The organism is Enterobacter sp. PL_is511, from assembly GCF_055816065.1.
This window is the reverse complement of the sequence record NZ_JBVPGP010000017.1, coordinates 1-227,831: the sequence shown is the minus strand read 5'-3', so window position 1 is coordinate 227,831 and position 227,831 is coordinate 1. Positions and strand designations below refer to the sequence as shown.

Annotated in this window: 219 protein-coding genes, 5 tRNA genes, 5 pseudogenes and 1 riboswitch (1 of these 230 running past the window's edge); of the genes and pseudogenes, 101 read left to right on the top strand and 128 right to left on the bottom strand. The window is 55.0% G+C overall.

Translation table 11 applies throughout. The features are described 5' to 3' along the window. Positions 1–898: the 3' portion of an alpha,alpha-trehalase gene (locus AC0TN7_RS04890; protein WP_148770141.1), read on the top strand. The gene continues 788 nt to the left of window position 1, outside the view; only the last 898 of its 1,686 coding nucleotides appear in the window; its start codon lies beyond the left edge, outside the window; it ends in the stop codon at positions 896–898. A 494-nt stretch (positions 899–1,392) separates the two neighbouring features. Here AC0TN7_RS04890 and AC0TN7_RS04885 read toward each other — a convergent pair whose 3' ends face one another. Both AC0TN7_RS04885 and AC0TN7_RS04880 read right to left on the bottom strand, forming a co-directional pair. Beyond that, positions 1,393–3,495, bottom strand: coding sequence for a TonB-dependent siderophore receptor (locus tag AC0TN7_RS04885; protein WP_473701877.1), 2,103 nt, complete (start codon positions 3,493–3,495; stop codon positions 1,393–1,395). A gap of 112 nt (positions 3,496–3,607) precedes the next feature. Beyond that, entirely contained in the window at positions 3,608–3,862 is a 255-nt protein-coding gene (locus tag AC0TN7_RS04880; RefSeq protein ID WP_008502662.1) for a GlsB/YeaQ/YmgE family stress response membrane protein, read from the bottom strand. Positions 3,863–4,070: 208 nt separating this feature from the next. On the opposite strand from AC0TN7_RS04880, the gene ycgR reads away from it, so the two are divergent. Then, positions 4,071–4,802, top strand: coding sequence for a flagellar brake protein YcgR (gene ycgR, locus AC0TN7_RS04875; protein WP_024909816.1), 732 nt, complete (start codon positions 4,071–4,073; stop codon positions 4,800–4,802). Between the two features lie 37 nt (positions 4,803–4,839). On the opposite strand, the gene emtA is transcribed toward ycgR, so the two are convergent. Next, the gene (emtA, locus tag AC0TN7_RS04870) at positions 4,840–5,451 is read right to left on the bottom strand and encodes a membrane-bound lytic murein transglycosylase EmtA (protein ID WP_024909815.1); all 612 of its coding nucleotides are present in this window, start codon (positions 5,449–5,451) and stop codon (positions 4,840–4,842) included. Positions 5,452–5,558: 107 nt separating this feature from the next. On the opposite strand from emtA, the gene ldcA reads away from it, so the two are divergent. Continuing rightward, complete coding sequence (ldcA, locus tag AC0TN7_RS04865; protein WP_267217036.1) at positions 5,559–6,473, top strand: muramoyltetrapeptide carboxypeptidase; 915 nt, start codon at positions 5,559–5,561, stop codon at positions 6,471–6,473. A gap of 97 nt (positions 6,474–6,570) precedes the next feature. After that, positions 6,571–8,304, top strand: a complete 1,734-nt coding sequence (locus AC0TN7_RS04860; RefSeq protein ID WP_024909813.1) for a potassium/proton antiporter — start codon at positions 6,571–6,573, stop codon at positions 8,302–8,304. Between the two features lie 93 nt (positions 8,305–8,397). On the opposite strand, the gene dadX is transcribed toward AC0TN7_RS04860, so the two are convergent. Beyond that, positions 8,398–9,468, bottom strand: coding sequence for a catabolic alanine racemase DadX (dadX, locus tag AC0TN7_RS04855; RefSeq protein ID WP_148770135.1), 1,071 nt, complete (start codon positions 9,466–9,468; stop codon positions 8,398–8,400). A 9-nt stretch (positions 9,469–9,477) separates the two neighbouring features. Beyond that, entirely contained in the window at positions 9,478–10,776 is a 1,299-nt protein-coding gene (locus tag AC0TN7_RS04850; RefSeq protein ID WP_267215002.1) for a D-amino acid dehydrogenase, read from the bottom strand. 321 nt (positions 10,777–11,097) lie between these two features. Here AC0TN7_RS04850 and AC0TN7_RS04845 point away from each other — a divergent pair, with 321 nt between their 5' ends. Beyond that, positions 11,098–12,630, top strand: a complete 1,533-nt coding sequence (locus AC0TN7_RS04845) for a SpoVR family protein (RefSeq protein ID WP_024909810.1) — start codon at positions 11,098–11,100, stop codon at positions 12,628–12,630. Positions 12,631–12,740: 110 nt separating this feature from the next. On the opposite strand, the gene fadR is transcribed toward AC0TN7_RS04845, so the two are convergent. Then, entirely contained in the window at positions 12,741–13,460 is a 720-nt protein-coding gene (fadR, locus tag AC0TN7_RS04840) for a fatty acid metabolism transcriptional regulator FadR (protein WP_024909809.1), read from the bottom strand. 201 nt (positions 13,461–13,661) lie between these two features. On the opposite strand from fadR, the gene nhaB reads away from it, so the two are divergent. Next, the gene (gene nhaB / locus AC0TN7_RS04835; protein ID WP_061714894.1) at positions 13,662–15,200 is read left to right on the top strand and encodes a Na(+)/H(+) antiporter NhaB; all 1,539 of its coding nucleotides are present in this window, start codon (positions 13,662–13,664) and stop codon (positions 15,198–15,200) included. A 143-nt stretch (positions 15,201–15,343) separates the two neighbouring features. Then, a complete protein-coding gene (dsbB, locus tag AC0TN7_RS04830; protein ID WP_024909807.1) occupies positions 15,344–15,874 on the top strand; it encodes a disulfide bond formation protein DsbB in 531 nt (176 codons plus the stop codon). A gap of 125 nt (positions 15,875–15,999) precedes the next feature. Here the strand turns inward: dsbB and AC0TN7_RS04825 are convergent, their stop codons facing one another. The 3 genes from AC0TN7_RS04825 to AC0TN7_RS04815 all read right to left on the bottom strand — a co-directional run bounded on the left by AC0TN7_RS04825 (position 16,000) and on the right by AC0TN7_RS04815 (position 17,516). After that, positions 16,000–16,440: a YcgN family cysteine cluster protein gene (locus tag AC0TN7_RS04825; RefSeq protein WP_024909872.1), complete on the bottom strand. Its 441-nt coding sequence runs from the start codon at positions 16,438–16,440 to the stop codon at positions 16,000–16,002. Between the two features lie 93 nt (positions 16,441–16,533). Then, complete coding sequence (locus tag AC0TN7_RS04820; protein ID WP_048992179.1) at positions 16,534–17,193, bottom strand: fumarylacetoacetate hydrolase family protein; 660 nt, start codon at positions 17,191–17,193, stop codon at positions 16,534–16,536. A 47-nt stretch (positions 17,194–17,240) separates the two neighbouring features. Continuing rightward, positions 17,241–17,516 (bottom strand): YcgL domain-containing protein, encoded by a 276-nt coding sequence (locus tag AC0TN7_RS04815; protein ID WP_029742143.1) that lies wholly within the window; start codon positions 17,514–17,516, stop codon positions 17,241–17,243. A gap of 123 nt (positions 17,517–17,639) precedes the next feature. Between AC0TN7_RS04815 and minC the strand changes: the two genes are divergently transcribed. From minC to minE, 3 genes are read left to right on the top strand one after another with little or no spacing between them, the layout of a single operon-like run. Next, the gene (gene minC / locus AC0TN7_RS04810; protein WP_023312186.1) at positions 17,640–18,347 is read left to right on the top strand and encodes a septum site-determining protein MinC; all 708 of its coding nucleotides are present in this window, start codon (positions 17,640–17,642) and stop codon (positions 18,345–18,347) included. Positions 18,348–18,370: 23 nt separating this feature from the next. Further along, the gene (gene minD / locus AC0TN7_RS04805) at positions 18,371–19,183 is read left to right on the top strand and encodes a septum site-determining protein MinD (RefSeq protein ID WP_024909869.1); all 813 of its coding nucleotides are present in this window, start codon (positions 18,371–18,373) and stop codon (positions 19,181–19,183) included. A 3-nt stretch (positions 19,184–19,186) separates the two neighbouring features. Beyond that, positions 19,187–19,453: a cell division topological specificity factor MinE gene (gene minE, locus AC0TN7_RS04800; protein ID WP_024909868.1), complete on the top strand. Its 267-nt coding sequence runs from the start codon at positions 19,187–19,189 to the stop codon at positions 19,451–19,453. Positions 19,454–19,539: 86 nt separating this feature from the next. Here the strand turns inward: minE and rnd are convergent, their stop codons facing one another. The 5 genes from rnd to AC0TN7_RS04775 form a co-directional block, all read right to left on the bottom strand. Then, entirely contained in the window at positions 19,540–20,667 is a 1,128-nt protein-coding gene (rnd, locus tag AC0TN7_RS04795; RefSeq protein ID WP_473701876.1) for a ribonuclease D, read from the bottom strand. A gap of 71 nt (positions 20,668–20,738) precedes the next feature. Beyond that, positions 20,739–22,424, bottom strand: coding sequence for a long-chain-fatty-acid--CoA ligase FadD (fadD, locus tag AC0TN7_RS04790; protein ID WP_073961507.1), 1,686 nt, complete (start codon positions 22,422–22,424; stop codon positions 20,739–20,741). A 203-nt stretch (positions 22,425–22,627) separates the two neighbouring features. Then, positions 22,628–23,209, bottom strand: coding sequence for a Slp family lipoprotein (locus AC0TN7_RS04785; RefSeq protein WP_024909865.1), 582 nt, complete (start codon positions 23,207–23,209; stop codon positions 22,628–22,630). Between the two features lie 37 nt (positions 23,210–23,246). Next, positions 23,247–23,942 (bottom strand): tRNA (adenosine(37)-N6)-threonylcarbamoyltransferase complex dimerization subunit type 1 TsaB, encoded by a 696-nt coding sequence (gene tsaB, locus AC0TN7_RS04780; protein WP_024909864.1) that lies wholly within the window; start codon positions 23,940–23,942, stop codon positions 23,247–23,249. A gap of 66 nt (positions 23,943–24,008) precedes the next feature. Beyond that, positions 24,009–25,919 (bottom strand): ATP-dependent DNA helicase, encoded by a 1,911-nt coding sequence (locus AC0TN7_RS04775; RefSeq protein WP_024909863.1) that lies wholly within the window; start codon positions 25,917–25,919, stop codon positions 24,009–24,011. A gap of 133 nt (positions 25,920–26,052) precedes the next feature. Between AC0TN7_RS04775 and AC0TN7_RS04770 the strand changes: the two genes are divergently transcribed. Then, positions 26,053–26,397, top strand: coding sequence for a RidA family protein (locus AC0TN7_RS04770; protein ID WP_008500498.1), 345 nt, complete (start codon positions 26,053–26,055; stop codon positions 26,395–26,397). A 6-nt stretch (positions 26,398–26,403) separates the two neighbouring features. Here AC0TN7_RS04770 and AC0TN7_RS04765 read toward each other — a convergent pair whose 3' ends face one another. Further along, entirely contained in the window at positions 26,404–26,586 is a 183-nt protein-coding gene (locus AC0TN7_RS04765) for a YoaH family protein (RefSeq protein WP_008500497.1), read from the bottom strand. A gap of 61 nt (positions 26,587–26,647) precedes the next feature. Here AC0TN7_RS04765 and pabB point away from each other — a divergent pair, with 61 nt between their 5' ends. From pabB to AC0TN7_RS04745, 4 genes are all read left to right on the top strand, one after another. Continuing rightward, the gene (pabB, locus tag AC0TN7_RS04760) at positions 26,648–27,973 is read left to right on the top strand and encodes an aminodeoxychorismate synthase component 1 (protein ID WP_417927709.1); all 1,326 of its coding nucleotides are present in this window, start codon (positions 26,648–26,650) and stop codon (positions 27,971–27,973) included. A gap of 6 nt (positions 27,974–27,979) precedes the next feature. Continuing rightward, the gene (locus AC0TN7_RS04755) at positions 27,980–28,558 is read left to right on the top strand and encodes a CoA pyrophosphatase (RefSeq protein ID WP_463727179.1); all 579 of its coding nucleotides are present in this window, start codon (positions 27,980–27,982) and stop codon (positions 28,556–28,558) included. Positions 28,559–28,743: 185 nt separating this feature from the next. Beyond that, on the top strand, positions 28,744–30,108 hold the full coding sequence (gene sdaA / locus AC0TN7_RS04750) for an L-serine ammonia-lyase (protein WP_024909859.1): 1,365 nt from the start codon (positions 28,744–28,746) through the stop codon (positions 30,106–30,108). A 130-nt stretch (positions 30,109–30,238) separates the two neighbouring features. After that, complete coding sequence (locus AC0TN7_RS04745) at positions 30,239–31,837, top strand: EAL domain-containing protein (RefSeq protein WP_032647742.1); 1,599 nt, start codon at positions 30,239–30,241, stop codon at positions 31,835–31,837. 6 nt (positions 31,838–31,843) lie between these two features. Here the strand turns inward: AC0TN7_RS04745 and yoaE are convergent, their stop codons facing one another. After that, a complete protein-coding gene (gene yoaE, locus AC0TN7_RS04740; protein WP_417927539.1) occupies positions 31,844–33,403 on the bottom strand; it encodes a CNNM family cation transport protein YoaE in 1,560 nt (519 codons plus the stop codon). Next, positions 33,391–33,549: a protein YoaL gene (locus AC0TN7_RS04735; protein ID WP_370883520.1), complete on the bottom strand. Its 159-nt coding sequence runs from the start codon at positions 33,547–33,549 to the stop codon at positions 33,391–33,393. Before AC0TN7_RS04735 ends, yoaE begins: the two co-directional genes overlap by 13 nt. 316 nt (positions 33,550–33,865) lie before the next feature. Between AC0TN7_RS04735 and manX the strand changes: the two genes are divergently transcribed. The 5 genes from manX (at position 33,866) to mntP (ending at position 38,020) form a co-directional block, all read left to right on the top strand. After that, complete coding sequence (gene manX / locus AC0TN7_RS04730) at positions 33,866–34,831, top strand: PTS mannose transporter subunit IIAB (protein WP_032647745.1); 966 nt, start codon at positions 33,866–33,868, stop codon at positions 34,829–34,831. A gap of 46 nt (positions 34,832–34,877) precedes the next feature. Beyond that, positions 34,878–35,678, top strand: a complete 801-nt coding sequence (gene manY / locus AC0TN7_RS04725; protein ID WP_024909729.1) for a PTS mannose transporter subunit IIC — start codon at positions 34,878–34,880, stop codon at positions 35,676–35,678. Positions 35,679–35,690: 12 nt separating this feature from the next. Continuing rightward, complete coding sequence (locus tag AC0TN7_RS04720) at positions 35,691–36,542, top strand: PTS mannose transporter subunit IID (RefSeq protein WP_006810994.1); 852 nt, start codon at positions 35,691–35,693, stop codon at positions 36,540–36,542. Between the two features lie 54 nt (positions 36,543–36,596). Next, the gene (locus AC0TN7_RS04715) at positions 36,597–37,055 is read left to right on the top strand and encodes a DUF986 family protein (protein ID WP_024909728.1); all 459 of its coding nucleotides are present in this window, start codon (positions 36,597–36,599) and stop codon (positions 37,053–37,055) included. A gap of 198 nt (positions 37,056–37,253) precedes the next feature. Then, positions 37,254–37,443, top strand: a riboswitch (yybP-ykoY riboswitch). 10 nt (positions 37,444–37,453) lie between these two features. After that, positions 37,454–38,020 (top strand): manganese efflux pump MntP, encoded by a 567-nt coding sequence (mntP, locus tag AC0TN7_RS04710; RefSeq protein WP_024909727.1) that lies wholly within the window; start codon positions 37,454–37,456, stop codon positions 38,018–38,020. Here the strand turns inward: mntP and rlmA are convergent. From rlmA to mgrB, 7 genes and pseudogenes are all read right to left on the bottom strand, one after another. After that, positions 38,017–38,832, bottom strand: coding sequence for a 23S rRNA (guanine(745)-N(1))-methyltransferase (gene rlmA, locus AC0TN7_RS04705; protein ID WP_024909726.1), 816 nt, complete (start codon positions 38,830–38,832; stop codon positions 38,017–38,019). The two genes, mntP and rlmA, sit on opposite strands and share 4 nt — an antisense overlap. Positions 38,833–38,897: 65 nt before the next feature. Next, positions 38,898–40,598, bottom strand: coding sequence for a peptidoglycan glycosyltransferase FtsI (gene ftsI / locus AC0TN7_RS04700; protein WP_090419808.1), 1,701 nt, complete (start codon positions 40,596–40,598; stop codon positions 38,898–38,900). 237 nt (positions 40,599–40,835) lie between these two features. After that, positions 40,836–41,045 carry a transcription antiterminator/RNA stability regulator CspE gene (gene cspE, locus AC0TN7_RS04695; protein WP_001062678.1) on the bottom strand — a complete coding sequence of 70 codons (210 nt, stop codon included), beginning with the start codon at positions 41,043–41,045 and terminating at the stop codon, positions 40,836–40,838. Between the two features lie 13 nt (positions 41,046–41,058). After that, positions 41,059–41,203, bottom strand: a pseudogene (locus AC0TN7_RS04690) (DUF2627 domain-containing protein). 525 nt (positions 41,204–41,728) lie between these two features. Beyond that, positions 41,729–42,718, bottom strand: a complete 990-nt coding sequence (locus AC0TN7_RS04685; protein WP_024909724.1) for an MBL fold metallo-hydrolase — start codon at positions 42,716–42,718, stop codon at positions 41,729–41,731. Positions 42,719–42,741: 23 nt separating this feature from the next. Continuing rightward, a complete protein-coding gene (locus AC0TN7_RS04680) occupies positions 42,742–43,032 on the bottom strand; it encodes a YebO family protein (RefSeq protein WP_024909723.1) in 291 nt (96 codons plus the stop codon). A gap of 74 nt (positions 43,033–43,106) precedes the next feature. Then, positions 43,107–43,250, bottom strand: coding sequence for a PhoP/PhoQ regulatory lipoprotein MgrB (gene mgrB, locus AC0TN7_RS04675; RefSeq protein ID WP_006175995.1), 144 nt, complete (start codon positions 43,248–43,250; stop codon positions 43,107–43,109). 160 nt (positions 43,251–43,410) lie between these two features. Here mgrB and AC0TN7_RS04670 point away from each other — a divergent pair, with 160 nt between their 5' ends. Continuing rightward, positions 43,411–43,650 carry a YobH family protein gene (locus AC0TN7_RS04670; RefSeq protein WP_024909722.1) on the top strand — a complete coding sequence of 80 codons (240 nt, stop codon included), beginning with the start codon at positions 43,411–43,413 and terminating at the stop codon, positions 43,648–43,650. 66 nt (positions 43,651–43,716) lie between these two features. Here AC0TN7_RS04670 and kdgR read toward each other — a convergent pair whose 3' ends face one another. Beyond that, a complete protein-coding gene (gene kdgR / locus AC0TN7_RS04665; RefSeq protein ID WP_023312208.1) occupies positions 43,717–44,508 on the bottom strand; it encodes a DNA-binding transcriptional regulator KdgR in 792 nt (263 codons plus the stop codon). Positions 44,509–44,687: 179 nt separating this feature from the next. Here kdgR and AC0TN7_RS04660 point away from each other — a divergent pair, with 179 nt between their 5' ends. After that, positions 44,688–46,061 carry an MFS transporter gene (locus AC0TN7_RS04660; protein ID WP_473701875.1) on the top strand — a complete coding sequence of 458 codons (1,374 nt, stop codon included), beginning with the start codon at positions 44,688–44,690 and terminating at the stop codon, positions 46,059–46,061. Between the two features lie 50 nt (positions 46,062–46,111). Here the strand turns inward: AC0TN7_RS04660 and htpX are convergent, their stop codons facing one another. The 4 genes from htpX to AC0TN7_RS04640 form a co-directional block, all read right to left on the bottom strand. After that, positions 46,112–46,993 (bottom strand): protease HtpX, encoded by an 882-nt coding sequence (gene htpX / locus AC0TN7_RS04655; RefSeq protein WP_014884290.1) that lies wholly within the window; start codon positions 46,991–46,993, stop codon positions 46,112–46,114. 193 nt (positions 46,994–47,186) lie between these two features. Further along, a complete protein-coding gene (prc, locus tag AC0TN7_RS04650; protein ID WP_473701874.1) occupies positions 47,187–49,235 on the bottom strand; it encodes a carboxy terminal-processing peptidase in 2,049 nt (682 codons plus the stop codon). 19 nt (positions 49,236–49,254) lie between these two features. Then, entirely contained in the window at positions 49,255–49,941 is a 687-nt protein-coding gene (proQ, locus tag AC0TN7_RS04645; RefSeq protein WP_024909719.1) for an RNA chaperone ProQ, read from the bottom strand. A gap of 96 nt (positions 49,942–50,037) precedes the next feature. Next, entirely contained in the window at positions 50,038–50,535 is a 498-nt protein-coding gene (locus AC0TN7_RS04640) for a GAF domain-containing protein (protein ID WP_032647756.1), read from the bottom strand. A 132-nt stretch (positions 50,536–50,667) separates the two neighbouring features. On the opposite strand from AC0TN7_RS04640, the gene yebS reads away from it, so the two are divergent. From yebS to AC0TN7_RS04620, 4 genes are all read left to right on the top strand, one after another. Continuing rightward, on the top strand, positions 50,668–51,951 hold the full coding sequence (yebS, locus tag AC0TN7_RS04635; RefSeq protein WP_032647758.1) for a membrane integrity lipid transport subunit YebS: 1,284 nt from the start codon (positions 50,668–50,670) through the stop codon (positions 51,949–51,951). Beyond that, positions 51,920–54,553, top strand: coding sequence for a PqiB family protein (locus tag AC0TN7_RS04630; RefSeq protein WP_153257554.1), 2,634 nt, complete (start codon positions 51,920–51,922; stop codon positions 54,551–54,553). The genes yebS and AC0TN7_RS04630 overlap by 32 nt, the downstream gene beginning before the upstream one ends. 77 nt (positions 54,554–54,630) lie before the next feature. Further along, positions 54,631–56,073 carry a 16S rRNA (cytosine(1407)-C(5))-methyltransferase RsmF gene (gene rsmF, locus AC0TN7_RS04625; protein WP_370883518.1) on the top strand — a complete coding sequence of 481 codons (1,443 nt, stop codon included), beginning with the start codon at positions 54,631–54,633 and terminating at the stop codon, positions 56,071–56,073. 106 nt (positions 56,074–56,179) lie between these two features. After that, positions 56,180–56,419, top strand: coding sequence for a YebV family protein (locus AC0TN7_RS04620; protein ID WP_008500472.1), 240 nt, complete (start codon positions 56,180–56,182; stop codon positions 56,417–56,419). 34 nt (positions 56,420–56,453) lie between these two features. On the opposite strand, the gene pphA is transcribed toward AC0TN7_RS04620, so the two are convergent. Next, complete coding sequence (gene pphA, locus AC0TN7_RS04615; protein ID WP_208763017.1) at positions 56,454–57,098, bottom strand: protein-serine/threonine phosphatase; 645 nt, start codon at positions 57,096–57,098, stop codon at positions 56,454–56,456. Between the two features lie 176 nt (positions 57,099–57,274). Here pphA and AC0TN7_RS04610 point away from each other — a divergent pair, with 176 nt between their 5' ends. Further along, on the top strand, positions 57,275–58,216 hold the full coding sequence (locus AC0TN7_RS04610; protein WP_061714879.1) for a VirK/YbjX family protein: 942 nt from the start codon (positions 57,275–57,277) through the stop codon (positions 58,214–58,216). 542 nt (positions 58,217–58,758) lie between these two features. On the opposite strand, the gene AC0TN7_RS04605 is transcribed toward AC0TN7_RS04610, so the two are convergent. The 3 genes from AC0TN7_RS04605 to AC0TN7_RS04595 form a co-directional block, all read right to left on the bottom strand. Then, positions 58,759–59,070, bottom strand: a complete 312-nt coding sequence (locus AC0TN7_RS04605) for a hypothetical protein (RefSeq protein WP_090419783.1) — start codon at positions 59,068–59,070, stop codon at positions 58,759–58,761. Between the two features lie 438 nt (positions 59,071–59,508). Next, a complete protein-coding gene (locus AC0TN7_RS04600; RefSeq protein ID WP_473701873.1) occupies positions 59,509–59,760 on the bottom strand; it encodes a hypothetical protein in 252 nt (83 codons plus the stop codon). A gap of 247 nt (positions 59,761–60,007) precedes the next feature. Then, positions 60,008–60,427, bottom strand: a complete 420-nt coding sequence (locus AC0TN7_RS04595) for an Exc2 family lipoprotein (protein ID WP_090419781.1) — start codon at positions 60,425–60,427, stop codon at positions 60,008–60,010. Positions 60,428–60,614: 187 nt separating this feature from the next. Between AC0TN7_RS04595 and AC0TN7_RS04590 the strand changes: the two genes are divergently transcribed. Then, positions 60,615–61,727 (top strand): colicin-like pore-forming protein, encoded by a 1,113-nt coding sequence (locus AC0TN7_RS04590; RefSeq protein ID WP_473701872.1) that lies wholly within the window; start codon positions 60,615–60,617, stop codon positions 61,725–61,727. Between the two features lie 37 nt (positions 61,728–61,764). Here the strand turns inward: AC0TN7_RS04590 and cui are convergent, their stop codons facing one another. From cui to yobA, 5 genes are all read right to left on the bottom strand, one after another. Continuing rightward, on the bottom strand, positions 61,765–62,313 hold the full coding sequence (gene cui / locus AC0TN7_RS04585) for a colicin immunity protein Cui (RefSeq protein ID WP_473701871.1): 549 nt from the start codon (positions 62,311–62,313) through the stop codon (positions 61,765–61,767). Positions 62,314–62,663: 350 nt separating this feature from the next. Next, positions 62,664–62,789 (bottom strand): hypothetical protein, encoded by a 126-nt coding sequence (locus tag AC0TN7_RS04580; RefSeq protein ID WP_265589657.1) that lies wholly within the window; start codon positions 62,787–62,789, stop codon positions 62,664–62,666. A gap of 812 nt (positions 62,790–63,601) precedes the next feature. Continuing rightward, positions 63,602–63,940 (bottom strand): YebY family protein, encoded by a 339-nt coding sequence (locus tag AC0TN7_RS04575; protein WP_024909705.1) that lies wholly within the window; start codon positions 63,938–63,940, stop codon positions 63,602–63,604. A gap of 16 nt (positions 63,941–63,956) precedes the next feature. Beyond that, entirely contained in the window at positions 63,957–64,826 is an 870-nt protein-coding gene (gene copD / locus AC0TN7_RS04570) for a copper homeostasis membrane protein CopD (protein ID WP_473701870.1), read from the bottom strand. A gap of 1 nt (position 64,827) precedes the next feature. Further along, positions 64,828–65,199 (bottom strand): CopC domain-containing protein YobA, encoded by a 372-nt coding sequence (gene yobA, locus AC0TN7_RS04565; RefSeq protein WP_024909703.1) that lies wholly within the window; start codon positions 65,197–65,199, stop codon positions 64,828–64,830. Positions 65,200–65,336: 137 nt separating this feature from the next. Here yobA and AC0TN7_RS04560 point away from each other — a divergent pair, with 137 nt between their 5' ends. From AC0TN7_RS04560 to exoX, 3 genes are all read left to right on the top strand, one after another. Beyond that, the gene (locus AC0TN7_RS04560) at positions 65,337–65,567 is read left to right on the top strand and encodes a DNA polymerase III subunit theta (RefSeq protein ID WP_008500465.1); all 231 of its coding nucleotides are present in this window, start codon (positions 65,337–65,339) and stop codon (positions 65,565–65,567) included. A gap of 110 nt (positions 65,568–65,677) precedes the next feature. Further along, positions 65,678–66,328: a carbon-nitrogen hydrolase family protein gene (locus tag AC0TN7_RS04555; protein WP_248165041.1), complete on the top strand. Its 651-nt coding sequence runs from the start codon at positions 65,678–65,680 to the stop codon at positions 66,326–66,328. A gap of 25 nt (positions 66,329–66,353) precedes the next feature. Then, positions 66,354–67,016, top strand: coding sequence for an exodeoxyribonuclease X (exoX, locus tag AC0TN7_RS04550; protein WP_010432611.1), 663 nt, complete (start codon positions 66,354–66,356; stop codon positions 67,014–67,016). On the opposite strand, the gene ptrB is transcribed toward exoX, so the two are convergent. Both ptrB and AC0TN7_RS04540 read right to left on the bottom strand, forming a co-directional pair. Further along, complete coding sequence (gene ptrB / locus AC0TN7_RS04545; protein WP_061714874.1) at positions 67,013–69,073, bottom strand: oligopeptidase B; 2,061 nt, start codon at positions 69,071–69,073, stop codon at positions 67,013–67,015. The two genes, exoX and ptrB, sit on opposite strands and share 4 nt — an antisense overlap. Positions 69,074–69,158: 85 nt before the next feature. After that, complete coding sequence (locus AC0TN7_RS04540; protein ID WP_024909700.1) at positions 69,159–69,806, bottom strand: tellurite resistance TerB family protein; 648 nt, start codon at positions 69,804–69,806, stop codon at positions 69,159–69,161. A gap of 170 nt (positions 69,807–69,976) precedes the next feature. On the opposite strand from AC0TN7_RS04540, the gene purT reads away from it, so the two are divergent. Beyond that, positions 69,977–71,155, top strand: a complete 1,179-nt coding sequence (gene purT / locus AC0TN7_RS04535) for a formate-dependent phosphoribosylglycinamide formyltransferase (protein WP_473701869.1) — start codon at positions 69,977–69,979, stop codon at positions 71,153–71,155. A 42-nt stretch (positions 71,156–71,197) separates the two neighbouring features. Here the strand turns inward: purT and kdgA are convergent, their stop codons facing one another. From kdgA to zwf, 3 genes are all read right to left on the bottom strand, one after another. Further along, entirely contained in the window at positions 71,198–71,839 is a 642-nt protein-coding gene (kdgA, locus tag AC0TN7_RS04530) for a bifunctional 4-hydroxy-2-oxoglutarate aldolase/2-dehydro-3-deoxy-phosphogluconate aldolase (protein ID WP_024909698.1), read from the bottom strand. Positions 71,840–71,878: 39 nt separating this feature from the next. Continuing rightward, positions 71,879–73,690, bottom strand: a complete 1,812-nt coding sequence (edd, locus tag AC0TN7_RS04525; RefSeq protein WP_463727169.1) for a phosphogluconate dehydratase — start codon at positions 73,688–73,690, stop codon at positions 71,879–71,881. A 233-nt stretch (positions 73,691–73,923) separates the two neighbouring features. After that, positions 73,924–75,399 carry a glucose-6-phosphate dehydrogenase gene (gene zwf, locus AC0TN7_RS04520; protein ID WP_023312228.1) on the bottom strand — a complete coding sequence of 492 codons (1,476 nt, stop codon included), beginning with the start codon at positions 75,397–75,399 and terminating at the stop codon, positions 73,924–73,926. 356 nt (positions 75,400–75,755) lie between these two features. On the opposite strand from zwf, the gene AC0TN7_RS04515 reads away from it, so the two are divergent. Both AC0TN7_RS04515 and pyk read left to right on the top strand, forming a co-directional pair. Continuing rightward, positions 75,756–76,625 (top strand): MurR/RpiR family transcriptional regulator, encoded by an 870-nt coding sequence (locus AC0TN7_RS04515; RefSeq protein ID WP_023312229.1) that lies wholly within the window; start codon positions 75,756–75,758, stop codon positions 76,623–76,625. A 140-nt stretch (positions 76,626–76,765) separates the two neighbouring features. Then, the gene (pyk, locus tag AC0TN7_RS04510) at positions 76,766–78,208 is read left to right on the top strand and encodes a pyruvate kinase (protein ID WP_008500455.1); all 1,443 of its coding nucleotides are present in this window, start codon (positions 76,766–76,768) and stop codon (positions 78,206–78,208) included. 45 nt (positions 78,209–78,253) lie between these two features. Here the strand turns inward: pyk and lpxM are convergent, their stop codons facing one another. The 3 genes from lpxM to znuA all read right to left on the bottom strand — a co-directional run bounded on the left by lpxM (position 78,254) and on the right by znuA (position 81,626). Continuing rightward, the gene (gene lpxM, locus AC0TN7_RS04505; RefSeq protein ID WP_024909695.1) at positions 78,254–79,225 is read right to left on the bottom strand and encodes a lauroyl-Kdo(2)-lipid IV(A) myristoyltransferase; all 972 of its coding nucleotides are present in this window, start codon (positions 79,223–79,225) and stop codon (positions 78,254–78,256) included. 121 nt (positions 79,226–79,346) lie between these two features. Further along, the gene (gene mepM / locus AC0TN7_RS04500; RefSeq protein ID WP_024909694.1) at positions 79,347–80,666 is read right to left on the bottom strand and encodes a murein DD-endopeptidase MepM; all 1,320 of its coding nucleotides are present in this window, start codon (positions 80,664–80,666) and stop codon (positions 79,347–79,349) included. Between the two features lie 15 nt (positions 80,667–80,681). Beyond that, a complete protein-coding gene (gene znuA, locus AC0TN7_RS04495; protein WP_032642638.1) occupies positions 80,682–81,626 on the bottom strand; it encodes a zinc ABC transporter substrate-binding protein ZnuA in 945 nt (314 codons plus the stop codon). Positions 81,627–81,703: 77 nt separating this feature from the next. Here znuA and znuC point away from each other — a divergent pair, with 77 nt between their 5' ends. Further along, entirely contained in the window at positions 81,704–82,459 is a 756-nt protein-coding gene (znuC, locus tag AC0TN7_RS04490) for a zinc ABC transporter ATP-binding protein ZnuC (RefSeq protein ID WP_023312233.1), read from the top strand. Beyond that, positions 82,456–83,241, top strand: coding sequence for a zinc ABC transporter permease subunit ZnuB (gene znuB / locus AC0TN7_RS04485; protein ID WP_024909692.1), 786 nt, complete (start codon positions 82,456–82,458; stop codon positions 83,239–83,241). Before znuC ends, znuB begins: the two co-directional genes overlap by 4 nt. Before the next feature lie 59 nt (positions 83,242–83,300). Here znuB and ruvB read toward each other — a convergent pair whose 3' ends face one another. The 6 genes from ruvB to aspS all read right to left on the bottom strand — a co-directional run bounded on the left by ruvB (position 83,301) and on the right by aspS (position 88,556). Further along, a complete protein-coding gene (gene ruvB, locus AC0TN7_RS04480) occupies positions 83,301–84,311 on the bottom strand; it encodes a Holliday junction branch migration DNA helicase RuvB (RefSeq protein ID WP_023312235.1) in 1,011 nt (336 codons plus the stop codon). A gap of 8 nt (positions 84,312–84,319) precedes the next feature. Then, complete coding sequence (gene ruvA / locus AC0TN7_RS04475; RefSeq protein ID WP_023312236.1) at positions 84,320–84,934, bottom strand: Holliday junction branch migration protein RuvA; 615 nt, start codon at positions 84,932–84,934, stop codon at positions 84,320–84,322. Positions 84,935–85,014: 80 nt separating this feature from the next. After that, positions 85,015–85,536: a crossover junction endodeoxyribonuclease RuvC gene (gene ruvC / locus AC0TN7_RS04470; protein WP_003859749.1), complete on the bottom strand. Its 522-nt coding sequence runs from the start codon at positions 85,534–85,536 to the stop codon at positions 85,015–85,017. A gap of 34 nt (positions 85,537–85,570) precedes the next feature. Further along, the gene (locus tag AC0TN7_RS04465) at positions 85,571–86,311 is read right to left on the bottom strand and encodes a YebC/PmpR family DNA-binding transcriptional regulator (protein ID WP_008500447.1); all 741 of its coding nucleotides are present in this window, start codon (positions 86,309–86,311) and stop codon (positions 85,571–85,573) included. Between the two features lie 27 nt (positions 86,312–86,338). Then, positions 86,339–86,782: a dihydroneopterin triphosphate diphosphatase gene (nudB, locus tag AC0TN7_RS04460; protein WP_148770089.1), complete on the bottom strand. Its 444-nt coding sequence runs from the start codon at positions 86,780–86,782 to the stop codon at positions 86,339–86,341. A gap of 1 nt (position 86,783) precedes the next feature. Beyond that, positions 86,784–88,556, bottom strand: a complete 1,773-nt coding sequence (gene aspS / locus AC0TN7_RS04455) for an aspartate--tRNA ligase (RefSeq protein WP_048992234.1) — start codon at positions 88,554–88,556, stop codon at positions 86,784–86,786. Between the two features lie 263 nt (positions 88,557–88,819). Between aspS and AC0TN7_RS04450 the strand changes: the two genes are divergently transcribed. Genes AC0TN7_RS04450 through cmoB form a run of 5 tightly spaced genes read left to right on the top strand, consistent with a single transcriptional unit; the run spans position 88,820 to position 92,400 of the window. After that, on the top strand, positions 88,820–89,386 hold the full coding sequence (locus AC0TN7_RS04450) for a hydrolase (RefSeq protein ID WP_024909689.1): 567 nt from the start codon (positions 88,820–88,822) through the stop codon (positions 89,384–89,386). Next, positions 89,383–90,201, top strand: coding sequence for a DUF72 domain-containing protein (locus AC0TN7_RS04445; protein ID WP_032647794.1), 819 nt, complete (start codon positions 89,383–89,385; stop codon positions 90,199–90,201). Before AC0TN7_RS04450 ends, AC0TN7_RS04445 begins: the two co-directional genes overlap by 4 nt. A gap of 51 nt (positions 90,202–90,252) precedes the next feature. Then, a complete protein-coding gene (locus AC0TN7_RS04440) occupies positions 90,253–90,648 on the top strand; it encodes an MAPEG family protein (RefSeq protein WP_024909687.1) in 396 nt (131 codons plus the stop codon). A 40-nt stretch (positions 90,649–90,688) separates the two neighbouring features. After that, complete coding sequence (cmoA, locus tag AC0TN7_RS04435; protein ID WP_024909686.1) at positions 90,689–91,432, top strand: carboxy-S-adenosyl-L-methionine synthase CmoA; 744 nt, start codon at positions 90,689–90,691, stop codon at positions 91,430–91,432. After that, a complete protein-coding gene (gene cmoB, locus AC0TN7_RS04430; RefSeq protein ID WP_473701868.1) occupies positions 91,429–92,400 on the top strand; it encodes a tRNA 5-methoxyuridine(34)/uridine 5-oxyacetic acid(34) synthase CmoB in 972 nt (323 codons plus the stop codon). Before cmoA ends, cmoB begins: the two co-directional genes overlap by 4 nt. A 262-nt stretch (positions 92,401–92,662) precedes the next feature. Here cmoB and cutC read toward each other — a convergent pair whose 3' ends face one another. Both cutC and AC0TN7_RS04420 read right to left on the bottom strand, forming a co-directional pair. Next, positions 92,663–93,406, bottom strand: coding sequence for a copper homeostasis protein CutC (gene cutC, locus AC0TN7_RS04425; protein WP_061714865.1), 744 nt, complete (start codon positions 93,404–93,406; stop codon positions 92,663–92,665). Between the two features lie 78 nt (positions 93,407–93,484). Further along, on the bottom strand, positions 93,485–94,045 hold the full coding sequence (locus tag AC0TN7_RS04420; RefSeq protein WP_148770083.1) for a VOC family protein: 561 nt from the start codon (positions 94,043–94,045) through the stop codon (positions 93,485–93,487). A 239-nt stretch (positions 94,046–94,284) separates the two neighbouring features. Here AC0TN7_RS04420 and argS point away from each other — a divergent pair, with 239 nt between their 5' ends. Next, complete coding sequence (gene argS / locus AC0TN7_RS04415) at positions 94,285–96,018, top strand: arginine--tRNA ligase (RefSeq protein WP_417927552.1); 1,734 nt, start codon at positions 94,285–94,287, stop codon at positions 96,016–96,018. 57 nt (positions 96,019–96,075) lie between these two features. On the opposite strand, the gene flhE is transcribed toward argS, so the two are convergent. The 14 genes from flhE to AC0TN7_RS04345 form a co-directional block, all read right to left on the bottom strand. Further along, complete coding sequence (gene flhE / locus AC0TN7_RS04410; protein WP_024909681.1) at positions 96,076–96,468, bottom strand: flagellar protein FlhE; 393 nt, start codon at positions 96,466–96,468, stop codon at positions 96,076–96,078. Then, positions 96,468–98,546: a flagellar biosynthesis protein FlhA gene (flhA, locus tag AC0TN7_RS04405; RefSeq protein WP_024909680.1), complete on the bottom strand. Its 2,079-nt coding sequence runs from the start codon at positions 98,544–98,546 to the stop codon at positions 96,468–96,470. Before flhA ends, flhE begins: the two co-directional genes overlap by 1 nt. Beyond that, on the bottom strand, positions 98,539–99,687 hold the full coding sequence (gene flhB / locus AC0TN7_RS04400; RefSeq protein ID WP_024909679.1) for a flagellar biosynthesis protein FlhB: 1,149 nt from the start codon (positions 99,685–99,687) through the stop codon (positions 98,539–98,541). Before flhB ends, flhA begins: the two co-directional genes overlap by 8 nt. Positions 99,688–99,835: 148 nt before the next feature. Continuing rightward, entirely contained in the window at positions 99,836–100,480 is a 645-nt protein-coding gene (gene cheZ / locus AC0TN7_RS04395) for a protein phosphatase CheZ (RefSeq protein ID WP_023312251.1), read from the bottom strand. Between the two features lie 10 nt (positions 100,481–100,490). Beyond that, entirely contained in the window at positions 100,491–100,880 is a 390-nt protein-coding gene (gene cheY / locus AC0TN7_RS04390; protein WP_008500431.1) for a chemotaxis response regulator CheY, read from the bottom strand. Between the two features lie 17 nt (positions 100,881–100,897). Then, entirely contained in the window at positions 100,898–101,947 is a 1,050-nt protein-coding gene (locus tag AC0TN7_RS04385; RefSeq protein ID WP_417927553.1) for a protein-glutamate methylesterase/protein-glutamine glutaminase, read from the bottom strand. Then, on the bottom strand, positions 101,944–102,810 hold the full coding sequence (gene cheR, locus AC0TN7_RS04380; protein WP_023312253.1) for a protein-glutamate O-methyltransferase CheR: 867 nt from the start codon (positions 102,808–102,810) through the stop codon (positions 101,944–101,946). The genes AC0TN7_RS04385 and cheR overlap by 4 nt, the downstream gene beginning before the upstream one ends. A gap of 19 nt (positions 102,811–102,829) precedes the next feature. Further along, positions 102,830–104,431, bottom strand: coding sequence for a methyl-accepting chemotaxis protein IV (gene tap, locus AC0TN7_RS04375; RefSeq protein WP_024909678.1), 1,602 nt, complete (start codon positions 104,429–104,431; stop codon positions 102,830–102,832). A 44-nt stretch (positions 104,432–104,475) separates the two neighbouring features. Then, the gene (gene tar / locus AC0TN7_RS04370) at positions 104,476–106,143 is read right to left on the bottom strand and encodes a methyl-accepting chemotaxis protein II (protein WP_024909677.1); all 1,668 of its coding nucleotides are present in this window, start codon (positions 106,141–106,143) and stop codon (positions 104,476–104,478) included. Between the two features lie 84 nt (positions 106,144–106,227). Beyond that, the gene (locus AC0TN7_RS04365; RefSeq protein ID WP_032647810.1) at positions 106,228–107,190 is read right to left on the bottom strand and encodes a Csu type fimbrial protein; all 963 of its coding nucleotides are present in this window, start codon (positions 107,188–107,190) and stop codon (positions 106,228–106,230) included. Further along, complete coding sequence (locus AC0TN7_RS04360) at positions 107,187–109,571, bottom strand: fimbria/pilus outer membrane usher protein (protein WP_267217018.1); 2,385 nt, start codon at positions 109,569–109,571, stop codon at positions 107,187–107,189. Before AC0TN7_RS04360 ends, AC0TN7_RS04365 begins: the two co-directional genes overlap by 4 nt. Beyond that, positions 109,547–110,305, bottom strand: coding sequence for a fimbrial biogenesis chaperone (locus AC0TN7_RS04355; protein ID WP_024909674.1), 759 nt, complete (start codon positions 110,303–110,305; stop codon positions 109,547–109,549). Before AC0TN7_RS04355 ends, AC0TN7_RS04360 begins: the two co-directional genes overlap by 25 nt. Positions 110,306–110,321: 16 nt before the next feature. After that, positions 110,322–110,870, bottom strand: a complete 549-nt coding sequence (locus tag AC0TN7_RS04350) for a Csu type fimbrial protein (protein WP_024909673.1) — start codon at positions 110,868–110,870, stop codon at positions 110,322–110,324. A 12-nt stretch (positions 110,871–110,882) separates the two neighbouring features. Beyond that, entirely contained in the window at positions 110,883–111,455 is a 573-nt protein-coding gene (locus AC0TN7_RS04345; protein WP_032647817.1) for a Csu type fimbrial protein, read from the bottom strand. 429 nt (positions 111,456–111,884) lie between these two features. On the opposite strand from AC0TN7_RS04345, the gene AC0TN7_RS04340 reads away from it, so the two are divergent. Beyond that, a complete protein-coding gene (locus tag AC0TN7_RS04340) occupies positions 111,885–113,150 on the top strand; it encodes a dicarboxylate/amino acid:cation symporter (RefSeq protein WP_024909671.1) in 1,266 nt (421 codons plus the stop codon). Between the two features lie 106 nt (positions 113,151–113,256). Here the strand turns inward: AC0TN7_RS04340 and cheW are convergent, their stop codons facing one another. From cheW to flhD, 6 genes are all read right to left on the bottom strand, one after another. Next, positions 113,257–113,760, bottom strand: a complete 504-nt coding sequence (gene cheW, locus AC0TN7_RS04335) for a chemotaxis protein CheW (protein WP_023312262.1) — start codon at positions 113,758–113,760, stop codon at positions 113,257–113,259. A 19-nt stretch (positions 113,761–113,779) separates the two neighbouring features. Then, positions 113,780–115,816: a chemotaxis protein CheA gene (cheA, locus tag AC0TN7_RS04330; RefSeq protein ID WP_024909670.1), complete on the bottom strand. Its 2,037-nt coding sequence runs from the start codon at positions 115,814–115,816 to the stop codon at positions 113,780–113,782. 4 nt (positions 115,817–115,820) lie between these two features. Next, positions 115,821–116,750 carry a flagellar motor protein MotB gene (gene motB, locus AC0TN7_RS04325; protein WP_024909669.1) on the bottom strand — a complete coding sequence of 310 codons (930 nt, stop codon included), beginning with the start codon at positions 116,748–116,750 and terminating at the stop codon, positions 115,821–115,823. Further along, positions 116,747–117,634 (bottom strand): flagellar motor stator protein MotA, encoded by an 888-nt coding sequence (gene motA, locus AC0TN7_RS04320; protein ID WP_008500417.1) that lies wholly within the window; start codon positions 117,632–117,634, stop codon positions 116,747–116,749. Before motA ends, motB begins: the two co-directional genes overlap by 4 nt. Positions 117,635–117,757: 123 nt before the next feature. Then, positions 117,758–118,336 carry a flagellar transcriptional regulator FlhC gene (flhC, locus tag AC0TN7_RS04315; protein WP_008500416.1) on the bottom strand — a complete coding sequence of 193 codons (579 nt, stop codon included), beginning with the start codon at positions 118,334–118,336 and terminating at the stop codon, positions 117,758–117,760. Between the two features lie 2 nt (positions 118,337–118,338). Next, positions 118,339–118,689, bottom strand: coding sequence for a flagellar transcriptional regulator FlhD (gene flhD / locus AC0TN7_RS04310; protein WP_023336137.1), 351 nt, complete (start codon positions 118,687–118,689; stop codon positions 118,339–118,341). Between the two features lie 795 nt (positions 118,690–119,484). Here flhD and uspC point away from each other — a divergent pair. Continuing rightward, positions 119,485–119,913 (top strand): universal stress protein UspC, encoded by a 429-nt coding sequence (gene uspC / locus AC0TN7_RS04305; RefSeq protein ID WP_473701867.1) that lies wholly within the window; start codon positions 119,485–119,487, stop codon positions 119,911–119,913. A 15-nt stretch (positions 119,914–119,928) separates the two neighbouring features. Here uspC and otsA read toward each other — a convergent pair whose 3' ends face one another. The 5 genes from otsA to araF form a co-directional block, all read right to left on the bottom strand. After that, positions 119,929–121,353 (bottom strand): alpha,alpha-trehalose-phosphate synthase, encoded by a 1,425-nt coding sequence (gene otsA, locus AC0TN7_RS04300; RefSeq protein ID WP_048992259.1) that lies wholly within the window; start codon positions 121,351–121,353, stop codon positions 119,929–119,931. Next, the gene (gene otsB / locus AC0TN7_RS04295; RefSeq protein WP_024909666.1) at positions 121,328–122,131 is read right to left on the bottom strand and encodes a trehalose-phosphatase; all 804 of its coding nucleotides are present in this window, start codon (positions 122,129–122,131) and stop codon (positions 121,328–121,330) included. Before otsB ends, otsA begins: the two co-directional genes overlap by 26 nt. Positions 122,132–122,307: 176 nt before the next feature. Next, positions 122,308–123,294: an L-arabinose ABC transporter permease AraH gene (gene araH / locus AC0TN7_RS04290; RefSeq protein ID WP_061714861.1), complete on the bottom strand. Its 987-nt coding sequence runs from the start codon at positions 123,292–123,294 to the stop codon at positions 122,308–122,310. Positions 123,295–123,308: 14 nt separating this feature from the next. After that, positions 123,309–124,823: an L-arabinose ABC transporter ATP-binding protein AraG gene (gene araG / locus AC0TN7_RS04285; protein WP_473701866.1), complete on the bottom strand. Its 1,515-nt coding sequence runs from the start codon at positions 124,821–124,823 to the stop codon at positions 123,309–123,311. Positions 124,824–124,894: 71 nt separating this feature from the next. Further along, positions 124,895–125,884: an arabinose ABC transporter substrate-binding protein AraF gene (gene araF / locus AC0TN7_RS04280; protein ID WP_024909787.1), complete on the bottom strand. Its 990-nt coding sequence runs from the start codon at positions 125,882–125,884 to the stop codon at positions 124,895–124,897. A gap of 787 nt (positions 125,885–126,671) precedes the next feature. Between araF and AC0TN7_RS04275 the strand changes: the two genes are divergently transcribed. Together AC0TN7_RS04275 and AC0TN7_RS04270 are read left to right on the top strand one after the other, a co-directional pair. After that, positions 126,672–127,175, top strand: coding sequence for a non-heme ferritin-like protein (locus AC0TN7_RS04275; RefSeq protein ID WP_061714860.1), 504 nt, complete (start codon positions 126,672–126,674; stop codon positions 127,173–127,175). Between the two features lie 157 nt (positions 127,176–127,332). Continuing rightward, positions 127,333–128,676, top strand: coding sequence for an anaerobic C4-dicarboxylate transporter (locus AC0TN7_RS04270; protein WP_008500406.1), 1,344 nt, complete (start codon positions 127,333–127,335; stop codon positions 128,674–128,676). A 42-nt stretch (positions 128,677–128,718) separates the two neighbouring features. Here the strand turns inward: AC0TN7_RS04270 and AC0TN7_RS04265 are convergent, their stop codons facing one another. Together AC0TN7_RS04265 and azuC are read right to left on the bottom strand one after the other, a co-directional pair. Next, positions 128,719–128,970 carry a DUF2766 family protein gene (locus AC0TN7_RS04265; RefSeq protein ID WP_008500405.1) on the bottom strand — a complete coding sequence of 84 codons (252 nt, stop codon included), beginning with the start codon at positions 128,968–128,970 and terminating at the stop codon, positions 128,719–128,721. A 107-nt stretch (positions 128,971–129,077) separates the two neighbouring features. Beyond that, positions 129,078–129,161 (bottom strand): stress response protein AzuC, encoded by an 84-nt coding sequence (gene azuC / locus AC0TN7_RS04260; protein ID WP_014884364.1) that lies wholly within the window; start codon positions 129,159–129,161, stop codon positions 129,078–129,080. Between the two features lie 234 nt (positions 129,162–129,395). Here azuC and yecR point away from each other — a divergent pair, with 234 nt between their 5' ends. Further along, the gene (gene yecR, locus AC0TN7_RS04255) at positions 129,396–129,734 is read left to right on the top strand and encodes a YecR family lipoprotein (RefSeq protein WP_024909785.1); all 339 of its coding nucleotides are present in this window, start codon (positions 129,396–129,398) and stop codon (positions 129,732–129,734) included. Positions 129,735–129,938: 204 nt separating this feature from the next. Beyond that, positions 129,939–130,436: a non-heme ferritin gene (gene ftnA / locus AC0TN7_RS04250; RefSeq protein WP_014884366.1), complete on the top strand. Its 498-nt coding sequence runs from the start codon at positions 129,939–129,941 to the stop codon at positions 130,434–130,436. Positions 130,437–130,472: 36 nt separating this feature from the next. On the opposite strand, the gene AC0TN7_RS04245 is transcribed toward ftnA, so the two are convergent. Continuing rightward, complete coding sequence (locus AC0TN7_RS04245) at positions 130,473–130,814, bottom strand: hypothetical protein (protein ID WP_032646247.1); 342 nt, start codon at positions 130,812–130,814, stop codon at positions 130,473–130,475. Between the two features lie 216 nt (positions 130,815–131,030). Here AC0TN7_RS04245 and tyrP point away from each other — a divergent pair, with 216 nt between their 5' ends. Then, entirely contained in the window at positions 131,031–132,242 is a 1,212-nt protein-coding gene (gene tyrP, locus AC0TN7_RS04240; protein WP_463727164.1) for a tyrosine transporter TyrP, read from the top strand. A gap of 34 nt (positions 132,243–132,276) precedes the next feature. Here tyrP and AC0TN7_RS04235 read toward each other — a convergent pair whose 3' ends face one another. Continuing rightward, complete coding sequence (locus tag AC0TN7_RS04235; RefSeq protein WP_024909782.1) at positions 132,277–132,945, bottom strand: YecA/YgfB family protein; 669 nt, start codon at positions 132,943–132,945, stop codon at positions 132,277–132,279. A 425-nt stretch (positions 132,946–133,370) separates the two neighbouring features. Here AC0TN7_RS04235 and AC0TN7_RS04230 point away from each other — a divergent pair, with 425 nt between their 5' ends. The 8 genes from AC0TN7_RS04230 to AC0TN7_RS04195 all read left to right on the top strand — a co-directional run bounded on the left by AC0TN7_RS04230 (position 133,371) and on the right by AC0TN7_RS04195 (position 139,735). Beyond that, positions 133,371–134,492: a branched-chain amino acid ABC transporter substrate-binding protein gene (locus AC0TN7_RS04230; protein WP_023312277.1), complete on the top strand. Its 1,122-nt coding sequence runs from the start codon at positions 133,371–133,373 to the stop codon at positions 134,490–134,492. A 99-nt stretch (positions 134,493–134,591) separates the two neighbouring features. Further along, positions 134,592–135,506: an ABC transporter permease subunit gene (locus tag AC0TN7_RS04225; protein ID WP_032646250.1), complete on the top strand. Its 915-nt coding sequence runs from the start codon at positions 134,592–134,594 to the stop codon at positions 135,504–135,506. 11 nt (positions 135,507–135,517) lie between these two features. Then, on the top strand, positions 135,518–136,792 hold the full coding sequence (gene livM / locus AC0TN7_RS04220; protein ID WP_473701886.1) for a high-affinity branched-chain amino acid ABC transporter permease LivM: 1,275 nt from the start codon (positions 135,518–135,520) through the stop codon (positions 136,790–136,792). Next, on the top strand, positions 136,789–137,664 hold the full coding sequence (locus AC0TN7_RS04215) for an ABC transporter ATP-binding protein (RefSeq protein ID WP_032646252.1): 876 nt from the start codon (positions 136,789–136,791) through the stop codon (positions 137,662–137,664). Before livM ends, AC0TN7_RS04215 begins: the two co-directional genes overlap by 4 nt. Beyond that, positions 137,661–138,377: an ABC transporter ATP-binding protein gene (locus AC0TN7_RS04210; protein ID WP_032646253.1), complete on the top strand. Its 717-nt coding sequence runs from the start codon at positions 137,661–137,663 to the stop codon at positions 138,375–138,377. Before AC0TN7_RS04215 ends, AC0TN7_RS04210 begins: the two co-directional genes overlap by 4 nt. A 154-nt stretch (positions 138,378–138,531) precedes the next feature. Continuing rightward, positions 138,532–139,023: an Hcp family type VI secretion system effector gene (locus AC0TN7_RS04205; protein WP_024909777.1), complete on the top strand. Its 492-nt coding sequence runs from the start codon at positions 138,532–138,534 to the stop codon at positions 139,021–139,023. Beyond that, positions 139,020–139,499, top strand: coding sequence for a DUF2778 domain-containing protein (locus tag AC0TN7_RS04200; RefSeq protein WP_267217016.1), 480 nt, complete (start codon positions 139,020–139,022; stop codon positions 139,497–139,499). The genes AC0TN7_RS04205 and AC0TN7_RS04200 overlap by 4 nt, the downstream gene beginning before the upstream one ends. Next, positions 139,496–139,735 (top strand): hypothetical protein, encoded by a 240-nt coding sequence (locus tag AC0TN7_RS04195; RefSeq protein WP_024909775.1) that lies wholly within the window; start codon positions 139,496–139,498, stop codon positions 139,733–139,735. Before AC0TN7_RS04200 ends, AC0TN7_RS04195 begins: the two co-directional genes overlap by 4 nt. Before the next feature lie 118 nt (positions 139,736–139,853). Here AC0TN7_RS04195 and AC0TN7_RS04190 read toward each other — a convergent pair whose 3' ends face one another. Next, positions 139,854–140,531, bottom strand: a complete 678-nt coding sequence (locus AC0TN7_RS04190) for a DUF2076 domain-containing protein (protein WP_473701863.1) — start codon at positions 140,529–140,531, stop codon at positions 139,854–139,856. Positions 140,532–140,682: 151 nt separating this feature from the next. Here AC0TN7_RS04190 and AC0TN7_RS04185 point away from each other — a divergent pair. Next, a pseudogene (locus AC0TN7_RS04185) lies at positions 140,683–140,895 on the top strand (hypothetical protein); the annotation flags it as partial. A gap of 12 nt (positions 140,896–140,907) precedes the next feature. Next, positions 140,908–141,537, top strand: a complete 630-nt coding sequence (locus tag AC0TN7_RS04180; RefSeq protein ID WP_232473024.1) for a hypothetical protein — start codon at positions 140,908–140,910, stop codon at positions 141,535–141,537. A 496-nt stretch (positions 141,538–142,033) separates the two neighbouring features. On the opposite strand, the gene AC0TN7_RS04175 is transcribed toward AC0TN7_RS04180, so the two are convergent. From AC0TN7_RS04175 to uvrY, 6 genes are all read right to left on the bottom strand, one after another. Continuing rightward, positions 142,034–142,120 (bottom strand) — tRNA-Leu (locus tag AC0TN7_RS04175). Between the two features lie 11 nt (positions 142,121–142,131). Further along, positions 142,132–142,205: transfer RNA gene (locus AC0TN7_RS04170), tRNA-Cys, on the bottom strand. A gap of 46 nt (positions 142,206–142,251) precedes the next feature. Then, a tRNA-Gly gene (locus tag AC0TN7_RS04165) sits at positions 142,252–142,327 on the bottom strand. A gap of 152 nt (positions 142,328–142,479) precedes the next feature. Then, complete coding sequence (gene pgsA / locus AC0TN7_RS04160) at positions 142,480–143,028, bottom strand: CDP-diacylglycerol--glycerol-3-phosphate 3-phosphatidyltransferase (RefSeq protein ID WP_023336158.1); 549 nt, start codon at positions 143,026–143,028, stop codon at positions 142,480–142,482. A 56-nt stretch (positions 143,029–143,084) separates the two neighbouring features. Beyond that, positions 143,085–144,917 carry an excinuclease ABC subunit UvrC gene (gene uvrC, locus AC0TN7_RS04155; RefSeq protein WP_024909772.1) on the bottom strand — a complete coding sequence of 611 codons (1,833 nt, stop codon included), beginning with the start codon at positions 144,915–144,917 and terminating at the stop codon, positions 143,085–143,087. Further along, positions 144,914–145,570 carry a UvrY/SirA/GacA family response regulator transcription factor gene (gene uvrY, locus AC0TN7_RS04150; RefSeq protein WP_013096026.1) on the bottom strand — a complete coding sequence of 219 codons (657 nt, stop codon included), beginning with the start codon at positions 145,568–145,570 and terminating at the stop codon, positions 144,914–144,916. Before uvrY ends, uvrC begins: the two co-directional genes overlap by 4 nt. A 373-nt stretch (positions 145,571–145,943) precedes the next feature. Between uvrY and AC0TN7_RS04145 the strand changes: the two are divergent. Further along, positions 145,944–146,012 (top strand): annotated as a pseudogene (locus AC0TN7_RS04145) (hypothetical protein); the annotation flags it as partial. 25 nt (positions 146,013–146,037) lie between these two features. Next, entirely contained in the window at positions 146,038–146,262 is a 225-nt protein-coding gene (locus AC0TN7_RS04140; RefSeq protein WP_008500345.1) for a DUF2594 family protein, read from the top strand. Between the two features lie 66 nt (positions 146,263–146,328). Here AC0TN7_RS04140 and sdiA read toward each other — a convergent pair whose 3' ends face one another. From sdiA to AC0TN7_RS04095, 9 genes are all read right to left on the bottom strand, one after another. Continuing rightward, entirely contained in the window at positions 146,329–147,051 is a 723-nt protein-coding gene (gene sdiA / locus AC0TN7_RS04135) for a transcriptional regulator SdiA (protein WP_024909771.1), read from the bottom strand. A 221-nt stretch (positions 147,052–147,272) separates the two neighbouring features. Next, on the bottom strand, positions 147,273–148,025 hold the full coding sequence (gene tcyN / locus AC0TN7_RS04130; protein WP_463727161.1) for an L-cystine ABC transporter ATP-binding protein TcyN: 753 nt from the start codon (positions 148,023–148,025) through the stop codon (positions 147,273–147,275). Continuing rightward, positions 148,022–148,690, bottom strand: a complete 669-nt coding sequence (tcyL, locus tag AC0TN7_RS04125; RefSeq protein WP_014884380.1) for a cystine ABC transporter permease — start codon at positions 148,688–148,690, stop codon at positions 148,022–148,024. Before tcyL ends, tcyN begins: the two co-directional genes overlap by 4 nt. Before the next feature lie 21 nt (positions 148,691–148,711). Continuing rightward, complete coding sequence (gene dcyD / locus AC0TN7_RS04120; RefSeq protein WP_463727160.1) at positions 148,712–149,698, bottom strand: D-cysteine desulfhydrase; 987 nt, start codon at positions 149,696–149,698, stop codon at positions 148,712–148,714. A 106-nt stretch (positions 149,699–149,804) separates the two neighbouring features. Further along, positions 149,805–150,605 (bottom strand): cystine ABC transporter substrate-binding protein, encoded by an 801-nt coding sequence (gene tcyJ, locus AC0TN7_RS04115; RefSeq protein ID WP_023336163.1) that lies wholly within the window; start codon positions 150,603–150,605, stop codon positions 149,805–149,807. An 86-nt stretch (positions 150,606–150,691) separates the two neighbouring features. Continuing rightward, entirely contained in the window at positions 150,692–151,243 is a 552-nt protein-coding gene (fliZ, locus tag AC0TN7_RS04110) for a flagella biosynthesis regulatory protein FliZ (RefSeq protein ID WP_008500339.1), read from the bottom strand. Positions 151,244–151,297: 54 nt separating this feature from the next. Beyond that, complete coding sequence (locus AC0TN7_RS04105; RefSeq protein ID WP_014170714.1) at positions 151,298–152,017, bottom strand: RNA polymerase sigma factor FliA; 720 nt, start codon at positions 152,015–152,017, stop codon at positions 151,298–151,300. A 129-nt stretch (positions 152,018–152,146) separates the two neighbouring features. Continuing rightward, positions 152,147–153,352 carry a flagellin lysine-N-methylase gene (gene fliB, locus AC0TN7_RS04100; protein ID WP_463727159.1) on the bottom strand — a complete coding sequence of 402 codons (1,206 nt, stop codon included), beginning with the start codon at positions 153,350–153,352 and terminating at the stop codon, positions 152,147–152,149. A gap of 62 nt (positions 153,353–153,414) precedes the next feature. Further along, entirely contained in the window at positions 153,415–154,239 is an 825-nt protein-coding gene (locus AC0TN7_RS04095; RefSeq protein ID WP_023312294.1) for a flagellin N-terminal helical domain-containing protein, read from the bottom strand. Positions 154,240–154,640: 401 nt separating this feature from the next. Here AC0TN7_RS04095 and fliD point away from each other — a divergent pair, with 401 nt between their 5' ends. From fliD to amyA, 4 genes are read left to right on the top strand one after another with little or no spacing between them, the layout of a single operon-like run. Next, positions 154,641–156,065 (top strand): flagellar filament capping protein FliD, encoded by a 1,425-nt coding sequence (fliD, locus tag AC0TN7_RS04090; protein WP_024909768.1) that lies wholly within the window; start codon positions 154,641–154,643, stop codon positions 156,063–156,065. A 21-nt stretch (positions 156,066–156,086) separates the two neighbouring features. After that, positions 156,087–156,491 carry a flagellar export chaperone FliS gene (fliS, locus tag AC0TN7_RS04085; RefSeq protein ID WP_023312296.1) on the top strand — a complete coding sequence of 135 codons (405 nt, stop codon included), beginning with the start codon at positions 156,087–156,089 and terminating at the stop codon, positions 156,489–156,491. A gap of 6 nt (positions 156,492–156,497) precedes the next feature. Continuing rightward, positions 156,498–156,872, top strand: coding sequence for a flagella biosynthesis regulatory protein FliT (gene fliT, locus AC0TN7_RS04080; RefSeq protein WP_024909767.1), 375 nt, complete (start codon positions 156,498–156,500; stop codon positions 156,870–156,872). A 52-nt stretch (positions 156,873–156,924) separates the two neighbouring features. After that, positions 156,925–158,412, top strand: coding sequence for an alpha-amylase (amyA, locus tag AC0TN7_RS04075; RefSeq protein WP_024909766.1), 1,488 nt, complete (start codon positions 156,925–156,927; stop codon positions 158,410–158,412). 102 nt (positions 158,413–158,514) lie between these two features. On the opposite strand, the gene yedD is transcribed toward amyA, so the two are convergent. Both yedD and fliE read right to left on the bottom strand, forming a co-directional pair. Then, a complete protein-coding gene (yedD, locus tag AC0TN7_RS04070; RefSeq protein ID WP_463727158.1) occupies positions 158,515–158,928 on the bottom strand; it encodes a lipoprotein YedD in 414 nt (137 codons plus the stop codon). A gap of 74 nt (positions 158,929–159,002) precedes the next feature. Next, positions 159,003–159,317, bottom strand: coding sequence for a flagellar hook-basal body complex protein FliE (gene fliE, locus AC0TN7_RS04065; RefSeq protein WP_008500329.1), 315 nt, complete (start codon positions 159,315–159,317; stop codon positions 159,003–159,005). Between the two features lie 228 nt (positions 159,318–159,545). On the opposite strand from fliE, the gene fliF reads away from it, so the two are divergent. The 14 genes and pseudogenes from fliF to rcsA all read left to right on the top strand — a co-directional run bounded on the left by fliF (position 159,546) and on the right by rcsA (position 171,080). Next, on the top strand, positions 159,546–161,225 hold the full coding sequence (gene fliF / locus AC0TN7_RS04060) for a flagellar basal-body MS-ring/collar protein FliF (protein ID WP_024909764.1): 1,680 nt from the start codon (positions 159,546–159,548) through the stop codon (positions 161,223–161,225). Further along, positions 161,218–162,216 carry a flagellar motor switch protein FliG gene (fliG, locus tag AC0TN7_RS04055; protein WP_023312301.1) on the top strand — a complete coding sequence of 333 codons (999 nt, stop codon included), beginning with the start codon at positions 161,218–161,220 and terminating at the stop codon, positions 162,214–162,216. Before fliF ends, fliG begins: the two co-directional genes overlap by 8 nt. Next, on the top strand, positions 162,209–162,916 hold the full coding sequence (gene fliH / locus AC0TN7_RS04050; RefSeq protein WP_061714848.1) for a flagellar assembly protein FliH: 708 nt from the start codon (positions 162,209–162,211) through the stop codon (positions 162,914–162,916). Before fliG ends, fliH begins: the two co-directional genes overlap by 8 nt. Next, a complete protein-coding gene (gene fliI / locus AC0TN7_RS04045; RefSeq protein ID WP_008500325.1) occupies positions 162,916–164,286 on the top strand; it encodes a flagellar protein export ATPase FliI in 1,371 nt (456 codons plus the stop codon). Before fliH ends, fliI begins: the two co-directional genes overlap by 1 nt. 21 nt (positions 164,287–164,307) lie before the next feature. Further along, entirely contained in the window at positions 164,308–164,751 is a 444-nt protein-coding gene (gene fliJ / locus AC0TN7_RS04040) for a flagellar export protein FliJ (RefSeq protein ID WP_023312304.1), read from the top strand. Continuing rightward, complete coding sequence (gene fliK, locus AC0TN7_RS04035) at positions 164,748–165,980, top strand: flagellar hook length control protein FliK (RefSeq protein ID WP_463727157.1); 1,233 nt, start codon at positions 164,748–164,750, stop codon at positions 165,978–165,980. Before fliJ ends, fliK begins: the two co-directional genes overlap by 4 nt. A 106-nt stretch (positions 165,981–166,086) precedes the next feature. Beyond that, entirely contained in the window at positions 166,087–166,557 is a 471-nt protein-coding gene (fliL, locus tag AC0TN7_RS04030) for a flagellar basal body-associated protein FliL (protein ID WP_024909761.1), read from the top strand. Between the two features lie 4 nt (positions 166,558–166,561). Further along, positions 166,562–167,566, top strand: coding sequence for a flagellar motor switch protein FliM (gene fliM / locus AC0TN7_RS04025; RefSeq protein ID WP_023336184.1), 1,005 nt, complete (start codon positions 166,562–166,564; stop codon positions 167,564–167,566). Continuing rightward, positions 167,563–167,976: a flagellar motor switch protein FliN gene (gene fliN, locus AC0TN7_RS04020; protein WP_008500318.1), complete on the top strand. Its 414-nt coding sequence runs from the start codon at positions 167,563–167,565 to the stop codon at positions 167,974–167,976. Before fliM ends, fliN begins: the two co-directional genes overlap by 4 nt. Positions 167,977–167,978: 2 nt before the next feature. Further along, positions 167,979–168,353 (top strand): flagellar biosynthetic protein FliO, encoded by a 375-nt coding sequence (gene fliO, locus AC0TN7_RS04015; RefSeq protein ID WP_032641435.1) that lies wholly within the window; start codon positions 167,979–167,981, stop codon positions 168,351–168,353. Next, positions 168,353–169,090: a flagellar type III secretion system pore protein FliP gene (fliP, locus tag AC0TN7_RS04010; protein WP_024909733.1), complete on the top strand. Its 738-nt coding sequence runs from the start codon at positions 168,353–168,355 to the stop codon at positions 169,088–169,090. The genes fliO and fliP overlap by 1 nt, the downstream gene beginning before the upstream one ends. A 9-nt stretch (positions 169,091–169,099) precedes the next feature. After that, positions 169,100–169,369, top strand: a complete 270-nt coding sequence (fliQ, locus tag AC0TN7_RS04005; protein WP_008500315.1) for a flagellar biosynthesis protein FliQ — start codon at positions 169,100–169,102, stop codon at positions 169,367–169,369. Between the two features lie 7 nt (positions 169,370–169,376). Continuing rightward, a pseudogene (gene fliR / locus AC0TN7_RS04000) lies at positions 169,377–170,169 on the top strand (flagellar biosynthetic protein FliR); the annotation flags it as partial. Between the two features lie 287 nt (positions 170,170–170,456). Beyond that, the gene (rcsA, locus tag AC0TN7_RS03995) at positions 170,457–171,080 is read left to right on the top strand and encodes a transcriptional regulator RcsA (protein WP_008500313.1); all 624 of its coding nucleotides are present in this window, start codon (positions 170,457–170,459) and stop codon (positions 171,078–171,080) included. Positions 171,081–171,181: 101 nt separating this feature from the next. On the opposite strand, the gene dsrB is transcribed toward rcsA, so the two are convergent. Further along, a complete protein-coding gene (gene dsrB / locus AC0TN7_RS03990) occupies positions 171,182–171,370 on the bottom strand; it encodes a protein DsrB (protein ID WP_008500312.1) in 189 nt (62 codons plus the stop codon). A 129-nt stretch (positions 171,371–171,499) separates the two neighbouring features. Here dsrB and yodD point away from each other — a divergent pair, with 129 nt between their 5' ends. After that, the gene (yodD, locus tag AC0TN7_RS03985; protein WP_013097742.1) at positions 171,500–171,727 is read left to right on the top strand and encodes a YodD family peroxide/acid resistance protein; all 228 of its coding nucleotides are present in this window, start codon (positions 171,500–171,502) and stop codon (positions 171,725–171,727) included. Positions 171,728–172,027: 300 nt separating this feature from the next. After that, the gene (locus AC0TN7_RS03980; protein ID WP_061714845.1) at positions 172,028–172,828 is read left to right on the top strand and encodes a mannosyl-3-phosphoglycerate phosphatase-related protein; all 801 of its coding nucleotides are present in this window, start codon (positions 172,028–172,030) and stop codon (positions 172,826–172,828) included. On the opposite strand, the gene dgcQ is transcribed toward AC0TN7_RS03980, so the two are convergent. From dgcQ to AC0TN7_RS03965, 3 genes are all read right to left on the bottom strand, one after another. Then, positions 172,825–174,513, bottom strand: coding sequence for a cellulose biosynthesis regulator diguanylate cyclase DgcQ (gene dgcQ, locus AC0TN7_RS03975; protein ID WP_473701862.1), 1,689 nt, complete (start codon positions 174,511–174,513; stop codon positions 172,825–172,827). The genes AC0TN7_RS03980 and dgcQ overlap by 4 nt on opposite strands. Positions 174,514–174,586: 73 nt before the next feature. After that, positions 174,587–174,769 (bottom strand): YodC family protein, encoded by a 183-nt coding sequence (locus AC0TN7_RS03970; protein WP_023618677.1) that lies wholly within the window; start codon positions 174,767–174,769, stop codon positions 174,587–174,589. 78 nt (positions 174,770–174,847) lie between these two features. Next, the gene (locus AC0TN7_RS03965) at positions 174,848–175,759 is read right to left on the bottom strand and encodes a DUF808 domain-containing protein (RefSeq protein WP_032646386.1); all 912 of its coding nucleotides are present in this window, start codon (positions 175,757–175,759) and stop codon (positions 174,848–174,850) included. Between the two features lie 178 nt (positions 175,760–175,937). Between AC0TN7_RS03965 and yedA the strand changes: the two genes are divergently transcribed. After that, the gene (gene yedA / locus AC0TN7_RS03960; RefSeq protein WP_157189394.1) at positions 175,938–176,852 is read left to right on the top strand and encodes a drug/metabolite exporter YedA; all 915 of its coding nucleotides are present in this window, start codon (positions 175,938–175,940) and stop codon (positions 176,850–176,852) included. Here the strand turns inward: yedA and AC0TN7_RS03955 are convergent. The 3 genes from AC0TN7_RS03955 to AC0TN7_RS03945 all read right to left on the bottom strand — a co-directional run bounded on the left by AC0TN7_RS03955 (position 176,824) and on the right by AC0TN7_RS03945 (position 179,474). Further along, positions 176,824–177,315 (bottom strand): very short patch repair endonuclease, encoded by a 492-nt coding sequence (locus AC0TN7_RS03955; protein WP_048990623.1) that lies wholly within the window; start codon positions 177,313–177,315, stop codon positions 176,824–176,826. The genes yedA and AC0TN7_RS03955 overlap by 29 nt on opposite strands. After that, positions 177,296–178,711, bottom strand: a complete 1,416-nt coding sequence (locus AC0TN7_RS03950) for a DNA cytosine methyltransferase (RefSeq protein WP_024909740.1) — start codon at positions 178,709–178,711, stop codon at positions 177,296–177,298. Before AC0TN7_RS03950 ends, AC0TN7_RS03955 begins: the two co-directional genes overlap by 20 nt. A 61-nt stretch (positions 178,712–178,772) precedes the next feature. Then, positions 178,773–179,474: a phosphohydrolase gene (locus AC0TN7_RS03945; RefSeq protein WP_048990627.1), complete on the bottom strand. Its 702-nt coding sequence runs from the start codon at positions 179,472–179,474 to the stop codon at positions 178,773–178,775. 284 nt (positions 179,475–179,758) lie between these two features. Between AC0TN7_RS03945 and ompC the strand changes: the two genes are divergently transcribed. Continuing rightward, entirely contained in the window at positions 179,759–180,922 is a 1,164-nt protein-coding gene (ompC, locus tag AC0TN7_RS03940) for a porin OmpC (protein WP_024909742.1), read from the top strand. A gap of 55 nt (positions 180,923–180,977) precedes the next feature. Here ompC and AC0TN7_RS03935 read toward each other — a convergent pair whose 3' ends face one another. Then, positions 180,978–181,841 (bottom strand): N-acetylmuramic acid 6-phosphate etherase, encoded by an 864-nt coding sequence (locus AC0TN7_RS03935; RefSeq protein WP_473701861.1) that lies wholly within the window; start codon positions 181,839–181,841, stop codon positions 180,978–180,980. Between the two features lie 164 nt (positions 181,842–182,005). On the opposite strand from AC0TN7_RS03935, the gene AC0TN7_RS03930 reads away from it, so the two are divergent. Both AC0TN7_RS03930 and dcuR read left to right on the top strand, forming a co-directional pair. Beyond that, complete coding sequence (locus AC0TN7_RS03930; RefSeq protein ID WP_048990629.1) at positions 182,006–183,622, top strand: sensor histidine kinase; 1,617 nt, start codon at positions 182,006–182,008, stop codon at positions 183,620–183,622. Further along, a complete protein-coding gene (gene dcuR / locus AC0TN7_RS03925; protein WP_024909745.1) occupies positions 183,619–184,338 on the top strand; it encodes a two-component system response regulator DcuR in 720 nt (239 codons plus the stop codon). The genes AC0TN7_RS03930 and dcuR overlap by 4 nt, the downstream gene beginning before the upstream one ends. On the opposite strand, the gene AC0TN7_RS03920 is transcribed toward dcuR, so the two are convergent. Both AC0TN7_RS03920 and AC0TN7_RS03915 read right to left on the bottom strand, forming a co-directional pair. Beyond that, entirely contained in the window at positions 184,319–185,281 is a 963-nt protein-coding gene (locus AC0TN7_RS03920) for an FAD:protein FMN transferase (RefSeq protein ID WP_473701860.1), read from the bottom strand. The two genes, dcuR and AC0TN7_RS03920, sit on opposite strands and share 20 nt — an antisense overlap. Positions 185,282–185,375: 94 nt before the next feature. Then, positions 185,376–188,156, bottom strand: a complete 2,781-nt coding sequence (locus tag AC0TN7_RS03915; protein ID WP_473701859.1) for a flavocytochrome c — start codon at positions 188,154–188,156, stop codon at positions 185,376–185,378. A 608-nt stretch (positions 188,157–188,764) separates the two neighbouring features. Between AC0TN7_RS03915 and AC0TN7_RS03910 the strand changes: the two genes are divergently transcribed. Next, complete coding sequence (locus tag AC0TN7_RS03910; protein WP_073961501.1) at positions 188,765–190,273, top strand: anion permease; 1,509 nt, start codon at positions 188,765–188,767, stop codon at positions 190,271–190,273. A 182-nt stretch (positions 190,274–190,455) separates the two neighbouring features. Beyond that, positions 190,456–192,105 carry a class I fumarate hydratase FumA gene (gene fumA / locus AC0TN7_RS03905; RefSeq protein ID WP_473701858.1) on the top strand — a complete coding sequence of 550 codons (1,650 nt, stop codon included), beginning with the start codon at positions 190,456–190,458 and terminating at the stop codon, positions 192,103–192,105. Positions 192,106–192,188: 83 nt separating this feature from the next. On the opposite strand, the gene AC0TN7_RS03900 is transcribed toward fumA, so the two are convergent. The 7 genes from AC0TN7_RS03900 to AC0TN7_RS03870 all read right to left on the bottom strand — a co-directional run bounded on the left by AC0TN7_RS03900 (position 192,189) and on the right by AC0TN7_RS03870 (position 200,027). Then, complete coding sequence (locus AC0TN7_RS03900; RefSeq protein ID WP_080690935.1) at positions 192,189–192,788, bottom strand: LuxR C-terminal-related transcriptional regulator; 600 nt, start codon at positions 192,786–192,788, stop codon at positions 192,189–192,191. 18 nt (positions 192,789–192,806) lie between these two features. Continuing rightward, positions 192,807–193,475 (bottom strand): fimbria/pilus periplasmic chaperone, encoded by a 669-nt coding sequence (locus AC0TN7_RS03895; protein WP_473701857.1) that lies wholly within the window; start codon positions 193,473–193,475, stop codon positions 192,807–192,809. A gap of 22 nt (positions 193,476–193,497) precedes the next feature. Next, a complete protein-coding gene (stbD, locus tag AC0TN7_RS03890; protein WP_148769008.1) occupies positions 193,498–194,829 on the bottom strand; it encodes a fimbrial usher protein StbD in 1,332 nt (443 codons plus the stop codon). 1 nt (position 194,830) lies between these two features. Then, positions 194,831–197,386, bottom strand: coding sequence for a fimbrial outer membrane usher protein (locus AC0TN7_RS03885; protein WP_024909753.1), 2,556 nt, complete (start codon positions 197,384–197,386; stop codon positions 194,831–194,833). Then, entirely contained in the window at positions 197,370–198,071 is a 702-nt protein-coding gene (locus tag AC0TN7_RS03880; protein WP_228117507.1) for a fimbria/pilus periplasmic chaperone, read from the bottom strand. The genes AC0TN7_RS03885 and AC0TN7_RS03880 overlap by 17 nt, the downstream gene beginning before the upstream one ends. A 180-nt stretch (positions 198,072–198,251) precedes the next feature. Then, complete coding sequence (locus AC0TN7_RS03875; RefSeq protein ID WP_024909755.1) at positions 198,252–198,788, bottom strand: fimbrial protein; 537 nt, start codon at positions 198,786–198,788, stop codon at positions 198,252–198,254. 420 nt (positions 198,789–199,208) lie between these two features. Beyond that, on the bottom strand, positions 199,209–200,027 hold the full coding sequence (locus AC0TN7_RS03870) for a winged helix-turn-helix domain-containing protein (RefSeq protein WP_196243991.1): 819 nt from the start codon (positions 200,025–200,027) through the stop codon (positions 199,209–199,211). A gap of 983 nt (positions 200,028–201,010) precedes the next feature. On the opposite strand from AC0TN7_RS03870, the gene AC0TN7_RS03865 reads away from it, so the two are divergent. From AC0TN7_RS03865 to AC0TN7_RS03855, 3 genes are all read left to right on the top strand, one after another. Beyond that, a complete protein-coding gene (locus AC0TN7_RS03865) occupies positions 201,011–201,706 on the top strand; it encodes an EAL domain-containing protein (RefSeq protein ID WP_473701856.1) in 696 nt (231 codons plus the stop codon). A gap of 208 nt (positions 201,707–201,914) precedes the next feature. Next, positions 201,915–203,228 carry an MFS transporter gene (gene tcuC, locus AC0TN7_RS03860; RefSeq protein WP_048990635.1) on the top strand — a complete coding sequence of 438 codons (1,314 nt, stop codon included), beginning with the start codon at positions 201,915–201,917 and terminating at the stop codon, positions 203,226–203,228. Then, complete coding sequence (locus AC0TN7_RS03855) at positions 203,225–204,013, top strand: substrate-binding domain-containing protein (protein ID WP_148769012.1); 789 nt, start codon at positions 203,225–203,227, stop codon at positions 204,011–204,013. The genes tcuC and AC0TN7_RS03855 overlap by 4 nt, the downstream gene beginning before the upstream one ends. On the opposite strand, the gene psrA is transcribed toward AC0TN7_RS03855, so the two are convergent. The 3 genes from psrA to AC0TN7_RS03840 all read right to left on the bottom strand — a co-directional run bounded on the left by psrA (position 203,988) and on the right by AC0TN7_RS03840 (position 206,654). After that, positions 203,988–204,887 (bottom strand): L-proline-binding transcription factor PsrA, encoded by a 900-nt coding sequence (psrA, locus tag AC0TN7_RS03850; RefSeq protein WP_473701855.1) that lies wholly within the window; start codon positions 204,885–204,887, stop codon positions 203,988–203,990. The genes AC0TN7_RS03855 and psrA overlap by 26 nt on opposite strands. Before the next feature lie 94 nt (positions 204,888–204,981). Further along, positions 204,982–206,511, bottom strand: a complete 1,530-nt coding sequence (locus AC0TN7_RS03845) for a cryptochrome/photolyase family protein (protein ID WP_473701854.1) — start codon at positions 206,509–206,511, stop codon at positions 204,982–204,984. After that, the gene (locus AC0TN7_RS03840; protein ID WP_071530926.1) at positions 206,508–206,654 is read right to left on the bottom strand and encodes a DUF2256 domain-containing protein; all 147 of its coding nucleotides are present in this window, start codon (positions 206,652–206,654) and stop codon (positions 206,508–206,510) included. The genes AC0TN7_RS03845 and AC0TN7_RS03840 overlap by 4 nt, the downstream gene beginning before the upstream one ends. Positions 206,655–206,870: 216 nt before the next feature. Between AC0TN7_RS03840 and mtfA the strand changes: the two genes are divergently transcribed. Next, complete coding sequence (gene mtfA, locus AC0TN7_RS03835) at positions 206,871–207,668, top strand: DgsA anti-repressor MtfA (RefSeq protein ID WP_126533618.1); 798 nt, start codon at positions 206,871–206,873, stop codon at positions 207,666–207,668. Here the strand turns inward: mtfA and AC0TN7_RS03830 are convergent. Continuing rightward, entirely contained in the window at positions 207,665–208,876 is a 1,212-nt protein-coding gene (locus AC0TN7_RS03830) for an MFS transporter (RefSeq protein WP_267217003.1), read from the bottom strand. The genes mtfA and AC0TN7_RS03830 overlap by 4 nt on opposite strands. Positions 208,877–209,014: 138 nt before the next feature. On the opposite strand from AC0TN7_RS03830, the gene AC0TN7_RS03825 reads away from it, so the two are divergent. From AC0TN7_RS03825 to AC0TN7_RS03795, 7 genes are all read left to right on the top strand, one after another. Next, positions 209,015–210,757 carry an IucA/IucC family protein gene (locus AC0TN7_RS03825; protein WP_473701853.1) on the top strand — a complete coding sequence of 581 codons (1,743 nt, stop codon included), beginning with the start codon at positions 209,015–209,017 and terminating at the stop codon, positions 210,755–210,757. Further along, entirely contained in the window at positions 210,757–211,704 is a 948-nt protein-coding gene (locus AC0TN7_RS03820) for a GNAT family N-acetyltransferase (protein WP_473701851.1), read from the top strand. Before AC0TN7_RS03825 ends, AC0TN7_RS03820 begins: the two co-directional genes overlap by 1 nt. Continuing rightward, positions 211,701–213,443 (top strand): aerobactin synthase IucC, encoded by a 1,743-nt coding sequence (gene iucC, locus AC0TN7_RS03815; protein ID WP_473701850.1) that lies wholly within the window; start codon positions 211,701–211,703, stop codon positions 213,441–213,443. The genes AC0TN7_RS03820 and iucC overlap by 4 nt, the downstream gene beginning before the upstream one ends. Then, positions 213,440–214,765: a lysine N(6)-hydroxylase/L-ornithine N(5)-oxygenase family protein gene (locus AC0TN7_RS03810; RefSeq protein WP_473701849.1), complete on the top strand. Its 1,326-nt coding sequence runs from the start codon at positions 213,440–213,442 to the stop codon at positions 214,763–214,765. Before iucC ends, AC0TN7_RS03810 begins: the two co-directional genes overlap by 4 nt. Positions 214,766–214,791: 26 nt before the next feature. Continuing rightward, the gene (locus AC0TN7_RS03805) at positions 214,792–216,981 is read left to right on the top strand and encodes a TonB-dependent siderophore receptor (RefSeq protein WP_061714827.1); all 2,190 of its coding nucleotides are present in this window, start codon (positions 214,792–214,794) and stop codon (positions 216,979–216,981) included. Between the two features lie 164 nt (positions 216,982–217,145). Beyond that, positions 217,146–217,221, top strand: a tRNA-Asn gene (locus tag AC0TN7_RS03800). A 288-nt stretch (positions 217,222–217,509) separates the two neighbouring features. Beyond that, positions 217,510–221,115: an AAA domain-containing protein gene (locus AC0TN7_RS03795; protein WP_473701848.1), complete on the top strand. Its 3,606-nt coding sequence runs from the start codon at positions 217,510–217,512 to the stop codon at positions 221,113–221,115. Between the two features lie 121 nt (positions 221,116–221,236). On the opposite strand, the gene AC0TN7_RS03790 is transcribed toward AC0TN7_RS03795, so the two are convergent. The 3 genes and pseudogenes from AC0TN7_RS03790 to AC0TN7_RS03780 form a co-directional block, all read right to left on the bottom strand. After that, positions 221,237–221,797 (bottom strand): quinone oxidoreductase family protein, encoded by a 561-nt coding sequence (locus tag AC0TN7_RS03790; protein WP_473701885.1) that lies wholly within the window; start codon positions 221,795–221,797, stop codon positions 221,237–221,239. A gap of 90 nt (positions 221,798–221,887) precedes the next feature. After that, positions 221,888–222,196: pseudogene (locus tag AC0TN7_RS03785) on the bottom strand (alcohol dehydrogenase catalytic domain-containing protein); the annotation flags it as partial. Further along, positions 222,196–222,612 (bottom strand): RidA family protein, encoded by a 417-nt coding sequence (locus AC0TN7_RS03780; protein WP_090419673.1) that lies wholly within the window; start codon positions 222,610–222,612, stop codon positions 222,196–222,198. The pseudogene AC0TN7_RS03785 and the gene AC0TN7_RS03780, both read right to left, overlap by 1 nt. Before the next feature lie 141 nt (positions 222,613–222,753). Here AC0TN7_RS03780 and AC0TN7_RS03775 point away from each other — a divergent pair, with 141 nt between their 5' ends. Further along, positions 222,754–223,692 carry a LysR family transcriptional regulator gene (locus AC0TN7_RS03775; protein ID WP_473701847.1) on the top strand — a complete coding sequence of 313 codons (939 nt, stop codon included), beginning with the start codon at positions 222,754–222,756 and terminating at the stop codon, positions 223,690–223,692. An 8-nt stretch (positions 223,693–223,700) separates the two neighbouring features. On the opposite strand, the gene AC0TN7_RS03770 is transcribed toward AC0TN7_RS03775, so the two are convergent. Further along, positions 223,701–224,612, bottom strand: a complete 912-nt coding sequence (locus tag AC0TN7_RS03770; protein WP_473701846.1) for a LysR substrate-binding domain-containing protein — start codon at positions 224,610–224,612, stop codon at positions 223,701–223,703. Positions 224,613–224,782: 170 nt separating this feature from the next. On the opposite strand from AC0TN7_RS03770, the gene AC0TN7_RS03765 reads away from it, so the two are divergent. Continuing rightward, positions 224,783–225,391, top strand: coding sequence for a glutathione S-transferase family protein (locus AC0TN7_RS03765; RefSeq protein WP_473701845.1), 609 nt, complete (start codon positions 224,783–224,785; stop codon positions 225,389–225,391). Between the two features lie 42 nt (positions 225,392–225,433). On the opposite strand, the gene cbl is transcribed toward AC0TN7_RS03765, so the two are convergent. Together cbl and nac are read right to left on the bottom strand one after the other, a co-directional pair. After that, the gene (gene cbl / locus AC0TN7_RS03760; protein WP_023336219.1) at positions 225,434–226,384 is read right to left on the bottom strand and encodes an HTH-type transcriptional regulator Cbl; all 951 of its coding nucleotides are present in this window, start codon (positions 226,382–226,384) and stop codon (positions 225,434–225,436) included. Positions 226,385–226,480: 96 nt separating this feature from the next. Beyond that, a complete protein-coding gene (nac, locus tag AC0TN7_RS03755; protein ID WP_024908060.1) occupies positions 226,481–227,398 on the bottom strand; it encodes a nitrogen assimilation transcriptional regulator NAC in 918 nt (305 codons plus the stop codon). 320 nt (positions 227,399–227,718) lie between these two features. Between nac and AC0TN7_RS03750 the strand changes: the two genes are divergently transcribed. Further along, positions 227,719–227,794 (top strand) — tRNA-Asn (locus tag AC0TN7_RS03750). Positions 227,795–227,831 lie beyond the last annotated feature (37 nt).

Sequence of the window (227,831 nt, the reverse complement as noted above, 5' to 3'; positions counted from 1 at the left end):
CGCTGTCCTCAACCGCTACTGGGATGACCGCGACACTCCGCGCCCGGAGTCCTGGCTTGACGATGTAAATACCGCCAAAAGTAACCCTAACCGACCTGCGACCGAAATCTACCGTGATTTGCGTTCCGCCGCGGCCTCGGGATGGGACTTTAGCTCCCGCTGGATGGACGATCCGCAAAAACTCGGCACCATCCGGACCACCAGCATTGTCCCCGTGGACCTGAATGCCCTGATGTTCAAGATGGAAAAACTGCTGGCGCGGGCAGGCCAGGAGAGTGGCGACGCCGCCAGCGCAAGCAAATACGAGGCGCTGGCCACCGCGCGTCAGAAAGCCATCGAGAGCCACCTGTGGAATGATAAAGAGGGCTGGTACGCGGATTACGATCTGAAGAGCAAGAAGGTACGCAATCAGCTCACGGCGGCAGCCCTGTTCCCGCTTTACGTGAAGGCAGCGGCGCAGGATCGGGCCGATAAAGTCGCCGCGGCAACCTCATCGCGCCTGTTGAAACCAGGCGGTATTGCGACCACCACCGTCAACAGTGGCCAGCAGTGGGATGCACCAAACGGTTGGGCCCCGCTGCAATGGGTGGCCGCGGAAGGGCTGCAGAATTACGGGCAAGAGAAGGTCTCGATGGATGTGACCTGGCGCTTCCTGAAAAACGTTCAGCATACTTATGACCGGGAAAAGAAACTGGTCGAGAAATACGACGTGTCGACAACCGGTACGGGCGGCGGCGGCGGCGAGTATCCGCTGCAGGACGGCTTCGGCTGGAGCAACGGCGTGACGCTGAAGATGCTGGATCGGGTCTGCCCGAAAGAGAAACCGTGCGACAGCGTGCCGGAGAATCGGCCTGCGGCGAATGATGAGGTGGCGCCGGTAAAAGCGACGGCGCAGTAAGTGAGTATTGCCGGGTGTCGGCTACGCCTTACCCGGCCTACTTTTGCTAACCCTCTTCCCACCGGGAAAGGGATCCCCAGTAATTTTTAAGCAGAAGCAATAACGTTGTTTCAGAACGACTAAAGGCTTTCAGCGATGCTCTGGTCCGGCTGTAAATCGCTGAGGCGTTTGCCTTCCGGCCGGGGCGAGGCGCATGGATGCGCCGAGAGGGCGGGCTTTACAGGGATGTTACCTCCGCCCGTCCCCGATAAGCCGGAAGGAATACGCCGAGGGCACCGCGAAGCGGCGATTTACCGCCGGGAGCCCGGGTCGCCAGGGTGGTGGCGACTGAGCCACCCTGGCACGTTCACAGGCCCTGTCGTTACAGAGTAGCAAGGAACATAAAGTGAACGGAATAACCACCACAGCCGTATGTTCCCCCTCACCCCAGCCCTCTCCCCTAAGAGGAGAGGGGGCAGTCCGATTGCGTATTTTGTTGGGGTTCCCCTGGTTCCTTAGAAACTGTAACTCGCCCCTAGCTGATAAGTTCTGTCACGCCCAATCCAGCAGTTTGTCGCGTCGTAGCAGGTCAGCGTCTCTTTATTGGTGATATTCTGCGCGCTGGCTTTAAGCGTTAGCCCTGCCAGCGAGGGCAGGATTTCGCCCATCCGATATGAAGCCGCCAGATCGTACTGGGTAGTGCCGCCCAGCTTACCCGCATCGTTTGCCGGAGAGATTTCCATCGGGCCGGTATAGCGTGCGCCCGCTCCCAGCATCAGCCCTTTCAGCTGCGTGTTCTCAAAGGTGTAATCCCCCCAGAGGTTGAAGGCATTCTCCGGCACCTGCGTTGGACGTTTCCCTTTGTATTTATCATCTTCCGTATTGATCGCGTGGGTGTAGGCATAGTTAGCAATCAGCGTCAGGTTGTCCGCCGGGCGGCTGATGGCAGACAGCTCTGCCCCTTTGGATTCCACCTCCCCGGTCTGACGATAGTTCAGGAAGCCCGGATCGGAGGTGACGACATTTTTCTGACGGATGTTGAATACCGAGGCGGTAAAGGTGGTGGCGTAGTCGGCCAGCAGATATTTCATTCCACCTTCCACCTGCTTGCTGGTGGTCGGCTTGACGTCTTTCGCCGCGAGCGTTCCCTTCGGCGACACCGGTGCAAAGCCTTCGGAATAGCTGATAAATGGTGACAGACCATTATCAAAGGCGTAAAGCGCGCCCAGGCGTTTGGTGACGCGATCCTGAGAGACCCAGTCCTTATCACCGTTTTGCAGATAATTGGTGGTCACGGAGCGATAATCGTCGTAGCGCAGGCTACCCAGCAGATTTAAGCCACCCCACTCCACCTGATCCTGCAGGTAGTAGCCGTTCTGCTGATAGCTCAGCCGGTTTTTCTGGGCGGTATACAGGCCTAATGCGCTTTCACTGATTTGCGAATAGTCAGGATGACGCATATCCATGCCCGGCGTGGTCGACGCGTAACGGTAGTGGAAATGGGAGTTCAGCTTCTGGTAGTCAAACCCGGCCAGCAGATGGTGTTTCCAGTCGCCCAGCGCCACGGTTTTAGTCACCTGGTTATCGATGTTGAAGCTCTGCAGATCTTCATCGGTGGTGTAGGCAAAGCGGTTAAGCTGATAGACCTCGCTTCCCGTGCCCGTCGCATAGACGCTGCGCTGATGCGTATCGACGTCGAAATAGCGCGCCTTCTGGTTAAAGCCCCAGCCGCTGTCGAACGCATGTTCAAAGCTGTAGCCCAGCATCCACTGGCGCTGCTTAAATCCGTTCCACTCATCACCGGCATAGTCGCGCTTGCCCGCGTATTTCGAGCGCAGGTAGGCGAGCGGCAGCGGGTTCGACGGCGTCAGGCTCGGGGAGTTCTGCGCCAGCGCATCCAGAGTCAGGCGGGTTTTGCTGTCGGGTTGCCAGGTGACGGATGGGGCAACCAGGTAATTTTCATACCGGGTGGTGTGCGGCTGATCGTCATTTTCCGTCGCTTTCCCCAGCAAACGGTAGTTCCAGTCGCTATCGGCGATCTGCCCGGTTGAGTCGAGATACCCCTCTTTCAGGTTGCGGTTGCCGGTGTTAAATCCGAATTCAGTTCGCGCTTCTCGCTGCGGCTTTTTACTCTGGATATTCACCAGCCCGCCCGGCGAGCCGCCGCCGTAGAGAACCGATGAGGGGCCTTTCAGGATATCAACGCTGTCAATCAACAGCGGATCGATGCGCGCTTTGGTATTGCCGGTGACGTTATAGGGCAGCTGCAGCCCGTTGTAGAACTCCTGGTCGACGGTAAAGCCACGAATTTTATATTCGCTCATGTAGGAGGTATTTCCCCGCACCTCGGTTGAGACCCCTGGCGCATAGCGCAGGATTTCATTCACGGAATTCGCATGGCGCTTGTCAATTTCCGGCGCAGAGAGGGTCGTGATGACCTGCGGCGTTTTACTTTCAGCAACGGCCGATTTCGTGGCGCTGTTCGTCCAGGCCGGCAGCTCGCTGCCCTGCTCTGCGCCGGTGACGACGATAGTGGATTCTTCGGCGAATGCCGGAACGTGCAGTGCGAGCGAGACGGCGCCTGCCAGGGCGCATAGCGTAAAACGTGAGGGAGTCATAATGTCGTCTTGTTGTTAGATGCGATACGGAACGACAATTATTATCATTTAGATTAACAAATCAATACACAGGCAAAAAAACGGCCCTCCGCAGAGAGCCGTTTACGTCATGTTATGCTCGTCGCAGTAACCTGAATATGCCCAGCACCACAATGGCGCCCACGACAGCGACCAGAAAACTGTGCAGGTCAAAACCACTTATGTTGCCTCCGAAGCCAAACATCGTCGCCAGCCAGCCGCCCACAACCGCACCAACGACCCCGAGTACACAGGTCAAAATAAAGCCGCCGCCATCGTTTCCCGGCATGATCAATTTCGCGATAGCGCCAGCAATAAGACCAAAGATAATCCAGGCGATGATACCCATAGCGATGCCCTCTTGCAGGTTTAACGCATGCGCAGAAAACCTTCTGCACAGCTAACGTAAGTATAGGTCATCGCCGGAAAATCATTTTCTTCTCACCGACTTATCTTTGTCTAAAGAGGCAAAAAAAACTCACCGGTTTGTATTAAGTTTCATCACAGATTGCCGATAACGCTAAGACAGTCTGTCATCTATCAAGGAGCCATCCGGCGTGAGTCATTACAGTGAGCAGTTCCTCAAGCAAAATCCGCTGGCTGTATTAGGGGTATTACGCGACCTGCAAAAAGGTGAAGTGCCGCTGCGCATCAGCTGGTCGAATAATCAGTTCATCAGCAAGATCCTTGACGCCTCGCAGGAGCGGCTGGTGATTGATTTAGGCAGTCAGGAGTATGAAAACCGCGCGGCGCTGAAGGCGGAGAATATCGCGGTGATGGCCGAAACGCAGGGCGCCAAAGTGGAGTTTGTCCTGTCGCGACTGGAACTGAGCGAGTACCAGGGACTCCCTGCTTTTGCTACCCCACTTCCCACCAATCTCTGGTTTGTTCAGCGTCGTGAATATTTCCGCATTAGCGCTCCGCTTCACCCCGCCTATTTTTGTAAGGCCAAAATGCCGGATAAAAAAGAGATCCGCTTCCGCCTCTTCGATCTGTCACTGGGCGGCATGGGTGCGCTGATGGATACGCCGAAACCCGACGGACTGGTAGAAGGCATGCGGTTTACGCAAATTGAACTGGATATGGGGGGCTGGGGTCGCTTTTATTTCGATGCACAGCTGATTGCCATCAGCGACCGTACCGTCGTGGACAGCAAAAATGAAACCATCACCACGCCGCGTCTGAGCTTCCGCTTCCTGAACGTGGGGCCCGGTGCAGAGCGTGAGCTTCAGCGCATCATCTATTCGCTGGAGCGGGAGGCGCGGGAACGCGCAAATAAAGTTCTGTAAGAAAATCGGGCAGCGTGACCGCCGCCCGTCTGCGGCATTACATGGCATCCATCGCTTTCTGTACTTTCCAGATATAACGAGGCGCCTGTGGTGCCGGGTGATTTTTCGCCACATGCTCAAAGAATTCGTCTTTGTCCATGCCGTTAATCTCTTCTATCGCCTCTTTGCGGTCAGAGGAGAAGGTTCTGAGCAACGCGCCGGCACCGTTAACGTAAGAGACCACCAGCGCGTACTGCATCACCTCCGGATCCTTAATACCCTTCAGCACGCCGTGCTCCATGATGCTCAGATAGGCCGTGCCCATTGAAATGTTACGTTCCGGGTTCTTCAGCTCGCTGGTTGACGGCTGACCGCTCCAGCCCATATAGCGGTAAACTTCTTTACCCGCCGTTGACGCTTTAAGCTGCATCAGCCCCACCGCGTTGGATTTGCTGACAAGCGTGGGGTTACCGCCGGACTCCACCGCAATGATCGCCGTGATAAGACGCGGACTGACGCCCCAGGCCTTCCCGGCTTGTTCACTGATCGGCATCCACTGCATGGCCCGTTTCACCGGCACTTCCGGGTTCCAGGGTGGGTTTTGATAATCATGTTTTGAACTACAGCCAGCAAGCAACACAATCAAAAAAGCAAACCATCTCAATTTCACGTCATCTATCCTTATAGCCGGTCATCGCGGTGCGCCGCCTCTTGAAGCAGGCGTCGTATACGCGGCATGATATAGACAATTAGTTTCTCATTCAGCAAGGAATTGCCATGTCTCAGTTTCATCTCATCGCGCCGTCGGGCTACTGCATTAACCAGGACGCGGCGCAGCGGGGCGTTCAGCGTTTGCTGGAATCGGGTCATCAGGTAGAAAATCAGACGATTATCCCCCGCCGCCAGCAGCGTTTTGCCGGTACAGAAGCGCAGCGGCTGAATGATATCAACAGCCTGGTGAACCTGAAGGGTGAAAACCGGGTTGTGCTGGCGGTGCGCGGCGGATATGGCGCGAGCCGGCTGCTGGAGAGCATTGACTGGCAGGGTCTGGCGCAGCGCCAGCAGCAGGATCCGCTACTCATATGCGGCCACAGCGATTTCACCGTCATCCAGCTCGGGCTGCTGGCGCTACATAACGTTACCACCTTCAGCGGCCCGATGCTGGCCGGTAACTTCGGCGCCCTGGAGCTGAATGCGTGTACCATGGAACACTTCTGGCGCGCTCTGCGCAATCCCACCTACAGCGTGGAGTGGCAAGGCAATGGGCCGCACTGGGAATGCGAAGGTCAGCTCTGGGGCGGCAACCTGGCGATGCTGGTTTCACTTATCGGCACGCCGTGGATGCCGCACATCGAGGACGGCATTCTGGTGCTGGAAGATATCAACGAACATCCGTTCCGCGTCGAACGCATGCTGTTGCAGCTCTATCATGCCGGTATTCTTGAACGCCAGTCCGCGATTGTGCTGGGCAGCTTCAGCGGTTCTGCGCCGAATGACTATGACGCGGGTTACTCCCTGGAGACCATGGTTGAGTTCATTCGCTCGCGGCTGGATATTCCGGTCATCACCGGTCTGGATTTCGGCCATGAGCAGCGCACCGTGACCCTGGCACTGGGGGCACACGCCTCGCTGATCCACAATGATTCCGGCAGTCGGCTGACCATCAGCGGCCATCCTGTCATAAAGGCATAAAAAAGCCGTTATACCCCCTTAATAAAACGCTGTTGCCGTCGTTAATATGTTAGGGTTTTAGTAACAGCGTTAACATTGAGGTGGGAGTAAGAGAACATTGGATGCCGCAGCGATAATCAGCCTTTTCATTTTGGGTTCCGTCCTTGTAACCAGCAGTATTTTATTAAGTTCATTTTCATCGCGTCTCGGCATACCTATTCTTGTCATTTTCCTCGCCATCGGCATGCTGGCCGGCATTGATGGCATTGGCGGTATCCCTTTCGATAACTACCCTTTCGCCTACATGGTGAGTAACCTCGCGCTGGCGGTGATCCTGCTGGACGGCGGGATGCGCACCCAGGCGAGCTCCTTCCGCGTGGCCTTAGGGCCCGCGCTGTCGCTCGCCACGGTCGGCGTGCTGATTACCTCCGGCCTCACCGGAATGATGGCCGCGTGGCTCTTCCATCTCAATATCATGGAAGGTTTGCTGATTGGCGCGATTGTTGGCTCAACCGATGCGGCAGCGGTATTTTCCCTGCTTGGCGGAAAAGGGCTTAACGAACGCGTGGGCTCAACGCTTGAGATTGAATCCGGCAGTAACGATCCGATGGCGGTGTTTCTCACCATTACGCTTATCGAGATGATTCAGCAGCACGAAAGCGGACTGAGCTGGATGTTTGCGTTACATATTCTGCAGCAGTTTGGCCTGGGGATTGTCATCGGCCTGGCAGGGGGATATCTGCTCCAGCAGACGATCAACCGTATATCGCTTCCTCTGGGGCTTTACCCGCTGCTGGCGCTGAGCGGCGGCATTCTCATTTTTGCCGTCACTACCGCAGTGGACGGCAGCGGCATTCTCGCCGTCTACCTCTGCGGGTTCCTGATGGGCAACCGCCCTATTCGTAACCGGCATGCCATTTTGCAGAACTTCGACGGTCTGGCCTGGCTGGCGCAGATCGGCATGTTTCTGGTGCTGGGTCTTCTGGTTACGCCATCGGACCTGCTGCCGATCGCCGTTCCGGCGCTGCTGCTCTCTGCATGGATGATCTTCTTTGCCCGTCCGCTGTCGGTATTTGCAGGCCTGCTGCCGTTTCGTGGCTTCAACCTGCGAGAGCGGATCTTCATCAGTTGGGTGGGCCTGCGCGGCGCGGTGCCGATTATCCTTGCGGTGTTCCCGATGATGGCCGGTCTGGATAACGCGCGGCTGTTCTTTAACGTGGCGTTCTTCGTGGTGCTGATTTCGCTGCTGTTCCAGGGAACCTCGCTCGGGTGGGCAGCGAAAAAAGCCAAAGTGGTTGTCCCTCCCGTGGGCTGGCCGGTCTCCCGCGTGGGGCTCGACATTCATCCGGAGAACCCATGGGAACAGTTCGTCTATCAGCTGAGCGCCGACAAATGGTGCGTGGGGGCTTCACTGCGCGATTTGCACATGCCGGCCGAAACGCGCATTGCCGCTCTGTTCCGCGACAACGTTCTGCTGCACCCTACCGGCAGCACCCGCCTGCGCGAAGGGGATATTCTGTGCGTGATTGGCCGCGAGCGCGACCTGCCCGCGCTGGGCAAACTGTTCAGCCAGTCGCCTCCGGTGGCGCTGGATCAGCGTTTCTTCGGCGATTTTATTCTGGAAGCCAGCGCCAGGTTTGCCGATGTCGCGCTGATCTACGGCCTGGATGAAGGTGCTGAAGACGGAGATAACCAGCAAACGCTGGGCGAAATCATCCAGCAGCGGCTTGGCGCTGCCCCGGTCGTGGGAGACCAGGTGGAGTTTGCCGGGATGATCTGGACCGTTGCCGAAAAAGAAGATAACGCGGTGCGGAAAGTCGGTTTGAGGCCGATGGAAGAGGAAGCGGAGTAGCGGTTTTTTTGCCGGGTGGCGGCTTCGCCTTACCCGGCAAAAAAACCTCGAACGTAGGCCGGGTAAGCGTTAGCGCCACCCGGCGAACATATGTTACACCGTCACAACCGGCACTCTCGGCGCCAGGGCGCACATCAATTCGTACCCCACCGTGCCCGCCGCGGCAGCAACGTCATCAATTTTGATTTCGTTACCCCACAGCTCGACCGGTGAACCGATGCCCGCCTGCGGGCATGGCGTCAGGTCAACGGCCAGCATATCCATTGATACGGTGCCCACCGTTCCCGTGCGAACCCCATCGACCCAGACCGGCGTACCGGTCGGCGCGATGCGCGGGTAGCCGTCGGCATAGCCGCCCGCCACGATGCCAATCCGCTGCTCGCCCTTTGCCCGGTAGCGACTGCCGTAGCCCACCGTGTCGCCGGCCTTCAGGGTTTGCACGCCAATGATTTCACTGCGCAGGGTCATGACCGGCTTCAGGCCGCTGTTGGCGATATCCTGCCACTGGCCTGAGGGAGACGCGCCATACAGAACGATCCCCGGACGCACCCAGTTATAGTGCGCCTCGGGATGCCACAGCGTGGCCGCCGAGTTCGACAGCGAGCGCGGGCAGTCCAGCCCTTCTGCCGCCTGCTCAATGCGGACCATGGCATCGGCAATGCCGTCGGGTTGTTCCGCGTCGGCAAAATGCGCCATCAGCGTCATTTCACCTACGTTCTTCAGCGCGCGCAGCTGCTGCCAGACCGTATGCACCCTCTCAGGCTGGAAGCCCAGGCGGTTCATGCCGCTGTTCACCTTGAGATAGATATCCAGCGGAGCATGGAGCTTCGCATCCTGAATCGCTTTGATCTGCCAGTTGCTGTGCACGCTGGTGGTCAGTCGATACTTATCCAGCAGCGGCAGATCGTCGGCGTGGAAAAACCCTTCCAGCAGCAGAATAGGCCCTTTCCAGCCGCGCTCGCGCAGCAGAATGGCCTCTTCCAGATTGAGTAAGGCAAAACCATCGGTGGCGCTCAGGGCGCTCCAGATACGATCGATACCGTGGCCGTAGGCATTCGCTTTCACCACCGACCAGACGCGCGAACCAGGTGCCGCCCGACGAACAATTTGCAGATTATCCTTCAGGGCCTGCAGGTTCAGCTGGGCCAGAACAGGACGGGACATGACAGCTCCTTAGTTATGCGCGCCGTGCAGATGCTGTGGACGCGAAGGCGTAAACCCCGATTGATAGCGTGCAGCGCTTAAATCGTCAAACGGAATTGCCGGCGTGCGCCCGGAAATCAGGTCGCTCAGCAATTGGCCCGATCCGCAGGCCATCGTCCAGCCAAGCGTGCCGTGGCCGGTATTGGTCCACAGGTTTTTAAACGGCGTGCGGCCCACGATCGGCGTGCCGTCCGGGGTCATCGGACGCAGGCCGGTCCAGAACGTCGCCTGCTCCACAAAGCCACCGCGCGGGAAGAGATCGCCCACAACCATCTCCAGCGTTTCACGACGCGGCTGCAGCAGCTCGGTGTTGAAGCCGACAATCTCCGCCATGCCGCCTACGCGGATGCGGTTATCGAAGCGGGTAATGGCGATTTTGTAGGTTTCATCCAGAATGGTCGATACCGGAGCACCGCTCTCTTCTTTCACCGGAATGGTCAGCGAGTAGCCCTTGAGCGGGTAGACCGGAATGTCGAGAATACCTTTCAGCATGGCGGTGGAGTACGAACCAAACGCCATCACGTAGGCATCGGCTTTGATCACCTCGTCGCCGCACTTCACGCCGTAAATTTTTTCCCCTTCCGACAGCAGCTTGTCGACAGAGGTGTTAAAGCGGAACTTCACCCCCGCCTGCTCGCACATCTGCGCCAGACGCTGCGTAAAGAGCTGGCAGTCGCCGGTTTCGTCGTTCGGCAGGCGCAGGCCGCCTGTCAGCTTATGCGCCACTTCCGCCAGCGCCGGTTCAACCTGACCAAGCTGGCTGGCTTCCAGCAGCTGGTACGGTACGCCAGCATCTTCCAGCACGGCGATATCGCGGGTGGCATTTTCGTACTGCTGCGCCGTGCGGAACAGCTGCAGCGTTCCGCCCTGACGGCCTTCGTACTCAATCCCCGTCGACGCGCGCAGCGCTTTCAGGCAGTCGCGGCTGTATTCCGCCAGGCGTACCATGCGCCCTTTGTTCTCCATGTAGTGGCGGGTGTCGCAGTTGCGCAGCATCTGCCACATCCACTTCAGCTGGAACTGCGTGCCGTCAAGGCTGATGGCCAGCGGCGCATGGCGCTGGAACATCCATTTAATCGCTTTCAGCGGAACGCCCGGCGCAGCCCACGGAGCGGCATAGCCGGGAGAGATTTGCCCGGCGTTCGCCGCGCTGGTTTCGAGCGCCGGACCGGATTCACGATCGATAACGGTTACGTCATGTCCCGCCTGACTTAAATACCAGGCGCTGGTTACCCCAACGACACCACTTCCCAGTATGACAACACGCATAGCCACTCCATTATGTGCAAAAGAACAATCTTCTAATTACAGATTGATAACCTAGTTGAAAATATTATTCAACATATGACTTTTTTATGGTGACTTACCTCACACATCCCCCAGCATCAGGGGATAGTGCTAATTTGGGATCTCCTGCTGCGCGTTATTTTTAACCAGCATAATATGCTGAGACATACCGTTTTTTTGCCGTATCAAAAACGCGAAATCGCAAAGAAAAAATTTCTGCCCCAGCACGCTTTTTAACACGTTGATCTATGCTTGAAAGGAGGCTCTCCAGACAGAGAGAGCACCCACAACGAGGGCGCGCTAATGGCTACTATTGATTCCCTGAACAAGGACAACACACGTCTGAGCGATGGACCCGACTGGACCTTCGAGCTGCTGGATGTTTACCTCGCCGAAATCGACCGGGTCGCAAAACTGTATCGTCTGGATACCTATCCCCATCAGATTGAAGTCATTACGTCCGAACAGATGATGGACGCCTACTCCAGCGTCGGGATGCCGATTAACTATCCGCACTGGTCGTTTGGTAAAAAATTTATTGAAACAGAGCGGCTGTATAAGCACGGCCAGCAGGGGCTGGCGTATGAGATTGTCATTAACTCCAATCCGTGTATCGCCTATTTAATGGAAGAGAACACCATTACCATGCAGGCGCTGGTGATGGCGCACGCCTGCTACGGGCACAACTCCTTTTTCAAGAATAACTACCTGTTCCGCAGCTGGACGGATGCCAGCTCCATCGTCGATTACCTGATCTTCGCCCGTAAATATATTACCGACTGCGAAGAGCGCTACGGCGTGGACGAAGTGGAAAAACTGCTCGACTCCTGCCACGCGCTGATGAACTACGGCGTGGACCGCTACAAACGTCCGCAGAAAATCTCCCTGCAGGAGGAGAAAGCGCGGCAGAAAAGCCGCGAAGAGTATCTGCAGAGCCAGGTGAACATGCTGTGGCGCACCCTGCCGAAGCGTGAGGAAGAAAAAGCGGTCGCCGAAGCGCGTCGTTATCCGTCCGAGCCGCAGGAAAACCTGCTCTATTTTATGGAGAAGAACGCCCCGCTGCTGGAGCCGTGGCAGCGTGAGATCCTGCGCATCGTGCGCAAGGTGAGCCAGTATTTCTATCCGCAAAAGCAGACGCAGGTGATGAACGAAGGCTGGGCGACCTTCTGGCACTACACCATCCTCAACCACCTGTATGACGAGGGTAAAGTTACCGAGCGGTTCATGATGGAATTCCTCCACAGCCATACCAACGTGGTGTTCCAGCCGCCCTACAACAGCCCGTGGTACAGCGGCATTAACCCGTATGCGCTTGGCTTTGCCATGTTCCAGGACATTAAGCGTATCTGCCAGTCGCCAACGGAAGAAGACAAGTACTGGTTCCCGGATATCGCCGGCTCTGACTGGCTGGAAACGCTGCACTTTGCGATGCGCGACTTCAAGGATGAGAGCTTCATCAGCCAGTTTATGTCGCCGAAGATCATGCGTGACTTCCGCTTCTTCACCGTGCTGGACGACGACCGCAACAACTATCTGGAGATCTCCGCAATCCACAACGAGGAGGGTTACCGTGAGATCCGCTCTCGCCTCTCTTCCCAGTACAACCTGAGCAACCTTGAGCCGAATATTCAGGTGTGGAACGTCGATTTGCGCGGTGACCGCTCCCTGACGCTGCGCTATATCCCGCACAATCGCGCGCCGCTGGATAAAGGGCGCAAAGAGGTGCTGAAGCATGTGCATCGCCTGTGGGGCTTTGACGTGCAGCTGGAGCAGCAGAATGAAGACGGGAGCGTCGAGCTGCTGGAACGCTGCCCGGCGCGGTTGAATACGCTGTAGTTTTTTTGCCGGGTGGCGGCTACGCCTTACCCGGCCTACGGGTTTTGTAGGCCCGGTAAGCGAAGCGCCACCGGGCGAAAAAAAACCTCTCATACGAGAGGTTTTTTATTTCAGCGGCTCTGAATCGCCAAATCGCCCGGCAGCGTTTTCTGCATGCGGTGCCAGATTTCACCGGAATCATGACCGTAGCGGCGCACCGTCTCATAAACCTGATCGTGCAGGCCTTCGGTACAGAGCTTGCTCAGCTTATGGTAGAAGCCCAGCGCCAGGCTACGCGCTTCCGGATTGGCAAAGTAGTGGCGGCCGATGCGGGTATAAAGCCCTTTCATACCGTTGAGGATCAGGCCATACACCGGGTTGCCGGAGGCAAACGCCAGGCCGCGAAACACGTTGTAATCGAGGGTGGCAAAAGCATCGGCGTGATCTTCCACCTCGTTCGCTGTGGCCAGCACCGCAAGGGCGTCTTCCGGATGCTGACGGAAAGCGGTACGAATAAAGATCGTCGCGATGTTGGTGCGAACGGAGAGAAGATTATCAATGAGCTGCGGCACGCTTTCATGGTCGAGACGCGCCAGCGTTTCAAGAATGTTCAGCCCGGACGTTTCCCAGAAGTTGTTTACTTTCGTCGGCTTGCCGTGCTGGATAGTCAACCAGCCATCGCGCGCCAGCCGCTGGAGCACTTCACGCAGCGTGGTGCGAGTGACGCCAATCAGTTCAGAGAGTTCGCGTTCAGCCGGAAGAATGGACCCCGCAGGGAAACGATTATTCCAGATGCTTTCAATGATGTACTCTTCCGCGAAACCCGCCGGGCTCTGCGCCTTAATGACCATAGTGAGATTTCCATTACACAGCTTTAGCAAATTGGACTCATCATACCAGAGGCAGCCAGTGGCAGGTAGCACGGCAAAGAGAGAAAAGAGGGATCGCCGTTTCATTTTTATGAAATTTACAATGCAGCCTTATCCGCCTCCAGGCCGCGATTTTTGCGTATACTGATGTTTTGTCTTACTTGACGGGGATGGACGTCTGTCGTGGAAATTTCTTTTGGGCGCGCACTGTGGCGCAACTTTTTAGGCCAGTCTCCGGACTGGTACAAACTTATACTTCTGGTGTTCCTGGTCGTTAACCCTCTCCTCTTTAGCGTAAACCCGTTCATTGCCGGGTGGCTGCTGGTGGCGGAGTTTATCTTCACCCTGGCCATGGCGCTGAAATGCTATCCCCTGCTGCCGGGCGGACTGCTGGCGTTTGAGGCCGTCGTCATCGGCATGACCCGCGCCGAGCACGTCAAAGCCGAGCTGGCATCCAATCTCGAAGTGCTTCTGCTGCTGATGTTTATGGTGGCGGGCATCTACTTTATGAAACAGCTGCTGCTGTTTATCTTCACGCGCCTGCTGCTCAGCATTCCGTCGAAAATGTTGCTCTCGCTGGCGTTTTGCCTTGCGGCCGCCTTCCTGTCGGCCTTCCTGGATGCGCTGACGGTCGTCGCGGTGGTGATAAGCGTAGCGGTGGGGTTTTACGGTATTTATCACCGCGTGGCCTCCTCTCGTCCGGGCGAGGATTTGCAGGATGACAGCCACGTCGATGCGCATAATCGTGAGGTACTGGAACAGTTTCGCGCCTTCCTGCGCAGCCTGATGATGCATGCTGGCGTCGGTACCGCGCTGGGCGGCGTGATGACCATGGTGGGCGAACCGCAAAACCTGATCATTGCCAAAGCGGCGGGCTGGCACTTCGGTGAGTTCTTCCTGAGAATGGCGCCGGTGAGCGTACCGGTGCTTTTCTGCGGGCTGGCGACCTGTCTGCTGGTGGAGAAGTTTCGCCTCTTTGGCTATGGGGCCCAGCTCCCGGAGCCGGTACGTCAGGAGCTGCATAAATTCGATCTGCAGAGCCGACGCCAGCGGACGCGCCAGGAGACGCTGCGTCTGATTGCGCAGGGCATCATCGGCGTCTGGCTGATCGCCGCGCTGGCGTTCCATCTTGCCGAAGTGGGGCTGATTGGCCTGTCGGTCATTATTCTCGCCACCACCTTTACCGGCGTGACGGACGAGCATGCCATCGGTAAGGCGTTTACCGAAGCCCTGCCATTTACCGCCCTGCTGGCGGTGTTCTTTGCCGTCGTGGCGGTGATAATCGACCAGCATCTGTTCGCGCCGATTATTGCCTTTGTCTTAAAGGCATCGCCGGATGCTCAGCTGTCGCTGTTTTACCTGTTCAACGGCCTGCTCTCGTCGATCTCAGATAACGTCTTCGTCGGGACGGTCTATATCAACGAGGCCAAAGCGGCTATGGAGCAAGGCGTTATCAGCGCCGGACAGTTTGAGCTGCTGGCCGTGGCGATCAATACCGGCACCAACCTGCCATCGGTGGCGACGCCAAACGGCCAGGCCGCCTTCCTGTTCCTCCTGACCTCCGCCCTCGCGCCGCTCATACGACTTTCTTATGGCAGGATGGTGTGGATGGCGCTGCCCTATACGCTGGTGCTCACGATCGTGGGATTGCTTTGCGTCAAAATTACCCTCATTCCCTGTACGCAATGGTTGATACAAGCGGGTATACTTGCGGCGCAATAAACACTGCATCTCGGGCAGTTCGCTGCCCGTTTGCCTTTTCGCACGATAAACATCCAATTACGTTTTATTTCGCCAGGTACAGGTGGCGCGAAAAACGAATTCGTTTACACTGCGATTTCTAAGCATGTTCCAGGGAAATGATTATGTTGAGATTTTTAAACCAGTGCTCCCGCGGTCGCGGAGCGTGGTTGTTAATGGCCCTGACCGCCTTTGCGCTGGAAATGGTCGCGCTGTGGTTCCAGCATGTAATGGGACTCAAACCTTGCGTGCTTTGTATTTATGAACGCTGCGCACTGTTCGGCATTATGGGTGCGGGCCTGGTGGGCGCGATTGCCCCAAAATCGCCGCTTCGCTATGCTGGTATTGCCATCTGGATATACAGCGCCTGGAAAGGAATTGAACTCTCCTGGCAGCACACCATGATGCAATTGCATCCGTCACCGTTTATGACCTGTGATTTTGCCGCCCGCTTCCCGAGCTGGCTGCCGCTGGACAAATGGCTGCCGCAGGTATTTGTCGCATCCGGTGACTGCTCCGTTCGTCAGTGGGAATTCCTGACGCTGGAGATGCCGCAGTGGCTGGTGGGTATTTTTGCCGCCTACTTCGTCGTGGCGCTGCTGGTGCTGATTGCCCAGCCGTTCAAACCGAAGAAACGCGATTTGTTCGGAAGGTAAAAGCAAAACGGCAACCTCGGTTGCCGTTTTTAGTGTTTGCGCCCTCTCCCGTGGGAGAGGGTTGGGGTGAGGGCATCAGGCCGCACAAACACAATAAAAAACCCGCCTCGGCGGGTTTTTTATTGTCAACGGGTCGGGTGGTTCATGATGTGATCTTCCCAGTCACGCACCTCGGACTCTTTCACCGCGATGTGGCGCACTGAAATGCGCTCACCGTGCATCGCCGCTTTTGAACCGGTTAACAGCGGATGCCAGTCAGGCAGACCTTTCCCTTCCGCCAGCAGGCGATACGCGCAGGTATGCGGCAGCCATTCAAAGGTGGGCAAATTATCCCGGGTTAACTTGATGCAGTCCGGCTCAAACTCGAAGCGGCGCTCATAGTTGCGGCACTGGCAGGTCTTTATGTTTAGCTGCTTGCAGGCAACGTTGGTGAAGTAAATCTCGTCCGTGTCTTCATCCATCAGCTTGTGCAGGCAGCACTGACCGCAGCCGTCGCATAAGGATTCCCATTCCGCGTCCGTCATGTCGTCGAGAGTTTTGCTTTGCCAGAAAGGGATGTCGTTCATCAGGATGTCCACACGTCAAAAGAAAGCGCACCTTATAACGAGTCTGGCACGTCGATGCAAGTTTTGCCGCCCTTTTCAGGCGGCAAGAGGAGGTTACAGCACGCGGGTTTTCAGCGACAGGCCGTTAAAACCGACCTCAAGCTCGTCACCGCTGAGCAGCGGGCCAACACCTTCTGGGGTTCCGGTCAGGATCACATCGCCCGGCTTCAGGGTAAAGAAGCGGCTCATGTAGGCGATCAGCGGCACAATCTTATGGATCATGTCTGCCGTGGTCCCCTGCTGGCGGATTTCACCGTTAACCTTCAGGCTGAGCGGGGTGTCCTGCGGATCGCCGGTAAATTCGCTCACCGGCACAAACGCCGAGATCGGGCAGGAATTATCAAACCCTTTGGCTTTTTCCCAAGGCTGCCCGGCTTTCTTCATTTTGCCCTGCACGTCACGTAGCGTCAGATCCAGCGCCACGCCGTAGCCGGCAATCGCTTTCTGAACATGATCTTCGGAGGCCTGACGCAGCGTTGCGCCGATCAGCACGGCGAGTTCAACTTCGTGATGCACCGAGCCGAGCCCCTGCGGCAGGGCCAGCGGCTGGCGGATATCGCAAAGCGCCGTTTCAGGCTTAATGAACAGAACCGGCTCTTCTGGCGTCGCGCTGCCCATCTCCTGAATATGTTTTGCATAGTTGCTGCCCACGCAGACGACTTTGCTGACGGGATAATCCAGTAATGCACCTTGCCAGTTGTGATGTTGATACATGGTCGACCCCTAAACGGTTGATGTGTTGTGCCCAAAAACAGTTGAGACTATTTTTTACCGTTCGCCTCAAGATGCTGTTTTAATAAATTCTCGGGTGGCGGTGGAAGCTGTAAATAATAGCCTTGCTCGGCTAAGGCCGTTTTTACTTTATCCAGATCGGCATTAATCAGTTTCTTACGACCATCAAGCGGCAGCAGCATCGCCAGCTGTGGTCGGCCAAAGTTCTTCATTAATTCTTCAGGCACGCGTGAAAAATCGTCTTTCTTTTCGACATAAAGATAGGTCTGGTCACGGCTTGTACTTCTGTAGATCACACAAAACATGTTTTTACTCTGAATTAATGGGTGGTTGCTTGCCTCAATATACTCCTGACTATAACATGCCTGATACTCTTCGGAATATCGCAGCGAGTGGTTGCGGTTAATAGCAAATTGAGTAAGGCCAGGATGTCAAACACGCCCATCGAGCTTAAAGGCAGTAGCTTCACCTTATCAGTGGTACATTTGCATGATGCAAAACCCGAGGTTATTCGTCAGGCGTTAGAGGACAAAATCGCCCAGGCTCCCGCCTTTCTGAAGCACGCCCCTGTTGTTATCAACGTTAGCGGTCTTGAGGCTCCGGTTAACTGGAAACTTCTCCAGCAGGCCGTCTCCTCGACCGGACTGCGTATCGTGGGCATCAGCGGCTGCAAAGATACTGAGCTGAAAGCGGAAATTGAGCGTGCGGGGCTGCCTCTTCTGAATGAGGGCAAAGAAAAAGCCTCGCGTGCGGCACCCGTTGCCGTGCAAACGCCCCCTCCTGCGGTGCAAAACGTTACTACCGTCACAAAAACGCGAATGATTGATGTGCCGGTTCGTTCCGGTCAGCGCATTTATGCACCAAACTGTGATCTGATTGTTACAAGCCACGTCAGTGCTGGCGCTGAGCTGATTGCAGATGGCAACATTCACGTATACGGTATGATGCGTGGACGTGCGCTCGCGGGTGCAAGTGGCGATCGAGACGCGCAAATATTTTGTACTCACCTGACGGCGGAACTGGTGTCCATCGCAGGTGAATATTGGCTGAGCGACAAGATCCCAGCCGAATTTTATGGCAAAGCGGCTCGCCTGCTTCTGGCAGACGACGCGTTGACCGTTCAACCGTTGAATTGATCCCTTTTTAACAAGGAATTTCTATGGCACGCATTATTGTTGTTACTTCGGGTAAAGGAGGCGTTGGCAAGACCACCTCCAGCGCGGCCATCGCTACTGGTTTGGCCCAGAAGGGAAAGAAAACCATCGTTATCGACTTCGATATCGGTCTGCGTAACCTCGACCTCATCATGGGATGTGAGCGTCGCGTCGTGTATGACTTCGTGAACGTCATTCAGGGCGATGCCACGCTGAACCAGGCGATGATTAAAGACAAGCGCACCGAGAACCTCTACATTCTCCCGGCCTCTCAGACGCGTGACAAAGACGCCCTGACCCGTGAAGGAGTGGAAAAGGTGCTCGATGAGCTGAAAAAAATGGATTTCGACTTCATTGTCTGCGACTCCCCTGCCGGCATCGAAACCGGTGCCCTGATGGCACTGTACTTCGCTGATGAAGCGATCATCACCACTAACCCTGAAGTTTCATCCGTGCGTGACTCAGACCGCATTTTGGGGATCCTCGCCTCTAAATCCCGTCGTGCGGAAAATGGCGAAGACCCGATTAAAGAACACCTGCTGCTCACCCGCTACAATCCGGGCCGCGTGAACAAAGGTGACATGCTGAGCATGGAAGACGTGCTGGAGATCCTGCGCATTAAGCTGGTGGGCGTTATCCCGGAAGATCAGTCCGTGTTACGCGCGTCTAACCAGGGCGAGCCAGTGATCCTTGATACATTGGCAGATGCAGGTAAAGCTTACGCCGATACCGTTGACCGTCTGCTGGGAGAAGAACGTCCTTTCCGCTTCATTGAAGAAGAGAAGAAAGGTTTCCTCAAACGCCTGTTCGGAGGATAAGTTATGGCATTACTGGACTTTTTTCTCTCGCGGAAAAAGAACACCGCCAACATCGCAAAAGAACGTCTGCAAATTATCGTTGCGGAGCGTCGTCGTAGCGACGCCGAGCCTCACTACCTGCCACAGCTGCGTAAGGACATCCTGGAAGTGATCTGTAAGTACGTGCAGATTGACCCGGAGATGGTGACGGTGCAGCTGGAACAAAAAGACGGGGATATTTCGATTCTGGAGCTGAACGTTACGCTCCCGGAAGCGGAAGAGTCACGTTAATCCGTTTGTGGTTTTGTAGGCCGGGCAAGCGTCGCGCCGCCCGGCAATCTCCCCGGTGGCGCTACGCTTACCGGGGCTACACTTCTTTAGCGTGGGTATGCTTCCAGCAGCGTATTCAGGCGATCGGCCATCAATTCCCCGCGCCATCCCGCCATCATTTCCGGTACGCCATTCTGCGGCTTCAGCTTCCAGTGCCAGTTCAGCAGCTGGTTAATCTGACGACGTGAGGCGAGCAGTTCAGCGCTTAGCTTGCTTTCCGTTGCAACGTTCTGCACCAGCGCTTTGATCTCCTTAAACGCTTTGCGATAGCCCGGCATATCCATCAGGTTCAGCAGCGGTTCCGGTAGCGCATCTTCCGGCAGCTCCTGCGCTTTTGCGACCAACGCAAGCAGGGTTTTGCCGTGGAAGCGGATCTCGCTGCCCGAAAGCCCAATGCTGTCCAGCTCGCCCAGGCTGCCCGGCATATAGCGCGCCACCGCCCAGAGATGTTCTTCGCGAACCACAAAGTTAACGGCCAGATCGCGCTCGCGCGCTTTACGCAAACGCCAGTATGCCAGCAGCTGCAGGCACGCCAGCTGACGCGTACGCAGCTGCCAGGCGTTGCTGATATCGCGCCAGGCCTCTTTCGGGTCAACCACTTCCTGACGACGCTGCTGGGTCATACGACACTCGTCGAGCGCCGCAGGCAGCCATCCGGAGGCTTCTGCCTCTTTCATCAGCTGTCCGGCAATCGGCAGCAGGTAAAACACGTCTGCCGCCGCATACTCCAGCTGACGCTCGGTTAGCGGACGCGCCAGCCAGTCGGTACGGGATTCACTTTTATCCAGCGTCAGGCCCGTATACTCCTCTACCATGGCAGCAAAGCCCCATGAGAGCGGACGATTGCTGAATGCCGCGAGGATCTGCGTGTCAATCAGCGGCTGAGGCATGATGCCAAAGGTGTTCAGAAAGACTTCCAGATCTTCACTGCCTGCGTGCAGGTATTTCGTCACGGCGGTATCGAGCAGCAGGTCACGCATCGGCGTCCAGTCGGTAATGCCGAGAGGGTCGATCAGCGACACGTGTTTACCGTCGTACATCTGAATCAAACCCAGCTGCGGATAATAGGTCCGGGTACGGACAAACTCGGTATCCAGGGCAATGGCAGGAAAGTCGCGCGTCACTTCGCACAGCGAAGCCAGCTCGTCGTTGGTCGTGATCATCTGGTAATTCAAAACGGGTTCTCTTTTGTTTGCGCCCATAAAAAACGCCGGCTTAACCGGCGTCTGGGCGATTAGCGTGAAGCTCAGGCCTTATTGTCTACTTTGCCACGGGCTTCGTCACGTAATTCTCGTCGTAATATCTTCCCGACGTTGGATTTCGGCAGCTCGTCGCGGAATTCCACCAGCTTCGGCACCTTGTAGCCCGTCAGCTGACGACGACAAAACGTTACCAGCGCTTCCTCGGTGAGAGAAGGATCTTTCTTGACCACAAATATCTTCACCGCTTCACCGCTGCTGCCGGAAGGCACGCCGACTGCCGCCACTTCGAGCACGCCGCTGTGCTGCATAACCACGTCTTCGATCTCATTCGGATAGACGTTGAAACCGGAGACCAGGATCATGTCTTTCTTACGATCGACGATGCGCAGGAAGCCTTCGTCATCCATCACCGCAATATCACCGGTGTGCAGCCAGCCGTCTTTGATGATTTCGTCGGTCGCATCGGGGCGCTGCCAGTAGCCCAGCATCACCTGCGGACCTTTGACGCACAGCTCCCCCGGCTCGCCCGGCGCGACTTCGTTATCGTTATCATCGACCAGTTTCGCTTCAGTGGAAGGAACGGGCAAACCAATGCTTCCGCTATGATAGTCGATGTCATGCGGGTTAACGCTGACCAGCGGCGCGCATTCCGTCAGGCCATAGCCCTCCAGCAAATACTGACCGGTGAGCTTCACCCAGCGCTCGGCGACCGCCTGCTGAACCGGCATGCCTCCGCCCGCAGAGAGATGCAGCGTGGAGAAGTCCAGCTGCTGGAACTCTTTGTTATTCAGCAGCGCGTTAAACAGGGTATTTACCCCCGTCATGGCGGTGAACGGGTATTTCGCCAGCTCTTTCACCAGGCCCGGGATATCGCGCGGGTTGGTGATGAGGATGTTCTGACCACCCAGTTCAATAAACAGCAGGCAGTTCATGGTCAACGCAAAGATGTGATACAGCGGAAGCGCGGTGATCACCACCTCTTTGCCCGGATGCAGCAGCGGCCCGTAGGTGGCGTTTACCTGTTCAAGGTTTGCCAGCATATTGCGGTGGGTAAGCATGGCCCCTTTGGCGACGCCGGTGGTCCCGCCTGTGTATTGCAGAAACGCAAGATCTTCCGCGACCACTTCGGGTTTCACATACTGCATACGGTAGCCCGCATGCAGCGCGCGGCGGAAGGAGATGGCGTCCGGCAGATGGTATTTTGGCACCAGACGTTTGACGTATTTGACGACAAAGTTAACCAGCGTGCCTTTGGCGGTGGAGAGCTGGTCCCCCATGCGCGTCAGGATAACGTGTTTCACCTGGGTTTTGTCGACCACCTTTTCCAGCGTATGGGCGAAGTTGGACACAATGACAATCGCAACCGCGCCGCTGTCGTTCAGCTGATGCTCTAGCTCGCGCGGGGTGTACAATGGGTTGACGTTGACGACAATCATCCCGGCTCGCAGGATACCGAACAACGCCACCGGGTATTGCAGCAGGTTCGGCATCATCAGCGCGACGCGGTCCCCTTTTTGCAGCCCCAACCCTTCCTGCAGATACGCCGCAAACGCCCGGCTGCGCTCCTCCAGCTTACGGAACGTCATCACCTCGCCCATATTCACGAATGCGGGCTGGTCCGCATAGCGCCTTACCGAGTGTTCAAATAATTCCACCAGGGATTGATAACGGTCAGGATTGATCTCAGCAGGAACATCTGCGGGATAACGGTTAAGCCAAACCTTCTTCAATGCATCACCTCTGAAATGAGTGTTCGTCGTCATCACAACCCCGATAATAAACAGTTTGTTAACATTATATTAACTCAGCGTACCAGTTTATTAATTGTTCAGATTTAAGGTTGCGAAGCGCGTCACTCTTTTTTTTCGTTTTATCCGTATAAAAACAGAGACAGCGGCTGAGCCGCTGTCTCTTTTCTAACAATAACAGTAAGTTACTCAGTAACGATCGTCTGAACCTGTGCAGGGCCCGGGTTGTACCAACCCCAGCCCGGGTAGCCATAACGATAAGGATGTGGACCCCACATCCACGGATCCATCGGCTGAGGCGGCATGATCACCTGCTGTGCCAGCCGCCAGCGTTTATACCCGTTGACCTGCATGGTCATAAATTTGTACGGGGTGTTGCCGATTTTGCCCTGCACGGCGCCGGTAATCGGCCCGACGACGGTCACCAGCTGTCCGCGGAAATCGACCGGATCGAGGAAACCATTGACGTCCGCGTAGATACGTCCCCGGGAAGCCTCACCCAGTACAGGCCGCGCGCCGCTGTCCAGCGGAACGGTGGCGATCTCCAGACGGGTTTTCCCCTGCTGGTTTTGCACGTCTATGACCTTACCGCCAAAGCGCGCTTCCTGGCCGACGTACAGCTCAGGGGCATTCATCACCCGAACCAGATCCTGCTGTGGCGTCGGGCTGCTGCCCTTAATCGCATCAGGAACGGAAACGCATCCGCTCAGTGCTATGGCAACTGCGCCTGCCATAATAAGGCGTACTACTTTAGTCTGAACCGCCATGATGCGACTCCTTTTTCTCAGTTCCTGTTACTGAGATTCACTCGCGGCCCGGAAGTTTCTTCCACGCGACGGTGTTTCGCAAATAAACCGGTTCCGCCTGTTCAACGGCCACGGTTTTTCCTGCTGCGAGCAGCTGGCTGGCAATCGGAAGCATATCTTCAGCAGCCGGCAGCAGCATGTTGCCGTCCACCAGCGTCAATCCGGTGTCGTTCGCCATCTCAGGCCACGCTGGCCAGCCCGTGCCGACGGTCGCCCACTCGCCGGACAGCTGCTTCAGTCGTTCTGTGACCGCTTCTGGCTTAAGCACGGCTTCCGTCTCTTCACCGTGCCACACGCCCTGCTCGTCGCGGGTATATTCGGCCCAGTAGACTTCGCCCATGCGGGCATCTATTGCGGCCAGGACGCGCGTTGCCCCGGTCATGCGCCATGCGCCCTGCGCCATAGTGGCAAGGGTAGAGACGCCGATCATCGGCAGTTCGGCGCCCAGCGCCAGCCCCTGCGCAATGCCTATCCCTATACGTACGCCCGTAAAGCTGCCGGGGCCGCGGCCAAAGGCCAGCGCGTCGAGGTCGGTTAAGGAGGTGTTGCCCTGGGTTAAAATGGCTTTTACCAGGGGCAGAATGCGTTGGGTGTGTTCCCGGGGGCACTCTTCGAAATGGGCAGAAACAGCACCGTCGTTCAACAGAGCAACAGAGCAAGCCTCTGTCGCGGTATCAATAGCCAGAATTCGCATCAGTCGTCGCGCTCTCGCAAGGGTCAGTCACAAAATGGCGCGCATCTTAGCACACTCCGGGGTAAATTACTCCGCCGTTGGGTTTGCCAGGAAACGCACCGCGCGTTTTATGTCCCGCGTCCGCGGCGCGGGCGGCAGGCTTGCGAGGAAAGTCGCCCCGTAAGGACGCATCACCAGCCGGTTATCGCAGATGACCAGCACGCCGCGGTCGGTGACGTCACGGATTAAGCGCCCTACCCCTTGCTTAAGCGTGATGACCGCATCCGGCAGCTGTACCTCGTCAAACGGATCGCCGCCGCGCAGACGGCAGTCTTCCATCCGCGCCTTCAGCAGCGGATCGTCCGGGGAGGTAAACGGCAGCTTATCAATGATCACCAGCGAAAGCGTGTCGCCGCGCACGTCCACCCCTTCCCAGAAGCTGCTGGTTGCCACCAGCAGAGCATTACCGGCGCTGACAAACTGCTGCAGCAGCTGGCCTTTGCTGGTTTCGCCCTGCAGCAGCACCGGTAGCGTCATGGTGGCGCGGAACTGCTCGGCGAGATCGCGCATCATGGCGTGGGAGGTGCAGAGCATAAAGCAGCGGCCGTTGTTGGCCTCGATCATCGGTTTTAGCATTGCAGCCAGATGGCGCGCCGCACCCGGCTGGTTCGGCAGCGGCAGATTACGGGGAACGCAGAGCAGCGCCTGTTTTTCGTAGTCGAACGGGCTGGGCAGGAGCAGCGATTCCGCCTGCTCAATGCCGAGGCGCTCGGTGAAGTGGTGCAGATCGTCATTCACCGACAGGGTTGCCGATGTAAAGATCCAGCTTCCCGGCTTTTGCGCCATCACCTCTTTGAATTTATCGGCCACCGTCAGCGGCGTGAGCGCCAGCGTGAAATGCCGCGAGGTGCACTCATACCAGTAGCTGTACCCCGGCTGGTTAATCTCTTTCAGCCGTTTGAGCCGCCCGCGATAGAGCGTAGCGCGCTCGAAGGCCGCATCCAGCAGCGCGGAGCGGCCGAGTGACAGTTTTGCCACGTCGTAGCAGAGCTCAAGCGCATCATCGAGCAGCAGCAGCGCGCGCTGGATGTTTTTGTCCGCCAGCAGCTCGCGCAGGTTGCCGCGATAGCCCGGCTCGCCGAGCTGTAAACGGAAATCCTGCGCGCTCTGCGCCAGGCGGTCGGCGCACTTCTGCAGCTGCTGGGTATCTTTGAGTTCGGTCCGGTACGCAATGGTGAAATCTTTCGCCAGATCCTGCAGCTGACGGCTGGAGAGCGACTGACCGAAGTACTGGCTGGCGATATCCGGAAGCTGGTGCGCTTCATCAAAGATCATCACGTCCGCCTCGGGGATCAGCTCGCCGAAACCGCTGTCCTTGACCACCATATCCGCGAGAAACAGGTGATGGTTTACCACCACGACGTCGGCGTCCATCGCCGTTTTGCGCGCTTTCACCACGAAGCAGTCTTTATACAGCGGGCAGTCGCTGCCGAGGCAGTTGTCGTTGGTGCTGGTCACCAGCGGCCAGGCCGGGGAATCTTCCGGCACGCTCGCGCAGGTGCTGATATCGCCCTCTTCGGTCTGGTTCGCCCATGACCGAAGGATAATGACGTCGCTCAGCGTCTGTACCGGCAGATCGCCGCCCGCCAGCGCCTGCTGCTCAAGGCGCTCCAGGCAGAGATAGTTGGAGCGCCCCTTCAGCAGGGCCAGACGTCCCTTGTATTTCAGCGCCTTAGCTACCGTGGGCAAATCGCGGCTGTAGAGCTGATCCTGCAGCGCTTTTGAACCGGTGGAAATAATCACCTTCTTTTTCGCCCGCAGCGCCGGCGCAAGGTAAGCATAGGTTTTACCCGTGCCGGTACCGGCTTCAACCACCAGCGGCTGAGCCTTATCGATGGCGCGTGCAACGGCGTGCGCCATCTGTCGCTGAGGCTCACGGGGTTTGAAGCCGGGGATAGCCTGCGCTAATTGACCTTCAGGGGAAAAATCGTCTGCCACGGTGCTCTCTCACTGTATTTTTGCACAGGGATTATGTCAGCCCATCCTCTCATGTGCCACCCCAAATAGTGACGACAGGGGAACAATATGGCAGTCTTGCCGCCTGATGACGAAAAATAACGAGGAAACGTTTATGACAATTGTGCGCATTGATGCCGAAGCCCGCTGGTCTGATGTGGTGATCCATAACCAGACGCTCTACTACACCGGCGTCCCGGCTAACCTGGACGCGGATGCGTTCGAGCAGACGGCAAATACCCTGGCGCAGATTGACGCGGTGCTGGAAAAACAGGGCAGCGACAAATCCCGCATTCTGGATGCGACGATTTTCCTGGCAAACAAAGATGACTTCGCGGCAATGAACAAAGCCTGGGATGCGTGGGTGGTGGCGGGTCACGCGCCTGTACGCTGCACCGTACAGGCCACGCTGATGAAGCCGGAATACAAGGTCGAGATTAAGATTATCGCGGCGGTTTAAGCCCGATTACTCTTCATCTTCATCCTCGAAACGCGCCACGATCCGCTCGCCGGTATGCGTGGCGCGCAGTTCTTCCGCCACCTGGGAAATCGCCTGTCCGCTGCTCATCCCCTGGGACATCAGTTCCTGAATTCGCTCAACCGCTTTCTGCTGCTGTTCATGGCTCAGAGAAGGTAAACCTGCAAACATCGTCAACTCCTGCTAAATTATTCGCGCTAATTATTTCACGCTGCCCGGTAGTATGCCATACATGAACATGCGCTTCCCCACTGTTATTACCCTGCCCTGGCGGACAGACGCCGCTGAATACTGGTTTGCCCGCCTGAGCCATCTTCCGTTTGCGATGCTGCTGCATTCCGGCCATGCGGATCATCCCTATAGCCGCTTTGATATTCTGGTCGCCGATCCGCTGAAGACGCTGACAACCGATGACCTTTCGCTGACGGACGATCCGCTGGTGCAGCTTCAGCGCGACATTAACGCGCTGGGCTTATCTGCCACACCCAACCCGGACCTTCCTTTTCAGGGGGGCGCGCTGGGCCTGTTTGGCTACGATTTGGGTCGCCGTTTCGAAACGCTGCCCGAGCATGCGCAGGCTGATATTCCCCTGCCCGACATGGCCGTCGGGCTGTATGACTGGGCGTTAATAGTTGATCACCAGAAAAAAACGGTTTCCCTGCTGAGCCATCATGACGTGCAGGCGCGTCTGGCGTGGCTTGAGGCACAGCAGCCTGCACCTGCCGGGCCATTCACGCTGACCTCCGACTGGCGCTCGAACATGAGCGCCGCAGAGTATGGCGAAAAATTCGCGCGCGTTCAGGCGTATCTGCAAAGCGGTGACTGCTACCAGGTTAACCTTGCCCAGCGCTTCCAGGCGACATACCGGGGAGATGAGTGGCAGGCGTTTACCCGTCTTAATGCCAGCAATAAGGCGCCGTTTAGCGCGTTTGTGCGTCTGGAACAGGGGGCGATCCTCAGCCTGTCGCCCGAGCGTTTTATTCATCTGGCCGAGGGCACGATTCAAACCCGTCCGATTAAAGGCACCTTGCCGCGTCTTGCCGATCCCGACGCCGACCGCAAGCAGGCGGAAAAACTCGCCGCCTCGCCGAAAGACCGCGCCGAAAACCTGATGATTGTCGATCTGATGCGTAACGACATTGGCCGGGTGGCCGTTCCGGGCAGCGTCCGCGCACCGGAACTGTTTGTCGTCGAGCCTTTCCCGGCGGTGCATCATCTGGTCAGCACCATTACCGCGCGGCTGCCTGACTCGCGCACGGCCTGCGACCTGCTGCGCGCGGCATTCCCGGGGGGCTCCATCACCGGCGCGCCAAAGGTGCGGGCGATGGAGATCATTGATGAGCTGGAGCCGCACCGCCGCAACGCCTGGTGCGGCAGCATCGGCTATATCAGCCTGTGCGGCACGCTGGATACCAGCATTACCATTCGCACGCTGACCGCCTGCAACGGAAACCTTTACTGTTCGGCCGGGGGCGGCATTGTTGCCGACAGTGAGGTCGATGCGGAATATCAGGAAACCTTTGATAAGGTTAACCGTATCCTGAAACAACTGGAGTAATCACGGGTGGAAAAAGAGAACCTGACGCTGGATGACTTTTTATCGCGTTTTCAGCTATTACGACCGCAGGTTAATCGCGAAGCGCTGAATCAACGTCAGGCGGCCGTGCTGATCCCGGTCGTGCGTCGCGTGCAGCCGGGCCTGCTGCTCACCCAGCGTTCCGCCCATTTACGCAAGCACGCGGGTCAGGTCGCCTTTCCGGGGGGCGCGGTAGACAGCTCCGACGCCTCACTGATTGCCGCCGCGCTGCGCGAAGCGCAGGAAGAGGTTGCCATTCCGCCGGAGGCCGTTGAGGTCATCGGCGTGCTGCCGCCCGTCGACAGCGTCACCGGTTTTCAGGTCACGCCGGTGGTGGGCATTATCCCGCCGGGCCTGCAGTATCACGCCAGCGTCGATGAAGTCTCCGCGGTGTTTGAAATGCCGCTGGAGGAGGCCCTCCGACTGAGTCGTTACCACCCGCTGGATATTCAGCGTCGCGGGCATGACCATCGGGTCTGGTTGTCCTGGTATCAGCATTATTTTGTCTGGGGCATGACGGCGGGCATTATTCGTGAGCTGGCGTTGCAAATCGGCCTGAAGCCTTGACTATACTTTACATTCCGCCCTCTTCTGCCAGGTTTGCGATCTGCGTCGCGCTATTAGCAAAACCCATCGTTAACCATTAGTTTAATTCATGTGAATAGTTAAGCCGAGGTCGGTGTTCCCTCTTACACTATGCGCAGTTATAACATCGTTACTGGAACCCCGGTAACCCTGTCAGGAGTGTGAAAGTGATTAGTATATTCGACATGTTCAAAGTGGGAATTGGCCCTTCGTCTTCCCATACTGTTGGCCCGATGAAGGCCGGTAAACAGTTCGTCGATGATCTGGTCGAAAAAGGATTACTGGAAAGCGTTACCCGTGTCGCCGTGGATGTTTACGGCTCGCTGTCATTAACGGGTAAAGGCCACCACACCGATATCGCCATTATTATGGGTCTGGCAGGCAACATGCCGGATACCGTTGATATTGATGCCATCCCGGCATTTATCCGCGACGTGGAAACACGCGGTCGCCTGCTGCTGGCAAACGGCCAGCAGGAAGTCGATTTTCCGCAGGATGACGGCATGCGTTTCCGTAGCGACAACCTGCCGCTGCATGAAAACGGCATGACCATTCACGCCTGGAGCGGTGAAAAAGAGATCTACAGCAAGACGTACTACTCCATCGGCGGTGGCTTCATCGTGGATGAAGAGCATTTTGGCAAAGACAGCGTCGGCGACGTCAACGTACCGTACCCGTTCAAATCGGCTACCGAGATGCTGGGCTACTGCAAAGAGACCGGTCTTTCACTGTCCGGTATGGTGATGCAGAACGAACTGGCCCTGCACAGCAAAAAAGAGATTGAAGACTATTTTGCGAACGTCTGGCAAACCATGCGCGCCTGTATCGATCGCGGGATGAACACCGAAGGCGTTCTGCCGGGTCCACTGCGCGTACCGCGTCGTGCCTCTGCTCTGCGCCGTATGCTGGTGACCACGGACAAATTCTCCAACGACCCGATGAACGTGGTCGACTGGGTGAATATGTTTGCACTTGCGGTTAACGAAGAGAACGCCGCCGGTGGCCGCGTCGTGACGGCGCCAACCAACGGCGCGTGCGGCATTGTTCCTGCGGTGCTGGCGTATTACGACCACTTTATTGAGCCCGTGACGCCGGACATCTATATCCGTTATTTCCTGGCAGCAGGTGCCATCGGCGCGCTGTACAAGATGAATGCCTCCATCTCCGGTGCGGAAGTGGGCTGTCAGGGTGAAGTCGGCGTGGCCTGTTCCATGGCGGCGGCGGGTCTGGCAGAGCTGCTGGGCGCAAGCCCTGAGCAGGTCTGCGTGGCGGCTGAAATCGGTATGGAACATAACCTCGGTCTGACCTGTGACCCGGTCGCGGGCCAGGTGCAGGTGCCGTGCATCGAGCGTAACGCGATTGCCTCGGTGAAAGCCATCAACGCCTCACGTATGGCGATGCGCCGTACCAGCGAACCTCGCGTATCGCTGGATAAGGTGATTGAAACCATGTACGAAACCGGCAAAGACATGAACGCGAAATACCGCGAGACGTCCCGTGGTGGCCTGGCCATTAAGGTGCAGTGCGACTAATACTGCTTTTCGCCCATCTGCAACGGATGGGCGAATTTCCCTCTTCTTCCTCGTCTCCCGCTGTTTTCCCCACTACACTTTCACTGTTGCGTCCGGCTTTTGTGGCTGGTGGCTTATCAGGCGACCGTTCATGCAAACTGCACAAACGATCATTAAAAACTATCGCCGAAAACGCGTTATCGTCTGTGTCACGGTTGCGCTCCTCACACTCATCCTGACGTTAGGCATTCGCTTTATTTCACAGCGCAATGTTAACCAACAGCGGATCCTCGATTTTACCAGCCACACCGTCCGCGCTCTTGATAACATACTGCTTTCTCTGGAGAACCGCCGCAGCGTGCTGCAGCCCCTGGTGGGACAGCCCTGTCCCCAGGCGCACCTGGCGCTGCGAAAGCAGGCCGCCATTTTGCAGACGGTACGCTCTATCGCCCTGATTAAAGACGGTATCCTGTACTGCTCGAGTATTTTCGGGAGCCGCGATGTGCCCGTTCGTGACTTCCTGAAAGAACTCCCCGCCAGCACGACGAAGCTGATTTTATCCACCGACCAGTGGTTGCTTAAGGACAGCCCGATATTGATTCAGTGGTATCCCGTTTCTCAGGACGGTGAAGCAGGCGTCATCGAGATCATCAATATCGATCTGATCGCCAAAATGATCCTCGAGCCCCAGCGCCCGCTTATCAATGACGTGGCGCTAACCGTGGGCGATCGTTTTCTGCGCTATGGTCAACGCGTCAGCGACAGCCTGACGTTTGATGATGAAGACTCTCTTTTCCAGCAGTCATCAACCCGAAATCCTTTCACCATTACGGTCAGCGGGCCAGGTCCTGGAGCATTAGCCTTAAAAAGCCTGCCAGCCCAGCTGCCGCTGGGGCTTATGCTGAGCCTGTTGCTGGGCTATCTCGCCTGGCTGGCGACGGCAAACCGGATGAGCTTTACGTGGGAGATTGATATGGGCATTGCGGGGCGGGAATTTGAGCTTTTCTGCCAGCCGTTGGTGAATGCCCGCACCCAGGCGTGTACTGGCGTGGAGATCCTGCTGCGCTGGAACAACCCCCGTCAGGGTTGGATCACCCCGGAGGTGTTTATCCCTCTGGCAGAAGAACATAACCAGATTGTCCCCCTGACCCGCTATGTCATCGCCGAAACGGTGCGCCAGATAGGCTACTTCCCTTCCAGCGCCGGTTTTCACATCGGCATTAACGTTGCCGCCAGCCATTTCCGTCACGCGGTGTTGATACAGGACCTGAACCGTCTCTGGTTCAGCGCCTGTCCGCGTCAGCAGCTGGTGATAGAACTCACGGAACGGGATGCGCTGCTGGATGCGGATTATCGCATCGTGCGCGAACTGCATCGCAAAGGGGTGAAGCTCGCCATCGACGATTTTGGCACCGGGAACAGTTCCCTCTCCTGGCTTGAGAAGCTGCACCCGGACGTCCTGAAAATCGACCAGTCGTTTACCACCGCCATCGGCACCGACGCCGTGAACTCGACGGTGACGGATATGATTATTGCGCTGGGCCAGCGGCTTGATATTGAACTGGTTGCTGAGGGGGTCGAGACAGAGGAGCAGGCGCGCTATTTGCGCCGCCACGGCGTACCTGTCCTGCAGGGCTTTTTCTATGCGCGGCCCATGCCGCTACGGGATTTTCCGAAGTGGCTGGCGGGGAGCGCCCCCCCGCCAGCGCATCATAACGGGCACATCGTGCCCTTAATGCCGCTGCGCTAAGCCGGCTTACTCATCTTCGTCGTGGGCTGATTGTTCTTTAACAATACGAACCATATCAACGCGATAGTCGTTGGCTTCAACGATCGTAATGTGCAGCGGCGAAAGCTCGATCACATCTCCGACGCGCGGGATTTGCCCGTTAACCGCGATCACCAGACCAGCAACGGTCGCGATGTCTTCTTCATCGTTGATCACGTTTTCCAGCCCCAGCGTGTGCGAGAGCGCGTGCAGGTCGGTGGTACCTTTAACCAGCCAGCCTTCACCGTCGGCAACAATCTCTGGCGTTTCGTCTGCATCCGGGAACTCACCGGCAATCGCTTCCAGCACGTCCAGCGGCGTGACCAGCCCCTGCACCACACCAAACTCGTTGGTGACGATAACAAAGCTACCGCGAGCGCGACGCAGCACCCCGAGCAGGTTGATCGGATCCAGCGTTTCCGGCACGACAATCGCAGGCGACGCCGCAGCAACGGCTTCCACGTTGACGCCCTCTTCCAGGGCCACCAGCATCTCTTTCGCCCGCACGACGCCGATGATCTCATCCAGCTCACCACGACACACCGGGAACAGGCTGTGCGGTGAAGAGAGCAGCTGCTGGCGAATTTCATCCACGCTCAGGTTAGCATCGACCCAGCTGATTTCCCCGCGCGGCGTCATGATGCCGCGCAGCGAACGGGAGGCCAGGGAGAGCACGCCGTTAATCATGTAGCGTTCTTGTTCCACAAACGCCCCTTCCGGGAGCGGAACCGGATTATGGTTTTCGGAATCAGACTGAACGTTCACCTGACGACGACCGCCCATCAGGCGCAGAATGGCATCTGCGGTACGGGCACGCAGCGGCTGATTCGACTGCTGCTTAATAAAGTTACGTCGCGCAATCTGGTTGAACAGCTCGATCAGGATCGAGAAGCCAATCGCGGCGTACAGGTAGCCTTTCGGAATATGGAAACCAAAGCCTTCCGCCACCAGGCTCAGACCAATCATCAGCAGGAAGCTCAGACACAGCACGACCACCGTTGGATGCTGGTTGACGAAGCGCGTCAGCGGCTTCGAGGCCAGCAGCATCACCGCCATTGCAATAACGACAGCCGCCATCATTACCGGTAGATGGTTCACCATGCCGACCGCCGTGATCACCGCATCCAGCGAGAAGACCGCATCAAGCACCACGATCTGCAGTACCACCACCCAGAAGCTGGCATAGCCTTTACCGTGCCCATCATCGTGCTGACGGTTTTCCAGCCGCTCGTGAAGCTCTGTCGTCGCTTTGAAGAGCAGGAATATCCCCCCGACCAGCATGATTAAATCACGCCCGGAGAAGGTGTAATCCATGACGGAGAACAGCGGTTTGGTCAGTGTGACCATCCAGGAGATGACGGAGAGCAGCCCCAGTCGCATGACCAGCGCCAGCGAGAGACCAATCAGACGCGCTTTATCACGCTGTTTTGGCGGCAGTTTGTCCGCAAGGATGGCGATAAACACCAGGTTATCAATGCCGAGAACAATCTCCAGCACCACCAGCGTGAGCAATCCCACCCAGATTGACGGGTCCATTAAGAATTCCATGACAAGCTCCTGCTAAAGGAATGACGAAACGGTGCCCCACTCAATGTGGGCAAAACAGAGGTAAACAGAGTCGATACGTGGCGAGGATCGCCGGTGAATAAGGCGCGAAATGGCCTGGTAGATGACTGACGTCGGTGACGGTCCATATAGTGGGCTGTAGCCCTATACTCCTGAACAATTAAACGGAGGCTAAACATATCAGAGACACTGTGTTTTTAGCAAAGATTTACGTTCCTTTGCAAAGTTCTGTAACACAGCCGCTTTACGCTACAGATAAATCTGTAACGCGTGGCTAAATTACGGATCTTCATCACATAAATTATTTTTTCACTATCTAAAATAATTCGCGGAAGTCTTAGTTTTTTGAACTCTAACCCTTATCTGAATCGATTCGGTTCGCCAATACGATTCTCAGTACGACTGCCTGGCAGGCGTATTAATGATAATAAAAGGAGGTAGCAAGTGACCATTGCTATTGTCATAGGCACACATGGTTGGGCTGCTGAGCAGCTACTCAAAACGGCAGAGATGCTGTTGGGCGAGCAGGAAAACGTCGGCTGGATCGATTTCGTTCCCGGTGAAAACGCCGAGACGCTGATTGAGAAGTACAACGCTCAACTCGAGAAGCTGGATACCAGCAAAGGCGTGCTGTTTCTCGTTGATACATGGGGCGGCAGCCCGTTCAATGCTGCCAGCCGCATTGTCGTCGATAAAGAGCACTATGAAGTTGTCGCCGGGGTCAACATTCCCATGCTGGTGGAAACCTTCATGGCGCGCGACGACAATCCGGCGTTCGATGAGCTGGTGGCACTGGCCGTTGAAACCGGTCGCGAAGGGGTTAAGGCCCTGAAAGCGCAGCCGGTTGAAAAACCTGCCCCTGCGCCTGCAGCGGCACCAAAAGCGGCAGCACCGGCAAAACCGATGGGCCCGAACGATTACATGGTTATCGGCCTTGCGCGTATTGATGACCGCTTAATCCACGGCCAGGTCGCCACGCGCTGGACCAAAGAGACCAACGTTCGACGCATTATCGTGGTCAGCGACGAAGTGGCCGCCGATACCGTTCGTAAAACCCTTCTGACTCAGGTTGCTCCTCCTGGCGTTACCGCGCACGTCGTGGATGTCGCCAAGATGATCCGCGTTTACAACAACCCGAAATACGCGGGCGAACGCGTGATGCTCCTGTTCACTAACCCGACAGACGTTGAGCGCATTGTTGAAGGCGGCGTGAAAATCACCTCCGTGAACATTGGTGGTATGGCATTCCGTCAGGGCAAAACGCAGGTCAACAACGCCATTTCAGTCGATGCGAAAGATATCGAGGCATTCAACAAGCTGAATGCGCGCGGTATTGAGCTGGAAGCCCGTAAGGTTTCCACGGACCAGAAACTGAAAATGATGGATTTGATCGGCAAAGTTGGGAAATAAGCCCGCGCCGGTTCTCATATAAAGTTTACGTAATAGGAGAAGTGCAATGGAGATTACCACTCTTCAGATTGTGCTGGTGTTCGTGGTCGCATGTATTGCGGGTATGGAATCCGTACTTGATGAATTTCAGTTCCACCGTCCTCTGGTGGCCTGTACGCTGATTGGGGCCGTTCTGGGTGACATGAAAACCGGTATCATCATCGGTGGTACCCTGGAAATGATCGCCCTGGGCTGGATGAACATCGGCGCGGCGGTTGCGCCCGATGCCGCGCTGGCCTCTATCATTTCGACCGTTCTGGTTATTGCCGGTCACCAGAGTATTGGTGCCGGTATCGCCCTGGCGATCCCGCTGGCAGCCGCAGGCCAGGTTCTGACCATCATCGTTCGTACTATCACCGTTGCCTTCCAGCACGCGGCGGATAAGGCGGCCGACAACGGCAACCTCACGGCCCTGTCGTGGATCCACGTTTCATCCCTGTTCCTGCAGGCGATGCGTATCGCGATCCCGGCGGTTATCGTGGCGATCTCTGTCGGTACCAGTGAAGTCCAGAGCATGCTGAACGCCATTCCTGAAGTGGTCACCGGCGGCCTGAACATCGCGGGCGGTATGATCGTGGTTGTTGGTTATGCGATGGTCATCAACATGATGCGCGCAGGCTACCTGATGCCGTTCTTCTACCTCGGCTTCGTGACTGCAGCCTTCACCAACTTCAATCTGGTTGCACTGGGCGTGATTGGTGCGGTGATGGCGATTCTCTACATCCAGCTCAGCCCGAAATATAACCGCGTCGCGGGTGCCCCAGCGCAGGCTGCTGGTAACAACGATCTCGATAACGAACTGGACTAACAGGTGAGCGAAATGGTTGATATGACAAAAACTACCACCGAGAAAAAACTCACTCCGGGTGATATTCGTGGCGTGTTCATCCGTTCTAACCTGTTTCAGGGTTCATGGAACTTCGAACGTATGCAGGCGCTGGGCTTCTGCTTCTCCATGGTACCGGCGATCAAACGCCTGTACCCGGAAAACAACGAAGCGCGCCGTCAGGCCATCAAGCGTCACCTGGAATTCTTTAACACCCATCCTTACGTTGCGGCTCCCGTACTGGGCGTAACGCTGGCAATGGAAGAACAGCGTGCAAACGGCGCAGAGATTGACGATGGTGCCATCAACGGTATCAAAGTCGGTCTGATGGGCCCGCTGGCCGGTGTCGGTGACCCTATCTTCTGGGGAACCGTGCGTCCGGTCTTCGCGGCACTGGGTGCCGGTATCGCGATGAGCGGCAGCCTGCTTGGCCCGCTGCTGTTCTTCATCCTGTTCAACGCCGTGCGTCTGCTGACCCGTTACTACGGCGTGGCCTACGGCTACCGTAAAGGGGTGGACATCGTTAAGGACATGGGCGGCGGCTTCCTGCAGAAACTGACTGAGGGGGCGTCAATCCTCGGCCTGTTTGTCATGGGGGCACTGGTTAACAAGTGGACGCACGTGAACATCCCGCTGGTGGTATCAACCATCACCGGACAGGATGGTCAGACCCGCGTCACCACCGTGCAGACGATTCTGGACCAGCTGATGCCGGGCCTGGTGCCGCTGCTGTTGACCTTCGCCTGCATGTGGCTGCTGCGTAAGAAAGTGAACCCGCTGTGGATTATCGTTGGCTTCTTCGTCATCGGTATCGCGGGCTACGCTGTCGGCCTGCTGGGTCTGTAAGTTTCAATGCTATAGGCCGGGGGCTTGCCCCCGGTTTTTTTATCTGGAGGATGAATGACTGTCACGGACATCGTACTGGTTTTATTTGTTGTTGCCCTTCTGGCTTACGCGATCTATGACGAGTTCATCATGCCCCGCCGTCACGGCGAGACGCTGCTCTCCCTTCCCCTTCTGCGACGCGGGCGCGTGGATGCCTTTATCTTCGTGGGTCTCATCGCCATTCTTATTTACAATAACGTCACCAGCCATGGTGCAATATTAACCACATGGTTATTATGTGCGCTGGCATTAATGGCGATTTATCTGTTCTGGATCCGCACGCCGAAAATCCTTTTTAAATCCCGCGGATTTTTCTTCGCCAATGTGTGGATAGAATATAACCGGATTAAAGAGATGAATTTATCCGAAGACGGCGTGCTGGTGATGCAATTAGAACAACGCCGCCTGCTTATTCGGGTGAAGAATATTGACGACCTGGAAAAGATATACAATTTACTTGTTAAAACTCAATGAGTTAGATATATAGCAATGGCTATATATTGCGTTTATCTTGCGCAAGAAATATAGCCAAAGCTATATCTCCTTCGTTAATTTTATCTCTATTTGTTAACGATATTTTCACGCTTAAAGACAAATGAAAATCGTTATCAACAAGTGTTTTAAATAATGCCTCTTCAATGTTGTTTTATATTCTCAAAATATGTTAAGGTTGCGCCCGTCGTTGGGGAGTAGCCGATTTCCTGTTCGCAGGAAATGTACGTGTCAACATACTCGTTGAAAAACGTGGCACGTACGGATCGCTGACAGCACATCTTATGTGCAGCGCGATCAGGCGAGACCATAGATACATCAACTGCTGTTTACTGGGGGCAGTGATGTGTCATATGGATATCCCCGGTCTGGACGCTGTTATGAATATCTCCGCTACGATCCTTCTCGCTTTTGGCATGTCCATGGACGCATTCGCTGCTTCCATCGGAAAAGGCGCCACGCTCCACAAACCTAAGTTCTCAGAAGCCCTGCGTACCGGTCTGATTTTTGGCGCTATCGAAACGCTGACGCCGCTTATCGGCTGGGGTCTTGGCATGCTCGCCAGCCAGTTCGTGCTGGAGTGGAACCACTGGATTGCGTTCGTCCTGCTGGTATTTCTCGGTGGCCGAATGGTGATTGAAGGTTTTCGCGGCAGCGATGAAGAAGACGAGGAGCCTCAGCACCGCCACGGGTTCTGGCTGCTGGTCACCACGGCCATTGCCACCAGCCTTGATGCGATGGCCGTCGGTGTCGGTCTGGCATTCCTGCAGGTCAATATCATCGCCACCGCGCTGGCCATCGGCTGCGCAACCCTGATTATGTCCACGCTGGGCATGATGCTCGGACGGTTTATCGGCCCGCTGCTGGGTAAACGCGCCGAGATCCTGGGGGGAATTGTGTTGATTGGCATTGGCGCCCAGATCCTCTGGGCACACTTCGCCGGTTAATCTTCGCGCTGCCAGAGATGGATGCTGAAGTCCGTCTGGCAGCCAAATGTTGAGTGTGCCGCTAACGCTTCCCATACTTCCGGTTTTGCCCGCCACGCGAACGGCGTCATCTGCAGCAACGCGGTGGCCTCTTCCCCTTTCAGCGTCATTTCATACGCCACGGTTTGCTCCTGCTTCAGGCTAAAACCGGCCAGCTGTTCAGAATGAGGGGCATGCAGACGCACTTCGTCGTAGATCAGCCCTTTCAGCTCCATCAGATGACGCGGGCCTGGGGTCACGGTGACTACCCATCCGCCCGGTTTTACCACGCGAGCCAGCTCTTCCGCCTTGCAGGGCGCGTAAATGCGAATAACCGCGTCCATGCTGGCATCGTCAAACGGCAGTCGGTGGCTGGATGCCACGCAGAACGTCACGTCCGCGTAACGCTTTGCCGCTGCGCGAATCGCCACTTTCGACACGTCCAGACCGAACGTCTGTGCGCCCTTCTCACGGGCGATCTCGGCAAACCGCGCGGTGTAGTACCCCTCCCCGCAGCCGATATCGAGCATGGCGGTGGCTGAATCCGGCAGAATGTCATTCAGCATCTGCGCGACGGCCTCCCGCAGCGGCAGATAGTGCCCGGCATCAAGAAACGCGCGGCGCGCCCGCATCATTTCAGCACTGTCGCCAGGATCGCGGGAACGCTTATGCTGTACCGGCAGAAGATTCACGTAGCCTTCTTTTGCCCTATCAAACTGATGCCCCTGCGGACAGGTATAACTTTTATCTGAGTGCGTCAGGGGGGCGTGGCAAAGGGGACAGCTGAAGGACATGGTGACTCCGGAGCATAATCAAAGGGCGAAGTGTACCGCTATTCGCCCTGGTTATAAACGCCCGGTTAACGCATGACGATAAGGTGATCGGACCCTGCCGGTAACCCGTCAGGTTTCACATTTTCCAGACGCAGCACGTTACCCATAATCTCACTGAAGACAGGGGCGGAGACGGCCCCGCCGTAGTAGGCACCATTTTGCGGATCGTTAATCACCACCACCAGGGCAAAACGCGGATTGCTGGCAGGTGCAACCCCTGCGGTGTAGGCGACGTATTTATCGACATACTTCCCGCTATCGTCAATTTTCTTCGCCGTACCGGTTTTCACCGCCACCCGGTAATCACGAACGGCGGCCTTAACCCCTCCGCCGCCGGGCAGCGCAACGCTCTCCATCATGTGCTCCACCTCGTGTGCAATCTCTTCCGGCATGACGCGTTGCCCGATAACGGGGGGATCGATACGCGTAATCGAGAGAGGTCGCTCAAGCCCGAAGCCGCCAATCGTGGCGTAGACGTGCGCCAGCTGGAGCGGCGTCACCATCAGCCCGTAGCCGAAGGCAAATGTCGCGCGGTCCAGCTGGCTCCAGTATTTACGCTGGGGCAACAGCCCCGCGCTCTCACCCGTTAAGCCAAGCCCCGTATTCGTGCCGAATCCAAAATTTCGATAGGTATCAATAAGATGCTGGACAGGCATTGCCAGGGACAGTCGGGACACGCCGGTGTCGCTCGATTTTTGCAGGATCCCGGTCATTGTCAGTTCAGGATAATAGCCCACATCGCGGATACGATGCCCGTCGAGGGTATACGGATGCGTGTCAATCACGCTGTCCGGCTGGACCAGCCCCTGCTGCAGGGCCGTCATCAGCACCAGCGGCTTGACCGTGGAACCCGGTTCGAACGTATCGCTGATCGCACGGTTGCGAAAATCGTTTATCGTCGCGCCTTCCCGGTTATTGGGGTTGAAATCCGGATAGCTCGCCATGGCGAGTATTTCCCCGGTGGGGATATTGATGAGCACCGAGGCCCCAGACTCGGCCTTGTTCCAGGCCACGGCATTATCGAGCGCATCCTCGGTGATGGTTTGCAGACGCTCATCGATACTTAACTGGATGTTATGCGCCGGCGCGGGCGCAACTTCCGTCAGGTTTTCAACCACGCGTCCATAGCGATCTTCCCTTACCTGGCGCACACCCGCCTTGCCGGTCAGCTGCGCGTTGAAGCTTTTTTCCACGCCCTCAATGCCCTGCCCGTCAATATTGGTGAAGCCAATCAGGTTCGCTGCCACATGGCCGGCAGGATAAAAACGGCGGGATTCATCGCGTAAATTGATGCCGGGCAGATTGAGTTTATCTATCCACTTTGCCTGTGCCGGATCGACCTGACGGGCAAGATAAATAAAACGGCCCTGCGGGTTGGCGTTGATTCGCGCCGAGAGTGCGCCCAGGGAGAGATGTAGCGCGTTTGCCAACGCCTGCCAGCGTTCGTCGACGCCAACGCCTCCTTTTGCCAGCACCGTTTTAGGATCGGCCCAAACGGCCCGTACAGGCACGCTCACCGCCAGGGGACGACCTTCGCGATCCATTATCATGCCGCGCGGCGCATCAATCGCCAGCTGGCGGAGGGAACGCATATCTTCCTGCTTCACCAGATTGTCAGGCTTGATGATTTGCAGCCAGGCTACGCGGCCAAGTAAAAAGGCCAGACTACAGAAAATAGCTAAACAGAGCAGCGCAAAACGCGCTGGCGTGAAATTGCCAGCGGTCATTATCAATTTCTTCTTCACCTGAACCCCAGGACTGTTAAACAACGCCCTGATTTAACGGGAAAAGATGCGCTTAGGGAGGCGAAACAGTGCTACTAACCTCGCAGCTTTGCAACAAGTTACTAACAAGACCGTGAATGGTAATATTTTGAAAGATTAAGGACATAAAAAAGCCCCGCGTTATGCGAGGCTTTATGTCTGAGAGTGAAGTGCTAAGCGCTTCAGTCAGCAGCGGTTCGATCAGATAGCAGTTACGTTAACTGCAGCTGGGCCTTTCTGGCCGTCCTGAATTTCGAACTCAACGTTCTGGCCTTCAGCCAGAGTTTTGAAGCCGTTACCCTGGATTGCAGAGAAGTGTACGAACACGTCTTTGCTGCCGTCAGCAGGAGTAATGAAACCAAAACCTTTAGACTCGTTGAACCACTTAACTTGACCTTTAATCTTTGCCATTTTGCAAAATTCCTTAGAGTGTTTTCTTAGCCCGCAGGCATTAACTGAGATAAAACTGAGACATTACTGCATGAGGCACTAATATAAGGTTCGGCAGAGAAGCGGTATTCAACGACAACGTGTTTACTCAGGACTTCTTTACTGAAAATGCCACACATAAACAGAACTGTACCTCGTTTGACCCAAAACGTGTTATCACACACTATGTTTAATATGGCAAGCCATTTTTAAACATGTCTCGATCCGCCGCACAAATTCGAACAGTGCCTGTCAGGTTTTGCACAATTATGCGCATCACGTACAGACAGCCCTGCTGCGTAACAAAGACCCAGCGTTGCTTTCACAACCGCTGTAATCTAAGACTTTTTTAACATAGCTCAATCATAACGAACCGTCCAGCAAACAGGAAAAGAAATCTTACGTCTTGATTGAGTTAGAACAATTTGTGAAAACTTATGCTTAAATCATTGTAACGCGACCAAATTGTTTCAGAGAAAAAACAGTGTTAATAACCCGCGCCCAGCTGTATTAAAATGCACCAGCGAATAAACAGCGTTATGCACCAAAATAATGAAATTTTTATGACTCTGCATCAAAAGAAGGCAAGCAAAACGTTTCGATAAAAATAAAACATTCCTGCGCGCCTTTACATCAACAATATATGCAACAATTTATCGCTTCGTTTATAAGGATAAATATTCACCAATCTTCAGTATCCTGAAAGAATGGTTAACTGGTGCTAAATTATCGAGTGCGTGAGTTAACTCCTGCACAGGTTCATCTAAGGATTCATCTGCCAGTTCAAACACGCCCCAGTGAATAGGGAACGCCAGAGGTGAGCCCAGCTGCTGCCACAATGCCACCGCAGATTGCGGATCCATATGATGGACAGCCATGAACCATCGTGGGGCATAGGCACCAATCGGTAACGCGGCGGCATCTATCTGGCCCAGGCGTTCAGGAATTAACAGCAGCTCAGGTGAATAACCGGTATCACCGCTAAACCAGAAACGGTGATGCCGTCCTTCCATCACCCAGCCGCACCATAAGGAACGATTGCGGTTCCATGGCGTGCGCATGCTCCAGTGCTGTGCCGGTACGGCGGTCAGCGTCATCCCCTGCGAGGTGAAACTCTGCCACCAGTCGAGTTCGACCACGCGTTTTGCTCCCCGGCGACGAAACCAGTCGGCGAGGCCCAACGGAACAAAAATACTGACGTCGGGGAAGCGTTTGAGGATACGGCGAAGGGTTGCGTCATCAAGATGATCGTAATGATTATGGGAGATGACGACCGCATCAAGCTGATGAAGCTGGTCGACTGACAGCGCGGGAGGCGTTTTGCGCTGTGGTCCCAGGAAAGGGAGCGGAGAAGCACGTCGAGAAAACACCGGATCGGTAAGGATGATATTGCCGTCCAGCTGCAGCAACACGCTCGCGTGTCCGAGCCACCATACCCCATCTTCCTGAGATTGCGTAAGCTCAACCGGTTGCCACCACTGGCGGATAAAGTCTTCATAACCCAGCGCGGGCGGCTTCGGTAATCCGGCCTCTTTACGCGCTTTACGCCAGCGGTCAAGGTCGCCGGGTTGATGTCCAACAGGATCGGTATTACGAAAACCGTTCGGGGTGTGATGTTTCAGGGAGGGGTCATACCAGGGGTTTTTCCAGACCACAGCCACCTCCCAGGACAAAAAAATTAACGCTCAGCCACCAGGCGGATAAAGTCGTCTTCGTCTTTGTTATCTTCAGCGACTGCGTCTTTCGGCGCGTCTTTCTCTTCCGGTTCGTTAGCCTCACACAGACGGCGTAGCAGCGCATTCTGACGTTTTTGCTGATCGAGCAGCGCTTCCAGCAGTTCAATCTGCTCGTTAGTACGGGAACTGGCGCGATTCACAAAAAACCAAATGACCAGCCCGACAAGCAGAACAACCAAAGAAATCATCAGGGATGCTATATTCAGCAGCCCTGAATTCAGTAACTCACCCATTTCACCACCTCAATAAAAACGTCTATTTTACCACTGGCGCGAAGGAAGGAAATCACCTTGAGAAAAAATGCGTGTTACCACGGAATAAATTTATTGATTGCGCAAACGCCGCTAAAAAACTGTACATCCTGATCGCACATCACATTGATCGTCTGCGTCCATAACACCACGCACGCTATCAGCACGATAATCAGAATTACCCAGCGTATTTTTTTCACTCCACACTCCGTCTAATGACCTGATGTAACGAGGTTATCACGCTTATCTTAAACAAGGGCTAACTGTGCCGCCATCGCGCTTTTTTCAGAATCCTGCACTTGTTTCGTTTCGTAAACCGTTTACGCTAGCATTATGATAACAACGATAAAAGAGGTAATGATGCGCTTAATCATTCGAACAATTATTGCACTGGCCCTTGTCTGGATTGGCCTTCTTCTAACGGGTTATGGCGTGCTTGTGGGAAGCACCGAAAACGCTGCCGGGTTAGGCATTCAGTGTAAATACTTAACAGCACAAGGAATGAGCACTGCACAATATCTGCATACTGACAGCGGGATTGTTGGCTTAACCCACTGTCCGGTCCTGCGTAAGACTTCCGTCGTGATTGATAATGGCTAGTCAGCCGGGTAAATGACCGACAAAAAACGCCGCAACAGATGCGGCGTTTTTTTATGTGAACAGAGATTAGAACGGGTAGTCGTGATACCCCATCTGTTCAGAAATCTTACGTGCGGCAGTGTGGAGAATAGCCACATACTCATGCAGACGCTCTTCGGAGAAACGTAAGGTTGGGAAGGAGATACTTAAGCCCGCGATCACCACGCCAAAACGGTCAAATACCGGAACGCCGATGCAGCGCAGTCCCTCTTCCTGCTCCTCGTTATCTTCGCCATACCCCTGCTCGCGTACGCGATCGAGCACCGTTAGCAGCGCGTCCGTGCTGGTAATGGTTCGTGAGGTACTTTGCTTGTATTCCACGCCTTCGAGGATCTGCTTCACTTCCTCACGATCGCGCCACGCCAGCAGAACTTTACCAATGGCGGTACTGTAGAGCGGGTTGCGACGACCAATGCGCGAATACATGCGCAGATTGTACATGGAGTCGATTTTATGGATGTAAACAATGCTGTCTTCATCCAGCGCGCCGAGATGGATGGTCTCTTTAGTGAGGCGAGAGATTTCACGCATCTGAATATCGGCGCTGCGGATCAGGTCAACATTTTGTAGCGCGCGGGCACCCAGCTCAAACAGCTTCAGCGTCAGGGAGTATTTTTCAGATTCGCCTTCCTGGGCAACGTAACCCAGCGATTTCATGGTCTGCAAAAAGCGATATACGGTGCTTTTTGACATCATCACGCGCTGTGACAACTCTGTAATACCTATTTCACGCTCCTCTCCCAGAGCCTGTAAGATGCCAAACACCTTCAGCACGGAAGAAACAGAATCTGGCTGTTTATCCAAATCCGCAATAGCCATTTACCACCTCATAGCGAGTGTTTTATAAAAATCAGAACCGGTTTTTATTATAAGTTCCCGTCATGTCACCTGCAATCAATCCCCGTTTACTTCGTTACAAATCTGCGACATATCACGGCTGTAACAATGCTAAAATAGTTACCCTGAGAATAATTTCACGCTGAGCTTTTTTAACCCTAATGGAAAAGACCCTTTCCGATGGCCTGCCTTTACCCCAGCGGTATGGCGCGATAGCGACCATCATTATCGGTATATCAATGGCGGTCCTTGACGGCGCAATCGCAAACGTTGCCCTGCCAACCATCGCCAGCGACCTGCACGCCTCTCCCGCCAGTTCGATATGGATTGTTAACGCCTACCAGATTGCGATTGTGGTGTCACTGCTCTCGTTCTCTTTCCTCGGCGATATGTTCGGCTACCGCCGGGTATATCAGTGCGGCCTAGTGGTTTTCACTTTAACCTCCCTGCTCTGTGCCCTTTCAGATTCACTGCATACCCTGACGCTTGCGCGTATTGCGCAGGGTTTTGGCGGCGCGGCGCTCATGAGCGTAAACACGGCGCTGATCCGCTTAATTTATCCGCAGCGTCATCTGGGGCGCGGAATGGGGATAAACTCGTTTATTGTCGCCGTCTCTTCTGCCGCCGGGCCAACGATTGCGGCGGCGATCCTCTCCGTTGCGTCATGGCAATGGCTGTTCGCCATTAACGTGCCGCTGGGTATCGTCGCCATCTTTTTTGCCCTGCGCTTTCTTCCCGCTAACGGTCCCAAAAGCACCATGCCGCGCTTCGACGTGGCGAGTGCGGTGATGAATGCCCTGACCTTTGGCCTGTTGATTACGGCGCTGAGCGGCTTTGCGCAGGGACAGTCTCTGATGCTTACCGGCGCGGAGCTTATCGCCCTGCTGGCGATCGGCTTCTTCTTTGTTCGCCGCCAGCTCACTCTCCCTGTGCCTCTACTGCCTGTTGATCTGCTGCGTATTCCCCTCTTTTCCCTCTCCATTTGCACGTCTGTCTGCTCGTTCTGCGCCCAGATGCTGGCTCTGGTCTCCCTACCCTTCTTTCTGCAAAGCGTGGTTGGACGTTCAGAGGTGGAGACCGGTTTGCTGCTTACCCCCTGGCCGCTGGCGACCATGGTGATGGCACCGCTGGCAGGTTATTTAATTGAACGCGTCCATGCCGGTTTATTGGGTGCTTTGGGGCTGGCGGTGATGGCGACAGGCCTTTTCGCGCTGGCATTGCTACCGTCATCGCCAACCGATCTGGACATCATCTGGCGCATGATCCTGTGCGGCGCGGGGTTTGGTCTGTTCCAGTCCCCTAACAACCACACCATTATCACCTCCGCGCCGCGTCATCGCAGCGGAGGAGCCAGCGGTATGCTGGGGACCGCGCGCCTTCTGGGACAAAGCAGCGGTGCGGCACTGGTCGCCCTGATGTTTAACCTTGCCGGGCAAAACGGTAACCACATTGCGCTTCTCACCGCAGGAGCCCTTGCTTCCCTCGCGGCGGTCGTCAGCGGCCTGCGGGTGACACAGCCCAGGGTTCAGGCATAAAAAAAGCCGGGCAGAGTGTTCTCCTGCCCGGCTTATTAGGGTTCCTGGCGTTACTTCAGGTATTCCCCACTGCGCAGCGCTTCAATACGTTTATCCAGCGGCGGGTGAGACATAAACAGCTCGCTCAGCGATTTGGATTTACCGTTAATGCAGAAGGCCATCATGCTGTTCGCTTCCTGCGGCTCGTAGCTGGTTTTCAGACGCTGCAGCGCGGCAATCATCTTCTCACGACCAACCAGCTTCGCAGAGCCGGCATCCGCGTGGAATTCACGGTGACGAGAGAACCACATGGTGATGATGCTGGCCAGAATACCGAATACCAGTTCCAGAACCATCGACACGGCGAAGTAGATCAGCGGGTTGCCGTTGCTCTCTTCACCTTCGTCGCGGTTGCCGCCCATAAAGCCAGCCGCAATCTGCGCCAGGATACGGGAGATGAAGATCACGAAGGTGTTCACCACACCCTGAATCAGGGTCATGGTCACCATGTCACCGTTTGCGATATGGCTGATTTCGTGGGCGATAACCGCTTCAGCTTCGTCACGGCTCATGTTCTGCAGCAGACCGGTGCTGACGGCAACCAGTGACGCATCGCGACGGGCGCCCGTGGCAAACGCGTTGATGTCCGGGGCATGGTAAATCGCCACCTGCGGCATGGCGATGCCGGCCTGACGGGATTGCTGAGCCACCGTATTCATCAGCCATTGTTCCATATCGTTACGCGGCTGTTCAATAACCTCACCACCCACCGATTTCAGTGCCATCCACTTCGACATCAGCAGGGAGATGAACGAGCCACCAAAACCAAACAGCAGCGCCATAATCAACAGACCCTGAACGCTGCTCGACTGAATTCCTGTCAGGCTTAGCACGAGCCCGAAAACCACCATGACCGCCAGGTTGGTGAGCAGGAAGAGCGCGATTCGCATCATAATTTTCTTTTTACCTCAGTTTAACAAAACGCACTATGCGATTACCCACATCGTATGGGTATTACGGTTATTTTCAAGCATCCGGCGGGCGTAAGTCACCAGAAAGACACAACTTTACACAATTGAAAATCTGGCTGACGGAAGGATGAAGAACAAAAAGAAACAGGCACAATTTCTTGTGCCTGTTGGGAGATTATTTTGCCGGAGCGGGCTGTACGGCAGGTTTCTCTTTTTCCTGATTCGCCAGGTCGAGAGCGATATGTACCGTCTCATCCAGATACGGATCCGGCTCCTGGTAATCTTTTGGCAGATCGTCCAGTTTTTTGAGCAGTGGCTTGCCTTCACGCTTGAAGCGATCGTTGATACGCGCCAGGCGGGTTGCATCGTCTTCGTTGTTCTCTTTCTCACGCTGTGCGTAGTTCAGAGAAACGATATTCCGCTTATCTTTCAAGGCATTGAAGCGTGCGATGTCCTTCATGATGTACTGGAATTCCGGATCTTTCGCGATGCGGTCGTTATGCGCTTTCAGCAGTTCAGGGCCAAATTGCGTCATATCACCCGCTTTCACGTAGGTCGCGGCATTGATGCTGTCCCACGGTAACGCGTTATCTTCAAACTTCTCGCCGGTTTCCGTCTCTTCCGTGCCTGTCGGCATCATAATGTCCGGCGTTACGCCCTTACGCTGCGTACTGCCGCCATTCACGCGGTAGAATTTCTGAATGGTGTACTGAACCGAGCCCAGTGCAGGCCATTCCGGACGCAGCATTTGATCGTAGATACGATTAAGAGAACGATACTGCTGAACGGTGCCTTTCCCGAAGGTTGGCTCACCGACGATCAGCGCACGGCCATAATCCTGCATGGCAGCGGCAAAGATCTCAGACGCGGAAGCACTGAAGCGGTCAACCAGGACCACCAGCGGGCCTTTGTAGTAGACCACACCGTCGTTGTCGGCATCTTCACGCACTTTACCGTTGTTATCGCGCACCTGCACCACGGGACCCGATGGAATGAACAGACCAGAGAGTGAAACCGCTTCCGTCAGCGCTCCGCCGCCGTTACTGCGCAGGTCGATGATAATGCTGCTGACGTTCTGCTTTTCAAGCTTCTGCAGCTGAACTTTCACATCGTCAGTCAGCCCTACGTAGAAGCCAGGAATATCCAGGACACCCACCTTCTCTTTACCCACGGTTTTCACCGACATTTTCACCGCGCGGTCTTCCAGACGGATACGCTCGCGGGTCAGGGTAACGATACGGGTTTTGGTGCCTTTTCCGGCTGGCAGGACTTCCAGACGAACCTTGCTGCCTTTCGGACCTTTGATCAGCGCAACCACGTCATCAAGACGCCAGCCGATCACGTCGACCATGTTCTGTCCGGTTTGTCCTACACCCACAATACGATCGCCTACGCTAATCGCTTTGCTTTTGGATGCCGGGCCACCCGCAACCATCGAATTGATCACCGTGTAATCATCGTCCATCTGCAGCACCGCGCCGATACCTTCAAGAGACAGGCTCATCTCGGTATTGAACTGTTCGGTGTTGCGTGGAGAGAGATAGTTGGTGTGCGGATCGATTTCGTGAGCAAAGGCCGTCATGGCCAGCGAGAAGACATCCTCACTGTTGGTCTGCGCCAGACGACGAATGGCGAATTTGTAACGACGCGTGAGCGTGTCACGGATCTCTTTTTCGTCTTTGCCGGTAAGCTTGAGGCTCAGTTCATCGTATTTAACTTTACCGTCCCACAGCGCATTCAACTCGGCTTCATCTTTCGGCCAGGGTGCTTTACTGCGATCCAGATTAAAGGTGTCGTTGCCGGTGAAGTCCATCGGACGTTCCAGCACTTTCAGCGCGTACTGATAGCGTTCGAAGCGGCGCTTTTGCGACAGGTTGTAGAGATCGTAGAACAGATCCAGCTTGCCTGAGCGCAACTCGTCACCCACCTCGGATTTGCGCTTAGCGAACTGCTCGACATCGCTGGCGAGCAAAACGTTATGGCTGTAATCCAGCAAGTTCAGATAGCGGTCAAAGATTTTGGCCGAAAAGGCCTGATCGAGATCGAACTGACGATAGTGCGAGCGGGTAAAACGTGAGGTCACGCGCTCGCTCACCGTCGCGTGCTGCGTCTCTTCCTTGAGAACCGGAATTTGATCAACACGCGTGATATCGTCCACTGCAAAAGCGTGACCTGTTATGGCATACAGGCCCGCCAGCGCGGTGAGCTTAAAAAAAGTGTTCATGCCAGGCTTGGCCTCCGTTTCAGAACAACAAGTGTTCTGCGCGTACAATCATTGACATACCAGAAGTCAGCTGTACACGAACGCCATCTTTGGTGATTTCCAGTACGGTGGCGTCCATAGCATTGTTACCCGCTTTTACCTTCAGCGCCTGACCTACGCTCAGGGCGTTAATGTCAGAAACCGGCGTATGGCGCGGCTCTTCACGAGGGGCACGCGGGGCTTTTGCTGCTGGTTTGTCTGCACGCGGTTTGCGATCGTTATTATCGTGACGGCGCGGCGCAGGGCGTGGTTTACGCTCACGACGAGGCGCATCTTCCTGGCCGTTTGCCGCGGCGGCTTCGCGTTTTTTCGCCTGCTGTTCTGCACGTTGTGCCTGAACGCGTGCTTTGGCTTCTTCAAGCTGCTTGCGCGCGTGCTCAACGTGCTGCTCGTCCAGCTCACCACACGGGTTGCCGTCGAGATCCACACGGGTCGCGCCAGCTTTGATACCGTACAGGTAACGCCAGCTCGAAGTATAAAGACGTAAGGCGGAACGCAGCTGAGTTTTGCTGAGGTTCATTTCCCCTTCAACACGTGCCACCAGATCCTGAAAAATACCGACTTTCAGGGGACGCGCTTCACCTTCCGCGCTGAAGCACTGCGGGAAACGCTCGGCCAGAAATGCGATAACTTCTTTACTGCTATTCAACTTAGGTTGATTTTCCATGAAATTTCCTGATTACAACGGACGTTGCCAACAAGCGCAGGCATGAACAGGCGTCATTATAATGACGCTATCAGTAAATGCTACGTTATCCGTTGATTATCCTGCGACGCTCGCAAAGAATTTTTGATAATCGGTTGCCGCGAGTACGTTTTCCAGATTAGCCACCAGCTCGCGCAGCCCCTGTTCGTCCTCGGTTGTAAAGCGACTGAAGACCGTACTGTCGATATCCAGAACGCCAATAATCTGATTTTTGACCACCAGAGGCAGAACGATTTCAGAATTACTGGCGGCATCGCAGGCAATGTGCCCGTCAAATGCATGAACATCTTCCACACGCTGGACCTGATTCTCGGCCACCGCCGTGCCGCATACGCCGCGCCCTACCGGAATACGCACGCAGGCCAGTTTGCCCTGGAACGGACCGAGCACCAGCGTTTCACCTTCCAGAAGGTAAAAGCCGGCCCAGTTCACCTCAGAGAGACGTTCAAACAGCAATGCGCTAGTATTTGCCAGAGTGGCTAAGAAGCTGGTCTCACCCGCCATCAATGCCTTAAAATCGCGGTTCAGATCCGCGTAGAATTCTGTTTTGTTCATTATTCAATCACTTAGTTGTCTTACAAATTTACCGCATAGCCTATTAAAATAAGCATTAAATGCGCTCATGCTCAAGATGAATCCGTTCATGAGTTATTATAACTTTCAACAATACTTATTTGTGCGCAGCTGATGGCCTTAAAAACAACCAAAATTACGCCGACAAGAAAGATAACTGTCCATACGGTAAGCGAAGCTTTGCCACGTGCACATTATCAGCGTTGCCCCCAGTGCGATACGCTTTTTATGTTGCCGAAGATGAAATCGCACCAAAGTGCCTTCTGTCCCCGCTGCGACGCCAAAATTCGCGATGGCCGAGACTGGTCGTTAACCCGTCTCGCCGCCATGGCCGTCACCATGCTGCTGCTGATGCCCTTCGCCTGGAGCGAACCGCTGCTGAAACTCTACCTGCTTGGCGTGCGCATTGACGCCAACGTGCTGCAGGGTATCTGGCAGATGACCCGTCAGGGCGATCCCATCACCGCCGCCATGGTGCTGTTCTGCACCGTTGGCGCGCCGCTGGTGCTGGTTGCCGCCATTGCCTATCTTTGGTTTGGCAATATCCTCGGCATGAACCTTCGCCCGGTGCTGCTGATGCTGGATAAGCTCAAAGAGTGGGTGATGCTGGATATTTATCTGGTGGGCGTGGGCGTTGCGTCAATAAAGGTACAGGACTACGCCTTTTTGCAGCCCGGCATCGGGCTCTTTGCTTTCATCTGCCTGGTATTGCTAAGCATCCTGACGCTGATTCACCTGAACGTTGAGCAGCTCTGGGAACGGTTTTACCCTCAGCGCCCCGCTACACGCCCCGATGAAAATCTGCGCGTCTGTCTGGGATGCCACTATACCGGCTTACCCGACGCGCGTGGACGCTGCCCGCGGTGCCACATTCCGCTGAGACTGCGCCGCAACAATAGCCTGCAAAAATGCTGGGCCGCGCTGATCGCCTCCCTGGTGTTTCTGATCCCAGCCAATATGCTGCCGATTTCTATCATTTACGTGAATGGCGGGCGTCAGGAGGATACTATCCTCTCCGGGATTATCTCCCTTGCACACAGTAACGTCGGGGTGGCGGCGATCGTCTTTATTGCCAGTATCCTGGTTCCCTTTACCAAAGTGGTGGTGATGTTTACCCTGCTCATCAGCATTCACTTTAAATGTGAACAAGGCTTACGAACACGCATTCTGCTTCTGCGGTTCGTCACCTGGATTGGCCGCTGGTCAATGTTAGATCTGTTCGTGATTTCGCTGATGATGTCGCTCATCAATCGCGACCAGCTACTTGCTTTTACAATGGGACCCGCGGCTTTTTATTTCGGCTCTGCGGTGATATTGACTATTCTTGCTGTGGAATGGCTGGATAGCCGCTTACTTTGGGATGCACATGAGTCAGGAAACCCCCGCTTCGCCGACTGAAGCGAGAATTAAAACAAAACGCCGCATTTCGCCATTCTGGTTGCTGCCCGTCATCGCCCTGATGATTGCAGGCTGGCTAATCTGGACGAGCTATGAAGATCGCGGGAGTACGGTCACCATTGATTTCCAGACCGCGGACGGCATCGTCGCCGGGCGAACGCCCGTTCGCTTCCAGGGGGTTGAAGTAGGTACGGTTCAGGACATCTCCCTTGGAAAAGGGCTGAACAAGATTCAGGTGCGGGTCAGTATTAAATCTGATATGCAGGATGCCCTGCGCAGCGAAACGCAGTTCTGGCTGGTGACGCCTAAAGCCTCTCTGGCCGGCGTGTCCGGGCTGGATGCGCTCGTGGGCGGTAACTATATTGGCATGATGCCAGGTAAAGGCGAGCCGCAGGATCACTTTGTTGCTCTGGATACGCAGCCCAAGTACCGCCTCAATAACGGCGATTTAATGATCCATCTGCAGGCGCCGGATCTCGGTTCTCTGAACAGTGGCTCACTGGTCTATTTCCGCAAAATCCCGGTTGGCCGCGTGTACGACTACGCGATTAACCCGAATAAACAGGGCGTCACCATCGACGTGCTGATCGAGCGTCGCTTCACCAATCTGGTGAAAAAAGGCAGCCGCTTCTGGAACGTCTCCGGCGTGGATGCGGACCTCAGCCTGAGCGGTGCGAAAGTGAAGCTGGAGAGTCTGGCCGCGCTGGTGAATGGCGCTATTGCCTTTGACTCCCCGGAAAACTCAAGCCCTGCCACCGCTGATGACTCATTTGGATTGTATGCTGACCTGGCGCACAGCCAGCGCGGCGTGATCGTCAAACTCGCCCTGCCCGATGCTAAAGGGCTAAAAGCGGGCTCAACGCCGCTGATGTATCAGGGATTGCAGGTTGGTCAGCTCACCAAAATGACGCTCAACCCGGGCGGCTCAGTCACCGGCGAAATGACGGTCGACCCGAGCGTGGTCGATCTCCTGCGCGAGAAAACGCGCATCGAAATGCGCAGTCCAAAGCTCTCTCTGAACGATGCCAGCCTCAGCACGCTGTTGACCGGCAATACGTTTGAGCTCATCCCCGGTGAAGGTGAACCCAGCAATAGCTTCGTGATTGCCCCGGCGGATAAAGCCCTGCTGCAAAAACCGGGCGTGGTAACCGTCACGCTGAATGCGCCAGAAAGTTACGGTATCGAAGCCGGGCAGCCGCTAATTTTACACGGCGTGCAGGTCGGTCAGGTGCTGGAGCGTAAGCTCTCCGCGGATGGCGTGACGTTCTCGGTCGCCATCGATCCGCAATACAGCGACCTGGTGCACGGTGACAGCAAATTCGTGGTGAACAGTCGCGTCGATGTGAAGGTGGGTCTGGACGGCGTGGAGTTCCTCGGCGCCAGCGCCAGCGAATGGGTTAACGGCGGCATCCGTATTTTGCCTGGCGATAAAGGCCCCGTGCGCGACAGCTATCCGCTGTATGCCAACCTCGAGAAAGCGATTGAAAACAGTCTGAGCGATCTTCCTACCACCACGCTGACGCTAAGCGCCGAAACGCTGCCGGACGTACAGGCGGGATCCGTGGTGCTGTATCGCAAGTTTGAAGTCGGGGAAGTGATCACCGTTCGCCCGCGTGCGGACGCCTTTGATATCGAACTGCACATCAAGCCGGAGTACCGCAAGCTGCTGACGCCAAACAGCGTCTTCTGGGCCGAAGGCGGCGCGAAAGTTCAGCTTAACGGTAACGGGCTGACCGTGCAGGCCTCCCCGCTCTCACGCGCGCTGCGCGGGGCGATTAGCTTCGATAATCTCAGCGGCGCGGGTGCGAATCTGCGCAAAGGTGATAAGCGTATTCTCTTCCCGTCCGAAACCGCCGCACGTGCAGTAGGCGGGCAGATTACCCTGCACGCGTTTGATGCCGGTAAGCTGGCGGAAGGCATGCCAATTCGCTATCTGGGTATTGATATCGGGCAGATCCAGAAGCTGACGCTGATTACCTCACGTAACGAGGTGCAGGCCACCGCCGTGCTTTACCCGGAATATGTGCAGACCTTCGCCCGCACGGGCTCGCGCTTCTCGGTGGTCACGCCGCAGATCTCGGCCGCGGGCGTTGAGCATCTCGACACCATTTTGCAGCCGTACATCAACGTTGAGCCCGGCCAGGGCAATGCCCGTCGCGATTTCGAGCTGCAGGAAGCCACGATCACCGACTCACGCTACCTTGGCGGCCTGAGCATCGTGGTGGAAGTGCCGGAAGCAGGCTCGCTGAACATCGGCACGCCGGTACTGTTCCGCGGCATTGAGGTGGGTACGGTCACGGGCCTGACGCTCGGTACACTCTCCGATCGCGTGATGGTGGCGTTACGCATCAGCGAACGCTACCAGCACCTGGTTCGAAATAACTCGGTATTCTGGCTGGCATCCGGCTACTCGCTGGACTTCGGCCTGACGGGTGGCGTGGTGAAAACCGGCACCTTCAACCAGTTCATTCGCGGCGGTATCGCGTTTGCCACGCCGCCGGGAACGCCGCTGGCGCCGAAAGCGCAGCCAGGTAAACACTTCCTGCTGCTCGAAAGCGAACCGAAAGAGTGGCGCGAATGGGGAACCGCCCTGCCACGTTAAACAGCAAGGCTCCGGTGTCAACGCACCGGAGCCTTTATGTTACACTGCGCACCTGAACTTTTCCCTGTGGTGTGCCCGTGGCTCAAAACTCCGTATTTCTTCCTGAACAATTCCTGGCGCAGATGCGCGAGGCGCTTCCTTCTCACCTGTCGTTAGACGATTTTATCGCCGCCTGCCAGCGTCCGTTACGCCGAAGTATTCGCGTCAACACGTTGAAAATCAGCGTCGATGATTTTCTGGCACTGGTCTCGCCGTACGGCTGGCAGCTTACGCCGGTACCGTGGTGTGCTGAGGGGTTCTGGATCGAGCGCGATGACGAAGCCTCACTCCCGCTGGGCAGCACCGCTGAACATCTGAGCGGCCTGTTCTATATTCAGGAAGCCAGCTCGATGCTGCCTGTTGCCGCCCTGTTTACCGATGGCAATTCGCCTGAGCGCGTGATGGATGTTGCCGCGGCGCCCGGCTCAAAAACCACGCAAATTGCCGCCCGGATGGGTAACCAGGGGGCGATCCTTGCTAACGAGTTTTCCGCCAGCCGCGTGAAGGTGCTGCATGCCAACATCAGCCGCTGCGGTATTCATAATGTTGCACTGACGCACTTCGACGGACGCGTGTTTGGCGCCGCCCTACCGGAAGCCTTCGATGCCATTCTGCTGGACGCCCCCTGCTCCGGCGAAGGGGTGGTGCGCAAAGATCCCGATGCGTTAAAGAACTGGTCCGTGGAAAGCAACCTGGAGATCGCCGCCACGCAGCGAGAGCTGATCGAGAGCGCATTTCACGCTTTGCGCCCTGGCGGCACGCTGGTCTATTCAACGTGCACCCTTAACCGCGATGAAAACGAAGACGTCTGTCTGTGGTTGAAAGCGAACTATTCGGATGCAGTCGAGTTTCTGCCGCTTAACGATCTGTTTGCCTCGGCACAAGAGGCGGTCACCCCCGAGGGTTTCCTTCACGTGTTCCCGCAGATTTACGACTGCGAAGGGTTCTTTGTGGCGCGTCTGCGTAAAACGCAGGCGGTTGCTCCCCTGCCCGCACCTAAATTCAAGGTCGGCAACTTCCCGTTTGCCCCTCTTAAAGGTCGCGATGCAGCACAGCTTGAAGCCGCCGCCAAAAAGGTTGGGCTGGTCTGGGATGAGAGCCTGCATCTCTGGATGCGTGATAAAGAGATATGGCTGTTCCCGGCACAGATCGAGCCGCTCATCGGAAAGGTCCGTTTTTCGCGAATCGGGATCCGCCTGGCGGAAGTGCATAACAAAGGGTATCGCTGGCAGCATGAGGCCGTTATCGCCCTTGCCGGACGCGAGAATACCTTTGCCCTGACGCATCAGGAAGCGGAAGAGTGGTACCGTGGACGCGATGTCTATCCGGACAGCGCGCCATCAGGCGATGAAGTGATAGTGACGTATCAGGGATACCCGCTGGGGCTGGCAAAAAAAGTCGGCTCAAGGCTGAAAAATAGCTATCCGCGCGAGTTGGTTCGGGATGGTCGGCTGTTTACCGGTAACGATCGCACTGCCTGAAAAAAAGCGCATTTTTTTACTGGCGATTTTGCTCTCCTTGTCTACGATCAAAAATGGGTGACTGCACTGGTCATACCAGATTTTGACAACCGACCCGGAGAGCATTATGACGAAAACCAGCGTGCGTATTGGCGCTTTTGAGATCGACGACGCAGAGCTGCGCGGCGAAGCACAAGGCGATCGAACGTTAAGTATTCCCTGCAAATCCGACCCGGATTTGTGCATGCAGCTCGATGCATGGGATGCAGATACCAGCGTCCCGGCAATACTTGATGGCGAACACTCTGTCCTTTACCGCGAGCATTACGATAGTAAAACCGATGCCTGGGTCATGCGTCTTGCCTGACCTAAAGAGAACCCGCCCGAAGGCGGGTTATTTATTACTGCAGCTGCGCCAGCGTAAAGTAACCGTCGAAAACAGCCCCCGTATCAATGTAGTGGAGATTATTAAAATCATACCTTCTGTCGAGGGGCGTATGTCCAAACCAGAAATGATCCGCGCCGCTGATGCCCTGCCCTTTGCCCACCATAAATCCCATCAACCTGTCGCGGTTCCATAAGACGCGCTGGGCGCTGACCGGTTTTTGCCATTGGTATTCCGCAGCCGGATAATCCGCATGGGCTATCACATTCAGACCATTCGCACAGGTTATCTCGATGATATGCGGTAAATCGCGACAGGCCTCAAGCAACGACAGCGCAAGCTGTTGCTGGTCGCGTTCAAGATGCGCAAACCACATTCCGCCATTCATCGTCCAGAGCGAAAAATCGTTATTATCCAGACTGTCGAGCGCCATTTGCTCGTGGTTGCCCCGCACGGCACGAAACCATTTTTCATGTATTAACTGCAGGCATTTCACGCTATCAGGGCCACGATCGATGATATCCCCGACAGAAATAAGCAAATCCTCATACGGGTTAAAATGACGGCGTTTAAGCTCATCCATAAGCCACTGATAACAGCCGTGTATATCGCTGACAACCCAGACGTGACGCCACATCCCACCTTCAATTCGCTGATACATAAGCCCTCCCATAGGAAGTATAGTTACAGTTGACTTATGTGTAGGGACGCTGCACAGGAGCGCTTTTCATGAAGCTAAACAAACAGTAAACTAAGGATAAATAAATGTTTCACCAGTATTAATACTCTTTTGCATGCCCCCTAAAATATGCATTGCATAAACTTTGAGGTTTTCCCGTGTCAAATACGCGCCTGCAAAACGATGCGCCACAATCGCATCGTACCCATATCATTTCCGAACTGGTGAAAGGCAAACTCGTTCCAGGCCCTATCTGGCAAAAACGCGAGTACCGTCTTAAATTTCTGTTACGTTCATTGCTGTTCTGGTCTTCTACGCATCGCATGCTCGATGCGCTGGCTCGCCGCGACGATTTTGATCAGTTACTGGCTTCGCAGATCACCCTGCCGAGCAAAACACATCGCCAGTATCTGATGCGTGGCATGAACGCCAATGCGCGTGCTGATGCCATCGTCAGCCATTATCAGTGGATTGACTCTCTGAAAGACGTCGGCCTGGTCAAGGCCTTAACCGGACCACAAGAGCAATCCATTGTTGAGTTTCATGCCAAAGATGGCGTGAGCTATAACGTCAACGCCATGAATGCCAGTAAAGCAGAGCGTGAGGGCGAATGTACGCTGTGGCTGCGTGATAACGAAAATACCCTGCTTGCCAGTGTGACATTTTGCGTTGCTCGCGAAAACGGAGAATATGTTCTGGTGATTGGCGGTCTTCAGGGCCCGCGACGCAGCGTATCCCGTGATGTGATCAAACAGGCAACCCGAGCCTGCCATGGTCTCTTCCCGAAACGCGTGTTGATGGAAGTGCTTTTCCAATTGGCCACACTTTCCGGCATCAAAGCCATTTATGCGGTCAGCGATGAAGGTCATATCTTCCGTGCACTGCGTTATCGTCTGAGTAAAGGTCGCCATTTCCACGCCAGCTATGATGAGTTTTGGGCCTCTATCGACGGTCAAAAACGTTCAACCTTCAGTTGGCAGTTGCCATTGCAGATGGAGCGCAAATCCCTTGAGGAGATCGCCAGTAAAAAGCGTGCCGAATACCGCCGTCGCTTTGAACTGCTTGATGAAATTGAGGCATCCGTTAAATCCCGCTTTTAAACACGGTTCTGGCTTTTACTGATTGCACACGAAAATTTAACAAAACAGGCAAAAAGGGCTGGACTTCCGCATGCTGTGTTGCGTTATGTTTTAAGCAGTCGAACAGGACGAGCGCGCTGTATGAGAAAGAACTATTGGGATTACTCGTTTACTTTCATACAGATAAAAAGAGACCGAATTCGATTCCTGTTTATACCTGCAATTTATATTTCTGCGGTATATCAAACACATACGCATCAACCAGATTAAAAAGCATACATCTGGTGATGCGTTTTCAGGCACTAAAAATCATACAGTTACTTAAAATTCCGGACAAATTCGGACGTATTTCGAATCGATTCATATCAAATTTACCAGCCGCCCCCGTTCCTGCATACTACGGGTTGCGGCTTCCTGATTGTAAATTTTCAACCTTATGATTTAACTCGTTGAGTGCCTGAAGGCATAGTGAGATAACACCTGGATATTTCATAGCGTAGCTATGTTTACTGTCATCTCGTTTTCTTGTTAGCGGTATTACAATAAAAACCGCCCGTAGGGGGCTATACTAATGAAACGGGTAATTTATCCTCTGATACGCCCTTGTCTCGTAGTGACTGTCGATACATTGCGATTCTCTCCAGCTCAACTTGAGATGGATAACTATCAGAGAGATATATTGCGAACTCGTATACAGGCGGCGGGTTGAAAGTTATCACTGAATACCCAGCATCTTCCAGCAACTCAACAACAATCCCATATGATGGCCTGATACCCGTAAACCAGTAACAGCCATGTCTCTCCATACCCTGAACCGCCTTCGCTGCATGCTCTCTAAAAATAGCCAAATAAACAGATTCAGTAAATGCTTCCATTACACAGACTCCAGTCATCACTTTACTCTAAAAGAACTACAACAAATGTGTATGTAGGAATGCTAATCTCATAGATCTATTTTATGCTGTTCCTGAAGAAGTCTTATAGATTAAAGACTATGAGTTTAGAGAAACTGCTTCCAGACCAGCTTATTGAAAAGCGCTTTTACACCTTCCATTATCAAAGCTACAAAAATCATATAGCCACCTAATACGGTCAGTATGTTGGACTATGCACCACTGAACACCACCCCAATGTCACCTATCAACAGAAGCCCAATGCCGATCCAAAAAATATGAAAGCTATGAACAGTAATTGAATAAACCAAATCAGTTAACCCAATCTTCAATTGCAACTTTTCCATTCTTCTGCCTCAGCCAATGTGAGTAGATTGCTTATTATACGCAAAAATCAACTTACCTTTCACACCATTAATTTTAATGATCTGAATCACCCGCTATAGCCTCGCCATCCTGAGTTATTAATGCCTTCCCCTGAACTTTTGCGAGGTCCAGCCTACCGCAGAGCGCAATCAGGATGGTGTCACCTATTTCCGGATTTCTGGCAATATTAATTATTGCGTACTCAGATGATGTTTCGATAGTTCGGCAGTTGTCCTCATGACCGCAAAGGTTGGTAATAGTGAGTATCTCTTCAGCGAGGTCTAATGCAGGTGATTGAAAACCCATGATAACCCCCTAACACCTAACTGTATGTTTATAGAGCTCAACTAAAAACTGAAGGTCAAGATTTTAGGTCAAAAAAACCGCACAAGCGGGTAAGCGATTAATAAAAAAGCACTAAACACCATTATCTAATTCAAGAGAAACCATACAAAATCATCTCTAATTAAAGCGTTGATGTTAATGAGCCACAACCAGGTGTGTTCGTGAATGTAATGCAGAAACGGGTACCGAAATTTTCTGTTATTACCACTCACATCCTTCCTTCATAGCCATCAATGTAAGCTTCAGAGATAGCATCGCTCATGGCTTTACGCTGTTTAGCCGACCATGATTTATTGTCGACGTAACGAGTGCCCGCAAAAATAGTTTCACTCTGGATGGAGTTCAGAAATGCCTCGCTACGAAACTTATCTGCACGCTTGTTCGCGTCCTCTAAAGACATGCCTGATAAGCGGTCTTTTGCTCCCAGATCATGAAAAGTTTTAAAGAATGGCACCGCCATCTTAATACTGTCGGCTTTTATAACGCGTACATTCGGGTCAAAGCCGTCATCTGCAGCATATACATACTGGCGTGCATGGCGTTCTGCACTTGTTTGAGGGGTGCATGCGCTGCTCATCAAAGATGATGTTAACAACGCACACACGAATAATCCGTTAGATTTATTCATGAAGATCTCCTTTCCAGTAAACAATATTCCCATCAGTAGCTTATCAGGATTTTCCGCTCTCAGTCATACCCCAAAATCTGTCATTGACACGTTAGAAACAGCGGCGTAGGATTCGAACTACTGTATATATAACAATGTTTTTATATACAGTATTGTCTAACTTTTAACCGTCAAAGAGGAATTAACTATGAGTGGTAATGGTGGCGACAACGCACACAACAATGCGTTCAGTGGTGGCAAAAATCCTGGCATCGGTAACTCTGGTTCTGGCAGCCATTCCGGTACATCAGGAAATGGAGGGAATGGTGGCCGTACACAGAATATTAATGGATTTTCTGTGGATCCAAACAACAGTGCACAGGTGAATGCTGCTAACAGAGGTGATGCGGCTGGAGTATTTTCTGCCGGTGGTGCAATTGCTATCAGTTCCGGAGTAGACAGTCATTCAGGTAAAGGCTCCGGTGGTAATGGTGGTAACTCAGGTTCACAGTCTGGTAGTAATAACTCCCAGAATCAAAATGGAAATAGCACTACGAGTCCTCCATCTACCTGGGATAGGACGGCAAAGTACTATGGCTCCAGTGATAAAGTTTCCCGAAAAGCGCTTAAGAACTTATATGAACAAGCAGTGCGGGATGGAAGTATACCAAAAGCAGCCCGGGGTAATTTGCGCGAAAATGTCCAGAAGATGCTCGATGAAGATAATCAAATTGAAGCATTACAAAAAGCCAGCGAAATTATTGCTGACATGGGGGAAAAAGTTGGTAGTCACCTGGGTCAAAAATATAAAGATGTGTCAAGGGACATCGCAAGTAACGTTAAAAACTTCCAAGGTAAAACAATTCGTAACTACAATGATGCAATGACCTCTCTGAATAAGATTATTGCCAATCCGGGGATGAAAATTAATCAAGGTGATAAAACTGCGATCGTTAACGCATGGAAAAGTCTGAATGCAAGTGACATGGCAAACAAACTCGGCAATCTAAGCAAAGCATTTAAGACTGCAGATCTGGTGATCAAAGTCGAAAAAATCCGAGAGAAAAGTATTGAAGGGTATGAAACAGGAAACTGGGGTCCATTGATGCTAGAGGTAGAGTCCTGGGTTATTAGTGGCATTGCTGTCGGTGTGGCTATGGGAATCTTTGGCGCCCTGGCATCTTTTGTTGCGACAGCCGTCGGGCTTCCTATTACTGCATTAACAATTGCAGGAATTATCGGTATCAGTTATCTGGCTTCATTCATTGACGATAAAATCGTTGATAAAATCAACAATGAAATAATCAGACCAGCTCATTAATCTAAAAGGGGCAGAGATGTTATCTGCCCCTTAGCTTTCAACGGTGCTTTATTTTTAACCTTAAAGTCAAGAAAACTGCATAAGCATAGCTGATGTAATAGCAGGTGAGTATATAACACACATAAAATACGCTTACAAAAAAAACGGTAAGAAGATAATCGTTCCCTGATAAAAGCCTCATAAATCGTCCTGATTCAGTTAACTCCACGTCATACACCAATAAATAATAAACAATTGCAATATAAAACACGGTGAATAGCATAAAAGCCAAAATACCGTTCGTGAAAGAAAAAGTAGTTTTTAAATTCAACTCTCTCCGCGCAATCAAAAAAAACAAAACACCTAACAAAGGAGCGATTTTAACATAAAAACTCATAACACCACTTAATAATGGGTTACTGGCTGAAATCAGCTCAGGAACTTTACCAGATAAAGTATATAAATAATTTAGAGAATCGCTCCCTTGGTTGTTAGCATATAATAAAAAAATCAGAAGCAAAGGTATAACCCCGACAAGAAAAATATAATACATCCTTTTTGCCGCTATATTTGTCATTTCCCTTGATTTAATTTGCTTCATAGACATATCACCTACCCTGTGTTTGGAACTTGTCCCTCTGAGTTTAGTCAGTGGATTGAATAATAGAATAATTATATTGCAGATCTGCTAGCCGATCCATTTTGTCGGTGTTGTTGAATTTTTTTCATACATAAAAGCAAATAATACAATTAGTGGGTTAAGTTTTCTCCACAACCTTATGCCAGTTATCTGCAAGCTCTCTTCGAGCCCCCCTCTCCCCTCCTGGCGGAAAAGAGAATCCAACTCGCCATTTTGAGCAACCGTTAGAGCACCTAATTTCTGCGCCCCCCCAGTTCAACCCACGACTTCGGACCTTCAGTGAAGAGGACATGCCACAATTGGGGCATTTCGGTAGATCAGTCATTCCCCAGCCCCTGCAGACGCTGAAAATTAGCCAGCTTCGCTTTCGTGCGGCCGATTTCGGTCGAGATATGGCGCGATGACGGAATAATCAGATCATCTGGGCGGCTGGCGAAATGCATTTTCTCTCATTTACGGTCTTAAATTACCATCCTGAGATTTACGCCTCTTATGCATTTGCTAACAAGCTCAACAGTGTAAGCAGGGTCCTTCCTCGAGTTCATATGATTGCAAAAAACAGACTCACGCATACATGGGGACAGCATCTGCGTATGCCTCGGTACTTAACTCTATAGATAATGATGTTCTTCAATTACTTGCCACAAACCCTGAAATTTTTGATTTCGAAACAATTGATGATGGAGTAGTTAACATTAACGACTTTCAGACCATGGGGGTTGTAGCATTTGCGAAAGGACGTCTGTTCTCAATTCTCCCAACTGGAAGTGTGAGGATCATGAATCGCCGAGTTAAGGTAAACGCACCTTATAAGCAGTCTTGCCTTGAAACGAGAGATCGCATGGTTGCAAAACTCTGAGATCGTCTGTGCAGAGCATTCCCAGCATTGCATGAGTTTGGTTGTTAATTTAAAAAACGGTGTGGTATAACGGGAATTGCCGGATATTGAAGTTCGGACAATTTTGGGACATTTTCGGACAGAGCGCCGTAAGTGACTGAAATATAAGACAGATAAAAAGAGACCGAATACGATTCCTGTATTCGGTCCAGGGAAATGGCTCTTGGGAGAGAGCCGTGCGCTAAAAGTTGGCATTAATGCAGGCTAAGTCGCCTTGCCTTTTAAGAATAGATGACGACGCCAGGTTTTCCAGTCCACAGCTAAAGCGGTCGGAAAAAAAGCGCCAGAGCATCATAAAATGTGAAAAACCGCAGTGCTTTCGCAAGCATCTGCGGTTTTTTATTGGAAACCTGAACGTTAGCAGAGCTTGTCGGCACGCTCGATAAACGGCGCCAGACTCATCTTTTGTCCCGGATGCGCCGGGTCATCGATCTGAATAATGCTGATCGGCTGGCCGCTACTCTTGCCGCTGGCTACCTGCTGCTCTGCGGTATCATTTAACGGGTATTGCACCAGCGTGCTCGGGTTAATGGCATACAGCGCATGGCCCGGACGGCAGGTCAGCATCACCTCTTCGCGATTGAACGCCCATTTGTCCTTACCGACTTCAAAACGGCTGACGGTGATAACCTGCGGTGCGGCAAGCGCGCTCCCCGTGCAGGCCAGCAATATGAGAGAAAGTACTGTCTTTTTCATATGATATTTAACCTTGTCAGAAGGGTTCCCAGGTAGCGAACAGACTGACCGTTGCCAGTACCAGCGCGCCCAGCACCACTTCTGCCTGTGTCATCCTGATAAAAATCTGTTGTGCTCGCCCGGTCTCCGGACGAAACCGTGGCACCAGAAAATACCGATTTGCCAGCGCAATTACCACCATCAACGCCACCAGCGCACATTTGAACAACAAAAACTGCACGTAGCCAGCCTGCCAGGGTATATGGACGCCCAGTATCATGAGCGTATTGATCGCTCCGCTGAGCAGCACGCCCGCGACGGCATAATGGCCCACGCGCGAGAAGCGCATCATGGTATAGATGGCGGCATTCTGCCAGCGCCCTTTCGCCAGACGCATGCAGAACAACAGGGGCAGCAATCCGCCAAGCCAGGCTGCAGCGCAGATCAGGTGAAAAGCATAGTTAAGCCGCTGCAACGCCCCCATCGGACCGTCGTTCATCGCCGCGTGACCTACCCCAGCCAGCAGGATAAGCTGGCCCATGGCGAGCAGCAGCAGCCGCGAACCTTTCAGCGGCGCGAGCCATGCTGCAGCGACCGTCATCACAGCAAGAATCATTTGCCACAGCCAGACGCCACCAAACTGTGTCCTAAATACGCCGTACCAGACCTGCGGAGCAAACACATCTCCCCAGCCGTTACCCATCAGTCCGCCCTGAAGCATAAACATCAGGAGTGCAGCCGCCAGGCTCACCAAGGCCGCCACTTTCTGCTGCAGCTGGAAACGCCGGGACATCAGCCGCTGGAGGGAAGAAGGCGCAAACCAGACGCTGTAAAGCGCGTTGCCAAAAACCAGCATCAGCGCCCCGAAATGGATAAAGCGCAACCCGATATAACACAGCGCCAGCATGCTATTTCACGCTAAAGTGATAGCTGCCTTTGGTTTTATGACCGTCTACAGAGACGACATGCCAGTCTACCTGGTACGTCCCTGACGTCAGCGTTTGTTCCAGCGGAACGGTGAGTAGCGCCTTGTTCTTTTCGTCTCGCGTAGCGGTACCCGTTTTGATGACCTGCTTTTGCGCGTCCGTCACCACCACACCGCTAAATCCCGGTTCGATGCCTTCTGAAAAATGCAGCGTAAGTGCCTGCGGAGCGCTCACCACGCTGTCCGCTGCCGGGATCTGCTGCTTAAGATGCGCATGCGCCAGCGCGGAGGAGGTCATCATTGTAGAGGTCAGAAAAACCAGTGCGCATACCGCGCGGGAAGCGGAGAAACCCATCGCAATCATTCCTTTTTGTTATGTCTGTATGCTAAAGAATAACGCTGTATAATAAACGAGTCGAGGAACATCCTGCCTCCGCTTGTCATCGTCGTGCAATCGCGGTAACGTTGCCGCCGCATAAAAAGGAGAAGGTAATGAAGATCAATCTGGCCGCCCTTCCACAGGACGAGATGGATAAAGTAAATGTCGATCTCGCTGCCGCTGGCGTCGCGTTTAAAGAGCGTTACAACATGCCTGTTGTGGCTGAAGTCGTTGAACGGGAACAGCCCGCCCATCTGCGCGACTGGTTTCGCGAAAGACTCATCGCCCACCGTCTCGCCTCGGTTAACCTCTCCCGTTTACCGTACGAACCTAAAGTTAAATAAGCTTAACGAGCCGTTACACTTCCTTACGCGGAATCTGGCAGGATAAGAAAACCCTGATAAATTTAGGTGTATTCTTAAATCTCTGCGACTCAGTGTATAAGGAAGTCACGATGTCACATTGGAATATAGCGGCAGCTCAGTATGGTGGGCAGCATCAGAGTGTCGATGACCATATCACGCACCACCTGCGCTTCATCGCCGAAGCAGCACGGCAGCGATGTGATTTGCTGGTCTTCCCTGAACTCTCATTAACGGGCTCAGGCGCACCGACGTTACCTCCCCCACCCGATGACGCGCAGCTGGAACCGCTGCTTGACGCGGCACATTTTTACCGGATTACCGTGATTGCCGGGCTCCCCCTGGAACGGAACGGTCAGCGCCAGAAAGGCCTCGCGCTCTTCACGCCCGCCCGTCACCGCATCCTGCGCTACCCGCAAGGTAGCGGTGCCAGCCTGGTGCCGGGGGAGAAACAGCTCAGCATTATTGATGCGCATGCCGATTCACCCAATCTCGATCCCAGAGCGTCGCTGTTTACCAGCAGTCAGTCCGTAGAGGATCACCGCTGGCGGCAGTCCATCAGTACCCTGCAGCGCTTCGCGCATAAATATGCCATTGCGGTGCTGATGGCGAACGCCTGCGGCGGTAGCGCGCTGTGGGATGAAAAAGGCCAGCTGATCGTCCGCGCAGATCGAGGCGAGCTGCTGTTGACCGGCACGCTCGGCGGAGAGGGTTGGCAAGGCGATATCATTCCTTTAGGCTAGGCGTTTTAAAGCTCAGGAGTGTTCAATGCTGCGCGTCATCGATACCGAAACTTGCGATCTTCAGGGCGGAATAGTGGAAGTGGCTTCTGTCGACGTGGTTGATGGTAAAATCGTCAACCCTATGAGCCATCTGGTGCGTCCCGACCGACCCATCAGCCCTCAGGCGATGGCTATCCATCGCATTACCGAATCGATGGTGGCGGATAAGCCGTGGATCGAAGAGATCATTCCGCACTACTACGGTAGCCCGTGGTACGTCGCGCATAACGCCAGTTTTGACCGCCGGGTGTTACCTGAAATGCCGGGGGAATGGATTTGTACCATGAAGCTGGCGCGTCGCCTCTGGCCGGGAATTAAATACAGCAACATGGCGCTGTACAAGTCCCGCAAGCTCAGCGTCCGTACGCCTGAGGGGCTTCACCATCACCGGGCCCTGTATGACTGCTATATCACCGCCGCGTTACTGATAGATATTATGAATATCTCTGGCTGGACGCCGGATGATATGGCGACCATTACCGGCCGTCCTGCACTTCTGACTACATTTACCTTTGGGAAATATCGCGGGAAGCCGGTGTCCGAGGTAGCGGATAAAGACCCGGGCTATTTGCGCTGGCTCTATAACAACCTCGACAGAATGAGCCCGGAACTGCGCTTAACGCTGAAACATTATCTGGGCGACGCTTAACGCTCCGCACGGCCTGGCAGCGTGTCCTGCGCCAGGCCTATTAAAAAGGCATATTCCAGGGCAACTCCTTCGTAGGATTTAAATCGTCCCGATTTCCCGCCGTGACCGGAGTCCATATCGGTACACAGCAGCAGCAGGTTGTCATCGGTTTTCAGCTCCCGCAGTTTTGCCACCCATTTTGCCGGCTCCCAGTACTGCACCTGAGAATCATGCAAACCGGTGGTAACCAGCATATGCGGGTAGGCTTTCGCCTCCACGTTATCATACGGGCTGTACGCTTTCATATAGCGGTAGTACATCTCATCCTGCGGATTCCCCCACTCTTCAAACTCCCCTGTCGTAAGCGGGATGGATTCATCGAGCATGGTCGTCACCACATCGACAAACGGAACCTGCGCGACAATCCCCTTAAAGCGGTCGGGACGCTGGTTGATCGCCGCCCCCATCAGCATGCCGCCCGCGCTGCCGCCCATCCCAAAGCAAAGCTGCGGATCCCCGTAGCCCTGCTCAATCAGCGCATCGCAGACGTCGAGGTAGTCATTGAAGGTATTTTTCTTTTTCAGGAATTTCCCGTCTTCATACCAGTGCTGCCCCAGTTCACCGCCACCGCGAATATGGGCGATGGCAAAAACAAAGCCGCGATCGAGCAGGCTTAACCGGCTGCTGCTGAAATCGGCGTCCATGCTTGAGCCATACGAGCCGTAACCGTACACCAGGATCGGGTTTTTGCCTTTCTGGAAGTGGGCTTTGTGATAGACGAGCGAGACGGGGACCTCGACGCCATCCCGGGCGGTGACCCACAGGTGCTCGCTGCGGTAGTTTTCAGACTCAAACCCTTTGACCTCGGTCTGTTTAATCACCTGACGCTGCCCGGTATCCATATCCAGCTCAAACAGGGTGTCCGGCGTGGTCATCGATGAGTAGCCGTAGCGCAGCCGCGAGGATTCAGGTTCAGGGTTGAAACCAATCCACGTCACATAGGCCGGGTCGTCGAACGCGATCCCCACCACTTCCCGCGTTTTACGGTTGATTTGCCGGATACTGGTCAGCCCTCGCTGACGCTCTTCCACCACCAGCCAGTCGGTAAACAGGGTGAACCCTTCAAGCATCACCTGATCCCGCGCGGGGATAAGCACCTCCCATTTGCGCTCATCGCGCACTTTGGTTTTATAGAGACCAAAGTTTTTACCCTCGCGATTAGAGCGCAAATAAAAGCTGTGCTGAAAGTGATCCAGGCTGTACTCGTGATCCTTGCGGCGCGGCAGGAAACAGAGCGGCTGGGCGTCGGGCAGTTCGGCATCCAGCAGCAGAACTTCCGAGGTCGTCGCGCTGGCCAGGAAGATAATCACATAGTGGCGCGAGGAGGTTTTATGCAGGCTGACATAGAACGTTTCGTCTTTCTCTTCATAGACCAGCTCGTCGTCAGCGGAGTCCGTTCCCACGGTGTGTCGCCACACCTGATAAGGCAGCAGCGTCGAGGCGTGCTTTTTGACGTAGTAAACCGTCTCCGAATCATTCGCCCAGACAAAATCCGGGGAGACGTTTTCCAGCATTTCCGGATACCAGTTGCCGGTGTCCAGATTGCGAAAACGCAGGCCGTACTGGCGACGGGAGAGATAATCCTCCGCCAGCGCCATCACCGCGTTATCCGGCGAAATGGACATGCCGCCCAGGGTATAAAATTCGCTGTGGGCGGCGCGCTGGTTGGCATCCAGCAAAATATCCCACTCATCCCATTCGGCGCTTAATACCGACTGACGCTGGTAGATGGGATACTCATTGCCGGGCTCGTAAATATGGCGATAGCGATAGCCGTTTTTGGTCCAGGGCGCAGAGATATCGCGCTGAGGAATACGCTGCACCATCTCATTCAGCAGCTGGTCCTGAAGCGTCTGCTGGCTGGACATGACCTTGCGGCCATAGTCGTTTTCCTCGTGCAGGTAGTCGAGTACCTCTGGCCGGGAGCGCGAATCGTCCCGCAGCCAGTAATAGTTGTCTATGCGCGTATCGCCATGCGTGGTGATCGCATAAGGAGTACGTCGGGCTTTCGGTGGCATGTCATCATTCTTTTAAGTTTTACACCCTATAAGGTTGGCAAAACCCACGCATGATGCAAGCGAAACAGCGTCGCGACGGCGGAGGCTATCCCTGTAACGCCTGTTTTTGTTCGCGGATATCCCGCTCAATGCCCTCGCGCACGTCCTGAGGGATCTTTAACGCATCGCCCAGGGCGTTAAGGTAGCTCCGCTCCATAAAGTGATCGATATCGATGGCGGCACAGCTGAGGAAATAGAGCTCCAGCGCCTCTTCCTCATTTTTCACACTTTGCGCAAGACGCTGCGGCTCAAGCGGCTGTTCGATAGCCTGCGCCACCAGCGCTCTGCCCTTCTCTTCAACGCCGGCTTCACGCAGCTGCTGCTCGATCGCCGATCGTTCTTTGTCGTCAATATGCCCGTCACTTTTCGCGGCAAAAACCAGCGCAAGAATGAGCCGTTCGGTACGCAGATCCAGCGGCGAGGTGTGCTCGCCATAATGCGGTTCATCGCTGTGCGCGGTCCGTACCCGGTCCTTGTACTTATTCCACAGCACGGTGCCCGCGATGGCGCCGCCGCCGGCCAGCAGCGCGCCGGTGCCATATTTTGCCAGCAGCTTGCGTGAGGATTTATTCGCGACCAGCAGGCCTGCCAGCCCGCCGAGCGCTCCGGGTACCAGCAGTTTGCTGAGGTCCCGTTCGCCAGATGATGTTTTCTGCCCTAACAGGGATTGCAATTGATTTAACCAGCCAGACATGATTTCCCTCACTTAACGGTGAACATGTTCCACAGCGTAAGCGAGCGGGCGTCAGGAAATGTCTGGTCGGGCTAAAGAAGCGCAAATTTCTGCCCTCGCGTTTATCCCTGCGCAAGACAGACGCAAACGTTTTCGTTTATACTGCGCGCAACTTTTTTAGGGGGATTGTTATGATTCGTTTAGGAACTGCGCTGCGACCTGCGGCGACGCGAGTGATGCTGTTGGGATCGGGCGAGCTGGGAAAAGAGGTCGCCATTGAGTGCCAACGTTTAGGTGTGGAAGTCATCGCCGTAGACCGTTACGCCGACGCACCCGCCATGCACGTCGCCCATCGTTCTTATGTGATTAACATGCTGGATGGCGATGCCCTTCGCGAACTGATTACGCGCGAGAAGCCCGATTTCGTTGTACCGGAAATTGAAGCGATTGCCACCGATACGCTGATCGCCCTCGAGCAGGAAGGCCAGCGCGTGGTGCCCTGCGCAAAAGCCGCAAAGCTGACCATGAACCGCGAAGGTATTCGTCGCCTGGCGGCAGAAGAGCTGGGATTGCCCACCTCGAGCTACCGTTTTGCTGGCGATAAGGCTTCATTCCTGAAGGCCGTCGAGGAGATTGGCTATCCGTGCATCGTTAAGCCGGTGATGAGCTCCTCCGGAAAAGGACAGAGCTTTATTCGCGACAGCGGCACTCTGGATAACGCGTGGGATTATGCCCAGCAGGGCGGCCGTGCCGGCGCCGGTCGCGTCATCGTTGAAGGCGTCGTGAAGTTTGATTTCGAGATCACCCTGCTGACCGTCAGCGCCGTTGACGGCGTCCATTTCTGCGACCCGATTGGCCACCGTCAGGAGGATGGCGATTACCGCGAATCCTGGCAGCCGCAGCAGATGAGCGCCCTGGCGCTGGAGCGGGCTCAGGAGATCGCCCGTAAAACCGTCCTGGCGCTGGGCGGCTATGGCCTGTTCGGCGTCGAGCTGTTTGTGTGCGGTGATGAGGTGATTTTCAGCGAAGTCTCCCCTCGCCCGCATGACACCGGCATGGTGACACTGATTTCGCAGGATCTCTCCGAGTTCGCCCTGCACGTGCGCGCGTTCCTCGGCCTGTCCGTCGGCGGTGTCCGTCAGTATGGCCCGGCCGCCTCGGCGGTGATCCTGCCGCAGTTAACCAGCCAGAACGTCACGTTTGATAACGTCGACGGGGCGGTGGGTGCAGGATTGCAGGTACGTTTGTTCGGCAAGCCGGAGATCGACGGAACCCGTCGTCTTGGCGTGGCATTAGCCACCGGGGATAACGTTGACGACGCCGTGGCGAGAGCGAAAGCAGCCGCAGCAAGCGTTAAGGTAATGGGATAAAAAAAACGGGCCGAAAGGCCCGTTTTTCATGCGGCGAATGGCTTACTGCTTCGCACCTTCCACCGCTTCGCGAGCCAGTTTTGTGATGCGATCCCAGTCGCCCGCTTCCAGCGCATCCGCCGGAACCAGCCATGAGCCACCGATGCACAGCACGCTTTTCAGCGCCAGGTAGTCACGGTAGTTGGCAGGAGAGATACCCCCCGTCGGGCAGAAGCGTACCTGAGAGAAGGGACCCGCAATCGCCTGCAGCGCTTTAGTGCCGCCGTTCGCTTCAGCCGGGAAGAATTTGAACTCTTTCAGACCGTAGTCCATGCCCAGCATCAGTTCAGAGACGGTGCTGATGCCCGGGATCAGCGGAATGGTGCCTTCGGTCGCGGCTTTCAGCAGCGACTCGGTCAGGCCCGGGCTGATGGCAAACTGCGCGCCCGCTTCGGTCACTTCAGCCAGCTGTTTTACGTTCGTCACGGTACCCGCACCGATGATGGCGTCCGGCACTTCTTTAGCAATCGCGCGAATGGCATCCATCGCGCAGGCGGTACGCAGGGTAACTTCCAGAACGCGAACGCCGCCCGCAACCAGCGCTTTCGCCATAGGTACAGCGTGCTCCAGCTTGTTTACCACGATAACCGGCACGACAGGGCCAGTGGTCAGGATTGCTTCTGCACTTGTTTTCCAGTTTTTCATCAGAGTCTTCTCTCGCCAGATCGTTAAAATCAAGTCGTCTTAAAACGTAATACAGGTTGCGCCCTGCTCCGCACCGGAGAGCTTCTCACGCAGCGCGCTGAACATTTCGCGTCCGGTCCCCATGCGCGATGCGCTCAGGTCAGGAATATGGGGTTGACGTGCCGCCAGCTCGGCGTCATCCACCAGCAGGGTTAACTCGCCTGTCTGACCGTTAACGCGGATCATGTCACCGTCACGCACTTTCGCCAGCAACCCGCCGTCGTAGGCTTCAGGCGTCACGTGGATGGCTGAAGGCACTTTACCGGATGCCCCGGAGAGGCGTCCATCGGTTACTAACGCAATTTTGAAACGGCGGTCCAATAATACACCAAGTGGTGGCATAAGTTTATGTAATTCTGGCATCCCGTTAGCTTTAGGCCCCTGATGACGCACCACCACCACGCAGTCTTTGTCGAGCAGACCGGCGTCAAAGGCGGGTAATACGTCGTGCTGGCTTTCAAACACCACCGCCGGCGCTTCGATAATCTGGTTCTCTTCCGGTACGGCAGAGGTCTTCATTACCGCGCGACCGAGGTTGCCGCTCAGCACTTTGGTGCCGCCGTGAGGAGAGAACGGTTTGTCGATGGTGGCGATCACCTGCGCATCAAGAGACGCGCTCGCCCCTTCGCGCCAGTCCAGCTCGCCGTTGTTCAACCACGGCTCCTGGGTATAGCGCTGAAGGCCAAAGCCTGCCACGGTATTTACGTCTTCATGCAGCAGTCCGCCTTTCAGCAGCTCGCGCATCAGCAGCGGTACGCCGCCCGCGGCCTGGAAGTGGTTAATGTCCGCCGGACCGTTCGGGTACAGGCGTGCCATCAGCGGCACCACGGAAGAGATCTCGGAGAAGTCATCCCAGTTAATCAGAATGCCCGCCGCACGCGCCATGGCCACCAGGTGCATGGTGTGGTTGGTTGACCCCCCGGTTGCCAGCAGCGCGACAATCCCGTTGACGATGACTTTTTCGTCAACCATTTTGCCCATCGGCATCCATTCGTTGCCGTTGCCGGTCAGACGCGTAACCTGACGGGCCGCGGCCTCGGTCAGCGCCTTGCGCAGCGGCGCGTCCGGCTGGATAAAGGACGAGCCCGGAAGCTGCATCCCCATAAATTCCACCACCATCTGGTTAGTGTTAGCCGTACCGTAGAACGTACAGGTCCCCGGCGCATGATAGGACGCGGCTTCCGCCTCCAGCAGCGCCTGACGGTCTGCTTTCCCTTCCGCGTACAGCTGGCGGATACGGACTTTTTCTTTGTTCGGCAGGCCGCTTGCCATTGGGCCCGACGGCACGAAGATCGCAGGCAGATGACCAAACGACAGCGCGGCCATCACCAGGCCCGGAACAATCTTGTCGCACACGCCGAGATACAGCGCGCCATCAAACATGTTGTGCGACAGGCCAACCGCCGCGGACATAGCAATCACTTCGCGGCTCAGCAGGGAGAGCTCCATACCGTCCTGGCCCTGCGTCACGCCGTCGCACATGGCGGGTACCCCACCCGCCACCTGGCCGACCGCATTCACGCTGTGCAGCGCTTTACGGATGATATCCGGGTAAACCTCATAGGGCTGGTGCGCGGAGAGCATATCGTTATAGGAGGTAATGATGGCGATATTGTTACGCAACATGCTTTTCAGCGACGCTTTATCATCAGGCTGGCAGGCGGCGAAACCGTGCGCCAGGTTACCGCAGGCCAGCTGAGATCGGTGGACGGTGTTGCTCTTTGCCTGTTCAATCCGGGCGAGGTAGGCCGAGCGGGTCTCTTTCGAGCGCTCAATAATGCGCTGTGTTACGCGTAACAATGTCGGATTCATAAAAGCTCCTCTAATTTATCTGTCCGGGCTCGGGAGTTTACAAAGTCGCTGGCAGTTGTTAACAACGCTGAAACGCTTGCTGTCCGGAGCTCAGGGGCAAAATCACTTCCGGCAGTGTAATAAAAAAAGCTCCGCGGGTGAATCCACGCGGAGCTTAAAAGTTGAAAATTGTGCCACTAGCTGAGTTAGATCATGTTACCGGTAAAATAACACTTTCGGGCTAGCGGATTATCTTACTCAAACTCGTTCCAGGAGCGGCCATCGCGGGTGATCATCGCCACCGACGCGACCGGTCCCCAGGTGCCCGCCTGATACGGTTTTGGCGCATCCTGGTCGGCAGCCCAGGCTTCGGTGATGGAGTCGACCCATTTCCACGCCTCTTCCACTTCATCGCGGCGCACGAACAGCGCCTGGATACCGCGCATGGTTTCCAGCAGCAGACGCTCGTAAGCATCGGCCAGGTGCGTCTGGTTAAAGGTTTCAGAGTAGCTCAGATCCAGCTTGGTGGTCTGCAGGTTGTGTTTATGATCCAGGCCCGGCACTTTGTTCAGGATCTGGATATCCACGCCCTCGTCCGGCTGCAGACGAATGGTCAGTTTGTTCTGCGGCAGCTCCTGCCAGGACTCTTTGAACAGGTTCAGTTCCGGGTTTTTGAAGTAAACAACCACTTCGGAACATTTGGCCGGCAGACGTTTACCGGTGCGCAGGTAGAACGGAACACCCGCCCAACGCCAGTCGTCGATATCCACGCGGATCGCCACGAACGTCTCGGTATTGCTGGACTTGTTCGCGCCCTCTTCTTCCAGATAGCCAGGCACTTTTTTGCCTTGCGCAAACCCGGCGGTGTACTGACCACGAACGGTCTTCTCACGCACGTTGGAGCGGTCGATGCGGCGCAGTGACTTCAGCACTTTCACTTTGGCGTCACGGATGCTGTCCGCCGTCAGGTCAGACGGTGGAGACATGGCAATCATGCACAGGATCTGCAGCAGGTGGTTCTGGATCATGTCGCGCATCTGACCGGCCTGGTCAAAGTAACCCCAGCGACCTTCAATCCCCACCTCTTCCGCCACGGTGATTTCCACGTGGTCGATAGTGCGGTTGTCCCAGTTATTTACAAACAGGGAGTTAGCAAAACGCAGCGCCAGCAGGTTCAGTACCGTCTCTTTACCGAGATAGTGGTCGATACGGTAGACCTGGCACTCTTCAAAGAACTCGCCCACCTGGTCGTTGATTTCACGCGAGGTTGCCAGCGAGGTACCCAGCGGCTTCTCCATCACGACGCGCGCCGGTTTGGCGTTCAGTTTGGCTTCGCCCAGGCCTTTGCAGATGGCGCCAAAGGTGCTTGGCGGCATGGCGAAATAGTTAATGGTGACACGGTTTTTCTGATCCAGCATCGCGCCTAAGCGGGTAAACGCGCTGACGTCATTAACGTCCAGGTTGCAGAAATCGAGACGTCCACTCAGGGTATCCCACAAACTTTCATCAATTTTTTCCTTCATGAAAGTTTCGAGCGCCTCGCGGACGACTTTGGTATAAGCGTCCTTGTCCCAGTCGGCGCGCCCTACACCCAGGATACGGGTATCCGGATGAATTTGACCCGCTTTCTCCAGTTGATACAGGGAAGGCAGCAATTTTCGGCGTGCAAGGTCGCCTTTCGCGCCGAAAATGACCAGGTCACATGCCTGGGCTGTTTGCGTTACCGCCATGTCATTCTCCTCAGTTGGATCACCTGGTACTTCTGCCAGGTATCGTTGTAATTTTATTACAATGCACTGTACTGCTTTTACGTCATTCCCGAAACCATTAGCGCTTATCGTCGCGTGCGATACCACGATTTTTCACCCTTTGGATGATTACGACGGCTTAATGACGCAACAACCGTCGTTTCTTTGCGCAACAGGGTCATAGCAAAACCCGACACCGATCAAGTAATGAAAAAAAACAACAACATTATCTTGTCGATTGTTACCCTTAATGGAAGCCACAAGGGTAATATCGGCTAAATCGAATCACGATTTCATCAATTTATGAAATCGTTTACACCCATGAGCATCCTGTTAACATGAACATGCTGGAAAAAATCCAGTTTCAACTGGAACACCTTAGCAAATCCGAGCGAAAAGTGGCCGAGGTCATTCTCGCCTCTCCCGCTCAGGCGATTCATTCAAGCATCGCCGCTCTGGCACAGGAAGCGGGTGTTAGCGAACCCACAGTCAATCGCTTTTGCCGCAGCCTGGAAACGCGCGGCTTTCCTGATTTTAAACTGCATCTGGCACAAAGTCTGGCTAACGGCACCCCTTATGTTAATCGTAATGTGGATGAAGACGACAGCGTTGATGCCTATACCGCGAAAATTTTTGAGTCGGCCATGGCTTCGCTCGACCACGTCCGTCAGTCATTGGACATGAGCTCCGTGAATCGCGCGGTGGATTTACTCACCCAGGCGAAGAGGATTGCGTTCTTCGGTCTCGGCTCGTCGGCGGCCGTGGCGCATGACGCGATGAACAAATTTTTCCGCTTTAACGTTCCGGTTATTTATTCCGATGACATTGTGCTGCAACGCATGAGCTGTATGAATTGCAGTGAAGATGACGTCGTGGTACTGATTTCGCATACCGGCCGCACCAAAAGTCAGGTAGAGCTGGCGCAGCTGGCCCGTGAAAACGATGCCATGGTGATTGCCCTCACTACAGCCGGCACGCCGCTGGCGCGTGAGGCAACGCTGGCAATCACCCTCGACGTGCCGGAAGACACAGACATTTATATGCCGATGGTCTCCCGACTGGCGCAGCTCACCGTGATTGACGTGCTGGCGACCGGTTTTACCTTACGTCGGGGCGCAAAATTCCGGGATAACTTGAAGCGGGTCAAGGAAGCGCTGAAGGAATCGCGTTTTGATAAAGAATTGCTTATAAAGAGCGATGTTCCCTGATAGTTGATAACGAAGACGTAACCAATAATTACGATGTAACGATTTACGGCATTCGGTCCACTCTCCGCTGCCTTGCAGCAGATGAAGACCGATTCAATGTTCACGCAACACCAAAGTTGTTTCAGTCAACGGAGTATTACATGTCCAGAAGGCTTCGCAGAACCAAGATCGTAACCACCTTAGGCCCGGCCACCGATCGCGATAATAATCTTGAGAAAATTATCGCCGCTGGTGCCAACGTGGTGCGTATGAACTTCTCTCACGGTACGCCAGAAGACCATAAATTACGTGCCGACAAAGTGCGTGAAATCGCAGCAAAACTGGGCCGCCACGTGGCTATCCTCGGTGATTTGCAGGGTCCCAAAATCCGTGTCTCAACCTTTAAAGAAGGTAAAGTTTTCCTCAATATCGGCGACAAATTCCTGCTGGATGCCAACCTGGGCAAAGGCGAAGGCGATAAAGAAAAAGTCGGTATCGACTATAAAGGCCTGCCGGCTGACGTGGTACCTGGCGATATCCTCCTGCTCGATGACGGTCGCGTACAGCTGAAAGTGCTGGAAGTTCAGGGCATGAAAGTGTTCACCGAAGTCACCGTCGGCGGCCCGCTCTCCAACAATAAAGGCATCAACAAGCTGGGTGGCGGCCTCTCTGCTGAAGCGCTTACCGATAAAGACAAAGCGGACATCGTGACTGCGGCGCTGATCGGCGTTGACTACCTGGCCGTCTCCTTCCCGCGCTGCGGCGAAGATCTGAACTATGCGCGTCGCCTGGCACGCGATGCAGGCTGCGATGCCAAAATCGTCGCCAAAGTTGAGCGTGCGGAAGCCGTTTGCGATCAGGATGCCATGGACGATGTGATCCTCGCGTCTGACGTGGTGATGGTTGCGCGCGGCGACCTGGGCGTGGAAATCGGCGACCCTGAGCTGGTCGGTATCCAGAAAGCGCTGATTCGTCGCGCACGTCAGCTGAACCGCGCGGTGATCACCGCCACTCAGATGATGGAATCGATGATCACCAACCCAATGCCAACCCGTGCAGAAGTCATGGACGTGGCGAACGCCGTGCTGGACGGAACCGATGCGGTGATGCTCTCTGCGGAAACCGCTGCGGGCCAGTATCCGGCAGAAACCGTGGCCGCTATGGCGCGCGTCTGCCTGGGCGCTGAAAAGATCCCAAGCATCAACGTCTCTAAACACCGTCTGGACGTACAGTTCGACAATGTGGAAGAAGCGATTGCGATGTCGGCAATGTATGCGGCAAACCATCTGAAGGGCGTTACCGCGATCATCACCATGACCGAATCTGGCCGCACCGCGCTGATGACCTCGCGTATCAGCTCGGGTCTGCCGATCTTCGCCATGTCCCGTCATGAGCGTACCCTGAACCTGACGGCGCTGTACCGCGGCGTGACGCCGGTCCACTTCGACAGCACCAATGACGGCGTGGCCGCCGCGCACGATGCCGTAAACCTGCTGCGCGACAAAGGCTATCTGGTGTCCGGTGATATCGTCATTGTCACCCAGGGCGATGTAATGAGCACCATCGGCTCAACCAACACCACCCGCGTTATGACCGTCGAGTAAAAACGTCTCTGTTAAAAAGCCCTCTCCAGATGGAGAGGGCTTTTTTTATTTCGTTGGATACAGCTCTTTGCGTTTATACGGCTCTGTTTCGCCCGGTTTGCGCGTTTTAAGCAGCTTCAGAATCCACGTGTACTGTTCGGCATGCGGCCCCACCAGTATCTCTACCTCTTCGTTCATTCGACGCGCGATGGTGTGGTCGTCTGCGGTCAGCAGATCGTCCATCGGAGGACGGACCTCAATACTCAGACGATGCGTTTTGCCGTCATAGACCGGGAATAGCGGGATCACGCGGGCACGACAGACTTTCATCAGGCGACCAATCGCGGGGAGCGTCGCTTTATAGGTCGCAAAGAAATCAACAAACTCGCTGTGCTCGGGGCCGTGATCCTGATCCGGCAGATAGTAGCCCCAGTACCCCTGACGTACCGACTGAATGAAGGGCTTAATGCCATCGTTACGGGCATGCAGGCGTCCACCAAAACGACGACGCACCGTATTCCAGACAAAATCGAAAATCTTATTGCCCTGATTGTGGAACATTGCCGCCATCTTCTGGCCCTGAGAGGCCATCAGCATCGCCGGAATATCAACGCCCCAGCCGTGGGGGACGAGGAAAATGACTTTCTCGTCATTGCGGCGCATCTCCTCGATGATCTCCAGCCCTTTCCAGTCAATGCGATCGACGATTTTATCCGGCCCTTTCAGCGCCAGCTCCGCCATCATCGCCATGGCCTGCGGCGCGGTAGTATACATCTCATCAATGATTGCCTCGCGCTCGGCGTCGCTTTTCTCAGGAAAACAGTAGTAGAGGTTGATCTGCGCGCGGCGGCGGGCGCTCTTGCCTAAACGCCCCGCCAGACGACCAATTTTACCCAGAACGGGATCGCGAACAGAGGCAGGCAGCATCGCCATCCCCGCAAAGGCGTAAACACCAAGCCAGGCGCCCCAGTTGCGCGGATGGCGGAAGGATTTTTCAAACTCAGGAATGTATTCAATATTGTTTTTTTGGGTTTCCATGCTGGATCCAGGGTCTGATGACGCAAAATTTTATTCAGATAGTGTAGCGAGGCAGTCGTCCACGCACAAAAGAAAAAGCCGGCGTCAGTGTGCGCCGGCTTTTTTAACAAAAACAGAGAACTTAGTTTAAGCTCAGCTGCGGCATCACCTCTTTCACCTGCGCCAGATAATCAGTACGATCTTTACCTGTCAGGCCTTCAGTGCGCGGCAGTTTCGCGGTCAGCGGGTTCACTGCTTGTTGGTTGATCCACACTTCATAGTGCAGGTGCGGGCCGGTAGAGCGTCCGGTATTTCCGGAGATCGCGATACGGTCCCCGCGCTTCACCTTCTGGCCCGGTTTGACCAGCAGCTTACGCAGGTGCATATAGCGGGTCGTATAAGTACGACCATGACGTACCGCGACATAATATCCGGCGGCACCGCTACGCTTGGCCACCACCACTTCGCCATCCCCTACCGCCAGTACCGGCGTGCCCTGCGGCATGGCAAAGTCAACGCCACGGTGCGGCGCGACGCGCCCGGTTACCGGGTTCAGACGACGCGGGTTAAAGTTCGAGGAGACGCGGAACTGTTTTGCCGTCGGGAAACGCAGGAAGCCTTTCGCAAGACCCGTACCGCTGCGGTCATAGAACTTACCGTCTTCGGCACGAATCGCGTAGTAATCTTTGCCCTCAGAGCGCAGACGTACGCCCAGCAGCTGGCTTTGCTCGCGCTTGCCGTCCAGCATTTCGCGGGACATCAGAACGGAGAACTCATCGCCCTTCTTCAGCTTACGGAAATCCATCTGCCACTGCATGGCTTTGATCACCGAACTGATTTCAGCGCTGGTCAAGCCCGCATCTCGCGCGCTGGAGACAAAGCTCGCGCCCACGGTGCCTTTCAGAACGCTGTTAACCCAGTCGCCCTTCTGCATTTCGCTGGTCATCTTGAAACCGTTTGCAGTGCGATCGTAGGTGCGGGTTTCGCGGCGGGACATTTCCCAGGTCAGACGCTGGAGATCGCCATCCGCCGTTAGTGTCCAGGAGAGCTGTTGTCCGATTTTCAGGTTACGAAGATCTTTATCCGCAGCCGCCAGCTGGCTGATATTGCCCATGTCGATGCCGTACTGGTTCAGCACGCTGCTCAGCGTGTCCCCGGTAGACACAACATATTCGTGAATACCGGCTTCGTTCTCGGTTTTATCGTCCAGCTCATCCTGCGGGATGGCTTCATCTTCCTGAGCTGCCTGGTCGATAGGCTCACTGGCTTCAGGCAGCAAAGAACGGATTTCGCTCTTTTCAAGCTCAATGGTTTTGATGATAGGGGCAGAACTCGGGTGGTAAACATAGGGCCGCCAGACGGCGACCGCTAAGGTGAGTACTGTAAGCGACCCCAGCATAACGCGGTGGGGTCGAGGCAGATTGTTAAATGCCAGGGCGACAGAGCGGGCTATCTGTTGCACGTATTCACTTCCTCGTTAATCTCCTTTCAGGCAGCTCGCATACTGGTTCGCCAGTTGGCTGAGGAACTGCGAATAGCTCGCTTTGCTCAACTGGATATTCGTACCTAGCGGGTCAAGGGTTCCCATGCGCACGGATGTTCCCCTGGCCACGGCTTCTACGACCGCTGGCCTGAACTGTGGCTCAGCAAAAACGCATGTCGCTTTTTGCTCAACCAGCTGTGTTCTGATTTCATGTAAACGCTGCGCACCAGGCTGAATTTCAGGGTTGACGGTAAAATGACCCAGCGGGGTCAAACCGTAGTGTTTTTCGTAATAGCCATAGGCGTCATGAAAAACGAAATACCCTTTACCTTTCAACGGTGCGAGCTCATTACCTACCTGCTTATCGGTTGCGGCTAATTGTGCCTCAAAATCCTTCAGGTTGGCGTCTAGTTTGGCTCGACTTTGCGGCATAAGTTCCACTAATTTGTCATGGATTGCAACCGCTGAAAGCCGCGCTATCTCTGGGGATAACCAAAGATGCATGTTGTACTCGCCGTGATGGTGATCTCCATCACCTTTTTCACCCTCTGCAGCGTGATGGTCATGTTCGTCACCGTCGTCATCCGCCCCTTTCATGAGCAGCGGTTTCACGCCGGGGAGGTCTGCAATCGCGACCTGCTTTTCGCCGGCAACCTGTTTTGCTGACTTCTGCATGAACGCTTCCATTTCCGGGCCAATCCAGACGACTAAGTCCGCGTTTTGTAAGCGTTTTACATCTGACGGGCGCAGGGAATAGTCATGCTCGGATGCACCATCAGGGAGCAGAACCTGGGTTTCCGTGACCCCGTCTGCAATGGCCGACGCGATGAATCCGAGTGGTTTAAGCGAAGCGACAACCGCAGCGTTAACATCTTGTGCGGTTGTACCCCAAAGGGCAGCGGATAATGCTGCGAAAAGAAGCGTATTTTTATGTAACATAATGCGACTAATCATCGTAGTGAATGCGTGGAATGTGATATTATAACATTCGTTGACTTCTTCAAGCTTAAAATGACATGACGACATTGGTTTCCCTTGAAAATATTTCGGTCTCATTTGGCCAGCGCCGCGTCCTCTCTGACGTGTCGCTCGATCTGAAGCCCGGCAAAATTCTGACGCTGCTCGGCCCCAATGGCGCAGGCAAATCCACCCTGGTGCGCGTGGTGCTGGGTCTGGTCGCCCCCGATGAAGGCGTGATCAAGCGCGAGGAAAAATTGCGTATCGGCTATGTGCCGCAAAAACTTCATCTCGACGCCACGCTGCCGCTGACGGTCAGCCGCTTCCTGCGTCTGCGCCCCGGCACGCGTAAAGCCGATATTCTCCCGGCACTGAAACGCGTGCAGGCGGGCCATCTTGTCGATGCGCCGCTGCAAAAACTGTCCGGCGGTGAAACTCAGCGAGTCTTACTTGCCCGTGCGCTGCTCAGCAGCCCGCAGCTGCTGGTGCTGGATGAGCCGACTCAGGGTGTGGATGTGAATGGTCAGGTTGCGCTTTATGATTTGATCGACCAGCTACGTCGAGAGCTTGATTGCGCAGTGCTGATGGTGTCTCACGATCTCCATCTGGTGATGGCAAAAACCGACGAAGTGCTGTGTCTCAACCACCATATCTGCTGCTCCGGCACGCCAGAAGTGGTCTCCATGCACCCGGAGTTTATCTCCATGTTCGGCCCTCGCGGGGCTGAACAGCTGGGCATCTATCGCCATCATCATAATCATCGCCATGATTTACAGGGACGAATCGTACTGCGTCGGGGAAATGGACACTCATGATTGAACTGTTACTGCCCGGCTGGCTGGCCGGGATTATGCTTGCCTGCGCCGCGGGTCCGCTCGGCTCGTTTGTCGTCTGGCGCAGAATGTCCTATTTTGGCGATACCCTGGCGCACGCGTCCCTGCTGGGTGTGGCTTTTGGCCTGCTGCTCAACGTCAACCCGTTTTACGCGGTGATTGTGGTCACGCTGTTGCTGGCCGCCGGTCTGGTCTGGCTGGAGAAGCGCCCTCACCTCGCAATTGATACGCTGCTTGGCATCATGGCGCATAGTGCCCTGTCTCTGGGCCTGGTGGTGGTCAGCCTGATGTCGAATATCCGCGTGGATCTGATGGCTTACCTGTTCGGTGACCTGCTGGCCGTCACGCCAGACGATCTCATCGCAATCGCGATTGGCGTTGTGGTGGTGCTCGCTATTCTGCTCTGGCAGTGGCGTAACCTGCTGGCCATGACCGTCAGCCCGGACCTGGCGTTTGTCGACGGCGTGAAGCTGCAGCGCGTTAAGCTGCTGCTGATGCTGGTAACGGCGTTAACCATTGGGGTGGCGATGAAGTTTGTCGGCGCGCTGATTATTACATCACTGCTGATCATCCCTGCGGCTACGGCACGTCGTTTTGCCCGTACGCCGGAGCAGATGGCCGGTGTGGCCGTGATTGTCGGAATGATTGCGGTAACGGGTGGACTCACCTTCTCGGCGTTCTATGACACGCCTGCGGGGCCGTCTGTGGTGTTAAGTGCTGCGGTGTTGTTTATTTTCAGTATGATGAAGAAGACCGCAAATTAACATCGAGGGCGCTGATGCCCTCACCCTGGCCCTCTCCCACAGGGAGAGGGAACAATGCATTACGGCATTGCCGGTGGCGTAATGCCAAAATGATTCCACGCCCGCACCGTTGCCATACGTCCACGCGGGGTGCGCTGCAGGAAGCCCTGCTGGATCAGATACGGTTCAAGCACGTCCTCGATGGTTTCGCGCTCTTCCCCGATTGCCGCCGCCAGGTTATCCAGCCCAACCGGGCCGCCAAAGAACTTATCCAGCACCGCCAGCAGCAGTTTACGGTCCATATAGTCAAAGCCTTCGGCATCGACGTTCAGCATATCCAGCGCCTGCGCGGCGATCTCGGCGGAAATCGAGCCATCGTGCTTCACTTCGGCAAAGTCACGTACGCGGCGCAGCAGGCGGTTAGCGATACGCGGCGTACCGCGGGAACGCTTCGCCACTTCAAACGCGCCCTCTTCGCTCATTTCCAGCCCCATATAGCGGGCGCTACGGCCAACGATATGCTGGAGGTCCGCCACCTGGTAAAACTCAAGACGCTGCACGATACCGAAACGGTCGCGCAGCGGAGAGGTCAACGACCCGGCCCGCGTCGTTGCACCAATCAGGGTAAACGGCGGCAGATCGATTTTGATGGAGCGCGCGGCCGGGCCTTCGCCAATCATGATATCCAGCTGGTAATCTTCCATCGCCGGATAGAGCACTTCCTCCACCACCGGCGACAGGCGGTGGATCTCATCGATAAACAGCACGTCATGCGGTTCGAGGTTGGTCAGCATCGCAGCGAGATCGCCCGCCTTCTCCAGCACCGGGCCGGAGGTGGTGCGCAGGTTGACGCCCATTTCATTGGCGACGATATTCGCCAGCGTGGTTTTCCCCAAACCCGGGGGGCCAAAAATCAGCAGGTGATCGAGCGCATCGCCGCGCAGCTTTGCCGCCTGGATGAAAATCTCCATCTGGGAACGAACCTGCGGCTGGCCGATATACTCATCAAGCAGTTTTGGGCGGATCGCGCGATCCACCACGTCATCTGCCTGAATAGTGCCTGCCGATACCAGGCGGTCTGCTTCAATCATCCTTTACCTCACAATGCAGCGCGCAGCGCTTCGCGAATCAGGGTTTCACTGCTGGCGTCCGGTTTGGCAATTTTGCTCACCATACGGCTGGCCTCCTGAGGTTTATAGCCCAGCGCCACCAGCGCGGCAACCGCTTCCTGCTCGGCATCATCATCCGTGGCAGGGCCGCCTGGCGAGGTCAGTACCAAATCGGCAGCCGGCGTGAACAGATCGCCATGCAGACCTTTAAAGCGGTCTTTCATCTCGACAATCAGGCGCTCTGCCGTTTTCTTGCCGATGCCCGGAAGCTTAATCAGCGCAGCAGGATCTTCGCGCTCAACGGCATTCACAAACTGTGGCGCTGACATGCCGGATAAAATCGCCAGCGCCAGCTTCGGGCCAACGCCGTTAGTTTTAATCAGCTCGCGGAACAGGGTCCGCTCCTGCTTGTTATTGAAGCCGTACAGCAGCTGGGCATCTTCACGCACCACAAACTGAGTAAAGACAATCGCCTCTTTGCCCGCGTCCGGCAGCTCATAGAAGCAGGTCATCGGCATATGGACTTCATAGCCCACGCCACCCACTTCCAGCAGCACTAACGGGGGTTGTTTTTCAATGATGATGCCTCTGAGTCTGCCTATCACGTGACGCTCCTGCGTTCTGGGAGAAATTAACTGCCGACATAATAAAAAAAGGCTGGATGTTTATCCAGCCTGATTTCTCATTATCGTAACCTGCCTCGCGCCAGATTAAGCCGCGACTCGCTCATCTGCATCGCGTTCTGGCTGACGTGACAGTGGGTAATCGCAATCGCCAGCGCATCCGCGGCGTCGGCCTGTGGGTTCGCTGGCAGCTTCAGCAGGGTACGCACCATGTGCTGCACCTGACTTTTCTCCGCGCTACCAATGCCCACCACTGTCTGCTTGACCTGACGTGCCGCGTATTCAAATACCGGCAAATCCTGGTTGACCGCAGCCACAATGGCCACTCCGCGCGCCTGACCGAGCTTTAGCGCCGAATCGGCGTTTTTCGCCATAAAGACCTGCTCGATAGCGAAATAGTCCGGCTGAAACTGGGTGATGATCTCCGAAACGCCCGCATAAATGAGCTTCAGGCGCGACGGCAGATCGTCCACTTTGGTGCGAATACAGCCGCTGCCGAGGTAGGTTAACTGGCGTCCCACCTGACGGATAACGCCATAACCGGTGACGCGTGAGCCTGGGTCAATCCCGAGAATAATCGACATCACGCGTCTCCTGTAACGGATTTACACGCTCTCATTAGAGAGTCGCTGCAACCTCATCAGAGATTTCACCGTTGTGGTACACTTCCTGCACGTCGTCGCAGTCTTCGAGCATGTCGATCAGACGCAGCAGTTTTGGTGCGGTTTCCGCATCCATGTCCGCTTTGGTGGACGGGATCATGGACACTTCAGCGTTGTCCGCTTTCAGGCCAGCCGCTTCCAGCGCGTCGCGCACGGCACCCATCTCTTCCCATGCGGTGTAAACGTCGATAGCACCGTCATCGAAGGTCACCACGTCTTCTGCACCGGCTTCGAGCGCCGCTTCCATGATCGCATCTTCATCGCCTTTCTCGAAGGAGATGACGCCTTTTTTGCTGAACAGGTAAGCAACGGAACCGTCAGTGCCCAGGTTGCCACCGGTTTTGGTGAACGCGTGGCGCACTTCCGCAACGGTACGGTTACGGTTGTCGGACAGGCACTCAACCATCACCGCCGTACCGCCAGGGCCGTAACCTTCATAGATGATGGTTTCCATGTTCGCGTCTTCATCGCCGCCCACACCACGTGCGATAGCACGGTTCAGGGTGTCACGCGTCATGTTGTTGGACAGCGCTTTATCAACCGCCGCGCGCAGACGCGGGTTAGAAGCCGGGTCACCGCCGCCCAGACGCGCTGCCGTCACCAGCTCGCGAATGATTTTGGTAAAGATCTTACCGCGCTTTGCATCCTGTGCCGCTTTGCGGTGTTTGGTGTTGGCCCACTTACTATGACCTGCCATAAAAATATCCTCAAAGAGCGCGCCTTTTCAGGCAGCGTTAATTACAAATTCTTCAATCGCCTGCCGGTTGCTCCACGACTTGGTCAGTGCGGCGGCCTCCGCCGCATTCACCCAGCGGTAGGTCAGGTGTTCGGTAAACACGATCTCCCGTTCATGGGGGAGCGCGAGACAGAACCACGACTCCGTGTTGCGCCTGGTACCCGGCGCGTAGCGATGACGTAAATGGCTAAAAATTTCAAACTCCACCGTGCGCTGACAGTCCTTCAGGGTCAGTTGCTCGCGGGCAACGTCAATGGCGACCTCTTCCTTTACTTCACGCACGGCGGCCTGCGGCGCGGTTTCTCCCTCTTCCAGACTGCCGGTTACCGACTGCCAGAAATCAGGGTCATCGCGCCGCTGCAACATCAGCACCCGCTTCGTGTCTTCTGCATAAATGACCACCAGAACCGAAACGGGAAGCTTATATTCCATATCAGTTTTTCTCTTCCTTCTTCACCACTTCAATGCCCAGCTCAGCCAGAGAGGCTGGGTTAGCAAAGCTTGGCGCTTCGGTCATCAGACACGCTGCGGCAGTGGTTTTCGGGAAGGCAATAACATCACGAATGTTATCGGTGCCGGTCAGCAGCATGGTCAGTCGGTCAAGACCGAAGGCCAGACCCGCGTGCGGAGGCGTACCGTATTTCAGCGCGTCCAGCAGGAAGCCAAACTTCTCGCGCTGCTCCTGCTCGTTGATGCCCAGGATGCCGAACACGGTCTGCTGCATTTCACCGCTGTGAATACGCACGGAACCACCGCCCACTTCGTAGCCATTGATAACCATGTCATAAGCGTTCGCGACCGCGTCTTCCGGCGCCGCTTTCAGCTCTGCTGCCGTCATGTCTTTTGGCGAGGTGAACGGGTGGTGCATCGCCGTCAGGCCGCCTTCACCGTCGTCTTCAAACATTGGGAAGTCGATAACCCACAGCGGCGCCCATTTGTTTTCGTCGGTCAGGCTCAGGTCTTTGCCGAGCTTCAGACGCAGCGCGCCCATCGCATCCGCCACGACTTTCTTATTGTCTGCGCCGAAGAAGATCATGTCGCCGTCCTGCGCGCCGGTGCGCTCAAGGATCGCTTCCACGATGTCCGCGTTCAGGAACTTCGCTACCGGGCTGGTGATACCTTCCAGACCTTTCGCACGCTCGGTCACTTTAATATAGGCCAGACCTTTCGCGCCGTAGATCTTGATGAAGTTGCCGTAGTCGTCGATCTGCTTGCGGCTCAGAGCTGCACCACCCGGCACGCGCAGGGCCGCCACGCGGCCTTTAGGATCGTTAGCCGGGCCAGCGAAGACGGCAAACTCAACGCCTTTCACCAGGTCTGCAACGTCCACCAGCTCCATCGGGTTACGCAGGTCAGGTTTGTCGGAGCCGTAGCGACGCTCGGCTTCAGCGAAGGTCATAATTGGGAAATCGCCCAGCTCAACACCTTTTACGTCGTTCCACAGGCTACGCACCAGGGCTTCCATCACTTCACGCACCTGCTCGGCGGTCATGAAGGAGGTTTCCACGTCGATCTGGGTAAATTCTGGCTGGCGGTCAGCGCGCAGGTCTTCGTCGCGGAAGCATTTAACGATCTGATAGTAACGATCGAAGCCGGACATCATCAGCAGCTGTTTGAACAGCTGCGGAGACTGCGGCAGCGCGTAGAATTTACCTTTATGAACGCGGGATGGGACCAGGTAGTCGCGCGCGCCTTCCGGCGTGGCTTTGGTCAGCATCGGGGTTTCGATATCGAGGAAACCGTGATCATCCATAAAGCGACGCACCAGGCTGGTGATTTTCGCACGGGTTTTCAGGCGCTGAGCCATTTCCGGGCGACGCAGATCCAGGTAGCGGTATTTCAGACGCGCTTCTTCAGTGTTGACGTGGTTGGAGTCCAGCGGCAGCGCTTCAGCACGGTTGATGATCGTCAGATCGGACGCCAGCACTTCAATGGCACCCGTCGCCATGTCGGCGTTGACGTTTTTCTCGTCACGCGCACGCACGGTGCCAGTAACCTGAATGCAGAACTCATTACGCAGCTCAGAGGCCAGCTTCAACGCATCTGCGCGATCCGGGTCGAAGAACACCTGAACGATACCTTCGCGGTCGCGCATATCGATGAAGATAAGGCTACCAAGATCACGACGACGATTGACCCAACCACACAGGGTGACCTGCTGTCCGACGTGGGACTGACGCAGCTGCCCGCAATATTCTGTACGCATGAGATATCCCTTAATTAGCCGCAGGCTAAATGTCGCCTGGTATGCAGGCTACTATGTCGCAGCTTTCTGTATGTCACAACTGGATGAAAAAAGGCGGCTATTATACTGGAAATTCCGCCGGACGATAAGAGCGAACCACGGCCAGGCGGTCGTTTGCTGCACTCTAATTGCGCATTCTCACAAAAATTAACAAAATTATGCGACCAATAACAGGCCATCACGTCGTATGGTGTCCAGAAGTGATTAATTTAACGGGAGTAACAATGTTAACCCTTGATGCCAAAAAAACCGCGCTTGTAGTGATTGATTTACAGGAAGGCATTTTGCCCTTTGCCGGTGGCCCGCATACCGCAGACGATGTGGTCAGCCGCGCCGCTCGCCTGGCGGAGAAATGCCGTGCCAGCGGTGCGCAGGTGGTCATGGTGCGCGTCGGCTGGTCCGCGGATTACGCCGAAGCGTTAAAACAGCCCGTTGATGCGCAGGCACCCGCGCGAGCCCTGCCGGAAAACTGGTGGACGTACCCGGTCTCACTCGGCAAACGCGACAGCGATATTGAAGTGACCAAACGCCAGTGGGGTGCCTTCTACGGTACCGATCTCGAGCTGCAGCTCCGCCGTCGCGGCATTGACACCCTCATCCTGTGCGGCATTTCCACCAATATCGGCGTGGAGTCAACCGCCCGCAACGCCTGGGAACTGGGCTTTAATCTGGTGATCGCCGAAGATGCCTGCAGCGCGGCCTCCGCGGAACAGCATCAGGGCAGCATGACGCACATCTTCCCGCGCATCGGTCGCGTGCGCAGCACGGATGAGATCCTTCGCGCACTATGATGTATGTGGGCCTGCCCCAGTGGTCGCACCCGAAATGGGTGCGCCTTGGCATCACCAGCCTTGAAGAGTATGCCCGACACTTCAACTGTGTCGAGGGCAACACCACCCTGTATGCGCTCCCCAAAGCTGAGATTGTCGCACGCTGGCGGGAGCAAACAACCGACGATTTCCGTTTCTGTTTTAAGTTTCCGGCGACCATTTCTCACCAGGCCGCACTGCGAAACTGCGGTGAGTTGACCGACGAATTCTTTGCCCGGATGGCGCCTCTGGCAAACCGCATCGGCCAGTACTGGCTGCAGCTTCCCGCAGTCTTTGGCCCGCGCGACCTGCCCGCACTGTGGACGTTTCTGGACGCCCTGCCCCGGGAGTTTACCTATGGGGTGGAGGTCCGACACCAGGACTTCTTTGCGAAGGGCGAAGCAGAAAAAGCGCTCAACCGCGGCCTTCTTGAGCGTTCCGTCAACCGGGTGATCCTCGACAGCCGTCCGGTGCACAGCGCAATACCGCACAGTGAGGCCATCATTGAGGCGCAGCGAAAAAAACCGAAAGTGCCGGTCCACGCCATCGTGACTGCGCAGAACCCGATGGTCAGGTTTATCGGCAGCGATAACATGCAGCAAAACCAGGCGCTGTTCGCCGTCTGGCTGGAAAAACTGGCCTCATGGGAACACACCACCACGCCGTATCTCTTTTTGCACACGCCGGATATTGCCCAGGCCCCCGAACTGGTCGATGCTCTGTGGCAGGCCTTGCAGACTGCGGTGCCGTCCGTGGGCAGCGCCCCTTCCATCCCACAACAATCTTCTCTTTTCTGATATCACCCCCTATCATAGTGAAGTGCCATCTGCCAAAAACAGGGAGTTTGTATGGTCAGCGCGCTGTATGCGGTGTTAGGTGCATTACTGCTGATTAAGTTTTCATTTGATGTTGTGCGCCTCAGAACGCTGTACCGTGTCTCTTACGGTGACGGCGGATTTTCAGAGCTACAAAGCGCTATTCGCATTCATGGCAACGCGGTCGAATACATCCCCGTAGCCTTAATCCTGCTGCTTTTTATGGAGATGAATGGCGCAGAAACCTGGATGGTGCATATCTGTGGCCTGCTTCTTATTGCTGGCCGCCTGATGCATTATTACGGCTTTCACCACCGCTTAATCCGCTGGCGTCGTTCCGGCATGAGTGCGACCTGGTGTTCGCTTTTGCTGATGGTGCTGGCTAACCTGTGGTATATGCCGTGGGAGTTGGTTTTCTCCCTCCATTAGCGCACAATACGCCACTTTATTTTTCCCGGATTTTTACGTTATGTCAGATCGCGACACGCTTTTTTCCGCGCCTATCGCCAGCCTGGGCGACTGGACCTTCGATGAACGGGTAGCTGAAGTCTTCCCGGATATGATCCAGCGCTCTGTTCCCGGTTATTCCAATATTATCTCTATGATCGGCATGCTGGCTGAGCGCTTCATTCAACCCGGCACGCAGGTCTATGACCTGGGCTGCTCGCTCGGCGCGGCAACGCTGTCGGTTCGTCGTAATATTCACCAGGAAGGCTGCCGAATCATTGCCGTCGATAACTCCCCGGCCATGGTTGAGCGCTGCCGTCGCCATATTGACGCGTACAAAGCCCCTGTTCCGGTGGACGTGGTGGAAGGTGATATCCGCGAGATTGAAATCAATAACGCCTCGATGGTGGTGCTGAATTTCACCCTTCAGTTCCTGGTGCCGGAAGACCGCCAGCTGCTGCTGGACAAAATTTATCAGGGGCTGAATCCTGGCGGCGCGCTGGTGCTCTCGGAGAAATTCAGCTTCGAAGATGCCGAAGTTGGCGAGCTGCTGTTCAACATGCACCACGATTTCAAACGGGCGAACGGCTACAGCGAGCTGGAGATCAGCCAGAAGCGCAGCATGCTCGAAAACGTGATGCTGACGGATTCCGTAGAAACCCACAAAGCGCGTCTGAGCAAAGCCGGGTTTGAGCACAGCGAACTGTGGTTCCAGTGCTTTAACTTTGGCTCTCTGGTGGCGCTGAAAGCGGGGAAACCGGCATGATCGAATTCAGTAACTTCTATCAGCTGATTGCCAAAAACCAGCTCTCCCACTGGCTGGAAACCTTGCCCGCGCAGATTGCCGCCTGGCAGCGCGATCAGCAGCACGGCCTGTTAAAGCAGTGGTCAAACGCGGTGGAGTTTCTGCCCGAGCTGACCCCGCATCGTCTGGATCTTCTGCACAGCGTAACCGCCGAAAGCAAAGAACCGCTTTCGGCCGGGCAGATCAACCGCATCGAAACGCTGATGCGCAATCTGATGCCGTGGCGCAAAGGCCCGTTCTCGCTGTACGGGGTGAACATCAATACCGAATGGCGCTCGGACTGGAAATGGGATCGCGTTCTGCCGCACCTTTCCGACCTGACCGGACGTACCATTCTGGACGTGGGCTGCGGCAGCGGTTACCACATGTGGCGCATGATTGGCGCGGGCGCGCACCTGGCGGTCGGTATTGACCCGATGCAGCTGTTCCTGTGCCAGTTTGAAGCGGTACGTAAGCTGCTGGGTAACGACCAGCGCGCGCACCTGCTGCCGCTGGGCATTGAACAGCTGCCAGCCCTGAAAGCGTTTGATACCGTCTTCTCCATGGGCGTGCTGTATCACCGTCGTTCTCCGCTTGAACACCTGTGGCAACTGAAGGATCAGCTGGTCAGCGGCGGCGAGCTGGTGCTGGAAACGCTGGTCATCGAAGGGGATGAACATGCCGTTCTGGTGCCGGGCGATCGCTACGCGCAGATGCGCAACGTTTACTTCATCCCTTCCGCGCTGGCGCTGAAGAACTGGCTGGAGAAGTGCGGGTTTGTGGATGTGCGGATTGCCGATGTCAGCGTGACCTCTCTCGAAGAGCAGCGCCGCACCGACTGGATGATCACTGAATCGCTGGAGCAGTTCCTCGACCCGACCGATCACAGCAAAACCATCGAAGGCTATCCGGCGCCGATGCGTGCGGTGTTGATTGCGACCAAGCCGTAGCCTGTTAGCCGGGTGGCGGCTGCGCCTTACCCGGCCTACGCGTCGCACGTTTTCTCCAAAATAGTTCAAGTTGCAGCAAGGCGGCAACGCAGCGAATCCCCGGGAGCTTACATCAGTAAGTGACCGGGGTGAGCGAGGCGGCCAACGCGGCTGCGGCTTGAAATATGAAGGAGAAAAAAAGGCCCCTGTGTAATTTGCAGGGGCCTGGTACAAGCAAGCATCATATTGGGCGACATGATGCGCGGTAAAAATCGGTACGTTGCTACACGTGATGGCGCTCAATCAGCGACTTCATTTCCGCAACCGACTCTCCCTCTACGCCGTAGCGTGAATACTCATCTGCTTCAGCATCCGTCGACATTGACAACCCTGTATTGCGATAACGCATAGGCGAAGGTATCCATTTACCCGCGGAGCTGTGCAGCTCTTCTACCCCAGCGTTTAAAAACCGTTCCAGATTGCTGGCGCGGACTCCCGCACCCGCCATTATTATTGGAACACCGGAATGTGCTTTTAGTTCCGTAATTAATTGCAGTCCTTTTTCAGCTGACGCCTGTTGACCCGATGTCAGAATGCGCGCCACGCCAAGTTCTCCAAGCGTTTCAAAGGCCTGAAGCGGATCTTTACACATATCAAATGCACGATGAAAAGTGACGGCCAGCCCCTGTGCGGCGCTCATCACCTGACGCATGCGCGGGAGATCGATATTGCCGTCTTCATCCAGCAGACCGGTGACCAGCCCGGGGAACCCCAGGTCGCGCACGAGGGCGATGTCTTCAAGCATGGCACTGAACTCGCCCGCCGTGTAACAAAAATCACCGCCGCGCGGGCGAATAATCGGGTGAACGGGAATGGTGAGTGCCTGACGGGCAGACTTCAACACGCCGAAGGACGGCGTCAGCCCGCCCTCTTTGGGTGCCGCGCACAGTTCAATGCGGTCAGCCCCGTGTTTTTGTGCGGTCACAGCACACTCCACGCTGTAACAACAAATCTCCAGCAGCGCCATTTAATCCTCCTGAAATCCCACTAAACAAACCATCATGCCACGCCGTCCGTTTTCAGTCGCGGCGTGAACTCACATCTCTTACGCTTCGCTGGCAACGATCTGCTCAATGGTCCACGGATGAAACTTCACCGTGACCTGTCCGTCCGTGACGGCCAGCGTCGGGTTAGGTAACCGCTCGCGCTCGCCTTTGGGAGAACTGGTCTTCACAAAAATCCCCGGCTTGCTTAATCCGTCGTCAGAAAGCAGGGCCAGCGCGCGCGCGTTCAACGTCTCCGGCTCACCCGGCAGGACAATTTCGATATGCTCCCAGCCTTCGTGCGGATAGCGCTTCTCACCCGGCCACGGCAGTTCAATCACGGTGAATTGCCAGTGCGCCACGTTCACCGGTTCATGCAGTTTAAACAGGCAAATGGGGCGACCATTGATGATGTTCTCGGAGAGCAACACGCCGCACTGTTCGAAACCGCGACGCCAGCGCTCTGCGGTGGCATTCTGATGACAGCGCAAAGAGATGTGATCGGCCTCAAGCGGTGCGATATCCAGACCCAGACGGGTGGCAAGTTCTGTGAACGCCTGGGTGAAACGCGGTAAATCTGCGGAAATATCATGCAGTTCGTCAATGGATTGCCAGTTCGCCATAATTCACTCTCTTTTCGTGTCGCAAAGCCGCTAATTTACTCTGTTGCCCTGTTTTGACCAACCGCAGAATCCGGCTTTTTATGACTGCATGTTTATGCACACCTTCACTGCCTGGATTCTGAGCAATCTCCAGGCCCCGCGATGCTGACGGCAGAAGGCATTTGCAGTATACTCCCGCCCTAAATTCTTTAACTGGCGCGGGCGGTTGTAAGCCCGCATCAAAAACGTAAGGTATCCAGGTGAATATTCAGGCTCTTCTCTCCGAAAAAGTCAGTCAGGCACTGATTGCCGCAGGTGCACCTGCGGATTGCGAACCGCAGGTTCGTCAGTCAGCAAAAGTACAGTTTGGCGACTATCAGGCTAATGGCGTGATGGCAGTGGCTAAAAAACTGGGCATGCCGCCGCGACAACTCGCTGAGCAGGTACTGACGCAACTGGATCTCACCGGCATTGCCAGCAAAACCGAAATTGCCGGCCCGGGCTTTATCAATATCTTCCTGGAACCTGCGTTCCTGGCCCGCCACGTTGATGCGGCGCTGAAATCCGATCGTCTGGGTGTGTCCCAGCCGGAAGCGCAGACCGTCGTGATCGACTATTCTGCGCCGAACGTGGCGAAAGAGATGCACGTTGGCCACCTGCGCTCCACCATCATCGGTGATGCCGCAGTACGCACGCTCGAGTTCCTCGGTCACAAGGTGATCCGCGCGAACCACGTGGGCGACTGGGGTACCCAGTTCGGCATGCTGATTGCTTACCTGGAAAAACAGCAGCAGGAAAACGCGGGTGAAATGGCGCTGGCGGACCTGGAAGGGTTCTATCGCGAAGCCAAAAAACACTACGACGAAGACGAAGCCTTTGCCGAGCGCGCGCGCAGCTACGTGGTAAAACTGCAGGGTGGCGATCAATACTTCCTCGAGATGTGGCGCAAGCTGGTTGACATCACCATGTCTCAGAACCAGCTTACCTATAACCGCCTGAACGTCACCCTGACCCGTGACGACGTGATGGGTGAAAGCCTGTATAACCCAATGCTGCCCGGCATTGTAGCGGACCTGAAAGCGAAAAATCTGGCGGTTGAGAGCGAAGGCGCAACGGTTGTGTTCCTTGATGAGTATAAAAACAAGGAAGGTGAACCGATGGGCGTGATCATCCAGAAAAAGGATGGCGGCTATCTCTACACCACTACTGACATCGCCTGCGCAAAATACCGTTACGAAACGCTGCATGCCGACCGCGTGCTGTACTACATCGACTCCCGTCAGCACCAGCACCTGATGCAGGCGTGGACCATCGTGCGTAAAGCCGGTTACGTGCCGGATTGCGTTCCGCTGGAACACCACATGTTCGGCATGATGTTGGGTAAAGACGGCAAGCCGTTCAAAACCCGTGCGGGCGGTACCGTGAAGCTTTCTGACCTGCTGGATGAAGCGCTGGAACGCGCCCGCCGTCTGGTGGCCGAGAAGAATCCGGACATGCCTGCTGACGAACTGGAAAAACTGGCCAACGCCGTGGGTATCGGTGCGGTGAAATACGCGGATCTTTCCAAGAACCGTACCACCGACTATATCTTCGACTGGGATAACATGCTGGCGTTTGAAGGCAACACGGCGCCATACATGCAGTACGCCTATACCCGCGTGCTGTCGGTATTCCGTAAAGCTAATATCGACGAAAGCGTGCTGGCAAATGCTGCCGTGACCATCACGGAGGATCGTGAAGCGCAGCTGGCGGCACGTCTGCTGCAGTTCGAAGAGACGCTGACGGTGGTCGCGCGTGACGGCACGCCGCACGTGATGTGTGCTTACCTGTACGATCTGGCGGGTCTGTTCTCCGGCTTCTACGAGCACTGCCCTATTCTGTCTGCGGAAAACGAATCGGTCCGCAACAGCCGCCTGAAGCTGGCGCAGCTCACGGCGAAGACCCTGAAGCTGGGTCTGGATACCCTGGGTATCGAAACCGTAGAACGTATGTAATACAAAAAACCCGGCAAGCGCCGGGTTTTATTTTTTGCAGTCCTGCTCACGCAACCGTCAACGGTAGTTCACGATGACAGAATTACTCTGCACCTTCAGCGCCGGGATCAAACGTCCCCCGCCCGGCACTTCCCATATGAAGCGTAAAGGCTCAATGGCCGGTACGCCGTTGAACGCCTGCGTCGTACCATTTTCGCCGTCGATTTCCGTGCAGCGCGTCTGAGAACAAAGACGTACCCGCAGTCCGGCTGGCGTAGGGCCAATCAGCCGGTAGTTCCAGACCACAAGGCCCATCTGACCGGAAACGCCTTCAGAAGGCGAAAGCGGATTAGAGGACATGGCGACGCCCCGGTTGCTGAGGGTCACCCCCATGCTGCTTGCCTGCCAGGTCCCCTCCCCGCCAGCCTGTGCCACCAGCGGGAAGAGCAAAATCCAAAGCCATTTACGCATTATTTTCCTCCAATCGTCGCGGTCATGCGGATATGACGGTTGTCCGACAGCTCCAGATTCGAGAGTACGACCAGCTGGTTCAGGCTGCGACGCAGGAAGCGCGACAGCAGCGGACGCAGCGCATGGTTCACCAGCAGCACCGGCGGCGCGCCCAGCATCTCCTGACGCGCCAGCGCCTCCTGGGTTTGCGCCAGCAGACGGTCCGCCAGGCCCGGCTCCAGACCGCCCCCGCCCTGCAGGGCCTGAAGCAGCAGGCGTTCAAGCGGCGTATCGAGGCCAATAACCTGCACTTCTCCGGTTCCCGGGAACCACTGCTGGGTGATCGCGCGGCCCAGCGCCACGCGCACCACCGCCGTCAGCTCGTGCGGATCGCTCTGGATTGGCGCATGCTCTGCCAGCGTTTCCAGAATGGTGCGCATATCGCGGATCGGTACCTTTTCTTCGAGCAGGTTTTGCAGCACCTTGTGCAGCGTGGTCAGCGTCACCACGCCCGGGACCAGATCTTCCGTCAGCTTCGGCATCTCCTGCGTGACGCGGTCCAGCAGCTGCTGCGCTTCCTGACGGCCAAACAGCTCCGCCGAGAATTGCCCAATCAGGTGATTAAGATGGGTCGCCACCACGGTACTGGCTTCAACAACCGTATACCCCTGGATCTGTGCCTGCTCTTTCAGGGCACTTTCAATCCAGATAGCGGCCAGACCAAAGGCCGGGTCGATGGTTTGCTCGCCCGGCAGCGTGCCTGCGGCGGTGCCGGGGTTAATCGCCAGCCAGCGGCCCGGATAGGCATCACCGCTGCCAATTTCAACGCCTTTCATCAGAATGCGATAGCGCGCGGGCGGCAGGTCCATATTGTCGCGGATGTGTACAACCGGCGGCAAGAAGCCCATATCCTGCGCGAATTTTTTACGGATACTGCGGATACGGCCAAGCAGCTCGCCGTCCTGCTGGAAATCGACCATCGGGATCAGGCGATAGCCCACTTCCATTCCCAGGGAATCTTCCAGCTGAACGTCGTTCCATGTCGCTTCGACGGCCTGGGTATTCTCCGGCATTTTTACCGGAACAGGTTCCGCAGCCGGTTTGGTTTCACGGCCGCGCATCCACCAGGCTAGCCCCAGCAGACCTGCCGTAAACAGCAGGAACACGAGGTTTGGCATCCCCGGCACCAGACCGAGCAACCCGAGAACCGCCGCGGCAAGCAGCATGACGCGCGGGTTACTGAACAGCTGGCCCACCATCTGCTCGCCAACGTCCTGATCGGTACTCACGCGGGTCACGATAACACCCGCCGCCGTGGAAATCACCAGCGCCGGGATCTGCGCAACCAGACCGTCACCAATGGTCAGCAGCGTATAGCTTTCCGCCGCGTGGCCCATGTCCATCCCGTGCTGCAGTACCCCCACCAGCAGGCCGCCGACCACGTTAATCACCATGATCAGAATGCCTGCGATGGCGTCACCGCGCACAAACTTACTCGCACCGTCCATGGAGCCGTAGAAGTCCGCTTCCTGCGTCACTTCCGAACGGCGTTTTTTGGCTTCATCTTCGGCGATAAGACCGGCATTCAGGTCGGCGTCGATCGCCATCTGCTTGCCCGGCATCCCGTCCAGCACAAAACGCGCGCCCACTTCCGCGATACGCCCTGCACCTTTGGTGATAACCATAAAGTTGATGATAACGAGGATAACGAACACCACGATACCGATAGCGAAATTGCCGCCCACCAGGAAGTGGCCGAACGCTTCCACCACTTTACCCGCCGCTGCCGCCCCGGTGTGACCTTCCATCAGGATGATACGCGTGGACGCCACGTTCAGCGCCAGTCGCAGCAGGGTGGTAAACAGCAGAATGGTCGGGAACGCGGCGAACTCCAGGGTACGCTGGGTGAACATCGCCACCAGCAGCACCATAATGGACAGCGCGATATTGAAAGTGAAAAGCAGGTCGAGGATGAACGCCGGGAGCGGCAGTACCATCATCGACAGAATTAGCAGGATCAGAATCGGCCCGGCAAGGATCTGCCATTGGGTCGATTTCAGGTTGCCGGGCAGGCGCAACATTGCCACCAGATTAGCCATCAGTGTCCTTCTCGTTCATAAAATCCAGCGCGGCAGGCACCGGAAGGTTCTCAGGTTTCACAGGCCGTTGACCGCCGGCCAGACGCCAGCGCTTCAACTGCCATACCCAGGCCAGCACTTCCGCCACGGCGGCGTAGAGTTGTCCCGGGATCTGTTGTCCAATATCCGCATGGCGGTACAGGGCACGCGCCAGCGGAGGGGCTTCCAGGATCGGCACGCGGTGTTCGGTGCCAATTTCCCGGATACGCAGAGCGATCAGCCCCGCCCCTTTCGCCACCACTTTCGGCGCGCTCATTTTGTTTTCGTCATAGCGCAGCGCAACGGAATAGTGCGTCGGGTTAGTAACAATGACGTCGGCCTTCGGCACATCTTCCATCATGCGGCGACGGGCGGCGGCACGCTGCATCTGGCGGATGCGCCCTTTCACGTGCGGGTCACCTTCCATCTGCTTATATTCGTCACGAATATCCTGCCGTGACATGCGCAGTTTTTTGAAGTGGGTATAAAGCTGGAAGATCACGTCAAAACCCACCATCGGGATAATGCTGAGCACCACCAGCAGCGCGCAGAGCCCGACCAGATTCAGCGCGTTGCTCATCGCGGTGAGCGGTGATTCGCTGATAAGACGCATCATTTCTGGCCAGTGGTACCAGAGGTAAAACCCTGCGGAACTGCCCATCAGCACCGATTTGAGAACGGCTTTGAGCAGCTCAGCCCCGGTCTGCGCAGAGAACATTTTCGCAATGCCCGGCAGCGGGTTCAGTTTGGAAAATTTCGGTTGCAGCGATTTGGCACTAAAAACCAGACCGCCGAGCATCACCGGAGAGACCAGCGCGACCAGCACAACCCCGGTAATCAGGGGCAGCAGCGCAACCATGGCCCCTTTAATAAGCTGAATTATCTGGCTGAGGATCAGATTCGGATCGTTGACCATGCTGTGGTCAAAGCGTAAGCCGGTGGACAACATTCCCGCCAGTTTGCGGGCGAGCGACTCCCCGCCCCACCAGATAATGCACACCCCTACGATAAGGATCAGCAGGGAGGTCAATTCTCGGGATCGGGGGATCTGCCCTTCCTCACGCGCCTTTTCTAGTCGGTGGGGTGTGGGGGCTTCCGTTTTGTCGTCGTTCTCTTCAGCCACAGTGCATGCTCAGCCCATTACGTCACGGGTATCATGCCAGCGCAGCGGAAATCCAATGGCGGGAAAAGCCCGTTTATTCGGGCTCTTTTCGGTGATTTTGTCGCAAACCGCCTCAGGTGGCGTTAACCTCCTGAGGCGGAACGGACCATCAGAAGCCGAGGCTGTCCAGCAGGTCGTCGACCTGATCCTGGCTTGCCACAACGCCCGCTTTGCTGGCGTCGAGCTGAGGACCATTGAGCAGGCTTTCATTCTCGCGTTTTGGACGGGCTGCCGGCTCCGGAATGTTCTCCAGCAGAACCATCAGCAGCTGACGTTCAATCTCCTGGATAACATCCATCATGCGCTTGATCACCTGACCGGTCAGGTCCTGGAAATCCTGCGCCATCATGATGTCCAGCAGCTGGGCGTTGGTGAAGCTGGTGTGACCCGGCACATCACCCAGGTACTGACGGGTATCCGTCACCAGCTCACGGGCATCCGCCAGCTCGATAGGGTTCTCAAACCACTCGTCCCAGCGTTTGCTCAGCGCTTTCGCCCCCTTTTCCATCGCATCCTGGTGCGGCTGTGACGCTTCAACGCTGTTCAGCGCACGTTCCGCGGCCTGAGCGGTCATCTGCACAACATAGTCCAGACGATCGCGGGCATCAGGAATGGCTTCCGCGGCTTCGGCAATCGCCTGATCCAGACCCAGCTCGCGCAGGCTGTCACGCAGCATGCGCGTCAGGCTGCCGATGCGGACGATGATATCGCTCGGCGAGTGTTCTTCAACGGGTTTCATAGCAGGTTGCAACATTTCCATCACCTCACATGCCGAGTTTCTCGAAGATCTTACCGAGCTTCTCTTCCAGGGTTGCCGCGGTGAATGGCTTCACCACATAGCCGCTTGCGCCCGCCTGTGCAGCGGCAATGATGTTCTCTTTTTTCGCTTCTGCAGTGACCATCAGAACCGGCATAGACGCCATTCCCGCATCGGCACGAATGGTTTTCAGCAGTTCCAGACCGTCCATGTTAGGCATGTTCCAGTCGGAGATAACAAAACCAAACCCGCCAGCCTGCAGTTTGTTCAGCGCATCAACGCCGTCTTCTGCTTCTTCAACGTTGTTGAAGCCCAGCTCTTTCAGCAGGTTGCGCACGATGCGACGCATGGTGGAAAAGTCATCCACAACCAAAAACTTAAGCTCTTTATCCGCCATAAAATAATACTCCTGAGTCAAATACGTATTGCCTGTCCGGCACTGATTTTCGCCAGCATCTGCTGGCTTACCTGGCTAAGATCGACCACTTCGCTCACGCCACCCATATTGATGGCCTCGCGCGGCATGCCGAACACCACACAACTTGCTTCATTCTGCGCAATCGTCCAGGAGCCAGCCTGGTGCATTGCAAGCATTCCGGCGGCACCGTCGTTGCCCATCCCCGTCAGGATCACCCCAACGGCGTTGCGCCCCGCATGTTTCGCCACCGAATGAAACAGCACATCCACCGACGGACGGTGCCGGTTGACCGGCGGTCCGTCATGAATTTTGATTTGATAGTTAGCGCCGCTGCGCGCCAGCTCCATATGCTTGTCGCCCGGGGCGATATAGGCATGTCCCGGGAGCACGCGCTCGCCGTCTTCCGCTTCTTTCACGCTGATCTGACACAGCTTGTTCAGGCGCTCGGCGAACGAACGGGTAAAGCCTGGCGGCATATGCTGAGTGATCAGAATACCCGGACTTGAAAGCGGCAATGGCTGGAGTACATGACGAATTGCCTCTGTTCCTCCGGTTGACGCGCCAATCACCAGCAGTTTTTCCGAGCTGAGTAAGGGACCGGCCTTCAGGGTCGCAGGCGCGGCCATCGGCGTGTGGGCGGCAAGCTTCGCCCTAGACGCGGTGCGGATCTTCTCGGCGATCATTTCGCTGTAGGCCAGCATCCCTTCGCGAATGCCGAGCTGCGGTTTGGTGACAAAATCCACCGCCCCCAGCTCCAGCGCGCGCAGGGTGATTTCCGAGCCTTTTCCGGTCAGGGAGGAGACCATCACCACCGGCATGGGCCGAAGCCGCATTAATTTTTCGAGGAAATCTATGCCATCCATGCGCGGCATCTCGACATCCAGCGTTAGCACGTCGGGGTTATATTTTTTAATTAAATCCCGCGCTACCAGCGGATCGGGCGCGGTTGCCACCATCTCCATGTCGCTGTGGCTATTGATAATTTCAGTCATGATCTGACGCATCAGCGCTGAATCATCGACAGACAACACCCTGATTTTACTCATGCTTTTTCCTTACTCAGCGCATATACCGTTTGCCCACGCAGGCTAAACTCACGCGCGAGGTTGCTGAAGTTTTCCGAGTGCCCTGCAAACAGTAAACCGTCAGGCTTGAGCAACGGAACAAACCGACGCAGAATGTCCTGTTGCGTCGTTTTATCAAAATAGATCATGACGTTACGGCAAAAGATAGCGTCGAACGGCCCCGGCACGTTGTACTGCTTATCCAGCAGGTTTACGGGCGCGAATTCAACGCAGTTCGCCAGTTCCTGGCGTACGCGTACCAGGCCTTCATGCGGGCCCGTTCCGCGCATGAAATAACGCTGCAGCTGCTGTGGTGACAGCGTTTTCAGCTCATCCTGGCGATAAACGCCGTTACGCGCCTTCTCCAGCACCTCGGTATCGATATCGCTGGCGTAGACTTTCCAGCGTCCGGGCGTCATGCCCAGGGTATCAGCCAGGGTGATCGCCAGCGAATACGGTTCTTCACCCGTCGAGGCGGCCGCACTCCATACGCGATACTCCCCGGTGCGACGGCGTGCGTGCTCGGCCAGGACCGGGAAATGGTGGGCTTCACGGAAAAACGCCGTCAGGTTGGTGGTTAACGAGTTAATAAAAGCCTGCCACTCCGCGCTGTTCTGGTTCGCCTCGAGCATGCTCAGATAGCGGCCAAAATCATCCAGCCCCAGCGTGCGCAAGCGCCGCACCAGGCGGTTGTAGACCATGTCGCGCTTATGATCCGCAAGCACGATCCCCGCACGCTGGTAGATTAACTGACATATCCGACGAAAATGCGCGTCGGACAGCGCGAGGCGCTGTGTCATCTGCAACAATAATGACGTTTGCCCAGGGGGCATTGGTGATGTCATAGCGCCTTCTTAATTACATTCAGGATACAACTGGCACGGCCTGCGACCGCCCGACTTCTGTTACTGCTTCAACGTGCTCTTTCACATTAAACACCGCGACCAGTCCGGTCAGACGATCGGCCTGACTGGCCAGCTGATCGGTTGCCGCTGCCGCTTCCTCAACTAACGAGGCGTTCTGTTGCGTCACCTGATCCATCTGGCTGACGGCCTGTGCAACCTGCTCAATGCCGCGACGCTGTTCGTCCGACGCCGAGGCAATTTCGCCCATGATGTCGTTCACCCGCGTCACGGAGGTGACGATCTCGTGCATGGTTTTCGCCGCCGTATCCACAAGCGTTGAGCCCTGCTGAACGCGCGAGACCGACTCTTCGATCAGCACCTTAATCTCTTTCGCCGCGTTGGCGCTGCGGCTCGCCAGGTTACGCACTTCCCCTGCCACCACCGCAAATCCTCGCCCCTGCTCCCCGGCGCGCGCCGCTTCAACGGCGGCATTCAGCGCCAGAATGTTGGTCTGGAACGCGATACCGTCAATCACGCTGATGATGTCACCAATTTTCTGCGAACTGGTGGCAATCTCCTGCATGGTGCTGGCGACATGGGACGCCTGGTCTCCGCCTTTCTTCGCCGTCATCGCCGCCTGTTTTGACAGGTCAGACGCCTGACGCGCGTTATCGGCGTTCTGGCTTACCGTCGCGGTCAGCTGCTCCATGCTGGCCGCCGTCTGCGCCAGCGAAGCCGCCTGCTGCTCGGTGCGGGACGAGAGATCGTTATTGCCCGCCGCAATCTCTGAGATCCCGGTGTGCATGGCATAACTGCCCTGCCGCACGTCGCTCACCGTTTCCCGCAGCGATCCCTGCATCGCCTTCAGGCTGGCAAAGATCGCTGAAATTTCGTTCCTGCCGAACACCGCTACCGGACGCGCCAGATCGCCTTTCGCAATACTGTCGAAGTGGCTGCTGATAATCGCCAGCGGCTGGACAATCATTCTGCGCGACCAGAGCAGTGCGGCGCCGGTCAGCAGCCCTGCCAGAATCACCACCACGGCAAAGATGACACCCGACATGTGATAGCTTTGACGGCTCTGTTCACCGGCACGCTGAACAGACTGGTTAATATCCTGCTGCCACGCGTTAAAGCTGCCGTCAAACGCCGCCTGCGAGGCCTGAACCGGCGCGGTCATAAAGTCCGACAGCTGGTTGTTCTCAAGCCACGTCGCCTGATGGTCCAGATCGCTGTACCACTGTTCAAAGTTCGTCTTCATGGCGGCCTTCAGCGCTTTCTCTTTCTCGCTGTCGGCGGCCTGCGCCGTAAAAGCTTTAAACTGTGCGTCAGCCTGTTTCAGGCTGTCGCGCGCGGTCGCCATCAGCGCTTTAATGTCATCCGGCGGATAACTCAGCGCGGTTAAGGTTCCCGCCTTGTTCAGCGCAGTGCTTGCCTGCAACAGCACGGCACGCGTTTGTGCCAGTGCGGAGCGCTGCTGATTACTCGTCTCAACTTCCTGCAAATTCTGATAGCCATCGCGAAACGCCCAGAAAGACAACCCGTTACTGCCAACCTGCAACACACCGCAAAGGATCAGAATCAAAAACAGTGTGGTCGAGATACGAATACGATTTAACATCCACGCTCCCATCAAGCGGCAAGCAGCCGCGGTTTAATTGTCAGTCAAAATGTTTCCCAGTTTTCATCTTGTCCGGTCGTCGCGGTGCGCGTACGGTTTGCAGCCGATTCAGCGGCTGGCGCGCGATACGTCGCCTGCGGGGTGACCGTGTTTCCAGCGAGTGAAGCGAGACGAAACGCCGAGACGGCCATCTTCAGACGGCTCGCCTGGTCTTCCAGCGCAGCGGCCGCCGCAGCGGACTCCTGCACCAGCGCGGCGTTTTGTTGTGTCACGCGATCCATTTCCGATACCGCCAGGGCAACCTGGTCGATACCACGACTCTGCTCATCAGACGCAGAGGCGATTTCACCCATGATGTCCGTCACGCGGGTGACGGCATTCACGATGTCATTCATGGTCTCCCCGGCGCTTTCCACCAGCACGGAGCCGGTATCCACGCGGGAGACGGAATCTTCGATCAGCGACTTGATCTCTTTTGCCGCATTGGCGCTGCGGCTGGCCAGATTGCGCACTTCCCCGGCCACCACGGCAAACCCGCGTCCCTGTTCGCCCGCACGCGCCGCTTCCACGGCGGCGTTAAGCGCCAGAATGTTGGTCTGGAAGGCAATACCGTCAATGACGCTGATGATGTCGGCGATTTTCTTCGAGCTGTCGGCGATTTCGTGCATAGTTTTCACCACGCCATCCACCACGCGACCGCCTCGCTGCGCCGTCTCGGAGGCGCTTTCTGCCAGCTGAGACGCCTGACGGGCGTTATCGGCGTTCTGCTTCACGGTCGCGGTAAGCTGCTCCATGCTGGCGGCCGTCTCTTCCAGGGCGGAAGCCTGCTGCTCGGTACGAGATGAGAGATCGTTATTCCCCATCGCAATTTCGCTGGTGCCGGTATAAATAGCTTCTGACCCGTTGCGCACGTTGGCGACGGTGTCGATTAACGAACGCTGCATGTGGTCAACGCTGTTTGCCAGCTCGGTGATCTCATTACGCCCGGAAACGGTGAGCGTTTTGGTCAGATCGCCGCCGGCAATTTCACGAATGTGGGCAATGACGCGGCCAAGAGGGTTCAGCAGGATATGGCGAATGCCGTACCATACTGCGACCAGCACAATGACCAGCGCCAGCGCCATCACGGCCATCTGCCATTTCGCAAAACGATAGTCATTCTGGCTTGCGGTAAAGGCTGTGTGATAGAGATCGCCACTGACCTTCGCGTACTCCCCCAGCGCCGCGCCGAGGGCGTTTTGCATCCCCTGCGTAGGCTGTGCGAAATAGGCGTCCATATTGCCGCTCTCCAGGAACTGAATCAGTTCCGTCAGACCGGCATGGTAGGCGCTGTATTTTTCATCGATATTCTGGCTCACCTGCTCCATCGCAGGCTGCGGGGTGATCTTTTTGAAGGCGTCGTAGTGTTTAGCGGCGTCAGCAAGGGTGGCACGGGCATTTTTCAACAGATCGGTTTTCGCGCTGCTCTGCTGATTGTTGGGATCCATCATCATGCGCGCGGACGAGCGGCTCAGGTTGATACGCGTTTGCAGCATCAGATCCCACGTTGACGTGAGTTCACTTTGCTGCAGACGGAGATCGTTCGAGGCCGCGAAGCTGTCCTGGTTCTGTTTTAATGACGAGAAAAAAAGCCCGCCGGAGATAAGCTGAAGAAGTGCGAAAATGACCAGCACCATCATAAGCATTGTGACAACGCGGATACGGTTCAACATACAACACCTTCTCATAGATTTATTAACGGTGTTATCGGCACTACCCACAGGAACTTTACATTTGAGAAAGGGAAAAGCGCGGGGCTAAAACGCCACGTCAACAATCAGCGTATCGGTGTAGGTTCCGGCGGGTGGCGTGGTCTGATTGGTAAGGACTTTCGCGGTGTAATTGTAGGTGCGCAGCAAGCCGTCGGTGCTGACCTGTGACGATACCGCGCTGGACCAGCGCTCGCTGCCGCTGCCGCCCCAGCGGTTACTGGTGGCTTCTTTATAGATGTCATAGCTCATGGCGTTGCTGCCGCTCACCATGCGCCGCACGTTGTTCAGCGCGTTAGCCCCGTTGTTAATGCCGATGGTATACGTACTGCCTTTGGTACAGGTGACGGCAATCGCCTGCGAAACGGTAGGGAAACTTTGTACCAGCGGTGCGCTGTTGAAGTTCACGTCCGGCGTGGTCATGGCGCTGCAATCGTTGGTAACAGTCATGTTCAGTAGAATGGTGGTCGTCGCGGTGCCCGCCTGATTGATTGTGCAAATGCCGAGCGCGCCCACGGAGCACACGCTGTAGTTAACGCTGAAGGTTAACTGCACCTGATATGGCCCGGCAGTGACGTTTTGTCCGGCGACGGTGCGAAAATAGAGCGGAATGTTGTACTGCTTTGACCCCAGCAGCCCCAGCAAGGTATTTCCACTCCAGGTATACGATTTACTTATCTGTACCTCGCTGCTGCTCGCGCAGCCCGAGAGTCCGCACAGCCGGGTGGGGATCACGTCCGTGATGGTCGCATCATCTGTCCGTTTCATGGTGGCCCGGCTGCTGCCCGAAACCGATGCCGCGGTGTAGGTCAGCGTCACCGAGTCGTTGGTCAGCAGATTCAGTATGGCATCACAGGACACCACCAGCGTGCCGGTGGTTTCCACCTCGCCTGTTCCGCTGAGCGCGAAGGAGGTGACGCTGCCAAATGAGGCATTGACCGTACTGACAGTACACGCCGCCCAGCCGCCGCCGGAGAACAGCAGCAGAATCAACAGCAGCAGGCGCGTCATGGCGCCTCCCGACAAATCAGCGGCCCGTAGGTTTTCAGCTTGTGTTCCGGATTGGCCCCCACGGTCAGGGTAGCCGTGCAGCGTTTTCCGTCAGGCGCTATCACCTCCAGCGGGTTCACATCACTAAGATTTTCCAGCCAGGCGATGCCGTCATACCCCACCACCGCATTGCTGCGCGAGACCCGTCGGACCTGGCTTCCCACCGGCAGCGCCTGCCCGTGCGCATCATGCAGAATAACGCTTGCCACCCGCTCCTGCTCCATCGGGAAATCAACCAGATAGCCGCTGTGACGGCGGATCGCGATCCGTCGCTCGGTCTCTTTCAGACGGGTATCCGCCGGCAGATTCAGGGTATCAATCCGGTAGCTTGCGGGGTAATACGCCGACACCCCGCTGACCAGCAGGTAGCCGTTGTTATTGGTTTTACCGACGGGCTGGTTCTCGTAGCTGACGGGCACATCCGGATGACCGTCGGTACTGATGACCACAAACGCATCGTTGATTTTATTCGCTGCAAACAGTTCGCCGTCCATCAGGACAATTGCGCCCATCGCCTCGCCCCACCAGGTCATGGTATCCCTTTCGCCATAACCGCCGCCCTGCAGCTCTATGTTGTTATTGCGCCAGCCCAGCGTCCCCTGTTGATAATCACTGGATCTTGACTGGTTGGCCCAGGCCATGTTCCAGCTAAACCCACCGTCAGAAGGCATGGAATGGTTATAGTTGATGCGCTGGGTACTGCCTGCATCCGGGGTATTTTCAACGGTGAACGCGGCGCTGTCGCGTGCCCCCAGCGGCACCTGCAGCGACAGCGCGACCGTCCAGTCTCCCCGCTGCTGATCCCGGCTGCCGGCCAGGTAAATACTGCTCGCCCCCCACAGATTGCGGCTCCAGGAGAGATTGAGCAGCTCGGTTTTTTGGCTGTCGAAACTCTCCACGCCGATCCAGGCCGCACCGATGTTGCCGTACTGTCCCAGATTGAAGGTCAGAGAATACTGGTCCGTATTACGGCTGAAGCTGGCGATGGGTTTATCGTTTTCATCATACATCGTCGGCTGGTCGTAAAGGGCCAGATTGCCAAAGCCGCGACCGCGACGCGTGTGCTGGGTGGCGACGCTAAACGCGCTGGTGCTGTACTGGTAACCCCAGTTGATTTGCCCGCCCGCATCATCGCGCATGCGGCTCTGCGAGTAAGAGGTATTCACCACGCCAAACTGGCCGAGTTTTATCACGGTCCCCGCCCCACCCAGCGCCAGCTCCTGCGCCCCTTCCGCGTGGCCTTCCAGCGTTAGCCAGTCTGTTAGACCATAGCGATACGAGCCGCTGCCCGCCGCGGAACCGTAGTCAAAATTCTTGATGCCGTAGTTACGCCGCAGGCTGCCCAGGGTCACGGCACCGTCGCTGAGCCCTTGTTTAAGCAGGTCGCTGGTGACGTAAAACGGTAGCGTGGTGCTCACCTGGCGTCCCAGCGCATCCGTCGTGACCAGCACCGCATCCCCGGCGCCGTTGATATAGGGCAGATTGGTCAGGGTGAAGGGACCCGGCTGAAGCTGGGTTGAGCCGGAACGATAGCCATTGATAAAGAGATCGACCGAGGTGGGTACCGCGGCCTCCCCTGCGAACTCGGGCAGCGGCCACGTCACCAGATCGGGGCGCAGGGAGAAATCCCGCCCGACGCTTATCCCCCCCATCCGCACGCTGGAGCTCCAGCTCAGGGCATCGCTGATCGCGTCCCCGACGCTCCAGCTCATCGCGTCATCTTCGTTAGTGAACAGCAGGGTCGTGTCATAGCGAACATACCCTTCCTGCTGGCCGTCGTTACCGCTGAAATTTTCGCGCGCGTAGCCGGTGGAGGAAAAGGAGCCGTTCTCGTCGAAGTAGCGGAACTCATGCCAGAGCGACGCCTGACCGCCGATATGTTCCGTGTGGTTGGTGTAGAGATCGTAATTCAGCAGCGCCCCGCGCCCGTAGTGCGGTTTGGCCTGCGTCGCTTGCGCGCTGAACGGCGTCACCCGGGCCGTCACCCAGTCGCGGGGAACGGTCAGCAGCAGGCGCTGCGCGGCGCTGTCGTACTCCACCCGAACCAGGGCAAGCGAGGAGAGATTCACCTCTCCGGTGGGAACATGCGCCGGGGGCAGCCCCGCGCGCAGCAAATCGGCGCTGGAGATAAAGAAAGCGCCTTTACGCTGCGTCACGGGCACGACCAGACCGGTGTCGTAGTGGTTGACCACGAGGGCAAGCTGGAAAACCGCTTCATCATGTATCGCCTGTGCCTGGGGCGGCGGCGGTAAACTGTCGTCACCGGGCTCAGCCCAGGTTGCGGAACTGACGCAGAGCAGTATCATCATCGCCGGCTTCAGTTGACGGGCGTCGACTGCCATTGTGCGTCCCTGGCATTAATCTGCGCGCTCATCCGCTCTGGCTGACGAACGCCAGCGGGTACCGGCCAGCTGCGGGTGCTGCCCGGAAGGACGTACCCCAGTAATCCCTCCGCAACCGTGCGTTTCTGCCCTCCCTGCTCCAGCGCCACCTGGCTTAGCCTGACATGGACATCCCCGCGATTTCGGACCTCCAGCGCAGGCTGTCCACCCGCCTGCGTCACCCGCCAGCTCAGGTTTCGGGTCTCCACCAGCGCGTGGTGCGCGCCCTCTTTTATCGTCGGTATCCCCTGTCCATACACAAACAGAGGAATGGAGTATCGCATCTGCAATTTGAGGCCAATGGAGGGTTCGGCTTTGGCATCAGGCTGGGGGATTTCATCGACAATAATGCGGTAGGCCTGTTCGACGCCTGCGGGGACTGAAGTCTGTTTGATAAGGCGAATAAGCTGCTTGCTGCCCGTGCCAATCGTGACGATCGGCGGGCTGGCGACCACGTCCTGCTGCGCGGTATAACGCTCGTGTCCGTCCTCCTGCTTCCAGCGCACGATGCGGACCTGCATCGTCGTGGCGCTGTTTCCCTGGTTCTGGATCCACAGTTCCGTGGCATTGGCGTCCGCAGCAAGCCACGGATCGATCGGCCAGAGCAGGATAGTGGCCGCCGCCTGTACCTGGCCGATTGCCGCAGCCATGCCCAACGCGCCCGCCAGACAAACGGGTCTGAAAAATGGCTTCATCAACACTCTCCCTTTATTACCATGACAAGGTCACGGTGAGCTGATCGGAATAGGTTCCCGCCGGGCTAAAACCGGTCAGTAGCGCCACGCCAAAAAGCGGCAGCGCGATGTTATTGCTGTTGGTATAGGTCACCGCTATCGCCTGGTTGACGCCAATTTCGCTGTTCGCGGCCAGCGAGCTGCTGCTGTAAAGCCGGTACGGCACCAGTTCTGTTCCGCCTGACCGCTTCATCCGGCGGACGGAGGCGTAATTCTGCCCGCCGTTAATGCTCATGCTCAGCGCCACGCCCGGCGTACAGGCGATAGACAACGCCCCGTTTGGCACAAAGCTGGTGCTGACCGGCGCGCTCTCGACGCCGTTATGGGTGCCAAAATCCAGCGTACCGAGAAGCCCTCCGCTACCGGTGGCTACCGCGCATCCCGGTACAATCGTCGCGCTGACCTTAAACGACTGTGATGTCACCGCATTCGCCGCGGGCATCATGAGCAATCCGACGAGCAGCGCGAAAAAAGGCTGCACGTGTCCCTCTGCGCATTTGCGCAGACCTGTGAGAGTTGCCTTCATGGCTATTCGGGACTAATAGGTTACGCTGACGTTAATCGTGTCGGTGTAGGTTCCCGGGACGACCGTCACGCTGTTACCACCGCCGGTAATACGTCCGTAGAGGGTGTAGCTGTCTACCCCTCCGGCCGTTGAGGCGATCGGCAACGCGGCGTTGTTGGCAATCACTGTGTTAAACCCGCTGTCGCTGTACAGGCTGTAAGCCACGCCCTGGGCCGCGTTGGCCGTATTAACCAGATAGCGTTCAGGCGTCCCCGGCGAACCGACAACGGTTCCGGGTGCCGTAGAATGGGTATTACCGGTGATCGCCACCGTATAGCTGGCGGTCGTACATTGAATGGTGAAGGTGTTTCCGCCGCTGGCGCCGCTCAGCTGCGTCGTAAGAGTGGAAAAGGTTGCCGGATGGGTACCGAAATCGAGCGTACCGAAGTTAATGCCGCTTTGCGCGGGCGAACCGTTTATCAGACAGCCGTTTGTCAGCGTCAGCGTCGCGCCGATGGTGCCACTGCTGGTGACGGCCAGCGCCTGATGGGCCGTAGTCGCAGTCAGTAAGGTTCCTGCGCAGATCAAAAGGAGTTTTCTTTTCATTTACCACCCTCCAGAAGACGTCTCCGTTCCCTTGCCACATTTTATTTTTGTCGTTCAAGATGTTAGCCCCGCTTAAGGTTCCTTTGAGGGGGTTATTGAGAATTTAGTTTACGGATATCGCTTCGACCACCCGCCCCTCAACGCATAAGCCATATGTCTTATTGACTTAATTTCCTTATTAATAACAGAGAGTTAAATTTATTTAATCCGCGATTTTATTTTTTCCGGAGAGAATATATCCATTAAAGTGTGATGCAGATCACAATATATCGTCAGGGCAATAACAACAAAATTAATAAAACTTAAAAAGGTGTTGTATCCCCCTACACTTTGCGTCAATTTATGTGCCGAATAATTTCCTGCATCGTAATAAAAAATTTATATGTATCGATGCGGGCTACATCTGAAGCGCATAGAGGGTCTTTTTTCGTGGCAAGTGCAAACAAACTCACACTCTTCATCGTGATATTCATGCTGGCGGGTATTCTTTCAGGGGCAGCAATTCATGAATATGCATCTGCGGATGCCATCACAGCCTGGTCGGATAACATTACCCTTCTGACCGATATTTTCCTCCGTCTGATCAAAATGGTCATTGCACCATTGGTCTTCAGCACGCTCACCGTCGGCATTATGAAGCTGGGCGAAACCTCCACTATTGGCCGCGTTGGCGGTAAAGCGATGGTGTGGTTTATCAGCTCATCCGTACTCTCTATTCTGGTTGGCCTGTTTATCGTCACGCTGGAGCATCCGGGAAGCGGTCTGAACCTGACGATCCCAACCGAAGCGGTGGATACCGGTCTGGCCGTTGGCGGCATGACGCTGAAAGCGTTCCTGTCGCACACCATTCCAACCAGTATCGCAGGGGCGATGTCGAACAATGAGATCCTGCAGATTGTGGTGTTCTCGATGTTCTTCGGCATCGGCGGCGCGTCGCTGGGGCAGAAATTCAACGCGCCGCTGGTGGCCGCGCTGGATGTGGTTTCCCATATCATGCTGAAGGTCACGGGTTACGTGATGTACGTTGCTCCGCTGGCCATTTTTGCGGCGATCTCCTCCGTGATTGCCACGCAGGGTCTGGGCATTCTGCTGAACTACGCCTCCTTTATTGGTGGCTACTATGTTGCCATTCTTCTCACCTGCATGGTGCTGCTGGCCGTGGGTTACATGGTGCTGAAAAAAGAGGTGTTCCGCCTGGTCAGCATGCTGAAAGATCCGGTCCTGGTGGCGTTTACCACCAGCAGCTCTGAAGCCGCCTACCCTAAAACGCTGGAGCAGCTGGAGCGTTTTGGCTGCTCGCGCAACATCGCCTCTTTCGTTCTGCCGATTGGCTACTCCTTCAACCTGGTGGGTTCGATGGTGTACTGCTCTTTCGCTTCGATGTTTATCGCTCAGGCGTACAACATTCACCTGAGCTTCTCGGAAGTGACGGTTCTGATGCTGACGCTGATGCTGGCCTCCAAAGGGATTGCGGGCGTACCGCGTTCATCCCTGGTGGTGCTGGCCGCGACGATCCCAAGCTTTAACATTCCGGTGGCGGGTATTCTGCTGCTGATGGGGATCGACCACTTCCTGGATATGGGCCGTTCCGCAATTAACGTTCTGGGGAATGGTATTGCGACCGCGATGCTGTCGCAGAATGAAGGTGCGCGTGAAGCTGAAGCGGAAGCTGAGCTGGTAAAGCAGGAAGCGTAATGGCATGAAAAAAGGGTGAGGCCTGATGCCCTCACCCCAACCCTCTCCCACAGGGAGAGGGAGCAAACACAAAAAACGGCAACCTGGGTTGCCGTTTTGCATTTACCTACGCTACGTGACTCGCCGCGATATCCAGCAGCGCCATCTCATCGCTGTTCAGCAGCTTCTCGATGTTCACCAGAATCAGCATACGCTCGCCGAGCGCGCCCAGACCAGTCAGGTATTCGGTCGACAGCGTGACCGCAAACTCCGGCGCTGGGCGAATTTGGTCTGAGGTCAGGGAGAGCACATCAGATACGCCATCGACCACGATACCGACCACGCGCTGCCCCAGGTTCAGAACGATCACCACGGTGTTGTCGTCGTAGTCAACGTCGCCCTGGCTGAACTTCACGCGCAGGTCCACGATTGGCACAATAACGCCACGCAGGTTGGTGACACCTTTAATAAAAGCAGGCGTGTTAGCGATGCGGGTAACCTGGTCGTAACCACGGATTTCCTGCACTTTCAGGATATCGATGCCGTACTCCTCATCGCCTAAAGTGAAGACCAGGAATTCCTGCCCTGATGGCTCGCCCGCCAGTTTCGTTACATTACTCATACCGGTCATGTTATTACCTTCTACTTAATCAGGCGGCTGTGTACGCCACACGTTGTTCACGATTTAATCCCTGAAGCGCCGACACATCGACGATCAGCGCCACGCTACCATCACCCAGAATGGTGGCGGCAGAAATACCCGGCACTTTGCGGTAGTTACTTTCGAGGTTCTTCACCACCACCTGGTGCTGGCCAATCAGCTGATCAACCAGCAGCGCGTAGCGGCGGCCCGCGCTTTGCAGGATCACAACGATACCCTGCGTGGCCTCTGTCTTCGCCCCGTCTACCTCGAACACTTTCCACAGTTCCACCAGCGGCAGGTACTCACCACGCACTTCAAGAACGCGCTCGCCACCCGCCAGCGGATGCAGATCTTCTTCGCGCGGCTGCAGGGATTCCATCACGGCGTTCAGCGGCAGGATAAAGACTTCGTCCGCCACTTTGACTGACATGCCGTCGAGGATCGCCAGCGTCAGCGGCAGAAGAATGCGAATGGTAGTGCCGGAACCCTGTTTAGACTGGATCTCAACGTGGCCGCCCATTTCCTGGATGTTACGTTTCACCACGTCCATGCCTACGCCGCGCCCGGAGACGTCGGTCACCTGCTCTGCGGTAGAGAAGCCCGGTGCGAAGATCAGCATGCCCACTTCTTCGTCGGTCATGTTTTCATTGACCGCCATCCCCTGCGAAATTGCTTTTGCCAGGATGCGCTCGCGATTCAGACCGGCGCCGTCATCGGTCACTTCGATGCAGATGTTCCCGCCCTGATGTTCCGCAGAGAGGATCAAGTTGCCGACCGGGGATTTTCCGGCGGCAATGCGGTTTTCCGGCAGTTCGATACCGTGGTCGAGACTGTTACGCACCAGGTGCGTTAACGGATCGATGATGCGCTCGATCAGGCTCTTATCCAGTTCGGTTGAGCTGCCCATCAGGGTCAGTTCAATCTGTTTATTCAGCTTGCTGGCAAGGTCACGCACCAGACGCGGGAAGCGGCTGAAGACATATTCCATCGGCATCATACGGATGGACATGACCGATTCCTGCAGGTCACGGGCGTTACGCTGCAGCTGGCCCATGCTGGTGATCAGATCGCCATGGGTGACCGGGTCGAGTTCGTTTGAACGTTGCGCCAGCATCGACTGGGTGATCACCAGTTCGCCCACCAGGTTAATCAACTGGTCAACCTTCTCAACGGCAACGCGGATACTGGTTGACTCGCTGGAGCGCGCGGCAGGTTTTTCACCACGGCCAGGCGCAGCGGCCTCTTTTGGTACTGCCTTCAGCGCCGGGGCCGCAGGCGTCACAGCCGGTGCCGCGGCCTGAGCGACAACAGCCACCTCTTCCGCAGCCGCAGGGGCGTCAACCGCAGCCGTTTCGGTTTCGAAAGCGATCTGGTCAGCTTCAATCACAAAGCACAGCACCGCCACGATATCGTCCTGGCCAATCCCGTCATCAAGCGTCGCGGCCAGGCTGTCTTTGCCTTTTACCACGTTGCTTAATTTCGCCAGGTTACCCAGCTCTTCTTCCAGCAGGTTAACTTCGTTCTCTTTCAGGCGCGACAGCACAACGCGCAGTTTGCCCGCCTGCGCAGCGGCTGGCGCGGCCTCGTCGGCAGCAACCGCATCGACAACGCTCAGTTTCGCGGCCGGAACAACCGCTGCGGCAACCTCACCTTTTGCTTCCAGCGCGAGCTGGCGCAGCGCATTGCAGATGTATTCAAAGCTGGCGGCATCAGGCTCTGCCGAACTTTTATAGGCGTCGAGCTGTTCCTGCATAATATCTTTGGTTTCCAAAAACAGGTTGATAATGTCGGTATTGAGCTGCATCTCACCGCGTCGTGCTTCATCAAGCAGGTTTTCCATTAAATGGGTCGTTTCCTGCAGGATGGTAAATCCAAACGTTCCGGCTCCGCCTTTAATAGAATGCGCCGCACGGAAGATGGCATTGAGCTGCTCGGAGTCCGGTGCTTCGGGCACCAGGTCGAGCAAGTGTTGTTCCATATCGGCCAACAATTCGTCGGCTTCATCAAAGAATGTCTGGTAAAAATCGCTAATATCCATGCTCACGCTATCACCTCGGATTGGCTGGTGGCGATGTTGGAACGGCAGCCGAAGGAACGGCCCCAGGCTGTTTTAAATCGTCCAGTGACTCATTCTGACTTTCGGCGTTTTCATGCAGGATGGCCTGCTCCGCCTGCTGGTTCAGCACTAAAAGACTGATACGACGGTTGATGGCATCATCCGGCCCGCGGTCGGAAACGCGCATGGTTGCGGCCATGCCGACTACGCGCAGTACCTTGCCATCATCAAGCCCACCTGCCACCAGCTCGCGACGCGAGGCGTTGGCACGATCGGCAGAAAGCTCCCAGTTGCTGTATCCCTTCTCCCCATTGGCGTACGGGAAATCATCCGTGTGTCCTGACAGGCTGATTCGGTTAGGAATGCCGTTCAGCACCGGTGCAATACCGCGCAGAATGTCGCGCATGTACGGTTCGACTTCCGCACTCCCGGTTTTAAACATTGGGCGGTTCTGGCTGTCGATAATCTGAATACGCAGCCCTTCCTGCACCAGGTCGATCTTCAGATGTGGGCGCAGCGCGCGCAGCTTCGGATCCGCCTCAATCAGCTGATCGAGATCGCCACGCAGTTTCTTCAGACGCGCCTGCTCCATCTTTCTTTTTAGCTCGTCGATGTTCGGCTCTTTTTTCACCTCACCCTTCTGCTGGGTGTAATCATCGCCGCCGCCCGGGATCGGGCTTTCGCTGTTAGAAATACGCGGCCCACCGGCCACCGCCGTTGCCAGCGGTGTGCGGAAATATTCGGCAATCTGGATCAGTTCTTTTGGGCTGGAGATGGAGATCAGCCACATCACCAGAAAGAACGCCATCATTGCTGTCATAAAGTCGGCGTATGCAATTTTCCACGAGCCGTGTGCGCCATGCCCGCCGCCCTTGTGCTTGCGTTTTTTTACGATGACGATCGGATGGGACTGGTTTTTCATGCGTCCTCAGTTGTCGTCTGTTGGTTTGGGTTTTTCACCGCACGCACGTGTTCTTCAAGCTCGATAAACGACGGACGCTCGCTGGAGTAAAGCGTTTTACGGCCAAACTCAACCGCGATCGGTGGCGCGTAACCGTTGAGGTTAGAGAGCAGCGTGATCTTCACGCACTGCATCATTTTGGTGGTTTCCGCGCTCTTCTGGCGCAGAACGCTTGCCAGCGGAGAGATGAAGCCGTACGCCAGCAAAATACCGAGGAAAGTCCCCACCATCGCATGGGCAATCAGCGCGCCGAGCTCGGCTGCCGGACGGTCTGCCGAGGCCAGAGCGTGAACTACCCCCATTACCGCAGCAACGATACCGAATGCCGGAAGCGAGTCGCCGACCAGCGCCAGGCTGTTGGCCGGCACTTCAGATTCGCTTTCGTGAGTTTCGATCTCTTCGTCCATCAGCGCTTCGATTTCGAAGGTATTCATGTTGCCGCTGATGATGAGTCGCAGATAGTCGACGATGAAGTCCAGCATCATGGCGTCAGCAAGAATGCGCGGATAGCTGGCAAAAATTTCGCTCTCTTTCGGGTTTTCAATATCCCGTTCAAGCGAGAACATCCCCTGCTGACGCGACTTCGCCATCAGGCGATAGAGCAGTGCCAGCAGATCCATATACATGCTTTTGGTGTATTTCGAGCGACGGAACAGCAACGGAATTGCTTTCAGCGTGCCCTTGATCGATTTACCGTTGTTGCCAACGATAAAAGCCCCTACCCCTGCACCGCCGATGATAATAAGTTCAGCCGGTTGATAGAGTGCTCCAAGGTGCCCGCCGGTCATCATGTAACCGCCGAAAACTGTACCGAGAACTACCAGGTAACCTAATAAGATAAGCACGACATCATCCTTCCGCTAGTGACTATGGCAAGGACGTCCAGCTCGCAGCGTTTACCGTTTGCGGGGTAAAAAAAAGCAGCGGTAATTGCTTACCGCTGCTGGAATCTTTCCCACACGTTCGGGTTAAACAGCTTGTTCGATCTGTTCATCCAGCAGTTGTGGAATAATATCGGCAGCATCCCGGGAAAGTTTACGTCTTTTTACTGCGCGGGATGGAGGCTGACATAAACTACAGGCGAAGCTGCCTGCAGGCTGATGAGCGTGGGTAATAAAATTGCCGTTGCAGCAGTTGCAGCGCGACAGCTCAAGCATTCCGCTCTCAACAAAACGCACCAGCGTCCATGCGCGGGTCAGCGCCAGCAGAGGGCCTTCTTCCTGCTGTGGGCATTGTTCAAGGTAAAGTTTGTACGCTTTGATCACGGCGTCAACGCCGCTACACAAACCAGTTTTGAGAAGATACTGCCAGGCATTACAGAACATGGAAGCGTGAATATTCTGCTCCCACGTCATAAACCAGTCGGTAGAAAACGGCAGCATGCCTTTCGGCGGGGGACTACCACGTAACTCTTTGTACAGCTTGATGAGACGGCCACGGCTCAACTGCGTCTCGCTTTCCAGCATTTGTAAACGAGCACCCAGTGTAATCAGCTCCATGGCCAACTGTATGTCACGCGCTTCCTGAACAATGCTTTTCTCGCTCATTGCTAGGCCCTTTTCTTACGGGCTGCGTCATCAGGCTGGCTGATTTCGTTAAGCAAGCGAGTGGAGAGAAGAATACCGGTATGGATCTGTTGAAGATCGTCCACACGGGAATCCTGCGTCAGACGCGTTATTGTCTGCGAATCATCGAAACGGAACTGGCAAACCAGTTGATTCGTTTCAGCCAGTTTAACCATCTGCGGGAGGGTTAAACCGCCCAGCATGGTTGCCATCTCTTCGTTAATACCCAGACGAAACATCGCGGACGCCTTGTCCTGACTAATCAAACGCTGCGCGAGCAGTAAATACGACAAATTAATGTCATAGATATGTTTTAGCAACTCGGATGTATGCATTGTTCCCATCCCGAATAACCAACTATTATTTTTATGCGGAAAGACCGCACCCCGTGATGTCGCCGGGAAATCACCCGGTATAAAAAAGAAAAGGCTAAATGCATAGTTGAATTTAGGTTTGTATTCACTGAAACGCGTAAGAGAGAAACCGCGAATGCGTCTCTTACATGTTTTATCATTTCTTACAAATAACTAAGATTTTTCCTAATTCGACGCAAACTCTACTCGTCAGTTTTGTCACATACAATCCAGCCACCCTCAAATTTAAAAAAAATGTGATCCACGTCACACAATTTAAGTGAATATGACCCATAAATCCATCAGTATGACTTGTAATTTGTTTGTTTTTTAACCAATCAGTACTGTTTTGTATTCTTAATTGACGAATACTCATGCAGACGGGCGATCCGAACTGGCATGCAACGTGCTTCTACCCCCGTAAGCGCTACGCTGAAACATTTACAACAAACCCCTCTCCGGGAAACATTTTTCTTACCGTGAAAAAACATATAGTTATGCAGGTAGCACAAAAAAGATGTTTCAGGACGTGATCATTCGAAATGAGTTTGTAACGCGCCAAAACGATTTAACAGTTAAAGCGTGAATTTGTGTGATTTACGTTAAGTTGTTAATTTTTTTCATTTAGGCGCATTTTTCAGTTATTCTTCTTATAAGAATAATTAATGAATAATTATGATAAGCTTCACACTAATGTCGTAATCAGCTCTTGCAGAACCTGGGAATTCGCGGTAAAGGTGATCAAACGCTGTCTGACAGACACCTAAGGAGTGCGCCATGAGTTACTCCCATCTTATTGTTTCCGTTGCAGTTTCTCCAGAAAGCCATCAACTCGTCGCCCGGGCCGTTTCCATTGCCAGACCCCACAATGCCCGCATCAGCCTCATCACGCTCGCCGCAGAGCCAGAGATGTACAATCAGCTGGCCGCCCCCATGCTGGAGGATATTCGTGGGGTCCTTCAGGAAGAAACGCAGCAATTTCTGCGCGAACTGGTGGAAAAGGCACAATATCCGGTTTATGAGACAATTATTGCGACCGGTGAACTTAACGCCCATATTCTCGACATGTGTCGTAAACAACATATTGATTTAGTGATTTGCGGGAATCATAACCACAGCTTTTTATCGCGCGCAGCCTGTGCGGCGAAATCCATTGTCGCATCGAGCCAGGTTGATGTGCTGTTAGTGCCACTTGGGGGGAGTTAACCCCCAAGTGGAAAATCAGGCGAGTTTAGGGAAGGTCGCGATCTTTTTTTGCAGATCGCCTTCATGACTTTGCGGGGTGATATCCCGGAGATCCTGAATAAAACGTGCCTGCCAGTGGTTAATGTCGTTCTTACGGATCGTCTCCATCATATCAGCATGACGGGAAATACGTTCCGTGAGCGGCATAGTCAGGGCACGATTCAGCGCGTTTGCCACGTCGTCCCTGTCATAAGGGTTAACGATAAGCGCCGACGTGAGCTCATTTGCGGCGCCGGCAAACTGGGAGAGCACCAGAACACCCGGGTCGTCAGGATCCTGGGCCGCCACATACTCTTTCGCGACGAGGTTCATCCCGTCGCGCAGCGGCGTAACCAGGCCAACATCCGCATAGCGGAAGACCTTCATCAGGATCTTACGGTCAAAGTGCTGATTCAGGTAAAACAGCGGCGTCCAGCCCAGCTGCCCGTAGCGGCCATTAATGCGCCCTGCTTCTGTCTCCAGCTGATGGCGAATGTCCTGATAGGCCTGAACCTCACCGCGCGACGTCGGCGCGATCTGGGTATAACGGATTTTACCGTGATGCTGCGGATATTTATCCAGCAGCGTTTCATACGCCAGGAAGCGTTCCGGCAGCCCTTTGGAATAATCAAGACGCTCAACCGAGAAGATATTTTTCACGTGTTTGAGTTCATTCTTAAGCTGCGCCAGCTTCGGCGGCAGCGGGCCGGAAGCCTGCTCCGCGATTTCGTCAGGTTCAATCCCAATTGGATACACTTCGGTGTGGAACGTTTTCCCCCACGCCGTATGGGTTTTCCCGCCTTTGGTCACCAGACGCGCTTTACCTGACACGGAGTCAAGGAATGCGAGGCGGTCATTTTCGGTCTGGAAGCCCAGCAAATCGTAATCACACAGCGCCTCCAGCAGCTCTTCATGCGGCGGGAGCGCGGTAAAAATTTCCGGCGTCGGGAACGGGATGTGCAGGAAGAAGCCAATCCGGTTATTTACCCCTCTTTTTCGCAGCTCTCTGGCGAAGGGCAACAGGTGATAATCGTGGATCCATAAAATATCGTCTTCTTCGATTAATGGCAGCAGTTTATCCGCCAGCAGCGCATTCACGCGCGAGTAGCCTTCGAAGGATTCACGCTGGAATTTGACCAGGTCAAGACGATAGTGAAACGCGGGCCACAGGACGGCATTCGAGAACTGCGAGTAATACTCGTCGTAGTCTTTCTCTTTCAATGCAAATGAAGCCCACGTAATGTTTCCGCGCGTCACCTTTTTGAGCGGTTTCTCTTCTTCACTGATTTCCCCACTCCAGCCAAACCACAGCCCGCCAGCGGCTTTTAAGGCACCTAATACCCCTACCGCCAGGCCACCCGCACTGGCTTTTTTATCGTCAGGCGGTGCGATTCGGTTAGAGACGACGACTAAGCGACCCATAATGGTTTCCCCCTTTGCTTTGCGCTATTTGTTGTTGTTGCTGGTTAGCGATGTCAGATATCCACTGCCAGACGCTGGCGACATCCGCCAGTCGCCATTCGGCAACAGTGTCACCAGGCCCCACCTTGACGGCGATCCCTCCGGCCTGATTCACCACGCGAAACCCGGCCTCGTCGGTCAGGTCATCCCCAATGAAAACGGGCGTTCGCCCTTTGAAAGGCGGCGACGCCATAAACGCGGCGATGGCCGCGCCTTTATTAATCCCTTTCGGTTTTAACTCAACCACGCATTTGCCGGGCTGCAACGCCAGCTGCGGATGCGCATCTGCCACCCTCTGAGCAAGCGCAAGTACGGCCTCCTCATGCTGCGGTGCCTGACGATAATGCAGGGCAAAGGCCATGCCTTTGGCTTCCAGCTCGGTGCCAGGCAGCGCTTCCAGCGCGTCAGAAAGCTGCTTATGGAGCGTTTGCGTGAGTGCGTCGGGGAGTGAAACGATATGCGTTTGATCATGGATGTCGCGGCGCTCCGCTCCGTGTACACCGGCCAGCGGAAAGTGGTATGGACTGGCGAGCAGATCCAGCTCGGCCATTGAGCGCCCTGATATCAATGCCAGTGCTCCCTCATTCATGAGCGAGAGCTGATGCAAATCCTGTAACACCGCCTCCGGAATAGACACCTGATCGGGGTGCGGTTTTATCCCGGCGAGCGTGCCGTCGAGATCAAAAAAGAAAGCATAGTGTCCGGGCAGTACAGGCGGTGCGGTTAACGTGTCAGCCACCCTTTTCCTCCTTACGGTTTACGAGAGGTAAACGCCTTTACCTCTTTCATAGCCATGTAAGTATAGACAGTGTGACGTGGCTCGCCATTTGACAACCGCCCCGCCAGTATTACTGGCGGGGCGGTTAAGAGGTCAACTAAGGTTATAAGTTGAGCAATAAAAGACAGGAAAAAGGGTTACACGGTACGCTTCGCTTTTTGCTTGTAACGGTCGAAAATCACCGCTGCCAGCAGGATCAGACCACGAACCACGTACTGCGAGAACGGCGAAATATTCAGCAGGTTCATGGCGTTCTCCACCGTCCCTAAAATCAGGATACCGGCCACCACATATGAGATTTTTCCGATGCCACCCTTGAGGGAAACGCCCCCTAACACGCAGGCCGAAATGACGATCAGCTCGTAACCGATAGAGGTCATCGGCTGGCCGCTGGTCATACGCGACGCCAGAATAATCCCCGCTGCGGCAGAAACCAGCCCAGAGAGCACAAAGATAATAATCTTGGTGCGTACGACCGGCACCCCAGCCAGACGGGCGGCCTCTTCATTACCGCCAATCGCCAGCGTATTACGGCCAAAGGTGGTCCGGTTAAGCAGGAAGCCGAACAGGATCAGGCAGGCCACCGTCAGCCATATAGGCGCAGGCAGACCCAGCCAGTTGGCATAACCCAGCGTGAAGAAGCGCTCGTCTTCAATCCCCACCGCTTTACCGTCGGAGATGATATAGGCCAGCCCGCGGACAATTTGCATTGTCGCAAGCGTGGTGATCAGGGCGTTAATCTTCAGGCGCGCGATAACAAAACCGTTCACCAGACCGCTGATGACGCCGAGTAACAGACCGGCTAAGACGCCAATCCACAGGCTCTCCGTCATGTTGATCACCACGGCCGTCGTGACGCCCGCACAGGCAATCACCGACGCCACCGACAGGTCAAAATCGCCGGAGGCCAGGCAGAACAGCATCCCGCAGGCCACCATCCCGGACATGGAAATGGCCAGCCCCAGCCCCTTCATATTAATGAAGGTGGCAAAATTAGGGACAAAGATCGCGCAGGCAAGGAACAGTGCGGCAAAAACCACCAGCATGCCGTACTGATCCCAGATACGTCCAATACTCAGCGCCGACTTCGGCTTCGGCACTCCGGATGTAGTAACAGAGGACATCATTAACTCCTTACTCAGGCGACAGCCTGGCTAACTTTAGGCATGGCGAGGTTCAACGCCTGTTGTTCATTCGCCTGTTCATGAAGTAATTCGCCGGCAATTTCGCCTTCACGCATCACCACAATGCGGTCGGCCACGCCAAGCACCTCCGGCAGATCGCTGGAGGCGAAGAGCACCGCCACGCCGCGTTTTGCCAGCTCATAGATCACGTTATAGATTTCGTGTTTTGCCCCCACATCGATACCGCGCGTCGGCTCGTCCAGCAAAATGACCTTCATATCTTCTGACAGCCAGCGGCCTAAAATTGCCTTCTGCTGGTTTCCGCCTGACAGATTCATGATCAGCTGTTCCGGACCCGGCGTTTTGATATTCAGCGAGCGAATATGGTGGTCGGCGTTACTCGACTCCCAGCTATCGTTTATCAGGCAACCGGCGCGAATAAACTTACGACGGGCAGAAATATTGATGTTGTCGCGCACCGAGTGCACCGGAATGATCCCCTCGGCTTTCCGGTCTTCCGGGCAGAGCATCATCCCCGCCCCGATCGCGTGGGCCGGTTTCTGGATATCTACCCGTTCGCCGTCAATAGAGACCTGACCATCGGTAATACGGGTACCGCCGAACAGACCTTTCATCAATTCGCTGCGCCCCGCCCCCACCAGACCAAACAGGCCGACGATTTCACCGCTGCGTACGGATAACGAAATCGGTATTCTGACGCCCGGCGCTTTGACGTTATCCAGGCGCAGGCGTTCCGGGCCGTACGGGCGCGGTTGCCAGTGATAAATATCGCCCAGATCGCGTCCGACCATCGCCTGAACCAGCTGGTCATGGTTCACCTGCGCCATGTCGGTAAAGGTGCGCACATAGCGTCCATCTTTAAAGACGGTGATGGCGTCGCTCAGGGCAAAAATCTCTTCCATACGGTGCGAGACATACAAAATCGTGCGGCCTTCCTGACGCAATTCGCGGATCACGCGGAACAGATTTTCGATTTCACGCTTAGAGAGCGAACTGGTAGGTTCGTCGAAGGCAATAATTCTGGCGTTACGCGCCAGCGCCTTGGCAATTTCAACCATCTGCCACTGGCCGATGGAGAGGTATTTCAGCGGCGTCTGGGGATCGACGTCCAGGCCCAGATGCTTAAGCTGCAGCCCCGCTTCATAATTAAGTAGCGAACGATTTACCACGCCGCCTTTGTGCGGGAGCTGTCCCAAATAGATGTTTTCCGCCACGGTCATCTCAGGAATGAGGTGCAGCTCCTGGTAGATGATCGCCACCCCGGCATTGAGCGCCGCCGTGGTATCGGCAAACGCCACCTCTTCACCGCGTATGGCCAGCGAGCCGGTAGTGGGCGCGTAGTTACCGCTGAGGATCTTCAACAGCGTGGATTTTCCCGCACCGTTTTCCCCCATCAGGGCGTGAACCTGGCCGGCATAGCAGTCGAAGCTGATATCGGTCAGCGCGTTAACACCGGGGAAAGTTTTCCCGATGCCGCGAAAAGAGAGATACGGATCAGACTGTCGCATAACGTCTCCGTGATTCCTGTAGTGTGTACGTCTGGCCCCTCACGAAGGATGAGGGGCACAATCACCGCGTATTACTTACCGCCCAGTCCTTTTTTCGCCAGCTCCTCTTTGAAGTTGTCGCGGGTAATCAGCACCACGTCGGTCACTTCGGTAAATTTCGGCGGCTCAGCCCCTTTGGTGACCCAGTTGTAGAGCATCTCACTGGATTTATAGCCGTGAACGTCCGGGCTTGGCAGCAGAGAACCGTAGAAGCCGGTAGCCTGCGCTTTGGACAGCTCGCTGACGGCGTCAACGCCATTGATGCCAATCCCGATCACGTCAGGCGCTTTAAAGCCCTGGCCTTCCGTCGCGCGTACCCCACCCAGCACGGTGTTGTCGTTCATGCCGACCACCAGCCAGTGTTTGACCTCCGGATGCTGAACCAGCATAGAGTTCGCGGCGTCGAAAGCGCCCGGGATATCGTTAGATTTGGTAGGGACTTTGTAGATCTGTTTTTCCGGGAAACCGGCCGCTTTCAGCGCGTCCATTGAACCGGAAGTACGGCGACGTGCGGTGTCCAGCTCGTCTGCGGTAATGGCCATCACCGCAGTCTCTTTGACATCCCAGCCGCGCTTTTGCATCTCTTTATAGAGTTCCTGCCCCTGGCGTTCGCCAATTTTGGTCGCCGCCATCATCACCAGCGGGACGCTATCCATCGGCTTGCCTTTGGCGTTAACGAACTGATCGTCAACCGCGATGACCTTCATATCGTAACCGCGCGCTTTCGCCGCGATGGCCGAACCGAGCTTTGGATCCGGAGTACAGATAACGAAACCTTTCGCACCGCTGGCCGCCAGGCTGTCGATGGCGTTCAGGGTTTTCTCACCGTCAGGCACGGCGATTTTAATCACTTCAAAACCTAAATCTTTCCCGGCTTTATCGGCGAATTTCCACTCAGTCTGGAACCAGGGCTCTTCGGGCTGTTTTACCAAAAAACCGAGTTTTAAATTCTCAGCGATAGCGGATTGTGACATAACGGCAGCCAGACCGATGGCCGCCAGCGCTTTAGTAAATTTGTGCATGGTAAACTCCAGCTTTAGCATTCTTTTCTGTAGGGAATATGTGCGTGCTTCTTATTTAATCGGACTTAAAACAAGGCATTAGCGCTTACCTCGTCATAAGCGTTATTGCTGGTGATAGTTTTAGCGGGAAATTAATCATCCATAAGAGAGCCCCATCACACCGCAGAATTACAGTAATTGCGTACATAAATTCAGCGAAAAATGACATAAAAAAGGCAGGATTTGTCAGACAAATGAAAGTGGGTTAAGCAGAATTATCCATAAGATTAGCTAAGAAATCCCTGATACCCCTCAGCGGACTAAACGTCATCTGGCGTTAAAGGGGTTCAAGATGTTTTTCATCAAAAATGCACCAGGTACCTGAACACGGTTATTCCGCAGAATTTGATTTAGCGCAATTTTATTAGCACATCATATATTCGAAAACATTAATCCGTATTTCTCTTTTTCACGGAGTATTATTCCAACTTAATATTTTCGAAAGAGTAACAGTGTATCACTGCAATAAAAATTGTTAATTATTAGAGCATTAAACCATATTCAATTCATGGCAAGCTGATTGCATTTCTGTACTATATTAAACTTTGTAATGTATGGTAAATACAGCCCAATTAAGAGTTTTCTTAGACCAAAGACAAGGGTATGCTTATTTATATCGAACACAGGAAGTGAATTTCGGTCGACTTCGGTCACGGCAGAATGTGTATTTCTGCTCTTTTCTTCATATTTGCCTGACGCTCAGGTTAAGCAACGGACATCACGTCCCACAGTCAATAAGGATATGAGTATGGCTACCCAAACGATGATGCAAAAACTTAACGCGCAGATGAACCTTGAGTTCTACGCCTCGAATCTGCACCTTCACTTAAGTGCGTGGTGTGCCGAGAATAGCCTCACGGGATCTGCCACCTTCTTTCGCTCTCAGGCGCAAAGTAACGTCACCCATATGATGCGTGTCTTTAACTTCCTGAAAGCCGCAGGGGCAAATCCTGTCGTTAAAGCCCTTGATGGGATCAATGAAAATTACTCTTGCCTGGAAGAACTGTTTCAGAAGACGCTTGAAGAGTATGAACAACGCTGCAGCACCCTCAACAAACTGGCCGATGAAGCCAGAGCGCAGCAGGACATTACGACGCTCAGCTTCTTACGCGATATGGATAAAGAGCAGCAGCAGGATGGCCTGCTGCTGAAGACGCTGGCGGATGAGATCCATAATGCGCAGCAGGCAGGTTTATGTCCTGAGCAAACCGACCGTCATCTGCTCGACATCGTGGCGGTGCAGCACCACTGAGTTTTTTGGCCTGCTCCCATTCGGAGGAGCAGGCTCCCTTCACGTCTCCAACCTTCTGCTTTTGCTGAAATTTAACAAATCAGATCTGGCTCCCAATGATTAACCACACAACGTGTGATGATTTATTTAGTTACATAATCATTGACGAGGGAGCATCATGATCACCATTGAGTTTGTTGTCATTCTCCTCTGCCTGCTGACGGGTACGCGTTTCGGCGGTATGGGGCTCGGGTTAATTAGCGGTATTGGTCTTTTTATTTTATGTTTTGTCTTTGGTCTGCAACCGGGTAAGCCGCCGGTAGACGTTATGCTGACCATCCTCGCGGTGATTGGTTGTGCCGCTACGCTGCAGACTGCGGGTGGCCTCAACGTCATGATGCAGTTTGCTGAACGTCTGCTGCGCAAACACCCACAGCACATCACCCTGCTCGCCCCATTCACCACCTGGATGCTGACCTTTCTGTGCGGCACCGGGCATGTGGTCTATACCATGTTCCCCATCATTGCGGATATCGCCCTGAAAAAAGGGATCCGCCCCGAGCGCCCCATGGCCGTGGCATCGGTCGCGTCGCAGATGGCGATTACCGCCTCCCCCGTGTCCGTTGCCGTGGTGTCGCTGGTGTCTATCCTGGCGGCCCAGCATGGTATCGGCCACGCGTGGGGGATCCTGGAAATTCTCGCCGTGTCGGTTCCCGCTTCACTTTTCGGCGTAGCTATTGCTGCCCTGTGGAGTTTACGCCGCGGAAAAGATTTGGCGGATGACATGGAGTTTCAGGAAAAGCTGAAAGATCCTAAGCAGCGCGAGTTTATCTACGGTGGAACGGAGACGTTAATGAATCAGCGTTTCCCTAAACAGGCCTACTGGTCCACGTGGATTTTCTTTGCCGGTATTGCCGTGGTCGTTTTGCTGGGTGCGTTCCCTGAGCTGCGCCCCGCCTTTGAGCTGAAAGGCAAAATGACGGCGCTGTCGATGAACCTTGTTATTCAGATGATGATGTTAATTGCAGGGGCCGTGATGCTAATGGCCTGTAAGGTCAACGCGTCGGCGATTTCCAACGGCGCGGTGTTTAAGGCCGGTATGGTCGCGATCTTCTCGGTGTTCGGCGTGGCGTGGATGAGCGATACCTTTTTCCAGGCGCATCTCGACGAGTTAAAGCTGGCGCTGGAAGGCGTCGTGAAAAGCCACCCGTGGACGTATGCTATTGTGCTGTTTCTGGTGTCAAAACTGGTGAACAGCCAGGCGGCTGCGCTGACGGCCGTTGCGCCTATGGGCCTCATGCTCGGCATCGACCCGAAAATGCTGATCGCCTTTTTCCCTGCGTCATACGGCTATTTCGTCCTGCCGACCTACCCAAGTGATTTGGCCTGCATCGGCTTTGACCGTTCAGGCACCACCCGCATCGGCAAATTTATCATCAACCACAGCTTTATTCTGCCTGGGCTGATTGGGGTAAGCTGCGCGTGCGCGGCGAGCTACCTGCTGGTCCAGACGTTCTTCTGACAGTATCAAGGGGCGACACATGCCGTCGCCCATTTCCCGGTTTTAGTGGGATTCACCCTGCGGCGTGAATCGCAGTTCAATCAGCGCGATGGCTTTCTGGATCGCACGAAGCGTAACCGGATCGGCGGCAGCGGGATGGCTGGCGAAATCGATGTTTTTCAGCTGCGTAGACATCTTCTCGCGCACTTCAACCGGCGCAATCACGTCAAGAACATCAAGGATTTGTTTGATAACCAGCTGACAGGCGACAACGTCAGAGACCAGTTCCTGATCGGCGCTCAGGTTTTGTGACATGGGGTTTTCTCCTTATTTAAAGGCCGCCATAGTAGCAAAACACACCCCTGGCATCTTCCCTTCATCGCCTGCAGGTATAAAAAAACCCGCCGAAGCAGGTTTTTTTATCAGAACATGGCGCCCGGCGGCACGTCTTTGAAGGTGCGGCAGTAATTGGCCCACATACTTTTCAGGATTTTGCGCAGTTTCACGATGATGCTCCATTAACTTGTTATACAACTTTATTATCAACGTGCCTATAATATGACCACCATCACAAAAATCAACACTTTTGTGATGCGCATCACATTTATATCAGGGCATGGCCTGAAAGCGCTCACCGCGGACCCGTTGCGAAGAGTGAGGGCAGATTGTCCGGCTATTCCAGCCATTGCAGCGGGCATCTGCGGGTACGATAACGTATTTCCATCCACTCAGAGCGAATCATGAAAAGAGTCATTGTAGCCGGTACAATCCTGCTGCTCGCGGGATGTACCATTAACCGCCAGGCTGAAGTCAGCAGCCTCGACGCGCCGAACGGCATCGTCCGCCTCGACTACGGCCAGGCTGCGCTGCAAAATGCGTATTCCGATGAGTATGTGAATAACGGCACGGCGGCAAAAGCGTGTCAGAGCATGGGTTATGCCACTGCCTCAGCCTATGGTCAGCCCATTAAAACCTGCACTCTGACCAGCGGCTCTTTGTGCCTGAACGAGAGCGTGACCATCCAGTATAAATGTATGGGTTACGCCGTTAATCCTAAGTCAACTAATCCGTGGTATTAATCGAAGCTGCCAGCGCATGCTGGCAGTTTATTTCATTACGAACAAAAATAATTCTCATTAATAAGTTATAAAAATCGCCAATGCGTTTTATTCCCATTCGTATTTTAAATAAATAAAATAAAGATTTTACGTTTTGCAAATAATTAAATAACAAATTATAGTGTCGCTCATTGTGAACCAGAAATAATAATCCGGAGCGTCACCATGCTGAAAACTGAAATGATCGACAAGCTCAACGCACAAATGAACCTTGAGCTTTTTTCATCCCTGCTCTACCAGCAGATGAGCGCCTGGTGCAGCTACCATAGTTTCGAGGGCGCTGCCGCGTTTCTGCGTCGTCACGCTCAGGAAGAGATGACCCACATGCAGCGTCTGTTTGATTATCTGACAGATACGGGCAGCCTGCCGCGCATTGAAACCGTGGCATCACCGTTCGCTGAGTATAATTCTCTTGATGAACTGTTCCGCGCCACCTACGAGCACGAGCAGCTTATCACGCAGAAAATTAACGAACTGGTTCATGCCGCGATGACCAGCCAGGATTATCCAACCTTTAATTTCCTGCAGTGGTACGTCGCTGAGCAACACGAAGAAGAGAAGCTGTTTAAATCCGTGCTGGATAAATTATCTCTGGTGGGGAAATCCGGCGAAGGCCTTTACTTTATTGATAAAGAACTCTCCACTCTTGATACGCAGAATTAATTTCAGCGCGGTGCCGGTTTCCGGCACCGCGTTAATTTACATACACCCCGCACAGCTGGTGCAACGCCAGTCATGGGGATTCACGGCCTGGTAAAAATAGCGGTAGCTGGACGTCTCCAGCGGAATACCGACCTCGAAAAACAGATCCGTTAACCAGTCGACATTCTCGATGATCCACTCATCTTCCTGTAAGCCTTGTGCAAAGGTTTCATCTTCAGGATCAATAACCGAATAGATAGCCCAGGTGCCCATATCCTTTTCGCGACGGGACTCGGGAAGGTTCAGGGGCTGATTCTGCCAGCTGATTATCCAGTGACCATGGCACAACAGGTTACCTCCCCGGCTCCATGCCGCGGTAAAGGGATTCTCCCCTGCCATAAGACCCTCACTTAATTTGATAATTTGTATTTATTGTTTACGTTACGCCGGAATATCGCGCAGCAGTATTGCCCTTATGAGGTAGGTATAGGCCTGGGTCATTAATACGTAAATAATTTTTTACACCACTTGTAACGGTGATTTGACGAGTAACGGCTTTTCCCTTACTCTGCGCCGCAGATTTTGTCGCGGTTAAGAAGCGTTGTAGAGGAAAGCGTGAAAAACAGAACTCTGGGAAGTATTTTTATCGTCGCCGGAACGACAATTGGCGCAGGAATGCTGGCAATGCCTCTGGCAGCCGCGGGCGTGGGATTTGGCATGACCCTGCTGCTGCTGGGAACGCTCTGGGCGCTGATGTGTTACACCGCACTGTTGCTGCTTGAGGTTTACCAGCACGTACCCGCCGACACCGGTCTGGGTTCGCTTGCGGCGCGCTATCTCGGACGCTACGGCCAGTGGATAACCGGCTTTAGCATGATGTTCCTGATGTACGCCCTGACCGCCGCCTATATCAGCGGTGCCGGGGAGCTCATCGCCTCCAGCGTCAACGACTGGTTTGGCTCTGACATTACCCCTGCGACGGGCGCCATCTTCTTTGCGCTCATCGGCGGCGGCGTGGTCTGCGTGGGCACATCGCTGGTCGATCTGTTTAACCGTTTTCTGTTCAGCGCTAAAATTCTCTTCCTGATTGTCATGCTGGTGCTGCTGGCGCCGCACGTGCACAAGGTTAACCTGCTGACGTTGCCGCTGGAAAAAGGGCTGGCGCTCTCCGCGATCCCGGTCATTTTCACCTCGTTTGGCTTCCACGGCAGCGTGCCGAGCATCGTCAGCTATATGAACGGCGATATCCGAAAACTGCGCCGCGTCTTTATTATCGGCAGCGCGATCCCGCTGATTGCCTATATTTTCTGGCAGCTGGTGACGCTGGGCAGCATTGACTCTTCAACCTTTATTGGGCTGATGGCGCAACACGCTGGCCTGAACGGTTTTCTGCTGGCACTGCGCGAGGTCGTCACCTCCCCACACGTGGAGCTGGCGGTACACCTGTTTGCCGACCTGGCGCTGGCAACCTCGTTCCTGGGCGTGGCGCTCGGCCTGTTTGATTATCTGGCCGATCTGTTCCAGCGCCGCAATACCGCGGCCGGACGGTTACAGACGGGCGCAATCACCTTCCTGCCGCCGCTGGCGTTCGCGCTGTTTTATCCGCGCGGATTTGTGATGGCGCTGGGGTACGCAGGGGTAGCGCTGTCGATCCTTGCCCTCCTCCTCCCTTCCCTGCTGGCATGGAAAAGCCGTCAGCAGCATCCTCAGCAAGGGTATCGCGTGGCGGGCGGAAAACCGCTGCTGTGCGTTGTGTTTGGCTGCGGGGTGGTGATTATTCTGGTGCAGGTGTTGATTGCAGCCGGGATGCTGCCGGAAGTGGGTTAAATAAAAAAAGGGGCTGTCATCAGCCCCTTTTTTATCAGTGCAAACAGCAGCTCTTAAACTTCTTCCCGCTGCCGCAAGGACACGGATCGTTACGCCCGACCTTTGTGCCGTTCACAATCGGCTTCTTCGCTTCCGGCTGCTGCGGGTTGTTTACCCAGTATTGATATAAACGCAGTGCCGCAGGCTGGATGCTCTCGATGCTGGCGATGTACTCCTCTTCGGACAGTTCATCCAGCTTGTCGCTATTCTCTTCCGTACCGTGCAGCGCAATCACCTCAAGATCGGCCTTCAGGGCTTCCGGCAAGGCAGACCAGTCCGTCAGCGCCACGCCGCGCATGTAGCCGTAGCACCACTCTTCCACCACGGTATAACTCTCACCGTCAACGTCGTTATAGCCAAACATCGGTTCGAACTGATCCGGGTATTCACTCAGGCGCTCGGCAATATCGTTCATGTGCTTAAAGCAGAGATCGATAAAACGGTTCATCTCACGATCGTTTTTCCAGCGCGGAATGTACTTCTCGCCACCCCAAACCGCCACCAGCCAGGCATCTGGCTCAACGACAACAGGACCGGAAAGCACTGCGGTAAGCATGCCGTCCAGTTCGGACACGTCAATTACGGACGCGTCATCATGACCGTAAGACATTAACGTCTCTTCAAGCCACGCCATTTCGCTTTCATTCAATGGGCCTTCAGTCATCGCTGATACTCCTGCAAAAAAGGAAACGATCCTAACACATATCTCACCCTTCTCCGGGCTGAAGTTTAGGTCTTTATTGCTGCAAAAACGTGCAAACCGTGAGCTTTGCACAACTTATGGGCTTTATTGTTAACGATATGTGATCTCCGCTGTAATTTCTTCTCCTCCCGCAAGGCGGCATAACGCGGCGCTCTATACTCAAACATGTCGCATGCTCGTCAATGGGTTAACCATTCTGGCAACGTTTTTGCTTAACGTTCTTCGCGCGTCCCTGCGCAGGGAAATCTCGCCGTAATATGCAGGATGCCGTCTGTATCTTGTTCGTTTAGTGCATTTTGTTCTTGCTCGTGTTTCGGATTGGCTGCGCCGTCGGGCGTTCGGGTTTACGCCGTGGTGCAAAAACCTCTTTGCTAAGGAACATAATAATGTCGCTGAAATTTATCAGAACTCCTCTTTCTCTTGTGTTGGCCGGTTGCCTGGTGACGGCGTTTTCCGCCCGGGCAGATATTGTGATTGGCGTGGCCGGGCCGTTCACGGGTCCGAACGCCACCTATGGCGATCAGTACTGGCACGGCGCAACGCAGGCCGCTGAAGACATTAATGCCGCAGGCGGCATTAACGGTGAGAAAATCAAACTGGTTCAGGGGGATGATGCCTGCGAGCCCAAGCAGGCCGTGGCCGTCGCCAACCGTTTAGTTGACCAGGATAAAGTCAACGCCGTGGTCGGCCATTTCTGCTCCTCTTCCACCATGCCCGCATCCGAGGTGTATAGCGACGCAGGCATTATTGCGATTACCCCCGGCTCAACTAACCCGCTGATCACCGAACGCGGCATGAGCGATATGTTCCGCATGTGCGGCCGCGACGACCAGCAGGGTCAGGTTGCCAGCGACTTCATCATCGACAAGCTGAAAGCCAAACGTGTGGTGATCATTCACGACAAAGACACCTATGGTCAGGGTCTGGCTGACGCCACCAAAGCGGCGCTGGCGAAACGCGGGGTTCAGGATGTGATGTACGAGGGGTTATCCCGCGGTGAAAAAGACTTTAACGCGCTGGTCACCAAGATCGGCGCGCAAAAACCGGACGTCGTGTTCTTCGGTGGCTGTCACCCGGAAGCCGGCCCGCTGGTTCGCCAGATGCGTGAGCAGGGCGTACAGGCAAAATTCTTCTCCGGGGACTGTATTGTCAACGAGGAGATGGTGACCGCCGCGGGCGGCCCGCAGTACACCAATGGCATTTACATGACCTTCGGTAAAGACCCGCGCCTGATTCCGGACGGCAAAGCGGTTATAGAGAAATTCCGCGCCGGTAAATTCGAGCCGGAAGGTTACACCCTCTACTCCTATGCCTCCGTACAGGCCATTGCCGCGGCCTTCAAGGCCACCGGCGGCAAGGACTCCGCCAAAGCCAGCGAGTGGCTGAAGGCCAATTCCGTAGACACGGTGATGGGCAAAAAAGCCTGGGACAGCAAAGGCGATCTGAAAGTGTCTGACTACGTGGTTTACCAGTGGGACGACAAAGGAAAATATAAGGAAGTGCAGTAACGGGACGGAGTCACGCTCAACGTCGGCGGGCCTGCCCGTCGGCGCGTAATAAACATCAGGCTGCGCGGCTCGCGCAGCCTATAAAACGAGCGCGCTAAGATGAGTACATTCTTCCTGCAACAGTTAATCAATGGCTTAACGCTGGGTTCCGTCTACGGCCTGATCGCCATCGGCTACACCATGGTGTACGGCATTATCGGGATGATCAATTTCGCCCACGGCGAAGTGTATATGATTTCCGCCTATCTTTGCGCCATTGGCCTGGCGCTGCTCTCGTTCTTCGGCCTGCAGTCCTTCCCGCTGCTGATCCTCGGCACGCTGGTGTTCACCATTGTGGTCACCGGGGTGTACGGCTGGACTATCGAGCGTATCGCCTACAAGCCGCTGCGCAACTCCACGCGCCTGGCGCCGCTGATCTCCGCCATCGGGATGTCGCTTATCCTGCAAAACTACGCGCAGCTGAGCCAGGGCCCGCGCCAGCAAGGGGTACCGACCATGCTGGACGGCGTCATTCGCCTGCATCTGGGCGAAGGGTTCGTGCAGATAACCTACACCAAAGTGTTTATCCTGGTTGCCTCGTTTGCCGGCATGCTGGTGCTCACCTGGATAATCAACCGTACCCGGCTGGGGCGGATGTGCCGTGCGGTCCAGCAGGATCGTAAGATGGCCTCCATTCTGGGCATTAACACCGACCGGATTATTTCGCTGGTCTTTGTCATCGGCGCGGCGATGGCCGGTCTGGCGGGGGTGTTGATCACCATGAATTACGGCACCTTTGATTTCTACGTCGGGTTCGTGATCGGCATTAAAGCCTTTACTGCAGCAGTACTCGGCGGCATCGGCTCCCTTCCCGGCGCGATGCTCGGTGGCCTTATCCTGGGCGTGGCGGAAGCGCAGTTCTCGGGCATGGTGAACTCGGACTATAAAGATGTCTTCTCGTTCGGCCTGCTGGTCATGATCCTTATTTTCCGTCCTCAGGGCCTGCTTGGACGCCCGATTGTGGCCAAAGTGTGAGGGAGAGAATGATGACATCACACGGTTTTTCACTTAAACGCTGCATTCTGGAAGCGATTTTTTCCGGGCTGATTGCGCTGATTATCTTCGGCCCCATCGCGGGCGTGGTGCTGGACGGGTACAGCTTTAACTTCGCCGGGCAGCGACTGGCCTGGATGGTTGGCATCGTCATGTTCGGACGCTTTCTGTTGAGCGCCTTTTTAGGTACCGCCCCGGGGGCCCGTTTCCAGGCGCGCTTCGAGGCCGACAGCGCGGGTGTATATGTCAGGCCACCGGAATACAAAAGCCGCATGCGCTGGATTATTCCTCTGGTGATTACCCTTGCGATTTGCTTTCCGTTTGTCGCCACTAAATATGTGCTGACCGTCGCCATTCTCGGGCTGATCTACGTGCTTCTCGGTCTGGGGCTGAACATCGTCGTGGGCCTGGCCGGTCTGCTGGATCTGGGATATGTCGCGTTCTACGCGATTGGGGCGTACGGTCTGGCGCTGGGGTACCAGTATCTCGGCTTAGGCTTCTGGAGTATGCTGCCGCTGGCGGCAATCATGGCCGCCGCTGCAGGCGCCCTGCTCGGTTTCCCGGTACTGCGCATGCACGGTGACTATCTGGCCATCGTCACCCTCGGGTTCGGGGAGATTATTCGCCTGATACTGAACAACTGGCTGACCTTCACCGGCGGACCCAACGGCGTGTCGGCCCCTCCCCCCACCTTTTTCGGTCTGGAATTTGGACGACGCGCGAAAGAAGGCGGCGTGCCCTTCCACGAATTTTTCCACCTGACCTACAACCCGAACATGAAGTTTATTTTTATCTACGCGGTACTGTTCCTGGTGGTGATGCTGGTGCTCTATATCAAGCACCGCCTGACGCGGATGCCGATTGGTCGGGCGTGGGAAGCCCTGCGTGAAGACGAAATTGCCTGCCGCTCAATGGGGTTAAATCATGTTCTGGTTAAGCTGTCCGCCTTTACGCTGGGCGCGTCGACCGCGGGCATTGCCGGGGTGTTTTTCGCCACCTATCAGGGGTTCGTGAATCCAACCTCCTTTACCTTCTTTGAATCGGCACTGATCCTCGCCATTGTGGTACTGGGCGGTATGGGCTCGACGCTGGGCGTGGTGCTGGCCGCCTTTGTGCTCACGGTCACGCCGGAACTGCTGCGCAGTTTTGCCGAGTACCGCGTCCTGCTGTTTGGCATGCTGATGGTGGTGATGATGATCTGGCGTCCACGCGGTTTGATCCGCATTAACCGCAGCGGGTTTGCCGCGCGTAAGGGCGTCGCACCATGAACGAAACGATATTACGCGTTGAGCATCTTATGATGCACTTTGGTGGGATTAAGGCGCTAAACGACGTCAACCTGGACGTGCAGCGCGGCTCCATTACCGCCCTGATTGGGCCAAACGGGGCGGGAAAAACAACCGTGTTTAACTGCCTGACGGGCTTCTACAGAGCCTCCGGCGGCAACATTTTGTTTAACACCCGCAATAAAACGACCAACGTGATTCAGGTCCTTGGACAAAAATTCCAGCCAGGTGACTGGATTAACCCCGCGCAGTTCGGGCAACGTCTGTTCTACAAAATGTTTGGCGGAACGCATCTGGTCAACCGAGCCGGGCTGGCGCGCACGTTTCAAAATATTCGTCTTTTTCGCGAGATGTCGGTCGTGGAAAACCTGCTGGTCGCGCAGCATATGCGGGTGAACCGCAATCTGCTCGCCGGGATCCTGAATACGCCGTCCTACCGGCGGGCGGAAAGCGACGCCCTGGACAGAGCCTTCTACTGGCTGGAAGTGGTGGATCTGGTGGAGTGCGCCAATCGCCTGGCGGGAGAGATGTCGTACGGCCAGCAGCGGCGTCTGGAAATTGCGCGGGCAATGTGCACCGGGCCAGAAATGATCTGTCTGGATGAACCCGCCGCAGGGCTGAACCCGGTTGAAACGCATAAGCTGAGCAGCATTATTCGCTTTCTGCGGGATCACCATGACATCACGGTATTACTGATTGAGCATGATATGGGGATGGTGATGGAGATTTCGGATGACATTATCGTGCTCGACCACGGCGATGTGATTGCCAGAGGAAAACCCGAGCAGATCCAGCATGACGAAAAGGTCATTGCCGCCTATCTGGGCACGGACGAAAGCGAGGTCACCCTATGAGCGAACCGCTGCTGGCTTTTCGCGAGGTGGATGTGTTTTACGGCGTCATTCAGGCGCTGAAGCAGGTCTCCCTCGAGGTGAATAAGGGTGAAACCGTGGCGCTGATTGGCGCAAACGGCGCGGGTAAATCGACATTGCTGATGTCCATCTTTGGTCAGCCTCGTATCCGCAACGGACAGATCCTTTTCGGCGGTGAAGATATCAGCCATAAATCCACCCACTACGTCGCGTCCGGCGGCATTGCGCAGGCGCCGGAAGGCAGACGAATTTTCCCGGATATGACCGTTGAAGAGAACCTGCTGATGGGGACCATTCCCATCGGCAGCCAGTTTGCCGCTGAAGATATGCAAACCATGTTTGACCTTTTCCCTCGTCTTAAAGAGCGGCGTAAACAGCGCGCGATGACCATGTCCGGCGGGGAACAGCAGATGCTGGCGATCGCCCGGGCGCTGATGAGCCGTCCGAAGCTGCTGCTGCTGGATGAACCGAGCCTGGGCTTAGCTCCGATTGTGGTTAAACAGATCTTCCAGACGCTGCGTGAGCTGGCCCGCAGCGGCATGACCATTTTTCTGGTGGAGCAGAATGCGCACCACGCGTTGAAGCTGTCTGACCGCGGGTATGTAATGGTTAACGGGCAGATCCGGTTGAGCGGCAGCGGTGAGGAGCTGCTGGGGAATCAGGAGGTGAGGAAGGCGTATTTGGGCGGGGTGTGATTTGATACCTAAGGAACCATTAGAAATAATTTCATATAAATAACAATGAGATATTCACGAAAAGTATAGCACGCAATGCCTTGAGAAGGCCTGGGTTTGTTGATTTATTAGTCTCTGACAATAACGTCAAACTCACTGAAAAGGAGCGTTCAGAATGGCTATACCCGCATATTTATGGCTCAAAGATGACGGAGGTGCGAATATCACAGGTTCTGTAGATGTTCAGCACCGTGAAGGTAGCATTGAGGTTTTATCGTTTGGCCATGGTTTACACATTCCAACCGATGGCAATACGGGGAAACTAACCGGTACCCGCGTCCACTCCCCACTAACAATCGAAAAAGAGTTTGATTCATCCTCGCCTTACCTTTACCGGGCTGTAGCAACTGGCCAGACCCTAAAGTCAGCTGAAATCAAATGGTACCGTATCAACGATGCAGGGCAGGAAGTTGAGTATTTCAACATGCTTTTAGAAAATGTGAAAATCGTAGGGATCACGCCTGTAATGCATAACGTAAAAAATCCCTCAATGGAAAAACACAATCACCTTGAGGCGATAGAACTGCGTTATGAGAAAATCACATGGAAGCACTGCGACGGGAATATCCAGTTTACTGACGGCTGGAATATTCGGGTTACAGCATGATTATTGCTCGCTATGCATTGAATGGCTTACCGTCATCTATTCTTACCGTTCCGGGGGTAGGAAACTTTCCGGCATTCTCAGGCCAACTCTATGGCAGAAACAATCCGACTATGGCAAGCAAACCAGAAATCGGGCCGATCCCGCCTGGACGTTACTTCATCGTGAACCGACAGAGCGGAGGCAGGCTCGGAGGACTAAGTGATTTTGCCCTGAAAAATATTTATGGTACCGATCGCTCAAAATGGTTTGCCTTATACAAAGATGACTGGCAGATAGATGATCAAGTATTTGTTGAAGGTGTCCGGCGTGGCCATTTCCGCCTCCATCCTATAGGACCAAGAGGGTTAAGCGAAGGCTGTATAACCCTTCTTCATCTGAGTGACTTTGATTACTTGTTCGAAGCTCTTATGAAAACAACTATGATGTCAGTACCTTGCACGAGCTTTAAAGCTTACGGGACAATAACAGTAACATGAGGACTTTTATAGAAATCACCTTAAGCCTTGCAATCGGTCTTATCAGTTTTCTTTTATACACGCGCTGGCTTTTTATTTTGATACCTGCCGAATGGGCTTATGCCGTGATGAATCATTTCGGCACATACGGGATAGAAGCACTGGAGGATACGTTAGTCGATATCGCCTCTTTGTTTGGATTGCTTCCGGCAGTACTTACAGGTTTGTTAGTAAGAAAAGCAGTAAAAAGAATGTGACTTATGAGCCTTCAGGCTTAGCCTCGAAGGCTTTTTTGACTCGGAAACGCAAAACCCCGAAAGTTGGATACCCAACTTTCGGGGTTCACTTCATTTCTGTGGTTTCACGATAACGTCGTTAAATAAAACTGTTGTCGTCATTGCTATAGTCGTCATCTACATCGTCGTTCTGCCAGGTGTCGTTATTATTGCCGAACGGATCGTTCTGGTTGAGGAAACGGGTGTCAGAGACGTTATTAACGTCGCCGTATTGATTACCGACCAACGGTTCACCACCGACAGGCATTGTCGGTTCTTCGATAATGTTCACGATCTCTTCCGGCCGCGACTGATGGAACATGCTGGTAAGCATCTCGGCCAGCGCGATGCCACCGGCCACGCCAGCGGCTGTCTGGAGTGCGCCAGCCATAAAACCGCCGCCGCGAGTAGCCGGCGCTGGCGCCCGTGAGTAATCCTGCGCCGGTGGCTGTTGCGGCTGGGCATTCCAGCTGTTGTCAGGCTGCGGGTTACTTTTCCCACCACCAAACAGGCCGCCGAGGAAACTGTCGCCCGTCGAGGGTTTGCTTTTTTGCGCGGCTAATTCGCTTTCAAGCTCCAGAACGCGGGCCTGCAGGCGTTTCAGCGCCGCTTCCTGAATCAAAATCGATTGCGCCATATAGTAGGGGGCCGCAGGCTGCTGTCTGACGAATTCGGCGATCTGACGCTCTGCATCTGCGTCCCGCTGGCTGTTTTGTTGTCCGGCCTGTTTCAGACGCTCGAAAAGGCCGTTGATAAGCTGCTGTTCTTCATATTGCATGACAATAACCTTCCGCTCTCCAGGGTGGATACCAACCAGTTTATCAGCGGCGGCAACCTGTGTCTGGCGAGTGAAATCTTTGTTTAAGATTGGTTGCAGGTTTGCTGAAAATCGCCCTGCTTTCCGGGCTTGATATTAGAGAATTAGGCTTAACGTTCTGGTATGGCAGCAAATTCTCGGGCACAGCACGATCGTGATGACGATGAGATACGCTCACTTCGCGCTAAACTGGAGGCACAAAAAAACCACCATTCGGTGGTTTCACGACACTGCTTATTGCTTTGATTATTCTTTGTTTCCCATGGTAGCCGGAGTGGGACTTGAACCCACACAGCGCAAACGCCGAGGGATTTTAAAACTATAAGGAAGGTTAGAAATGGACAGCGCGAAATCCTGGCTGAAGAGTCTGGGTGCTGGCGATTCCGGCTTCCAGGTTTCTGTAGCGCAGGGAATGCTCTATTTTCCGGTTAGCATGTATTACCTCGGTTATGACTTCATAGACACGGCTCATCGCCATGCTAATTTTGATGGTCGTGTGAGGATGGCGAACATGTTCAAACGAGGAATATCGGTTACTCAGGAAACTCAAAAAATAGTTAACGCTGTTATCAGAGAGTTCATGTCAAAAGTTAACATGGATAATATTCAGGGGATTGCACAAAATTTTACCGGCGTAATGGCTGGTAAATTCATATTCGCTGAGCTAACCGGAGTAAAACTAGGTGCTGCCGTATCGTCACGCATTATGACCTCGTTCGCCGCAGGCGTGGTCATCGGAAGCGCTCTCACAATTGGCGCAGAAACATCGAGAGCTATCTATACGGCTAGAAAGCTTGAAAACCAGAACCCTGTACTCTACTACCGACTTAAGAGTATGGGTGATTTAGATCTTCTGTATTTTCTTGTTGAAGAAAAATTGAAACCTTTTCTTGACGCATGCAGCGTAGCAGATGTAAACAAGCATGAATTTAACGAAGTATGTAAATACTTTTTTGGTGGGTTATGAACGCTCAGGACATTATCAAGTTAATAGCATCCCGAATTTTGCGCGGGTTGGGAATGGGAATTGCTTCTGCGGGCCTATTGTCCTGTATTTACTTCTTTTCATTTTCAAAAGACGAATCCCGTTTTATCTGGGGTGCAGCGTCAGGTGCTCTCATTGTCCTTGGTTACTTTATATACCGAATTGCGATACTCAAGGTTTTTGACGAACGTTGAAGACCTCAATTGCTCATACTCCATCAAAAAGCCCACCGATTGGTGCGCCTGGCGTTAGAGGGTCAGGGTTAACTGCTTCCTACCATAATGAGATGACGGAAAAGCATCGGATGGGATGAAATCAGCTGGTAACTTATCGCGTGGTGCGCGTTTGGTTGATGATCGCGGGGCAGTAATGCCCTCTTCTTGTGTCGAAGATGAATGGTGAAAAATAGACAATAAAAAACCACCTTTCGGTGGTTTACACGACACTGCTTATCATTGATTTTATTCTAGTTTTCCCATGGTAGCCGGAGTGGGACTTGAACCCACACAGCGCGAACGCCGAGGGATTTTAAATCCCTTGTGTCTACCGATTCCACCATCCGGCCAGGGAAGAAAGTGGAGGCGCGTTCCGGAGTCGAACCGGACTAGACGGATTTGCAATCCGCTACATAACCGCTTTGCTAACGCGCCGTAAAACTTTTCAAACTGACACCCGCTACTGCGTATGTCTTTAATCTGGAGCGGGAAACGAGACTCGAACTCGCGACCCCGACCTTGGCAAGGTCGTGCTCTACCAACTGAGCTATTCCCGCATGTCATCAAGTAATTGTCTAACCACTTGATTTCATTATCGTCCGGCTGACTGTGCCGCCGTTCGATGCGTTGCATTCTACTGATATGACGTTATGAGTCAACGTTATTTTTTACATCCCCGGATCGTTTGCTGAAATTTACGGCGAAACGATCACTGATCAAGCAAATCCCCGCGCGCAGCGTTCAAATATTGCAGCATGGACCACAGCGTCAGCACTGCCGCGACCCACAAGAGGCCAATCCCCGCCCACTCAACCCAGGCGTTCGGACGCCAGAGCATCCAGACCAGCGCGGCCATCTGCGCCGTCGTTTTGACTTTACCAATCCACGAGACCGCTACGCTGCTGCGTTTCCCCAGCTCCGCCATCCACTCGCGCAGTGCAGAGATGATGATCTCACGGCCGATCATGGTTGCCGCAGGCAGCGTTACCCACCAGGTATGATAGTGCTCGGCCACCAGCACCATGGCGATAGCGACCATCACTTTGTCCGCCACCGGATCGAGGAAGGCACCGAAACGGGTGCTTTGATTCCAGCGGCGCGCCAGATAGCCATCAAACCAGTCTGTTACCGCTGCAATCAGGAAGAGCAATGCGCAGGCAAAAGGTGCCCAGACAACCGGCAGGTAAAACGCCAGCACAAAGAACGGGATGAGTACAACACGAAAAAGAGTGAGCAACGTAGGGATATTATATTGCATAGTGACGGTAACTATTTGTTGTCAGTAAAATTTAGCTCTATGTTGCTACAGAGCCCTCAATGTTTCAACGAGTAGTAGATCTTTTCTGCCAGCCCTTGCGAAATACCCGGCACTTTTGCAATTTCCTCCATGCTGGCGTTGAGTAAACCTTGCAATCCGCCCATATACTTCAGCAGCATCTGACGACGTTTTGGCCCCACGCCTTCGATCGTCTCCAGTGAACTGGTGTTTTTCACCTTCGCCCGTTTTTTGCGGTGACCGCTGATGGCGTGATCGTGCGATTCATCGCGAATATGCTGGATGACGTGCAGCGCCGGGGAGTCCGGTGGCAGACTGAAGCCCTCACCTTCCGGCTCGAAGAACAATGTCTCCAGCCCGGCCTTACGATCGGCCCCTTTTGCGACACCCAGCAGCAGCGGATGGTTTTTATCCCAGCTGACATCAAGCGACTCAAATACTGCTTTCGCCTGGCCGAGCTGCCCTTTCCCGCCGTCAATCAGGATCACATCCGGGATTTTGCTCTCCTCTATGGCTTTACCATAGCGACGGCGCAGCACCTGATTCATCGCCGCATAGTCATCACCCGGCGTGATCCCGGTGATGTTATAGCGGCGATACTCGGCGCGCAGTGGGCCATTCGCATCAAACACCACGCAGGACGCTACCGTCTGTTCCCCCATCGTATGACTGATGTCGAAACACTCCATCCGCTTCACTTCCGGAAGCTTCAGCAGCGCCGCCAGGGCCGTTAAACGCTGGTGCACCGTCGACTGCTGCGACAGCTTAGTGGTGAGTGCCGTCGCCGCGTTGGTTCGCGCCAGCTTGAGATAACGCGCACGATCGCCGCGCGGTTTGGTTTGAACATTCACCCGGCGGCCCGCCAGTTCAGAGAGCGAATCAGCCAGCAGGGTTTTATCGTCAAGATTAAAATCGAGCAGGATCTCAGAAGGCAACGTGCGCATCTGGCTCCCCTGCAGATAGAACTGGCCGACAAAGGTTTCCACCACTTCACCCAGCTCGGTACCGCCAGGGACCTTCGGAAAATAGCTGCGGCTGCCGAGCACTTTGCCCTGGCGTATGAACAGCACATGCACGCAGGCCATCCCGGCGTCAAAGGCGACGCCGATGACATCAAGATCGTCACCGGTATTCGAGACAAACTGTTTCTCCGTGACTCTGCGCACCGCCTGAATCTGGTCGCGAATACGCGCTGCCTCTTCGAACTCCAGAGCAGCGCTGGCTTTTTCCATCCGCGCGATCAGCTGCGTTAAGACCTGATCGTCTTTTCCGGCTAAGAACAGACGCACATAATCCACCTGCTGGGCATACTCTTCTTCACTCACCAGTCCAGCCACGCACGGTCCCAGGCAGCGGCCAATCTGGTACTGCAGGCACGGGCGCGAGCGGTTACGGTAAACGCTGTTTTCACACTGGCGGATCGGGAAGATTTTTTGCAGCAGCGCCAGCGTTTCACGCACGGCATAACCGTTAGGGAACGGCCCGAAATATTCACCCTTCGCATGTTTTGCCCCGCGATGCATGGCGAGGCGCGGATGGGTGTCGCCGCTTAGAAAGATAAACGGGTAGGATTTATCATCCCGCAACAGGACGTTATAGCGCGGCTGGTAGAGCTTAATATAGTTGTGCTCAAGCAGCAGCGCTTCTGTCTCTGTATGCGTGACGGTAACATCAATATTCTGAATGAGTGAGACCAGCGCTTCGGTCTTACGGGAGGCCAGGTTGCTGCGAAAATAGCTGGAAAGGCGTTTTTTAAGATCTTTTGCCTTCCCCACATAGATAACCGTACCGCCAGCGTCATACATGCGATAGACGCCAGGCTGGCTGGTTACGGTTTTCAGAAATGCTTTTGAATCGAACACATCACTCACTGACTTAACAACGTCTCCGCATTACACAAACCATGTCGGATGGCCAGATGCGTCAGTTCGACGTCACCATGAATGTTCAGTTTACTGAACATCCGATAACGATAGCTGTTTACCGTTTTCGGGCTGAGATTCAGCTGTTCCGAGATCTCATTCACCTTCTGACCTTTGGTGATCATCAGCATAATCTGCAATTCACGCTCGGACAAACTGGCAAACGGTGATTCGGTTTTCTCGGGCTCAATCTGACTCAGCGCCATCTGCTGAGCAATGTCGGATGCAATGTAACGCTGTCCGGCAAACACGGAACGGATAGCATTGACGACTTCCTGCGGTGCAGCACCTTTACTCAGGTAACCCGCTGCCCCCGCCTGCATCACTTTCGCGGGCAGTGGATTTTCGGTATGCACGGTCAGCATGATGACTTTGGTGTCTACAAAGGTACGCGCGATTTTGCGTGTTGCCTCAAGACCACCGATACCGGGCATGTTCATATCCATCAGCACCACATCGGCGGAGTTAGTACGGCACCATTTTACCGCATCTTCACCACAGCATGCCTCACCGGCAACTTTAATACCTTTAATATCTTCAAGAATGCGTCGTATCCCTGCGCGCACCAGTTCGTGGTCATCAACAAGAAGGACGTTGATCAAAGGAAATGTCTCCAGAATAGGGATAACGCTACTGAGTGATAATTTGGTTTATATTAACGGTTTTCCTGACAAGATTAAAACGTTAAAAAACCGGCTATTCGATTTTGCTCTCGTTTTTGGAAATTAGCCTGTACAGGCGGTGGAAAGAGAGTCCGTGTTTTTAGGGCTCTTGCGGCTTTTTTTAATCATCTGTATTCAAAAAGTTACAAAAAACTTGCAGGCTTTCCCTGCAAAAAAAACAGATCTCAAATTTTTGTAACAATAATTAACGGCAAGCGAGCCGGGCATAAGCAATTAATAGCCTGTAACAGCGCTTCAGTTTACCGGTACGTTCTGTTTACGCAATTAAACATCCACGTAAAAGTACGAAAAACAACCGCTGCATTTTTTGCTTCAGCTTGTGGTATACTCCGCCGCCTTGACTTTCGTCGTCGCGCTTTAGCGCCGTTTAATAATGAGGAAAATAAATGAGCACACCTGAATTTGCCACTGCGGAGAATAACCAGGAACTGGCACAGGAAGTAAACTGCCTGAAAGCACTGCTGACGCTGATGCTGCAGGCGATGGGCCAGGCTGATGCCGGTCGTGTGATCATTAAAATGGAAAAACAAATCGCGGAGATGGAAGACCAGGCTGAATCAGCGGTATTTGCTAACACCGTTAAGCAAATCAAGCAAGCGTACCGCCAGTAACAAAAAACGGCTGGATGCAGTGCATTCAGCCGTTCGCTCGTCTGTCACGCAGAACGTTTTACGGAGTCAGATCAGTCCCGTTGCCGCCGCATAGCATGCGATCTGGGTCTTATTGGGCGCGTTAAATTTCTTCTGCATATTCTTCTGATGGAAGTTAACGGTATTCTCTGAGATCGAGAGAATGATCGCTATTTCCGCTGACGTCTTGCCTTCCGCAGTCCATTTCAGAATTTCACGTTCGCGCTTGCTGAATTTCATTTCGGGTGGCATGACCATCTCATGGTCAAAACGCATCAGAGAGGTTAAGGCCATTTGCACCAGCATTTGCAACCGCAGTTCTATTTCCTCATGGGATAATGGCCCTTCCTGTACACGTGTACGAGAAACAGAGAGGAAGCCGAGCGCATGATTTGGCAGCATCAGGCACTGCGTTATTCCCGCGCGTAAACCGTGGTCCTGGGCGCTATGCCATAATTCCTGCGCCTCAGCGAATAATGCGTCTGTCCAGGGGAGATGCCCCTGAATGAAATTCTCCGCTTTTAAAACCGGATCGATCGCGAAATAGTTCGCGGATTGATATTGCGCCATCCACAGCTTGGGGTAAGTGGTTTGCAGGGAGATCTTAGGGCGGGTAAATGGCACGGGATGGCGCACGCAGAGCGCGTAATAATCGAATTCCAGCGCCTGAGTTTGTCGCTCCAGCTCCTGATATACCTCGGCGGCACAGGTCAACTCCTGAAACCGGAGGGAGCAATCCCGTCGCCAGGTGAAAAAGTCTAAATCCTTCATACTTACTAAATGAAGCCTCTGAACAGATAATCATTATTATGGTGAATATAAGCTAACACAGAAAACTTTTTTCTAACCACAAAATATCGGCAATAGCACAATTAACTTTACTATCGATAAGGTTTACCCGAGCCGGATGGAATAAAAAAACAGAGGCCTTCACAAAGAGGGAGAATAATTTGCTCCAGGGTAATTTTCTGGAGCAAATGCGTGCAAAAATGCTACTGCATAAGGAATTTTTCAAGGAACTGACGGGTTCGCGGCTGTTGAGGGTTGGCGAATAAGCTTTTCGCCGGCCCCTGCTCCACAATCCGCCCCTGATCCATGAAGATGGCTCTGTCAGCAACATCGCGTGCAAAGCTCATCTCATGCGTCACGATCACCATCGTCCGTCTTTCCTGCGCCAGCTGGCGAATGGTGTTCAGCACCTCACCCACCAGTTCCGGATCGAGCGCTGAAGTCGGTTCATCAAACAGGATCACGTCCGGGCGCATCGCCAGCGCGCGCGCTATCGCCACGCGCTGCTGTTGCCCTCCCGACAGACGCCGCGGATAGCTGGTCTCTTTCCCCGCCAGCCCGACTTTGGCCAGCAGCTCGCGAGCGCGCGCCGTCGCTTCCTCTTTAGGCTCACCTTTAACGATAACCGGCCCTTCAATAATGTTCTCCAGCACCGTACGATGCGGGAAGAGGTTGAAGTTCTGGAAAACGAAGCCGACATGCTGGCGCAGACGGCGAATCAACCCTTTCTGCTGGCTGATGGATTTCCCGGTATCAATCGTTATCTCCCCGACCCGAATGGTGCCGCCTTCCGGCTGTTCAAGCAGGTTAATGCTGCGCAGCAGCGTGGTTTTCCCTGAGCCGCTCGGCCCAATGATTGCCACCACTTCGCCCTGCTCGACTTCAAGATCGATCCCGTGGAGCACCGTTTGACCGTGGAATTTTTTCACCAGGTTTTTGACGTCGATAGCACTCATTTTGGATCACGCTCCTGGCGGTTAAGCTGGTTTTCGAAATAGTTTTGCAGGGCAGACAGCACCGTCGCCATCACCCAGTAAATCAGCGAGGCAGCCAGATACATGGTAAAAACTTCAAGCGTACGGGAGGTGATGAGCTGTGCCTGACGGAACAGCTCCGGTACCTGAATCGTTGCCGCCAGGGAAGTATCTTTCACCAGGCTGATGAAGCTGTTGCTCAGCGGTGGAAGCGCCACGCGCGCCGCCTGCGGCAGAATGGCCCGGCGAAGCGTCTGCCATGGCGTCATCCCGATACTGGCCGCCGCTTCCCACTGCCCTTTGTCAATGGAGGAGATGGCCGCACGCAGGGTTTCAGAGGTATACGCCGCAGTATTGAGCGACAGACCAATCATCGCTGCGGGAATCGGATCCAGCTCGATACCAAACTGCGGTAAGCCGTAGTAGATCATAAAGAGCTGGGCGATAAGCGGCGTACCGCGAAAGACGGAGATATAAAAACGCGCCAGCCAGCGCACCGGCAGGATGGGTGACATGCGCATTAAGGCCAGCACAAATCCCAGTACCAGCCCGAAGAACATCCCGCCGATACTGAGCTGTAACGTAAATACCGCACCTTTCAGCAGATACGGCAGAGAATCAATAACCAGTTGAATACTTTCTTGCATTATTATTTTTCGACCTGACTTTTAGACATGAGGATGGTAGGCAAACAGAGCAGGCGCCCCACCTGTATGGACAAATAAAATCGGCCCTTCATCCTTAAAGCGTTTCTGCGCAATGCCATCAATCAGTCCGGCCATCGCTTTGCCGGTATACACCGGATCGAGCAGTATCCCCTCGAGGCGGGCCAGCAGTTTCACCGCTTCCATGCCCTCTTCGTTCGGCGTGCCATAACCCGGCGCAAAATAGTCATCCCAGAGCAGAATATCGGCCTTTGCCTTCAGCTCCAGCTGCGCGGCGACCGCCTGCTGTAAAGTGACCACTTTCGGCTTCTGATCCGCGACGCTACGGGACACCGTCACGCCAATCAGCTCGACCTCCGGCAGCAGTTGCTCCAGCCCTACCGCCAGCCCGGCATGCGTGCCTGCACTGCCGGACGCGACAACCACGGAGGAGAGGCCCACCGCGCCCTCGCACTGTTGGGCAATTTCCAGCGCACTTTCCACATACCCCAGCGCGCCCAGCGCATTCGAACCGCCAACAGGGATAACGTAGGGGCGGAAACCCTGCGCTTCCAGACGCGTCGCCAGCTCATCGAGCTGGGCGGTCGGGTCGGTCAAAGCATCCACCATTTCGACCTGTACATTAAACAGGTCCAGCAGCAGACGGTTACCGTTGGTGAGATAGTTTTCTGCCCGCGTGCCAATCGGGTTTTCCAGCAATGCCACGCAATGGAGTCCGAGCTTTGCCGCCACTGCCGCAGTCTGACGAACGTGGTTGGACTGGATAGCCCCGGCAGTGATGAGCGTATCCGCGCCCTCGCGCAGGGCGTCCGCCGCCAGAAACTCCAGCTTACGCAGCTTATTGCCCCCCATCGCCATCGGCGTCACGTCATCACGCTTAATAAAAATATCGCGCCCTAAATAATCAGAAAGTCGCGGCAGGTACTCCAGCGGCGTCGGCGCACCGATAAACTCCAGGCGAGGAAAGCGCGTTAAATTCTGTAGTGACATGGGTTCTCCGGTAACTCTGACAAAATGTGATATTTTTCATTATGCACGCAGACGCGAAAGAAATAAAAAAGGCGCTTTTAAAAGCGCCTTTTTTTACGTCAGAAACTTATTTCGTGACGTCTGCACCGAACCACTTCTCGGAGAGCGCTTTCAGGCTTCCGTCTTTTTGCATGTCAGCAATCGCGGAATCAATCGCTTTGACCAGGTCTTCGTTACCTTTACGCACGGCCACGCCTGATTCCTGACGAGAGAACGCATCACCCGCTACCGCCAGGGTGTTGTTGGTTTTCTTCACCAGATCCAGCGCTGCCAGGCGGTCAACCAGAATGGCGTCGATACGGCCCACGCGCAGATCCTGGTATTTCGTCGGGTCATCATCATAGGTGCGGATATCCACGCCCTGCACGTTCTGGCGCAGCCACTCTTCGTAGTTAGTCCCCAGACCAACACCGACTTTCTTCCCTTTCAGATCTGCGGCAGTTTTAATCCCGCCTTCGTTGCCTTTCTTCACCAGCGCCTGAATTCCGGACACGGTGTACGGCGTAGAGAAGTCATACTTCTTCTTACGCTCGTCAGAAATGGTCACCTGATTAATCACCACATCAATACGTTTGGAATCCAGCGACGCCAGCATACCGTCCCATTTGGTCGGTTTCAGTGACGCTTTAACGCCGAGGTGCTTCGCCAGCTCTTCAGCAAACTCCACTTCGAAACCGGTCAGCTTACCGTCATCGCCCTGGAAGCTGAACGGAGGATACGTTCCTTCCAGCCCGACCAGCAGCGTACCGCGCTCTTTTACTTTATTCAGCAGGTTTTCTGCGGCGAACGTTTTCACGCTCATGCCCGCAACCAGCGCAACGGCCATAACACCCATCAGCGCCTGACGACCCAGAAGTGCAAATTTCATAAATACCCCGATATAGTGGAATTTTTACGTAGTGTAGAGAAATCGCCTGTAACGTCAAAGGCGACTGCGCTACATCTTATTCTTTTTTAATATATATCAGAAGTTGTTCCGGCGTGGGCTTTCTGCTTTATGGCACCCGGCATTTGTACCTTGTATTGCGCATACTTGCGCAGCGCAATTCGGTAGTTATTGGTGCTGGTCGCAGGCAGCCACGGCTCCAGATTTTCATCCAGATAACCGGTTTTCAGCAGATCGCGAGAAATATTGTTTACGGTCAGATGTTGCCCAAGGCGACGCAGGCGAACCACATATTCGCGAACGGTGCCGTGGCTCATTTCCGTTTGTTCAAACAGGAATTGCTTGAAGCCGATGATGTCGAAGAAGTCGCTTTGCTCTTTGCAGTGGAGATCCCCACAGAAACGGCAAAGCGCCACCCACTCTTTTTGCTCTTCGAGCCATGCTGCTTCGTCCATCAACGTGTCGAGACGCGAAATCGCAATCTTATTGACGATTTCGCCCCGGCGAACCAGCGTGATACGATCGAGTAACTTGTTACAGTGGGCGCAATGCGTCTGGCTGTGTTTAAAGTCTTTCAGGTAGCGGCTTAAAGGCCGTCTTTTAGATTGCTGCACCGTCATGATAACTCCTGGTTGTCAATACGTTGTGCGGCATTTTTCAGGTGAATCAATCACCTATAACTTACCCAGCTTAGTTCGTAAGCGTTTAATGGCCTGGCTGTGCAGCTGGCTCACCCGCGACTCTCCCACCTCCAGAACAGCGCCAATCTCTTTGAGGTTAAGCTCTTCCTGGTAATAAAGGGTCAATACCAGCTGTTCGCGTTCAGGCAGAGCTTCAATAGCCTCCATGACGCGCTGGCGTAAATTCCCTTCCATTAAATGGTGTAACGGGTTTTCTTGCTGGTGCTCATCCGTCACCAGCTCGATGCTATCGCCATGCTCTTCGCGCCACTCGTCATAAGAGAAGAGTTGGCTATTATTGGTATCGAGCAACATCTGACGATACTCTTCAACAGCAATGCCAAGACGTTCCGCCACTTCGGTTTCCGTTGCGTTACGTCCCAGTTCCTGTTCCAGCTGCCCCATCGCATGCGCCACTTCGCGCGCGTTGCGGCGAACACTGCGCGGCACCCAGTCGCGGCTGCGCAGCTCGTCCAGCATCGCACCACGAATACGCTGAACTGCGTAAGTCGTAAATGCCGTTCCTTGCAGAGCGTCGTATCGGTCAACTGCATTCAATAACCCGATACCGCCCGCCTGTAGCAGATCGTCGAGTTCCACGCTCGCCGGCAAGCGCACCTGGAGGCGCAATGCTTCGTGACGCACCAGCGGGACATAACGCTGCCACAGCGAGTGTTTATCCATTACACCTTCAGCGGTATAGAGTGAATTCACGATAAACAGCCCTGCGTTAGTTGAGTTATCGGCATGATTATCCGATTCTGCAGGGCGTTCAATTGGATGAAAAAGGGGGATAAAATGAGGTTATTCTGAGGTTGCCCACAACAGGGGCAACTTTTCTGCCTAAATTAACAGTTGTAACAATGAAAGATCGTCGCCCAGCTTGACGCTATCTATATGTTGATGAAAGAGCTTTCCCGCTTCCTGATTATGCTGGCTAAGGGAGTGGAAGCTGTAAATAACATCAATAATATTATCTTGTTCAATTTTTCCCGCCACGAGAGCCTGACCGGCAAGTAACGTTTTCAGGAAATAGAACTCCGCAACGATTAAATAAAGATTATTCAACATGCTGCGGCCATTGTTCTGTGGGAAGCCCTGCTCCCAGAGTTTGTATTTAAAAAAGTTCTTAAATAAATGGTCATTGGTCGCCAGGTAACTGCCCGCCACATCGCGCCAGACGGACTCGATGTTCTCCATGACCTTCTCTGCCGGTACGGCATCACCGACAGATTCGAACTGTTGATAAAGCTGAGTAAAATAGCGGTTTAATACCGCGCCGCCGCGAGCGGTCGCTTTCTTCGTAAAGTAGCTCTGGATAAGCGAAATTAACGCGAATTTCAGGCTGTAGTTCTGATTAAACCCGCCCAGTTCCGTTTTGATTTTACCGCTCACCAGTTCGTTAACCAGCGAGAAATAAACCGTTTCAAGCGTGCCGATATTCTCTTCGAGATTCTCGAGCTTTTCAGCCACCATGAGGAATTTCACCACGGCGTAAACCTGCTCTTCAACGCAGACCGCTTCAACGCTGAAAAGGTTCTGGCAGAAGAGATTGATGACCTTTGCTTTTAAATCAATCATTGGCGCAGTATTGACGTCCTGCTGGACAATGACAGATTCCATCATCGACATAGACTCCCGATCGTTCAACAGAAGTCGGGTCACTTCCGGACACGAGAGGTTCAGCGATTTTTCGATTTCATTTTTAAAGACCCGGTTTGTCCGTGGAAACGACGAACAGGTTGGGCTTAACGCCTGCGCGCCCATGGCGCTATGAATAGAACAGAGTTTTTCCGTATCCATAAACGGGCAGTTTTTACTTTCCGTATGGAAAATCACTTCGCCCCAGTTGCCATACTGTTTTTTGGTAACTTTTATCGCCGTTTTCGCCGTATGACGAATGGCGGCATTTTTGCTGTTCAGGTAACGGTTAACGGAGGATTTATCAAACGCGATGGTCCAGCCCTGACAACAATGTTCACGGCATTCCCCACCGACACATGAAAAATCTGCGACCAGCTTTGGTTGAGTGACACTGATTTGTTTCACAGGCGGATTCTCAAATAGCAGAGATAAAAAAACCCCGCCGAAGCGGGGTTTCACGCGTAATATTAACGCAGCAGAGACAGAACGGTCTGTGGAACCTGGTTTGCCTGAGACAGAACAGAAGTACCAGCCTGCTGCAGGATCTGCGCGCGGGACATGTTGGAAACTTCAGTTGCGTAGTCAGCGTCCTGGATACGGGACTGAGCAGCAGACAGGTTGTTAGAGGTGTTGTTCAGGTTGTTGATTGCAGAAGTGAAGCGGTTCTGCACAGCACCCAGACCAGAACGTGCTTTATCAACGGTAGCGATAGCTTTGTCGATGGTGTTCAGGTCAGTAGCGGTCATTGCTTTCAGGTCGATAGCGTTCACGCCCAGAGTAGTAGAGTCAGCTTTAGCGCCGCTCAGATCCAGGTTGATGGTGTCGCCGTCGTTAACTCCAACCTGAATTTTAACCACACCAGCAGTACCTGCAGTGCCGTCCAGCAGTTTGATGCCGTTGAAGTCAGTTTTGCCTGCAACACGGTCGATTTCAGCCAGACGAGCGGTAACTTCATCCTGCAGAGAAGCCAGGTCAGATGCGCTGTTGGTGCCGTTGCTTGCCTGAACAGCCAGTTCACGAACACGCTGCAAGTTGTTGTTGATTTCGTTCAGAGAACCTTCAGCAGTCTGCGCCATGGAGATACCGTCGTTGGCGTTACGTGCAGCCTGGGTCATCCCTTTGATCTGAGCGGTCATGCGGTTTGCAATCGCCTGGCCAGCAGCATCGTCTTTCGCGCTGTTAATACGCAGACCGGAAGACAGACGCTCGATAGCAGTGCCCAGAGAAGACTGAGATTTGTTCAGGTTGTTCTGAGTGGTCAGGGACAACAGGTTAGTATTGATAACTGCCATAATTTTGTTTCCTTCAAAAATTGGGTTTTAGGTCCGGTGCCTAACACTCACAGCGTCTCTCACCGTCAACAAGGTTATCGACGGGTCCCCAAAAGACTTTAGAATCAATTTTGAAAAAATTACAAGCATATGATTATTAATGATTTTATTTTTAAAAAATCAATTAAGGTCCGCCAGAGGCTTATTATTTACGCTTTTTAAATGCACAAAGAGATGGCAAAAAAGGCACACACTTATTCGTGTTTTCAATGCTGTGATAATGACCCTAAAGTGCAATCCTTTCATTTACCCCGCCAGGACGCGTCTATTCTTTGGATTATTTTTTTCTCGCCATCGTAAACTTTTACCTTGAGAGGCCGATAAGAGTCCTGAACTACTTTCGTATTTTAAGGAAAATATGCATGGCTACTATCAGTAACCTCGGGATAGGTTCTGCAGGACTCGGGGATTTATATAATCAGTTGGAAGCGGCAGAGAAAACCAAGCTGACGACGATTACTTCCCAGCAATCAACGTATAACGCACAGCTAAGTGCTTACGGCAAGCTGCAGAGCGCCATGACATCGCTGCAGACTGCGACCGCTGCACTGGGTAAAGCTACCACCTGGAACTCAACGTCCGTTAGCAGCACTAACACGGCCTTTACTGCCACCACAACGGCTGACGCGTCCGTGGGTTCCTTTGTTGTCAACGTCAACCAGGTTGCGAAAGCGCAGGCACTCACTACCGGCTCCTATGCTAACAACACGGACCTGCTGGGCGATACGACAGGTACAACGCGTAAAATCACCATCACCCAGCCGGGTACCACAACGCCTTTAGAGGTCACCCTGGCAGATGGCGATACGTCGCTGGCCGGGATCGCGAGCGCCATTAATAAAGCGAACGGCAACGTCACCGCCAGCGTCATTAAAGCGAAAGACGGTGATTACCGCCTGATGCTGTCATCAAAAACCACCGGTACCGATGGTGCGATGACGGTAAGCGTTACCGGCGACGCCAAGCTGCAAAGCGCCATTGGCTACGATTCAACCACCAAAACGGGCGCGCTGACGGTGAATACCGCCGCACAGAACGCGATTGTGGTGGTGAACAACATCTCGATCGAGCGCCAGTCAAATACCATTACCGATGCGCTGCCAGGGGTCACCTTCAGCGTGAAAGCGCAAAGCACGGCAGACGAAACCCTTGAGGTTTCACGCGCAACGGATGCGAACCAGAAGGCGATCACGGACTGGGTCACAGCGTATAACTCGCTGCAGTCTACCATTAACAGCCTGACGAAGTATGTTCCGGTCGATGCAGGCTCCGGCAGCCAGTCTACCAGCAACGGCGCGCTGGTCGGTGATGCGAACGTGCGTGGGGTTCAGTCTCAGCTGCGAGGCCTGCTGACCGAAGTGCAGACCGGCTCCATTCAGATCATGGCCCAGTTGGGGATTACCCAGGACCCGGTGAAAGGCGCGGACGGTACCGTCGGTAACCTGAAAGTCGACACCGATAAGCTGAAAAAAGCGCTGACCGACAACCCGAACGCCGTACAGCAGTATTTTGTCGGTGACGGAAAGAAAACCGGTATGGCGACCCAGATGAACAACACGCTGACCACCATGCTCAGCACCAGTACCGGCAGCGCCGGGGTGATCCAGAACGCGAAAGACGGGATCAACAAAACGCTGAAAACGCTGGGCGAACGTTACGATGCCATGGATGCTCAAATTGAAGCCACCATGGCACGTTACAAAACCCAGTTCACCAGTCTGGACGTATTAGTCACCAAAATGACCAGTACAGCCAACTACCTGACCCAACAGTTCTCACAAAAGTAGTCGTAGCCTTCAGGAGTGGATATGTATAAGACCTCTGGTGTTCAATCCTATCAGCAGATAGGAGTCGAAAGCGCAGTGATGAATGCCAGTCCACACCAGCTGATTGTCATGTTGTTCGACGGGGCGCATAGCGCCCTTGTTCGCGCGCGTTTGTTCATGGAAGCCGGACAAATTCGCGAAAAAGGCGAAGCCTTATCCAAAGCCATCAACATCATCGACAACGGTTTAAAAGCAGGACTGAACATGGAGGTTGAGAGCGAGTTGTCCGGTAACCTTGCCTCCTTGTACGAATATATGGTTCGACGTTTGTTACTGGCGAATGTCAGTAATGACGTAGACGCAATTGTTGAAGTCGAGGGTTTATTAAACAACATTGCGGATGCGTGGAAGCAAATCGGCCCCAATGCGTCCTCTATATCAGGATAATTTTTGATGAATAATCCCAGCGCAGCGCTTAGCCACTGGCAGGCGCTACATGCTCAGAGCATTGCTATGCTAAATCTCGCACATTCTGGTCAATGGGATGCGCTTATCGAGCAGGAAATGCATTACGTACAACTGGTGGAAAAGATTTCGCAAACGCCCATCATGTCATGCCCTCCGGCTCAGGTTGAGCAAGCGCGTGCGCTGCTGGAAATGATCCTTGAAAATGAGAATGCGCTAAAGGCACTGTTGAAAGTCCGCATGGACGAATTGCGCAGTCTGATTGATCAAACCGGTAAACAGCAATCCATCACTTCTACCTATGGAAAGCTGTCAGGGAATATTCTTTATCCAGAAAGTTTTACCCGCGACACACAACTATGATTTCTTCATCCATACTCCAGAAGTCTGCCAACCGGCTTCTGGAGCAAGGATGATGAAAAACCCCACCCTGTTACAATGTTTTCACTGGTATTACCCTGCTGGCGGTGAATTGTGGCGAGAGGTCACGGCGTTAGCTCCCAATCTTAACGAAATCGGCATCAACATGATCTGGCTGCCGCCCGCCTACAAAGGTGCGTCCGGCGGGTATTCTGTCGGCTATGACTCTTACGACCTGTTCGATCTCGGCGAGTTTGACCAGAAAGGCAGTATTGCCACGAAATACGGCGACAAAGCGCAGCTGCTGGAGGCCATTAACGCCCTCAAAAGCAACGACATTGCCGTGCTGCTGGACGTGGTGGTCAACCACAAAATGGGTGCCGATGAGAAAGAATCTGTCCGCGTTCAGCGTGTGAATGAACAGGACCGCACGCAAATCGATGATGAGGTCATCGAGTGTGAAGCCTGGACCCGCTATACCTTCCCCGCCCGCGCCGGGCAATATTCCCGGTTTATCTGGGACTACAAATGCTTCAGCGGCGTCGACCATATAGAAAACCCCGATGAAGACGGCATCTTTAAAATCGTCAACGACTACACCGGCGAAGGCTGGAACGATCAGGTTGATGATGAGATGGGTAACTTCGATTACCTGATGGGCGAAAATATCGACTTTCGCAATCACGCCGTGACCGAGGAGATCAAATACTGGGCCCGCTGGGTCATGGAACAGACGCGCTGCGACGGTTTTCGTCTGGACGCCGTTAAGCATATTCCCGCCTGGTTTTACAAAGAGTGGATTGAGCACGTCCAGGAGGTCGCCGACCAGCCGCTGTTTATCGTGGCGGAATACTGGTCCCACGAGGTGGATAAACTTCAGGCCTATATTGACCAGGTCGAAGGCAAAACCATGCTGTTTGATGCCCCCCTGCAGATGAAATTCCACGAGGCGTCACGTCAGGGCAGGGATTACGACATGAGCCAAATCTTCACCGGTACCCTGGTGGAAGCCGATCCGTTTCATGCGGTCACCCTCGTCGCGAACCATGACACCCAGCCTCTGCAGGCGCTCGAAGCGCCGGTCGAAGCCTGGTTTAAACCGCTGGCCTACGCGCTAATCCTGCTGCGGGAAAATGGCGTGCCGAGCGTCTTTTATCCGGACCTCTTCGGCGCCAGCTATGACGACACGGGAGGAGACGGTGAAACGTACCATATTGATATGCCGGTCATTGAGCAGCTTCACGAGCTGATCCTCGCGCGTCAGCGTTTTGCGCACGGCGTGCAGACGCTGTTTTTCGACCATCCTAACTGCATTGCCTTCAGCCGCAGCGGCACGGATGACGATCCCGGCTGCGTGGTGGTGATGTCAAACGGGGACGACGGTGAAAAAGTGATTTGTCTTGGGGAAAACTACGGCAACAAAACGTGGCGGGATTTTCTCGGCAATCGCGAAGAAACCATTACTACGGCGGCGGATGGCGAAGGCACTTTTACCTGCAAAGGCGGAAGCGTGAGCGTGTGGGTAATAGAGGATGCGCTTTAGAACAGGAAACGTGCGGCCTGATGCCCTCACCCCGTCCCTCTCCCACAGGGAGAGGGCGCAAACACCAAAAACGGCAACGAGGTTGCCGTTTTGCGTTTACCTTTAGGGCAGTTTACTCGCCAGCGGATTCTTGCTCAGGTAATCGGCACACTCAACCGTTGGACGATCGACCTTCTGCAGCTCCAGCCCGTCGTACTCAAGCGTCAAGCCATCGCGCTCCAGCGGATAGATATCGAGCTTACGCGTCACGTTGTAATAACTGTCTGAACGCAGCATGATTTTACCCGGCACGGCAATCACGCGCTGCCACTGACGGCAGTCCAGCGTATCGCCCTCCTCCGTCACCACCAGCGTGGCAATCGCCTTCGGGCTGACCATGTTGCTCTGCGGCCCTTTCGACTGCCAGTATCCCGCCAGATGCGCCGGGACAGGATGCTTAATCACGTCGTTATAGTTATCGACCTGAACGCACCCGGTCAGTGCCAGCAGCGCGCCAGCAATTGCTATTTTTTTCATCATCTTTCCTGCAATCGAAGAAAAAAATATTGTGGCATTAAAGCGCTGCGGCTGCCAGCGAAGATCAACAGGTCTTAAACCTGCATCCCCATCACTTCCTGATAGGCCGACACCAGCTTGTTACGCACCTGGATCCCCATCTGCAGGGAAACCGAGGCTTTTTGCAAATCGGTCATCACATCATTCAGTGCCACGCCCGGCTCACCGAGGGTGAACTTTTCTGCCTGAGTGCGCGCTGCGGTCTGGGTATCACTGATACGGTCAAGAGCGGCATGCAGTTGCCCTGCGAAGCTGATGCTCGGCTGCTGATCTGCCACATTCTGATTACGGGCCGTCATCGCCGTTGCCTGCAACTGACTGATTACCCCTTCAATGCCCTGTATAGCCATGACTTTCCCCTGGATGGTTTTTTACGCGGTCAAGACTAACAGCTTGTCAATAAGATAATGGCGGTAAATAGCATGAAAAAACCAGGTTATTTGACCCATAGAAAATCACGAATCATCAAATAATGGCAGGGCCATCAATATGGAACTTTTGTCGTGTTTGCCGACCCGGGAGTCAGTTTTGTTTCTCTACACGAATAACGTAAACCACCAGGATTTAAGAGGTGCGCAATGAGTGCAACAGCATCGACAGCGCCGCAGAATAAATCACTCGAGTGGATGAACCGCCTTCGCGCGAATCCTAAAATCCCGTTGATCGTGGCAGGCGCTGCCGCAATTGCGATCCTTGTAGCGATGGTCCTGTGGGCGAAAAGCCCTGATTACCGGACGCTCTACAGTAACCTTTCCGATCAGGATGGCGGCGCCATCGTCACCCAGCTTACCCAGATGAACATCCCTTATCGCTTTGCCGATAATGGCGGTGCGCTTGAGGTACCGGCAGATAAGGTGCACGAACTGCGTCTGCGTCTGGCTCAGCAGGGGCTGCCGAAGGGCGGCGCGGTGGGCTTTGAGCTGCTGGATCAGGAAAAATTCGGTATCAGCCAGTTCAGCGAGCAGGTGAACTACCAGCGTGCGCTGGAAGGTGAACTGGCCCGCACCATTGAAACATTAGGCCCGGTGAAGAGTGCCCGCGTGCACCTGGCGATGCCTAAACCTTCTTTATTTGTCCGTGAACAGAAATCACCTTCGGCTTCCGTTACCGTGAACCTCGAACCTGGCCGCGCGCTGGACGAAGGGCAAATCAGCGCGGTGACGCATCTCGTCTCCAGCGCCGTCGCCGGTCTGCCGCCGGGTAACGTAACGCTGGTTGACCAGAGCGGTCACCTGCTGACGCAATCCAATACCGCCGGTCGCGATCTCAATGACGCGCAGCTGAAATATGCCGCCGATGTCGAAAGCCGTCTCCAGCGTCGTATTGAAGCGATCCTCGGCCCGGTTGTGGGTAACAGCAACGTGCACGCGCAGGTTACCGCGCAGATCGACTTCGCGAATAAAGAACAAACTGAAGAACAATACAGCCCGAACGGCGATGCGGCTCAGGCGGTCATGCGTTCACGCCAGATCAATTCGAACGAGCAGGTCGGCGGTGCATACCCAGGCGGCGTGCCGGGTGCGTTGTCTAACCAGCCGGCCCCGGCTAACGCGGCGCCGATCTCTACGCCTCCGGCCAATCAGCAGAACGGTCAGCAAAATAATCAGCAGACCACCTCAACGGCCAGTAACGCCGGTCCGCGTACCAGCAGTCGTAACGAAACCACGAACTACGAAGTGGACCGGACGATTCGCCACACTAAACTGAACGTGGGCGATATTCAGCGTCTTTCCGTTGCGGTAGTGGTGAACTACAAAACGCTGGCGGATGGCAAACCGTTGCCGCTGACCGCCGAGCAGATGAAGCAGATTGAAAACCTGACCCGTGAAGCGATGGGTTACTCCGAGAAGCGCGGCGATACCCTCAACGTGGTGAACTCACCGTTCAACTCGGTTGAAGAGACCGGCGGTGAACTGCCGTTCTGGCAACAGCAGGCGTTTATCGACCAGCTGATGTCCGCAGGCCGCTGGCTGCTGGTGCTGATTGTCGCGTGGCTGCTGTGGCGTAAGGGCGTCCGTCCGCAGCTCCAGCGCCGCGCTGAAGCCGAAAAAGCGGCTCGCGAGCAGATGAATGCGCGTCAGGAAACCGAAGAAGCGGTTGAAGTGCGTCTCAGCAAAGATGAACAGATGCAGCAGCGTCGTGCTAACCAGCGCATGGGCGCTGAGGTCATGAGCCAGCGCATTCGCGAAATGTCAGATAACGATCCGCGCGTCGTGGCGCTGGTCATTCGCCAGTGGATGGGTAACGAACATGAGTAATACGCTTACGGGCACCGATAAAAGCGTCATCCTGCTGATGACCATTGGCGAAGATCGCGCGGCAGAGGTGTTTAAACACCTCTCCCAGCGAGAAGTGCAAATTCTCAGTGCGGCCATGGCCAACGTGCGTCAGATCTCCAACAAGCAGCTGACTGAAGTGCTGGCAGAGTTTGAACAGGAAGCCGAACAGTTTGCCGCGCTGAACATCAACGCCAACGACTACCTCCGTTCCGTGCTGGTCAAGGCGCTGGGCGAAGAGCGTGCCTCCAGCCTGCTGGAAGACATTCTGGAAACCCGCGATACCGCCAGCGGTATCGAAACGCTCAACTTTATGGAACCACAGAGTGCCGCCGACCTTATTCGCGACGAGCACCCGCAGATTATCGCCACCATCCTTGTCCACCTTAAACGTGGTCAGGCGGCCGATATTCTGGCGCTGTTCGAAGAGCGCCTGCGTCACGATGTGATGCTGCGTATCGCCACCTTCGGCGGCGTCCAGCCTGCCGCGCTGGCGGAGCTGACCGAGGTGCTCAACAACCTGCTCGACGGCCAGAACCTCAAGCGCAGCAAAATGGGCGGCGTAAGAACGGCGGCGGAAATCATCAACCTGATGAAAACGCAGCAGGAAGAGGCGGTCATTACGGCGGTTCGCGAATTCGACGGCGAGCTGGCCCAGAAAATCATCGACGAGATGTTCCTGTTCGAGAACCTCGTCGAAGTGGACGACCGCAGCATCCAGCGCCTGCTCCAGGAAGTGGATTCCGAGTCGCTGCTTATTGCCCTCAAAGGTGCCGAGCAGCCGCTGCGCGAGAAATTCCTGCGCAACATGTCTCAGCGTGCGGCCGATATCCTGCGCGACGATCTTGCCAACCGCGGCCCGGTTCGTCTGTCTCAGGTGGAAAACGAACAGAAAGCCATTCTGCTTATTGTTCGTCGTCTGGCGGAAACCGGCGAGATGGTGATTGGCAGCGGAGACGACACCTATGTCTAATGAGCTGCCGTGGAAGCGCTGGACGCCGGACGATCTGGCTCCTCCCCTCTCCGAGTTCACGCCAGCCGCGCTCCCGACCGAGGAGCTTGACCCGGACGTCGAGCAGCCCGAGCTGAGCGAAGAAGAGCAGCAAGCACAGATGCTGGCTCAGCTGCAAATGCAGGCGCACGAGCAGGGCTACAATGCCGGTCTGAACGAAGGCCGACAGAAAGGTCACGAGCTGGGGTACCAGGAAGGTCTGTCGAAAGGGTTAGAGCACGGTATCGATCAGGCGCGCCAGCAGCAGGCGCCGATCCATGCCCGCATGCAGCAACTGGTCAGCGAGTTTCAGCACACGCTGGACGCGCTGGACAGCGTGATTGCCTCGCGACTGATGCAGATGGCGCTGGAAGCCGCGCGTCAGGTGATCGGCCAGACGCCCGTGGTGGATAACACGGCGCTTATCAAACAAATTCAGGGTCTGCTTCAGCAGGAGCCGCTGTTCAGCGGGAAGCCGCAGCTGCGCGTCCATCCGGACGATCTGCAGCGCGTGGAAGAGAGCCTGGGCGCGACACTAAACCTGCACGGCTGGCGCCTGCGCGGTGACCCGTCGTTACATCACGGCGGCTGCAAAGTCTCTGCCGACGAAGGCGATCTGGATGCCAGCGTCGCCACCCGCTGGCAGGAACTGTGCCGCCTGGCGGCACCGGGAGTCGTCTGATGACTGCGCGCCTCACCCGCTGGCTCACCACGCTCGACAACTTTGAGACGAAGATGGCGCAACTGCCATCTGTTCGTCGTTATGGGCGACTGACGCGCGCCACCGGTCTGGTACTGGAGGCCACCGGCCTGCAGCTGCCGCTGGGCGCGACCTGCGTGATCGAGCGTCAGGACGGTCTGGAAACGCGTGAAGTGGAAAGCGAAGTAGTCGGGTTCAACGGCCAGCGCCTGTTCCTGATGCCGCTTGAAGAGGTGGAAGGCATTCTGCCCGGCGCGCGCGTGTATGCTAAAAACACGTCTGGCGACGGGCTGCAAAGCGGGAAGCAGCTGCCGCTTGGCCCTGCCCTGCTGGGCCGCGTGCTGGACGGCAGCGGGAAGCCGCTCGACGGACTGCCCTCCCCGGACACCACCGAAACCGGCGCGCTGATCACCCAACCGTTTAACCCTCTGCAGCGAACCCCTATCGAGCATGTGCTCGACACCGGCGTGCGCCCGATTAACGCCCTGCTGACCGTGGGACGCGGGCAACGTATGGGCCTGTTCGCCGGGTCAGGCGTGGGTAAATCCGTCCTGCTCGGCATGATGGCGCGCTACACGCAGGCTGATGTGATCGTTGTAGGTCTGATTGGCGAACGTGGTCGTGAAGTAAAAGACTTTATTGAAAACATTCTGGGAGCGGAAGGCCGCGCCCGCTCGGTGGTCATCGCCGCGCCGGCGGACGTGTCGCCGCTGCTGCGTATGCAGGGGGCCGCGTATGCCACCCGCATCGCCGAAGATTTTCGTGACCGCGGCAAGCACGTGCTGCTGATCATGGATTCGCTGACCCGCTACGCGATGGCACAGCGTGAAATCGCGCTCGCTATCGGTGAGCCACCGGCGACCAAAGGCTACCCGCCTTCGGTCTTCGCCAAACTCCCTGCCCTCGTTGAGCGCGCGGGGAACGGCATCAGCGGCGGCGGCTCCATCACCGCGTTCTATACGGTACTGACCGAAGGCGATGACCAGCAGGATCCAATTGCCGACTCCGCGCGCGCGATCCTTGACGGCCATATTGTGCTGTCGCGTCGTCTCGCCGAAGCCGGACACTATCCGGCCATTGATATTGAAGCCTCTATCAGTCGCGCAATGACGGCGCTGATAACCGAGAAGCACTACGCCCGCGTGCGTAACTTTAAACAACTCCTCTCCAGCTTCCAGCGCAACCGCGATCTGGTCAGCGTGGGGGCGTATGCCAAAGGCAGCGACCCGATGCTCGACAAAGCGATTACCCTGTGGCCGCAGCTGGAGGCATTTTTGCAACAAGGCATTTTTGAACGCGCCGACTGGGAAGATTCAATTCAGGCACTAGAGCTGATTTTCCCGCAGGTGTAACACAGGTGGAGGGCGAAGGTCATGGCGCAAAACAGCGCGTTATCAACGCTGAAAGATCTGGCTGAAAAAGAAGTTGATGATGCCGCATTGCAGCTTGGCGCAATGCGACGCGGGTGCCAGCAGGCTGAAGAACAGTTGAAGATGTTGATCGACTATCAGCATGAATATCGCACCAACCTCAATACCGATATGACACAGGGCATTGGAAGCCAGCGCTGGATTAACTATCAGCAGTTTATCCAGACGCTGGAGAAGGCGATAGATCAGCATCGCCAGCAGCTTAACCAGTGGACCCAGAAAGTCGATACCGCGCTGAATTTCTGGCGTGAGAAGAAGCAGCGGCTGCAGGCCTGGCAGACTTTACAGGACCGACAGATCGCGGCAACGACCCTGGCGGAAAACCGTCTGGATCAGAAGAAAATGGATGAGTTTGCCCAGCGCGCATCAATGAGGAAACCGGAATGATCACACTGCAACAACTGCTGATGAGCGACAGCGACCTGTCAGGCGGCACGCAAACAGGGAAAGGCACCGACGGTGCACAGGACTTTCTCTCTCTGCTGGCGGGCGCCCTGTCGGACGCAACGGGCAAGGGCAAAGATGCGCCGCTGACCCTGGCTGACCTGAAAGCCGCCGGCAGTAAACTGTCAAAGGTGGCTCAGGACGCCAAAGGGGATACCACCCTGCAGGCCAAAATTGCCGACCTGCTCTCGCGCCAAACCGCGCTGAATGGCAATGAAACGTCGCCGATCACCTCGCTTGATACGCTGGTTTCCGGGCTGGTACCGCTGTCTAAAGGTGACGCGCTGAAGACGCTCAATGCAGCAAACAGCAAGGATGACGGCAAAAGCGAGCTGAGCGAAGAAGAACTGGCCGGATTGAGCGCCCTGATGGCGATGCTTCCGCACCAGCAAACTACCGCCTCTCGCGTGGCGGGCAGTGACGGCGTTTCGGCCACCGCAACGCTGAATTCCGCGACGCTTTCGCACAATGGTGCGGACCAACCGTCCCTGAACGCGCCTGCGGGAAGCCATGATAAAGCGCAGAATTCTACGCCTTATCAGAGCCAGGTGAAAAATCACGAACCTGCCCTGTCGGGCAACGCGCCGACAACCCCGGCCCTGGCCGCGGCGGCAGAGAAGCAGGAGCTCGCCAGTTCCTCCTCCTCAGCCTCCCCAACGGCTACCCTGGCACCGATTATGTCCAGCCACGCGACCAGTCAGACGGCCGCCACCGTCGCCACCGCGCCGGTGTTAAGCCAGCCTCTGGGCACCCACGAATGGCAGCAATCCCTGAGCCAGCACATCACCCTGTTCACTAAACAGGGCCAGCAGACAGCCGAGCTGCGTCTGCACCCGGAAGATCTGGGTCAGGTGCAAATTTCGCTTAAGCTGGATGATAACCAGGCGCAGCTGCAGATGGTCTCTGCGCACAGCCATGTTCGTGCGGCGCTGGAAGCCGCGCTGCCGGTACTGCGGACCTCACTGGCGGAGAACGGCATTCAGCTTGCGCAGAGCAGCGTCAGCAGCGAGAGCTTTGCCGGGCAGCAGCAGTCCTCATCCCAGCAGCAGCACCAGGCTTCGCGTTCCGGCAACGCCGGCGGTTTTAATGAAGAGAGCGATGAGCTACTGCCTGTTCCTGCTGCCCTGCAATCCGCCGCACGCGGTAACAGTGCCGTAGACATCTTCGCCTAAACGCCAGAGGTAGCGTGATTATCCCCGTCTTTTCCACGCTTTGACGACAGCAGGACACGGGATAATCACCTTATTAAGCTGTACCGAAACAGGAAGCTCGTATCAGATGACTGACTCCGCTATCACCAAAAAAAGTAAGCGCTCCATCTGGATCCCGCTGCTGGTGTTGATCACGCTCGCCGCCTGCGCCACCGCGGGCTATAGTTACTGGCGTATGCAGCAGAAACCTACCACCGCTGCAGCCAAAGCTGAAGCGCCGCCTCCGCCGGCTCCAGTTTTCTTCCCGCTGGATACCTTCACCGTCAATCTGGGTGATGCGGATCGTGTGCTTTATGTTGGCATTACGCTGCGTCTGAAAGATGAAGCCACTCGTTCACGTCTGAACGATTACCTTCCGGAAGTGCGCAGCCGCCTTCTGCTGCTGTTCTCTCGTCAGGACGCTTCGACGCTGGCCACCGATGTGGGTAAGCAAAAGCTGGTCGACGCCATTAAACAAACGCTGGCGACCCCGCTGGTAAACGGCCAACCTAAGCAGGAAGTCACTGACGTTCTGTATACAGCATTCATTCTGCGGTAACGACATGGGCGACAGTATTCTTTCTCAGGCAGAAATCGATGCGCTGCTCAACGGCGACAGCGATAACAATGATGATCCTAAACCGGGTATTGGCGGCGATAGCGATATTCGTCCCTATGACCCGAATACCCAGCGTCGCGTGGTACGTGAACGTCTGCAGGCGCTGGAGATCATTAACGAACGTTTTGCACGTCAGTTCCGTATGGGGCTGTTTAACCTGCTGCGTCGTAGCCCGGATATCACGGTCGGTGCGATCCGCATTCAGCCGTATCATGAGTTTGCCCGCAACCTGCCGGTGCCAACCAACCTTAACCTGATTCATCTGAAGCCGCTGCGCGGCACCGGTCTGGTGGTGTTTTCCCCAAGCCTGGTGTTCATCGCGGTGGATAACCTGTTCGGCGGCGACGGGCGTTTCCCGACCAAAGTAGAAGGTCGTGAATTCACCCACACCGAACAGCGCGTCATTAACCGCATGCTGAAGCTGGCGCTGGAGTCTTACAGCGACGCGTGGAAAGCGATTAACCCGCTGGAAGTGGAGTACGTCCGTTCTGAGATGCAGGTGAAATTTACCAATATCACCACCTCCCCGAACGATATCGTCGTTAACACCCCGTTCCACGTAGAGATCGGTAACCTGACCGGCGAGTTCAACATCTGCCTGCCGTTCAGCATGATCGAACCGCTGCGCGAGCTGCTGGTTAACCCGCCGCTGGAGAACTCCCGCAACGAGGACCAGAACTGGCGTGAGAACCTGGTCCGCCAGGTCCAGCATTCGCAGCTTGAGCTGGTGGCGAGCTTCGCCGATATCCCGCTGCGGTTATCTCAGATCCTGAAATTACAACCCGGTGATGTTTTGCCGATAGAAAAACCCGACCGCATTATTGCCCATGTGGATGGTGTCCCCGTGCTGACAAGCCAGTACGGCACGATTAACGGTCAGTATGCGTTACGCGTTGAGCACTTGATCAACCCGATTTTGAATTCGCTGAATGAGGAACAGCCCAAATGAGTGACATGAACAATCCGTCCGATGAAAACAGCGGAGCACTGGACGATCTGTGGGCTGACGCGTTAAACGAGCAAAAAGCGACCCCGGCCAAAAGCGCAGCGGATGCCGTATTCCAGCAGCTCGGCGGCGGTGATGTCAGCGGCACGCTGCAGGACATCGACCTGATTATGGATATCCCGGTTAAGCTGACCGTTGAACTGGGACGCACCCGCATGACCATTAAAGAGCTACTGCGCCTGACGCAGGGCTCCGTGGTAGCCCTTGACGGTCTGGCCGGTGAGCCGCTGGATATTCTGATCAACGGCTATCTGATTGCTCAGGGTGAAGTGGTGGTGGTGGCCGATAAATACGGCGTACGTATCACCGACATCATTACCCCGTCTGAACGTATGCGTCGTCTGAGCCGTTAAGCATGAAAACCCAGGCAACACTATCGCAACCTTCTGCCGTTCCCGGCTCGCCTCTGCTCCAGGTGAGCGGGGCGTTGTTCGGTATTATTGCCTTTATTCTTATCGCCGCCTGGCTGGCGAAGCGCTTTGGCCTTGCGGGTAAAACCGCCGGTGCCCGCGGCCTGAAAGTCAGCGCCAGCACCACGCTGGGGCCACGCGAACGCGTGGTCATCGTCGAGGTGGACGACGCGCGTCTGGTTCTGGGCGTAACGGCCTCAAACATCAGCGTATTACATAAACTGCCGCCCGCCCCTGCTGTGGTGGACGAGCGCGCAGACGCCCCTGCGGATTTTCAGTCCGTCATGAAGAGTTTGCTTAAGCGTTCCGGGAGATCCTGATGCGCCGTTTGTTATCCCTGACGCTTGCGGGCGTTGGCCTGTTTGCTCCCGCGGTTTATGCACAGCTGCCCGGTCTGGTCTCCACCCCTCTCGCGGGCGGCGGACAAAGCTGGTCCCTTCCGGTCCAGACGCTGGTGTTTATCACCTCGCTGACGTTTATTCCAGCCATCCTGCTAATGATGACCAGCTTCACCCGCATCATCATCGTCTTTGGTCTGCTGCGAAACGCGCTGGGCACCCCTTCCGCACCGCCAAACCAGGTTCTGCTTGGGCTGGCACTGTTTTTGACCTTCTTCATAATGTCGCCGGTGATCGATAAGATTTATACCGACGCCTACCAGCCGTTCAGCGAAGATAAAATCTCCATGCAGGAGGCGCTGGATAAAGGCGCGCAGCCGCTGCGAGAATTTATGCTGCGCCAGACGCGCGAAGCCGACCTGGCCCTCTTTGCCCGCCTGTCCAACACCGGCGAGCTGCAGGGACCGGAATCTGTGCCAATGCGTATTCTTCTGCCTGCCTATGTCACCAGCGAGCTGAAAACCGCGTTCCAGATTGGCTTTACCATCTTTATTCCGTTCCTGATTATCGACCTGGTGATCGCCAGCGTCCTGATGGCGCTCGGGATGATGATGGTGCCGCCCGCGACCATTGCCCTGCCCTTTAAGATCATGCTTTTTGTGCTGGTCGACGGCTGGCAGCTGCTGGTCAGCTCGCTGGCGCAGAGTTTCTACAGTTAAGGAACGGCAATGACACCCGAATCGGTCATGATGATGGGCACGGAGGCGATGAAAATCGCGATTGCCGTTGCCGCTCCGCTGCTGCTTGTCGCGCTGGTTACCGGTCTGATTATCAGTATTCTGCAGGCCGCCACGCAGATTAACGAAATGACGCTGTCGTTCATCCCGAAAATCATCGCCGTGTTCGTGGCGATTATCGTGGCCGGACCGTGGATGCTGAACCTGTTGCTGGACTATATGCGCAACCTGTTTACCAATCTGCCGTACATCATCGGCTGACCTGACGATGCTGCATTTCACCAGCGACCAGTGGGTTCAGTGGCTCGGCGTCTATTTCTGGCCGATGCTGCGCATCATGGCGCTGATCTCCACCGCCCCCATTCTTAGCGAGAAATCGATACCCAAGCGCGTCAAGGTGGGACTGGGCATTATCATCTCCATTATCGTCGCGCCCTCTCTCCCCCCTGTGGATATTCCGATCTTCTCGGCGAACGCGGTGTGGGTCGCCCTGCAGCAGGTGATGATTGGCGTCGCCGTCGGCTTTACCATGCAGCTCGCTTTCGCCGCGGTGCGTACCGCAGGGGAACTGATCGGCCTGCAGATGGGGTTATCGTTCGCCACGTTTGTTGATCCCGGTAGTCATCTCAACATGCCCGTGCTGGCGCGCATTATCGATCTGCTCGCCATGCTGCTGTTCCTGTCGTTCAACGGCCATCTGTGGCTTATCTCCATGCTGGTGGATACGTTCCATACGCTGCCGATTGGCGAAAATCCGGTGAACAGCAACGCTTTCCTGGCGCTCACCCGCGCGGCGGGGCTGATCTTCCTGAACGGGCTGATGCTGGCGCTGCCGATCATCACCCTGCTGCTGACCGTCAACCTGGCATTAGGTTTACTGAACCGAATGGCGCCGCAGCTTTCGGTGTTTGTCATTGGTTTTCCGCTGACGCTGACGGTTGGAATTTTATTAATGTCATTACTGATGCCACTTATCGCTCCCTTCTGTGAACATTTATTCGGCGAGATATTCAACCTGTTAGCGGATATTGTCAGCGAACTGCCTCGTAAATAATAGCCCGCACTGTTGCTACTGTCTTTCTGAGGATATTCCTAAAATAAAACACGAAAAACATCTTCCAGGATATATCTGACGCGGTTTAATTGTTTCTAACCATCTCACAATACTTAATATTTACTTTACTTTAAGAAGATTCCTGGCAAATTATACGTAACTTTACGGGATAGTGAGTCCGCCTGAAAGTCTTTGTCATGCTCACAGGTTTATTATTTTTTTCCATCCCGTATGGCTGTTTTGAGCTCTCAGGCAGATGGTGAATTATCGTTACGCATTGAGTGAGGGTATGCCATGTCAACGATCATTATGGATTTATGCAGCTACACCCGGCTAGGGTTAACCGGGTACCTGGCAAGCAGAGGGGTAAGAAAGAGAGACATCAACGATGCACACACCGTTGACGAACTCGCAGCCGCTTGTGACGAACTAAAACCAGGCGTGGTGTTTATTAATGAGGACTGTTTCATTCACGATCCAGCCAACAGTCAGCACATTAAGCAAATCATTAATCAGCATCCTAAAACCCTGTTTATTGTTTTTATGGCGATCGCGAATATCCATTTCGATGAGTATTTGTTGGTCCGTAAAAATTTATTGATCAGTTCTAAATCGATTAAACCCGAGTCGCTGGATGACATTCTGGGTGATTATTTGAATAAAGAAGTTAAGAATGTAGGAGCGGTTAACTTACCCACCCTATCATTAAGCAGGACTGAATCAAGTATGCTGCGAATGTGGATGGCGGGACAAGGAACTATTCAGATCTCGGACCAGATGAATATTAAAGCGAAAACCGTTTCGTCACACAAAGGAAATATTAAACGGAAAATTAAAACGCATAATAAGCAAGTGATCTACCACGTGGTACGCCTGACCGATAATGTGACGAACGGGATTTTCGTCAACATGCGTTAGTCGCTTAAGACCCTGTGCACCCTACCTTTGATCTCTGGCCTGGCCAGAGATTTTTGCTTCTATGAGGTTGTCGGGCACGCGCTGTGCTACCCGACGCCGTGCTAGTCTGCCTTCTCAACAAAAATACCGTCCGGATGCCCCAGTTCGTTAAAAAACCAGATGCCGAGCGGGTAGTCTTCCAGTGATACCAGATACATTGTACCTTCGCTAAACTCTTCAATTGCCAGCACCACGCCCGGGCGGCGTGGCCCACCGTCCGTTTTAACCGTTACCCGATCGTTGACCTTCATACATTCCTCCTCTGGTTTTGAGCCAGTGTAGAACAAAACGCAAAAACACACATCGCCGCCCGGCGTGAATGGCGTTTTTATCTACAGTCTATACTTAGCGATGGACCCGGCTGAATGAGGAACCCCGCAATGAAGACCGATAAAGAGTACAGCGACACCATCAAGCGCGAAGTCGAGGTGGATGTCGATGCCCTGCTGGCCGCCATCAATGAGATCAGTGAGTCAGAAGTCCGCAGGACGGACGACAATTCGGACCGCGTCATTGTTAACGGAAGGGATTATCACACCTATCGTGAGCTGGCCGAGGCCTTCGAGCTTGATATTCACGACTTTAGCGTGTCTGAAGCCAATCGGTAGGGCGAAAAAAATCCCGGTCATGGGGATGACCGGGATCAAAACTTGCTTATGCAAGAAGCACTTGAAAATTCGTTACACCAGGAAATCTGATGTACACGCCACACTATCCCCAACGAATTTGTCTGACAAGCATATATTCTTAGGATGAATATAATATTTTTAACATAATGCTTTTTGTTATGAGCAATAACATACGCCGAATGCGGGTTTGCCAGGGACTGTTCCCATTTCTCCTGTTAACACTTCGGTTATTTTTTAGGAATTTTCTTAGAGCGAAGCGCAGCTATCACGGGAGTCACTATGCCTTCACTGCGGGATACCTTGCTGATTTTTTCTGACCTGGATGGCTCGTTGCTGGATATTCATACCTATGAGTGGCAGCCCGCAATGCCCTGGCTGGACAGGCTACTGGATAATCAGATACCGGTCATTCTCTGCAGCAGCAAGACCGCGGCAGAGATGCTGGATATCCAGCAGGATCTGGGTCTGGAAGGCCTGCCTTTTATTGCCGAGAACGGCGCGGTAATTCAGCCTGACGTGCGTTGGGAGAAGGTTCAGCGCCAGATCAGGGGGATGACGCACCGGGATATTCGCCCGCGGGTCGAACACATTCGCCTGCAGACGGGCTTTAAGTTCACCACCTTTGACGACGTGGACGATCGCGTTATTAGCGAGTGGACCGGACTGACGCGCTACCGTTCGGCGCTTGCCCGCAAGCATGAAGCATCCGTCACGCTCATCTGGCGCGATACCGACGAGAAACTGGTTCAGTTTGAAGAGCAGCTGGCGCACAGCGGTCTGAAATGCCTGCAGGGAGCGCGCTTCTGGCATATTCTGGACGGCCGCTGCGGTAAGGACGTGGCGGTTAACTGGCTGATTGCGCAGTACCGCGAGCAGGAAGAGATCGAACCCACCACGCTGGGGCTCGGCGACGGCCCTAATGATGCACCGTTGCTCGACAGCGTTGACTTCGCGGTGGTCATCAAGGGTATTAACCGCCAGGGCATCACGCTACGGGACGATAACCCCGGGCGGGTTTATCACACCCGGCAGCCCGGCCCCGCGGGCTGGCAGGAGGGACTGGATCACTTCCTGTCCTAATCCCGCCAGACGACCCGATTACGGCCGCACTGTTTGGCCTGATACAGCCGGGCATCCGCCACGGACTGCAGCTGTTCAAACTCGTAGTTACCCGCTTCATCCGCGCTGCTGACCCCCAGCGATGCGCTGATGCGCAGAGTCGTGCTCTTCTTCACCAGGATCTCCTTGCTGTCGATCCGGCAGCGAATGCGCTCGGCGACGCCTCTCGCCTCTTCCAGACCGATCCCCGGCAGGACAACGCAAAACTCTTCCCCGCCTACACGCCCTGCCACATCATTTTTGCGTAGCGCGCTGGCAATCAGTCCTGCTGTATGCGATAGCACCTTATCACCGGCCTGATGGCCGAAACGGTCGTTGATGTTCTTAAAATGGTCGAGATCGATCTGAATCACCGAGAACGGCAGCGACTGCTGGCGACAGGTTTCCGCCAGCAATTTTGCGCGATCGAACAGCGCGCCGCGGTTATTCAGCCGGGTAAGCGGATCATGCCAGGCCTGCCACTGGAGCGAGTGCTGAAGCGTGTACATGTTACTCACCATCCGACGGATCACCAGCCACGAGATCAACAGCATGGCGGTAAAGAGCGCCCACAGCAGCGCCAGAACAATACTGATGCTGCCGAAGTCGTCCTGCACTCCTTCGTGCAGGGTGTGGATCCGCAGGACAACGCCATCGAAGTGATCGAGCCGCTCCCAGCTAACGAAACGGCTTCCGAGGCGGATCCCGCCGCCGGTAGCGTGCTCAATAGCCTGAGCAATCTGCGCCGTTTCGCGTTCGTCAAAATGGTTAACCGCGTTTTCCGCGTGGGCTGAGGTGGCAATCATATTGAGCCGGGTATCGTACAGCTGATACTCCCCCTCCGTTCGATCTTCCGTCGCATCGGCCAGCAGACGCTGCATCGTGCTCAACGTAAAATCCATCGCCACGACGCCATACCAGTAATGATCGAAATAGATGGGAACGCTGGCGGTGATCGTACGTTCATCATTGGTCCAGGATGAAGGGGTAGAGATAAACCAGCGCACCGCGCGAGCGCGATTGTTCCGTTCCGACTGCTGGGTAAACCAGGACTGCGTGACCAGATGATAATAGCGGGAGGTAATATCACCCGCCTGGTCCGGCGTATCCGTGGAAACGAAAAATCCGGCGCGGGACACGTAGATCACGCGCGCTTCCGTTTGCGCTCTCGATGACGCCAGCCTGAGCAGATACCCCACTTCGAGCGCGGCAGAAATTTCGTGGCTGATGCGCTCGGCGTCACGATTCAGAAGCGTGGTTTTTTCGACGAACGCGTCCGAAACGCCATTAATGGGAAGGGTGCGTTTTTTATCAACGGCAAGCTGCCAGGTGGGGAGCGTGCGGACGGTGTTAAAGCGTGACACCGCGTTCTGTAATGCATTAAATGCCAGCGGCGTCTGGATTGCATCACGCATGCCCTGACGGAACAACAGCATCCTGTCCACGCTGTTCTGTAACTGCCTGTCCAGCGAACTGGCCACCGTATCCAGATGGTTGCGCTGGCTGGAGATATACGCCTCTTCGAGGACCACCACCTCACGCCAGGTCAGAAGCGTGGAAAACACCAAAACGACCAGAAAACAGAGATTAACAATCAACCCCGGATTGCTACGCTTATGCAGCCATTGCAAAAATGATTGTCTTACAACAAAGGTATCGCGCTGCACACACACTCCATGATGACGGCCTTACACCCGGTACGTGAGATAAAAACGCCCGGCAAAGCCGGGCGTTATGTGATTAAGCCTTGTCCCGCTGGTGCTGCCCGTCCCCCGGCTGAAGCTCATCTTCACGAAATGCTTCCCGCTTGATGCTATAGCCATCGTGCCACCGACATTCCACCATTCCGCTGGAATACCCGGTGACAATCATACGTGGGCCGCCCTTCTTAGGCTTAACTTCATCACTGACCAAAAAGACCATACCTGCCTCCTGTATCAGGGTGAAACTGTTTCAATTTAGACGAGGAATGGTCTTTTTGCATCCCACAACGGGTAACAATTAGTGCGACGTGCCGCGTATTTTTTCAACCAGCTTGACCGCCGCGACCACGATAGCGCCAATGATAAAGCCCAGCACCAGATTCAGCAGCGTGGGCAGAATCGCCGCGACAACGGCACCCTGCGTCGAGGAAAAATGTTCGATAGCATGGTGCAGCGGCGCAATGCCGTGAACCACGATCCCGCCGCCCACGAGGAACATCGCCAGCGTGCCCACTACCGACAAACTCTTCATCAGCCACGGAGCCAGCACCAGCAGGCTTTTGCCGATGCCTCTTGCTACCGCGCTCGACTTTTCTTCCAGCCAGTAGCCGATATCATCCAGCTTCACGATCAGTCCCACCAGGCCGTACACGCCTACGGTGACCAGAATGGCGATGCCGGAGAGGATAAGAACCTGATTCAGGAGCGGTGCGTCGGACACGATGCCCAGCGTAATGGCGACAATCTCCGCGGACAGGATAAAGTCGGTCCGAATGGCACCTTTGACCTTATCGCGCTCGAAGGTTTTCGGATCCTGCGCGGCCAGCGCTTCAAGACGCTGCTGGCGCACCTCCGGCGTATCGCTCTGCTTGCGCGCGCTAAAGGAGTGCAGAACCTTCTCAACGCCCTCGAAGCAGAGAAATGCCCCGCCAATCATCAGTAACGGCGTGATGGCCCAGGGAATGAATGCGCTGATCAGCAGCGCCAGCGGCACCAGAATCACCTTATTCAGGAAGGAACCTTTTGCTACGCCCCACACCACCGGCAGTTCACGGTTTGCCCTCACCCCACTCACCTGCTGGGCGTTAAGCGATAAATCATCTCCCAGCACGCCTGCGGTTTTCTTCGCCGCCAGTTTTCCCATCACTGAAATGTCATCCAGTAAGGTGGCAATATCATCCAGCAATGTTAATAAGCTACTTCCTGCCAAAATCTTAATCCTTCATTTTTTGGTAATTAAGTGAATAGTATGGAGCAAAAGCGCCAACCCGGAAACAGGCACCTGACGTCAACAAAAAATTCACATCCGCTACACAATTAAAGGGCTCGCCAGCGCGATAGTTTTCGCGTTTACTATCAGCGAACTTTTTATTTCGTCGTGAGGGATTATGCGTTTCCGGCAACTGCTACCGCTCATCGGGGCACTCTTTTCGCTGTACATCATCTGGGGTTCAACCTACTTTGTCATTCGCATCGGCGTGGAAAGCTGGCCGCCGCTGATGATGGCGGGCATTCGCTTCCTCTCGGCGGGCATCCTGCTGCTGGCCTTCCTGCTGCTGCGCGGGCATAAGCTCCCCCCACTGCGCCCGATGCTGAACGCCGCCCTGATCGGCCTGCTGCTGCTGGCGGTGGGTAACGGGTTTGTGACGATTGCCGAGCACCAGAAGGTCCCGTCCGGGATCGCCGCCGTGGTCGTTGCCACCGTACCGCTGTTTACCCTCTGCTTTAGCCGCCTTTTCGGTATCCGCACCCGCAAGCTGGAATGGCTGGGGATCGGTATTGGCCTGGCCGGCATTGTTCTGCTCAACAGCGGCGGTAACCTGAGCGGGAATCCGTGGGGCGCGGTGATTATCCTGATTGGCTCGATGAGCTGGGCGTTTGGTTCCGTCTACGGTTCGCGTATCGAACTGCCGACCGGCATGATGGCAGGCGCGATAGAGATGCTCGCCGCGGGGATTGTCCTGCTGCTAGCCTCCGCGCTGACGGGAGAAACGCTGACCGCGCTGCCGGACCTGTCGGGCTTTCTCGCGGTAGGGTATCTGGCGCTGTTTGGCTCTATCATCGCCATTAATGCCTATATGTTCCTGATCCGCAACGTCTCCCCGGCTGTCGCCACCAGCTACGCCTACGTCAACCCGGTCGTGGCCGTGCTGCTCGGGACGGGACTGGGGGGAGAAACGCTCTCACCTGTGGAATGGATTGCTCTTGGGATCATCGTATTTGCCGTCGTGCTGGTCACGCTGGGCAAATACTTGCTGCCGGCAAAACCGGTGGTCACCCCTTGCGAGGTTGAGAAACCGTAAGCAGGTGAATGCCCTGCGTGTCGATCTGCGCGGTCTGGCCGCCGCCGCAGATCCACTCTTCCAGCCGTTCGCTCAGATCGGCATCGTTCAGCTTTAATCTGCCTCTCAGCGCACACTCCCAGACGATCAGCACCCGCCAGCCCTGCGCCAGCAGCGTGGTCAGATCCCGCTTGTCGCGCTCGACGTTCTTGCCAATCTTATCCAGCCAGAAATCGGTGCGCGTCGCCGGGACTTTAAACAGATAGCAGTCATGATGGTGCCAGAAACAGCCGTGGGTAAAGATGATGCACTGCCAGGCGTCGATGACGAAATCCGGCCGGCCCGCAAGCGCGGGATCCTGCACGCGGAAGTCAAAGCCCGCCTGCGTCAGCAGCCCGGCCAGTCGCTTTTCGATGGCGGTGTCACGCGTGCCGATGGCACGCATGTTTTTGCTGCGCGTCGCCTTATCGTGAACATCCGTCATTGACGGCCTCACCCTGACGGAGCGCCACCGCCTGTCTGATGCGCGAGGCCAGCAGTTTGGCCACAGCGGCGAACGCGGGAACCACCACCGAATTACCAAACTGGCGGTACGCCTGAGTATCCGAGACCGGAATGCGGAAGCGATAACCCTGCGGCGTTTCAAAGCCCATCAGCCGGGCGCATTCGCGGGGCGTTAAGCGTCGCGGACGGTGACGCTGATTATGCGGATCGTCAAAATCTTTTTCACCCAGCGCCTTGTCCCACCCTCTGTCGATCAGGATTTCCGCGCCGTCTTTGTAGTAGCGAGCAGACAGCGTGCGGGTCACGCTGTGCGGATCGTTCGGGTTTACCATCCCAAAACCGAAGCCGTTACCCTTTGCCTGATGTTTCTTGGCATAGCGGTAGAGGTATTTCCACAGCACCGGGGTGAGGATAAATTTCGCGTCAACGACGGGTTCCAGCAGGTCGGCCACCGTAGGACGCCGCTCGGGATACAAAGACGGGATATCCCGCAGGGTGAAATCCCCCTTGAGATTGAGATCGCGGCGGAAACCCACCAGCACGATACGTTCGCGGTGCTGGGGCAGGAAATGTTTCCCATCAATGATTTTGGGATCGTCCGCGCCCATGTCCTGTGAATCGGCCACGTCATAACCCAGCTCATCCAGCGTTTGCATGATAATGCGGAAGGTTTTCCCGCCGTCGTGGCTTTTTAAGTTTTTGACGTTTTCCAGTACAAAAATGGCCGGACGACGGGCGTCAATAATGCGCGCCACGTCAAAAAACAGCGTTCCCTGGGTATCACAGGCGAAACCGTGGGCGCGTCCAAGAGCATTTTTTTTAGAGACACCGGCCAGCGAGAAAGGCTGACACGGGAAGCCGGCCAGCAGCACATCATGCGCCGGGATCGTCTGACGAATGTGTTCGGCGGCCTGTTCATCGCTCACGCCGCTTTTATGGCTCAGGGTGACATCGCGGATATCCGCGTTGAAATGATGCTCGTGCGGATCGCAGTACCAGTTGGCCTTGTAGGTACGCACGGCGTGTTTGTTCCACTCGCTGGTAAACACGCACTGGCCGCCGATGGCTTCAAAACCGTGCCGAATGCCGCCGATACCGGCAAACAGATCGATAAAGCGGAAGGCATAGTTCGGGTGCGCGGCAGAAGGACGCGGAAGCAGGTTTTGCAGATAACGAAATTCGCCTTCGCTCAGGCGACGCCCTGCGCGGTCGCTGGTCAGCAGACGTTTAAGGATCGCCGGGCTCCAGTGGCTCTCGCCGTGCGCCACCAGCAGACTGGCCAGCGTTTTAGCATCATAGATATCCAACAGCTGGCGCAGTAAGGCCTGCACCGTTGCCGTTGATTTCTCAGCCTGCGCGGGCGCGGGCTCTGTCACTGATCGATTTTCCTGCATTCTTTTAACCGGAGAATAAAGACTGGGAACAGATTACCACAGTTCAGTTGCGCAAACTGCGACGGAAGCGGTTCAACACCTGGCTATCCAGCCCGATGCAGTCGCCGTGTAATTCGGCGCTGAGTTTCGCCATAAACTGGATCAGGAAATCGGCATTGTGACGTGCCAGTTCGCGGCCCATTTCCGTTTGCATTGTATCAGGCAATCTCAACAGCTTGGTCTGAAAATGGTCGAGGGCAAACGCACGGTCGTCGAGGGGACGCGCATCGGCAAAGGGATCGTCGGCGTCAAAAAGCGGCACGCCCAGCGCGCCCGAGATGGCAAAGACGCGCGCCAGGCCAATAGCGCCTAACGCTTCCAGCCTGTCAGCGTCCTGCACAATTTTGGCTTCTATACTTTGCGGCGCAATGCCGGCGCTGAAGCTGTGTGCCTCAATCGCGTGCGCAACGGCGGCAGCGTGCTCTGGCGGAAAGTCCGGGAAGTCGCGGCGCAGAATGTCACCCGTCTTGCGTGCTGCCAGCTCTGATGACCGGCTGCGTTCGGGATGGTTCTTCGGCAGGCTGACAATATCGTGAAAATAGCATGCGGTCAGGATCACCAGCGGCTCCACCGTGTGGTGAACCATGATTTTTTGCGCCGTCATCCAGACCCGTCGAAAATGCGAAATGTCATGTGCGGTATCGTCGGTGCTGTGGTTTTCCTCGAGCCAGCGCTCAAATCTGTGCTGCCACCGGGCAAGTTCCATCGTCATGTCCTGTTTGTTTAATGAGAATGAAATATAAAATAGCTGAATTAAAACAATTTAAAAATAGAATTCCGAAATACTTAACAATAATTACACCATATAAATTCAATGAATTAATTCACTTGAATAATAAAGAGATTAATAGAAATATTTAGCAATATTTCATCGAATTTAATTACATTTATTTTTGAAACTAAATAACATCTTCTGGAATAGTATCGACCCTGTAATTACGGAGAGTGATTACATATATTCATATAAATTATCTTTTAAGGGAATATATAATGAAAAGAAAAGTTCTGGCAATTCTGGTACCCGCGTTATTAATGGCAGGCGCAGCAAATGCGGCTGAGATGTACAACAAAAACGGCAACAAAGTTGACCTGTACGGCAAAGTCGATGCGCGTCACACCTTCTCTGACAACCCTGGCGACGACGGTGACGAAACCTATGTGCAGATTGGTTTCAAAGGCGAAACCCAGATCGCTAACGACCTGATCGGTTACGGCCAGTGGGAATACAAAACCTACGCTAACGATACCGAAGGCGCGGGTGACAAATCCTTTAACCGTCTGGCATACGCTGGCCTGAAATATGGCGAATACGGTTCATTTGATTATGGCCGTAATTACGGCGTCGTGTACGACGTTGAAGCCTGGACCGATATGCTGCCTGTATTTGGCGGTGACTCTTACACATGGACCGATAACTTTATGAACGGTCGTGCGAACGGTCTGGCAACTTACCGTAACCAGGATTTCTTCGGCCTGGTTGAGGGGCTGAATTTCGCGCTGCAGTATCAGGGCGCGAACGAAGGCCAGGATGCAACAGAAGATCAGGAAGGCACGAAAAACGGTCATAAAGACGTACGCTTCCAGAACGGCGACGGCTTCGGCATGTCTACCTCTTATGACTTCTCTGGCGATCTCTCCGGCCTGAGCCTGGGTGCTGCGTACTCGTCTTCTGACCGTACTAACGCACAAGAAGCTGCGGGGGTGAATAATGCGCGCTTTGCCAGCGGTAAAACAGCAGAAGCATGGACCATTGGTGCGAAATATGATGCCAATAACGTCTACCTGGCGATGATGTATGCTGAAACCCGCAACATGACGCCATACGGTGATTATGGTATTGCAGATCAGACTCAGAACTTCGAAGCGGTAGCACAGTACCAGTTCGACTTCGGCCTGCGTCCATCCCTGGCATGGGTTTACTCCAGGGGCAAGGACATGACTTATCCAGGCAACGCCAGCAACCCTCAGGGTCAACATGGCGACATGGACCTGGTTAACTATATCGACCTGGGTATGACCTACAGCTTTAACAAGAATTTCTCTACCTATGTTGACTACAAAATCAACATGCTGGACAACGATGATAGCTTCTACGAAGCCAATGGTATTTCCACCGACGACATCGTTGGCGTAGGCATGACCTACCAGTTCTAATCTCCAAAAATACCAAAGGCCGCAATTGCGGCCTTTTTTATATCTTCACTTTATATTACGGCGCTTCCTGCAGCGCCACGCGGATAAACCCGTTATTCTGCGCCAGCAGTTCATGGGCTTTCCACGCATCCAGCCCAGTCAGCACCATCAATACCGCCGTCTTACAGTGATGGTTACAGCTCTCCAGCGCGGCTTTTGCCTCCGTCCTGCTGCATCCCCCCGCTTCCATCACAATCGCGATTTGTCGTTCAGCCCATTTGGTTGTGCCTGCCTCAAGATCCACCCGCAAGTTGCTGTAAACCCGTCCGGTTCGGACGGCCAGCCCGGTGGCGATCATCGAGAGGATCATTTTCTGCGCAATCCCCGCTTTGGTGTTGAGATAGCCTGCGACGACGTCGGCCCCCAGCTCCGGAGCGATAACCATGCTCGCCAGCTGTGCAGCTTCACTTTGCGCATCACCGGTAATAATGGCGACCGGTGAACCCAGCGACCACGCATGGCGCATTGCCCCCCAGACCCACGGCGTTTTTCCGCTGACGGTCACGGCCAGCATCATATCGTGTTCACCAAACTTGATGGCCTGCAAATCGGCAACGCCATTCTCGTAGCTCCCTTCCCCCTCTTGTGCCGTAACGGCCACCACCGGGGTTTTGCCCGGCGCATAATCATCGGCAACCTGTTGCGCAATGCGCCCTGACGGCCCAGCGCCAACGATGACCAGTCGACCGCCGTGGCTGAGAGTCGCAGCGGCGTTGTCCACCACGCGGGCGAGAGTAGGTAAACAGGGGGTAATCGCAGCAGAAATGAGTGCATCATCCTGGTGAATGACTTTCAGCATGTCCAGCGTGGACAATCTATCAATATTCATCGTGCTGGCGTGCCGTCTTTCCTTGACCGAACCGGTAAGCATAATGCTCATAAACAGCCTCCTTATTATGAGTACCCACACACTATAAAGTGTTTTATATAGATGACCTGCGAGGAGGGTCACGAAAAGAGGACCAAATCCACGCCTTTACATGGCTTTAAGAAAAGCGCGTCATCGGCGATAATTACCCCTTTCTTAATCATCGCGGAGTGTTGATGAGCGATTTGCAGCCTTTCCTTTCGACGCGCAAGCGCCCCATGAAACTGAACACGCTGGTCACGTTGATGGTGTGCGCGATTATTGCCTCTGTGCTGCTGGTGGTCTTTGCGCTTTACTCCGTACAAATCACCCGGGCGACCCGCGATGATGTTAAAGACACTGCGCTCGGCATTGCCCGCACCCTCGCCGACAGCCCCGAGATACAGCGCGGCCTGATGCAGGCACCGCAGGAGAATATTATTCAGCCCATCGCCCAGGCGGTGACAAAACGAAACGATCTGCTGTTCACCGTGGTCACCGATATGCGCGGGATCCGCTATTCACACCCGAACGAGGCGCTGCTGGGGCTGCATTTTATCGGCGATGATTTAACCCCCGCGCTGGAAGGCAAAGAGAACGTATCGGTTAACCGGGGCGCGCTCGCCGAAGCGCTGCGCGTTTTTACGCCCGTCTACGACGGCCAGCACGAGCAGATCGGCGTGGTGGTGGTCGGTATCTCCCTGAATAAGGTTGAAGAGCAGATTGCCCGCGGGCGGCTAAACGCCGTCTGGACCATTTTATTCAGTATTTTTATGAGCTCCATGGCAATTTGGGGCCTGGTGCGGGTACTGAAACGCATCCTGTTCGGACTCGAACCTTACGAAATTTCCGCCCTGTTCGAACAGCGTCAGGCGATGCTGCAGTCGCTTCGCGAGGGGGTGCTGGCCGTCGATATTCACGGACGGGTGACGATGATCAACCAGACCGCCAGAGAAATATTGCTTCTCCCCTCCGGCAAGCAGACCGAAAACGCCAGCGCGCCCCTGCTGGCCAGCCTGCGTGAAGTCTCAAAGACGGGCGTCGCGCGCCAGGATCAGGAGATCAGCTGTAACGGGCGTCTGTTGCTGTGCAATATGGTGCCCGTTAAAAGTCAGGATCGGGTGATCGGCGCCATCACCACCTTCCGTGATAAAACGGAAATCAGCCAGCTGATGCAGCGTATTGATGGCATGGTCAACTACGTCGACGCCCTGCGCAGCCATACGCACGAGTTTATGAATAAACTGCATGTGATCCTGGGCCTGCTGCACATGAAGCGCTACGACAAGCTGGAAGAGTACATCCTGCAGACGGCACAAAATTACCAGACGGATATCGGTACGATACAGAGCAAGGTAAAATCCCCGGTTATCGCCGGGTTCCTGCTGGGTAAAATCAACCGGGCGAAAGAAGCGGGCGTCACCCTGACGCTGGCAGATGAATGCCAGATACCGGATACCGCGAGTGAAGAACAGGTCGCGGTGCTGATCACCGCGCTGGGTAACCTCATTGAAAACGCGCTTGACGCGATGGAAGGACAGCAGGAAGGTGAGATCGGCCTGCTGCTGCATTATCAGAATGGCTGGCTAAGCTGTGAAGTCAGCGACGATGGCCCCGGCATTGATCCCGCTCAGCTGGAGTCTATTTTTACCAAGGGCTTCTCAACAAAAGGTGAAAACCGCGGCGTTGGGCTGTTCCTTGCTCGCCAGCAAATCCAGAACCTCGGCGGCGATATCACCGTCGAGTCTGAGCCAGGCGTATTTACCCAATTTTTTGTTCACATCCCCTGGGATAGCGAGAGGAATATCGCGTGATAAATGTATTAATTGTCGATGATGACGCCATGGTAGCCGACCTCAACCGTCTGTATGTCAACCGTGTTGAAGGTTTTAGCTGCTGCGGCGTCGCCTCCACGCTAAACCAGGCCGAGGCCATCATTAATAACCCCAGCCAGCCTGTCGATCTGGTGCTGCTGGATGTCTATATGCAGCAGGATAACGGTCTGGATCTGCTGCCCGTTATTCGCGCATCCGGTCGCCCAATCGATGTGATTATGATCTCGTCCGCTGCCGACGCCGCCACGATCCAGACCTCCATTCATTACGGCGTGGTGGATTATCTGATCAAGCCGTTCCAGTTCCCCCGCTTTGAAGAGGCGCTGAACGGCTGGAAGGCAAAGCACAATCTGATGGGTTCGCACCAGTATTACGAGCAGGCCGACGTCGACCGGCTGATCCACGGCGGAGCGCCGGAACTGGCCGACAGTAAAAAGCTGCCGAAGGGGTTAACGCCGCAAACGCTGCGCACGATTTGCCAGTGGATTGACGCTCACCCGGAGACGGAGTTTTCTACCGATGACCTGGCAAACGCCGTCAATATTTCCCGCGTGTCCTGCCGTAAATACCTGATTTGGCTCGCGCAAATCAATATTCTGTTCACCAGCATTCATTACGGCGCCACCGGCCGGCCGGTGTATCGCTACCGTCTCCAGCCGGAGCAAACCGGCCTGCTCAAGCAATACTGTCAGTAACGCGGTAGTCGTTATCCAGCAGGGTAAAGCGGAAGTGGTGCATCGAGGAGATCACCACTTCTTTTGTTTTGGTCACAAAGATTGCTTCAATATCGGGTCGCGCGCGCAGGGCGGCACAGCCCTTCTCCACACCCATCCCGTACATCAGCGTGGTCCAGATATCGCCGTCGATGGAGTCTTTCGAAATAATCGTCACGCTGTCCAGTTCGTTGTCCAGCGGATACCCTGTGCGCGGATCGAGAATGTGGTGATAGCGCTTGCCGTTTTGTTCGAAGTAGCGCTCATACGTTCCCGACGTCACGACGGACAGGTTCTCTACGGTCATCGTGCCGATCAGCGCGTCACCGGCGAACGGTTTTTTCAGCCCCACGCCCCAGCCCCCCTCCGGCGAGCCTAACGTCTGGATGTTTCCGCCAAGGTTGATCAGCCCCAGCTCAGCCCCCTCTTTACGAAGATAATCACGCACCCTGTCGGCGATATAGCCTTTGGCGATGGCCCCCAGATCGATCTCCATCCCCGTCCGGGTCAGAAACACGCTGCTGCTGGCCTCATCAAGGAGAACATCCTCTGGGCGGGTCATCGCCAGCAGCGACGCGATTTCATCGGCAGGCGGAACGCTGTCCCCCTGAAAACCAATCTTCCAGCGCTTCACCAGCGGACCGATCGCCAGATTAAAGGCGCTGTCCTTGAGCAGGCTTGCCGCTTTTGCACAGCGGATCAGATCAAACACCGGTCGGCTGACGGTGACCGGATGCTGGCCGGCCGCATGGTTGATATCCATCACCTGCGAGTGCGCGCGGTTGACGGTGAGCAGGTCTTCATACTGTTTGATCAGGCGAAACACGCGGGACGCGAGGGCTTCGTCATGGGAGAAGAGCTTCAGGAGGATGGGTGAGCCCATCAGGACGGCGGAGTAGCTGTAAACGCGATGGCTATCAGGCATGGTATGAGTCCTCAGATGTAGCCCCGGCAAGCACCGCGCCGCCGGGGAAAATGCCGGATAGCGCTGCGCGCATCCGGCCTACATAGCAGGTGCCTTACCTCTTTTTCGAACGCAGAGCCGCCTGATGTCCTGCAAGGGTACCAAAAATAATGATATCTGCCACCGCGTTACCGCCGATACGGTTACCGCCGTGGATCCCGCCGACCACTTCACCGGCCGCAAACGCCCCTGGCAGCACGTTGTGGTTGCTGTCCAGCACGCAGGTTTCGGTGTTGATGGTCACGCCGCCCATGGTGTGGTGCACGCCCGGCGCAATCTGAATGGCGTAGAACGGCCCTTCGTTGATCGGTGCACGCAGCGCGGTGGTACGACCAAAATCGTCATCGTGCTGTTTCTCAACAAAACCGTTGTAACGTTCCAGGGTCGCGAGGAAAGCGTGGTAATCCATGCCGAGCGCTTCCGCCAGGGCTTTCGGCGAGCTGGCGCTGGTCACGAAGCCTTTGGCAATGTACTCATCCGCGGCTTTGTTTTTGGCGCGTACGTGCTCGTCAAAGACGATGTAAGCGTATTTCTCCGGCAGCGCGATGATTGACGCCGAGACTTTATCGCGGGTCGACATTTCGTTGTAGAAGCGCTCCCCTTTCTGATTGACCAGAATCGCCCCGCCGCCGCGAATGGATTCGGAAATCAGGTACGAGGTTTTCTGCTCGACGGTTGGGTGAATTTGGATTTCGCCCATATCCACAGTGCCCGCCCCGATACGCTCCAGCAGCGCGATGCCGCCGCCGGTAGCCCCTTTGTGGTTGGTGGTGACGAACCCTTCCAGATCCGGACGGTATTTCACAACCATCTGGCTGTTGGCGCTGAAGCCGCCGGTAGCGACAATCACGCTTTTGGTTGCCACGGTGACGGTTTCGTTCTCTTCGGTGGTCAGACGTACGCCGGTCACTTCGCCGTTCTCGAAGAGAATGTCGCTGACGGAGGTATCCAGCATCACCTCGATGTTGCGTTTGTTCACGTTACGCACCAGGCCGCTAATCAGGTAACCGCCCACCGCAGAACCGTCTTTTGGACGGTGAGTACGGTCGATGCTCATCCCGCCGGTGGTGGTGATGTCGTTCAGCATAATGCCGCGCGTTGCCAGCCACTCAATCGCCTGTGGCGCGTTCTCGACAAAGCGACGCAGCAGTTCAGGGTTGTTCTTGTTGCCGCCGCCTTTCAGGCTTTCCTGGTAGAACAGCTCTTTGCTGTCCTGAATGCCCTTCACGCGCTGGAAGCGGGTTTCGGCGGCATTCATACCGGCAGAGGCTTTAATGGTATTCCCGCCGATGGTTGGCATTTTCTCAACAATCAGCACGCTCGCGCCTTCGTCGTGCGCCTGAATCGCCGCCGCCAGACCGGCGCCGCCGCTACCGACAACCACCACGTCCACGCAGCGGGTTTCGTTCGGGTCAACGCCCTCTTCCGCTGCCAGCGCTTTGCTGGATTTCAGCATCGCTTTAGAGACCGCTTTCTTCACCGCTTCACTCTGGCTGGTTGCGCCGGTGATGGCATCCACGTGCGGGGTATTGGCATCCAGAATGCGGGTGCGGATCTCTTCAAAGCTGGTCACAAACTCAACGTCTTCACTCGGGCCAGAGGCCAGCTCGATGTCCGCAATGCGGTCGGTTTCCAGGCTGACGTTAATCACCAGTTCGTTAGCGTCATCCTGCACTTTCTCAGCAAAGGTACCCGGTTTGAATTTGGATTCGCCCATGCTCATGTCGCGGATCATCGCTTCTACCAGCGAGAAGCGCCACAGCGGTTCAGGAATGCTCAGCGCCTCGCGTTTGGTGCTGTCCATAAACAGCTCAAGGCTTTCACCAGCCGCGATGCGGTCTGTCCAGTCAGGATAAGCGATGGTGGCGCGGCCCACGGCAATCAGGTCGTAACCGTGATCAAGCGCTTTATTCACGTCTGAAGCATTCACCACGCCGCCCACGCCCATGACCGGAACCTGCGCCAGCGTTTCAGAACGCATCGCGCAGTATTTTTCGATAAGCGGCGTCGGGTCCTGGGTGTCGACAATGGAAGGACGCAGGGTGGCGCCGACGGAGAAGTGCAGGTAGTCCACGCCGCGCGCCGCCAGTTTCTCCAGCAGGTACATGGTGTCGTCAAAGCGGATGCCCGGGATTTCCATCTCTTCAGGGGAGAAGCGGTAGCCAATAATAAACGCGTCGTCCGCGTACTGGCGCACCATCTTATGGGTGATATCCAGCACCGCCAGCGGGAACTTCGCGCGGTTATCGCGGCTGCCGCCCCACTCGTCATCGCGCTGGTTTGAATTCGGTGAGTAAAACTGCTGAATCAGATAGGTATTCGCCCCGTGGATTTCCACGCCGTCGAAACCGGCCTGGATGGCGCGGCGCACGGCCTCACCAAACTTGCCGATCATGCCTTCAACTTCTTCAGCGGTCAGAGCTACTGGCGTTGCGGCACCTTCACGCGGCGCAGCTACGGCGCTCGGGCCAACCGGGGTACGGCCGCCAATCAGTTTCGGGTCAACCATGCGGCCGCCGTGGTAGATCTGCAGCAGCGCCTTAGAGCCTTTGGACTTAATGGCCTCTGCGATTTTCGCCAGCCCGACAATTTTCTCGTCATTATCAATACCGATTGCGCCCGGGAAGGCGAGGCCGAGATCGTCGACGAAGCAGCACTCCACAATGATGGTGCCGATACTGCCGGAACGGGCACGATAGTACTCCACCAGTTCACTGGTAACTGTGCCGTCGTAATAGCCGGTACAGGTGGTCATAGGGGCCATTAACAAACGGTTTTTCAGTTCAGTACCATTCGGTAATGTGAAGGGGCTAAGAATGCGTTCGTTAGTGCTCATAATAGAAACTCCAAACTTTAAAAATTAAGAATTCGTTATCGGATTGGTTTTTTAGTTCGTCGTTATTTGCCGATGTCATGATATTAATATAATGATTTTTTTAGCTTCTAAAGTTATTACGTTAGTTAAAAAACTATTTAATCCCTGCAATAACACAAATAACACATTGGTGTTAGCGAATGTAATTCAGTCATTCACAATAATTTAAAATTCGTTAAATGATTAATGGTAAAACCATTTCACCATAACACATAAAAACCGTTTAAAATCAATACAATGAAAAATAACAAAAGATAAGCATGTTACAAGAATGATAAAATTTACTCATAAAATACGCAATACCCACATACGCCTGAGTGGTTATTAATAAAAGCATAAAAATAACGCTGCAATTCTGTTTTTTTGATCCCGATCAATAGTTATGGCATCCAAAAGCGCAATATAAAAACATCATCATTTTTTAATTTAGCGCCTCAATAAAAGCGTTAAATTGCTATTACTGAAAATACAAAACAGCATCTTTAATAACTAAAAAAAGCAAAGAAACTTAAGAAAGTGATTTTGTTTTTCAGTGCGACCGAATTTTTGACAACTTAAGACGTGAAACTATGAATACAAAAACTGCTGTAACGCCCCCTGTGGCGAACCAGGCATCAAATGGAAACGCAAAACGATTGCTGATGATGGCGTTACCCATCGTCGTCGCCGTACTGCTGCTGTTTGTTCCGGTACCGGAAGGACTGCCTCCTTACGCATGGCACTACTTCGCTATCTTCGTCGGCGTGATCGTCGGTCTGATCTTCGAACCGCTGCCGGGCGCGGTGATCGGTCTGACCGGCGTGGTCGCCATTGCCCTGTGCAGCCAGTGGGTGCTGTTCAGCCCTGAGCAGCTGGCTGACCCGAAATTCAAGCTGGCAGGCGCCTCCTTTAAGTGGGCGGTGAGCGGGTTTGGTAACTCGACCGTCTGGCTGATTTTCGGTGCTTTCATGTTCGCCGCAGGCTATGACAAAACCCGCTTCGGCCGCCGTCTGGCGCTGATTCTGGTGAAATACCTTGGCCGTCGCAGCCTGACGCTCGGTTACGCGATTACGTTTGCTGACCTGCTTCTGGCACCGTTCACCCCGTCCAACACCGCGCGCAGCGGCGGGACCATCTACCCGATTATCGCTAACCTGCCGCCGCTGTACGGTTCTAAACCGAACGACCCAAGCGCGCGTAAGATTGGTTCTTACCTGATGTGGGTGGCGATCACCGCGGCCTGTATCACCAGTTCAATGTTCCTCTCCGCCCTCGCGCCGAACCTGCTGGCCCTGGCGCTGGTGAAAAGTACGGTTGGTATCGACATCTCCTGGGGCACCTGGTTCCTCGCCTTCCTGCCGCTGGGTATCCTGCTGATTCTGGCCATGCCGCTGCTGGCCTACTGGTTCTACCCACCAGAAGTGAAGGTGAACAACGAAGTGCCGCTGTGGGCGACCCGTGAGCTGGAAAAACTCGGCAAACTGTCCCGCAATGAAATCCTGCTGCTGGTGTTCGTGTGCTGCGCGCTGCTGATGTGGATCTTCGCCGCTGCGTGGATTGAACCCGCTATGGCTGCCCTGCTCATCGTCGGCCTGATGCTGTGGACCGGCGTGCTGGAGTGGAACGATATCACCGGTAACAAAGCCGCATGGAACACCTTCGTCTGGTTCGCCACTCTGGTTGCGCTGGCGGATGGCCTCTCCTCTACCGGCTTTATCAGCTGGTTAGGCAAAGAAGGCGGTCTGTTGATGAGCGGTATCTCTCCGGGCGTGGCGACCATCGTCCTGCTGCTGGCGTTCTACCTGCTGCACTACCTGTTTGCCAGCACCACCGCGCACACCACGGCGCTGCTGCCAGCGATGCTGACCATCGCCTCCACCATTCCGGGCATGAATATGGAAGTGTTTGTTCTGCTGATGGTGACCTCGCTGGGCGTGATGGGGATCATCACCCCGTACGGTACTGGCCCAAGCCCGATTTACTATGGTAGCGGCTACCTGCCAACCAAAGACTACTGGCGCCTCGGCACCATCTTCGGTGCCATCTTCCTGGCGGCCCTGCTGCTAATTGGCTATCCGTGGATGTCCATGATGTTCTGATTCCTGACCGCCGGACTTCTCCTCCGGCGGTTTTATTTTTTTATACCCTAAATAATTCGAGTTGCAGGAAGGCGGCAAGAGAGTGAATCCCCAGGAGCTTACATAAGTAAGTGACTGGGGTGAACGAACGCAGCCAACGCACATGCAGCTTGAAGTATGACGGGGATGTGGAGCAATACGCTTTGTCAAACAAACCCTTTATCTACCAGAACCCCTTCCCTCTTTCGCATGACGACACCGAATACTACCGGCTGACCAAAGAGCACGTCTCCGTTGCCGAGTTCGAAGGCCAGGAGATCCTGAAAGTGGAGCCGGAAGCGCTGACCCTGCTGGCGCAGCAGGCCTTCCACGACGCCGCATTTATGCTGCGTCCTTCTCACCAGAAGCAGGTTGCCGCCATCCTCAACGACCCGGAAGCCAGCCAGAACGACAAGTACGTTGCCCTGCAGTTCCTGCGCAACTCCGAAATCGCGGCCAAAGGCGTGCTGCCGACCTGCCAGGATACCGGCACCGCTATCATCATGGGTAAAAAAGGCCAGCGCGTCTGGACCGGCGGCGGTGACGAAGCGGCCCTGAGCCAGGGCGTGTATAACACCTACATTGAAGATAACCTGCGCTACTCGCAGAATGCGGCGCTGGACATGTATAAAGAGGTCAATACCGGCACCAACCTGCCCGCGCAGATTGATCTCTACAGCGTGGACGGGGACGAATACAAATTCCTGTGCATGGCAAAAGGCGGCGGTTCTGCCAACAAAACCTATCTGTACCAGGAAACCAAAGCGCTGATCACCCCGGCAAAGCTGAAAAACTATCTGGTTGAGAAGATGCGCACTCTGGGAACTGCGGCCTGCCCGCCTTACCATATCGCGTTTGTGATTGGCGGTACGTCAGCGGAAAGCACGCTGAAAACCGTGAAGCTGGCCTCCACGCGCTACTACGACGCGCTGCCAACCGAAGGTAACGAACACGGCCAGGCATTCCGCGATGTTCAGCTCGAACAAGAGCTGCTCCAGGAAGCCCAGAACCTCGGCCTCGGCGCGCAGTTTGGCGGTAAATACTTCGCCCACGATATCCGCGTGATCCGCCTGCCGCGCCACGGCGCCTCCTGTCCGATCGGCATGGGCGTCTCCTGCTCCGCGGACCGCAACATCAAAGCGAAAATCAACCGCGATGGGATCTGGATTGAAAAACTGGAGCACAACCCGGGCCAGTACATTCCTGAATCACTGCGCCAGCAGGGTGAAGGCGACGTGGTGAGCATCAATCTGGACAAGCCGATGAATGAGATCCTGGCGCAGCTCTCCGCTCACCCGGTCTCTACCCGCCTGTCGCTGAACGGTACCATCATCGTGGCGCGCGACATCGCCCACGCGAAGCTGAAAGAGTTGCTGGATAACGGTGAGGAACTGCCGCAGTACGTCAAAGATCATCCGATCTACTACGCTGGCCCGGCCAAAACGCCGGAAGGCTACGCGTCTGGCTCACTCGGCCCGACCACGGCGGGACGTATGGACTCGTATGTGGACTTACTGCAGTCCCACGGCGCGAGCATGATCATGCTGGCGAAAGGCAACCGCAGCCAGCAGGTGACGGACGCCTGCCATAAGCACGGCGGCTTCTACCTGGGCAGCATCGGCGGCCCGGCGGCGGTGCTGGCGCAAAACAGCATTAAGAGCCTGGAGTGCGTCGCGTATCCTGAGCTGGGAATGGAGGCCATCTGGAAAATTGAAGTCGAGAACTTCCCGGCGTTTATCCTGGTGGATGACAAAGGCAACGATTTCTTCCAGCAGATCCAGAACCAGCAGTGTAAAGGCTGTTCACAGCGCTGAGATTTCCCATAATGCTGCCAGCAGCGACAGCGTATCGTTAATCAACTCGCGCTTGTCGCTGCCCTGTATGGAGAATAGTTTTCTTATTCTCCATACACGCCATACAAACGCTTTTTCTTCATTTTAGCCAGCCCGTTACATTTATGGTGGCTGACCCGTTTTGGTGTGATGTGATATCTTTCGGCCACCTGACTGACGTTTAGCCCCTGAGACAAGGCATTTAACACGAGATATTCCTGGCGAGTTAGCGCCGTTTTATTCCCTGATTTCGTTACCTCTCCATCTTTCCGATCGTGCCCGGAGAGGGACCTGAACTTATGCTCGACGCTCTTTATACCGCGAGCCGCATTAACCACTGAAAAAGACGCATAACAGTCCCGCGAAGGCATGCAAATGTATTTGTTATAGCAAAGCAAGACCCGCAGACGCCGGTTTAAGGTGGTCTTTAGATCCACCAGCGCGGTTAAAAGATCTAAAAACAAGAGCGTATTGTTGAAATAGTTATCGACATCAACAATCCAGCATCTTCCCGCATCAGCGTCTTTATGTTTATTGATATTTACGCCCACCTGCGCGGGCGTCCAGACAGTGCAGCTCTCTTGCTCGTCCTGGGTTAAAAGGGACATTATCCCTTGAGAAAAATAGCGGTTGTTTGTTACCACAACGATATTTAGTTTTTCCATATATGCTAACGCCGCAAACTATTTTCGAACTACGGTCTGATAGTCACGATAATTACCGTCATCAGTAATCACACGATAGGTTAAATTTATTCCCGGCAATAGGGGCTTATCAGGCGACACTGCCTGTTCCGTCCGTGGCGAAACCATAATATTGGTCAGCGACCTTTGCCCGGGTATCTCAACGTTGAGGCTGATATTCCAGGGCGTCGGGTTAGTAATGTTTAACCGGGTATCCTGGGCCCTGAACTGGAGTGTCTGATACTGAAGCGCATCAGGGTCGCCAATGCCGGCAGGACGAATAAAGACTTTCATCCTTAAGCGTAACGGCAGAATTAACTTTTGCTTTTTCTGCCGGGTCAGGTCGCTCTCAGGCTGGAACTGAAAAATATTCAGCCAGAAGACGCTTTCCCGATCGTTCGGCAGCCCCTGACGTGCCGTAAGTAGCAAACGCAACGAACGAATTTCCTTCGGCAACATTTTGAAAACCGGAGGTGTAGCCACAATCGGCGTGCTGACCTTATCCGGCGGCACCAGCGGGTCGCCCATGTCTGTCCAGACCTGAATCATGGCTGGCGTTTCACCATCGTTAGAGAGATTCAGCGACTGGGCCATTTCGCCTGCGCTGAAAATCACGCGAGTCCGATCGACATTAACCACGCCGAATGCCTCACCAATGAGGCTCATCATCAGCAAGCCTGCCAGAGCAAGCCTACTGGAAATTAACAACGACTTGTAATTGCGCATTAACCGTACCCGGCGTCACAGTCTGCCCACTGAGGGCCTCTAATGATGCGGTAAAGTCACCGGTATAGGTGTTTACCTCCCCCGTCGACGTCAGGTTGGTAAGATCCTGATACGCGTACCAGCCGCGCGAGTTTCCCGTGCCGGTTGTGCTTCTGTCGGGTAACAAATTGATTGCCTTCCCGCTCCGGTTAAGGATTTTTATACCTACGCCAGAAGCCACGCCGCTGTTGCCGTAATGCGAATCCAGTAACCAGGTTAGCCCTCCACCGCTGGTTACCAGCCCCAGCGCCTGCGCAGCTCTGACAGCTACGGGCTGGTTGACCAAAAATCCCATGGCTACGTTTGCCTTGCTGGCCGTGGACGCGGCGGTACCGGAAACCGCACCTGACTCACACTCAAGGCTGACCGAGAATGGTGCCTGACTGTTACCACCGGCCTGCAACACCGCGGAGCTGCTGGTGGGTAAAAGCACAACGGCGGGATAGTCTTTAACCTGACACAGTGCGCCACGGACATAGCTCACGGCATTGTAGGTACTCCATGCACCGGGCCAGTTTGCATACCAGCCATAATAATAAGCCGCGCTATCCTGGCCCACCACGATGGAATTTGATGCCAGCCCAGGACCTTTAAAGGCAATATAACCTCGCGGTTGGGTATAGGCATCTTTATAGTAATTGCTGGCGTTAAGATAATAGGTAGTGGATGAAATCTTATACATTTCATACAGCACATTGCTGAATGCGCTGGCTGGAATGTAAATATAGGTTCCATCCTGATACCAGTCTGCCGAGGTGATTTGTCTTTGCTTCCAGTAGCGGCTGTAATATTCCCCGGTGCTGAGATTGGTCATTCTTACCGCGACGTTTTTTGCGACATCATAATACGCACCCTCAATTTCAGCGGAGGCATACATGCCGGTATAGGCGTTGTCACCGTTGGTGGCATACATTTCATATAAACTGCCGGCGTCAGACATGGAACAGCGAAATAGAATTTGCTTACTGGTATAGGTTTTATTGGTCGCTGCCGTTAAAAAATTGCCCACCGCGCTGGCAAGCAACGTCCCCGACGGCTGAAAGTTAGTGCCGCTGTTAATGTTGATTACCGCCGGCAGCCCAATATTGCCATGGCAGGTATCACAGGCACCCGTCCAGTCAGCGGCGGTATACCCTGCCGCGATGGCCATGCTGGAAAGTGATGACGTGCTGGTGACCCTGATGCAGTTTGCCCACGCGGGCTGGCTTATTAGCAAAAACAGCCCCAGTACCAGAAAATGTTTTAACCAGTCCTGCATTTTAATTCTCCTTTTCACATATCTGGCTCAGGTAAACCAACGGCTCTGCGTTTCGCCCGGTAATTTGATACGGCACACGGCAGTTCTGGTCGCGCTCTTTGCCCCATTTCACGCGCAATACGCCGGAGGCCTCCGGGACTCGGGCATAAATTTGGCCGCCCTGACCCACCATGCCAATCAATGTTCCCTCGGCATCCCGCACCTCCGCCCCCATTGGCGGTAGTTCCCCATCCCCGTTGTTGAGGGTGATGAGAACGGCTTTGCCTTTCAGCGTGGCAAAGTCCACCCGGACCACGGCCCCCGCATAGGGCACGACGCGCTGATTTCCACCTTTCAGTTCGGCATCCGCCATCATATTGCGCGAGTCCAGGCTGACGGTGTTGCTACGGTAAGGGGAAAGCGACGGTAGAATGGCGTAGCCGAACGCGTCAATAATTGCCCCCTGCCCGTTCTGTACACGCGCCCCCTGGGCGCCATCGGCGTGTACCAGTGCGAACGTGTCACTGGTATACGGCCCGAGCGTTAATCCTCCAGGATGTAGCACCAGTGTTCCGGATGCGCCGAGCCCTGCCTGCCGGTAGTTATCCCCCTGGTCATAGCTGGCTTGCACGGACCCCACGCGGGTATTTTCCTGAACGTTTCCGCCAAACGTCGTGGCGTTATCACCGCTCCCATTCCGATAACGTTCATATCCGCCGTATACGGAGTACGATCTGTCTCGACCGTCCCCTGCCGTGCCGGTTAACGATACGGTCGAGGATCGGCTGGCCCGCGACTGGTTGTAGTTGTATGCCGCCGATGCCAGGTTGTTGCCCCAGTCGAGAGGGATCGACACGTTGAAAGAGACAGTATTTTCGGTGTATTTCTCTTTTGAACTGTCATCAACCGGCTCGCGGGTGCTGGTATAAAAGCGTCCGTAGTCCCAGCTCGTCCGTTGTCTGGCAACGTTCACCCCGTAGCTAATTCGTCGCCACTGATTGCTGTAGCCCAGCTGCAGCTGGGTCATACGCGACTGATTGCTATAGTAATCCGCCGTGCTGGCACTCAGATTAAGTACCCCCCAGCTTCCCATCGGCTGGCTGACCGTCGCCGTCAGTCTATTGCGCTGATGCAGGGTGTCCGAATAGTACTCCGTACCGTTTTTCTGCTGGCGACGAATGCCCAGCACATCCTCCAGATCGCGATAACCGCTCGTCGAATAGCGGTATGCGGCAAGCACAAGGTTAGTGCCTGCCGTGAACGTCTTGCTGTAACTGATTTCTGCACGCCAGCCCTGTTGCCGCTCATCATTTTCAACCAGGGCATCAGACCAGGTGGCATTCAGACCAATGGCGCCGATATCTGTCGCCAGTACGCCTCCTACCAGAAAAGCCGTGTAATCCTTAGACACACGTAGGCCAAGGTTGCTGGTGACTTCATTACTCAGCCCTCGCTGTAACACACCTTCCATGAAGGTGTTTTCGATACTGTAGTACTGACGAACGCGTCCGAATGAGAGACCATATTGCCAGTTGCCCGGGCGCACGGAATCAGGCACAGCGGAATAAGGCACGGTAAAACGGGATGTTTTCCCGCTAGCCTCAATGACCTCAACCTCAAGATCCCCCTGGCTGCGGGTGTTATATAAGTCATTGATGACGAATGGTCCCGGTGGAACGTTGGTTTCATAAATGACATTATTTAGCTGCTTAATCACTACGTGCGCGCTGCTGGATGCCACGCCCCTCACTTCCGGAGCGTAGCCCCTCTTCCCCTGTGGCCACATGCGTTCATCGGTTGCCAGTTTCATCCCATTGAACGAGAGGCTGCCAAAGAGGCTGCCATCGGTATAGTTATCCCCCAGCGCCAGCACACTATCGATCGGTTCGATGGGACGTTGTACCCAGGTTCGAACGACGTTATAACTCGAATCGCTTCCGCTTATGCTGCTGTCCGCATAGCGCAGGTTTCCCTGGTGTCGAACCTGCCACAGTCCAAGGTTGGTTCCGGCATTGATACCGCTCCACAAATAGTGATAGCGATAGTGCGTATCCGTATTTTCCGTCCACGTGTAGCGGGTGTTATGCCGCAAAAAAATCGCCGCCATACCCGCGTCCCATTCACTGACCGGAATATAACCGCGAGGCATATGCTGGAGCGCCGTCATCGGGATAGCCAGTTGAAGGCGCAATGAAGCCTGGTCAAACTGCCAGGTAGCATGTTCCGCCCAATCACTCAAAAGGCGACACGCTGTCTCATTACTGTGGTTTGCTGCTTTCAGTTTTGCGGCCTGCATGAGCGATTTGCCCAGACAGGGTTCAGGATCTTGGCCGTCTGTTTTAGCGCGAAAAATGACCTTTTCTTCGCTTTTCACCAGCGTATTGTTGACATATACATCAACCAGATAGCGTCCGGGTGCGACCTGATGTCGGTTGAACTGCTCCAGATCCATGCCCCAGGACGAGCCCTGCAGCAGTGAAGAGTCAAAAACATATTCTTTCGCCTCCACCAGACCCGTGCAGTTCAATGAGATACACAGCGCCAGCAGATTGCGTCGAAACTCAGGGGTACGAGACAGGATATTGCCCATTGATCCGTGCTCCCTGATCGTTGACAAGCCAAACCCTCACCGTACCGTTTCCCGCGGTTTTGGTTTTCCAGTTGTTAAACCAAAACGTCTGACGATCGAAAGGCGCTACCGTATCAGCTGTGAGGGTATGCTTTTTCCCCCCCACCTCAGCCTCAATGAGGGTCAATGACGCATACCACGGCTGAGGGTTCTCTATCGAAATTCCATACCCCTTTTGCGCATCGAAAGTGGCGTTGACCCGCAGCCCATTCAGCTGATTTTTTGGGGAGCCAATGCCGGCAGGCCGGTAAATAACTTTTACCCGGGTACGCAGCATGACCAGCATTTTGTTCTGCCCTTTTTCACTCTCGAGATTTGAGGGTGGAACCTGGAGCGCATTAAACCAGTACAGGGATTCCCGATCCTGCGGTAAATCGCGCGCGCCTGTGTGGGTCACGCGGATAACTTGTCCCGCTTTCGCCTGAATTCGAAACACGGGTGGGGTCGTCAGAAAGGGGATTTTCGAGCCCTGAGCTGGCGTCGCGTTAATATCACCTTCGTCAAACCAGGTTTGAATCACGTAAGGAATGTCGTCATTGTTCTTGAGCTGCACGTCGACGGATAAGGCCCCGGCAGGATAAATAATCCGGCTACCCAGTATTGTGACGCTTGCGGATACGGTGTTTGTCAGCATCAGGACACATGGCAAATAAAGCAGGTACTGAGCGATACGCTTAAGATATGCGCTTATCATTATTAACAACTCCCGGGCCGAATGAACCTGGTGTGGCGAGACCCTGACTGCAATGAGCTGAGTGGAATATGCACGTTTGCATCCTGCAAAACGTGCACACGTTAGTTCCAGTGCGGCCTGTTACTGATAGGAAACGGCGTATTGCAACGTGGCCTCTACCGTACCCGCCGTCGCCGCTGCGTTGGCATAATACTGCGCGGTATAGGTCGCGGAGGCCTCCGTCTGGTTCGCTGCCAGCTTGAGGTCGCCATTACCGGTGAAACCATTGCTCAGGTTCACGACGGCGTTTGCGGTATCCAGGATCTGGACTTCAACGTTCTTCGCAGTACCGGTATTGCCGAGATTACCGTTAGACGTTACCTGGTTGCCGACAAACACCGTTGAGATTTTCGTTTCCCCACTGGCGTTACCCGTACAACCGCTGATCCCGATATCAAACGTGACCGGTCCCGCAGTATCACCGCTGGCGGCAAGATCAGAGGCGCTGACCGTTGGCAATAACACCACCGGAGAGGCACTGTTACCGTTTACGGCAACTGAACAGGTTTCATCCGTGACTTCCCCCTGGAACGTGATGGTGTTGTCAGACGCAGCAAAAGCCCCACCAGAGACCAAAGATGATCCCAGTACTAACGCAATAATATTTTTCTTGTTCATAACGCTTATTCCTGTTTTATCAATTGAACCGATAATGAAAACTTCCTTTTTTTACAGACAAACCGGTCATATAAAATTGAACGCCAAATAAAGGCGAACGCGTAAACCCTGCCCGGTAAGTTGCAGAAACAAATCTATACGAAAATTCTTACTGCAAAAACAATTAACTATTAAATCGCAAATCTTAAGATTATAATCCTGGAATTTAAGGATATTTAATATTGGATTAAGCTTTTTATATCGGCCACATCATAATTGCAGTGATTACTTATGCGCCTGTGAGGGAGACGAAAAGGAATTATGCTTTTCGCAAGATGATGAGTGAGACAAGGCTGTTGACTGTCTGGGTGAAATAAACCGGTAATCCAGAAGGAAGGAGAAATTCCCGGTGAATACCGGGAAAATAAAAGGATAATGCACTCAGCGTGGTGGCAATAACCCCCAGCATATCTCTGCTTTGCCGTCACTCATTATGCCGCAGCGCATGAAGTAGAGACGCGAGAGATTGGAAGAATACGTTTTAAACGAACTGCTTTTGATGATCAGGACATACTCATTACTCTTACAGACGGGATTTAGCTTTATCGCAAAATCCATCACGCCTTTCTTTACGTCAGGATTGGTTATACTGTTCAGCGCCTGTTCAGACATCATGACCTTACAGGAGCCAGCATTTCCTATGTAAATCTCATTACGTTCCACGGGCTTACTGGCAAACCAGAATCCTGCAGCCCCGCCCAGCGCCATAACAGAGAAAAAAAGCACCAGCTGATTTAATATTCCTGTTTTCATAGTGCACCAGCATGATACTTCGCCCGTGCTGCGTTCGGCAATTTTGCCTTTTAGTAAACGCCCGTCGGCAATATAAGCGGTTTCGGTTTCAGAAGGGACATCCTCGATGACGTCAACCGACTCTGAGCATTTTTCGACATCAACCTGCTGATGCAGCATAAAGCCTATTTTGGGAACGGTAACAATCACCTCCTCATCCATGCCAAGGTTCTTCATAATCTTGCGTAACTTGCTTACGCACTGATTAAGATTATTGTTGCTGGAAACCATGCCATAGTCGTCCCAGACTTTCTTAAATATAACCTCCCTTTTTATTGCCTCTCCCTTATGGGCGATCAGCAACAATAAAAGTCGCTTTGTAGGATTCGAAATTTGAATCAACTCATCCTGAGAATCTTCGAGGCCCAACGTACACATATCTGAGTCAAAAATTATCTGCTTATTCATTATAAATTTCATATACATATACTCTTGTTAAGTAAGTTTTCCTCCGGGCGTGGGCATACGCGAAATGGCACCTGGTTGCGTTACCTTGTTTTGGTACGTGACGCAGATCATTTTTAATATTTTCATCTTGTGAAGTTTATTTTTTTTGCGAAGTCCAGGATACATTACATAATGCAGGCCACATAGTCAGAATTTTGCACTGTATCACAGGCAAAAAATCGCATCATTTACTTAAAAAGACAAAAATTTAATATTTTAATCTTGAAAATTAATAATAAATTTGAACCAACTTACCCAACTCTCTTTGACTAATCAGGAATAATCAGGATTATTAAATTAAGAAAGGGACTCATCTGAAATGCTCAATACATACTCAATACCGCCTGTCGGTACATATAAAAACATTAATAAACAACAAGTTAAATGAAATAATGGTTGCTTTGAAATGTAACATAAGTAACATTCAAGATGAGAAAAAACTGAAAACACAGAACAGAATTGATCTAAATCAAGTTTTAATGAGATTTAAGCTTAAAATTCACAACAAAAATACATTTCAGATAACTCAGTGCTCCCCCGCCTCAAAAAAGCTGTTGAAAAATCAGTCTGGTACACCCATATCATTCCGTTTTGCCTTCCTCCCTCGCCTGTATACCCACCAACATTACTCTATCTTTTAGCGTTTTAAGCTCGTGTGGTTAAGGCGATTAAAAACAGCGCACCTGTGCTTACATGGCCGGTTAAATATTTACAATTCAGTCTGCCTTTTTTAATTACATTAATTAGCAGACTGACCATCTTAACCAAAAAACTACATATGATGAACAGGGTATAAACACTCGCAGAAAAACATTAAGCGAGCCGATAAAAGCCCCAAAACCAGCACAAAAAACTATTTTTACGCCGATTGCAAAGTTTAATCCCATTAAATGGAGAGCGAGATATAGAATTAACCACCAATAAAATCACACACCAGCCTCGTCATGAAACGTTTTACAATTCGACTGCAACCCATAATGTCACTCACTACCGGCCAACTTCATGGATATGAGGTACTGTCTGAGCCTCCCGCTGAGGTCAATATTGCAGAGTGGTTTGAACAGTGCTCTTCCGCCCAGCTTCTGCAGTTGAGAAAGTGGCAGCTCAACACCCTTGCAAGACAAAGAATCCCTGTAAAGCTCTTTGTTAACCTCACCACGACCATTCTCGCCAGCGAAGAGGGAGCCGCGGCGCTTCTGCAAGACCCTTTACTGGGGGTCATTGAACTTCAGGACCCAATGGCAATCGCCCGTCTTGACGCCTCCAGGCTCGCATTACTGGATGAGAATCTCCGGCGGCTTCAGCATGCCGGTATGGAGGTCTGGCTCGATGATTATCTCAGCGACTATGACAGTACGCTTGCCGATAGCGGGCTGGTGTTTGATGGGGTGAAACTCGACTGCGCTGCTTTCCAGCAATATCGCAACGATTGCGCGGGTTTAGCACAACTGATTGCTGAAGCACGGCGTTTCGGAACGGTGGTCCTTGCAGAAGGAGTTGAGAGTCAGAATGACGTCAGAACGGCATCGCTGGCGGGTGCCGATCTTGCTCAGGGGTTTTACTGGCCGGAGAAAAAAATCCATGCGGTGCAGGTCTCGTCTGTTCAAGCCGCCCGGGGCCCTATGCGCAATGTCACATAACCGTAAGAGTAAAATGCAGCCCTCCTGCAGTAACCGGTTAATTAAACAGATGTTAAGTTATTGTAAATAAAAACTATCCAGTTGCACCACTTAACATTGATGCATGTCACGCATCAGCTTATGTACAATTTGCGCTTATTAATTTTCCCTTCCTGATCCAGTTTTCAAAACAGACGCGTAAAACGTCAACAATAAACTGGAGATAACCATGTTTTCCTCAACCTCACCTGCAACCGTACGTTCGAAGGCGGGCGCGATACTTCGCGTCACGTCCGGCAACTTTCTTGAGCAGTTCGATTTCTTTCTGTTCGGCTTTTATGCCACCTACATCGCCCACACGTTCTTCCCGGCGAGCAGTGAATTTGCGTCGCTGATGATGACCTTCGCCGTCTTCGGCGCGGGCTTTTTAATGCGTCCAATCGGTGCAATCGTGCTTGGCGCGTATATCGACAAGGTGGGGCGCAGAAAGGGGCTGATTGTCACGCTGTCCATCATGGCGGCGGGGACATTCCTGATTGTGCTTATCCCCTCTTATCAAAGCATCGGCCTGTGGGCGCCGCTGCTGGTGTTGACGGGGCGTCTGCTGCAGGGTTTTTCCGCCGGTGCCGAGCTTGGAGGCGTCTCAGTTTATCTGGCTGAAATCGCCACGCCGGGCCGCAAGGGCTTTTACACCAGCTGGCAGTCCGGTAGCCAGCAGGTCGCCATTATGGTCGCCGCGGCGATGGGCTTTGCCCTGAATGCCCTGATGGAGGAGAGCGCTATTCGCGAATGGGGCTGGCGCATCCCGTTCCTGTTCGGCTGTTTAATCGTGCCGTTTATCTTTTTCCTGCGCCGCAAGCTGGAGGAAACGGAAGAGTTCAGCGCGCGCCGCCATCATCTGGAGATGCGTCAGGTCTTTAAAACGCTGCTTGGCAACTGGCAGGTGGTGGTCGCGGGCATGCTGATGGTGGCGATGACCACCACCGCGTTCTATCTGATCACCGTCTACGCCCCCACCTTTGGCAAAAAGGTGCTGATGCTGAGCGCCTCGGACAGCCTGCTGGTCACGCTGCTGGTGGCGATCTCTAACTTCATCTGGCTGCCGGTGGGCGGTGCCCTGTCGGACCGTTTCGGGCGCAAGCCGGTGCTGATTGCCATGACCCTGCTGGCGCTGGCGACCAGCTACCCGGCCCTGACGCTGCTGGCGAGCGCGCCCAGCTTCTCGATGATGCTGAGCGTGCTGCTGTGGCTCTCCTTCCTCTACGGCCTCTATAACGGCGCAATGATCCCGGCTCTGACGGAAATTATGCCGGCTGAAGTGCGCGTGGCGGGCTTCTCGCTGGCTTACAGCCTGGCAACAGCGGTCTTTGGCGGCTTTACCCCGGTCATGTCCACCGCGCTGATTGAATACACCGGTGACAAAGCCTCGCCGGGCTACTGGATGAGCTTCGCTGCGGTATGTGCCCTGCTGGCAACGCTCTACCTCTACCGCCGCCGCGCGGTATCGCTGCAAAACACCGTCAAGTCAGAGGGGGCAGTATGAAACGCACTTATCGCTATACCGCCAGCGCGCTGGCGCTGACGTTCCTGAGCGTCAATGCCTTTGCCCAGGACGTGAAGGTGATGATCTCAGGCGGTTTTAAAGCCGCCCTTGAAAAGCTGGCCCCGGAATATGAACACCGGACCGGGGATAAAATTGTGATCATCCCCGGCCCCTCAATGGGCAATACGCCGCAGGCGATCCCAAACCGACTGGCGCGCGGCGAGAAGGCCGACGTGGTGATTATGGTGGGCGATGCGCTGGAGAAGCTCGAAAAAGCCGGCCAGACCCAGCCGGGTTCGCGAACGGAACTCGCGGATTCTCCCGTTGGCATGGTGGTAAAAAAAGGAGCGAAAGTACCGGATATCAGCAGCGACGCGAAACTGCGTGAAACGCTGCTGCAGGCCAGCTCCATCGCCTACTCTGACAGCGCCAGCGGCAGGTACGTCAGCCAGGCATTATTCAAAAAGTTGGGAATAGAAAAAGAGGTGGCGGGTAAAGCGACAAAGGTCGAGCGTATTCCGGTCGCCTCAGAAGTGGCGAAAGGAAAATACGCCGTGGGCTTCCAGCAGGTCAGCGAACTGCTGCCGGTTCAGGGCGTCACCTTTGTCGGCAAAATCCCTGATAGTCTGCAATACATCACGCGCTTCGCGGGCGCGGTTACCCGCCATGCAGAACATCCCGAGGAGGGGAAAGCGCTGTTGACCTATCTTGCCTCACCGCCCTCAAGGGCCGTCATCACGGAGACGGGGATGATCCCCGTTACGTCCGGCGATACTGCTCGGTGATCTGCTTTTCCAGTTCAGCCGCAATGTAAGACTGGATGCGCCCCCGGCGCCGGATAAGCCCCACGGTGCGTTTCACTTCCGGCGCCACCAGCGGCAGATGCGTCAGCAGCGTGTGCTCTGAAGTCGGCATCGACATGGCGGGGACGGCAGCGATGCCGATCCCCGCCTCTACCATACCGAGCATCGTGGTGACGTGGCGTGTTTCACAGACGCTGGGGCGCTCGGGAACAATATCCCCCAGCATCCGATCGAGCAGGTTACGGTTGCCTGACGTTTTATCGAGGGAAATATAATCCTGCTGGTAAAACGCCTTCCAGCTCAGGTGACTCTTCTGCGCCAGCGGATGATCCTTTCTGCACGCCGCCACATAGACATCCTCCACCAGCGGGAAAAATTCGATTTCAGACGGCAGGTTTCCTGCAAAGCAGATACCAAAATCCGCCTGGCTGCGGGCCACGGCGTCAATCACATTGCCCGCGCTGCTGTCGATGAGCTTAATGCGAACGCGCGGATAGCGGGACTGAAAACGCCGGATCACGTCAGGCATAAAGTAACAGGCCGCGGAAGGGACCGTGGCAACCGAGATCAGCCCCGTCCGCTCTTCGCTGGCCTTATCGACATCCGCGAGCATTGACTCAACGCTGTCGAGCAGCTGCGCGGAGCGCTCGGCAAAGTTTTGTCCGTAGAGCGTCAGCGCCACGCGGCGGGTGGTGCGATCGAACAGCCTGTTTCCCAGCGCGGCTTCCAGCTTTTCAATCCTGCGGCTCAGCGCCGACTGGGATAAACAGATAGATTCAGCGGCGACACGGAAGTTACCGTATTCCACTAACGCTCTGAAAGCATAAAGATCGTTAAGGTCAAAATTCACGGGCATAGCGTCTGGATGTCCTGTCAGGGAATACGCAACAAAGTCAAAAATAATAGCGTCTTATTGACCTGCCGCAACCGCCCAGGCGTTGAAATACCGCTCAGAGGTCGTTGAGATGCAGGCGGACGTACCCGGCGCGGTCTGCAATGGACTGCCGATCCTCTTCCGTCATGTCCGCTAGCTGTTTAAAGACAATGCCCAGGCGGGGATTGTTACCGAGACGCGCCTTATTGCGCGCAAAGAAGTCCCAGTAAAGGGCATTGAAGGGGCAGGCCTGCTCTCCGGTACGCTGGTTGTGTTGATACCGGCACCCCTGACAGTAATTACTCATCTTATGAATATATGACGCGCTCGAGACGTAGGGTTTACTCGCGAGTAACCCGCCATCGCCAAACTGGCTCATGCCGAGGGTGTTGGGCAGCTCCACCCATTCAAAGGCATCAATATAGACTCCCAGATACCATTCATGGACCGCCTGCGGCGACAGGCCGCTGAGCAGGCTAAAGTTGCCAATGACCATCAGGCGCTGGATATGGTGGGCGTAAGCCTCGGTGAGCGACTGCCCAACGGCATGCGCCAGGCAGCGCATCTGCGTCTTGCCCGTCCAGAACCAGTCCGGCAGCGGGGCATGCTGATCTAAGGCATTAAGCTCCCGATAGCCCGGCATCTGCGACCAGTAGATCCCGCGCACATACTCCCGCCAGCCGAGAATTTGTCGGATAAACCCTTCTACGGCAGGCAGCGGCGCGTGGCCCGAACGCCACGCCTGCTGGGCGGCCGCGACCACTTCCCGCGGATTCAGCATTTTAGCGTTCAGCGCAAATGAAATTAACGAGTGGAAAAGAAAAGGTTTCTCCGCGTGCATCGCATCCTGCCAGTTTCCAAACTGCGGGAGCACGTGCGCGATAAAATCATCCAGCCTGGCTTTGGCTTCCGCACGGTTGAGCGGCCAGCGAAAATTGTCGGCCTGCGGTTCGCCGAAGGTCTTTACGCCGCAGCGTTGGATCTCAGCCCATAAGGCGGAACGATCGTGGCAGGGACGCGCGTCCACCGGCGCGGGAGGCTCGCCGGACCAGCGCTTGCGGTTTTCAGCATCGAAATTCCATTTCCCCCCTTCCGGCTCGCCTGCTGAGGTCAGCAGTACGCCGTGCTGACGACGCATTTCCCGGTAAAAGTACTCCATTCGCCAGCTTTTGCGTGACGCAAAGAACGCGCTGACCTGTTCCCGAGTGGTGAAAAAATGCTCGCTGCTGACGCAGGCCGTTTCAACGGAGACCGTTTTCGCCCACGCCTGCAGCTGCGTATCAAGACGCCATTCGTCGGGCTCCTGCCATGTCACTCTGCCAGCGCCGTAATGCGCGACAAGCGCGTTGAGATTGTCTTCCAGCGCGCCGCGGTTTGAGCCGTCGGAGAGTCGGACATACCTCACCCGATGCCCCTTCTCCTTTAATGCAGAGGCAAACGCGCGCATGGCGGCGAAGATAGCGATAACTTTCTGGGCGTGATGAAGCACGTAGGCGGTTTCTGCCCGGAGTTCCAGCATCACGTAAATGACGTTCGAACTGCAGGTATCAAACCAGCTGTGATGCGGATTAAGCTGATCGCCCAGGATCAGACGCAGCTCGGTCAACGGTGGCTCCTGCGGCAACGCTCAGAACAGTATTTAACCTCATTCCAGCATTTCGCCCATTTCTTGCGCCACGTCATGGGCCGCTGGCAGTGCACACACAGTCGGCTGGGCAGGTCCTGCTTGTTACCTTTGAAATCGCTCATCTTTTCAATACCGCACTGATTAATTCACCCCACCTGCGGATAAAGGCCACGACAGACTTCACAAAATGAAGGTGATGCCCGCAAACCGCTACCCACCGCTACGTACGAAATGATAGTTTATTCAGGCTGGATTTGTCGCAGTGAGCGATTTTCTGGCATCTTAACCGAACCTGACTTTCCCATTTTTGTTCAAATGACGAGTTTGCGAGCAAAGCGATGATAAAGTGGCCCTGGAAAACGAATGAGGCTGGCCGGGATGTGGCGCTGCCATGGGATGACGCGCTGACGATCCCTGTTCTGGCTAATCTAACCCCGGATGAACAATCGAAACTGGTTCAACTGGCGGATCGTTTTTTGCAGCAAAAACGCCTGGTGCCACTGCAGGGGTTTGAACTCGATCCTCTGAAAAACGCCCGCATCGCCCTGCTGTTCTGTCTGCCGGTGCTTGCACTCGGCATTGAGTGGCTGGACGGTTTCCACGAAGTGCTTATCTATCCCGCGCCGTTCGTGGTGGATGACGAATGGCAGGACGACATCGGGCTGGTGCATAACCAGCGCGTGGTGCAGTCCGGACAAAGCTGGCAGCAAGGGCCGATAATCCTCAACTGGCTCGATATTCAGGACTCGTTCGACGCCTCCGGTTTTAATCTGATTATCCATGAGGTGGCGCACAAGCTGGATACCCGCAACGGCGATCGCGCCAGCGGCGTTCCGCTGATCCCGCTTCGCGAGGTCGCGGGATGGGAGCACGACCTCCACGCGGCGATGGATAACATTCAGGATGAAATAGACCTTGTGGGCGAGAGCGCGGCCAGCATTGACGCCTATGCGGCAACCGACCCCGCTGAGTGCTTCGCGGTGCTCTCCGAGTATTTCTTCAGCGCACCAGAGCTTTTCGCACCCCGTTTCCCGGCCCTGTGGCAACGTTTCTGCCAGTTTTATCAGCAGGATCCGCTCCAGCGCCTGCGGCAGAATGAGGCGTCTGGCGGGCATTCCTCCCGCCAGGTTCATTAAGCTTTTTCAGCAGGGGTACGCTCGGTTGACCATACCCCTATGCTCAGGGCTAAAAACAGCACCGCCATTCCCCATGCGGCCACCGTTAAAGCCTGCTCCCCGTAAAAGCGCGTCACGACCGGCACCAGCAGCGCGCTGACGCCGTAGCCTAACGTGTGGCTGGTGGCGATGACGCCCGCGCCTTTCCCCGTCGTCAGCCGATCGTTCAGCAGAAGCTGGTAGCCCGGCGTGGCCATCGCCGCCCCGAGTGACGTGATAACAATCCCTACGTAGAACAACGCTAAACCGGAGACAGACATCAGCCCAAGCCCGGCCACCATCAGCACCGCCGCGATACAGAGCAACGTCACCGGGCTGAAATGCTGCGGGCGGACCACCAGAAACTGCGCCGCGAGCGTGGCCAGCGCGGCCAGGCTCAGCAGGAGCGCGACATGATGGCTGATCTCCCGGGCGTTACCGTCCAGCAACGGGCTAAGATGCGGTGACAGGCCAATCTGCATCAGGCTCACCAGCGCCGCCAGCAGCAGCGCCAGCAGCAGGAACGGCAGCATGGAGGCCTGCAGGCGGGTTGCCTGGTGGGCTACCGGCGGCAGCGGCGGGTCAGCGACTTCGCGAAGCACCAGCAGCAGAGCGATAAGCGGCGCAACCGCCATCAGCCAGAGCGGCGCCACCGGATTAACGCTGAGCATCAGCGCCGCCAGCGGTGGGCCGAGCAAACGCCCGCAGCTGAGGCCGGAGCTTATCGTCGCCAGCGCCGCCATTCTTTTCTCCAGCCCTGCACGCTGAATCGCCCACGTCTGGGCCGCAGGCACCAGCCCCGAGACCGTTAGTCCGTAGAGCAGGCGCGAGAATATAAGCCCCGCCAGCCCCCAGACCGTATCCAGCCTTCCGGCCGCCATCGCCCAGACCACCAGCGCCATCACGGCAAAACTGGCCAGATAGCCGCTTAGCGAGGCCAGCATGACGGACTTACACCCCTTCCGCTCGCTCTGGCGTCCCCACCAGGGCGATGCCGGTAAAAAGAGCATGGATCCAAACATCAACAGTCCGGCCCAGACCGAGAGCGACAGCCCGGTCTGGGTGACCAGCTGCGGGAGCATCACCAGCAGGCCGTTTTGACCGATGCCCAGTAAACCCGCAGATAGCGCCAGGGGCCAGTTAGCTTTTGAGGTGACGTTTTCGGTCAATATTTCAGAGTCAGTGCGCATGAGAATGTGAACATAGTGTCAATAAATGTGTGGAAATTATGAAGTTTATGAAAACAAATATTGCAAAAATGGTTGCGACTGTAAACAGAATGAATATCATAACGAGAATCATTATCAATCATGGAATGAGGTACATCTATGCGTGCTCTGCTCCGCGCCGCCGGTACAGACGTTGCAGCCCAGTGTTTTTTAAACGCCCTGTTGCGCGAAACGAAGGACTGGCGCTATCTCCCCGCTACCGATGCGGATGCGCTATCTGAGATCCATATCCCGCTTTCCCAAACCCGGGCGCTTCGGGTGCCGGTACGCTATTTCTCTCCCACCCAGCATCATCAGTACCGTTTCCCGGCAACGCTTATTCAGAGCAATAGTGATAACGGTGACGCCGTCACATTCGGTCAACTGGTTGATTTAATTCTTGAAAAACCGTCCGTAAAAGGCTCGCTGGATGCCAATACGCTGGCGCGTTTTAAGCAGCGCGTTCTCGAAAGCCATGTGCACACCTGGCAGGCGATAGATCTGCGCCACGGCTGGGCAACCCTGCGCGATAAGCCGCTGACGTTTGCCGAAGCGGAACAGGCGCTGCTGGTCGGCCATGCGTTTCACCCGGCACCGAAGTCGCACGAGCCGTTCAACGAAACCGAGGCGCGTCGCTATCTGCCCGATTTCGCCTCCCGCTTCCCGCTGCGCTGGTTTGCCGTTGAGAGCACGCTCGTTGCCGGCGACAGCCTGAACGTCTCCCTGCGTGAGCGTCTGCTGCGCTTCGCGGCCCAGAGCGCGCCCGAGCTGCTCGGCCACTTCACGGACACCCGCTGGCTGCTGCCGATGCATCCGTGGCAGGCCGACTATCTGCTGGAGCAGGAGTGGTGCCAGCGTCTGGCGGAAGACGGTTCACTGCAGGATCTGGGTGAAGCGGGCGCACAGTGGCTGCCCACCAGCTCCTCCCGCTCGCTGTACAGCGAGACCAACAGCGACATGATTAAGTTCTCCCTCAGCGTGCGCCTGACGAACTCCGTGCGCACGCTGTCGGTGAAGGAAGTTAAGCGCGGCATGCGCCTGGCGCGCCTTGCGAAAACGGAACGCTGGCAGGATTTACAGGCGCGCTACCCGACCATGCGCGTGATGCAGGAAGACGGCTGGGCGGGACTGCGCGATGACAGCGGCGTCATTCAGGAAGAGAGCCTGATGGCACTGCGCGTTAATCTGCTGTTCGATACGCCAGACACCCAGACCAACGTGCTGGTGAGCCTGACGCAGGCCGCGCCGGACGGCGGTGACAGCCTGCTCGCCGCGGCGGTGCGCCGTCTGAGTCAGCGTCTTGATTTACCGCTCGCCCAGGCCGCCCGCTGCTGGCTGGACGCCTACTGCGACCGCGTATTGCTTCCGCTGTTCAGCGCCGAAGCGGACTACGGTCTGGTCCTGCTGGCGCACCAGCAAAATATCCTCGTTGAGATGCAGCAGGATTTCCCGGTCGGGCTGATCTATCGCGACTGCCAGGGCAGCGCGTGGACCGAAAGCGCCGACGCGTGGCTGAAAGAGGCTGGCGAAACGGAGGTGGAAAACCGCTTTGGCGAGAGCCAGCTGCTGCGCTACTTCCCTTACTACCTGCTGCTGAACTCTACCCTTGCCGTTACCGCCGCCCTTGCTGCCGCCGGTTTTGACAGCGAGGAGAGCCTGATGTCCCGGGTGCGCGACGCGCTGGCGGAACTGCGCCGCACGGCGAAGCAGACCCGCTGCCTCGACTACGTGCTAGACAGCCCGACCTGGAACTGCAAAGGCAACTTCTTCTGCTACCTGCACGATCGCAATGAAAACACCATCGCCGATCCGGCGGTGATCTATTTCGACTTTAGCAACCCGTTCTACAAGGAGAAGGCGTGATGGCTATCGCGAATATCGTCCATTCCGGCTACGGCTTTCACTGCACCGCCACGGATCGCACCCTGCCGCTGGCGTTGGGTCTCGACGGCAGCGCGGTGCTGGAGCGTCTGAAGTGGATCCCGGACGGCTGGCTGGTGGAAGCCCTGGATCAGCTGTTTGTGGCCGCCCCCGCGCTGACCGGCATTACGTTACCCTGGGCGGACTGGCAGGATGAACCCCAGACGCAGGCGCTGTTTGGCCTGTCCCATGGGGATTATCTGGCGCGTGACGCCTTCTGGCAGTTGCCGCTGTGGCTGAAAGGCGAACGGCATCAGGCGAGCGGCGGCATGCAGTTTGACGAGAGCCGTCAGCTGTACTTCCCGCTGCGCCCTCACCGCCCGCAGGGCGAAGTGTACCGCCGTTACGATCCGCAAATTAAGCGCACCCTCAGCTTCCGCGTCGCCGACGTGGCGCTGGACGGCGAGCGCTTTACCCGCTGGATGAACAACCCGCGCGTGAACGCCTTCTGGGAGATGGCGGGCCCGCAGGCCGAGCAGGAAAGCTACCTGCGTCGTCAGCTTGACTCGACCTACTGTTACCCGGTTATCGGCTGCTTCGACGACCAGCCGTTCGGCTATTTTGAGCTCTACTGGGCCGCGGAAGACCGCATTGGCCGCCACTACCGCTGGCAGCCGTTTGACCGCGGCCTGCACATGCTGGTGGGCGAAGAGAACTGGCGCGGCGCGCAGTACATTCGCAGCTGGCTGCGCGGGTTAAGCCACTATCTGTATCTCGATGAACCGCGCACCACGCGCATCGTCGCCGAGCCGCGCTTCGACAACCAGCGCCTGTTCCGCCATCTGGCCTCCGCCGGTTTCGACACGGTGAAGGAGTTCGACTTCCCGCATAAACGCTCGCGCCTCATCATGAGCCAGCGTCACCGCTTCTTCAGCGAGGTGGGCCTGTGAACGCGCTCTGGGAAAAAGTGAACCGCGAGATGGTGGCGAAGATCCTCGCCGAGCTGGAGTATGAACGCACCCTGCGCGCCGAGCCGCTTGAGTCTGACGCCTGGCGCATCACTATGGGCAACGAGTCCTGGCAGTTTCGCGCCACGCGCGGGATCTGGGGCTGGCTGCATATCGACCCGGACAGCCTGACCACCGCCAGCGGCGATGCCATCGAAGCGGAAAGCGCGCTGCTGCAGCTGGCTGCGGTGCTGGAGATGAGCGACGCGCAAACGGCAGAGCACATGGAAGATCTCTACGCCACGCTGCGCGGCGACATGCAGCTGCTGCAGGCGCGTGAAGCGCTGGACGCGGACGCGCTGATCCACCTCGACCCGGACGAATTACAGTGTCTGATGCGCGGTCACCCGAAGTTTATTTTCAACAAAGGCCGCCGCGGCTGGGGTCTGGACGCGCTGCGTCAGTACGCGCCTGAGTATCGCGGACGTTTTCGTCTGCACTGGGTTGCCGTTCAGCGGGAGCATCTGGTCTGGAGCAGCGACGGCGATTGCGATATCAGCACCCTGCTGGCTAGCGCCATGGACGAGGCCGAGTGCGCCCGCTTTGACGCCCTCTGGCAGGCGCTGGGTCTTGACGACGGCTGGCTGCCCGTGCCGCTGCACCCGTGGCAGTGGCAGCAGAAGATCGCCATTCATTTCCTGGCGCAGCTGGCGCGCGGTGAGATGGTTGAGCTGGGCGAGTTTGGCGATGAGTACCTGGCGCAGCAGTCTCTGCGCACGCTCACCAACGCCAGCCGTCGCGCGCCGTTTGACATCAAGCTCCCGCTGACCATCTACAACACATCCTGCTATCGCGGTATTCCGGGCAAGTACATTGCCGCCGGACCGCTGGCCTCGCGCTGGCTACAGCAGCAGTTCGCCAGCGACGCCACGCTTGTCCGCTCTGGCGCGCAGGTGCTTGGCGAACCCGCCGCCGGATACCTGTCGCATCCGGGCTATGCAGCGCTGCCGAAAGCGCCCTATCGCTATCAGGAGATGCTGGGGGTGATCTGGCGCGAGAACCCGTCCTGCTATCTGCAGGACGGCGAACAGGCGGTGCTGCTGGCGGCGCTGATGGAAACCGATAACGACGGGTGTGCGCTGATCGACGCGTGGATCAACCGTTCCGGGCTAAGCGCTGACGCGTGGCTGGAAAAGCTGTTTGAGGCATCGGTGATCCCGTTCTATCACCTGCTCTGCCGCTACGGCGTGGCGCTGATCGCCCACGGCCAGAACGTGACGCTGGTGATGAAGGACTACGTCCCGCAGCGCATCCTGCTGAAAGATTTCCAGGGCGATATGCGCCTGGTGGATGAGGATTTCCCGCAGGCCCAGAGCCTGCCGGAGCAGGTGAAGGCCGTCACGGCGCGCCTGAGTGCGGATTACATTATTCACGACCTGCAAACCGGCAACTTTGTGACGGTGCTGCGCTTTATCTCGCGCCTCACGCTGCAAAGCGGCGTCAGCGAAACGCGTTTCTATCAGATCCTCGCCGGAGTGCTGCACCGCTATATGGCCGCGCACCCCGAGCTTGCTGAGCGCTTCGCGACGTTCGACCTGTTTAAGCCGCAGATTATTCGCGTGATCCTCAACCCGGTCAAACTGACCTTCTCCGAACACGACGGCGGCAGCCGCATGCTGCCGAACTACGTTACCGACCTTGATAACCCTCTTTTTCTGGCCTCCCGGGAGTCAGCGCAATGAAAACCTATGATTTCATCGGCATTGGTATTGGCCCGTTTAACCTCAGCATCGCCGCGCTGGCGGAAGGGCTGGACGGCTTTAGCTCGCTGTTTCTTGAGCGTAAACCGCACTTCTCCTGGCACCCCGGCATGATGGTGCCGGACTGCCACATGCAGACCAGCTTCCTGAAGGATCTGGTCAGCGCCGTGGAGCCGACCAACCGCCACAGCTTCCTGAACTACCTGGTGCAGCGCAAAAAATTCTACCGCTTCCTGACCACCGAGCAGCGCACCGTTTCCCGCGAGGAGTTTGCGGACTATCTGTGCTGGGCGGCGGAAAACCTCACTAACCTGTCATTTAGCCAGCAGGTGCAGCAGGTGAGCCTTGATGAGAAAAACGGCCTGTTTGAGGTGGTGACCCAGCGCGACCGCTTCCTGGCGCGGCACGTCTGCGTGGGGATTGGCAAACAGATCAACCTGCCCGACTGCGTCACGACGCAGGACGATACCTGCTTCCACGCCAGCGAGATGATGCTGCGCACGCCGGATCTTACGGGCAAGCGCGTCACCGTCGTCGGCGGCGGCCAGAGCGGCGCCGACCTGTTCCTGAATATTTTCCGCGGTGAATGGGGCCAGCCGCTGAGCCTGAACTGGGTCTCGCGCCGCAACAACTACAACGCGCTGGATGAAGCCGCCTTTGCTAACGAGTATTTCACGCCGGAGTACGTGGACAGCTTCTCCACGCTGGGTGAAGAGGCCCGTCGTCAGATGCTGCACGAGCAGAAGATGACCTCCGACGGTATCACCACCGAGTCCCTGCTGGCGATTTACCGCGCCATGTATCACCGCTTCGAAGTGCTGCGTGAAAAACCCTGGGCGCATCTCCTGCCGTCCCGCTCGGTGACGTCCCTGACGCGCCAGGAAAACGGGCATCGTCTGAACATTCAGCACCACCTCGACGGCGGCCGCGAGCAGCTGGAGAGCGACGTGACGATCTTCGCCACCGGCTATCGCGCCGTGCAGCCCGCGTTCCTGGCGCCGCTGTCTCACCGTCTGCATCTGGATTCAGACGAAGCCTTCTGCATTAACAACGATTTCACTCTCGAATGGGACGGTCCGCAGAGCAACCGCCTGTTCGCCGTGAATGCCGGGATGCACCGTCTCGGCATTGCCGAACCCCAGCTCAGCCTGATGGCCTGGCGCGCAGCGCGAATTCTGAATCGCGCGCACGCCGACGAGCCGTTTGAGCTGGCCACCACTCCTGGCGTTATCCACTGGCGAAGCACCACCAGCCCGGAGAACAGTCAGGTTTTTAAATCATTAGCAAAAACCACCGAGTACTGACACACACAATCAGGGTCAATATAACAATGAAACGTTCTCATCTTTGGGTTTTAAATCCTTGTTTGCTTGCAATGCTTTCTACCTCTGCGTGGGCGGAAGAACAAAAGGAAGAAAATATCGTGGTCTCCGCCAGCCGCGCGCACCGCAGCGTGGCGGAGATGGCGCAGACCACCTGGGTCATTGAGCGGGCTGAAATTGAGCAGCAGGTTCAGGGCGGAAAAGAGATCAAAGAAGTGCTGGCGCAGCTGATCCCGGGCATGGACGTCAGCAGCCAGGGGCGTACCAACTACGGCATGAACCTGCGCGGCCGCTCCATGATGGTGATGGTGGACGGCGTGCGCCTGAACTCGTCCCGCAGCGACAGCCGCCAGCTCGACTCTATCGATCCGTTCAACATTGACCGTATCGAAGTCATCTCCGGTGCCACCTCACTCTACGGCGGCGGCAGCACCGGCGGCCTGGTGAACATCGTCACCAAAAAGGGCCAGCCTGAGACCGAAGTCGAGTTCCAGACGGGTGCTAAAAGCGGGTTCAACAGCCACAACGACCATGATGAGAACGTGTCGGCAGCGGTCAGCGGGGGCAACGACAACGCTTCCGGTCGTCTGTCGGTGTCGTATCAGCGTTACGGCGGCTGGTATGACGGCAACGGCGACGAGGTAATCATTGATAACACCCAGACCGGCCTCCAGTATTCCGACCGTATCGATGTGATGGGAACAGGCACCATCAATATTGACGATCACCAGCAGCTGCAGCTGACGACGCAGTACTACAAGAGCGAGTCCGACGGCAAGCATGGGCTGTATCTCGGGAAGAACTTCTCGGCGGTAACGGGGGATGCGACCGCCTACAACAAAGGTAACCTCGATTCTGACCGCGTGCCGGGTACCGAGCGCCATCTGATCAACCTGCAGTACTCCAATACCGACTTCTGGGGCCAGGATCTGGTCGCGCAGATTTACTATCGCGACGAGAGCCTGACCTACTATCCGTTCCCGACCCTGACCAAAGGCGTGGTGAGCAGCATCGGCGCGTCGCAGCAGAAAACAGATTTCTACGGCGGCAAGCTGACGCTAAACAGCAAGCCCGTGGACGATTTAACGCTGACCTGGGGTATGGATGCCGACCACGAAACCTTCGACGCCAACCAGCAGTTCTTTAACCTGAGCAAAGCTGCAGCGAGCGGCGGCATGGAGCTGGATAACGCCTACAACGTGGGCCGCTACCCGGGCTACAGCATCACCAACCTCGCCCCGTTCCTGCAGGCCAGCTACGATATTGACGCCATCACCCTGAGCGGCGGCGTGCGCTACCAGTACACCGAGAACAAGGTGGACGACTTTGTCGGTTACACCCAGCAGCAGGCCATCGCCACCGGGAAAGCGACCTCCGCCGACGCGGTGCCGGGCGGGAAAACCGATTACAACAACTTCCTGTTTAACGCCGGGATCCTCGGTCGCCTGACCGAACAGCAGCAGGTATGGTTTAACTTCTCCCAGGGCTTCGAAATTCCGGACCTGGCGAAGTACTACGGCTCCGGGACCTATCAGCTCAGCAACGGTCACTATCGCCTGCTGAACAGCGTCAACGTGAACGACTCGAAGCTGGACGGTATCAAGGTCAACGCTTATGAGCTGGGCTGGCGCTACACCGGGGATAACCTGCGCACGCAGGTTGCGGCGTATTACTCACTCTCGGATAAAACCATCACCATCAACAAGACGGACATGACCATCAACCTGGAAGACGACAAGCGTCGTATCTACGGGGTGGAAGGTCAGGTGGACTATTTCTTCACCGACAGCGACTGGAGCACCGGGGCGAACTTTAACGCCATTAAGTCGGAAACCCGCGAAAACGGGAAATGGGAGAAGCTGACGGTCGACAGCGCCAGCCCGTCGAAAGCCAGCGCGTGGGTCAACTGGGCGCCGGGCGACTGGACCCTGCGCGTGCAGAGCACGCAGACTTTTGACGTGTCAGACTCCGACGGCAAGAAGATCGATGGCTATAACACGGTCGACTTCCTGGGCAGCTACGCCCTGCCGGTGGGTAAAGTCAGCTTCAGCGTGGAAAACCTGCTGGACAAAGACTACACCACCGCCTGGGGCCAGCGCGCACCGGGGCTGTATAGCCCAACCTACGGTGCACCGGGTCTGTATACCTACAAAGGCCGCGGACGGACGTTTGGTCTGAACTACTCCGTTCTGTTCTGATCCTGCGCGCCGCCTGCGGGCGGCGCATTTTGTTGTGTAATTTCAACGCGAATTTGCCATAAAATCAGCGATTTGCTGAAATTGTCGGCAAACGAACGAAAAGTGCGTTTTCACCCTTTGACAAGGCGTACCGAGGTCGCTACTATGCGCCTCGTTCACACGATTCCTCTGTAGTTCAGTCGGTAGAACGGCGGACTGTTAATCCGTATGTCACTGGTTCGAGTCCAGTCAGAGGAGCCAAATTTGAAAAGCCTGCTTTTAAAGCAGGCTTTTTGCTTTTCATTATTCCCACGCTAGCTCAAGATAGCCTCTCGTCAGGCAGGCCCTTCATTTGCAGCACCATAAGAATGCGTTCCAGTTGTTTGAACGCTAATTCCTCTCAGTAAAACTGGAAAACATATTAGCCGCTGTTACTCATATTGTATTTCCATACAAAGATGCCCCCTTTGGTAGGGTTAAAATATCTGCCTCTGTGTTATTCTCTAACCATTAATTTCAGGGAGATACTCAGGTTAAGGCTCTTTTAGCATGATGCAAAACTCGTCTAAAGATATCCTTTCAGCGTGGCATGATTATGTGAAATTCAGTGGCGCAGAAAAGAGTAAAATACCGGCCAGCAAGGTGCATGAGCACCAACAACTCATGCTCGGTATAAATAACTGTGAAGAAAACCAGAGCGGGGTAATACTCCGTGTTACGCCTGAAATGCGCAACCACTGGCGCCAGCGTTTCGTCGAATATGACGAAAAGGGTAGAATTACCCATATTGAGCCTGTTAACCTGCTTTTTCCGGTACTGCGCTGTATCGAAAACGAGCGAGGTAAGGCCAATGTAAAATACCTTCCGCTGTTCTCTTTCCCCTTCCCCAAATCATTTTTTGAACAGAACGAAAACACCCTGCTAGTTCCCGTCAAAGATGGACAACTTGTTAGCGCATTCCCCTTCGCTTTTCGCGAAATGTTTGGTATTCAGCTGGATGAGCTCGGTGAAAACCGTCATATGATGAGTATCGTTAGCGCGCTCACGGGATGTAAATATGACACGTTCCTTGAGGCGTTTAAGGCTCTTCAGAAATGGGTCACTCAGCAATCAAACAGTAAATATCAGGGGCTGGAAACTGCGTTTAATGCTCTGGTGGCTCCGCTGCATAATGAGGATTACAACCTCAAGCGTGATGCGGAAGATTTCACCTGGCTGTGTAATAACGCAGTTGGTGATTTCCCGTTACTGGAGCAGTATCTCAGCCATATCCACAGTGACGAGAAGGCCCCACATATTCACGAAGTGGTGACTGGCGGTTTGTTTGAAACACAATATCCTCTGGGCCATGGGCAGATGGCGGCAATACAGGCGATTAATCAGGATGAGCGCCTGGTTGCTGTACAAGGCGCGCCTGGTACGGGTAAAACCACGCTATTCAAGTCACTCATCGCACAACAACTGGTTGCCAGAGCACTGGCGATTGCTGAAGGAAAGGACCAGAATTTCGGCATGCTGGTCACGTCCACGGCAATAAAAGCGGTGGAGAATATCATTGACGATCTGCGCAGTGACCCTGCAACTGAGGATCTAGACTGGTTATGGTTTCATAGCGGCTCGAACGAACAGATTCAGCATGAGCTTACCCGGCTTGAGAAACTGATTGGTCGTTGGCGACAGGAAAGCTATGACCAACAGCAGCAGCACGATTTTTTAGCGGTTTTACTCAAGCATCGTGACGAGATGAACGCTTGTTACCGGGCGTATCTGAATGAAAAGGCAGTAGCGATACAATCTGTTATGGATTGTGATCTGGACACCCAACTAGCAAAAGAGCTACCAGCTCGTTTCATGGAAAAAATTCCCTCGCTCGCCGCTCATGCACAGGTACTCGGAATTGATGTTTCGCTTCATCACCCCGACGACCTGGATACCTTAGCCTGTCAGTTAGAACAGCGCCTGCAGGAAATTAGGGAGATAAAAACGCAGCGTCTACAGGCCAGCAGAATTTACCAGACGTTGCAGGCGACATGGCCGCAGCAGCATAGTCTGGAGCAGATACTTAGCTGGATGGATTCACCGCTACGTCCAGCCCTGGAGCTGCATTACCGCGACTATCCGCGTAAAGGGATTAAGCGTTATCTGGCTCGTTTTTTCGAGAGGAAATATCCAGCAAGGTTGCAACAGATGAGCCTGGCTGCACCGGAGGACTTTCTCAAATTCAGGCTTTCTTCCCTTCCCCATCGTCAGCTGGCTGCTCTGGCTGATGCTGGGGAAATGCTTTCACAGCAGGTAGATAGCCTGGCGCTACTGGCGCTGCTCCTGCATGCGGAACCCGAAGCTCAACAGGAAGTTGACCTGCTGATTCTTAATACTGAAGTAGAAGAATTGCAGGCACAATGGCGTCAGGTTATCCGGGCGCAACAGCTAACGGCACAGTATCAACAGCGTTATCCGGAAGGTAACTGGTGCGACATTTTGCGTAAACGCTTTATCAGGCAACACCGGGAAATGTTCGAAGCCGCTATCGGTTATCTCTGGCAGGAACAACTGAAACGGAAAATTGAGCTTGAAGAGGTGCTGACCCACTGGCGGGCCCTGATGAGTAAGCGTCGCAGTGCGGGCTACTATCGCTGGCTGGATAAGCTAGATGATTTCTATCGCGCACTGTCTCTTGTATATCCGGTAATGGCGACCACGCTGGTTTCCGCGTGGAAGGTTGCTGGTTATCGTAAGCTCGATGAACTCAAGGGGCATAAACCATGGCACCTGGCACTGTGCGACGAAGCGGGCATGATTTCGCTTGAATCCCTTGTGCCCCTTTTGAGTCGCAGTGAGAAAGCGATGATTGTTGGCGATCCTCTGCAAATTGAACCCATTAGAAACCTGTCAGAAAACATGCAAACACAGTTGCGTGAGCGTCATTTCGCCAGCAACAATACGTTGTATGAGCGTGTTTCACCTGCAAGCGTCACGGGCTGGCACCGTGCTGCTGGTACGCTTTCCGGCAAGGTAGACGATACGGGTAATGGCATCATTCTCGATGAGCATCGCCGGTGCCAGCAACCTATTGCCGACCTTTTCATCCGACTGGCGAACTACCATGGCGTCAGCGTGGAAACTGCCCCCCCTTCCAGCCGTATTGCCAGCGCGTTTGAGAAATCAGGCGGGCATCATTTGATGTTCTACAGCGTAGAAGGCCAGAAAGGCGATACGGTTAACACTAATCTGGATGAAGTTGATGCTATCGAGCTATTGCTGGATAAGCTGGAAGAAGCTGGTTACGATCTGACTGCCGATGTTGGTATCGTCACTCCCTATAGCAATCAGAAGTCATTGTTGATTAAACGTCTTGCGCAACGAATGAATCACTGGCAGAAAAACTGCATTGGTACAGTGCATCAGTTTCAGGGCGTAGGCTTTGAGGTCATCATTTATAGTCCTGTTATTTTTCATCCTCTTGATAATCCGAATTTTCAAAACGACGCACCAAACATGCTGAATGTCGTGGTTTCACGCGCAAAGCAGCAATTTATCGTCGTAGGTAACCATCATCGATTGCGGCAAGCAGGTGGATACCTGAAAGTCCTTGCAGATAGCGTTGCCGAAAGCTTCCTGCTTGAACAGGGTAGCCAGCATCCGAATTTTGCCAGTCTAAGCCAGACTCCCCGTCTACAGCGTTATTATCGCGACTGCGAACATATTGCCGCATTTAGCGCTCTGGCCAGCCAGTGTGAACAGGAGCTGGTTATCATCGCTCCGTGGATCCGTCGAGGAGGTAAGAATTATCAGAGGCCGGAGCTGGCGCAGTTGGTAGCCACGCAGCGGCGTGGTGTCAGGGTTAAAGTTTATTACGGCTACTATCACCAGTGCATGGATCGTGCGGAAGATAATGATGAGACTCTGGTTGCCGAGTACCGCGAACAACTAGGAAAAGAGAATATTATCCGGTTGACGGAAGGGACACATGAAAAGGTAATGATGATCGATGGCCGCTACATTGTTCTCGGGAGTTGGAACTGGCTATCTCATGGTTATCACCATAGCTGCGAGCGCAGTAAACAGTTCACTAATGCGATTCGTCATGAGATCAGTGCAGAGCTGGATGATGCATCGCTGGTGAGGGAGCTTAGGGAGAGGTTGCGGCTGGAATAACAGACTCATTGAATGCTCCCAGTCTGATGAGACAAATTTGAAAAGCCTGCTTTTGAAGCAGGCTTTTTTATTTTTCTCCTCCACATCAGAAGAATTACGAAGTCATGATGAGGTCCCCCGTTCATGGCTTCATAACGATACGACCAAGCGGTTTCGCTGTCTCAGCGTATTCATGGGCCGCAGCGGCGTTAGCCAGGGGGAAGACACGGTCAGTGACAACCCTGATGTGCCCTGCAGCCACAGCCTGCAACATGTCGTCCACGCTTTTCCGAACGCCAGGCCTTTCAAAAAGAGGCCCCATAAATACCCCCATGAGCGTCTGGTTAGACTGCATTGGCGGCCACAGGTCGACGGTCAGGCTACCGCCGCCCGCATTACCGACGAAGACGAGACGTCCTTCCGGAGCGAGTGCAGAAAGCGAAGCTGGCAACGTCGTCCCTACCGGATCGATGACGAGGTCAACACCGGTGCCATGGGTGAACTGTCGGACACTGTCCACAACGTTATTCTTTGCACGATCCACGACGTGATCGGCGCCAAGTTCCAGCAGCCGGTTTATTCGCTGCGTTCCGCTTGCCACGGCGATGACCGTCGCGCCTGCCTGTGAGGCAAGCTGAACGGCCGCGAGCCCCACGCCCCCCGCCGCTGCCTGAATCAGGACGGTTTCTCCATGCCGGAGCATCCCTCGTGTGAAAAGGCAATGATGCGCGGTTCCAAAAGAGATCGGTACCACCGCCGCGTCTGCTGCATCCACCCCATCCGGTATAAGCCAGGTACGTTCCGCCGGCACAGCCCAACGTTCCGCATGCGATCCCTGCATGCTAAAAGCAGCCACTCTGTCTCCAACCTTACGGCTACGGACTTTCGATCCAACGGCAACCACTGTGCCCGCGGCCGCGTAGCCGACGACCCATGAAGGGCCAGGCGGCGGAGTTGAGCGGCGGTTGATCAAATCTCCCCCTTCAATCGAGATAGCCTCGACAGAAATCAGGACATCGTCAGGCCCTGCGACCGGATCCGGGACATCGATATATCGCAGGACGCCGGGAGCGCCTTCCACGTCATAAACCGCTGCTTTCATCAATTTACCTCTGTCTTATCATGACTCGTGGGCAGCCGGGCAATCACCTTAATCTCAAACTGGAATCCGTACAGCCACGTCACGCCGATCCCCGTCAACGTCGGGTAAGGCGCTTCCCCCCAATATTCTGGCAGGATACTCCAGATAGCGTCGAGGTTTGACTCGGGATCGACGACAAAGAGGGTCACGTCAACCACGTCACTGAACGTGCAGCCCGCAGCCGTCAGAACAGCATTAAGGTTTTCGAATGCCAGCCGGACCTGCGCGTTGAGATCCTCTTCAGGCGAACCATCCTCCCGGCTACCCACCTGCCCCGAAACAAACAGGAAGCCGTTAGATTTAATGGCGGGTGAATACCGATTGCGCTCATAAAGCGCCTGGCGTCCGAAGGGAAAAACGGCTTCGCGTGTTGTCATGTCTGTACCTTTGCAATGGGGCGAAATCTGCCCGGTGAATATAAAGACACTTTACAGGCGCCACATCGGACGGATAAACAAGCGACTTTGTCCATCATTGTTTGTAATATCCAAACAATCGGTGAAAAGAGAGGACAAGGGATGGATCGTTTCGATGCGATGCGCGCCTTTGCTCGCGTGGTGGAAGCAGGCAGTTTCACAAAGGCTGCCCAAACGCTTCATATGAGCAAAACCACGGTGACGCAGCTTATTCAGCAACTGGAAGCGCGCCTGCGCGTCAGGCTGCTCCATCGCACTACCCGCAGGCTCGGTGTGACTCCTGATGGCGCGGTCTACTACGAGCGCGTCATCCGCCTGCTGGCGGACATGGAGGATGCTGAAAACAGCCTGTCCAGTGCGACGATGACCCCCAGGGGACGCCTGCGGATAGATGTGCCCACTCCTCTTGCCCGCTTTGTTCTGGTGCCCGCGCTACCGGCTTTTCATGCACGCTACCCTGATATCCAGTTCGACATGGGCGTGAGCGACCGGGTGGTGGATCTGATCGGTGACAATGTGGATTGCGTCCTGCGGGGCGGCGAAATCAACGACCAGTCCCTGATCGCACGCCATGTCGGCGATTTGCAAATCGGTGTTTACGTCGCCCCTAGTTATGTGGAACGCCTCGGCGCCCCTGCGCACCCGCGTGAGCTGGAAAACACCGACCATCACATAGTGGGATTCTTGTCCTCACGCACCGGTAAGATTGATCCTCTGGTACTGCACGGTGAGAATGAACATATTGAAATCAAGGGCAGCTATGTACTTGCCGTGGATGATGGCAATGCTTACCTCGAAGCTGGGTTAGCCGGGTTAGGCGTGATTGCGCTACCCGCCTATATGGCGGCAGCACATCAGGCTTGTGGCTCCTTGATTCCGCTATTTGAACAATGGCGGATTAAGCCAATGCCTCTGTACCTGGCATTTCCGCCGAACCGCCATGTCAACGCCAGACTGCGCGTTTTTATTGATTGGATCGTTGAATTGATGCAGCAGCATGTCCCTAATTCCAATAATAAGTCACTCCCTCCCAGCCCCTGATTCGCTCATTAGGGTTGGTTACTTTCCACAGCACTCACCGCTCGCCGCCAGGCCGCCACTTCCTCCTCCAGCCATGCCTTAAAGAGTGTCACCTCCGGCTTCGCCTCCGTTGACTGCGCCGTTACCAACCAGTAAGGCCAGGGATAAGGTGCGGTGATGGAGGTTAGCTGGACCAGTTCACCTCGGGTGATGGCATCCTGAACCAGAGAGCGGCGCTCCAGCGCGATACCTTTCCCGAGCCGAACGGCTTCGATAATGATATTGGAGTCGTTAATGCATAAACCGTCAGGCACGATCTCTTTCTCAAGACCCGCATTCATGCACCACGTTTTCCACGACTCCATAGAGAAAATAATATGACTCTTTGCAATCTCAGCCAGCGTAGCGGGCAGCACACCGTCGTTATAGCCCGGTGCGGCCACCACAATGAGTTCGTCGGAAAAAAGGTAATGGCTTTCACTCCCTTCCCAGTTCCCCTGCCCCATCCGTATCGCGATGTCTATCCCTTCCTGCTGCAGGCTGGTGACCGTCAGGCTGGCCTGGATTCGCAGGGTAATAAGCGGATATTTCGCCCGAAAACGAGCCAGACGCGGTAATAACCAGTGGCATCCAAATGACGGCACCATCGCCAGCGTCAGCTCCTGCTTTCTCGGCTTCACCTGTACGAGTCGGGTAGCATCCGCGATGTGGTTCAACGCCTCGCGTACCTGTAAGGCATAGAGCCGCCCTTCTTCGTTGATCTGCACTCCTCGCCCCTGACGGATAAACAGCTTTACGCCCACCATCTCCTCCAGCACTTTGATCTGCTGACTGATAGCGGAATGGGTAACGTGGAGTTCTTTCGCCGCCAGCGTCACGCTGCCAAGACGGGCGACGGCTTCAAAGCTTCGCAAACTGGCAATGGGTGGAAAATCCGACATGAAAGCACTTCCTTATCTGTGCTGAATATACAGCGGCAACCTGACCATATGTCAGTAATACTAACCCTTACGGTAAGATACTGAAGATATTCGCCATGCAAATTGTATTGTAATGTCTGGTCATCCTCTTCAATGACGCGTTATTTCACAGAGACAGGAAAACGGGAACGATGATTAAGCTTGTTGGCATGATGGATTCACCTTATGTACGGCGCGTGGCGATCTCCCTTGAGCTTTATGGCGTTGAGTTTGAAAGCCAGCCGCTGTCAGTCTTTAGCACCTTCGACGCGTTCTCCCGGATCAACCCCGCGGTAAAAGCCCCGACGCTGGTTCTGGATAACGGAATACGGCTGATGGACTCCTCGCTGATACTGAACTATTTTGAGGCTCAGGCTGCCCCCGAGCGGAAACTCCTGCCCGTCGCGCCGGATGCGCTGGCAAAGGATCTTCAGGCGCTGGGCTTTATCCTCGCCGCCGCTGAAAAAGCGGTGCAAAATGTGTATGAACACAACCAGCGCCCGGTGGAAAAGCAGCACGCTATATGGGTCGAGCGCATTACAATTCAGCTGCTGGCGGCCTGCAGGGAATGGAATGCCTTACTGGAGACGCGTCCGGCGACCGCAACTCCCGAGCAGGTTGCCGTCACGAGCACGGTTGTCTGGACGTTTATTCAGTCGATGATCCCGAACGTCGTTAACACAGCGGATTTTAGAGAGATTCAGGCGTTTGCCGAATCATTCGAATCACAGGCGGTCTTCAGAAAATACCCTTTCAGTTAAGTGATGAGCCCGGTAAGCACTCGCCACCGGGCAAGCCAACACTTAAATCTGATAATCAATCGCCACTTCTTCCGGCTCCATCACCTGACGTTTAATCTCATCCACCGACAGCCCGGCATTGCACAGCTCGATAAAACGCCACACATAGTTGCGCTGCAGCTGCCCGCGCTTCAGGCCAAGCCATACGGTATTGGCGTCAAACAAATGACGCGTATCAAGACGCACCAGGTTCCCGTCCTCGCGTTCTCCGCTGGACTGTTCCGCCACCAGGCCAATGCCCAGACCCAGCTCGACGTAGGTTTTAATCACATCAGAATCCTGCGCGCTCAGCACCACGTCCGGCGTTAGCCCTTTGCGGTTGAAGGCCTCGTCTATGCGCGAACGTCCGGTTATGCCCTGGCGGTATGTGATCAACGGCCATTTGGCAACGTCTTCCAGCGTCAGGGGAGAGACCTGATTCAGCGGATGATCGACCGGAAGTAATAAGCTGTGGTACCAGCGGAACCAGGGGAACGCCACCAGCAGCGGGTCGTTGCTCAGGCGTTCGCTGGCAATGCCAATATCCGCCCCACCGTTTTGCAGCAGCACTTCAATTTCCTGCGGCGTGCCCTGGATAAGCTCCAGACGGACGTCAGGGAAAAGTTCGCGGAACGCTTTAATCACCGGCGGCAGGCTGTAGCGCGCCTGGGTGTGGGTGGTGGCGATGGTGAGCACGCCCGAGGCGTCATTGGTGAAGAGATCCGCCAGGCGACGCACGTTGCTGGCCTCGTTGAGGATCCGCTCAGCGATGGTTAGCAAAGCCTTACCCGGCTCCGTCATGCCGAGCAGCCGCTTGCCGCGACGGATAAAGATCTCTATGCCCAGTTCCTCTTCCAGCTCGCGGATATGGCGGCTGACGCCGGACTGAGAGGTATAAAGCATATTGGCGACCTCGGTCAGGTTGTAGTCCCGCCTGGCCGCCTCACGGATAATTTTAAGTTGCTGGAAATTCACGATTCACTCCGGCGCATCTGACATAGCTCTATTGTTAGAGTCAGCCGAGCTGCAGAACAAATAATAAAAACCAGCATCTTATGCTTTTATGGAATATCAGCTCACGAGCTGGAGTTCACGGTTCTCAAGCGATGGCTTGCTGACCAGCGACATCAAAATCTCTTTTACCGCCTGCGCCTGTGGCGACAGCGAACCGCGTGCGGACATGTTCAGCGACAGCGGCAGGCTCATCGAAGGCGTGGTGATCCGCGCCATCCAGCCGTTTGCCGCACTGCACAGCGAGCGGGCTGCGGATTCTGGCAGAACGGTCACCCCCATGCCGCTGGCAATGGCTGCGGTCAGCGTGGAGATCGAGTCGATTTCGCCGATGATTTTGGCCGTCAGGCGGCGCAGGGAGAACGCTTCGTCCACGCGCACGCGCACGGCACTGTAGTCGCGCGGCAGATAGAGGTTCATCTCTGCCACGGCGGCAAGGTCTACGCTCTGGCCCGGACAGTCACGGGTCCCTACGAGGTAGAGATCTTCTTTCAGCAGCGGCTGACTGGTGATGCCGGCGACCGGTGAGCGATCGTAAAGGACCGCCATATCCAGCTGGCCGCTGAGCAGTTTGTCATTCAGTACGGAACCGCTGTTTTCATGCAGGTATACCAGCACTTCAGGCAGCTCAGCGCGAACGGCCTGCAGCAACGGCATGGTAATTGAGGACGCGGCCGTTCCCGGCGCCAGGCCGATAGAAACGTGCCCGCTCAGGGTCTGACCCACGTTATTCACCGCCAGCTGCGCCTGTTCACACTGGCGAAGAATGGTGCGCGCATGGGTATACAGGATCTTACCGGCTTCCGTTGGCGTGACGCCGCGTTTGGTGCGGATCAACAATTGCTGATCCATCTCGCCTTCCAGAGTAGCCACCTGCTGGCTCAGCGCAGGCTGCGCGATATGCAGCACTTCTGCCGCTTGAGTCAGGCTGCCGATATCGACGATTTTTACGAAGTATTTCAGTCGTCTTAAGTTCATTTTGCCCCCTGTTCGAAATGCTGTGCCGGAACCGGCTGTCGTTGTTGAACAGGTTTTGCAATATGAATGCCACTTTTACCAGGCGGTCTGAATTGTTCGCTAAGCGTCTGAAAATAAGGAATCCTAATTACAGAGGGGGATTTAATTACCGAAACAGCAGTTTATGATCTGCCCCATTAGGGGTATACCCGCACCATGACGGTGCATTCCGCTGCCAAAAACATCACTTTGCCGATTTTGTCAGCAAACGATCGAAAGGCGGCGATCCACCCTTTGACAAGGTGAACGCAGGTCGATAATATGCGCCCCGTTCACACGATTCCTCTGTAGTTCAGTCGGTAGAACGGCGGACTGTTAATCCGTATGTCACTGGTTCGAGTCCAGTCAGAGGAGCCAAATTTGAAAAGCCTGCTTTTAAAGCAGGCTTTTTGCT

Excerpts from the sequence above, each read along its gene's own strand:
- AC0TN7_RS04885 (WP_473701877.1), bottom strand. The coding sequence starts at position 3,495 with ATGACTCCCTCACGTTTTACGCTATGCGCCCTGGCAGGCGCCGTCTCG.
- AC0TN7_RS04880 (WP_008502662.1), bottom strand. The coding sequence starts at position 3,862 with ATGGGTATCATCGCCTGGATTATCTTTGGTCTTATTGCTGGCGCTATC.
- ldcA (WP_267217036.1), top strand. The coding sequence starts at position 5,559 with ATGTCTCAGTTTCATCTCATCGCGCCGTCGGGCTACTGCATTAACCAG.
- dadX (WP_148770135.1), bottom strand. The coding sequence starts at position 9,468 with ATGTCCCGTCCTGTTCTGGCCCAGCTGAACCTGCAGGCCCTGAAGGAT.
- AC0TN7_RS04850 (WP_267215002.1), bottom strand. The coding sequence starts at position 10,776 with ATGCGTGTTGTCATACTGGGAAGTGGTGTCGTTGGGGTAACCAGCGCC.
- AC0TN7_RS04845 (WP_024909810.1), top strand. The coding sequence starts at position 11,098 with ATGGCTACTATTGATTCCCTGAACAAGGACAACACACGTCTGAGCGAT.
- fadR (WP_024909809.1), bottom strand. The coding sequence starts at position 13,460 with ATGGTCATTAAGGCGCAGAGCCCGGCGGGTTTCGCGGAAGAGTACATC.
- dsbB (WP_024909807.1), top strand. The coding sequence starts at position 15,344 with ATGTTGAGATTTTTAAACCAGTGCTCCCGCGGTCGCGGAGCGTGGTTG.
- AC0TN7_RS04825 (WP_024909872.1), bottom strand. The coding sequence starts at position 16,440 with ATGAACGACATCCCTTTCTGGCAAAGCAAAACTCTCGACGACATGACG.
- AC0TN7_RS04820 (WP_048992179.1), bottom strand. The coding sequence starts at position 17,193 with ATGTATCAACATCACAACTGGCAAGGTGCATTACTGGATTATCCCGTC.
- AC0TN7_RS04815 (WP_029742143.1), bottom strand. The coding sequence starts at position 17,516 with ATGTTTTGTGTGATCTACAGAAGTACAAGCCGTGACCAGACCTATCTT.
- minC (WP_023312186.1), top strand. The coding sequence starts at position 17,640 with ATGTCAAACACGCCCATCGAGCTTAAAGGCAGTAGCTTCACCTTATCA.
- minD (WP_024909869.1), top strand. The coding sequence starts at position 18,371 with ATGGCACGCATTATTGTTGTTACTTCGGGTAAAGGAGGCGTTGGCAAG.
- minE (WP_024909868.1), top strand. The coding sequence starts at position 19,187 with ATGGCATTACTGGACTTTTTTCTCTCGCGGAAAAAGAACACCGCCAAC.
- AC0TN7_RS04785 (WP_024909865.1), bottom strand. The coding sequence starts at position 23,209 with ATGGCGGTTCAGACTAAAGTAGTACGCCTTATTATGGCAGGCGCAGTT.
- tsaB (WP_024909864.1), bottom strand. The coding sequence starts at position 23,942 with ATGCGAATTCTGGCTATTGATACCGCGACAGAGGCTTGCTCTGTTGCT.
- AC0TN7_RS04770 (WP_008500498.1), top strand. The coding sequence starts at position 26,053 with ATGACAATTGTGCGCATTGATGCCGAAGCCCGCTGGTCTGATGTGGTG.
- AC0TN7_RS04765 (WP_008500497.1), bottom strand. The coding sequence starts at position 26,586 with ATGTTTGCAGGTTTACCTTCTCTGAGCCATGAACAGCAGCAGAAAGCG.
- pabB (WP_417927709.1), top strand. The coding sequence starts at position 26,648 with ATGAACATGCGCTTCCCCACTGTTATTACCCTGCCCTGGCGGACAGAC.
- AC0TN7_RS04745 (WP_032647742.1), top strand. The coding sequence starts at position 30,239 with ATGCAAACTGCACAAACGATCATTAAAAACTATCGCCGAAAACGCGTT.
- yoaE (WP_417927539.1), bottom strand. The coding sequence starts at position 33,403 with ATGGAATTCTTAATGGACCCGTCAATCTGGGTGGGATTGCTCACGCTG.
- AC0TN7_RS04735 (WP_370883520.1), bottom strand. The coding sequence starts at position 33,549 with ATGGACCGTCACCGACGTCAGTCATCTACCAGGCCATTTCGCGCCTTA.
- manY (WP_024909729.1), top strand. The coding sequence starts at position 34,878 with ATGGAGATTACCACTCTTCAGATTGTGCTGGTGTTCGTGGTCGCATGT.
- AC0TN7_RS04720 (WP_006810994.1), top strand. The coding sequence starts at position 35,691 with ATGGTTGATATGACAAAAACTACCACCGAGAAAAAACTCACTCCGGGT.
- AC0TN7_RS04715 (WP_024909728.1), top strand. The coding sequence starts at position 36,597 with ATGACTGTCACGGACATCGTACTGGTTTTATTTGTTGTTGCCCTTCTG.
- mntP (WP_024909727.1), top strand. The coding sequence starts at position 37,454 with ATGAATATCTCCGCTACGATCCTTCTCGCTTTTGGCATGTCCATGGAC.
- rlmA (WP_024909726.1), bottom strand. The coding sequence starts at position 38,832 with ATGTCCTTCAGCTGTCCCCTTTGCCACGCCCCCCTGACGCACTCAGAT.
- ftsI (WP_090419808.1), bottom strand. The coding sequence starts at position 40,598 with ATGACCGCTGGCAATTTCACGCCAGCGCGTTTTGCGCTGCTCTGTTTA.
- cspE (WP_001062678.1), bottom strand. The coding sequence starts at position 41,045 with ATGGCAAAGATTAAAGGTCAAGTTAAGTGGTTCAACGAGTCTAAAGGT.
- AC0TN7_RS04680 (WP_024909723.1), bottom strand. The coding sequence starts at position 43,032 with ATGGGTGAGTTACTGAATTCAGGGCTGCTGAATATAGCATCCCTGATG.
- AC0TN7_RS04670 (WP_024909722.1), top strand. The coding sequence starts at position 43,411 with ATGCGCTTAATCATTCGAACAATTATTGCACTGGCCCTTGTCTGGATT.
- kdgR (WP_023312208.1), bottom strand. The coding sequence starts at position 44,508 with ATGGCTATTGCGGATTTGGATAAACAGCCAGATTCTGTTTCTTCCGTG.
- AC0TN7_RS04660 (WP_473701875.1), top strand. The coding sequence starts at position 44,688 with ATGGAAAAGACCCTTTCCGATGGCCTGCCTTTACCCCAGCGGTATGGC.
- htpX (WP_014884290.1), bottom strand. The coding sequence starts at position 46,993 with ATGATGCGAATCGCGCTCTTCCTGCTCACCAACCTGGCGGTCATGGTG.
- prc (WP_473701874.1), bottom strand. The coding sequence starts at position 49,235 with ATGAACACTTTTTTTAAGCTCACCGCGCTGGCGGGCCTGTATGCCATA.
- proQ (WP_024909719.1), bottom strand. The coding sequence starts at position 49,941 with ATGGAAAATCAACCTAAGTTGAATAGCAGTAAAGAAGTTATCGCATTT.
- AC0TN7_RS04640 (WP_032647756.1), bottom strand. The coding sequence starts at position 50,535 with ATGAACAAAACAGAATTCTACGCGGATCTGAACCGCGATTTTAAGGCA.
- yebS (WP_032647758.1), top strand. The coding sequence starts at position 50,668 with ATGGCCTTAAAAACAACCAAAATTACGCCGACAAGAAAGATAACTGTC.
- AC0TN7_RS04630 (WP_153257554.1), top strand. The coding sequence starts at position 51,920 with ATGAGTCAGGAAACCCCCGCTTCGCCGACTGAAGCGAGAATTAAAACA.
- AC0TN7_RS04620 (WP_008500472.1), top strand. The coding sequence starts at position 56,180 with ATGACGAAAACCAGCGTGCGTATTGGCGCTTTTGAGATCGACGACGCA.
- pphA (WP_208763017.1), bottom strand. The coding sequence starts at position 57,098 with ATGTATCAGCGAATTGAAGGTGGGATGTGGCGTCACGTCTGGGTTGTC.
- AC0TN7_RS04605 (WP_090419783.1), bottom strand. The coding sequence starts at position 59,070 with ATGGAAGCATTTACTGAATCTGTTTATTTGGCTATTTTTAGAGAGCAT.
- AC0TN7_RS04600 (WP_473701873.1), bottom strand. The coding sequence starts at position 59,760 with ATGGGTTTTCAATCACCTGCATTAGACCTCGCTGAAGAGATACTCACT.
- AC0TN7_RS04595 (WP_090419781.1), bottom strand. The coding sequence starts at position 60,427 with ATGAATAAATCTAACGGATTATTCGTGTGTGCGTTGTTAACATCATCT.
- AC0TN7_RS04590 (WP_473701872.1), top strand. The coding sequence starts at position 60,615 with ATGAGTGGTAATGGTGGCGACAACGCACACAACAATGCGTTCAGTGGT.
- cui (WP_473701871.1), bottom strand. The coding sequence starts at position 62,313 with ATGTCTATGAAGCAAATTAAATCAAGGGAAATGACAAATATAGCGGCA.
- AC0TN7_RS04580 (WP_265589657.1), bottom strand. The coding sequence starts at position 62,789 with ATGCATTTCGCCAGCCGCCCAGATGATCTGATTATTCCGTCATCGCGC.
- AC0TN7_RS04575 (WP_024909705.1), bottom strand. The coding sequence starts at position 63,940 with ATGAAAAAGACAGTACTTTCTCTCATATTGCTGGCCTGCACGGGGAGC.
- copD (WP_473701870.1), bottom strand. The coding sequence starts at position 64,826 with ATGCTGGCGCTGTGTTATATCGGGTTGCGCTTTATCCATTTCGGGGCG.
- yobA (WP_024909703.1), bottom strand. The coding sequence starts at position 65,199 with ATGGGTTTCTCCGCTTCCCGCGCGGTATGCGCACTGGTTTTTCTGACC.
- AC0TN7_RS04560 (WP_008500465.1), top strand. The coding sequence starts at position 65,337 with ATGAAGATCAATCTGGCCGCCCTTCCACAGGACGAGATGGATAAAGTA.
- AC0TN7_RS04555 (WP_248165041.1), top strand. The coding sequence starts at position 65,678 with ATGTCACATTGGAATATAGCGGCAGCTCAGTATGGTGGGCAGCATCAG.
- exoX (WP_010432611.1), top strand. The coding sequence starts at position 66,354 with ATGCTGCGCGTCATCGATACCGAAACTTGCGATCTTCAGGGCGGAATA.
- ptrB (WP_061714874.1), bottom strand. The coding sequence starts at position 69,073 with ATGCCACCGAAAGCCCGACGTACTCCTTATGCGATCACCACGCATGGC.
- AC0TN7_RS04540 (WP_024909700.1), bottom strand. The coding sequence starts at position 69,806 with ATGTCTGGCTGGTTAAATCAATTGCAATCCCTGTTAGGGCAGAAAACA.
- purT (WP_473701869.1), top strand. The coding sequence starts at position 69,977 with ATGATTCGTTTAGGAACTGCGCTGCGACCTGCGGCGACGCGAGTGATG.
- kdgA (WP_024909698.1), bottom strand. The coding sequence starts at position 71,839 with ATGAAAAACTGGAAAACAAGTGCAGAAGCAATCCTGACCACTGGCCCT.
- edd (WP_463727169.1), bottom strand. The coding sequence starts at position 73,690 with ATGAATCCGACATTGTTACGCGTAACACAGCGCATTATTGAGCGCTCG.
- zwf (WP_023312228.1), bottom strand. The coding sequence starts at position 75,399 with ATGGCGGTAACGCAAACAGCCCAGGCATGTGACCTGGTCATTTTCGGC.
- AC0TN7_RS04515 (WP_023312229.1), top strand. The coding sequence starts at position 75,756 with ATGAACATGCTGGAAAAAATCCAGTTTCAACTGGAACACCTTAGCAAA.
- pyk (WP_008500455.1), top strand. The coding sequence starts at position 76,766 with ATGTCCAGAAGGCTTCGCAGAACCAAGATCGTAACCACCTTAGGCCCG.
- lpxM (WP_024909695.1), bottom strand. The coding sequence starts at position 79,225 with ATGGAAACCCAAAAAAACAATATTGAATACATTCCTGAGTTTGAAAAA.
- znuA (WP_032642638.1), bottom strand. The coding sequence starts at position 81,626 with ATGTTACATAAAAATACGCTTCTTTTCGCAGCATTATCCGCTGCCCTT.
- znuC (WP_023312233.1), top strand. The coding sequence starts at position 81,704 with ATGACGACATTGGTTTCCCTTGAAAATATTTCGGTCTCATTTGGCCAG.
- znuB (WP_024909692.1), top strand. The coding sequence starts at position 82,456 with ATGATTGAACTGTTACTGCCCGGCTGGCTGGCCGGGATTATGCTTGCC.
- ruvB (WP_023312235.1), bottom strand. The coding sequence starts at position 84,311 with ATGATTGAAGCAGACCGCCTGGTATCGGCAGGCACTATTCAGGCAGAT.
- ruvC (WP_003859749.1), bottom strand. The coding sequence starts at position 85,536 with ATGTCGATTATTCTCGGGATTGACCCAGGCTCACGCGTCACCGGTTAT.
- AC0TN7_RS04465 (WP_008500447.1), bottom strand. The coding sequence starts at position 86,311 with ATGGCAGGTCATAGTAAGTGGGCCAACACCAAACACCGCAAAGCGGCA.
- nudB (WP_148770089.1), bottom strand. The coding sequence starts at position 86,782 with ATGGAATATAAGCTTCCCGTTTCGGTTCTGGTGGTCATTTATGCAGAA.
- aspS (WP_048992234.1), bottom strand. The coding sequence starts at position 88,556 with ATGCGTACAGAATATTGCGGGCAGCTGCGTCAGTCCCACGTCGGACAG.
- AC0TN7_RS04450 (WP_024909689.1), top strand. The coding sequence starts at position 88,820 with ATGTTAACCCTTGATGCCAAAAAAACCGCGCTTGTAGTGATTGATTTA.
- AC0TN7_RS04445 (WP_032647794.1), top strand. The coding sequence starts at position 89,383 with ATGATGTATGTGGGCCTGCCCCAGTGGTCGCACCCGAAATGGGTGCGC.
- AC0TN7_RS04440 (WP_024909687.1), top strand. The coding sequence starts at position 90,253 with ATGGTCAGCGCGCTGTATGCGGTGTTAGGTGCATTACTGCTGATTAAG.
- cmoA (WP_024909686.1), top strand. The coding sequence starts at position 90,689 with ATGTCAGATCGCGACACGCTTTTTTCCGCGCCTATCGCCAGCCTGGGC.
- cmoB (WP_473701868.1), top strand. The coding sequence starts at position 91,429 with ATGATCGAATTCAGTAACTTCTATCAGCTGATTGCCAAAAACCAGCTC.
- cutC (WP_061714865.1), bottom strand. The coding sequence starts at position 93,406 with ATGGCGCTGCTGGAGATTTGTTGTTACAGCGTGGAGTGTGCTGTGACC.
- AC0TN7_RS04420 (WP_148770083.1), bottom strand. The coding sequence starts at position 94,045 with ATGGCGAACTGGCAATCCATTGACGAACTGCATGATATTTCCGCAGAT.
- flhE (WP_024909681.1), bottom strand. The coding sequence starts at position 96,468 with ATGCGTAAATGGCTTTGGATTTTGCTCTTCCCGCTGGTGGCACAGGCT.
- flhA (WP_024909680.1), bottom strand. The coding sequence starts at position 98,546 with ATGGCTAATCTGGTGGCAATGTTGCGCCTGCCCGGCAACCTGAAATCG.
- cheZ (WP_023312251.1), bottom strand. The coding sequence starts at position 100,480 with ATGTTGCAACCTGCTATGAAACCCGTTGAAGAACACTCGCCGAGCGAT.
- cheY (WP_008500431.1), bottom strand. The coding sequence starts at position 100,880 with ATGGCGGATAAAGAGCTTAAGTTTTTGGTTGTGGATGACTTTTCCACC.
- AC0TN7_RS04385 (WP_417927553.1), bottom strand. The coding sequence starts at position 101,947 with ATGAGTAAAATCAGGGTGTTGTCTGTCGATGATTCAGCGCTGATGCGT.
- cheR (WP_023312253.1), bottom strand. The coding sequence starts at position 102,810 with ATGACATCACCAATGCCCCCTGGGCAAACGTCATTATTGTTGCAGATG.
- tap (WP_024909678.1), bottom strand. The coding sequence starts at position 104,431 with ATGTTAAATCGTATTCGTATCTCGACCACACTGTTTTTGATTCTGATC.
- tar (WP_024909677.1), bottom strand. The coding sequence starts at position 106,143 with ATGTTGAACCGTATCCGCGTTGTCACAATGCTTATGATGGTGCTGGTC.
- AC0TN7_RS04365 (WP_032647810.1), bottom strand. The coding sequence starts at position 107,190 with ATGACGCGCCTGCTGCTGTTGATTCTGCTGCTGTTCTCCGGCGGCGGC.
- AC0TN7_RS04360 (WP_267217018.1), bottom strand. The coding sequence starts at position 109,571 with ATGGCAGTCGACGCCCGTCAACTGAAGCCGGCGATGATGATACTGCTC.
- AC0TN7_RS04355 (WP_024909674.1), bottom strand. The coding sequence starts at position 110,305 with ATGAAGCCATTTTTCAGACCCGTTTGTCTGGCGGGCGCGTTGGGCATG.
- AC0TN7_RS04350 (WP_024909673.1), bottom strand. The coding sequence starts at position 110,870 with ATGAAGGCAACTCTCACAGGTCTGCGCAAATGCGCAGAGGGACACGTG.
- AC0TN7_RS04345 (WP_032647817.1), bottom strand. The coding sequence starts at position 111,455 with ATGAAAAGAAAACTCCTTTTGATCTGCGCAGGAACCTTACTGACTGCG.
- cheW (WP_023312262.1), bottom strand. The coding sequence starts at position 113,760 with ATGACCGGTATGAGTAATGTAACGAAACTGGCGGGCGAGCCATCAGGG.
- motB (WP_024909669.1), bottom strand. The coding sequence starts at position 116,750 with ATGAAAAACCAGTCCCATCCGATCGTCATCGTAAAAAAACGCAAGCAC.
- flhC (WP_008500416.1), bottom strand. The coding sequence starts at position 118,336 with ATGAGCGAGAAAAGCATTGTTCAGGAAGCGCGTGACATACAGTTGGCC.
- flhD (WP_023336137.1), bottom strand. The coding sequence starts at position 118,689 with ATGCATACATCCGAGTTGCTAAAACATATCTATGACATTAATTTGTCG.
- uspC (WP_473701867.1), top strand. The coding sequence starts at position 119,485 with ATGAGTTACTCCCATCTTATTGTTTCCGTTGCAGTTTCTCCAGAAAGC.
- otsA (WP_048992259.1), bottom strand. The coding sequence starts at position 121,353 with ATGGGTCGCTTAGTCGTCGTCTCTAACCGAATCGCACCGCCTGACGAT.
- araH (WP_061714861.1), bottom strand. The coding sequence starts at position 123,294 with ATGTCCTCTGTTACTACATCCGGAGTGCCGAAGCCGAAGTCGGCGCTG.
- araG (WP_473701866.1), bottom strand. The coding sequence starts at position 124,823 with ATGCGACAGTCTGATCCGTATCTCTCTTTTCGCGGCATCGGGAAAACT.
- araF (WP_024909787.1), bottom strand. The coding sequence starts at position 125,884 with ATGCACAAATTTACTAAAGCGCTGGCGGCCATCGGTCTGGCTGCCGTT.
- AC0TN7_RS04275 (WP_061714860.1), top strand. The coding sequence starts at position 126,672 with ATGGCTACCCAAACGATGATGCAAAAACTTAACGCGCAGATGAACCTT.
- AC0TN7_RS04270 (WP_008500406.1), top strand. The coding sequence starts at position 127,333 with ATGATCACCATTGAGTTTGTTGTCATTCTCCTCTGCCTGCTGACGGGT.
- AC0TN7_RS04265 (WP_008500405.1), bottom strand. The coding sequence starts at position 128,970 with ATGTCACAAAACCTGAGCGCCGATCAGGAACTGGTCTCTGACGTTGTC.
- yecR (WP_024909785.1), top strand. The coding sequence starts at position 129,396 with ATGAAAAGAGTCATTGTAGCCGGTACAATCCTGCTGCTCGCGGGATGT.
- ftnA (WP_014884366.1), top strand. The coding sequence starts at position 129,939 with ATGCTGAAAACTGAAATGATCGACAAGCTCAACGCACAAATGAACCTT.
- AC0TN7_RS04245 (WP_032646247.1), bottom strand. The coding sequence starts at position 130,814 with ATGGCAGGGGAGAATCCCTTTACCGCGGCATGGAGCCGGGGAGGTAAC.
- AC0TN7_RS04235 (WP_024909782.1), bottom strand. The coding sequence starts at position 132,945 with ATGACTGAAGGCCCATTGAATGAAAGCGAAATGGCGTGGCTTGAAGAG.
- AC0TN7_RS04230 (WP_023312277.1), top strand. The coding sequence starts at position 133,371 with ATGTCGCTGAAATTTATCAGAACTCCTCTTTCTCTTGTGTTGGCCGGT.
- AC0TN7_RS04225 (WP_032646250.1), top strand. The coding sequence starts at position 134,592 with ATGAGTACATTCTTCCTGCAACAGTTAATCAATGGCTTAACGCTGGGT.
- livM (WP_473701886.1), top strand. The coding sequence starts at position 135,518 with ATGACATCACACGGTTTTTCACTTAAACGCTGCATTCTGGAAGCGATT.
- AC0TN7_RS04215 (WP_032646252.1), top strand. The coding sequence starts at position 136,789 with ATGAACGAAACGATATTACGCGTTGAGCATCTTATGATGCACTTTGGT.
- AC0TN7_RS04210 (WP_032646253.1), top strand. The coding sequence starts at position 137,661 with ATGAGCGAACCGCTGCTGGCTTTTCGCGAGGTGGATGTGTTTTACGGC.
- AC0TN7_RS04205 (WP_024909777.1), top strand. The coding sequence starts at position 138,532 with ATGGCTATACCCGCATATTTATGGCTCAAAGATGACGGAGGTGCGAAT.
- AC0TN7_RS04200 (WP_267217016.1), top strand. The coding sequence starts at position 139,020 with ATGATTATTGCTCGCTATGCATTGAATGGCTTACCGTCATCTATTCTT.
- AC0TN7_RS04195 (WP_024909775.1), top strand. The coding sequence starts at position 139,496 with ATGAGGACTTTTATAGAAATCACCTTAAGCCTTGCAATCGGTCTTATC.
- AC0TN7_RS04190 (WP_473701863.1), bottom strand. The coding sequence starts at position 140,531 with ATGCAATATGAAGAACAGCAGCTTATCAACGGCCTTTTCGAGCGTCTG.
- AC0TN7_RS04180 (WP_232473024.1), top strand. The coding sequence starts at position 140,908 with ATGGACAGCGCGAAATCCTGGCTGAAGAGTCTGGGTGCTGGCGATTCC.
- pgsA (WP_023336158.1), bottom strand. The coding sequence starts at position 143,028 with ATGCAATATAATATCCCTACGTTGCTCACTCTTTTTCGTGTTGTACTC.
- AC0TN7_RS04140 (WP_008500345.1), top strand. The coding sequence starts at position 146,038 with ATGAGCACACCTGAATTTGCCACTGCGGAGAATAACCAGGAACTGGCA.
- sdiA (WP_024909771.1), bottom strand. The coding sequence starts at position 147,051 with ATGAAGGATTTAGACTTTTTCACCTGGCGACGGGATTGCTCCCTCCGG.
- tcyN (WP_463727161.1), bottom strand. The coding sequence starts at position 148,025 with ATGAGTGCTATCGACGTCAAAAACCTGGTGAAAAAATTCCACGGTCAA.
- tcyL (WP_014884380.1), bottom strand. The coding sequence starts at position 148,690 with ATGCAAGAAAGTATTCAACTGGTTATTGATTCTCTGCCGTATCTGCTG.
- dcyD (WP_463727160.1), bottom strand. The coding sequence starts at position 149,698 with ATGTCACTACAGAATTTAACGCGCTTTCCTCGCCTGGAGTTTATCGGT.
- tcyJ (WP_023336163.1), bottom strand. The coding sequence starts at position 150,605 with ATGAAATTTGCACTTCTGGGTCGTCAGGCGCTGATGGGTGTTATGGCC.
- fliZ (WP_008500339.1), bottom strand. The coding sequence starts at position 151,243 with ATGACGGTGCAGCAATCTAAAAGACGGCCTTTAAGCCGCTACCTGAAA.
- AC0TN7_RS04095 (WP_023312294.1), bottom strand. The coding sequence starts at position 154,239 with ATGGCAGTTATCAATACTAACCTGTTGTCCCTGACCACTCAGAACAAC.
- fliD (WP_024909768.1), top strand. The coding sequence starts at position 154,641 with ATGGCTACTATCAGTAACCTCGGGATAGGTTCTGCAGGACTCGGGGAT.
- fliS (WP_023312296.1), top strand. The coding sequence starts at position 156,087 with ATGTATAAGACCTCTGGTGTTCAATCCTATCAGCAGATAGGAGTCGAA.
- fliT (WP_024909767.1), top strand. The coding sequence starts at position 156,498 with ATGAATAATCCCAGCGCAGCGCTTAGCCACTGGCAGGCGCTACATGCT.
- amyA (WP_024909766.1), top strand. The coding sequence starts at position 156,925 with ATGAAAAACCCCACCCTGTTACAATGTTTTCACTGGTATTACCCTGCT.
- yedD (WP_463727158.1), bottom strand. The coding sequence starts at position 158,928 with ATGAAAAAAATAGCAATTGCTGGCGCGCTGCTGGCACTGACCGGGTGC.
- fliE (WP_008500329.1), bottom strand. The coding sequence starts at position 159,317 with ATGGCTATACAGGGCATTGAAGGGGTAATCAGTCAGTTGCAGGCAACG.
- fliF (WP_024909764.1), top strand. The coding sequence starts at position 159,546 with ATGAGTGCAACAGCATCGACAGCGCCGCAGAATAAATCACTCGAGTGG.
- fliG (WP_023312301.1), top strand. The coding sequence starts at position 161,218 with ATGAGTAATACGCTTACGGGCACCGATAAAAGCGTCATCCTGCTGATG.
- fliH (WP_061714848.1), top strand. The coding sequence starts at position 162,209 with ATGTCTAATGAGCTGCCGTGGAAGCGCTGGACGCCGGACGATCTGGCT.
- fliI (WP_008500325.1), top strand. The coding sequence starts at position 162,916 with ATGACTGCGCGCCTCACCCGCTGGCTCACCACGCTCGACAACTTTGAG.
- fliJ (WP_023312304.1), top strand. The coding sequence starts at position 164,308 with ATGGCGCAAAACAGCGCGTTATCAACGCTGAAAGATCTGGCTGAAAAA.
- fliK (WP_463727157.1), top strand. The coding sequence starts at position 164,748 with ATGATCACACTGCAACAACTGCTGATGAGCGACAGCGACCTGTCAGGC.
- fliL (WP_024909761.1), top strand. The coding sequence starts at position 166,087 with ATGACTGACTCCGCTATCACCAAAAAAAGTAAGCGCTCCATCTGGATC.
- fliM (WP_023336184.1), top strand. The coding sequence starts at position 166,562 with ATGGGCGACAGTATTCTTTCTCAGGCAGAAATCGATGCGCTGCTCAAC.
- fliN (WP_008500318.1), top strand. The coding sequence starts at position 167,563 with ATGAGTGACATGAACAATCCGTCCGATGAAAACAGCGGAGCACTGGAC.
- fliO (WP_032641435.1), top strand. The coding sequence starts at position 167,979 with ATGAAAACCCAGGCAACACTATCGCAACCTTCTGCCGTTCCCGGCTCG.
- fliP (WP_024909733.1), top strand. The coding sequence starts at position 168,353 with ATGCGCCGTTTGTTATCCCTGACGCTTGCGGGCGTTGGCCTGTTTGCT.
- fliQ (WP_008500315.1), top strand. The coding sequence starts at position 169,100 with ATGACACCCGAATCGGTCATGATGATGGGCACGGAGGCGATGAAAATC.
- rcsA (WP_008500313.1), top strand. The coding sequence starts at position 170,457 with ATGTCAACGATCATTATGGATTTATGCAGCTACACCCGGCTAGGGTTA.
- dsrB (WP_008500312.1), bottom strand. The coding sequence starts at position 171,370 with ATGAAGGTCAACGATCGGGTAACGGTTAAAACGGACGGTGGGCCACGC.
- yodD (WP_013097742.1), top strand. The coding sequence starts at position 171,500 with ATGAAGACCGATAAAGAGTACAGCGACACCATCAAGCGCGAAGTCGAG.
- AC0TN7_RS03980 (WP_061714845.1), top strand. The coding sequence starts at position 172,028 with ATGCCTTCACTGCGGGATACCTTGCTGATTTTTTCTGACCTGGATGGC.
- AC0TN7_RS03970 (WP_023618677.1), bottom strand. The coding sequence starts at position 174,769 with ATGGTCTTTTTGGTCAGTGATGAAGTTAAGCCTAAGAAGGGCGGCCCA.
- yedA (WP_157189394.1), top strand. The coding sequence starts at position 175,938 with ATGCGTTTCCGGCAACTGCTACCGCTCATCGGGGCACTCTTTTCGCTG.
- AC0TN7_RS03955 (WP_048990623.1), bottom strand. The coding sequence starts at position 177,315 with ATGACGGATGTTCACGATAAGGCGACGCGCAGCAAAAACATGCGTGCC.
- AC0TN7_RS03945 (WP_048990627.1), bottom strand. The coding sequence starts at position 179,474 with ATGGAACTTGCCCGGTGGCAGCACAGATTTGAGCGCTGGCTCGAGGAA.
- ompC (WP_024909742.1), top strand. The coding sequence starts at position 179,759 with ATGAAAAGAAAAGTTCTGGCAATTCTGGTACCCGCGTTATTAATGGCA.
- AC0TN7_RS03935 (WP_473701861.1), bottom strand. The coding sequence starts at position 181,841 with ATGAGCATTATGCTTACCGGTTCGGTCAAGGAAAGACGGCACGCCAGC.
- AC0TN7_RS03930 (WP_048990629.1), top strand. The coding sequence starts at position 182,006 with ATGAGCGATTTGCAGCCTTTCCTTTCGACGCGCAAGCGCCCCATGAAA.
- AC0TN7_RS03920 (WP_473701860.1), bottom strand. The coding sequence starts at position 185,281 with ATGCCTGATAGCCATCGCGTTTACAGCTACTCCGCCGTCCTGATGGGC.
- AC0TN7_RS03915 (WP_473701859.1), bottom strand. The coding sequence starts at position 188,156 with ATGAGCACTAACGAACGCATTCTTAGCCCCTTCACATTACCGAATGGT.
- AC0TN7_RS03910 (WP_073961501.1), top strand. The coding sequence starts at position 188,765 with ATGAATACAAAAACTGCTGTAACGCCCCCTGTGGCGAACCAGGCATCA.
- AC0TN7_RS03900 (WP_080690935.1), bottom strand. The coding sequence starts at position 192,788 with ATGGAAAAACTAAATATCGTTGTGGTAACAAACAACCGCTATTTTTCT.
- AC0TN7_RS03895 (WP_473701857.1), bottom strand. The coding sequence starts at position 193,475 with ATGATGAGCCTCATTGGTGAGGCATTCGGCGTGGTTAATGTCGATCGG.
- stbD (WP_148769008.1), bottom strand. The coding sequence starts at position 194,829 with ATGCAGGACTGGTTAAAACATTTTCTGGTACTGGGGCTGTTTTTGCTA.
- AC0TN7_RS03880 (WP_228117507.1), bottom strand. The coding sequence starts at position 198,071 with ATGCTGACAAACACCGTATCCGCAAGCGTCACAATACTGGGTAGCCGG.
- AC0TN7_RS03875 (WP_024909755.1), bottom strand. The coding sequence starts at position 198,788 with ATGAACAAGAAAAATATTATTGCGTTAGTACTGGGATCATCTTTGGTC.
- AC0TN7_RS03870 (WP_196243991.1), bottom strand. The coding sequence starts at position 200,027 with ATGAATAAGCAGATAATTTTTGACTCAGATATGTGTACGTTGGGCCTC.
- AC0TN7_RS03865 (WP_473701856.1), top strand. The coding sequence starts at position 201,011 with ATGAAACGTTTTACAATTCGACTGCAACCCATAATGTCACTCACTACC.
- tcuC (WP_048990635.1), top strand. The coding sequence starts at position 201,915 with ATGTTTTCCTCAACCTCACCTGCAACCGTACGTTCGAAGGCGGGCGCG.
- AC0TN7_RS03855 (WP_148769012.1), top strand. The coding sequence starts at position 203,225 with ATGAAACGCACTTATCGCTATACCGCCAGCGCGCTGGCGCTGACGTTC.
- psrA (WP_473701855.1), bottom strand. The coding sequence starts at position 204,887 with ATGCCCGTGAATTTTGACCTTAACGATCTTTATGCTTTCAGAGCGTTA.
- AC0TN7_RS03840 (WP_071530926.1), bottom strand. The coding sequence starts at position 206,654 with ATGAGCGATTTCAAAGGTAACAAGCAGGACCTGCCCAGCCGACTGTGT.
- mtfA (WP_126533618.1), top strand. The coding sequence starts at position 206,871 with ATGATAAAGTGGCCCTGGAAAACGAATGAGGCTGGCCGGGATGTGGCG.
- AC0TN7_RS03830 (WP_267217003.1), bottom strand. The coding sequence starts at position 208,876 with ATGCGCACTGACTCTGAAATATTGACCGAAAACGTCACCTCAAAAGCT.
- AC0TN7_RS03825 (WP_473701853.1), top strand. The coding sequence starts at position 209,015 with ATGCGTGCTCTGCTCCGCGCCGCCGGTACAGACGTTGCAGCCCAGTGT.
- AC0TN7_RS03820 (WP_473701851.1), top strand. The coding sequence starts at position 210,757 with ATGGCTATCGCGAATATCGTCCATTCCGGCTACGGCTTTCACTGCACC.
- AC0TN7_RS03810 (WP_473701849.1), top strand. The coding sequence starts at position 213,440 with ATGAAAACCTATGATTTCATCGGCATTGGTATTGGCCCGTTTAACCTC.
- AC0TN7_RS03805 (WP_061714827.1), top strand. The coding sequence starts at position 214,792 with ATGAAACGTTCTCATCTTTGGGTTTTAAATCCTTGTTTGCTTGCAATG.
- AC0TN7_RS03795 (WP_473701848.1), top strand. The coding sequence starts at position 217,510 with ATGATGCAAAACTCGTCTAAAGATATCCTTTCAGCGTGGCATGATTAT.
- AC0TN7_RS03790 (WP_473701885.1), bottom strand. The coding sequence starts at position 221,797 with ATGCTCCGGCATGGAGAAACCGTCCTGATTCAGGCAGCGGCGGGGGGC.
- AC0TN7_RS03780 (WP_090419673.1), bottom strand. The coding sequence starts at position 222,612 with ATGACAACACGCGAAGCCGTTTTTCCCTTCGGACGCCAGGCGCTTTAT.
- AC0TN7_RS03775 (WP_473701847.1), top strand. The coding sequence starts at position 222,754 with ATGGATCGTTTCGATGCGATGCGCGCCTTTGCTCGCGTGGTGGAAGCA.
- AC0TN7_RS03770 (WP_473701846.1), bottom strand. The coding sequence starts at position 224,612 with ATGTCGGATTTTCCACCCATTGCCAGTTTGCGAAGCTTTGAAGCCGTC.
- AC0TN7_RS03765 (WP_473701845.1), top strand. The coding sequence starts at position 224,783 with ATGATTAAGCTTGTTGGCATGATGGATTCACCTTATGTACGGCGCGTG.
- nac (WP_024908060.1), bottom strand. The coding sequence starts at position 227,398 with ATGAACTTAAGACGACTGAAATACTTCGTAAAAATCGTCGATATCGGC.